Origin of the sequence: Streptomyces sp. CB02058 (genome assembly GCF_001905505.1) — a bacterium.
Lineage (GTDB): Bacteria > Actinomycetota > Actinomycetes > Streptomycetales > Streptomycetaceae > Streptomyces.
The window spans coordinates 1-230686 of record NZ_LIPG01000003.1; the positions used below are offsets into that span (position 1 = coordinate 1).

The window sequence follows — 230686 nt, forward strand, 5'->3', positions numbered from 1 at the left end:
AAGCCCCGTGCCCTTGTGGCACGGGGCTTTTCTGCGTTCACGGGTCATGTCGTGGCCGCGGGTCGCCGTCTGTGTCTGCGGCCCGCCCCGGCCGGCCGCGTGGGCACCAGGGTGCGCTCCGGAGCCCCGGTGCCACCTCGAAAGAAGCTCGAACCTTTGGTTATGAGCACCCCGAAGTTCGGGGTATGCTTTACCTCGTTGCCGCAAGGCAGCAGGCCCCAATAGCTCAGTCGGTAGAGCGTCTCCATGGTAAGGAGAAGGTCTGCGGTTCGATTCCGCATTGGGGCTCCGAAGAAAAAGGCTCCCGCCATCGGCGGGGGCCTTTTTCGTACCCGGTTCGCAGGACTCGCGCCCCTACGCGCACGCAGCACCAGGTCCCGCCGGCTTCGTGGTCGTGGCCGCTGCGGTCACGAGTGCTTCCACCTCGTCCGTGGTGGTGCCGTCAGGCCTCCGTCCGAAGGAGGCGGCGAGGACCGCGGGGAGGTCTGCTTCCGTGACCTTGGTGCGTATGCCTGGCAGAACCTCCCGGAACTCGTCGTCACTGATGACTCCCAGGAACTCCTGACGCAGGCCGTGGACGATCTCCACGAGTTCCGGTCGCAGCCGCATCCACGCGCGCGACGTGCGGATCTCTGCCTCGACCTGGTCCATGAACCAGCGGATCACCGTGTAGGGGATGTCCAGGTGCCCGCCCAGGGTGTCGAAGCAGACCGTGGGCTCTCGCGCCGGATCCTCGTCGGGGACGATCGCCGTGACCAGGGTTCGGCCGTCGGCGACGAGATCCAGCTCCAGGTACCAGGAGTCGTCGGGCCCGGAGTACATCGTGGTGATCGCATAGTCGCCGTCGGGCGAGGGAATGGCCATGGAGGCATGCTGCCAGGCCGGAGCCGGCCTTCCTGTCGGGCCCGGCCACCACGACGGACAAGGTGAGCGCATGGCATGGGCAGCACCGCCCGTCGTCCGGACCGTCGAGCTCGGAAGCCGGGGAACCCTCCCCGAGCGTCGGATGCCGCAGGGCCGGCTGCAGTGGCACCGGGAGACGCTGACGGCCAAATGTGCCGGGCTGCGGTCGGAGGACCTGGCCAGGACGACGGTGGAACCGTCCACGCCCAGTCTCCTGGGCCTCGTCCTTCACGACGAACGACTCCGGTTGGCCCTCGGATGCCGGATGCCCGCGCCGGAGAGGGACGCGGGCATCGGGGTGGAGATCAAGGCAGGCAGTCCGCCGAGGGCGGGGTGCGACGGGCGCCCGCCCTCGGCGTGGTGCGACTAGAAGGTGTGCGGCTCCGGGACGCGCATGGCCAGGATCGCCATGTCGTCGGACGCGGGCTCCGCGGCGAAACGCTCCACGGCCCGCAGGATGCGGCCTGCCACCGCACCTGCGGTCAGGCCCGTGCACATGGCGAGGACATCGGCCAGGCCGTCGTCGCCCAGCATGCGGGACCCCTCGCGTCGTTCCGTGACGCCGTCGGTCACGCACAGGAGCACGTCACCCGGCTCCAGGGTGACCTCCTGCTCGTAGAGCTCCAGGTCCTCGATGACTCCCAGCAGTGGCTGCGGTTCGGCCGCAGGCTCCACCGAGCCGTCCTGGCGCAGACGCAGGGGGAGCGGGTGGCCGGCGCAGACCACCTTCAGGAGGGCACTGCCGTCCTCCTGCGGCCACAACTCCCCGTAGAGCAGGGTGAGGAAGCGGCTGCGGGCGCCCTCGTCCAGGATGGCGGCGTTGAGCCGTTCCAGGACCGCCGGGCCGCCGAAGCCCTCGCGGGCCAGCAGGCGCAGGGCATGCCGGGCGAGGCCGGTGACGGCAGCCGCCTCAGGACCCGTACCGCAGACGTCGCCGATGGCGAAGCCGTAGGCGCCGTCGCGGATGGGGAACACGTCGTAGAAGTCGCCGCCGACCTCGTTGCCCTCGCCCGCCGCGCGGTAGATGACCTCGATCTCGACGTTGGGCACATCGGGCAGTCCCGGCGGCAGCAGGCTGCGCTGGAGGGACTGGCTGATGGCCATGCGCTCCGAGTACAGGCGGGCGTTGTCCAGGGCCAGAGCGGCCCGTCGGGACAAGTCCTCGGCCAGTTCCAGGATTTCCTGGCGGAAGTGTTCGTCGGACGGCTTGCCGAGCGTGAGCATGCCGATCACACGGTTCCTCGCCACCAGGGGCAGGACGACGGTCTCGCCTCCGACGGCGGCCGCCGTGGCCAGCGTGGTGCGCGCCGCCGTTCCCATGCTCAGGGGCGCGTCCCTGCCCAGGGTCCGCTTGGAGGTGCGCAGGGCGGCCTGGTGACCGGCTTCCGTGGGCGCGGTCCAGAGGCGGGCGCCCGGGGCCGGGACGGGGTCCGGCGGGGCGATGGAGGAGAGCAGGGCCTTGAGGCCGTCGATGCGCTCCTCGTCCTCGTGGAGGACGTAGGAAAGATACGGCTCCGACGACTGGTCGGCGATCGTGTAGACGGCGCACCAGGTGGCCAGCGTGGGGACGGTCATCTGCGCCATCAGCGCCAGCGTCTGGTCCCTGTCCAGCGTGCCGGCCAGCAGATCGGACGCCTCGACGAGGAAGGACAGCGAGCCGCGCCTCAGACGCTCCAGCTCGCCGAGTCTCGCCGACTCGACGGCCAGCGCGATGCGGTCCGCGGCGAACTGCAGCCGCAGCGCCTCCTCGTTGGAGTACCGTCCCGCTGCCTCGGCCGCGACACCGAGAGAACCGGTGAGGCGGCCCTCGACCTTGAGCGGGACCGTCACGACCGAACGCATCCCGGTGTCACTGAGCAGCGGCACGGCGCCGGGGACGACGGTGAGGTCCTCGTGGACGGCCGGCATACGGGCTGAGCCGTAGCGGCCCGTGCCCGCCTCCACGGGGACCCGTGCGAAGCGCTGGCGGGCCGAGGGGAGGCCGGTCGTCGCCCGGACCTCCAGCTCCGTCTCGTCGTCCGTGGCCAGCAGCAGGAACGCGGAGTCGGCGTCCAGCATGTCGCGGGCCCGCTCGACCGTGCGCTGGAGGAGACCGTCCAGGTCGTCCGGCGCGGGGGAGCCGATGAAGATCTCGAAGGGATCCGTACTGCGGTTCTCCGCCGCGGTGTCGGTGACGGGAGCGCGGACCGGCGTCTGGAGCACGGCGCGTTCGTAGTCGCGTACGAGGAGGCAGACCGTCGAGGGCTCGCCCTCGGCGTCGCGGACCCTGAGATGCGAGGCGTACACCGGGATCACACGGCCGTCGGCGCCGCGAATGCCGTAGCTGCCCTCCCAGCGGGAGAGTTGCAGCGCGTCGGCGATGCCGGTGCTGGTGCCCGGGGTGTGCGGCCACGCCACGAAGTCGGTGAACTGCTTGCCGTCGACCTGCTCCGCCGCGTAACCGAAGAGGAAGGACGCGTCGTCGTTCCACGCGGCGATGGAGCCGGAGCCGGCGATCTGGACGACCGCCACCCGTACCCGCTGCTCCGCCACGGGCAGCAGCGCGGTGGGCAGGACCGGGCTCGCGGAGCGGATGCCCACGGGGCGCTCGGGAAGATCGAGCTGGAACCACACGTGCTTGTGGGTGGGCGTGTACTCGACGCCCCAGCGGCTGGCCAGGGCGGCACAGAGCAGCAGCCCGCGGCCGCCCTCCCGGTCCGGGCTGCCGAAGTCGAGACCGGAGCTCTGGAGCGGTACCTCCCGCTCCGGGTAGTGGTCGGAGACCTCGACGCGCACCCCGTCCTCGGTGCGCAGACAGAGCACATCGGCGGCCGTGCCCGCGTGCACGACCGCGTTGGTCACGAGTTCACTGGTCAGGACGACGGCGTCGTCGACGACATCGGTGTACCCCCACCCCTGGAGGGTGTCCCGGACGAATGCGCGGGCGGTCGCGACCGAGCGTCCGACCGGATCGAAGGTGGCAGCCGCGCGCGCGGTGATCACAGCACTCCCCATATGGTGTCTCGTCGCTTCCCCGAGTCCTGTGCCCGTTTCTCGCCGCTTCGATTCGCCTGCCAGGCTAGACGCTCGCCAGGTGTCCCGGGTACACGAGGGCGGACTTGGGTACGCATGCCACCCGGGGGCGTGCGCCGGGCGCACAAACATGGGGCCCGCGGTGAGGGAAATGGGACGACCATGAGACCTTCCCCGTCCCCCCGTTCCCGCCTGGTACGTTTCAACGATTTGACGACCGCATAGTCACCCGTCGACGGTGTTCTGTGGCGGTGAGCCAAAGTGGAAGATGGGCAAGCTTCCGACAACGGCCCGAGCGATACGGTCAACCCCTGCGGGAGGGACACGGTGGAGTCTGGCGTGGCGGCGCGGGGTTCAGGAACGCGCACAAAAGGCGGGCAGTCCGTGAAAAAGCAGCGCAATGGCACCATCGACGTGGACGCGGCAGCTCTGAACAGACTGCTGGCCGCTCTCGTGGCGATGCGTGACGGCAATTTCCGCAGGCGGCTGACCGTCTCCGGTGACGGCGTGCTCACGGAGATCGCGGCGGTCTTCAACGAGGTCGCCGACCGCAATCTTCACCTCACGGGCGAGCTCGCCAGGGTGCGGCGGGTGGTCGGACGCGAGGGAAAGCTGACCGAGCGCCTGGAGACCGGTGCCTGCGAGGGCTCCTGGGCTGCCGCGATCGACGCCTCCAACGAGCTCGTCGACGATCTGGCGCGACCCGTGTCCGAGGTCGGACGGGTACTCTCCGCGGTCGCCGACGGTGATCTCGAACAGCGGATGGAGCTGCGGACCCACGCGCCGGACGAGACCGTACGGCCGCTGCGCGGCGAGTTCCTGAAGGTCGCCCGGACGGTCAACAACCTGGTCGACCAGCTCTCCGCGTTCACCGAGCAGGTGACGCGTGTAGCGGTCGAGGTGGGCACGGAGGGCAAGCTCGGCGGCCAGGCCCAGGTGCGCGGCATGTCCGGGTCCTGGAAGGACCTCACCGACTCCGTCAACACCATGGCGTACCGGCTGACCGCGCAGGTGCGTGACATCGCCCTGGTGACGACCGCCGTCGCCAAGGGAGACCTGTCGCGCAAGGTCACCGTCCATGTGGCCGGTGAGATGCTCCAGCTGAAGAACACCGTCAACACGATGGTGGACCAGCTGTCGTCGTTCTCCTCCGAGGTGACGCGCGTCGCCCGTGAGGTGGGCACCGAGGGCGAGCTGGGCGGTCAGGCGACGGTGCCGGGGGTGGCCGGGGTCTGGAAGGACCTCACGGACTCCGTCAACACGATGGCCGGCAACCTCACCTCCCAGGTACGCGGTATCGCCGAGGTGACGACGGCCGTGGCGAACGGCGACCTGTCCCAGAAGGTGACGGTGAGCGCACGCGGCGAGGTCGCGCAGCTCGCCGAGACGATCAACCAGATGACGGAGACGCTGCGCACCTTCGCGGACGAGGTCACACGTGTCGCCAGCGAGGTCGGCGGCGAGGGCCTGCTCGGCGGCCAGGCACAGGTGCCGGGCGCCGCGGGCACCTGGAAGGACCTCACCGACTCGGTGAACACGGTCTTCCGGAACCTCACGACGCAGGTGCGTGACATCGCGCAGGTGACCACGGCGGTGGCCAGCGGTGACATGACGCAGAAGGTCACCGTCGACGTGGCCGGCGAGATGCTGGAGCTGAAGAACACCGTCAACACGATGGTGGACCAGCTCCAGGCCTTCGGTTCGGAGGTCACCCGGGTCGCCCGGGAGGTCGGCGTCGAGGGACGCCTCGGCGGTCAGGCCGAGGTGCCCGGTGCGGCCGGCACCTGGAAGGACCTCACCGACTCGGTGAACACCGCCTTCCGCAACCTCACGGGCCAGGTGCGCGACATCGCGCAGGTGACCACCGCGGTCGCCAACGGAGACCTGTCGCAGAAGGTCACCGTCGACGTGGCCGGTGAGATGCTGGAGCTGAAGAACACCGTCAACACGATGGTGGCGCAGCTCTCCAACTTCGCCGACCAGGTGACGCGGATGGCGCGGGACGTGGGCACGGAGGGCCGTCTCGGTGGCCAGGCGCGCGTCGACGGTGTCTCCGGTACGTGGAAGGAGCTCACCGACTCCGTCAACTTCATGGCCGGCAACCTCACCTCCCAGGTGCGGCAGATCGCCCAGGTGACGACGGCGGTGGCGCGGGGCGACCTGTCGCAGAAGATCGACGTGGACGCCCGGGGCGAGATCCTCGAGCTGAAGAACACCATCAACACCATGGTCGACCAGCTCTCCGCGTTCGCCGACCAGGTGACCAGGGTCGCCCGCGAGGTGGGCACCGACGGCCGTCTGGGCGGTCAGGCACAGGTGCCCGGCGTGGCAGGCGTGTGGCGCGATCTGACCGACTCGGTGAACGGCATGGCGGGGAACCTCACCGCCCAGGTCCGCAACATCGCCCAGGTCGCCACGGCGGTGGCGCGGGGCGACCTGTCGCAGAAGATCGACGTGGACGCCCGGGGCGAGATCCTCGAGCTGAAGAACACCCTCAACACCATGGTCGACCAGCTGTCGAACTTCGCGGAGCAGGTGACCCGGGTGGCCCGCGAGGTGGGCACGGAGGGCATCCTCGGCGGGCAGGCGGAGGTACAGGGCGTCTCCGGCACGTGGAAGGACCTCACCCAGTCCGTCAACGGCATGGCGAACAACCTCACCCTCCAGGTGCGCAACATCGCCGAGGTGACCACCGCGGTCGCCAAGGGCGATCTCTCCAAGAAGATCACCGTGGACGCCAAGGGCGAGATCCTCGAACTGGTGACGACGGTCAACACGATGGTCGACCAGCTGCTCAACTTCGCCGACGAGGTGACGAGGGTCGCCCGCGAGGTGGGCACCGAGGGCATCCTCGGGGGTCAGGCCAGGGTGCGCGGTGCGACGGGCATCTGGAAGGACCTCAGCGACAACGTCAACCTGATGGCCAACAACCTGACCAGCCAGGTGCGCAACATCTCCCGGGTGTCGTCGGCGGTCGCCAACGGTGACCTGACGAAGAAGGTCACGGTCGAGGCGCGCGGCGAGGTCGCCGAACTCGCCGACACGGTCAACACGATGGTGACGACCCTGTCCTCCTTCGCCGACGAGGTCACCCGCGTCGCCCGTGAGGTGGGCACCGAGGGCGAACTGGGCGGCCAGGCACGCGTCCCGGGCGTCTCCGGCACCTGGAAGGACCTCACCGAGTCCGTGAACTCGATGGCGTCCAACCTGACCGGTCAGGTGCGCCAGATCGCGACGGTCACCACGGCCATCGCCAAGGGCGATCTCACCAAGAAGATCGACATCGACGCGCAGGGCGAGATCCTGCAGCTGAAGGACACCATCAACACGATGGTCGACCAGCTCTCCTCGTTCGCGGAGCAGGTGACCCGGGTCGCCCGCGAGGTGGGCACCGAGGGACAGCTCGGCGGGCAGGCCCGGGTGCGTGACGTCGACGGGACCTGGCGCGACCTCACCGAGTCGGTGAACGAGATGGCGGGCAACCTGACCCGACAGGTGCGTGCCATCGCGGCCGTCGCCACCGCGGTGACCCGCGGCGATCTCAACCTGAAGATCGACGTCGACGCGGCGGGCGAGATCCAGGTGCTGCAGGACAACATCAACACGATGATCGCCAACCTGCGCGACACCACCCTGGCCAACAAGGAGCAGGACTGGCTCAAGGGCAACCTCGCACGGATCTCCGGTCTGATGCAGGGCCGCCGCGACCTGGACGACGTCGCCTCGCTGATCATGAGCGAGCTGACCCCGGTCGTCTCCGCCCAGCACGGCGCGTTCTTCCTGGCCATGAGCACCGGCGACGGTGGCGAGGTGGGCTCCGACAGCGGCAACGAGAGCTCGTACGAGCTGCGCATGCGCGGCAGTTACGGCTATTCGGCGGGCTCCATGCCGACCTCGTTCCGCCCCGGTGAGACGCTCATCGGCACGGCGGCCGAGGAGAAGCGGACCATCCAGGTGGACAACGTGCCGCCGGGGTACCTGAAGATCTCCTCCGGTCTGGGAGAGGCACCGCCCGCGCACGTGATCGTGCTGCCGGTGCTCTTCGAGGGCCAGGTGCTGGGTGTCATCGAGCTGGCCTCCTTCCAGCCGTTCACGCACATCCAGCGGGACTTCCTCAACCAGCTCGCCGAGATGATCGCCACGAGCGTCAACACCATCAGCGTCAACACGAAGACCGAGAAGCTCCTGGAGCAGTCGCAGGAGCTCACCGAGCAGCTGAGGGACCGTTCCCAGGAGCTGGAGAACCGGCAGAAGGCGCTGCAGGCGTCCAACGCGGAGCTGGAGGAGAAGGCCGAGCTGCTCGCGCAGCAGAACCGCGACATCGAGGTCAAGAACACCGAGATCGAGGAGGCGCGGCAGGTCCTGGAGGAGCGTGCCGAACAGCTCGCCGTCTCGATGCGCTACAAGTCCGAGTTCCTGGCGAACATGTCGCACGAGCTGCGCACCCCGCTCAACTCGCTGCTCATCCTCGCCAAGCTGCTCGCCGACAACGCCGAGGGCAATCTCTCCCCGAAGCAGGTGGAGTTCGCCGAGACGATCCACGGCGCGGGTTCCGACCTGCTCCAGCTGATCAACGACATCCTCGACCTGTCCAAGGTCGAGGCGGGCAAGATGGACGTCAGTCCGACCCGGATCGCCCTGGTGCAGCTGGTCGACTACGTCGAGGCGACGTTCCGGCCGCTCACCGCGGAGAAGGGGCTCGACTTCTCCGTACGGGTCTCCCCGGAGCTGCCCGCGACGCTCCACACGGACGAGCAGAGGCTGCTCCAGGTCCTGCGCAACCTCCTGTCCAACGCGGTGAAGTTCACCGACAGCGGGGCCGTGGAGCTGGTGATCCGGCCGGCCGGTGCCGATGTCCCGAACTCCATCAGGGAGCATCTGCTGGAGGCCGGTTCGCTGCGCGACGCGGACGGCGACCTCATCGCGTTCTCGGTCACCGACACCGGGATCGGCATCGCGTCCAGCAAGATGCTGGTGATCTTCGAGGCGTTCAAGCAGGCGGACGGCACGACCAGCCGCAAGTACGGCGGCACGGGCCTCGGCCTCTCCATCAGCCGTGAGATCGCCCGTCTGCTGGGCGGTGAGATCCACGCGGCCAGCGAACCGGGACGCGGATCGACGTTCACCCTCTACCTGCCGCTGCACCCGAGCGAGCTGCCGCCGCAGGGCTACCCGCAGATGGGGCCCGGCCCCATCGAGGTCCACGGGCAGTCGGCCGAGGGCGGACCCCACCTGGAGGCCGCCCAGCGCAACGGGAACGAGCCGCCCTTCGGCGATCCGGCCAACTCCGCGGGGGTGTTCAGGCGCCGGCGCAAGGCCCTGGGCGGAGCGTCGCAGCGCCCGGCCCTGCCCAACGGCAGGTCGGGCGAGGAGAGCGCGGCGACCGAGGAGTGGGTGCAGGGCCCGCAGGAGGAGCAGGAGCCCCGCCGGACGTTCCGCTTCCACGGCGAGAAGGTGCTGATCGTCGACGACGACATCCGCAACGTCTTCGCGCTCACCAGCGTGCTGGAGCAGCACGGTCTGTCGGTGCTGTACGCGGAGAACGGCCGTGAGGGCATCGAAGTCCTGGAGCAGCACGACGATGTGACGATCGTTCTGATGGACATCATGATGCCGGAGATGGACGGCTACGCCACGACGACGGCGATCCGCAGGATGCCGCAGTTCGCCGGTCTGCCGATCGTCGCACTGACGGCCAAGGCGATGAAGGGCGACCGCGAGAAGGCGATCGACTGCGGAGCCTCCGACTACGTGACCAAGCCGGTGGACTCCGACCACCTGCTGGGCGTGATGGAGAACTGGATGCGCGGAGAGTGACCTGACGGAGAACGGATCCCCGGAATCGGCCGGCCCGCTGTGGCCGGAAGAGTGTGAGCGAGCGATTTCGGGGAACCTTCTGGACCTCGACCGCGTTTTCGCTCTGTGCACAGTGACATCGCGGTGACAGGGTGTGGTGACGGGCGGGGTGCGGCTACCATGACCGGCACAAGGACGGACGGCGTAAGAGAGTCGTCCCCTGGGGCGGCACCCGGTGCGATTCCGGGGCGAGGAGGACGGGCCATGGTGCAGAAGGCCAAGATCCTCCTGGTCGATGACCGGCCGGAGAATCTGCTGGCGCTGGAGGCCATCCTCTCTGCGCTCGATCAGACACTGGTGCGGGCATCGTCAGGGGAGGAGGCGCTCAAAGCGCTGCTCACGGACGATTTCGCGGTCATTCTGCTGGACGTGCAGATGCCCGGTATGGACGGGTTCGAGACAGCCGCGCACATCAAGCGGCGGGAGCGGACCCGGGACATCCCGATCATCTTCCTCACCGCGATCAACCACGGCCCGCACCACACCTTCCGGGGTTACGCGGCCGGTGCGGTGGACTACATCTCGAAGCCCTTCGACCCCTGGGTGCTGCGCGCCAAGGTCTCGGTCTTCGTCGAGCTGTACATGAAGAACTGCCAGCTGCGTGAACAGGCCGCGCTGCTCAGGCTCCAGCTCGAAGGCGGCGCGCACCAGGGCGTCGACGAGAAGGAGCCGGCCGGTCTCCTCGCCGAGCTCTCCGCGCGGCTCGCCGCCGTCGAGGAGCAGGCCGAGGCGCTCTCCAAGCAGCTGGACGACGAATCGGCGGACGCCGCGGCCGTGGCCACCGCCGCCCATCTCGAACGCAAGCTCACCGGGCTGCGCCGCGCGCTCGACGCACTGGAACCCGGCACCGGCGGTTCCACCGCCCCGCTGCCCACGCAGGGCTGACCCCTTCGGTTGAGGGGGCGTCAGTTCTGCGCCCGGGCAAGGGCGACACGGACGGGTGATGCCGTAGGCACACGTGTCCACCGACGTCGGCACCGGTAACCTCAGTCACATGGCCTCACGTACGTCCGGCAAGGGTTCCCTGGGCACGGCGGGCACCGAGAAGCGCTCCGGCCGTACCCAGGGACCGGCGAAGAAAGCCGCGCCCGCCAAGAAGGCGGCGGCGAAGAAGGCCGTGCCCGCCAAGAAGGCACCCGCGAAGAAGGCGGCGGCCAAGAAGCCCGCGCCCAAGCCCGCACCGTCCCCCACCGGGGGCGTGTACCGGCTCGTCCGCGCACTCTGGCTGGGCACGGCGCACGGCGTCGGGGCGGTCTTCCGCTCCATAGGGCGCGGCGCCAAGGGACTTGACCCCGCCCACCGCAAGGACGGCCTCGCCCTGCTGCTCCTCGGTCTCGCGCTGATCGTGGCCGCGGGCACCTGGTCACATCTGCAAGGCCCCGTCGGCGATCTCGTCGAGATGCTCGTCACCGGGGCGTTCGGCCGGCTCGACCTGCTCGTGCCGATACTGCTGGGCGCCGTCGCCGTGCGGCTGATCCTCTATCCGGAGAAGCCGGAGGCCAACGGCCGTATCGTCATCGGCCTCTCCGCCCTCGTTATCGGAGTGCTCGGGCAGGTGCACATCGCCTGCGGATCGCCCGGCCGCGAGGACGGGACCGCCGCCATGCAGGACGCCGGAGGGCTCATCGGCTGGGCCGCGTCCCAGCCCCTCGTCTTCACGATGGGCGAGGTGCTCGCCGTCCCGCTGCTCCTGCTGCTGACCGTCTTCGGGCTCCTCGTCGTCACCGCCACCCCGGTCAACGCCATCCCCCGGCGGCTGCGCCAGCTCGGAGTCCGGCTCGGCATCGTCGACCCCGTGTACGTACCGGGGGAGGGCGAGGAGGCCGACGACGAGAGGTACGACGAACAGTGGCGTGAGGCGCTGCCCGAGGGCTCACGGCGCTCCTCCGCGCGCCGCTCGGAGCACGACGGCGTCTACGACCCGGACCAGGCCGAGAGCGATGCGCTGGCCAAGCGGCGCCGGCCGCGCAGGACCTCCGCCCAGCCCGCGATGAACCGCACCATGGACGCGGTGGACGTCGCGGCCGCGGCGGCCGCCGCGCTCGACGGGGCGGTGCTCAACGGCATGCCGCCCTCGCCGGTCGTCGCCGATCTGACGCAGGGCGTCTCCACCGAACGGGAGCGCGAGCGGACCGGCACCCCGGTGCCCGGGGCGCGGTCCGGCCGTAAGGCGTCCCCGGGCGACGGGGGCCCGGAGAAGCCCGCCTCGTCCTCCGGAGGCGTACCGGACCTGACCAAGCCGGCCCCCGAGCGTTCGCAGCCGCTGCCGGCCCGCGCGGAGCAGCTCCAGCTCTCCGGCGACATCACCTACTCGCTGCCGTCGCTCGACCTGCTGGAGCGGGGCGGCCCCGGCAAGACCCGCAGCGCCGCCAACGACGCGGTGGTCGCCTCGCTGACCAACGTCTTCACCGAGTTCAAGGTCGACGCGGCCGTCACCGGTTTCACCCGCGGCCCGACGGTCACCCGCTACGAGGTGGAGCTCGGCCCGGCCGTCAAGGTCGAGCGGATCACCGCCCTGACCAAGAACATCGCGTACGCCGTCGCCAGCCCGGACGTCCGGATCATCTCGCCGATCCCCGGCAAGTCCGCGGTCGGCATCGAGATCCCCAACTCCGACCGGGAGATGGTCAATCTCGGCGACGTACTGCGCCTCGCGGACGCCGCCGAGGACGACCACCCGATGCTGGTCGCGCTCGGCAAGAACGTCGAGGGCGGCTACGAGATGGCCAACCTGGCGAACATGCCGCACGTCCTGGTGGCCGGTGCGACCGGCTCCGGCAAGTCCTCCTGCATCAACTGCCTCATCACCTCGATCATGGTGCGGGCCACACCGGACGACGTCCGGATGGTGCTCGTCGACCCGAAGCGTGTCGAGCTCACCGCCTACGAGGGCATCCCGCACCTGATCACGCCCATCATCACCAACCCGAAGAAGGCCGCCGAGGCACTCCAGTGGGTGGTGCGGGAGATGGACCTGCGCTACGACGACCTCGCGGCGTACGGCTTCCGGCACATCGACGACTTCAACCACGCCGTGCGCAACGGCAAGGCCAAGGCTCCCGAGGGCAGCGAGCGGGAGCTGTCGCCCTACCCGTACCTCCTGGTGATCGTCGACGAGCTCGCGGACCTGATGATGGTGGCCCCGCGTGACGTCGAGGACTCCATCGTCCGCATCACCCAGCTGGCGCGTGCCGCCGGCATCCATCTGGTGCTCGCCACGCAGCGTCCGTCGGTGGACGTCGTGACCGGTCTGATCAAGGCCAATGTGCCCTCCCGGCTGGCCTTCGCGACCTCGTCGCTCGCCGACAGCCGGGTCATCCTCGATCAACCCGGCGCCGAGAAGCTCATCGGAAAGGGTGACGGACTGTTCCTGCCGATGGGGGCGAACAAGCCGACCCGCATGCAGGGGGCCTTCGTCACCGAGAACGAGGTCGCGGCCGTCGTCCAGCACTGCAAGGATCAGATGGCGCCGGTCTTCCGCGACGACGTGACGGTCGGCACGAAGCAGAAGAAGGAGATCGACGAGGACATCGGCGACGACCTCGACCTGCTCTGCCAGGCGGCCGAGCTGGTCGTCTCCACACAGTTCGGCTCGACATCCATGCTCCAGCGCAAGCTGAGGGTCGGCTTCGCCAAGGCCGGACGGCTGATGGACCTCATGGAGTCCCGCAACATCGTGGGCCCCAGCGAGGGTTCCAAGGCGCGCGACGTCCTGGTGAAGCCGGACGAGCTCGACGGAGTGTTGGCGGTCATTCGTGGGGAAACCGCTTCGTAAGAGTATTGCGGGCAACCGTTTCGCCCGGTCGTACGTCAAGTTGAAGGGAGGAGCAGGGGATGATCGGTCCCGTGCTCGATCCCCTGTCCTGCCCAGGGGGCCGCCAGGCGAACCCGATGGCGTACAAAGTCGTCGCTCCCGGTTGCCCCACCCTTTCGTACCACCCCTAGACTGAACATCCAGCAGGTGGCTCACGCTCGAAAGGCGCCCCCGTGTCCATCGGCAACTCCCCCGAAGACGACCGGCCTTCGATCGGTCGCGCGCTTCAGCAGGCTCGCATCGCAGCAGGTCTGACGGTCGAGGAAGTCAGCAGCTCCACCCGGGTGCGCATCCCCATCGTGCACGCGATCGAGGAGGACGACTTCTCCCGCTGCGGCGGCGACGTGTACGCACGCGGTCATATCCGTATGCTCGCCCGCGCCGTCCGGCTCGACCCCGATCCACTGATCGCGGAGTTCGACGCCGAGCACGGCGGCCGTCCCGCACCCACGCCCGCGGCACCTCTGTTCGAGGCGGAGCGCATCCGCTCCGAACCCCGTCGGCCCAACTGGACCGCGGCCATGGTCGCGGCGATCGTCGTCGTGGTCGGCTTCGTCGGCTTCACGCTCTTCAGCGGCGAGGACGAGGGTTCGGGCTCGGCACAGGTCGCCGAAGGATCCACCCCCGACAAGACCACGTCCCGGCCGGCCACCACCAAGCCCGCCGACCCCAAGCCCGCACCCTCCGAAAGCGCCATCGCCGCGGCTCCCCGCGACAAGGTGACCGTCAGGCTGAGCGCCACCGAGGGCAAGAGCTGGATCTCCGCCAAGGACCACAACGGGCGGCTGCTCTTCGACGGGCTGCTGCTCGAAGGTGACTCCAAGACCTTCCAGGACAAGGAGCGGGTCGACCTCGTCCTCGGCGACGCCGGGGCGATCGACCTCTTCGTGAACGGCAAGAAGATCGACGACCGTTTCGAGCCGGGTCAGGTCGAACGGCTGTCGTACACCAAGGGTGACCCCGAGGTCGGCTGACCTTCCCACCCGCGCGGTTTCCATCGGTGAGTGCCCGGCAGTCATGCCGGGCACTCACTTCTTTGTCTCCTCTCCCGCGCACCCTCCGCTGTCACTCCCTGTAGCGGTCAACCCTGGACGGTGGGGCGAGTGCCGGGACAAAGTAGTCTTGAGCCCATGCCCGAACGCCGTACCGTCGCCCTTGTCACTCTTGGCTGCGCCCGTAACGAGGTGGACTCGGAGGAGCTTGCAGGCCGCTTGGCAGCGGACGGCTGGGAGCTCGTCGAGAACGCCACGGACGCGGATGTCGCCGTCGTCAACACCTGCGGATTCGTCGAGGCCGCCAAGAAGGACTCCGTCGACGCCCTGCTCGAAGCCAACGATCTGAAGGATCACGGCAGAACCCAGGCCGTCGTGGCCGTCGGCTGCATGGCCGAGCGCTACGGCAAGGACCTCGCCGAGGCGCTGCCGGAAGCGGACGGCGTCCTCGGATTCGACGACTACGCCGACATCTCCGACCGCCTCCAGACCATCCTCAACGGCGGCATCCACGCCTCCCACACCCCGCGCGACCGGCGCAAGCTGCTGCCGATCAGCCCGGCCGAGCGCCAGGACGCCGCCGTGGCGCTGCCCGGCCACGCCCAGGAGATCGCGCCCGCCCCGGCCGACCTCCCGGAGGGCGTCGCGCCCGTCTCCGGGCCCAGGGCTCCGCTGCGCCGCAGGCTGGGTACCAGCCCCGTCGCCTCGGTGAAGCTCGCCTCGGGCTGCGACAGGCGCTGCACCTTCTGCGCCATCCCGTCCTTCCGCGGCTCGTTCATCTCCCGGCGCCCCTCGGACGTCCTCCAGGAGACCCGCTGGCTCGCCGAGCAGGGCGTCAAGGAGGTCATGCTGGTCTCCGAGAACAACACCTCCTACGGCAAGGACCTCGGGGACATCCGGCTCCTGGAGACCCTGCTGCCCGAGCTCGCCGACGTCGACGGGATCGAGCGGATCCGCGTCAGCTACCTCCAGCCCGCCGAGATGCGGCCCGGGCTGATCGACGTACTGACCTCGACGCCCAAGGTCGCCCCGTACTTCGACCTCTCCTTCCAGCACTCCGCCCCCGGGGTCCTGCGCGCGATGCGGCGGTTCGGCGACACGGACCGTTTCCTGGAGCTCCTGGACACCATCCGGAGCAAGGCGCCGCAGGCCGGTGCCCGCTCGAACTTCATCGTCGGCTTCCCCGGTGAGACCGAGGCCGACCTCGCCGAGCTGGAACGCTTCCTCACCGGCGCGCGCCTGGACGCCATCGGTGTCTTCGGGTACTCCGACGAGGAGGGGACCGAGGCGGTCGGCTACGAGAACAAGCTCGACGCCGATGTCATCGCCGAACGCCTGGCGCACATCTCGCAGCTCGCCGAGGAGCTGACCTCGCAGCGGGCCGAGGAGCGGGTCGGCGAGACCCTCCAGGTCCTCGTCGAGTCCGTGGAGTCCGAGGAGGACGGGCCGGTCGCCGTGGGCCGTGCCGCCCACCAGGCTCCGGAAACGGACGGCCAGGTCGTGTTCACCGCACGCGAGGGGCTCGTGCCGGGCCGTATGGTCGAAGCGAAGGCAGTGGGCAGCGAGGGAGTGGACCTCGTGGCCGAACACCACGAGCTTGCGGAGGCAGCCAGATGACGGGAGCCCAGGCATCCGCGGCAGGGGGCTCCGGCGCTACGCCGGCGCCCCGTGGCGGCAAGCTGGGCGCGGCGGCCGTCAACCAGGCCGGCCTGTGGAACATCGCGAACATCCTCACGATGGTGCGGCTGCTGCTGGTCCCGGGCTTCGTCCTGCTGCTCCTGCACGACGGCGGCTACGACCCGGTGTGGCGGGCCTTCGCCTGGGCGGCCTTCGCCGTAGCGATGATCACCGATGTCTTCGACGGCCATCTGGCACGCACGTACAACCTGGTCACCGACTTCGGGAAGATCGCCGACCCGATCGCGGACAAGGCCATCATGGGCGCCGCCCTGATCTGTCTGTCCTCCCTCGGCGACCTGCCGTGGTGGATCACCGGCGTGATCCTCTTCCGGGAGCTCGGCATCACCCTGATGCGCTTCTGGGTCATCCGGCACTCGGTGATCCCGGCCAGCCGCGGCGGGAAGATGAAGACCCTGGCCCAGGGCATCGCCGTGGGCATGTACGTCCTGGCGCTGACGGGCCCCCTGGCGACCCTGCGCTTCTGGGTGATGATGGCCGCCGTCGTGCTGACGGTCGTCACCGGTCTCGACTACGTACGCCAGGCCGTCGTGCTGCGCCGCCGCGGGCTCGCGGAGAAGCGGGTGGCCGCCCTGGAGGCGGTCGCTGCGGCGGCGGACGTCAAGGAATCCGTCAACGGCCAGTGCGTCGCCACCCCTGAGGCCGACGAGGGCGTGGAAGCGGTCGTGGAGCCCGTCGCGGGCGCCCGGGGCGCGGAACCCGTCGCGGGTGCGCGGGGTTCCTCGGAGGCCGAGCGGTGACATCCGAGGCGGCCCGGGTGCTGCACAGGCTCCAGGAGCGCGGTGAGACGCTCGGCGTCGCCGAGTCCCTCACCGGCGGTCTGGTGGCCGCGGAGCTCACCTCCGTACCGGGAGCCTCGCAGTCCTTCCGCGGGTCCGTCACGGCGTACGCCACGTCTTTGAAGCGGGATGTGCTGGGCGTCGACGGCGCACTCCTGGCCGAGCGCGGAGCGGTGGACCCGGAGGTCGCGGCTGCCATGGCCGCCGGCGTGCGCCGGGTCCTGGGTGCCGACTGGGGAGTGTCGACCACCGGGGTGGCGGGTCCCGATCCGCAGGACGGCAAGTCCGTCGGAACGGTCTTCATAGCTGTTTCCGGACCGGGCGGCGTGGAGAATGTCGCCGAGCTGAGGTTGAACGGCGGGCGGGCGGACATCCGTAAGGAGAGCGTACGGAGTCTGCTGGAGCTGCTCTCGAGCGAACTCGGCGAAAATGCGAGGGCACAGGATACGGAACAGAACGGGGGGAATTGATGTTTGCAGCCCTGAGTGAACACGACATCGCTCCCCGCACGGCCGCAGCGCGAGGCGGTACGGTGGGGCGTGAAGGATGCGGCTACGCGGTCCGAGGAGGGAGCCACCGATGATTCTGCTCCGTCGCCTGCTTGGTGACGTGCTGCGTCGGCAGCGCCAGCGCCAAGGCCGTACTCTGCGCGAAGTCTCCTCGTCCGCCCGAGTCTCGCTCGGCTATCTCTCCGAGGTGGAGCGGGGGCAGAAGGAGGCATCCTCCGAGCTGCTCTCCGCCATTTGCGACGCGCTGGACGTACGGATGTCCGAGCTCATGCGTGAAGTGAGCGATGAACTGTCGCTGGCCGAGCTGGCCGAGTCGGCAGCAGCCAGTGATGCGGTGCCTGTACCAGTACGCCCGATGCTCAATTCCGTCTCTGTTGCGTCGGTCGCCGGCGTACCGACGGGACGGGTGACCATCAAGGCGCCCGCGGAAGCGGTGGATGTCGTCGCCGCCTGACCGCATGGTTCGTGGTGAGCGAAGCCCCGGTCGGCCCCTCAGGGGCCGGCCGGGGCTTTCGTGTGCGGTGTGTGTGCGAAGCGGCGGGCGGGGCAGGCGCTAAGTGAGGCCGGGTGGAAGCCCTCACCGGGGGACTACCCGAATGACTGTTTTGCATCATTTGTGCCATCGTGGACGGGTGGTAGGCCCAACAGCTAGCAGCTATCCGATCGGAGAATTGCATGTCTGTCGTGAAGAGCGCGTTGACCGACGCCGATCGCAAGGTCGTGGGAGACGCCCTGCAGGGTGCCCTGGTGGACCTGATCGACCTTTCCTTGGCGGCCAAGCAGGTCCACTGGAATGTCGTCGGCCCCCGCTTCCGGTCCGTCCATCTGCAGCTCGACGAGGTCGTCGACACGGCGAGGCAGCACTCGGACACGGTTGCGGAGCGGGCCTCCGCCGTGGGTGTCAACCCTGACGGGCGCTCCAAGACCCTCGCGAAGACCACGGCGATCGACTCCGTGCCCGACGGCTGGATCAAGGACGTGGACGCGGTGAAGGCGCTGGTGGAGGCGCTCCGTGTGGTCATCGACCGCATGAGGGAGCGCATCGAGGCGACCGCGGACCCGGACCCGGTCAGCCAGGACATCCTGATCACCCTGACGGCCGACCTCGAGAAGCACGCCTGGATGTTCCAGGCAGAGAGCGCTTGAGCCGGTGTACGGGCCTGGCGTGGACGCCGGGCGGAGAGTGAGGAGTGCGACATGAGTGGCGAGAAGGACAAGATCAAGGGCAAGGCGAAGGAAATGACCGGCAAGCTCACGGGCGACCGGCGCAAGGAGTCCGAGGGCAAGGCCGACCAGGTCAAGGGCAAGGGCAAGGACGTCATGGGCGGCGCCGGTGAGCGCGCCAAGGGCGTCAAGGACTCCCTGACCGACGACGACCGGCACTAGCCTGTCCCGGCCGCCTGACCGCTGGCCGCTTTCCTGGCCGGGCGCTCCGTCCTGGTGTGGGACGGGCGGCGATCTGCGGCTCGCCTGCTGGACGCCTTGCAGGAGCGTGTGCCCCCGCTGACATGGTCTGCGGGGGCACACGCATGTCAGGTCCCCAGTCAGGTCCTGTCGGGGTGGGGGCGGGCGCCCGCCCTGCTGCGCCGACGAGCGCGTGTGCCGTCCCGTCGGGAGTCCTGTCCCGTCGGGTGTGCTGCTCTGCCGGGTGTGCTGCCTTCTCGCTCGCGGGATGCCGCCGGCGCCGGCCCGGGGGAGACTGCGGGGGATGACCGAGTTCCCTGGCCGCCCACTCCCGACGGCGCCCCAGGGGGGCGCGCAGTGGCGTACAGCTCGCTCCGCCCACGCCCGTAGTGCATCGGTACGCCCTCCCGGCAGGAGATCGTGCCGTACTAGCGTCGGCCTGAGGAGGCAGCCATGGTGCGGCGATGGCGATGGGTGCCGACGCTCGTACTCGGTGGCCTGTGGTGGTGGGCCGTGCTGCGGCTGCTGCTGGAGCCTGAACACACCGGACTCGTCGAGGGCGCGGTGGCGGCCGGCGGGTGGGGCCTGAGCCTTCTGCCCGTACATGTGACGGCGGTGGTGCGGTCGGAAACGGCTACCGAAGGGCCCGGGCACGAGCGGACGGACATACCCTCCTAGCCTCCTCCGGCGAGCGGCTCCGGTGTCCTTCCCGGCGGCTTCTCGCTGCTTTTTGCTGCCCGCTCGGTGTTCCCGTGCCTTCTCAGCCGGTGGGTCCGGGCTGGCAGTGCGGACACCAGTAGGCCGGTCGGTCGTCCCGGTCCGCCACCCGGATGGGCGTGCGACAGCGCAGGCAGGGCCGGTGGGCCCGTCCGTAGACGAAGAGACGCTCGCGGCCATGGGCACGGCGCAGGGCCTCGGTGGTGCCGGTCGTGGTCCGCACGGGGCGCGCGCGGTTGGCTTCCAGGAGCTGTTTGGCCGTGCTGACCAGGCGGGTGGCGAGAGGCAGGGGCAGTTCCCCCATGGGGACCCAGGGCGTCACCCGGGCCATGAAGCAGAGCTCGCACATGTAGACGTTGCCGATCCCGGCGAGATTGCGCTGGTCGAGGAGTGCTTCCCCGATGGGCCGGCCGGGCTCGGCGAGGAGATTGTTCAGCGCGGTCTCCGGGTCCCAGTCCGGCCCCAGCAGGTCGGGGCCGAGATGACCGACAACCTGTTCCTCGTCGCGGGTGCGGAGCAGTTCGACGACGGGCAGCCGGTAGCCCACGGCCGTGTGCTCCGCCGTGGTGAGCACGGCGCGGATCTGGTGGGCGGGGCCGCCCCTCCAGCGTTCCCCGGGAGCGTAGACGCGCCAGGCGCCCTCCATACGCAGATGGCTGTGGAGCGTGAGGTCTCCCTCGAAGCGGGTCAGCAGATGCTTGCCGCGGGCGGTGACGTCCAGGACCGCCCGGCCGGTCAGGTCGGCCGTGGCGAACCGGGGGACCCGCAGATCGGAGCCGGTCAGCACCCGGCCCGCGAGCGCCGCGTGGAGCCGCGCGGCGGTCTGCAGGACGGTGTCACCTTCGGGCATGCCTCCATGATGCGCGAGCGGGCGGGCCGTGGTCCGTCATGTGCGGGGTGGGCAGCCTCTTTTTGACGCGAGCGGCGGCGGGCGGCCTGTGGACCGTGATGTGGCGAGTGGGGTGGGGAAACCCGTGGACCGTGAGATGGCGAGTGGGCCGCCCCTCGGGTCCGGTCCGCGCCGCCCCGTGCCGCCGGCCTGCGCGCAGCACCGTCATGCGCGCATCACCATCACCCCTGCATCGCTCTCACGACCGCATCGCTCTCACGCCCGCAGCCGCAGACCGCGCGGTGTGGCCAGGAAGCCGGCTGCCTCCAGGGTGCGGCCCAGCGGGGAGGTGAGGGAGGACGCGCCATTGGTGCGCTCCACCGTGACCGTGCCGAGCTTCCCCGCGCGGGCCGCCGATGCGAGCGCCTCGGCCGCCGCATGGAGTGCCGGGTCGGACGGATCGGTGGGCCAGGCGAGCAGCGACTTCCCGCCGCGCTCCATGTAGAGCGTGAGCTCGCCGTCCACGAGCACCACCAGGGCGCCCGCCTTGCGTCCCGGTTTGTGTCCCGCGCCGTCCGGCGACTCCGGCCAGGGCAGGGCGGCGCCGTACGCGTTGGCCGGGTCGGCGGCCGCGAGGACCAGCGCGCGGGGAGCCGAACCGGGGTCCGCCCGGTCGCGGGCCGTCGAGGCCGCCCTGAGCCGGTCCACGGCACCGTCCATCGCGAACTGGGCCGCTCCCAGGCCCTCGACGACGTAACCGCGACGCGCCTGACCGCTGTCCTCGAACGCGGCGAGCACGCGGTAGACCGCGGAGAACCCGCCCTCGACGCCTTCCGCCTGCACCGCGCCCCGGGTCACCACGCCGTGGCGGTCCAGGAGCGTCCTGGCCCGGGCGTGCGCGCGATGGGTCGGCTCCGGCTCGGCCGGGGGCAGCAGCGACCAGCGCCCCGACACGGTTGGGGGACCGGTGCGGGAGGCGGGACGCGCCGCCGCGGTCAGTGACCCGTAACGGCCGCGCGGCACGCTGCGTTTCGCGCGGTGCGCGGTGGACCCCGCCGTGCGCCCCGAGCCGAGGAGCGAACGCAGCGGAGCGAGAGTGTCGTTGGTGAGACGACCCGACCAGACCATGTCCCAGAGGGCGTCGGCGAGTTGGGGATCGGTGCAGTCGGGGTGGGTCGTCGCACGGACCTGATCGGCGATCTGCCGGAAGAAGAGCCCGTAACCGCCGGCGAGGACGGTCAGCAACGACTCGTGCAACGCGGTCTGTTCCAGCGGGAGGGGTGGCGGAAGCAGCAGGGGCGCGCTGTCGGCGAGATAGACCGAGAGCCAGCCGTCCTTGCCGGGGAGGGCGCCCGCACCCGCCCAGACGATCTCACCGGTGGTCGTCAGCTCGTCGAGCATGGCGGGGGTGTAGCCCATGACACGGCTCGGCAGGATCAGCTTCTCCAGAGCGGACGCGGGGACCGGGGCACCCTGCAACTGCTCGATGGCGCGTGCCAGTCCGTCGATACCGCGCAGACTGTTGTCACCGAGGTGCTGCCACTGGGGGAGGAAGCCGGCCAGCGCGGCGGGCGGGACCGGCTCCAGCTCCTGGCGCAGCGCGGCGAGCGAACGGCGCCGCAACCGCCGCAGGACCGTGGCGTCGCACCACTCCTGGCCGATTCCGGCCGGATGGAACTCACCCTGGACCACGCGGCCCGACGCGGCGAGCCGCTGCAGCGCCCCGTCCGTGACGGCGGTGCCCAGACCGAAGCGCTGAGCGGCCCGCGTGGTGGTGAACGGGCCGTGCGTACGCGCGAATCGGGCGAGCAGGTCGCCGAGCGGGTCCTTGACCGGCTCGGTGAAGGCCTCGGGAACGCCCACTGGAAGCGCGGTGCCCAGAGCATCGCGCAGCCGGCCGGCGTCCTCGACGGCCGCCCAGTGGGCGGCTCCGCCGATACGGACCTGGATGGCCCTGCGGGCCGTCGCCAGCTCCGGCGCCCATCCGGGCCGCGCACCCCGCTCCGACAGCTCGGCGTCGGTCAGGGGACCGAGGACCCGTAGCAGATCGGCGACACCCTCCGTGTCCTTGATCTTCCTGTCGTCGGTCAGCCACTGCAGCTCCCGCTCCAGTTCGCCGAGGACGTCGGCGTCGAGCAGCTCGCGCAGCTCCGCCTGGCCGAGCAGCTCGGCCAGCAGATGGGAGTCGAGGGAGAGGGCTGCCGCCCGCCGTTCGGCGAGGGGCGAGTCGCCCTCGTACAGGAACTGCGCGACATAGCCGAACAGCAGCGAGCGGGCGAACGGGGACGGCTCGGGAGTGGTCACCTCGACCAGCCGGACGCGGCGTGCCTCCAGGTCGCCCATCAGCTCCGTGAGACCCGGGACGTCGAAGACGTCCTGGAGGCATTCCCGGACGGCTTCGAGGACGATCGGGAACGAGCCGAACTCGGAGGCCACCTGGAGCAGCTGGGACGCGCGCTGGCGCTGCTGCCAGAGAGGGGTCCGCTTTCCCGGACTGCGCCGCGGCAGCAGCAGGGCGCGGGCCGCGCACTCACGGAACCGCGAGGCGAACAGCGCGGATCCGCCCACCTGCTCGGTGACCGCCTGGGCGATCTCCCCCTTGTCGAAGACCACATCGGCGGCACTCACCGGGGGCTGCTCGCTGTCGTACCCGGCGGCGGGGAAGGCGGCGGGACCGGAAGCGCCGCCTCCGGCTCCACCGCCGCCGTCCGCCTGCACCGGGTCGAAGTCCAGGAGGTCGAGACCCATGAGATCCGCGTCGGGCAGCCGCAGCACGATGCCGTCGTCCGCGTGCATCACCTGGGCGTCCAGGCCGTACCGCTCGGCCAGGCGCGCGGACAGGGCGAGCGCCCACGGGGCGTGCACCTGTGCGCCGAACGGCGAATGCACCACGATCCGCCAGTCGCCCAGCTCGTCCCGGAACCTCTCGACGAGAATGGTCCTGTCGTCGGGGACATGACCGCAGGCCCGTCGCTGCTCGTCGAGGTACGACAGGATGTTGTCCGCCGCCCAGGCGTCGAGTCCGGCAGCGAGCAGCCTCAGCCTGGCGTCCTCGGCGGACAGCCCGCCGACCTCCCGGAGGAACGCGCCCAGCGCACGGCCCAGCTCCAGCGGCCGGCCGAGCTGGTCGCCCTTCCAGAACGGCAGCCGGCCCGGGACCCCGGGTGCGGGCGACACCAGGACCCGGTCCCTGGTGATGTCCTCGATCCGCCAGGACGTGGTGCCCAGGGTGAAGACGTCGCCGACCCGCGACTCGTACACCATCTCCTCGTCCAGTTCACCGACGCGCCCGCCGCCCTTCTTCGGGTCGGCGCCGGCCAGGAACACCCCGAAGAGCCCCCGGTCGGGAATGGTGCCGCCCGAGGTGACGGCGAGCCGCTGGGCGCCGGGCCGGCCCGTGACCGTACCGGAGACGCGGTCCCACACCACCCGGGGGCGCAGCTCCGCGAAGGCGTCCGAGGGATAGCGCCCGGCAAGCATGTCGAGCACCGACGTGAAGGCGGACTCGGGGAGCGAGGCGAACGGGGCGGCACGCCGCGCCAGGGCCAGCAGGTCGTCGGCCTGCCAGACGTCGAGCCCCACCATGGCGACGATCTGCTGGGCCAGCACGTCCAGCGGGTTGGACGTAACCCGCAGGGCCTCGATGGCTCCCTCGCGCATCCGCTCGGTGACGACGGCCGCCTGCACGAGGTCGCCCCGGTACTTGGGGAAGACGACGCCCGTGGACACGGCGCCGACCTGGTGCCCGGCGCGCCCCACGCGCTGGAGGCCCGAGGCGACGGACGGCGGCGACTCGACCTGGATCACCAGGTCGACCGCGCCCATGTCGATGCCCAGCTCCAGACTCGAGGTGGCCACGACCGCGGGAAGCCGGCCCGCCTTGAGGTCCTCCTCGACCTGGGAGCGCTGCTCCTTGGAGACCGAGCCGTGGTGCGCGCGGGCGAGGAGGGCGGGAGCCCCCTTCGCGGCCCCGGACTGAGCCATGATCTCGGCGGGGGAGTGCGCCTCGGGCAGCGGCTCGCCCGCCCCCGTCCGCTCCTCGAAAGCGCTGCCCGTCGCCCGCTCGTATCCGATCTCGTTGAGCCGGTTGCACAGGCGTTCCGCCAGTCGGCGGGAGTTCGCGAAGACGATCGTCGAGCGGTGCGACTGCACGAGATCGGCGATCCGCTCCTCGACATGCGGCCAGATCGACGGCTTCTCGGCCTGGCCGCCCTCGCCCTCGGCGGCGGGAGAACCGCCCAGCTCACCGAGATCCTCCACCGGCACCACGACGGAGAGATCGAACTCCTTCGCGGACGGAGGCTGGACGATCTCCACCTTCCGCTGAGGCGACAGGAACCGGGCGACCTCGTCGACCGGGCGGACCGTCGCCGACAGGCCGATGCGCCGCGCCGGGCGCGGCAGCAGCTCGTCCAGACGCTCCAGGGACACCGCGAGGTGTGCGCCCCGCTTGGTCCCCGCGACGGCGTGCACCTCGTCCACGATCACCGTCTCGATCCCCGCCAGCGCGTCCCGGGTGGAGGACGTGAGCATCAGGAACAGCGACTCGGGGGTGGTGATCAGGATGTCCGGGGGCTTCGTCGCCATGGAACGGCGCTCCGCCGGAGGGGTGTCACCGGAACGGATACCCACCCGCACATCGGGCTCGGGCAGCCCCAGACGCACCGATTCCTGGCGGATCCCGGTCAGCGGCGACCGCAGATTGCGCTCCACGTCGACCGCGAGTGCCTTCATCGGCGACACGTACAGCACACGGCAGCGCTTCCTGGCCTCGGCGGGCGGCGGCACGGCGGCGAGCCGGTCCAGCGAGGCGAGGAAGGCGGCGAGGGTCTTGCCCGAACCGGTCGGCGCGACGACCAGCACGTCCGAGCCCTCGCCGATGGCACGCCAGGCGCCCTCCTGCGCCGCCGTGGGCGCGTCGAAGGCTCCCGCGAACCAGCCGCGGGTCGCGGGCGAGAACGAATCGAGTGCGGAACCGGCCATGCCCCCCATCGTGCACCCCGCCACTGACAACGGCCGGGAACGTGCCCGCCTCCCACCTGCCTGAACTGCGGCAACCCGCGCGGACCTGCGAGAATGCCGGACATGGCAGCCGGCGGGACGCGGGAATGGGCGAGGCACTGGCAGTACGCGGAACTGCCCGACCTCGATCTCCTGCGTGCCCGCTACGTCCGCCACACCTTTCCCCGGCACAGCCACGAGGGCTACGTCTTCGGCACGATCACCAGCGGGGTCGAGGACGTCGGCCTCCCCGGCGGCACCGTGCACGCGGGACCCGGCACGGTCGTCATGATCAACCCGGAGGTGCCGCACACCGCCCGCGCCGGAGTACCCGACGGGTGGGTGTACGCCACGCTCTACCCGTCCGCCCAGGTGATCAACGACATCGCGGCCGAGGTGACGAGTCTGCGCGGCACGGTCGGCTTCGACGAGACCAGCGTGCGCGACCCCCACGCCTCCCGGCTGATCACCGAGGTCCACCGGGCCGCCGAGGAGGGCAACGCCCTGGCCGCCGACAGCCTCCTGCGGGTGATGGTCGCGCGACTGCTCGACCTGCACGGCAGCGTGCTGCCGCTCAGGGCGCCGCACTCGGCCGGGGCCCGCGACGCGGCGGACGCGCGCGCCGCTCTCGAGGCACGGATGGAGAATCCGCCCACCCTGGTGGCGCTCGCCGCCGAGCTGGGCACCAGCCCGTTCGCGCTCCTGCGGGCCTTCAAGAAGCAGTACGGTATGCCCCCGCACACCTGGCTCACCGATGCCCGGGTGCGTCGTGCCCGGCGCATGCTCGATGCCGGGACCGCACCGGCCGAGGCCGCCGCCGCTGTCGGCTTCACCGATCAGCCCCATCTCAACCGTCACTTCACCCGGATCGTCGGAGTGCCTCCGGGCGCCTACCAGCGCGAGCGTGCAAGAACGTACAAGACCGGCACGGATCTCTCCCCGTAGCGTTCCGGGCGTGGCAGAACAGACAGCACCCCCTCAGAACACCGGCGCCCCCGGCGCGCCGGTCGCGGGCCCGGAGAAGCCGGACGCCGCGGTGGTCCGGGACGCACTCGGTGTGGGCATAGCCGTGGGTCTCTCCGGCTTCGCCTTCGGCGTGACCTCGGCGGGCTCCGGACTGACCCTCCTCCAGACCTGCGCGCTCAGCCTCCTCGTCTTCACCGGCGCCTCCCAGTTCGCCCTGGTGGGGGCGCTCGCGGCCGGCGGCAACCCCTACACAGCGGCGGCCGGAGCGTTCTTCCTGGGCATCCGCAACGCCTTCTACGGGCTGCGGCTCTCGCAGCTCCTCGCCCTGCCGCGGGCGCTGCGTCCCCTGGCCGCCCAGTGGGTCATCGACGAGACGACCGCCGTCACCCTGCCCCAGCCCACCCGGCGCGCGGCCCGCATCGGGTTCACCGTCACCGGGCTCACCCTCTACGTCCTGTGGAACCTGACCACGCTGGTGGGCGCGCTCGGCGCGGAGGCACTCGGCGACACCGACGCCTGGGGCCTGGACGCGGCGAGCCCCGCGGTGTTCCTCGCCCTGCTCGCACCGATGCTGAAGACCACCACGGAGCGCGTCACGGCGGGGCTCGCGGTCCTGCTGGCGCTGGGTCTCCTGCCGGTGCTGCCGGCGGGCGTGCCCGTACTCGTGTCCGCGCTCGCCGCTCCCCTCGTCCTCTTCCTGAAGGGCCGGGACCAGGGGCGCGGCAAGGGCCCCGACGGCATCGCGACCGAAGCCGCTGTGACGACCCGGGAGGGCCGATGAACATCTGGATCGCCATCGGGCTCACCGCGGCCGGCTGCTACCTCGCGAAGCTCCTGGGACTGCTGGTCCCCGCCGGAGTGCTGGAACGCCCCCTGGTGCAACGGCTCGCTGCGCTCCTGCCGGTGGCCCTGCTCGCGGCCCTCACCGCGCAGCAGACCTTCGGCGACGGGCAGCAGCTGATGCTCGACGCGAGGGCGGCCGGACTCGCGGCAGCGGCCGTCGCCCTCATCCTGCGGGCCCCGTTCCTGGTCGTGGTCGGTGCCGCCGTCGTGGTCACCGCAGTGGTCCGCGCCCTGCTCTGAAGCCGGACGGATCAGTCCCCCGCCCCGGGCCGGCCGAGGTCGCGCCCGTACGCCCGCAGCGTCCTCAGGGCCCGCAGTGTCACGATGGGACGGCCCTCCAGGGCCGTTCCGGGGGCCCACTGACGCCAGGTGACCGGCCAGCCGCCGTCCTCCTGCTGCTCGGCGGCCAGATGATCCAGGGAGCGTTCCATCTCTCCCTCGCTGAACCAGCGGCGGGCGAGGGACCCGGGGTCCCGGGCGTAGTCGTAGGGGAAGTGGTGCTCCCCGGGGGCGTAACCGGGGGCCACCGGGCACTCCGCGCGGTGCCGCGGGTCGAGCACCACCAGCCGCTGCTCACGGACCAGTTGCCCCAGCCGGTCGGCAGCGGCTTCGGCGCGCGCCCGGTCCGGGACGCCGTCCAGGAAGGCGACGGCCGCCTCGATCTCGTAGGGATGGGACTGCGCCAGTGAGTCGACCGCGGCCCAGCAGAAGTCGGTGGCCCGGAACAGCCAGGCGTGCCAGACCTGATTGCGGTGCAGCACCCCTACGACGGGACCCGTCGCCAGCAGTTCCGCGGGCGGGTCGTCGACGACGGGGATGAAGGGCGCGGCGGGGTAGCCGCGTTGCGAGGGGTGGAGTGCGGGCAGAGCGCCTTCCCTGGTCGAGACGTCCGTGAGATAGCGGCAGATCCGCTCCACGCGCAGACCGCCGCACCGTCCGATCGAGTCGAGGACGCTCAACGCGTGAGCGGTGTGCAGAGGCTGACTGACGGGGCCCCGGAGATCGGGTTCGAGAGCGTGGCCGTAGCCGCCGTCGTCGTTCAGATAAGCGGCGAGCGCGGTCTCGACGGGGTCCACGCCCCCTTCCAGGAAGAGATGGGCGAACCGCCGCTGTTCGAGGACGCGTGCGGTGAGCCAGATGAACTGCTCGGCGCGGGCGAGGGGATTTGCTCCGGTTCCAGCCATGGACCGACCGTAGAGGGGAAAGCACCGCCCGCAGGCCCTCCCGGCCCGGCTGCACTCTCAGGAGCGGGATACTGAAGGCATGCGGTTGACGATTTTCTGGGAACGGATGGCGGATCACTTCGGCGAGGCCTACGCCGACTCCTTCGCGCGCGACCACGTCATGTCCGAACTCGGCGGTCGTACGGTCCACGAGGCCCTGGCCGCGGGCTGGGAGGCCAAGGACGTGTGGCGCGGGGTCTGCGCGGCGGTCGGAGTGCCCTCGGACAAGCGCTGAGCCGGGCGCCGGCATGCGGCTGAGCCGGTGACCGGCAAGGGCTGCGACGTGCGCCGACCCTGGCTGTGACGTGCTCTCCGACGTGACCCGCGACGTGCCGTGACGGGTGCCGCGAAGCGGGGTGGGGAGCGCTGCGACGGGCGTCGGTGAGCGCGGCCATGTGCTCGCGGCGGGGGCGCGCGCACCGGCAGGGTCACGTCGGCGGCGCCCGAGGGTGCCGGGCCGTCGCAGCGGTGAGCGAGACTTGTCCCGTGGCACCGACAGACGAGACCGCTCAGACCCAGCCGCCCGCCTCACCGCCCGTCCCGCCGGCCGCTCCACCCAGTCAGCCGCCCGGCACCGGTCCCGTCCGCATGCCCGGCTGGCTGCCCCGTGCCGTGGTCATGACCCTCGCGCTCTACGCGTGCTTCCAGCTCGGCAGTTGGGCCTTCGACCAGCTCATCGGGCTGCTGACCAACATCCTCATCGCCTTCTTCCTGGCACTGGCGATCGAGCCAGCCGTCAGCCGCATGGCAGGCCGCGGGATGCGACGGGGCTTCGCCACCTTCCTGGTCTTCCTCGCCGTGCTGGTTGCCGGGGTCGGTTTCGTCGTCCTGCTCGGCTCGATGCTCGCGGGCCAGATCGTCGACATGGTCGAGGAGTTCCCCAAGTACCTCGACTCGGTGATCAACTGGGTCAACCAGACCTTCCGCACCGAGCTCTCCAGGGTCGAGGTGCAGGACAGCCTGCTGCACTCCGACTGGCTCCAGAAGTACGTGCAGAACAGCGCGACCGGCGTGCTCGACGTCTCCACGACCGTGCTCGGCGGGCTGTTCCGGCTGCTCACGATCTTCCTGTTCTCGTTCTACTTCGCCGCCGACGGCCCCCGGCTGCGACGCGCGCTGTGCTCCGTGCTGCCGCCCGCCCGGCAGGCCGAGGTGCTGCGCGCCTGGGAGATCGCGGTCGACAAGACCGGTGGCTACATCTACTCACGCGGGCTGATGGCGCTGATCTCCGGCGTCGCTCACTACGTCCTGCTGGTGGTCCTCGGTGTGCCCTACGCACCGGCGCTCGCGGTCTGGGTCGGTCTCGTCTCGCAGTTCATCCCCACGATCGGCACCTATCTGGCCGGGGCGCTGCCCATGCTGATCGCCTTCACCGTCAATCCCTGGTACGCGCTGTGGGTGCTCGGCTTCGTCGTGGTCTACCAGCAGTTCGAGAACTACGTGCTGCAGCCGAAACTCACGTCCAAGACGGTCGACATCCACCCGGCCGTCGCCTTCGGATCGGTGGTCGCGGGCACCGCGCTGATGGGCGCCGTCGGTGCGCTGATCGCCATTCCGGCCGTGGCGACGCTCCAGGCGTTCCTGGGCGCGTACGTGAAGCGCTACGACGTGACGGACGACCCCAGGGTGCAGGGCGGCCACCGCCGCTGGCGCCGGGGCGAGCCGGTGCTGACGAGGATCCGCCGCGCGGTGAACAACAGGCGCCGGAGCTGAGGCGGACGGCGGTAGCCGGTGATCCCCGCCGTTTCATTGACTTGATCGCTTCTGGCTGCTATAAGCGGCTACTCTCGGCTGTGTCGGCCCGGCGTGGTGCGCTTGACACTAAAATCGAACATCCATTCTCATGGAATTCCGGCCGGGTTTTCCCGGGCCCGACCGTGGAGTTGTCCACAGGCCGGGAGGACGTCGAGGCCCATTGTCAGTGGCAGGGGTTAGCGTCTGTGACGTGAAGCGATCGACTCAAGCAAATCGGGTGGAACCCATGGCAGGAACCGACCGCGAGAAGGCGCTGGACGCCGCACTCGCACAGATTGAACGGCAATTCGGCAAGGGCGCGGTGATGCGCCTCGGTGAGCGGCCGAACGAGCCGATCGAGGTGATCCCCACCGGGTCCACCGCGCTCGACGTCGCGCTCGGCGTCGGCGGCCTCCCGCGCGGCCGCGTGGTGGAGGTGTACGGACCGGAGTCCTCCGGTAAGACGACGCTGACGCTGCACGCCGTGGCGAACGCGCAGAAGCTCGGCGGCTCGGTGGCGTTCATCGACGCGGAGCACGCTCTCGACCCGGAGTACGCGAAGAAGCTCGGCGTCGACATCGACAGCCTCATCCTCTCGCAGCCCGACAACGGCGAGCAGGCGCTGGAGATCGTGGACATGCTGGTCCGCTCCGGCGCCCTGGACCTGATCGTCATCGACTCCGTCGCGGCCCTGGTGCCCCGTGCGGAGATCGAAGGTGAGATGGGCGACTCGCACGTGGGTCTGCAGGCCCGCCTGATGAGCCAGGCGCTCCGTAAGATCACCAGCGCGCTCAACCAGTCCAAGACCACCGCGATCTTCATCAACCAGCTCCGCGAGAAGATCGGTGTGATGTTCGGCTCCCCGGAGACCACGACCGGTGGCCGGGCGCTGAAGTTCTACGCCTCGGTGCGTCTGGACATCCGCCGGATCGAGACGCTCAAGGACGGCACCGACGCCGTGGGCAACCGCACTCGCGTCAAGGTCGTCAAGAACAAGGTCGCGCCGCCGTTCAAGCAGGCCGAGTTCGACATCCTCTACGGCCAGGGCATCAGCCGCGAGGGCGGCCTGATCGACATGGGAGTCGAGCACGGCTTCGTCCGCAAGGCCGGTGCCTGGTACACCTACGAGGGTGACCAGCTCGGCCAGGGCAAGGAGAACTCCCGCAACTTCCTCAAGGACAATCCCGACCTCGCCAACGAGATCGAGAAGAAGATCCTGGACAAGCTCGGCGTGGGAGTCCGTCCGGAGGACGCGGCGGCGGAGCCCGCGGCGGATGCGGCGGTCACCGCGGGGGCCTCGGCCGACGGTGCTGCGAAGTCGGTGCCCGCTCCCGCGACCAAGGCCAAGACCGCCAAGGCCGCAGCGGCCAAGAGCTAGGCCGTGACGCGTCGCACGGAGTGGCCGGACACCGACACCGGTGCGGGTTCCGGCCCCGAGTTCGCCGCAGAGATCTCCGAGGATCCGCCCGAACCCGGTCGGGGGGCCGGGTTCGGAGAGGGAGCGGGCCGTCGTTCCCGCTCCCGTTCCAGAAGCAGCGGTTCCCCCTCCTCGTCGAGGGCCGAGAAGGGGGAACCGCGAGACCCGGTCGAGCAGGCGCGGAACATCTGTCTGCGGCTGCTGACCGGGACCCCGCGGACCCGTAAACAGCTGGCGGACGCTCTGCGCAAGCGGGAGATCCCCGACGAGGCGGCCGAGGAAGTGCTGTCCCGGTTCGAGGACGTGGGGCTGATCGATGACGCGGCGTTCGCGGACGCCTGGGTCGAGTCCCGGCACCACGGCAGAGGGCTGGCCCGACGCGCCCTCGTGCGGGAGCTGCGTACCAAGGGCGTCGATTCGACCGTGATCGACGAGGCGGTCGGGCAGCTCGATCCCGAGCAAGAGGAGGAGACCGCCAGGGAGCTCGTGGCACGAAAGCTCCGCTCCACCAGGGGGCTGGACCGCGACAAGCGCCTGCGCAGGCTCGCCGGAATGCTCGCACGCAAGGGATACGGGGAGGGCATGGCCCTGCGCGTGGTGCGTCAGGCACTCGAGGCGGAGGGGGAGGACACCGAAGGGCTGGATGAGCCGTTCTGAACGGGGGACGGGGGACGGGGGACGGGGGACAACAGGGCGCGAGGGGGCGGGGCACGAGAGGACCGAAGTGGGACCGGCGCGTGAACGGCCGCGCGGCGGCGGTGGCGGAGGGGGCCACCGCCGGCGGACGGTTCGGGCTCAGTGCCCGGCCAGGGACGCCCGGGTGATCGTGGCGTCGATCAGGGCCAGGGCATCCGCCGCGGTGCGGCCGGGCTCCCGGTTCCAGGGGCCGATCAGTCCGGTCCAGCCCTGGGAGCGCAGCTCGGTGATGAGCCAGGCACCGGCCCGGTCCACGGTGTCCAGGGAGCCGTAACCGAGCCGGTGCGCGGTCAGCATGGCCCCGCAGAGGCAGCGCGCACCCCGCGCGTTGCGCAGACGGTACGGGGTGTTCTGCCAGCCCCATTCGGTCAGGATGCGCCGCGCATGGCCGAGATGAGTGGAAGGGCGCAGATCGGGCTGCCCGATCCGGCGCCACGCATGCAGACGCTCGGGCAGTACGGCGCCGAGCCGCCCGGGGAGCGGACGCTCACGGGGCGGTGGTGCGGGCAGCGTCCGCAAGGACTCGTCGATGAGCCGGTCGACGGGCATGGAGAGCAGATTCCGCCAGTCGGCAGGGGGTACGGGCTGCGCCTCACGGCCCAGTACGGGCGATGGCGCCTCACCGTCCAGCACGGGCGGCGGTGCCTCATCGTTCGGTACGGACGGCGATTCCTCACCGTCCGGCGTGGCGGGCGGGCGGACGGGCTCCTCGACGGTGCGGTCCCAGCCTGTGACGATGCGCTGCCAGGCGTCCGTCGCGTGCAGCTGGGAGGCTTGTGCGTCGAGCTGGTCCGGGGTGAGCTGAGCGGTTTCCATCGGCGCGACATCTCCGTACATTCCGGTCCTCAGTGATGAGGCGAATGTCCGTCGCGCGAGGCGATTGCTCCACCGGGGAGCAGCGTTCGGGTGGGTCGGAGGCGCATTCGGGGCCGGTTACCACCGCCGGTGGGAGGGCCGGCGGCGGGGAAGCCGGACTTCGGGGAGGTGGCTGCGGAACGGCCGGTGGCAGGCAGGCCGCGTCAGGCCGGTGCTCGGCTGGGTCAGGCCAGTGGCCCAGCCGCTACCCCGCCCGACGCGGGGAAGCCGCGTGCTCCCTGCCGGAAAACGAGGGGAAGCCGTGTGCTCCCCGTCAGAGAGCGACCGGGAGTCCGGCCGCCCGCCATGCCTGGAAGCCGCCGGTCAGATCCGTGGCCCGGTGCAGTCCCAGCTGGTGCAGGGAGGCGACCGCGAGACTCGACGCGTAACCCTCGTTGCAGATCACCACGACCCGCAGATCGTGGCTGACCGCCTGCGGGGCGCGGTGGCTTCCGCGAGGGTCGAGCCGCCATTCCAGTTCGTTGCGCTCCACGACCAGCGCCCCGGGGATCAGGCCGTCCTTCTCGCGCAGCGCCGCATAGCGGATGTCGACCAGCAGCGCACCCTCGGCGGCCTCCGAGGCCGCCTCCTCGGGGCCGATCCGCTCGTAGCCCTCCCGGACCCGGTCGAGCAGTTCGTCTATGCCCACCGGCTCGGGGCGGTTCCGGTCCTCGCCGCTCACTGCCAGTCCTCCGGACGCTCGGTCTGCTCGAGGCGCAGCACCGCACCCGTGCGGCTGTACCTGCGGATCTGCGGCAGCGGCGGGTAGTACGCGTGCACCGAGACGGCGTGTTCGTGCCCGGACTCGTTCAGCACCTCGTGCACATGGTGCTTACCGAAGGCCCTGCCCTGGCCGGTCGCCAGCTGCCGGGTCCGGTCGACGCCCTCGCTCAGTTCGAGGGTCTTCCAGCCGTCAGTGGGAAGCCGGGCGGCCAGCGAGTGTTCCCTGAGGGCGCCGGTGGCGACAGTGAACGCGCCCGTCGACTCGGCGTGGTCGTGCCAGCCGGTGCCCGTGCCGGGCGGCCAGCTGATCAGCCATGCCTCGCTGCCGCCGGGACCTTCGAGCCGGAGCCAGGTGCGTCCCTCCGGGTCGAGCGGGAGAGAGGCGACGAGCTCGGTGTTCTCAGCGGTCCGCCGCACGAAGTCGAGCAGTTCAGCGACGGTCGGAGCGGGGCCGCCCGTGCTGTCGGTCGCCGGAGCATCGGCGCCCGCACGGTTGGCGTCCGTGCTCTCGGTGGCCGGAGCGACGGCGCCCGCACGGTCGGCGGTCGCGGTAGCCGAGGCGGTGTCGACGGGATTCGTGGCAGCCGAGGCGGTGTCCACGGCGGTCGCGGCCGCAGGGCCGGTGCCGCCGGCGGATGCGGATGCCGACGCGGACACGGGCGTGGAAACAGGCGCGGGCAGGGAAGGAGAGGGTGCAGACACAGGGACCGTCCTGAGAAGTTCGCGTGGAGGCACAAGCGCGCGGAAGACAGCGCGGGGTGCCGAAGGAAGCGAGTCAGCAGGACGGGCGACACACGCAGCCCGCATAGCGGACGAGGTCCATATGGACCCTCCGCCACAGGCGCACATCGGTGTCGGTCATGATCTGGAGTACACCATGTGCGCCTGCGGCGGTCAATTGACGTCCGCGGTCCTGTCGGAGCTCGCGGTGGTACGCGCCCTGTCCCCGTGCGCCGTGTCCGTGCCACCCCCACGCGCCGCGTCGGCCGCCGCGAAGAGCTCCGCGGGGCGCACCCCGTTGAACGCCGCGACAAGATGCCCGTCCGGCCTGACCAGCAGGACCGTGTGGGCCGTGGCGCCCGGATAGCTCTCGGTCACCAGGAGTTCGGCCTTCACGGGGAGGGCGTCCACCGCTTCGACGAGCCGGGGCATGACGCCCGCGGTCAGCCAGTGCCGCCGGTCCCACACCCCGGTCCCGGGTGCGACCAGAATCACCAGCAGGGGCCCCCGGCCCAGCCGCTCACGCAGGCGTACCGCCGTCCCGTCGGGCGCCGTCACCCGCACATCGGCGACCGGCGCACCGGGCGCCGTCCCCACCGCGGCGTGTCCATCGGCGCTTTGAGGCGAAAGGGGGGAGTGCGTGTACGAGGGGGGTGCGCCCAGCGGTCCGCATCCCAGATGCCCGTCGGCCAGCAGCGTGTCGTGCCCCCGTGTGCTCCCGGGCATCAGCGTCCGCAGGCCCCCGCCGCCCCGCAGTATCGGCAACGACTGGTCGGCCGCGCGGAGCCTGGAGGCGACTGCGGCCCTGCGCTCGGCCTGGTAGCTGTCGAGCAGCAGTTCGGAGGCTCCCTGGTGCCAGGCCTGCGCCAGTTTCCAGGCCAGGTTCTCGGCGTCCCTCAGTCCCTCGTCCACACCCTGGGTACCGAGCGCGCCCAGCAGATGGGCGGCGTCCCCCGCCAGGAAGGCACGCTTGGACCGCCACTTCCTGGCCAGCCGGTGGTGGAGCGTGTAGACGCCGGTGTCCAGCAGGTCGTAGGGCGGTGTCTCACCGCACCAGCCCTCGAGCGTGTCGCGGATCCGGGAGATCAGGGCATCGGGGGTGACCAGCTCGCCGCGCGGCGGAAGGAGCCAGTCCAGCCGCCAGACCCCGTCTGGCAGCGGTCGCGCGGTGACCTCGGCGCCACCGGTACGCCACGGCGGGGCGCGGTGGAGCACGGCCTCGCCGGGCCAGGGAAGTTCGGCGCGCAGCGCGGCGACGGCGTGACGCTCCACCGCCGTACGGCCGGGGAACCGGATGTCCAGCAGCTTGCGCACGGTGGACCGGGCCCCGTCGCAGCCGACGAGGTAACTCCCGCGCCACCAGGTCGATCCCGGCTCCCGGGTGTGCACCGTGACCCCGTGCGCGTCCTGCTCCAGGGTGTCGACCCTGCTGAACGGCACCATGCTGACCAGGTCCTGCGCGGCGACCGCAGCCCGCAGCCCCCGGGTGAGCGCGTGCTGGGGCAGATGGACCGGCGAGGGCAGCGGTACGGTCCCCTCCTCCTCGCCCAGCGGCACGGCCCGGACCAGCTGCTTGCGGCGGACCGAGCGCCAGCCGGCCCAGCGCAGGCCCTCGTCGTGCAGTGCGGGACAGCCGAGGCGTTCCATCAGATCGGCGGTGTCCTCGCGCAGTACGACGGTGCGCGCGGGGCGGGGTTCCTCCTTGCCCGGTCCCTCGTCGAGCAGGACGGAGGGAACACCCTGGGCGGCCAGGGCCAGCGACAGCGACAGGCCGACCGGCCCGGCGCCGACGACGATCACCGGGTCCACGGTGTGATCCCTCCGGCGCCGGTCGTCGGGGTCGAGGGGGAGGAGGGGGTTGCGGCGGCGGTTGTTCGGGGCGGGATCACAGAACGTATGCAACCCACTGTGGGTGCGTGCGTCAAGTGACCCGGGAACGTGGCGGGGGGCGCGGCGTGATCGCCGCGCCCCCCGCTCCTGGCCAGTTCCGACCGTACGTCAGACCTGGTCGCTGCCACCGGTTTTCGTCGCAGGCGCCTCGATGATCTCGAGGCCACCACCGGGCGCTGCGCCGACGACCGCGCCGGTGCTCTTCTTGCCGCGCCGGAGCCGCCGCTCCAGCCAGCTCGCGAGAGAGGTCAGGGCGAAGTTCAGGGCGAGGTAGATCACCGCGATGATCGTGAAACACGCGATGGTGTTCGACCCGTAGTTCGCTGCCATCGGCCGGACCGAGGCGAGCAGTTCCGGGAAGCTGAGCACCGCGCCACCGAGGGCGGTGTCCTTCACGATCACCACGAGCTGGCTGACGATGGCCGGGAGCATGGCCGTGACCGCCTGGGGCAGCAGCACGAAGACCATCGTCTGGCCCTTGCGCATGCCGATCGCCTTGGCCGCGTCCGACTGTCCGCGGGGGAGTGTCAGGATGCCGGCCCGCACGATCTCGGCGAGGACCGAGGCGTTGTAGAGGACCAGTCCCGTCACAACCGCGTACAGCAGACGGGTGTCCGGTTCCAGGGTGGTGTACTCGGAGTAGACCGCGTTGGCGATGATCATCAGGAGCAGTACGGGGATGGCGCGGAAGAACTCCACGACCACGCCGCTCGGTACGCGCACCCAGCGGTGGTCCGAGAGCCGCCCGATGCCGAACAGCGCGCCCAGCGGCAGAGCGATGAGCAGGGCGAAGAACGCCGCCTTGATCGTGTTCTGGAAGCCCGGCCAGATGTACGTCTCCCAGGCCTGGGTGTCGGTGAAGAACGGCTTCCACTTGACCCAGTCGAGCTGGTTCTTTTCGGCGAGGCCGTCGTACACCCACCACAGCACCGCTGCGGCAGCCAGCACGAACAGAACGGTGTACAGGATGTTGCGCCGCTTGGCGCGGGGCCCCTGCGCGTCGTAGAGGACGGAACTCATCGCTTCACCGCCACCTTCTTGGCGACCCAGCCGAGGATGAGGCCGGTCGGGAGGGTCAGGATGATGAAGCCGAGGATGAACACACCCGCGATCAGCAGCAGCTGGGCCTCGTTCTCGATCATTTCCTTCATCAGGTACGAGGCTTCCGCGACCCCGATCGCCGCTGCGACGGTGGTGTTCTTCGTCAGCGCGATGAGCACGTTGGACAGCGGGTTGACCACGGACCGGAACGCCTGCGGGAGCACGATCAGTCGCAGCACCTGGGTGAAGCTGAGCCCGAGTGCCCGGGCCGCCTCGGCCTGGCCGACCGGCACCGTGTTGATGCCCGAACGAAGGGCCTCGCACACGAACGACGCGGTGTAGACGACGAAGGCGAGCACCGCGAGCCGGAAGTTGATGACCTTGAAGTCGCCACCGCCCCCGAGCGTGATCTGGAGGGTCTGGAAGAGGCCCAGCGAGGCGAAGACGATGATCACGGTCAGCGGAATGTTCCGGACCACGTTCACGTAGGCGGTCGCGAAACCGCGCATCAGAGGGACCGGGCTGACCCTCATGCCGGCCAGCAGCGTTCCCCATATGAGGGAGCCGAGGGCGGAGAACACGGTGAGCTTCACCGTGATCCAGAAGGCCCCCAGCAGGTCATAACCATCAAGAAAGTCGAACACGATCTCCCGTGCTTCCGCGTGTAGGAGGGCGCGGCGCGCCGCCGTTCAGCGGCGGCGCGCCCGGTCAGCCCTGCTTCACTTGACGACGTTGCCGATCTTCGGAGCTTCCTCGTTCTTGTAGCCGGCGGGACCGAAGTTCGCGTCCACGGCCTTCTGCCACGAGCCGTCCGAGACCATCTTGGTCAGCGCGTCGTCGATCTTCTTCTTGAGGTCGGCGTCGCCCTTCTTCAGGCCGATGCCGTAGTTCTCGTTGGTCATCTTGAAGCCGGCCAGCTTGAACTTGCCCTTGTTGGCGTCCTGCGAGGCGTAGCCGGCCAGGATGCTGTCGTCCGTGGTCAGCGCGTCCACGGCCTTGTTCTCGAGGCCGGTCAGGCACTCGGAGTAGCCGCCGTACTCCTGGAGCTGCGCCTTCGGGGCGAGCTTGTCCTTGACGTTCTGCGCCGAGGTCGAGCCGGTGACCGAGCAGAGCTTCTTGTTGTTCAGGTCCTCGGGCGACTTGATCGTGTCGTCGTCCGCGCGGACCAGGATGTCCTGGTGGGCGAGGAGGTACGGACCGGCGAAGTCGACCTTCTGCAGGCGCTCGTCGTTGATCGAGTAGGAGGCGGCGATGAACTTGACGTCACCGCGGGAGATGGCGGTCTCGCGGTCGGCGCTCTTCGTCTCCTTGAACTCGATGTCCTTGGCGTCGTAGCCGAGTTCCTTGGCGACGTAGGTGGCGACATCGACGTCGAAGCCGGTGAACTTGCCGTCCGGGGTCTTCAGACCGATGCCCGGCTGGTCGATCTTGATGCCGATGGTGATCTTGCCGCCACCTCCGGAACCCGAGGCGTCGTCCTTGTCGTCGGAGCCACAGGCGGTGGCGGTGAGGGCGAGGGCGAGCACGGCGGCCGAGGCGGCGGTGACCTTGCGAAGCTGCATGATTCTTTTCCCTGGGTTGACGCGATGTGGGTGTTCAGCCGGTGCGTGACCAGCTGTGCGGGATCAGTGGTGAAGGATCTTCGACAGGAAGTCCTTGGCCCGGTCGCTGCGCGGGTTGCTGAAGAAGTGGTCCGGCGTGGCCTCTTCGACGATCTTGCCGTCGGCCATGAACACGACCCGGTTGGCCGCCGAGCGCGCGAAGCCCATCTCGTGGGTGACGACGACCATCGTCATCCCCTCCCGGGCCAGCTGCTGCATGACCTCCAGCACCTCGTTGATCATCTCCGGGTCGAGCGCCGACGTGGGCTCGTCGAAGAGCATGACCTTGGGGTCCATGGCCAGCGCGCGGGCGATGGCGACGCGCTGCTGCTGACCGCCGGAGAGCTGCGCCGGGTACTTGTCGGCCTGGACGCCGACGCCCACGCGGTCGAGCAGCGCCCGCGCCTTCTCCTCGGCGAGCTTCTTCTCCGTCCTGCGGACCTTGAGCTGGCCCAGCATCACGTTCTCCAGCACCGTCTTGTGGGCGAAGAGATTGAACGACTGGAAGACCATGCCCACATCGGCACGCAGCCTGGCCAGCTCCTTGCCCTCCTCGGGCAGCGGCTTGCCGTCGATCGTGATCGCGCCCGAGTCGATCGTCTCCAAGCGGTTGATCGTGCGGCACAGCGTGGACTTCCCGGACCCGGAGGGCCCGATGACTACGACGACCTCGCCACGGGCGATGGTCAGGTCGATGTCCTGGAGCACATGCAGCGCGCCGAAGTGCTTGTTGACGTTGCTCAGTACGACAAGGTCGTCCCCCGCGGGCGCGGCATCCTCGGCGGCCTTGGTCACTGAAACTCCGCTCATCGGCTTCTTGCTCCGTCCTCCTCGGTTAGGGAAGGACCCTAGTGACGCAGTGCTACCAACGTCATTACATCTGAGCGGAAATTGAGCATAACGATCCGGCCGCAACCGGACACACCGCGTGAACGGGACGCCACGGCGCGCTCGGAGGCGTACCGGGTGGGTAACGGAAACCTGGTGGTAACGGGCAGGGGCTTGACTGGCGTACCCGTCATCGGCGTGGATGCCCTGGTACGGGATGAAGTGAATCGTCGCCGTACGGGAAGGTTCGCCGGACTGAACACCGGTGTACGGTCACGCACGGTTCCCGGGCGCTGTCCCGTACCCCGGAGACGTACGGGAGCCGGGATACGAGTCCGAGCCACCAGGTGGCGACAGAAGAGGCGGAGAGGGGGGTCATGAGACTGCTGCTCGTTGAGGACGACGACCACGTCGCGGCGGCCCTGTCCGCCGTGCTCGCACGCCACGGCTTCCAGGTCGTCCACGCCCGCAGCGGCGAGGAGGCCCTGAAGGCGCTGCTGCCGGCCGACAAGGAGCCCTTCGGGGTCGTGCTCCTGGACCTCGGGCTGCCCGACCAGGACGGCTACGAGGTGTGCGGAAAGATCCGCAAGCGCTCCGCGATCCCCGTGATCATGGTGACCGCGCGGTCCGACGTCCGCTCGCGCATCCACGGCCTTAACCTCGGCGCCGACGACTACGTCGTGAAGCCCTACGACACCGGTGAGCTCCTGGCCCGCATCCACGCCGTCGCCCGGCGCAGGCCGTCCGGCGAGGACACCGGGCAGACCCCGCTCGCCGCCCTGCTGCTCGGCCCGGTCCGGATCGAGCTGCCCACCCGCCGGGTCAGCGTCGAGGGCCAGGAGGTCCAGCTCACCCGCAAGGAGTTCGACCTGCTCGCGCTGCTCGCGCAGCGCCCCGGTGTGGTCTTCCGCCGCGAGCAGATCATCAGCGAGGTGTGGCGGACCAGCTGGGAGGGAACGGGCCGCACGCTGGAGGTGCACGTGGCGTCGCTGCGCTCCAAGCTGCGGCTGCCCGCGCTGATCGAGACCGTACGAGGAGTCGGCTACCGGCTCGTCCAGCCCTCGGCCTGAGGACGTACGCTCCCGGTGCGCACCCGTCTGCTCCCCCTGCTCATCGTCCTGATGGCCGCCGTGCTGCTCGCCCTCGGCTTCCCCCTCGCCGTGCGGGTGGCCGCCGCGGAACAGCAGCGGGTCGTCATCGACCGGATCGACGACACCGCGCGCTTCGGCGCGCTGGCCCAGTTCGTCAGCGAGCCCGCCGGGGGCACGGACGAGCGGCAGCGGACCCTGCAGACCGAACTCGAGGCCTACGACTCGGTGTACGGCATCAGGGCCGGCGTCTTCTACCGGGACGACCGGGCCCTCGCGAAGGCACCCGCCGCCTGGTCCCTGCCCGTCGAGGGGGAGGGACGCGAGGCGTTCCAGGAGGCACTGCTCGGCCGCCGCTCCCACGACCCGCCCCAGGTCTGGCCCTGGCAGGACGGCCGCATCGTCGTCGCCTCCCCGGTCGTACGCGACGGAGACGTGGTCGCCGTCGTGGTCACCGAGTCCCCCACCGGGGACATGCGCTCCCGCATACTCCGCGGCTGGCTGCTCATCGCCCTCGGGGAGGGCCTGGCCATGCTGGTGGCGGTCGGTGCCGCGTTCCGCCTCACGGGCTGGGTGCTCCTGCCCGTACGGGTCCTGGACGCCGCCGCCCACGACATTGCGAGCGGCCGGATGAGATCCCGGGTCGTCGCGTCCGGAGGCCCCCCGGAACTACGGCGCCTGGCCCGCTCGTTCAACGAGATGGCCGACAACGTCGAAGAAGTCCTGGAGCAGCAGCGCGCGTTCGTCGCCGACGCCTCGCACCAGTTGCGCAACCCCCTGGCCGCGCTCCTGCTCCGGATCGAGCTCCTCGCGCTCGAACTCCCCGAGGGCAACGAGGAGATCGCATCCGTCCGTACGGAGGGCAAGCGGCTCGCCCAGGTCCTGGACGACCTGCTGGACCTCGCCCTGGCCGAACACGCGGCGGCCGATCTCCAGCTGACCGACATCGCCGCCCTCGCGGGTGAACGGGTCGCCTCGTGGCGTCCGCTGGCCGAGGAGAAGGGCGTACGGCTGACGCTGGAAGGAGCGCCCGCGGTGACCGGCTGGGCGGATGCCATCGCCCTCTCCAGCGCGCTGGACGCCGTCATCGACAACGCGCTGAAGTTCACCCCGGCAGGGGAGGAGGTCCGCGTGACGGCGGGCACCGACGGCCCCGGCGCCACGGTCGTCGTCGCCGACCGCGGCCCAGGGCTGACCGAGAAGGAGCTGGAGCGCGTCGGCGACCGCTTCTGGCGCAGCGGCCGGCACCAGAACATCAAGGGATCGGGACTCGGGCTCTCCATCTCGCGCGCCCTGCTCGCGGCGGGCGGCGGATCGATCGGCTACGCCCCGCACGAGCCGCACGGCCTGCGGGTGACCGTCACGGTGCCGCGCGACGCTCCGCACACCTGAGAGGGGCCGCCGGGGGCCCGTCAGGGCTTGGCGGAGCGGTAGTAGCGGCTGGCGCCGTCGTGCAGCGGCAGCGGATCGGTGTAGATCGCCGTCCGGAGGTCCACCAGCTGCGCCGAGTGCACCTCACGGCCGATCCGGTCGCGGCTGTCGATCACGGTGCGGGTGAAGGCCTCGGTCATCAGCGGGTCCGTGCGGTCCGTGGTGATCAGCAGATTGGACACCGCGACCGTCTGCACGGCCTGCCCCTGCTGCGCGTCGTCGTAGGCGTCGGCCGGCATCACGGCCGAACGGTAGTAGCGGGTGGACCCGCCGACCGCCTGGAGCTCGGTGATCAGCGCGTCCTCCAGCGGCACCAGCCGGATCGCGAACTTCTCCGAGAGATCCTGGACGGCGGCGGTGGGCAGCCCGCCGGACCAGAAGAAGGCATCGATCCGGCCGTCCGCGAGCCTCTCCGGCATCGTGTCGATCCCGGCGTGGACGGGGGTGATGTCCCCGGTCGGATCGAGGCCCGCCGCGTTCATCAGCCGGTCCGCGACGAGCAGCACCCCGGACCCCTTCTGCCCCACACCGATCCGCTTGCCGCGCAGGTCGGCGACCTTCCGGATCCCCGAGTCCCTGGGCACGATCAGCTGGACGTAGTCGTCGTACAGCCGGACGCAACCCCGCAGCCGCTCGGCGCCGGGCTTCCCGCTCTGCAGATACGTGGCGACGGCGTCGGCGGTGGCGATCGTGAAGTCGGCCTTCCCGGTCGCGACCCGCTCGACGTTCTGCTGGGAGCCCTCGCTGTTGCGGAGCCGTATCGACACCTTGGGCATGTCCTTGGCGAGGGCGCCTTCCAGCCGTTGTCCGTAGCGCTGGTAGACCCCGCTGCGTACGCCGGTTGAGAAGGTGAGGGAGCCGCTCGGCTCCTCCTCGCCGATCGGCAGCACCCACCACAGCAGCAGTCCGAGCACGACGGCGACGGCGGCGCCCCCCTGAAGGGTGCGCCGCCGCCCGAAACGGGACAGTGCGTGCGGCATGGCGCGATCCTGCCATTCGCGTGCCCGTGCTGGCCAGGGCGGACAGGTCACACGCCCGGGGGCCCGCGCCGGGCGGACGGGGCCGCGCGGGTGCCCCGCCCTTCCGTCACTCCGGGGGCGTCGGGGTGTCGGGGCCCTGGAACATGGTCTGGATGTCCAGTTCCAGCTGGATCGTGGGCCCGACGATGGCGATGCCCCGGGCGAGCATGTTGCGCCAGTTCAGGGTGTAGTCCTCGCGGTGCAGCTCGGCGGTGGCCCGCGCGGCACAGCGCAGCTCCTCGCCGTAACCGCCGTTGACGGCGCCCAGGTACTGCGTGTCCAGGGAGACGGAGCGGCTGACCCCGTGCATGGTCAGCCCTCCCTGGACGGTCCAGTTGTTCCCGCCCCGGTACACGAAGCGCCTGCTGGCGAAGTGGAGGTACGGGAAGTTCTCCACGTCCAGGAAGTCTGCGGAGCGCAGGTGGTTGTCCCTGGTCTTGTTGCCCGTGGTGATGCTCGACGCGTCGATGCGTATCTCGACCTGCGAGTCCTCCATGACGGGCGCGATCCGGACACCGCCCTCGAAGGTGGTGAAGCGCCCGTGCACGTTGGCCATGCCGACGTGCCGTGCGATGAAGCGGATCGCGGTGTGCGGCGGGTCGAAGAGCCAGGTGCCCGGGGCCGGGGGCTCCAGCTGCCGGGCCACGTCCAGCTGCACACGGTCCATCGACAGGGTCTCGCCCGCGGCGATGCCGAACGTCCAGCTGGCGGGCTGCATGCCTTCGGCCGTCATGAGCAGGCGGTAGTCGCCGGGAGGCAGGGCCGCGACGAACAGGCCGAAGAGGTCCGTGGTCCCCTTCGCGGCCGTCCGGGCCGAGTCCTGGGCCGTGACGGTGATCTCCGCGCCGCCGAGCGGCTGTCCCATCGGGTCGACGACCTCGCAGGTGACCGTCCCCGCCCCGGGAGGTACGGGATAGCTGAATCTCGTCCCACCACCACCGGAGGCCGCCTTGGATCGCCTGCCGCGGAGGAGGGAGAGGACCATCAGTTACACCTTTCGAGCGTGGAACGATCAGCATATGAACTGGCCGGAACGCGACGTTCAACGCCCCCGGGCTGAACGCTCCCGGGCCGCCAGGTGCCCTCCGCGGGCCGCGGGCCCGCCGGACGGGGCCCCGGGAGCCGGGCGTGACGGAGGGAGCCCGGACGAGGAGCTCCGGCCACCGCCTACCCTTGTCCCATGACCAGCGGCAACCGGAGCGAAGCAGTGGACGTCCAGAAGAGCTACGAGGTACGCACTTACGGGTGCCAGATGAACGTCCACGACTCCGAGCGCTTGTCGGGTCTCCTGGAGGACGCCGGATACGTGCGCGCCCCCGAGGGCTCCGACGGCGACGCCGACGTCGTCGTCTTCAACACCTGCGCGGTGCGCGAGAACGCCGACAACAAGCTCTACGGCAACCTCGGCCGCCTCGCCCCGATGAAGACGAAGCGCCCCGGGATGCAGATCGCCGTCGGCGGCTGCCTCGCCCAGAAGGACCGCGACACGATCGTCCGGCGGGCCCCCTGGGTGGACGTCGTCTTCGGCACGCACAACATCGGCAAGCTGCCGGTGCTCCTGGAGCGCGCCCGGGTCCAGGAGGAGGCACAGGTCGAGATCGCGGAGTCGCTGGAGGCCTTCCCCTCCACGCTGCCCACCCGCCGCGAGTCCGCGTACGCCGCCTGGGTGTCCATCTCCGTCGGCTGCAACAACACCTGCACCTTCTGCATCGTCCCGGCCCTGCGCGGCAAGGAGAAGGACCGCCGCACCGGCGACATCCTGGCCGAGATCGAGGCGCTCGTCGCCGAGGGCGTCAGCGAGATCACCCTCCTCGGCCAGAACGTGAACGCCTACGGCTCCGACATCGGCGACCGCGAGGCGTTCTCCAAGCTGCTGCGGGCCTGCGGCACGATCGAGGGCCTGGAGCGCGTCCGCTTCACCTCGCCCCACCCGCGCGACTTCACGGACGACGTGATCGCGGCGATGGCCGAGACGCCGAACGTGATGCCGCAGCTCCACATGCCGATGCAGTCCGGCTCGGACACGATCCTCAAGGCCATGCGCCGCTCGTACCGCCAGGAGCGCTTCCTCGGGATCATCGAGAAGGTGCGCGCCGCGATGCCGGACGCCGCCATCTCCACCGACATCATCGTGGGCTTCCCCGGCGAGACCGAGGAGGACTTCGAGCAGACGATGCACGCGGTGCGCGAGGCCCGCTTCGCCAACGCCTTCACCTTCCAGTACTCCAAGCGCCCCGGGACCCCCGCCGCCGACATGGAGGGGCAGATCCCCAAGGAGGTCGTCCAGGAGCGCTACATGCGCCTGTCCGCCCTCCAGGAGGAGATCTCCTGGGAGGAGAACAAGAAGCAGGTCGGCCGCGTCCTGGAGGTCATGGTCGCGGAGGGCGAGGGCCGCAAGGACGGCGCCACGCACCGGCTCTCCGGCCGCGCCCCCGACAACCGCCTGGTGCACTTCACCAAGCCCTCCCAGGACGTCCGCCCCGGGGACGTGGTGACGGTCGAGATCACCTACGCCGCCCCGCACCACCTGCTCGCCGAGGGAGCGCCCCTGGGCGTCCGGCACACCCGCTCGGGCGATGCCTGGGAGAAGCGCACCGCCGCCGCCGCGCCGCAGCCCGCCGGAGTCATGCTGGGCCTGCCCGGCATCGGTGCCCCCGCGCCGCTCCCGGCCGCCGCCACCCCGGGCTGCGGCTGCGACTGAGTACGCTGACCGGCATGCTTGCCGCTGCCGCCGTCTGCCCCTGCCCGCCGCTCCTGGTCCCCGAGGTGGCCGCGGGCGCCGCGCCCGAACTCGACGCCGCGAGGGCCGCGTGCATCGACGCCCTCGGCGTCCTCGCCGCCGCGCGACCGGACCTGCTGATCGTGGTGGGGCCGACGGGGCCGGACGGGAGCGGGCCGTTCCCCCCGGGCTCCACCGGCTCCTTCGCCGGGTTCGGCGTGGACCTGACCGTGCGGCTGGGTGAGGCGCCCGCAGGGGCCGCACCTGACCGGGCCCTCCCGGCGTCCCTCGCCGTCGGAGCCTGGCTCCTGGAGCGCGCGGGGTGGGCCGGCACCCCCGTCCAGGGGTTCGGCGTGGGGGAGCACCTCGACGCCGCGCGCTGTCTGCGGGCCGGAGCCGGACTGGCGGGCGGTCCGGAGCGGGTCGCCCTGCTGGTCATGGGCGACGGCAGTGCCTGCCGCACGGTCAAGGCGCCCGGCTACCTGGACGAGCGTGCCGCGGACTTCGACGCCGAGGCGGCCCGTGCGCTGGGCAACGCCGACCTGGCCGCGCTGAGTGCCCTGGACGCGTCGCTGGCCTACGAACTGAAGGCCTCGGGCCGGGCGCCCTGGCAGGTGCTCGCGGGCGCGGCCCAGGGGGCGGAGCTCGGCGGAAAGCTGCTGCACGAGGACGCGCCGTACGGCGTGGGATACGTCGTCGCGGCCTGGTCCTGAACCACCGGCCGGCCTCTCACCGGAACGGGTGAGGGCCGTGGAGCGCTGACGCTCCACGGCCCTCGGTCACGCCGGTGCCCGGATCAGGAGGCGGGCGGCGGGGGAGGCGTACCGCCCTCGTTCTTCTGTCCCAGGCGGTCGACCGCGTCCTTGGCCTTCTGCGTGCCGGACACGATCTTGTCGCTGTACTTGCCCTTGGTCTTTTGGTCGACCGTGCGGGCGGCCTTGTCGAGGCCCTGGTCGATCTTGCCCCCGTGCTGCTGCGCGAGGTCGCCGACCTTCTCCTTGGCCGGGGCCAGCTTGGCCTTCAGGTTGTCCAGGAAACCCATGGGTCACCTTCCGTGCTGGGGGGACTGTGATCACATTTTACTCGTCGCAGGGCAAACACGCGTCACTCGCCGTGTCCTCACCCGCCGCCCGCCGGCCGGTCCGCGCCGGTCCGGGAGCGCCCCGAAGTTTGGGAGACTGTCCCGGTGAGAAGACCCGCTCCCACCCCCCGCGTCATCACCGTCGTCGGCCCCACCGCGGCCGGAAAGTCCGATCTCGGAGTTTTCCTCGCCCAGCAGCTCGGCGGCGAAGTGGTCAACGCCGACTCCATGCAGCTCTACCGCGGCATGGACATCGGCACCGCGAAGCTGACCCTCACCGAGCGTGACGGCGTCCCGCACCATCTGCTGGACATCTGGGACGTCACCGAGGCCGCGAGCGTGGCCGAGTACCAGCGGCTCGCCCGCGTCGAGATCGACCGGCTGCTGGCCGAGGGGCGGACCCCCGTCCTGGTGGGCGGTTCCGGTCTCTACGTGAAGGGCGCGATCGACGCGCTGGAGTTCCCGGGTACGGATCCCGAGGTGCGCGCCCGGCTCGAACAGGAGCTGACGGAGCGCGGCTCCGGCGCCCTGCACGCCCGGCTCGCCGAGGCGGACCCCGAGGCCGCCCGCGCCATCCTGGCCAGCAACGGGCGCCGCATCGTCCGGGCCCTGGAAGTCATCGAGATCACCGGAAAGCCCTTCACGGCCAACCTGCCGGGAGAGGAACCCGTCTACGACGCCGTTCAGATCGGTGTGGACGTCGAACGGCCCGAGCTCGACGAGCGGATCAGCACCCGGGTGGACCGGATGTGGGAGGCCGGGCTCGTGGACGAGGTGCGCGCGCTGGAGGCCGTGGGGCTGCGCGAGGGGCGCACCGCCTCCCGCGCGCTCGGCTACCAGCAGGTGCTCGCGGCGCTCGCGGGGGAGTGCACGCAGGAGGAGGCGCGCGCCGAGACCGTACGCGCCACCAAACGCTTCGCGCGCCGTCAGGACTCGTGGTTCAGGCGCGACCCGCGCGTCCGGTGGCTGAGTGGTGCCGAGGAACACAGGGGAGAACTCCCGCACCGGGCGCTGGCGTTGGTCGAACGAGCGGTCACAGCCTGATCACGTGATGGCATCGGGAAGCTCAGCCCGTCATTTCGGCGGCCGGGAGCGTGCCATCATCGAGCATCGATCGACCAGTGGAGTCCGAGTTGGGAGGGCGCGTGGCGATGGAGGCCGGCCCTCGCGACACAGACCAAGACGCACCGGATACGCGGCACGAGGCAGGGCGTCTGAGTCCTGACGGGCCCGACGAGCACGACGTGACCCCCGAGGTCGAGGTCGAGCTCCGCCCCGCCCGTCGGCTGCGCATCTGGCAGCTCGCGCCCATCGTGGTGCTGGCGGCGCTCGGCTCCCTGATGTTCGCCTTCCCGCTCGCCTTCGAGTTCGGCGACGGCGGTGCCGTCGTGGCGATGCTGGGACTGCTGATCAGCTCCTGCGCCGCGGGCTGGGGCATGATGGCCGCGCGCCGCGTCGGCCACACCTGGCCCGGCCTGCCGGACAAGGGAGCGGGCGAACGCCCCGACTGGCGCGTGATCGCGCTGTACGTGGCGCTCTGCGCCGTACTCGTGGCCCTGGCCGTCTGGCGCGTGGCCCGGCTGCGCTGAGGCGCCCCCGGGGGCCGGTCCGGCGGACTGTCGGCGGGGCCTCGTACAGTTGGCACGTGAGCACTTCGCAGATCGCCTTCCTCAAGGGTCATGGCACCGAGAACGACTTCGTGATCGTTCCCGACCCGGACAACGCCGTCGACCTGCCCGTTTCCGTCGTCGCCCGGCTCTGCGACCGCCGGGCGGGCATCGGTGGCGACGGGCTGCTGCACGTCGTGCGGTCCGCCGCGCACCCCGACGCCCAGCACATGGCGGGCGAGGCCGAGTGGTTCATGGACTACCGCAACGGGGACGGCTCCGCCGCCGAGATGTGCGGCAACGGCGTGCGTGTCTTCGCCCACTACCTCCAGCGCGCCGGACTCGTCGCCGAGGGTGATCTGGCCGTCGCGACCCGGGGCGGGATCAAGCGGGTCCACCTCGCGAAGAACGGCGACATCACCGTCTCCATGGGCCGCGCGGTGCTGCCCGAGGACGGCGTCACGGTCTCGGTGGACGGCCGCAGCTGGGCCGCCCGCAACGTGAACATGGGCAATCCGCACGCCGTCGCCTTCGTCGAGGACCTGGACCACGCCGGGAACCTCTTCTCCGTACCGCCGTTCAGCCCGGCGTCCGTCTACCCGGACGGCGTCAACATCGAGTTCGTCGCGGACCGCGGACCCCGCCATGTCGCGATGCGCGTCCATGAGCGCGGCTCCGGCGAGACCCGCTCCTGCGGCACCGGCGCCTGCGCCGTGGCCGTCGCCGCCGCCCGCAGGGACGGCCTGGACCCGGCCCTGACCGGCGCCCCCGCCACGTACACCGTGGACCTCCCCGGAGGCACCCTGGTGATCACCGAATACCCGGACGGCGGGATCGACATGACGGGACCCGCAGTGATCGTCGCCGAAGGCGTGATCGACCCCTCCTGGCTCGAAACGATGATCGGTTAGAGCTTCGCTCGAATGGGTGATCCGTTTCACGCTGGGCGAGAGCGGGACTGCGCCACGTGGTGGGGTCGATAGCATCAAGCACCGGCCCGGAGGTGTACCCGCACCTCTCCACCGCCGGTCGACGTTGCCGGAGGTGCCCCATGAGCGCAGAGGCCACCAATCCAGGTGCTCCCCTTCGCAAGCGCGGTCGTCCACGGATCGATCTGCGCAGGCTGGGCCGTGTCGCCCTGCTCGGGCCGGTCTCCCGTGACCGGCTGCCCGACGCCATCGGGCATGTCGCGGAGGCCCACAGGGCGCACCACCCCGACGCCGACCTGGACATCCTGCGCCGGGCCTACGTCCTGGCCGAGTCCTCCCACCGCGGCCAGATGCGCAAGAGCGGCGAGCCCTACATCACCCATCCGCTCGCGGTGACCCTCATCCTCGCCGAACTCGGCGCGGAGACGACGACCCTGACCGCCTCGCTCCTCCACGACACGGTCGAGGACACGGACGTGACGCTCGATCAGGTGCGGGAGCAGTTCGGCGACGAGGTCTGCTATCTGGTCGACGGGGTCACCAAGCTCGAGAAGGTCGACTACGGAGCCGCCGCCGAGCCCGAGACCTTCCGCAAGATGCTCGTCGCCACCGGCAACGACGTCCGGGTGATGTCCATCAAGCTCGCCGACCGGCTGCACAACATGCGAACCCTCGGTGTCATGCGTCCCGAGAAGCAGGCCAGGATCGCCAAGGTCACCCGTGACGTACTCATCCCGCTAGCCGAACGCCTCGGTGTGCAGGCGCTCAAGACGGAGCTGGAGGATCTCGTCTTCGCGATCCTCCACCCCCAGGAGTACGAACGCACCCAGGCGCTGATCACCGCGTGGGCCGACGCCCAGGACCCCCTCACGGAGATCGCCGAGGGCGTCAGGTCGACCCTCCGTGAAGCCGGCATCAGCGCCGAAGTCCTCATCAGACCGCGCCACTTCGTCTCGGTGCACCGGGTGAGGATCAAACGCGGCGAGATGCGCGGCACCGACTTCGGACGGCTGCTGGTGCTGGTCGGCGAGGACGCCGACTGCTACGCCGTCCTGGGCGAACTGCACACGTGCTTCACGCCGGTGATCTCCGAGTTCAAGGACTTCATCGCGGCCCCCAAGTTCAACCTCTACCAGTCGCTGCACACCGCCGTCGTCGGCCCCGAGGGCGCGGTCGCCGAAGTCCTCATCCGCACGCACCGGATGCACAAGGTCGCCGAGGCGGGCGTCGTGGCGCTCGGCAATCCCTACACCCAGGACGGCACCAACGCCGCCCACCAGGCCGAACCGGCCGACGGCGAGCGCGCCGACCCGACCAGGCCCGGCTGGCTCTCCCGCCTCCTGGACTGGCAGGAATCGGCCACCGACTCCGACACTTTTTGGACCACGCTGCGCGCCGACCTCGCGCAGGACCGGGAGATCACCGTCTTCCGGACCGACGGCGGGACCTTGGGCCTGCCCGCCGGCGCCAGCTGCGCCGACGCCGCGTACGCGCAGTACGGCGAAGAGGCGCACGGCAGCATCGGCGCCCGCGTCAACGGCCGGCTGGCCACCCTCAGCACCGTGCTGAACGACGGCGACACCGTGCAGCTGCTCCTCGCCCAGGACGCCTCCTCCGGCCCCTCGCCCGAGTGGCTCGACCATGTCCGTACCCCCGCTGCACGGATCGCGATCACGGCGTGGCTCGACGCCCATCCGGACGGCGCGCAGGGGGCCCACGGGGGCCGGCCCGACGCGGAACGGCCGCAGGCTGCCCAGCCGTCCGAGGAAGCGGCCAACGGCCGGGGCAGGCCGGGCGGCAGGACGCCGAGCGTGGACGTGGACACCCCGGGCGCACCGGTCCGGCTCGCCGGCTGCTGCACCCCCGTCCCGCCCGACGCCATCGTCGGGTTCACGGTGCGCGGCGGTGCCGTCACCGTGCACCGCGAGGAGTGTCCCGCGGTGGCCCGGATGCGCGCACTCGGCCGGGCGGCCGTCGGCGCCCGCTGGAACGACCCGGGTGAGTGGAGCGGCACCGCCGACTACCGGGTCACCCTCGTCGCCGAGTCCTTCGGACGCCCCCGGCTGCTCGCCGACCTCACGGAGGCCATCGCGACAGCGGAGGCCGCCATCGTCGCCGCCACCGTCGAACCGCCCAGCGAACAGCGGGTCCGGCACACCTACACGCTCCAGCTCCCGGACGCCGCGGGACTGCCCGGCCTCATGCGGGCGATGCGTGACGTGCCCGGCGTCTACGACGTGAGCCGCGCCCAGCAGCCGGCCGCCACCGGCTGACCTGCCTCTTCCTGCCGCCCGTCGGAGACCTCGTTCGGGTGGGTGCGGCGCGCGCCACCTCCGCGGGGGCGGTGCGCGCTGGTAGCCGTAGTCCATGCCGCTCACCTCCCGCCGACTGCGCGCCGCACTGCTGGCCACCGCGTCGGTCACCCTCGTCGCCGCGTCCCTGCCCGCACCCGAGCCGCTCGGCATCGGCGACCGGCTCTTCCCCCATCTCGGCAACCCCGGCTACGACGTCCTCGCCTACGACGTCTCGCTCACCTACAAGGGCAGCAACACCAAGCCCCTCGACGCCGTCACCACGATCGACGCGCGGACGACCGAGCCCCTGGAGCGGATCAACCTCGACTTCGCCCGGGGCACCGTCAGCTCCGTCGAGGTCGACGGAGCCGACTCGGAGTTCGCCGCCGCCGGAGAGGACCTGGTCGTCGACGCCCCCACAGCGCTCCCGGCCGGCGCGCCCGTACGGATCACCGTCCGGCACACGAGCGATCCCACGGGGGACCAGGCCAACGGCGGCTGGGTGCCGACCGCGGACGGACTCGCGATGGCCAACCAGGCCGACGCGGCGCACCGGGTCTTCCCCGGCAACGACCACCCCGCCGACAAGGCGTACTTCACCTTCCGGGTGACCGCGCCGAAGGCCCTCACCGTCGTGGCGGGCGGCCTCCTCGCCGAAAAGCGCGAACACGCGGCCACGACCACCTGGACCTACCGCACCAGCCACCCCATGGCGACCGAGCTCGCACAGGTCTCCATCGGGCGCTCGGCCGTCCTGCGGCGCACCGGTCCGAACGGCCTGCCGGTCCGCGACGTCGTGCCCGCGGCCGACCGCGCGAAGCTGGAACCCTGGCTGCGCAAGACCCCGGACCAGCTCGCCTGGATGGAGAAGCAGGTAGGGCCCTACCCGTTCGAGACGTACGGACTGCTCGTCGCCGACACCGAGACGGGCTTCGAGCTGGAGACCCAGACGCTCTCGCTCTTCGAACGCTCCATGTTCACCGGGACCGGTTACCCCGAGTGGTACGTCGAATCGGTCATGGTCCACGAACTCGCCCACCAGTGGTTCGGCAACAGCGTCTCGCCGCGGACCTGGTCCGACCTCTGGCTCAACGAGGGGCACGCCACCTGGTACGAGGCCCTCTACGCCGAGGAGCACGCGAAGAAGCCGATGGAGCGGCGGATGCGCGAGGCCTACGCGCGCTCCGACACCTGGCGCGCCGCCGGAGGCCCGCCCGCCCGCCCCGACGTACCGAGCCCCGACCACAAGATCAGCCTGTTCAGGCCGGTCGTGTACGACGGCAGCGCCCTCATCCTGTACGCGCTCCGCGAGGAGATCGGGAGGGCCGCGTTCGACCGCCTGGAGCGGACCTGGGTGAGCGTCCACCGGGACGGATCGGCGACCACCCGGCAGTTCACCGACCTGGCGTCCGGGATCGCGGGACGGGACCTGACGGCGTTCTTCGACGGCTGGCTGTACGCGAAGAAGACCCCGCCCATGCCGGGGCACCCGGACTGGCGCAGCGAGGCCCCGCGCGCCACGGCCGTCCCGCAGAGCCCCGCCCGCGCACCGAAACCGGAGTGACTGGGCGGGCGGGGACATGCCACTATCGACGCGTCGGCACGGCGGCCGGCCGGTGGATCCCGTCCCTGGGAATCATCCGGCAGGGTCACGCGTTGTGACTGACGTAACGGACTTCTATCGACGTAAGGATCCAATGACCTCCTCTTCCTCCCTTCCCCAGGACGCGCAGGACGCGCAGAGCGCCACGGAACCCGTCTCCGAGAGCCTCACCGAGAGCCTTCGGGCCGACGCCCTGATGGAAGAGGACGTCGCCTGGAGCCACGAGATCGACGGAGAGCGGGACGGCGAGCAGTTCGACCGTTCCGAGCGTGCGGCGCTCCGCCGTGTCGCCGGCCTCTCCACCGAGCTCGAGGACGTCACCGAGGTCGAGTACCGGCAGCTGCGCCTGGAGCGCGTGGTGCTCGTCGGTGTCTGGACCTCCGGGACGGTCCACGACGCGGAGATCTCCCTCGCGGAGCTCGCGGCACTCGCCGAGACGGCGGGCGCCCAGGTGCTCGACGCCGTCTTCCAGCGGCGCGACAAGCCCGACGCGGCCACCTACATCGGCTCGGGCAAGGCGCTGGAGCTCCGTGACATCGTCCTCGAGTCCGGGGCTGACACCGTCGTCTGCGACGGTGAGCTCAGCCCCGGCCAGCTGATCCACCTGGAGGACGTCGTCAAGGTCAAGGTGGTCGACAGGACCGCCCTGATCCTCGACATCTTCGCCCAGCACGCCAAGTCCCGTGAGGGCAAGGCGCAGGTCTCGCTGGCACAGATGCAGTACATGCTGCCGCGCCTGCGCGGCTGGGGTCAGTCACTGTCCCGGCAGATGGGCGGCGGCGGTTCCAGCGGCGGTGGCGGCATGGCGACGCGTGGCCCCGGTGAGACCAAGATCGAGACGGACCGGCGCCGGATCCGCGAGAAGATGGCGAAGATGCGCCGGGAGATCGCGGAGATGAAGACCGGCCGCGACCTCAAGCGCCAGGAACGCAAGCGCAACAAGGTGCCCTCGGTCGCGATCGCCGGATACACCAACGCCGGCAAGTCCTCCCTGCTCAACAGGCTCACCGGCGCCGGTGTCCTCGTGGAGAACGCCCTGTTCGCCACGCTGGACCCGACCGTGCGGCGGGCCGAGACCCCGAGCGGCCGGCTCTACACCCTGGCCGACACCGTCGGCTTCGTACGGCATCTGCCCCACCACCTGGTCGAGGCGTTCCGCTCCACCATGGAGGAGGTCGGCGAGTCCGACCTGATCCTGCACGTGGTCGACGGCGCGCACCCGGTCCCGGAGGAGCAGCTCGCCGCCGTGCGCCAGGTGATCCGGGAGGTCGGCGCGGTCGACGTCCGCGAGATCGTCGTGATCAACAAGGCGGACGCGGCGGACCCGCTCGTGCTCCAGCGCCTGCTGCGCACCGAGAAGTACGCGATCGCCGTGTCGGCGAGGACCGGTGCCGGGATCGACGAGCTGCTCGCGCTCATCGACGCCGAGCTCCCGCGGCCGTCCGTGGAGATCGAGGCACTCGTGCCCTACACCCAGGGCGGACTCGTCTCCCGGGTGCACGCCGAGGGCGAGGTGATCTCCGAGGAGCACACCCCGGAGGGCACGCTGCTCAAGGCGCGGGTCCACGAGGAGCTCGCCGCGGACCTCGCGGCGTTCGTGCCGGTCGCCCACTGACCCGCCGGAGCGTGTGAAACGCGGAAGGCCGGGCTCCCCTCAGCGAGGGGAGCCCGGCCTTCTCGTATGTGCGGGAGCCGTGCCCGGACCTACTGGCCCGCGTACTTCTTGCTGACGGCCTCGTAGACGCCCTTGGCCTCGGGGCCGAGACGGGGACCGGCCAGCCAGCCGGCCGTCACCGGGCCGATCGAGGTGTTGGAGACGAGCGCCGGCTCACCGTCCTGCCCCTTCGCGACCCAGCCGCCGCCGGAGGAGCCGCCGGTCATCGAGCATCCGACGCGGTACATCGTCGGCTGGTTCTCGAACACGGTCAGGCGGCCCGGCTTGTCCGTGCACTGGAACGCCTTCTGGCCGTCGTACGGAGGAGCGGCCGGGTAGCCCGTCGCCGTCATGTCCGCGATGTCCGGCACCGCGGGGGCGTTGAACTCGACCGGAAGCGCCGAACCCACGGTCTCCTCGAGGGACTTGCCCGTGGAGCCCTTCTCCGGGGCGACCTGAAGGACCGCGAAGTCGTAGGGAGCGCCCTGGCCGCCGGTCGCGGCACCCTGGTCGATCCACTGCTCGGAGGTCTGCGCCCACTGGCCCCACCACACGCCGTACGGAGCGATCTGCTCCTTGGACGCGTTCTCCAGCTCGGCCGTGGTGAGCCCGCTGTCGTTGTACGACGGGACGAACGCGATGTTGCGGTACCAGCCGCCGTCCTTGCCCGCGTGTACACAGTGCCCGGCGGTCCACACCATGTTGGACTTGCCCGGGTGCGCGGGGTCCTTCACCACGGTCGCCGAGCAGACCATCGAACCCTCGGGCCCGTCGAAGAGGAGCTTGCCGGACGCCGCAGCGCTGTCGTGGTACGGCGTCTTCAGGCCGACGGCCCGGACCGGGGCGGGCGTCGGGTCCGTCACGCCCTCGTCACCGGAGATGTCGGTGTCGACCGGGTTCTCCGGGGGCTTGTCCGCCTCGCGCATCCGGTCCGGGTTCCAGAGGTCCTCGATGATCGGGTTGACGTAGTCCTTGGCCTCACGCAGCCAGGTGTCCTTGTCCCAGTTCTTCCACTCGCCGTCCCGCCACTTCTCAAGATCGATCCCGTGCTCCTTGAGCCGCTCCTTGAGATCGTCCGGGATGACGACCTTGCCGTCGGCGGACTGCCCGGCGGAGCTGCTCGGATCGCTCATCGCCCCGTCCTCCTCCGGGCCGCAGGCCGTGGCGGTGAGCGTCAGAACAGCGGCGAGGGCGGCTGCGGCGAACACCCGGGGAGTGCGGCTGGCGCTCCTCCCGCGGAGTGCGGTATCGATCGGGCGCATGGGTCGCATCTGGTGATCCCCCTGGGACTTCGTCACTGACTTCGGTACTGCACCGAGGACTTGGGGCGAGCGGCGCCGTCCTCGCCGGACCGCGGCAGGCCCCGGGGACGTCGGAGCGGCGGCCCCCGTCCCGGGTGCGGCACCCACTATGCCGGTGCCGTGAGGGACGGCGCGCGGCAGGGCCACGGTTCCGCGCGCGCAAGGATCTTCCGATTTACCCGTGATCTCCCGCCTTCCACGTCGTTGGTACGTACGGGGGACACCAGGACAGCGTTCAACCGCGCGTTCGTGCTCTCGGGAGACGTACCGATGTGCAACGCAACTGTTATGCAGGAGGACCGACAGCCGTGGCCGTGACCGAACCAGCTCCGGTGGCACTTCCCGCTGTGCACGAGGGAATTCTGCGGCGGCAGGCCCAACGGGAGTCGGCGGCCCGCACCTACGCACGCTCCCTGCCGATCGTGCCGGTACGCGCGCGCGGCATGACCATCGAGGGCGCCGACGGGCGGCGTTATCTCGACTGCCTCTCGGGGGCGGGCACGCTGGCGCTCGGCCACAACCACCCCGTGGTGCTGGAGGCCATCAGGAAGGTCATCGACTCCGGGGCTCCGCTGCACGTCCTCGACCTCGCGACCCCCGTCAAGGACGCCTTCACCACCGAGCTGTTCGCCACCCTTCCGAGGGAACTCGCCGACAACGCACGCATCCAGTTCTGCGGTCCGGCCGGGACGGACGCCGTCGAGGCGGCGTTCAAGCTGGTCCGCGCCGGCGGGCGCAGTGGAATCCTCGCCTTCACCGGCGCCTACCACGGCATGACCGAGGGTGCGCTGGCCGCGTCGGGCGGCGCCCAGGACGTCCGGGTGACGAGGCTGCCCTTCCCGCGCAACTACCGCTGCCCGTTCGGCGCCGGCGGCGAGCGGGGCGCGGACATCGCCGCGCGCTGGACCGAGCACCTCCTGGACGACCCCAAGGGCGGTGTGCCCGCCCCCGCCGCGATGATCGTGGAGCCCGTCCAGGGCGAGGGCGGAGTGAACCCGGCCCCGGACAGCTGGCTGCGCCGGATGCGGGAGATCACCCGCGAGCGCTCCATCGCCCTGATCGCGGACGAGGTGCAGACCGGAGTCGGCAGGACCGGCACCTTCTGGGCGGTCGAACACAGCGGTATCGTCCCCGACGTGATGGTGCTCTCGAAAGCCATCGGTGGCTCGCTGCCCCTCGCGGTGATCGTCTACCGCTCCGAACTCGACCTCTGGCAACCGGGGGCCCACGCGGGCACCTTCCGGGGCAATCAGCTGGCCATGGCGGCCGGTGCCGCGACCCTCGCGTACGTACGGGAGAACCGCCTCGCCGAACGCGCGGGCACGCTCGGCGGGCGCATGCTCGCCCGGCTCCAGGCGCTCAGCGCGGACCACCCGAGCATCGGCGACGTCCGGGGCCGAGGGCTGATGATCGGCATCGAACTCGTCGACCCCGAGGCCGAGCCGCTCGACGTCACCACCGAGAACGGTTCCGCCCCGCCCCCGGACCCCGCCCTCGCCGCGGCCGTCCAGCAGGAATGCCTGCGCCGTGGTCTCATCGTCGAACTCGGCGGACGCCACAACGCCGTTGTCCGGCTGCTCCCTCCCCTCACCCTCACCGACGAACAGGCGACCGCGGTCGTCGACCGCCTCGCCGACGCGCTGAGAGCGGCCGAGCGCTCTCCGCACCGCCGTGCCGCTGCCGGGCCGACCCGCTGATCCCGGACCTCTCACAAGGAAGACCGCCGTGAACCCCACCCCTGCGCCCGAGGCCGACGGCCCCCTCACCAGCCAGCAGCGAGGACAGGACCTGCCGGACGGCACCCTCGCCGTGGAGTCGACGACCGTGCCGCGCCAGAAGGCCGGCCCGTACGACACCCCGCGCCCCGGAGCGGACCACCCCGACAGCGGCCACCAGGCCCACCGGCCCGGCCCCGCCGAGCAGGACCCGCTGGACCACCCGGACCCGCTGAGGGCCGCCGATTCGGCCGGCACGGAGAACCTCCTGCGCTGCTGGACCCGGGAGAACGACCTGCCCCGGCCGCAGGGAAGCACCCTGCGCATCCCGCTCCCCGCGAGCGGCACCGCCCTGCTCGTCCCTGTCGCCCACTGGTCCGCGACCGGCTGGCACCGCTTCGGCACGCCCGTCCTGGAGAACGCGCCCGCGGGCGCTCCGGGCGCCGACGCCGTCACCGTGGCGGCACTCCTGGGCCGCGAGAGCGGGCGGAGCGCCGGAGCCGACATGGTCGCCAGGGTGGCGGACTCCGTCCGGCACACGGCCGCCTTCATCGCGGCCCGGCGCCGGACGCCCACCGCGCCCTCCGAGGCCGACCTCTTCCTCACCGCCGAACAGTCCCTGGTCCTCGGCCACCCCCTGCACCCCACGCCCAAGAGCCGCGAGGGCCTCTCGGAGACCGAAGCACTGCTCTACTCACCCGAGTTGCGCGGTTCCTTCCCGCTCCACTGGATGGCGGTGGACCGTTCCGTGCTGGCCACGGAGTCCTCCTGGACCAAGGCCGGCCGCCCGGTCCCCGCGGAAGCACTCCTCGCCCCCCACACCGAGGGACTGAGCCTCCCCGAGGGCACCGCGGCCCTCCCGCTCCACCCCTGGCAGGCGGCCGAGGTCCTGCGCCGCCCCGAGGTCGTGGCACTCGTGGAGAAGGGCCTCCTGCACGACCTCGGCCCGTACGGGGAACGCTGGCACCCCACCTCCTCCGTGCGTACGGTGCACCGGCCCGGCTCCGACCTCATGCTGAAGCTCTCCCTGGGCGTACGCATCACCAACTCCCGCCGGGAGAACCTCCGCAAGGAGCTCCACCGCGGCGCCGAGGTCCACCGCCTGCTGCGCACCGGACTCGCCGAGCGGTGGCAGCGTGAGCACCCCGGATTCGACATCGTGCGCGACCCCGCCTGGCTCGCCGTCGACGGGACGGACGGCAGCCCCGTCCCCGGGCTCGACGTGATGCTCCGCCACAACCCCTTCGGCCCGGCCGACGACGCGGTGTGCATCGCCGGGCTCACCACCCCCCGGCCCTGGCCCGGCAGGACAGGCACGCACTCCCGGCTCGCCGACACCGTCCACGCGCTCGCCGCCCGTACGGGCAGGACGACCGGAGCCGTGTGCGCCGAGTGGTTCCTGCGCTACCTCGACCGCGTGGTCCTGCCCGTCCTCTGGCTCGACGCCCACGCGGGCGTCGCCCTGGAGGCCCACCAGCAGAACACGCTCGTCCTCCTCGACGCGGACGGCTGGCCCGTCGGCGGCAGGTACCGCGACAACCAGGGCTACTACTTCCGCGAGTCCCACCGGTCCGCGCTCGAACAGCGCCTCCCGGGTATCGGCTCCGTCAGCGACACCTTCGTCTCCGACGCCGTCACCGACGAGCGGTTCGCCTACTACCTCGGCATCAACAACGTCTTCGGACTCATCGGGGCCTTCGGCTCCCAGGGCCTCGCCGACGAGCAACTGCTCCTCGCCGCGCTCCGCCGGTTCCTCGAAGGTGCTGTGGCGCTGGGCTCCCCGCTGCCCGAGTATCTCCTCGGGACCCCCCAACTGCGCTGCAAGGCCAACCTGCTGACCCGGCTCCACGGCCTCGACGAACTGGTCGGCCCGGTCGACACCCAGTCCGTGTACGTCACCATCGCCAACCCCCTCCGCAGCTGAGGGATATGACCGCCTGAACGACGAGAGGAGAGCGCCACGGTGCACCAGGCCGATGCGCACACCGAGGCCGGAGCCGACGACGCCGCCCCGGCGGACGCCATGGGCACCGAGGACACCCTGGAGCTGCGGCTCACCGAGGAGCTCCTCGCCCTGCTCGGCGACGACCGCCGGACGGCCGGCGGCCCGGCCGACGCCTCGGCCCTCGTGGGGAGCCCCGGCGCGTGGAACCCCGTCACGACACCGGCGGGGCCCTTCCAGCTGGTCCCGGTGGAGCTCGAACGCGATCTGGCCGTGATCAGCCGCTGGATGAACGACCCGGCCGTCGCCGCCTTCTGGGAGCTCGCGGGACCCGAATCGGTCACTGCCGACCACCTCCGGGCACAGCTCGAAGGGGACGGCCGCAGCATCCCCTGCCTCGGAGTGCTCGGCGGGACGCCGATGAGCTACTGGGAGATCTACCGGGCGGATCTGGACCCACTGGCCCGCCACTACCCGGCCAGGCCCCACGACACCGGCATCCACCTCCTCATCGGCGGAGTGGGAAACCGGGGCCGCGGCATCGGCTCCGTGCTGCTCCGGGCCGTCGCCGACCTCGTCCTCGACAACCGCCCGCTCTGCGCCCGCGTCGTCGCGGAGCCGGACCTGCGCAACACCCCGTCGGTCTCGGCCTTCCTGAGCGCCGGTTTCCGCTTCTGCGCGGAAGTGGAACTCCCCGACAAGCGAGCCGCCCTGATGATCCGCGACCGAGCCCACCGTGACCACCTGTGAACAACTCGCCGAACCACACCGCCCGCTCGAACCCCATCGGTCCCACCCGGAGGAGTCCCCGTGCCGACATATCCTGCGAGCCATCACCCGGCGGAGCGTCATACGCCGCTCGAGACGCCAGAACTCAACCGGACCGTCTGGGACCGGGTCGCGGCCGGACTCCTCGCGAAGATGCTCGGTGAGTTCGCCTACGAGGAAGTCGTCGAACCGGTGCCCCGGACGGACGGCGGCGCGGGGCGAACCGGCACCTACACCCTGCCGCTCGACGACGGCGCAATCCTGAGCTTCCACGCCCGGCGAGGCGTCTACGGCAGCTGGCGCGTCGACCCCGGGTCGATCACCGAGACGGCGACGGCCGGCCCGGACGACGGCACCCCCTTCCGCGATCCGCTGCGTTTCCTCGCCCGGGGCCGCCGGCTCCTCGGTCTCGACGGCGCCACCCTCGGCCACCTCATCCGTGAGCTCACCGCCACGCTCACGGCCGACGCCCGGCTGGACCACCACGCGCTCCGCGCGCCGCAGCTCGCCGAACTCCCGTACGCGGAGCTCGAAGGCCACCAGACCGGGCATCCCTGGCTGGTTGCGAACAAGGGCCGTCTCGGGTTCTCCGCCACCGACGCCGCCCGCTTCACCCCCGAGGCGCGCACCCCCACCGCACTGCCCTGGATCGCCGTCAGCACACGCATAGCCGGCTACCGGGGCGTGAGCCGGCTCGCCGCCCCCGAGGACCTGTACGACCGGGAGCTGGACCCGCACGTCCGGGAGTCCTTCGACGCGGTCCTGCGCGACCGGGGCCTGGCCCCCGAGGACTACCTCTTCCTCCCCGTGCACCCCTGGCAGTGGGACGAGTGGATCGTTCCCCTCTTCGCCCCCGCCATCGCCGACGGGGACATCGTGCCCCTGCACACCGACGACGACCTCCGGCTGCCCCAGCAGTCCATCCGTACGTTCACGAACGTCGACCGGCCCGACCGGCACACGGTCAAGCTGCCGCTGTCGATCCTCAACACCCTCGTCTGGCGCGGCCTGCCGACCGAACGCACCCTCGCGGCCCCGGCCGTCACCGCCTGGGTCCAGGGCCTGTGCGACGGCGACCCGTTCCTCCGCGACACGTGCGGCGTCATCCTGCTGGGAGAGGTCGCCTCGGTGACCGTCGAGCACCCGCTCTACGACCACCTCCCCGAGACGCCGTACCAGTTCAAGGAGATCCTCGGAGCGATCTGGCGGGAGCCCCTCCAGCCACGGCTCGCCCCCGGGGAACGCGCCCGTACGCTCGCCGCGCTGCTGCACACCGACCCCGACGGCCGCTCGTTCACCGCCGAACTCGTCGCCCGCTCCGGACTGACCCCGGCCGTCTGGCTGGCCCGTCTCTTCGCCGCCCTGCTGCCGCCGCTCCTGCACTTCCTCTACCGCTACGGCACCGTGTTCTCCCCGCACGGAGAGAACGCCATCGTGGTCTTCGACGAGAACGACGTGCCCGTGCGCCTCGCGATCAAGGACTTCGTCGACGACGTGAACGTCAGCGGCCGGCCGGTGCCCGAGCACGACACGATGCCGGAGGACGTGCGGGCCATCCTGCTCACGGAGGACCCCGCCTTCCTCACCCAGTTCATCCACTCCGGGCTCTTCGTGGGCGTCTTCCGCTATCTGTCCCCGCTCTGCGAGGAGCAACTAGGCGTCCCGGAGGGTGAATTCTGGTCACTCGTCCGTGCCGAGATCCTGCGCCATCACGCCCGCTTCCCCGAGCTCAAGGAACGGTTCGAGATCTTCGACATGCTGACGCCGACGATCGAGCGCCTCTGCCTGAACCGCAACCGTCTGCATCTGGACGGCTACCGCGACCGGCCGGAGCGCCCGCACGCCGCCGTGCACGGCAGGGTTCCCAATCCGCTCCACCCTTCCGTGTGAGTCCGGGAGGGAACACTGATGTCAGTGGTGCGCCGTAGGGTGGACGGGCTATGACGAAGCCATCTCTCCCCGACCTCCTCCACGCCGCCGTCACCGCTGTCGGCGGTACGGAGCGGCCCGGCCAGGTGTCCATGGCCGAGGCCGTCGCCGAGGCCGTCGACGACAACGCCCACCTGCTCGTCCAGGCCGGCACCGGCACCGGGAAGTCCCTCGGCTACCTGGTGCCGGCGCTGGCCCACGGCGAGCGGGTCGTGGTGGCCACGGCCACGCTCGCCCTCCAGCGCCAGCTGGTGGAGCGGGACCTTCCGCGCACGGTCGACGCGCTGCACCCGCTGCTGCGCCGCCGTCCCCAGTTCGCGATGCTCAAGGGCCGGTCGAACTACCTCTGCCTGCACCGGCTCCACGAGGGGGTCCCGCAGGACGAGGAGGAGGGGCTCTTCGACCAGTTCGAGGCGGCGGCGCCGTCCAGCAAGCTGGGCCAGGACCTGCTGCGCCTGCGCGACTGGTCGGACGACACGGAGACGGGCGACCGGGACGACCTGACGCCCGGTGTCTCGGACCGGGCGTGGGCGCAGGTCTCCGTCTCCTCCCGCGAGTGCCTGGGCGCGTCGAAGTGCGCGTACGGCGCCGAGTGCTTCGCGGAGACGGCACGCGAGCGGGCCAAGCTCGCCGATGTCGTCGTCACCAACCACGCCCTGCTCGCGATCGACGCGATCGAGGGCGCCCCGGTGCTCCCCAAGCACGAGGTGCTCATCGTCGACGAGGCGCACGAGCTGGTCTCGCGGGTCACCGGTGTGGCCACCGGGGAGCTCACACCCGGCCAGGTGAACCGCGCGGTGCGCCGTGCGGCCAAGCTGGTCAACGAGAAGGCGGCCGACGCCCTGCTGACCGCTTCGGAGGGGTTCGAACGGGTCATGGAGCTGGCGCTCCCCGGACGCCTGGAGGAGGTGCCAGAGGACCTGGGCTACGCCCTGATGGCCCTGCGTGACGCCGCGCGTACGGTGATCTCCGCCCTCGGCGGCACCCGCGACAAGTCCGTCCAGGACGAGGACGCGGTGCGCAAGCAGGCCATGGCGTCGGTCGAGTCGATCCACAGCGTGGCGGAGCGCATCACCCAGGGCTCCGAGTACGACGTCGTCTGGTACGAGCGCCACGACCGCTTCGGCGCGTCCGTGCGGGTGGCGCCGCTCTCCGTGTCCGGGCTGCTGCGCGAGAAGCTGTTCGCCGAGCGCTCGGTGGTCCTGACCTCGGCCACCCTCAAGCTGGGGGGCGACTTCAACGGCGTGGGGGCGTCGCTGGGGCTCGCGCCCGAGGGCACGGCGGGTGACGACACTCCGCAGTGGAAGGGCCTCGACGTCGGATCGCCGTTCGACTACCCGAAGCAGGGCATCCTGTACGTCGCCCGGCACCTGGCCACGCCCGGCCGGGAGGGATCCCGCACCGACATGCTCGACGAGCTCGCCGAACTGGTGGACGCGGCCGGTGGCCGCACCCTGGGGCTCTTCTCCTCCATGCGGGCGGCCCAGGCCGCCGCGGAGGAGCTGCGCGGCCGGCAGGACAAGCCGATTCTGCTCCAGGGCGAGGAGACCCTCGGAGAGCTGATCAAGAACTTCGCCGCGGATCCCGAGACCTGTCTCTTCGGGACGCTGTCGCTCTGGCAGGGCGTCGATGTCCCCGGTCCGAGCTGCCAGCTCGTGATCATGGACCGTATTCCGTTCCCGAGGCCGGACGACCCGCTGATGAGCGCGCGCCAGAAGGCGGTCGAGGAAGCGGGCGGCAACGGCTTCATGGCGGTGGCGGCGACCCATGCGGCGCTGCTGATGGCGCAGGGGGCCGGCCGGCTCGTCCGTGCCATGGGAGACAAGGGCGTGGTCGCGGTGCTCGACCCCCGGCTGGCCAACGCCCGGTACGGGAGCTACCTCCGGGCCTCACTGCCCGACTTCTGGTACACCACGGACCGCAATCAGGCGCGACGCTCGCTGGCGGCGATCGACGCGGCGGCCAAGGCGGCCCCGTAGACGCGGAGGCGGATCAGAACCGCAGGCGCCCCTGAGAACGCCCTCTCAGGGGCCGCTCACGCAGTGGCGGCGGGCATGGCAGGGCCCCGGAACCGGCGCAGAGGTCCCGGGGCCCAGTCCGGACCGGCGGAGTTTTCACACGCGCCGCAGCACCGCCACGACCTTGCCCAGGATCGTGGCCTCGTCACCGGGAATCGGCTGGTAGGCGGAGTTGTGCGGGAGCAGCCACACATGGCCGTCCTCGCGCTTGAAGCGCTTCACCGTGGCCTCGCCGTCCAGCATGGCCGCGACGATGTCGCCGTTCTCCGCGACGGGCTGGCGCCGGACGGTGACCCAGTCGCCGTCCATGATCGCGGCCTCGATCATCGAGTCGCCGACGACCTTCAGCACGAAGAGCTCGCCGTCACCGACGAGCTGGCGGGGGAGCGGGAAGACGTCCTCGACGGACTCCTCGGCGAGGATCGGCCCACCGGCGGCGATCCGGCCGACGAGCGGCACATAGGAAGCGGCGGGCTTCCCCGTGGTGTCGGTCGGCTGGGTGCTGGGCTGGTCCGAGCCCCGCACCTCGTAGGCACGCGGCCGGTGCGGGTCGCGGCGCAGGAAGCCCTTGCGCTCCAGGGCCATCAGCTGGTGGGCGACCGACGAGGTGCTGGACAGTCCCACCGCCTGGCCGATCTCGCGCATCGACGGGGGATAGCCACGCCGCTGGACGGAGTCCCGGATCACCTCGATGACGCGCCGCTGCCGGTCCGTGAGCCCCGAGCTGTCCGCCCGGATTCCTGGGGGGCGGCCGGGCAAGGAGCGCGCGGGTCGCGCGGGCTCTGGGCCCTCCGCGTTCATGACTGAGTCATTCATGGCATGCACCGGCTCAAGTCGGCTCTGGGAGCGGTGGTCCTGGGCAGTGATGGTGGCACTGTCTGCGGTGGTGGTCACGTCGGCGGCCCCTCTCGAATGGTCTCCCTAGTTAGGCAACGGTAGTAGCTTTCGAAAGGTTGCGCCAAACACACGTTCGAGTGAAAAACAAATAAAGGGCTGTCGCGTGGTTGCTGCGAGGTGTATGAGCTGATGCGGCGGGCCCACTGGAGACCATCGTTCCGGGGGTCCACGCTAGCGCTCCACCGGCCCGTTCCCGTGCGCGGGGGTGGGTCCGCCCGGGGTGTCGCGGAGGTGTCGCCCCGGGCGGGCGCGAGATGTCGCGCAGGACCGCCGGGCGGGCGGGCCCGCGGACCCGGGGGCCGCGCGTTTCCCGTACCCTCGTGCCGGGCCGTAGGCTGCCTCCCGGTCTTCGGCCGGGCGCGACACGCGCGGGGGCATGAGTGGGGCGAAACCCTAGATGTAGTGGTTGGATTGCTGACGCAACCCACAAGTAGTGGTCCCCGGTCTCAGAGGGCCGAGTTCATCGCCTATGCTTGTGGCTGTCCTCAAGGGCCCGGGAGCGGGCCGTCGAGGGCTGAATCAGACGTGCCGTGAAGGAGGGTTGGAGCCATGCACTGCCCCTTCTGCAGGCACCCCGACAGCCGGGTCGTGGACAGCCGCACGACGGACGACGGGACGTCGATCCGACGGCGCCGCCAGTGCCCCGACTGCTCCCGTCGCTTCACGACGGTGGAGACCTGCTCGCTGATGGTGGTCAAGCGCAGCGGCGTGACCGAACCCTTCAGCCGCACCAAGGTCATCTCGGGTGTCCGCAAGGCGTGCCAGGGGCGGCCGGTCACCGAGGACGCGCTCGCGAAGCTCGGCCAGCGGGTCGAGGAGGCGGTGCGGGCCACCGGCAGTGCCGAGCTGACGACCCACGACGTGGGCCTGGCCATACTCGGCCCCCTGCAGGAGCTCGACCTCGTCGCGTACCTGCGCTTCGCCTCCGTGTACCGGGCGTTCAACTCGCTCGAAGACTTCGAGACAGCCATCGGGGAGCTGCGCGAACAGCGGCCCCGGGCAGAGCAATGCGGGAACGGCGAGCCCCTCGAGGCTCCCGCGCCCGCCGCTGTCGCCGCTGATTGATCACCAAGGCCGGCCGGCAGGGCGGGAGAGCCGGCGGCGGGCGGCACCAGACCTGCTCCGGGGCGCTGTGCGCGGCGTCCGGAGCATCAGACACAGACTGTGCCCTGGGAAGAACTGGGCACTTCAGGGCGTTTTTGCCCACATATGGGAGGCGGCATGACAGAGACGGCGAGCGGCCCGGCACGAGGTTCCCGCACCAAGGGAGCCAAGTCGACTGCGACCAAGCAGGGCCTGCGCATCGAGCGCATCCACACGACCCCCGGCGTGCACCCGTACGACGAGGTCGCGTGGGAGCGCCGTGACGTCGTCATGACCAACTGGCGCGACGGCTCGATCAACTTCGAGCAGCGTGGCGTCGAGTTCCCCGACTTCTGGTCGGTGAACGCGGTCAACATCGTCACCAGCAAGTACTTCCGGGGTGCCGTCGGCACGCCGCAGCGGGAGACCGGCCTGCGGCAGCTGATCGACCGGATCGTGAAGACCTACCGGAAGGCCGGCGAGGACTACAGCTACTTCTCGTCCCCCGCCGACGCCGAGATCTTCGAGCACGAGCTGGCCTACGCCCTCCTGCACCAGATCTTCAGCTTCAACTCGCCGGTCTGGTTCAACGTCGGAACACCCCAGCCGCAGCAGGTCTCGGCCTGCTTCATCCTGGCCGTCGACGACTCCATGGAGTCCATCCTCGACTGGTACAAGGAAGAGGGGATGATCTTCAAGGGCGGCTCCGGCGCCGGCCTGAACCTCTCCCGCATCCGCTCCTCCAAGGAACTGCTCTCCTCCGGCGGCAACGCCTCGGGTCCGGTCTCCTTCATGCGCGGTGCCGACGCCTCCGCGGGGACGATCAAGTCCGGTGGCGCCACCCGCCGCGCGGCCAAGATGGTCATCCTCGACGTCGATCACCCCGACATCGAGAACTTCATCGAGACCAAGGTGAAGGAGGAGGAGAAGATCCGCGCCCTGCGTGACGCGGGCTTCGACATGGACCTGGGCGGCGACGACATCACGTCCGTCCAGTACCAGAACGCCAACAACTCGGTCCGCGTGAACGACGAGTTCATGAAGGCCGTCGAGTCCGGCGGGAAGTTCGGCCTGCGCGCCCGGATGACCGGTGACGTCATCGAAGAGGTGGAGGCGAAGTCCCTCTTCCGCAAGATGGCGGAGGCCGCCTGGGCCTGTGCCGACCCGGGCATCCAGTACGACGACACGATCAACCACTGGCACACCTGCCCGGAGTCCGGCCGCATCAACGGCTCGAACCCCTGCAGCGAGTACATGCACCTGGACAACACCTCGTGCAACCTGGCCTCGCTGAACCTGATGAAGTTCCTCAAGGACGACGGCGAGGGCCACCAGTCCTTCGAGTCCGAGCGCTTCGCCAAGGTCGTCGAGCTGGTCATCACCGCGATGGACATCTCGATCTGCTTCGCGGACTTCCCGACCCAGAAGATCGGCGAGAACACCCGCGCCTACCGTCAGCTGGGCATCGGTTACGCCAACCTCGGCGCCCTCCTGATGGCGACCGGCCACGCGTACGACAGCGACGGCGGCCGCGCGCTCGCCGGAGCCATCACCTCGCTGATGACCGGCACGTCCTACCGCCGCTCCGCCGAGCTGGCCGCGGTCGTCGGCGCGTACGACGGCTACGCCCGCAACGCCGAGCCGCACCAGCGCGTCATGAAGCAGCACTCCGACGCCAACGCCGTGGCCGTCCACGTGGACGACCTGGACTCGCCGATCTGGGCCGCCGCCACGGAGGCCTGGCAGGACGTGCTCCGCCTCGGCGCGAAGAACGGCTTCCGCAACGCGCAGGCCTCGGTCATCGCCCCCACCGGCACCATCGGTCTCGCGATGTCCTGCGACACCACCGGTCTCGAGCCCGACCTCGCCCTGGTCAAGTTCAAGAAGCTCGTCGGCGGCGGCTCGATGCAGATCGTCAACGGCACGGTCCCGCAGGCGCTGCGCCGCCTCGGCTACCAGCCGGAGCAGATCGAGGCGATCGTCGCCCACATCGCCGACCACGGCAACGTGATCGACGCCCCCGGCCTCAAGATCGAGCACTACGAGGTCTTCGACTGCGCGATGGGCGAGCGTTCCATCTCGGCCATGGGCCACGTGCGGATGATGGCGGCGATCCAGCCGTGGATCTCCGGCGCGCTCTCCAAGACGGTGAACCTGCCGGAGACGGCCACCGTCGAGGACGTCGAGGAGGTTTACTTCGAGGCGTGGAAGATGGGCGTCAAGGCGCTCGCGATCTACCGCGACAACTGCAAGGTGGGCCAGCCCCTCTCCGCCAAGACCAAGGAGAAGGAGAAGGAGGCGGTCACCGCCAAGGCCGAGGACACCATTCGTACGGCCGTCGAGAAGGTCGTCGAGTACCGTCCGGTCCGCAAGCGCCTGCCCAAGGGCCGTCCCGGCATCACCACCTCGTTCACGGTGGGCGGCGCCGAGGGTTACATGACCGCCAACTCCTACCCGGACGACGGTCTCGGCGAGGTCTTCCTGAAGATGTCCAAGCAGGGCTCCACCCTCGCGGGCATGATGGATGCCTTCTCGATCGCGGTCTCGGTCGGCCTGCAGTACGGCGTGCCGCTGGAGACCTACGTCTCCAAGTTCACCAACATGCGCTTCGAGCCGGCCGGCATGACGGACGACCCGGACGTGCGGATGGCGCAGTCGATCGTCGACTACATCTTCCGCCGCCTGGCTCTCGACTTCCTGCCCTTCGAGACGCGTTCGGCGCTCGGCATCCACTCGGCCGAGGAGCGTCAGCGCCACCTCGACACCGGTTCGTACGAGCCCGCCTTCGGCGACGACGACATGGAGAGCCTGGCGCAGTCCGCTCCCGTGCACGTCGAGCCGCTCAAGGCGGTCGCGTCGCCCGAGGAGAGCGCCGCGGAGAAGCCGGCCCCCAGGGCCGCGCACACCTCGGCCGAACTGGTCGAGATGCAGCTCGGCATCAGCGCGGACGCCCCGCTCTGCTTCTCGTGCGGTACGAAGATGCAGCGGGCAGGTTCCTGCTACATCTGCGAGGGCTGCGGCTCGACCAGCGGTTGCAGCTGACACCGGGCGGAACGGCGCCGGACGCCATGTCCGACGTGATCCGCGCAGGTGGCTGACCAGCAGCTGACGAAAGGGGACCGGCCTGTGGCCGGTCCCCTTTCGCGTGGGCGCTGGGCGCGGTCTCCGGAGGGTTCTGCCGCGCGGTTGTGGCGGAGCGGCGCGACGCCCGGTGTCAGTCCGAGCGGCTTCCCATCGTCGCGGCGAACGAACCGGGATCGCCCTCGAACCCCCGGACGGCGGCACGGAAGCCCCAGGCCCCCGAGGCGTCCCGCACGAATTCCGCGACGACCGCGGCGGTCGCGGACGCCACCCGCGAGAAGTCGTCCTCAGCCAGACTGGTGTAGCCCTCGCTGATCTGCACGGCCGTGTGCTCTATCTCGCCGAAGGTCTTATGGCCGTCGCGCTGCTGGATCGCGACGCCGACCACGACCCTGGCGTACGCGTCCGAAAGCCGGTCCAGTTCGAGCGTCATGACCTCGTCGAAGCCGAAGCCCTGGCCCGTCCGGCTGTCCCGGTTCAGGGTGATCGTGCCGTCCGGGGACCTGCTGTCGAAGTGCACGAGGTAGGCGGGACTGCCGTAGGGCGCGTCCGCCCCGTACGTGGCCGCGATGATGTCGAGGTCGTTGGCGGGTTCACCGAAGGCGCTGGGGTCCCATTTGACCCTCACTTCGACCTTCTCGATGTCCTTGTTGGGAGTGCTCACCGGACGTGCCTCCTCGCTGCTGGGCCGACGGACCGCTTCCACCCTCAGATCATGTCCGTAACTGTCCGTGAATCCAACCGCGTTGGAATCGGACGGCGGATTCGGGCCATCGCACGGCGGGACCCCGCGAACCGGGGGCACCGGCGGCGGCCGGAACCCCCGGAGCGTGACCCGCGCCACGCCGGGCGCCGTACGATGGCGCGGTGCTGGTCAAGTGGATTCGCTGCACCGTGGTGGACCGCCGCGGTTTCGAGCGGGGGCAGCGGAAGTGGGCGGGGCTGCTCGGCGAGCCCGGATTCCGGGGACAGAGCGGTGGGTGGAGCCGGGGGCGGCCCGACGTGGCCCACGTGTTCGCGTTCTGGGAGAACCGGGTCTTCTACGACTCCTTCATGGCCCGGGAACACGGCCGGCTGGCCGCCGAGCAGTCCGGCACGTACAAGGACATGCAGGTCAAGCTCTTCGAGTACCGCTTCGACGTGAAGACCGGCTTCGAGCCCCACTTCACCGACGCGGACGTGGTGCGGGTGGCGCACAGCCGGGTGTACGAGGACCGCGTCGACCATTTCGCGCTCATGCAGCAGAGGGTGTGGAACCCGGCCATGGCGGGATCCCCCGGGATGCTGCGCGGCGTCTTCGGGGAGGCGCCGGGCCACGAGTTCCTGGTGCTCTCGATGTGGCAGTCGAGCGCGGAGCGCGGTAAGTACCGGCCCGAGAGCATCGCCCGGCTCGCTGCGCGGGCGGAGGCCGAGAGCGACGTCGAGGAGCTCACGGGGGACGTGGTGCAGCTGGAACCGTCCTGGACGGTCTGACCGGCTTCGCGACCGCCGTTCCGTCGTGGACGGTGCTGCCCCGGCTTCCCGAGGGCTCTTCCCTCGTGGACGGTGCGCCCCGGCTTGCGGACGTCCGTTCTCCCCGCCGACGCGCCCCTGCACCGCCGTTCCCTTGGTCACATACGCCCGATGGGGCCCGCACAACCGCTCGATCGTGCCGAACGCCCTCTAGGGTCGGTACATGGCACGACCGCAGCGCATCGTTCTCGTCCGGCACGGTGAGTCGGAGGGCAACGTCGACGACACGGTCTACGAACGCGAGCCCGACCACGCCCTGAGGCTCACCGGGAGGGGCCTGCACCAGGCGCGGGAGACGGGCGCCCTCCTGCGCGACCGGTTCGGGGACGAGCGGGTCAGCGTGTACATCTCGCCCTACCGGCGCACCCACGAGACGTTCCGGGCCTTCGGCCTCGACCTGGAGCGCGTACGTGTGAGGGAGGAGCCCCGGCTGCGCGAGCAGGACTGGGGCAACTGGCAGGACCGTGACGACGTCAGGCTGCAGAAGGCCTACCGGGACGCGTACGGCCACTTCTTCTACCGCTTCGCCCAGGGCGAGTCCGGGGCGGACGTCTACGACCGGGTCGACGCCTTCCTGGAGAGCCTCCACCGCAGCTTCGAGGCCCCCGACCACCCGCCGAACGTCCTGCTGGTCACCCACGGGCTGACCATGAGGCTCTTCTGCATGCGGTGGTTCCACTGGTCGGTGGCGGAGTTCGAATCGCTGTCCAACCCGGGCAACGGCGAATCCAGGACGCTGCTGCTGGGTGAGAACGGCCGCTACACGCTCGACAGGCCCTTCGAACGGTGGCGGACCCCTGAGCCGTACGGCATCACCGGATAGAGTGGGAGTGCGATGACCGCTGACTCCGCTTCCGACCGGCGCTTCGAACGCGCTCTGGCCAGCCTGCGTGGACTGTCCGTGGGAGATGCCCTCGGCTCCCAGTTCTTCGTCCCGGCCAACTACCCCCTGCTCAAGAACCGGGCCCTGCCACCCGGCGCCTGGCAGTGGACCGACGACACCGAGATGGCCTGCTCCGTGCTCGCCGTGCTGACCGAGCACGAGCGCGTCGACCAGGACGCGCTCGCCCGGTCCTTCGCCACGCATCACGACTTCGACCGGGGCTACGGGCCCGCGGTGAACCGGCTGCTCAGGCTCGTGAGGGAGGGCGGCGACTGGCGCGAGCTCGCGTCGGCGCTCTTCCAGGGCCAGGGCTCCTGGGGCAACGGCTCGGCGATGCGTATCGCGCCGCTCGGCGCCTGGTACGCGGACGACCCCGAGCAGGCCACCCATCAGGCCGAGATCTCCTCCTACACCACCCACCAGCACCGCGAGGCCGTCGTGGGCGCCATGGCCGTCGCCGCGGCCGCCGCTCTCGTGGCCGCGCCGGGAGGGCCGCCCACGCCGGCTGGGCTGCTCGACGGCGTCGTCGCGCTCGTCCCGCGCAGCGCGGTCGGAGCCGGCCTGCGCCGGGCGCGCGACATGCTGGACTACCGGGACGCGGGGACGGTCGCGGCGGTGCTGGGCAACGGCCGCCGGACGAGCGCTCACGACACCGTGCCGTTCGCGCTCTGGTCGGCGGCGCGGAGTCTCGGCGACTTCGAAGAGGCGTTCTGGGTGACTGCGCAGGCGGGCGGCGACGTGGACACCACGTGCGCCATCGTCGGCGGCGTCGTCGCCTCGGGGGGCGCGGCCGGTGCCCCTCCGTCCGACTGGCTGGACCGGACGGAAGAGCTGCCCGGCTGGGTCCCGCTCACTCGGGCGAGCCGCTGACGGACCCGTCGGGGCCTGCCGGCGGACCCCGTGGGGCCTGGTGCCGCAGCGTCGGCTTCGGGGCGCCGCCCGGGGCACCCCTTGTCATGTCTACTGTCACGGTCCTGCCACAGGGCAGGCCCTGACCGCTCGGAGAGCCGGGTCGGGACTTACTCTTTCCGCCACGCCGCCCTCATTGATCTTGATGGCGCGCGACCGGAAACACCGGGGCCCTCGTGCCGTGAAGTGGCCGTGCGAGCGGACCCCGGTGGGGGGAGGGGTCCATGTCAGATCAGCCGTCCGAGGCGTCCAGTCAGCCGTCCGAGGCGTCCAGCAGACCGGAGGCGTCACCAGGGTCCGACGCGGCCGCGAAGCCGCCGGCGGGGAGCGATGCGGCCTCCGGGAGCACGCGTGGGGTGCAGCCGCAGAGCGGTGCCGCCTCCGAGGGCACCCGCGGGGTCAAGGCGGAGAGCGGGGCCGCCTCCGAGGGCACCCGTCGGGCGAAGGCGGCAAGCGTGCCGCAGCAGATGCCCGCAACGCCCGCGTCGCCGCGGAACCCGGACCTGGACGTGGACGTGCCGAAGGTCCCCGCTTACCTCCAAGGGCCGCCTTCGGGGGACGTCTGGCAGCGCCGGGGGCAGCAGCAGCCGCCGAGCGTGCTGGCCCGGCTGCGTCCCCCGCCCCCGTCCGGGATCGGGGCGGCGACGCTCTGGTCCGTCCTCGCCACGGCCCTGCTCAGCGGGCTCCTGCTCGGTGACGGCCTGGGGATCAACCTGCTGATCGTGGCCGTGCCCGCCGCCGTGGGGGCGTACTTCGCCGCACGCGAGGCAGGGCGCAGGCTGCGCCCCTGGACGATGGTCTGGGCGCTGGGCGGCCTCGGGCTGCTCGCGGTCCCCGCGCTCCGTGACGCGGGCTGGCCGGTCTTCCTCGCGGTGGTGTCGGCCCTCGCTCTCGGCTCGCTTGCCCTGCACGGCAGCCGCAGCTGGCCGGGCGTCCTGCTCGGATCGGTGGGGCTGTTCCCCTCGGTCGCGGGAGGGGTGCGCTGGGGATGGCGCGGGGTGCGCGACCGGGCGGACGACTCCCGGGGCAGGGTGCGCACCGTGGTGCGCACCTCGGTGGTGGCCCTCGTGCTGCTCATCGTGTTCGGAGCGCTGTTCGCCAGCGCGGACGCGGCCTTCGCCGATCTGCTGAGCAGCCTCAGCCCCGATGTCTCGGTCGGCGACAGCCCGTGGCGCGTCTTCCTCTTCGCGCTCGGCCTCGTCGGAGCTCTCGCCGCGGCCTACAGCGCCGCCGCGCCGGTGCGGTGGGACCGCATCGTCGTACGCCCCGGCAAGGCCAGAGGCCGCGTGGAATGGGCACTTCCGCTGATCGTGCTCAACCTGCTCTTCGCGGCCTTCATCGCGCTTCAGCTCGTCGTCCTCCTCGGTGGGTACGACAAGGTGCAGGAGGAGACGGGGCTGACGCCCGCCGCGTACGCCCGCCAGGGCTTCTGGCAGCTCCTCTGGGCCACCGTGCTGACGCTGCTCGTCATCGCCCTCGCCCTGCGCTGGGCTCCGCGCGGCGGTCACCGCGACCGCACGCTGGTGCGGAGCGTGCTCGGCACCCTGTGCGTACTCACGCTGGTGGTCGTCGCCTCCGCGCTGCGCCGCATGGACCTCTACGTCGACGCCTTCGGGCTGACCCGGCTGCGCATCTCGGTGGCGGCCGTGGAGCTCTGGCTCGGGGTGGTCCTCGTCCTCATCCTCGCGGCCGGCGTCTTCGGCGCGAGGATGCTGCCGCGAGCCGTCGCCGTGAGCGCTGCAGTCGGTGTGCTGGCGTTCGGACTGATCTCGCCCGACGGGCAGATCGCCGAACAGAACGTCCAGCGGTACGAGAGCGACAGGACCATCGACATCCAGTACCTGAAGGGGCTCTCGGCGGACGCGGTGCCGGCCCTGAACGAGCTGCCGGAGCCTCTGCGCTCCTGTGCGCTGGAGAACTTCCGGCGCGACGCCGCCACGCCGGACACTCCGTGGTACGCGACCAGTTGGGGCGAGGAGCGGGCCCGGGACCTCCTGGAGAAGCACCCCCTGGAGGATCACGGGAGCGAGTGCTACGGCGTGGGCAGGGAAGCCGACGAGCGGGACGGGTACGAGGAGGAGGACTCCTACGACCCCTACTGAGCCGTCCCGGACCGTCGGCCGGTCTCGGCGCACGGCTCGACACTCCGAACACCTGGCCGCGTGCCAGGCGTTGACGGGAGCGCGCCCGGGACACGGGCCCGGCGCCTCCCAGGTCGTCCGGGTGCCGTGTCCGGGGGGCGGGGTGAGCGTCCGAACCCGGTTCACGAATGCGATGCGGCGGGGCGTCGAGAGGTGTATCTGACCTCTTCTGGGTGGCGATACCTTCCTGGTGAGTCACCTTTCCTGAATGTGCGGGTGTGAATCACTGGGCGGCGGGACCGCGGGGGACGTCCGGCCGGTCCTGGGGCGAGTCCCTCCGTGTCCGCCGCTCCCGTCCCGCCCGCCGGAGACCGGTCCGGCGGGCCCCTTGTGCGGCGTAGTCCGTACCGGATCACCGGACGGTGCCCCCGGGGTGTTCTTGCCGTGCCCATCGGCGTAACCTGGCAGGCGCCATGCCGTACGAACCACCCACGCACACCGTCGAGCGCTCACTGCGCGCTACCTCCGGTGCCAGGACCGTCGCAGGTGTCGACGAGGTCGGACGCGGAGCGTGGGCCGGCCCCGTCACCGTGTGCGCGGCCGTCACCGGTCTCCGCAGACCTCCCGAGGGCCTCACCGACTCCAAGCTGATCAGCCCCAAGCGCCGGGCGGAACTCGCCCCGCTGCTCGAGAAGTGGGTCACCGCCTACGGGCTGGGGCACGCCTCGCCGCTGGAGATCGACGACCTCGGCATGACCGCCGCGCTCCGCCTGGCCGCGGTCAGGGCGCTGGAGGCACTGCCCGTGTGCCCCGACGCCGTGATCCTCGACGGCAAGCACGACTACCTCGGGCAGCCCTGGAACGTCCGTACGGTGATCAAGGGCGACCAGTCCTGCATCGCCGTCGCGGCGGCCTCGGTCATAGCCAAGGTCCACCGCGACACGATGATGGCCGAACTGGGCGCGGACACGGGGCAGTACGCAGACTTCGCCTTCGGCGCGAACGCGGGTTATCCGTCACCGGTTCACCGGGCCGCGCTGGAGGACCAGGGGCCCACGCCCCACCACCGCCTCAGCTGGTCCTACCTCGACGCGCTGCCCAGGTGGCAGCACCTGAAGAAGGTCCGATTCTCCGCCGAGGCGGCCGCACTGGAAAGCGGGGGCCAGCTCGGCTTCGACTTCTGATCGCACAGGCGCACCCATCCGCCGACGCGTACCGCGCCGGCCGTGACAGACAACCCATTCATGCCTCTCATCCCCGAGGAGCCTCAGATTCCCGAGAGCGCCCAGGGTCCCCGCGTTACTCCGGCCGCCGGCCGCACCGCGCCGACCCCCCGTCCCGTACCTGGTCCGCGTTCCGCGGCCACGCCGCGTCCCGGAAGCCCGGGCCGCGGCCCCGCGCGGCCCGCGCCCCCGGCGCAGCGCCCGCATCCCGCACCCCCGGTTCCCGCTGCTCCGGCACCGGCCGCGGCCGGGGTACCGGCCGCCCGGAAGCTGCCGGAAGACTCTTCCGCGGCACAGTTCCAGCTGATCCCCGCCCCGGCGGAAGGCGCGGTCGACGCCGCCGACGAGGCCGTCGACCTGCTGCTCGATTCCGGGCGGGCACCCGGTGACATCCTGGTGCTCACCACCGGCGAGCAGCACCCCTGGGCCGCGCACGAACTCTCCTTCGGAGAGGCCGCGTACTGGGCCCAGCACGACGCCGGTGACGACGTCTTCTTCGCCCGCACGGCGAACGCCGACCGCTGCGCCCCGCGTTCCGTGGTCGTCGTCGCGGTCAACGGCAACCTTGACGAGACCTCGGCCCGCGCCCTGTCCGACGCGCGGCAGCGCGCCGGCGCGCTGCTGATCGTGTGCGGGGACCCGCAGAAGGTCAACGAGGCGCTCGGCGCCGGCGTCTGAGTCGCACGCCCGTGGGTCCCGCCCGTCCATGAGGACGTCCGGGGCCCACGTCCGTCTCAGCGGGCAGCGCTCCGACGCAGTGCCTCGGCCGCTCCGCCACCGGTGCGCAGCGGAACCGGATCATGGTCGGCCGAGGTGTCGGCCAGCGCCGAGGGTCTGGACGACAGCGTCGGTCTGCGCCCGCCCCGGCCCTCGCCGAGGACCTGCCAGCCCCCGCGCGTCAGGGTGATGTAGGCCCCGCACCGGAGGCCGTGCAGGGTGCAGGCGTCCCGCAGCCCCCACATCCACGCCCCGTCCTCCTCCGTCCACCGCTCGTCGCCCTCGCGGCAGTAGAGCAGGACGGCCGTACGCACCGGCGTGCGGCGGCGCAGGTCGTGCGGGATCACCCGGCGCAGATGCGCCAGCAGGGCGTTGCGGAACTCCCAGCCGTCCGTGGCCAGGGTGGTCCGTCTGGTGAACGAAGCGCTGGCCGTCAGGCGCTCCTCGTGATCCAGTACGGCGACGACCGCGGTGGCGGGCGTCGGCCGGTGCCGGGCGTGGAGTCCGCTGACGACCTCACGCGGACTGCGGAGCAGCGGTATGCCGGCCGCAGCCCACTCGGCCGGTTCGAGCATCCTGGCAACGTGGTTGACGGAGCCCGCGGACGCGGACAGTGAAGTGGCTGCGGACGGAGCGAATCCGAAGGTCACGGTCCTCCCTTCGCTACGCGCCCACGATGCGGGCAGGGTCGAGTGAGGGCGCGCCGCGGCACAGCCCTTCCGGGCCCGCGAAAAGACCGTGCGGGGAGCGACTCCAATTCTTCCTGTCGTACCGGCGGGCGGCAACGAGCAATTGGTGCGGCTGACGGGTATGGGGCGGAATGGTACGGATATCCCTGCCCGTTCAGCGCCGGACGATGCCAACTGTCACGCCTGAACGGCGAGGACCAGCGGAAACACCCCTTCGGCTCCGGCACGGCGCAGCAGACGCGCCGCGACCGCGAGTGTCCACCCGGTGTCGGAGAGATCATCCACGAGCAGGACGGGACCTCCGGCGGACGCGAGAGCCTCCGCCAGGGCGGGCTCGACGACCAGGGCCTCGTGCAGCGCCTTCACCCGCTGCGCGCTGTTGGTCTGGGAGATCCGCAGGTCCTCGCTCCCCGGCGCGTAGGCGACCGTACCCAGCAGGGGCATCCGGCCGATCTCCGCGATACGGCTGCCGAGCGACTGGACCAGCTGCGGCCTGCGGCGCGAGGCGACCGTGACGACACCGACCGGCCGCGGGGCCGCGTCCGGGGCGCCTGACGCCCAGCCGCCGGGCCCCTTCGCCCAGTCGCTGACGACTGTGACGACAGCGTCGGTCACATCATCGGGAACCGGGGCGTCCTGAGCCTGCGCCGCGAGGAGCGGACGGAGTCTGTTGCCCCAGCCGATGTCCGAGAGCCGGCCGAGCGCCCGGCCGGGATGGGCCAACTCGCCCGCCGGGATGCGGCCCTTGAGCTCGACCCCCACGGCGGCCAGTCCGGTGGGCCACATCTTGCGCGGCTCCACCTCCACCCCGGGCCTGCCCAGCTCGCCACGCGCCCCGTCGAGAGCCGCGGTGGAGACCTTGTCGTCGAACCGCGGGCCCGCGCAGTTGTCGCAGCGCCCGCACGCGGTGGCCTCCTCGTCGTCCAGCTGGCGCCGGAGGAACTCCATGCGGCAGCCGGTGCCGGAGGCGTAGTCGCGCATGGCCTGCTGTTCGGCCGACCGCTGCCGTGCGACCCACGCGTAGCGATCGGCGTCGTAGACCCACGGCTCGCCCGTGGAGATCCAGCCGCCCTTCACCCGCTTCACCGCACCGTCCACGTCCAGCACCTTGAGCATCGTCTCGAGACGGGTGCGCCGCAGATCGACCAGCGGCTCCATGGCGGGCAGCGACAGGGGACGGCCGGCCTGCGCCAGGACGTCCAAGGTCCGGCGCACCTGCTCCTCCGGAGGGAAGGCGACGGAGGCGAAGTACTGCCAGATCGCCTCGTCCTCCTTGCCCGGGAGCAGCAGCACCTCCGCGTGATCCACTCCACGCCCCGCGCGGCCGACCTGCTGGTAGTAGGCGATGGGGGAGGACGGCGAACCCAGGTGCACGACGAAGCCGAGATCGGGCTTGTCGAACCCCATGCCGAGCGCTGAAGTGGCCACGAGGGCCTTGACCCGGTTGGCCAGCAGATCGTCCTCCGCCTGCTGACGGTCGGCGTTCTCGGTCCGGCCCGTGTACGACGCGACCGGATACCCGCACTGGCGGAGATAGGCGGTGATCTCCTCGGCCGCCGCGACGGTGAGCGTGTAGATGATGCCGGAGCCCGGCAGCTCCCCGAGATGGTCGCCCAGCCAGGCCAGGCGGTGCGCGGCATTGGGCAGTTGCAGCACACCCAGACTGAGGCTCTCCCGGTCCAGCGGGCCCCTCAGGACCAGCGCGTCCGTGCCCGCACCCGTGCCCAGTTGCTCCGCGACGTCCGCCGTCACGCGCGCGTTGGCGGTGGCCGTCGTGGCGAGCACCGGAACCCCCGCCGGCAGGTCGGCGAGCATGGTCCGCAGCCTTCGGTAGTCCGGCCGGAAATCGTGGCCCCAGTCCGAGATACAGTGCGCCTCGTCGACCACGAGCAGACCGGTCGCGGCGGCGAGCCGCGGCAGCACCTGGTCACGGAAGTCCGGGTTGTTGAGCCGCTCGGGGCTGACCAGGAGCACGTCCACCTCGCCCGCGGCCACTTCCGCCTGGACGGTCTCCCACTCCTCGGTGTTCGAGGAGTTGATCGTGCGCGCGCTGATCCCCGCTCGTGCGGCCGCCGCCACCTGGTTGCGCATCAGCGCCAGCAGCGGCGAGACGATCACCGTCGGTCCGCTTCCCCGGGCGCGCAGCAGCGAGGTCGCGACGAAGTAGACCGCGGACTTCCCCCACCCCGTCCGCTGGACGACCAGCGCTCTGCGCTTGTCCGCGACGAGTGCCTCGATGGCCCGCCACTGGTCCTCGCGCAGCCGGGCGGCGCCCGAGGCGTCCCCGACCAGGCGGGCAAGTACGGAATCGGCCGAGGCCCTGAGATCTGCGCGGTCTGCGTTGGTCATGCCCCCATGCAACCCGATGCCTACGACAAACCGCGAACGGCCGTGCGCCACCTGTGGATAACTTTATCCACAGGGGTCGCGGAAATCGGCGGCTCGCGGGACGGTCATGCCATGAACAACCATCACGAATCCATCGGCCCGTCCGACACGCAGCAGATCACCCTGCGCGGCCCCGCCGAGCTCGCCGACGCCCTGCCCTATCTGATGGGTTTCCATCCGAACGACAGCGTGGTCATGGTGGCCCTGCACGGCGGGCGGGGCCGGTTCGGGGGCCGCCTCAGGCTGGGTATCCCGAGCGAGCCGCAGGAGTGGGAGCCGGTCGCCGACCAGCTCGCGCAATGTCTGATCGCGGGGAGCGAGAGGCGCGAGTCGCGCCCCGACGCCATCGTCGTCTTCCTGTGCCAGGACCCGGCCGAGGGGGAGAGTCCTCCGCAGACCATGGAGCGGCTGAGGCCACTCGCGCAGCATCTGCGGACCGCCTGCGGGGCGCGCGACGTTCCCGTACTCGAAGCGCTCTGCATCTCCGACGGCCGGTACTGGTCCTACTGCTGCCCCGATGCCCGTTGCTGCCCAGCCGAGGGCAACCCGCTGGCACTCCCGGGCACCACGGTGATGGCGGCGGCAGCCGCGTACGCCGGGATCCAGGTGCGCGGTTCCCTGCGGGACATGGAGGCGCGGCTCATGCCGTGGGAGTCCCCGGCGGCGAAGGAGCAGGAGAGCGCTCTGGACTCGGCCGGCGCCGTGCTGGTGTCCCGGATCCTCGACGTCGACGGGCGGGGCGAGGTGGCGCGGGAGACCCTTGCGGTCGCGCGTGACCTCATGGAACGCCTCGGGAGCGCTCCGGCCGTGGGCGCCGCCGGGGCGGACACCGCTGACGACGCCCTGATCACCCCGGAGGAGGCGGCGTCCGTGATTCTCGGCCTCCAGGACCGGGAGACCAGGGACAGGGCCGCCGAATGGATGGAGGGGCGGGAGGCCGGGACGGCCCTGCGGCTCTGGCGGGCGCTCTCCCGAAGGTGTGTCGGTCCGTACGTCGAGCACTCGGCTGCGCCGCTCACACTGGCCGGCTGGGTCTCCTGGTCCACCGGCGACGAGGCGGGCGCCAGGGTGGCGCTGGCGCTCGCTCTGAAGGCCGATCCCGACTACACGTTCGCTCAACTGCTGCACCAGGCGTGCAATCAGGGCCTGGACCCGGAGACGCTGCGCCGCTGTCTGCGAGGCGAGCGGGGCCTGCGTGCCGGTCACGAGGACGGCGGCCGTCAGGATCGTGCTGCCCGGCGTCCGGATCCGGGGGGCGCGGGCCGGCAGGCGCACCCCCGGCCCGCGAAACGTGTACGGAGGGCGACGGCCCGGACCGCACCGGGCGAGGCCACCCGTCCCCGTCCGTCCACCGGCAGGCGCCGGGTCCGGGTGGCCCGGCGCCGGGCGCACCGGAGCGCCGAGAACGGGGGCTGACGGGCTTCTGCCCGCCGGTGGGGCCGCGCCCCTGGGGCGACCGGGCCAGGGAGGAGGGGGACCGCAGCCGTGCGCGGAACAGGTGCCGCGCACGGAACCAACATCGCGAAGGGAGTGTTTATCGTCAGGAAGACGACTATGATTTCGGCATGCCGCCCTACGACCCGTCGACTTTCCCGCCCTTCGCCGTCACCGTCGACCTGGTCGTCCTCACGGTGCGCCGCCACGCGCTCTGCGCCCTGGTGGTGCGCCGTGGCGAATCACCGTTCCAGGGCAGGTGGGCACTGCCCGGCGGATTCGTCCGCGCCGACGAGGACCTGAGTGCGGCGGCAGCGCGTGAACTGGTCGAGGAGACGGGGCTCTGCGCTCACGACCCGGCCACGCCCGCCGTGGGCAACGGCGCACACCTCGAACAGCTGGCCACCTACGGCGACCCCGCGCGCGACCCCCGGATGAGGGTCGTCAGCGTCGCCCATCTCGCACTCGCGCCCGACCTCCCGGCTCCGCGTGCGGGTGGCGACGCGAACAGTGCCCGCTGGGCGCCGGTGGAGGACCTGCTCGGGGCGGGAGGGGGCTTCGGCCGGGACGGTGAGCAGTCCGCGTCACTGGCCTTCGACCACGCGAGGATCCTCGACGACGGCGTGGAGCGCGCCCGCTCGAAGATTGAGTACTCCTCGCTGGCCACGGCCTTCTGCCCGCCGGAGTTCACCGTCGGCGAGCTGCGGCGGGTGTACGAGGCGGTGTGGGGCGTGGTCCTGGACCCCAGGAACTTCCATCGCAAGGTCACGGGCACACCCGGCTTCCTGGTTCCGTCCGGAGGGACGACCACCCGGCAGGGCGGCCGTCCCGCGCAGCTCTTCCGGGCGGGTGCGGCCACCGTGCTCAACCCTCCGATGCTCAGGCCGGAAGTCTGACGGAGCCCGTAGCCCGGAGGTCGCGAGGCCCGGCGGACCCCGGAAGCCTGGAAGGCGCGAAGTGCCACGGAGCAGGAAGCCAGGAGCCCGGCGGAGTCCGAAGTCCAGCCGGCCGGAGTCGGGCAGGAGCCTCAGGGGCCTGCCGGAGCCCGGGCCCGGTGACCGACGGCAGCGTCCGCCGCTCGAACCCGCGGAACGCCCCAAGCGCAGTGGTGCGCCAAAAGTCCGAAATGTCGCGTTATCTTGCTGGGGTACTCCACCCTGCCGCCGAGCGGTCTCACCCTCCGCGAGAGAAGCGATGCTCCAGGCCATCGGACTCACCAGTGCACCCCGCCGCGACGGCACGCCCGTTGTGGACGACCTGACCTTCGAAGCCCCGCCCGGCAGCGTCACCGCGCTGCTCGGCGCTCCTGGCTCCGGCAAGACCACTGCCCTCCGTCTGATGCTCGAACTCGAAGCCGGCAGGGGCGTCACCTACTTCAGAGGCCGCCAGCTGCACCGCATCGGCCACCCCGCGCGCGAGGTCGGGGTGCTGCTCGGTGACGTACCGGGCCATCCCGCACGCACCGCCCGGGGGCAGCTCCGCATGCTCTGCGCAGCCGCGGGGGTCCCCGCGTCGCGAGCGGACGAACTGCTCGAAGTCGTCGGGCTCGCGGGGCTGGGGGACCAGCGCATCGGAACGCTCTCGGCGGGCATGGACCGACGGCTCGGCCTGGCCTCGGCGCTGCTCGGCGATCCGCACACGCTCGTTCTCGACGAACCCGCCGACGGCCTGTCGCCGAGGGAGAGGAACTGGCTCCACGGGCTGCTCCGCGCACACGCCTCCGAGGGCGGCACGGTCCTGCACACGACCAGCGACCCCAAGGAGGCGGCCAGAGCGGCCGACCGTGTGGTCACCATCGAGGACGGGCGCCTCGTCGCCGACCAGGGCGTCGCCGACTTCTCCCGTACGCGTCTGCGCCCCCGGGTCGCTGTACGGACCCCGCACGCCGCGCGTCTGGCAGCCGTGGTCAGCCGGGAGGCACGTGCCGCGCGGCGCTCGGTCGAAGTCGTCGCCGAGGGCGGCAGCAGGCTGTCCGTGTACGGCAGCAGTTGCGCGGAGGTCGGAGACACGGCGTACCGGCACGGTGTACCCCTGCACCAACTCGCCGACGAGATCGGGGACGCGGGCCCGGTCGCCCCTCCCGCCCAGGGCTCGGCGGGCGGTCCCGCGAGGACGGTTCTGCCCGGGCCTGCCTCGGCCGTGGCGATCTCGGAGCTCCCCCCTCCGATCCCCGTACGCCCCGCCCGTGGCCCGCTCCGGCCCCTCCGGTACGAACTGCGCCGCCTCTTCGGTGTGAGGACAACCGTCATGATCATGGCGGCCGTTCTGCTCGTATCGGCGGGCGTCTCCGTGCTGCTGGCCCGCTCGGGCGGAACGCCGTTGCCCGATCTCCTGGTCGCCTGGCCGGACGTGCTGCCCCTCCCGCCGGCGGCGTTCGCCGCCGGGCTGCTGGGCGCCCTCTCCTTCGGGGACGAGTTCCGCTACCCGGCGCTCGCCGCAGGACGTGGGACGGTTCCGCGCCGACTCGGTCTCCTGCTGGCCAAGCTGACGGTGTCCGCGGGCGTCGCGCTGCTGCTCGCCCTGCTCTGCGTACTGGCTGACGCCGAAGCACTGCGTCTCGTGTACGGCGGGGACTTGGTGACCGTCCCGGCGAACGCGGTTCGGCTGGGCGTGAGTTGGGCGGGTCTCGTGGTCGGCTGCGCCTGGGCGGGGCTGTTGGCAGCAGGTGTCTTCCGGCTCGCCGTCGCCGGGGTCGCGGCGGTGCTCGCGGTCCCTGTGCTTGTCGTACCCCTGATCCAGAAGCTCCTCGCGGGTCCGTCCGCCCGTTCGATCATCGGACTGCCGGGCAGGCTCCGCGAACTCGCCTGGCTGCAGTGGCCGTACGAGACGGACCGGTGGGCCATGGCCGCCGTGCGGGTCGTGACACAGCCCGTGGGGCTGGCGTTGGCCCTCTCCCTGTCGGCTCTGATCTGCGCATATGCGTTCACCAGCCTTCGAGGGAGGGCTCGTTGGTGAAGGAGGGGTGCAAGGGTGGCGGGCGCCCATGCGCAACTCCATTGAAAACGTACGTTTTCTACCGATAAAGCGTCAATTGAGAGGCGGGTGCCGATCACCCTTTCGTGTGCTTTTCAGCAAAGACCTCAAGGGGTGGCTGAGCCGCGCCGACAAAGACTCCGTGAGTACCCTTGCGCACACCATGATGACCGCCGCCCGCTCCGCCGACTCCGGCCTCGCCGGCCCGGGCGAACTCGACCGTTACCCCTACACGGAGTCGCCGCCCGGCGAGCGCGCCGCTCTTCGTTCCTGGGGCGGTGCCGAATCCGACCTGGGGCGGGCGAGCCGGCGCGGCACGGCCAGCCGAGGCCGTGGACTTCACGGCCAACTGGTCCAGCAGCTCGGCCAGATGATCGTTTCCGGTGACCTCGGTGCCGACCGTCCCCTCGTTCCTGAGGAGATCGGCCAGCGATTCGAGGTCTCCCGCACCGTCGTGAGGGAGTCCCTGCGCGTTCTCGAGGCCAAGGGTCTGGTCAGCGCCCGGCCCAATGTGGGCACCCGGGTCCGGCCGGTGAGCGACTGGAATCTGCTGGACCCCGACATCATCGAATGGCGTGCTTTCGGCCCGCAGAGGGATGACCAGCGCCGTGAACTGGACGAGCTCCGGTGGACCATCGAGCCGCTGGCCGCGCGGCTGGCGGCCGGGCACGGCCGCGAGGACATCCAGCAGCGCCTCGGCGACATGATCGAGATCATGGGACACGCGATGGGGCAGGGGGACGCCATCACGTTCTCCCGGGCCGACGCGGAGTTCCACTTGCTGCTGATCCAGGCGGCCGGCAATCGCATGCTCGAACACCTTTCCGGGATCGTGTCTGCGGCGCTCCATGTCTCCGGTGGTCCCGTCACGGGCTGCGACCGGCCTGCCGAGGCATCGCTCGGCCACCATGCGCGGATCGTCGAGGCCCTCGCGTCGGGTGACGCCGCCGGTGCCGAGGCCGCCATGCGGCAGCTGCTGCTCGGCCACCTGGATGGCGAGCGGGTGGTTCCCGCGCCCCGGGAGCACTGAGCATCGCCAGACCGGGGTATGCGGACCGTATGCCGCCGGGCCTCCCGGTTCGGCGGCATAGTTATACGGAGATATGACCTCTGGGTCGGTTTGTCGCGAATGAGGTGTGACTGGGGCCACGCGAATTGGGCGTAACACTCCTCGGAACAGTGCGATGACCTAAGAGGTGACCGCCGCGGAAGGAATACAGCAGCCATGTAGTGCGCTGTGCAGTTCTGAGGCCAAGCCCGCGCCGTCGGCGACATCCCCAGCCGCCGGTCGTCGGTTCCAGCCCTCTCCAGGGCCGGGCCGGAAGCCGTTTCCATCGTTCCGAGAGGTTGTTCGTGTCGGCCAGCACATCCCGTACGCTCCCGCCGGAGATCGCCGAGTCCGAGTCTGTGATGGCGCTCATCGAGCGGGGAAAGGCTGATGGGCAGATCGCCGGCGATGACGTGCGTCGGGCCTTCGAGGCTGACCAGATTCCGCCAACCCAGTGGAAGAATGTTCTGCGCAGCCTCAACCAGATCCTCGAGGAAGAGGGTGTGACGCTGATGGTCAGTGCCGCGGAGTCGCCTAAGCGCGCCCGCAAGAGCGTCGCAGCGAAGAGCCCGGTCAAGCGCACCGCCACCAAGACTGTCGCGGCCAAGACGGCCGTGACCCGGACCGTCGCGGCCTCTGCCGCCCCGGCGGCAGCAAGCGCGGATGTGGCGGCCGACGACGCCGCCGTCGCCGCTCCTGCGAAGAAGGCAGCAGCCAAGAAGACGGTTGCCAAGAAGACCGCCGTGAAGAAGACGGCGGCCAAGAAGGCGACGGCGAAGAAGTCCGGCAAGCAGGACGACGAACTGCTCGACGGTGACGAGGCTGTCGAGGAAGTCAAGGCAGGCAAGGGCGAGGAAGAGGAGGGCGAGGGCGAGAACAAGGGCTTCGTCCTCTCCGACGACGACGAGGATGACGCTCCTGCGCAGCAGGTCGCCGTCGCCGGCGCCACCGCCGACCCGGTCAAGGACTACCTCAAGCAGATCGGCAAGGTCCCGCTCCTCAACGCCGAGCAGGAGGTCGAGCTCGCCAAGCGCATCGAGGCAGGCCTCTTCGCCGAGGACAAACTCGCCAACGCCGACAAGCTCGCACCGAAGCTCAAGCGCGAGCTCGAGATCATCGCCGAGGACGGCCGCCGGGCCAAGAACCACCTGCTGGAGGCCAACCTCCGTCTCGTGGTCTCGCTGGCCAAGCGCTACACCGGCCGCGGCATGCTCTTCCTGGACCTCATTCAGGAGGGCAACCTCGGTCTGATCCGCGCGGTGGAGAAGTTCGACTACACCAAGGGCTACAAGTTCTCCACGTACGCCACCTGGTGGATCCGTCAGGCCATCACCCGAGCGATGGCCGACCAGGCCCGCACCATCCGTATCCCGGTGCACATGGTCGAGGTCATCAACAAGCTCGCGCGCGTCCAGCGCCAGATGCTCCAGGACCTGGGCCGTGAGCCCACCCCGGAGGAGCTGGCCAAGGAGCTCGACATGACCCCTGAGAAGGTCATCGAGGTCCAGAAGTACGGCCGCGAGCCGATCTCCCTCCACACCCCGCTGGGTGAGGACGGGGACAGCGAGTTCGGAGACCTGATCGAGGACTCCGAGGCCGTCGTGCCGGCCGACGCGGTGAGCTTCACGCTGCTCCAGGAGCAGCTGCACTCCGTGCTCGACACCCTGTCCGAGCGTGAGGCGGGCGTGGTCTCGATGCGCTTCGGTCTCACCGACGGACAGCCGAAGACGCTGGACGAGATCGGCAAGGTCTACGGCGTGACGCGTGAGCGCATCCGTCAGATCGAGTCGAAGACGATGTCCAAGCTGCGCCACCCGTCGCGTTCGCAGGTGCTGCGCGACTACCTCGACTAGATCGAGGACTGACATGGGCCGGGCCCGGAACCTATTCAGGTTCCGGGCCCGGCCCATGTCCGCATGCGGCCCGGAGCGGGGCGGATGACGCTGAGTGGGCATTGTTCACCTCGGCGTCAGGAGTCTCCATGCCCCGCGTTCCCGTCCGTGCCCTTCCCGCCGCCTTCGCCCTGGCGGCGGCTGCTGCCGTGATACCGATCGGCTCCCCGTCCTCCGCCGCGGCGGACAGCATCATCGTCGGCGGGAAGCCCGCGTCCGTCGCCGACAGCCCGTGGGCCGTGGCCCTGTCCAGTCGTGACCGATTCGGAGGAATCCGCGCCGGTCAGTTCTGCGGGGGAGTGGCGATCACGCCCACCAAGGTGCTGACGGCCGCGCACTGCCTGAGGGAGGACGTCCTGGGCAGTGGTGTCTCGGAGGTCCGCGATCTGCGGATCATCGCGGGACGGGACGAGCTGAGCGGTCCCGGGGGCCAGGAGATCGCCGTGCGCTCGGCGTGGGTCAATCCGGGTTATGACCCGCACACCAACGCCGCCGACCTCGCCGTGCTCACCCTGGCCGGTCCGCTGCCCGCGGGCAGCACCATTCCGATGGCCGGAGCGGGGAGCGCGGCGTACGAGCCGGGTACCGCCGCGAAGGTGTACGGATGGGGGGACACGACGGGCTACGGCGCCTACGCGTCGGGGCTGCGTGCGGCCGACGTCCGCGTACTGCCCGACAGCGACTGCGCGCGGGCCTACCCCGGCGGCTCACAGGGCGCGTACGAGGCGTCTTCGATGCTCTGTGCCGGTGACACGGCCGGGGGGCGTGACGCGTGCCAGGGGGACAGCGGAGGCCCGCTGGTGGCCCGTGGGCGCCTCGTGGGGCTTGTCTCGTGGGGCAGCGGCTGCGGGAGCCCGGGCAGTCCCGGGGTGTACACGCGCGTCTCCGCCGCGATCCGGTGGATGGCAGACCGGAACTGACCGCGGGACGGTCAAGGGTATGAGAACGGGCGGCTTTCCCCATGGGGGGAGGCCGCCCGTCGGCCGGTCCGGGACCGAACCCTTGGCTCGTCGTGGATGCGAGGTGTCAGTGTTCCTCGTCGGCGGCACTGGCCTGCACGGCAGTGAGCCGATCCGTCTCATCCTGTATTTCCGCGGCGATCTTCTTGAGTTCCGGCTCGAACTTGCGTCCGTGGTGGGCACAGAAGAGCAGTTCACCGCCACTGATGAGGACGACGCGCAGATAGGCCTGGGCGCCGCAACGGTCACAGCGGTCTGCTGCGGTCAGCGGGCTCGCGGGGGTCAGAACAGTAGTCACGTCGCCTCTTCTCTAGCTCGACGAGCTGTCGTACCAGGGTCAACATCCAACCAGGCCGAAAACGTTCCCGCTCGTGGCATTTCTTCGAAACTTCTTCTCAGGATGGCTGTCTGTTGCCGGTTGGCGGCGAATGTGCCGTATTGCGTAGCGCTACGGTTTCGCGTTGCTTGTGTGGGCCGGTCCGCCGGCTGGCTTGCCGGTTGTTCTTGAGGACGTGCCCGGAGCCTAAATGGTTCATGCCTCGAAGGGAACGTGATGTGCACGTCACTCCAACGAATGATCGAACGTGTATGCGACGCTGCACTAGCATGAGGATTCCCCCTGGGTGGCGTTACAACCGCTCTACCAGGCCTCGGTAGGCTCTCAGCGGCTACCGAGGCCGAGCCCGATACCCACTGGGCCCCAAATGAAATTCAGCGAGGAGCGAACCGCGTGACCGCCGATTCCGTGCCGTCCACTGCGCTGCTGACCGGAGCAGGCGGCGCAGACAGGGACAGCTCCAACTACACCGCGCGGCACCTTCTCGTCCTCGAGGGGCTCGAAGCGGTCCGTAAGCGCCCCGGGATGTACATCGGGTCCACGGACAGCCGCGGCCTGATGCACTGCCTCTGGGAGATCATCGACAACTCGGTCGACGAGGCTCTCGGCGGCTACTGCGACACCATCGAGGTCATCCTCCACGACGACAGTTCCGTCGAGGTCCGTGACAACGGCCGTGGCATCCCGGTCGACGTGGAGCCCAAGACGGGGCTCTCCGGCATCGAGGTCGTCATGACCAAGCTGCACGCCGGCGGCAAGTTCGGCGGCGGGTCCTACGCCGCGTCGGGCGGCCTCCACGGTGTGGGCGCCTCCGTCGTGAACGCGCTCTCGGCCAGGCTGGACGTGGAGGTCGACCGCAACAGCGCGACCCACTCCATCAGTTTCCGGCGCGGTGTCCCGGGCATGTTCACCGAACAGGGTCCGGACAGCCCGTTCGACCCCGCCAACGGCCTCCGCAAGGGCAAGCGGGTACCGAAGACGCGTACCGGCACCCGGGTGAGGTACTGGGCGGACCGGCAGATCTTCCTCAAGGACGCCAAGCTCAGCCTGGAGACGCTGTACCAGCGGGCGCGCCAGACCGCCTTCCTGGTGCCCGGCCTCACCATCGTCGTGCGCGACGAGCGGGGCGTCGACGGCGAGGGGAAGACGGAAGAGACGTTCCGCTTCGACGGCGGGATCAGCGAGTTCTGCGAGTACCTCGCCCAGGACAAGGCCGTCTGCGACGTCCAGCGGCTGAGCGGGACGGGAACCTTCAAGGAGACCGTGCCCGTCCTCGACGACCGCGGCCACATGACCGCGACCGAAGTCACCCGGGAGCTGGGCGTCGACATCGCCCTGCGCTGGGGCACCGGCTACGACACCAACGTCAAGTCCTTCGTCAACATCATCGCCACCCCCAAGGGCGGCACCCATGTGACCGGCTTCGAGCGCTCCCTCACGAGGACGGTGAACGAGGTCCTGCGCTCGGCGAAACTGCTGCGGGTCGCCGAGGACGACATCGTCAAGGACGACGCCCTGGAGGGTCTCACCGCGGTGGTCACCGTGCGCCTCGCGGAGCCGCAGTTCGAAGGGCAGACCAAGGAGGTGCTCGGCACCTCGGCGGCCAACCGGATCGTGGCCAACGTGGTCGCCAAGGAGCTCAAGGCGTTCCTGACCTCCACGAAGCGTGACGCGAAAGCCCAGGCCAGGGCGGTGCTCGACAAGGCCGTGGCGGCGGCGCGCACCCGCATCGCGGCCCGCCAGCACAAGGACGCGCAGCGCCGCAAGACGGCTCTCGAGTCCTCCTCGCTGCCCGCGAAGCTCGCGGACTGCCGGAGCGACGACGTGGAGCGCAGCGAGCTCTTCATCGTGGAGGGCGACTCGGCGCTCGGCACGGCGAAGCTGGCCCGCAACAGTGAGTTCCAGGCGCTGCTGCCCATCCGGGGCAAGATCCTCAACGTCCAGAAGTCGTCCGTCTCGGACATGCTCAAGAACGCCGAGTGCGGCGCCATCATCCAGGTCATAGGAGCGGGCTCCGGGCGCACCTTCGACATCGACGCGGCGCGCTACGGCAAGGTCATCATGATGACGGACGCCGATGTCGACGGCTCGCACATCCGTACCCTGTTGCTGACGCTCTTCCAGCGCTACATGCGGCCGATGGTCGAGGCGGGGCGGGTCTTCGCGGCCGTGCCCCCGCTGCACCGGATCGAGCTCGTCCAGCCCAAGAAGGGCCAGGACAAGTACATCTACACCTACTCGGACAACGAGCTCCGGTCGACCCTGCTGGAGCTGCAGCGCAAGAACGTCCGCTTCAAGGACTCGATCCAGCGTTACAAGGGCCTCGGCGAGATGGACGCCGACCAGCTGGCGGAGACCACCATGGACCCGCGCCACCGCACCCTGCGGCGGATCAACATCGGCGACCTGGAATCCTCCGAGCAGATCTTCGACCTGCTGATGGGCAACGAGGTCGCCCCCCGCAAGGAGTTCATCACCAGCTCGGCCGCCACGCTGGACCGCTCGCGTATCGACGTCTGACGGTCTCCACCCGTGGGTGGAGGCCCGTTCTCCACCCACGGTCAACCCCTGAGCCGATCCCCTGGTCACCCGGCCTCCGTAGCGTCGAGGACATCGAATTCCTCACGCCTCGGAGGCTGTCATGTCAGAGCTCGTGAATGTTCTGGCGATCGTCGCGGTTGTCGCGCTCGTCGTCGTGCGTCAGTTCTCCGCCCAGCGGATCGGCGACCAGAAGCGCTGGTGGCTGCTGCCCGCGATCCTGCTGTACGTGGCCCTGCGGAACGATGGAGCCCTCGACCCGCACCATGAGGCGCTGTCCGCCCTGATGCTCGCGGCCGGCGTCGTCGTGGGACTTGTGACGGGGGCGGGATGGGGCTGGACCTCCCGCCTGTGGCAGGAGCCCGACGCGTCCGTCTGGAGCCGGGGCACCAGGGCCACCGCCTTCGTCTGGGCGGGAGGAGTGGCCCTGCGGGTCCTGCTGGCCGGGGTCGCCCTCCTGCTGGGCATACACCAGGGGCCTGCGGCCCTGCTCGTGTCGCTCGCGGCGATGCTGCTCGCCCGCAGCGGTGTGCTGGTCCTGCGGGCCCGCGGGCTGCGTGAAGAGCGTGGAGTCACTGCGGGTGCGCCGTCGGCCGACATACCGTGGGCTGCCGCAGGGACCTTGGGGAAGGGCCGCGTGTGAACCGGAGTACGTGGACGAGCTGGCCGTCCAGGGAGGCTCTGACCAGAGCACCCCAGGGCAGGACCCGGGCCGTGATCGGCCGGTTCGTATGGAGCGCCGTGCTCGTCGGCCTCCTCTGGAACGCCTTCGCGGACGACCGGTACGCGCTCTGGCAGATCGCGGTCGCCCTGGCGGTGACTGTGGGCTGCGGGTTCGCGGTCAGAGCCTTCTTCCGCACGACCCGGGAGCACCTCCTGTGGCCGTCCCTGGGACTACTGGTGCTGCTGATGACGGTGGCTTTCCTGGCCAGGGAAGCGGGCGCCGGAGCGCTCGCGGTCACGTTGTGGTGCGGGTGCGCCGTGATCGCTCTGGAGCGGCTCCCCCTCTCGGCCGCGGTACCGGTCACCGCGGCCGCGCTCATCACCTACGCCGTCGTCAAGGGCGACGGCTGGATGACCACGGTGATCACCACGGGAAGCCTGTGTCTGGGCGGGTACGTGCTGCGGCTTGATGCCGAGGCCCGGGGGAGCGGTCAGAGGCTCCTGGCCCAGGAGCGGGCCGCCAGGGAGGCAGAAGCCGGGACGGCGGCGCTGGCGGAGCGGTCCAGGATCGCCCGTGAGATCCATGATGTGCTCGCCCACAGCCTCTCCGCCCAGCTGGTGCACCTGGAGGCCGCCCGGATGCTGATCGAGCGGGAGCCGGCGGGGGAGTTCCGTGACCAGGTGCTGGAGAGAGTGGTCGCGGCGCGCTCCATGGCCCGTGAGGGCCTCGCCGAGACGCGGCAGGCGCTCTCCGCGCTGCGGGGGGAGCTGACCCCCGTGGAGGACTTCCTGCGGCAGCTGGTGGCCGGTGAGCCGGCCGAGGTGTCCGTGGCGGGGGAGCCGAGGCCGCTGAGCGCCGAAGCGTCACAGGCGGTGCGCAGGGTGGCGCAGGAGGCACTGACCAACGCCAGGAAACACGCGCCGGGCGCGGCCGTCTTCGTCCGGCTGGCCTACGAACCGGACCTCGTGGCTCTGGAGGTACGGGATTCAGGTGGTCGCCGTCCGGCGGGTGAGCTCGCTGTCAGTGGCTCCGGTTACGGTCTTCTGGGGATGCGGGAGCGTGCCGAGCTGCTCGGCGGGTCGCTGGACGCGGGGCCGGAGGAGGAGGGGTTCGTGGTGAGTCTGCGGGTTCCTGCGTGAATGCGCGGGTGGTGGTCGCCGACGACCAGGCGGTGGTGCGTGAGGGCATCGTGATGCTGCTGGGTCTGTTGCCCGGCATCGAGGTGGTGGGAGCGGCCAGGGACGGGGACGAGGCCGTGGCGCTCGTTGCCGAGACGTCGCCCGATGTGGTCCTGATGGACCTGCGGATGCCCCGCTGCGACGGGGTCGAGGCAACGCGCCGCATCCGCAAGGAGTACCCGGCCACACAGGTGGTCGTCCTCACCACGTTCGCGGACGACGATTCGCTCTTCACCGCCCTGCAGGCGGGTGCGCGGGGCTATCTCACCAAGGACGCCAGGGGCGAGGAGATCGCGCAGGCCGTCGCGGCCGTCATGTCCGGGGAGGCGGGGCTCTCGCCGAAGGTGCAGCGCCGGCTGCTGGAGCGGGTCACGGCGCAGCCCGCCATGACCGGAGCCCCGGTTCCCGCCGAGCTGCCCGACGGGCTCACCCCGAGGGAGGCCGAGGTGCTCGTCCTCATCGCGGAGGGGATGTCCAACGCGGAGATCGCACGCACTCTGCACATCTCCAGGGCCACGGTGAAGACGCACATCAACAACCTCTTCGCCAAGACGGGCGCGCGCGACAGGACAGGGGCCGTGCGTTACGCGTACGGCCGGGGGCTCGCGCAGCCTCCCGGCACTTCCGTCACCTGAAATGGTGAAGCACGGCGAATGATGTGCCCGGGATCTTCCCGATCTGCCCATTCTTGACTACGCGGCCGAAAAAGGCTCGTGGACAAGGGAGTTGTCGGTGGAGAAGGAAGCAGGGCCGGACGCCGCAGGGATGCGGCTCGACGACCCGTGGTACGAGGCGCCGGTCATCGGGTGGGGCGACCCGGACGGTGCGGGAGGCGCCGCGGCCGACGGGCCATCCCGGCCGGGGGCGCAGCCCGGCCACAGCGCGGCCGAGATCTATCTGGAGGTGCAGAGCAGCCCGGTGTTCCGCGAAGTGAGGCGCCGCTACAGGCGGTTCGTGGTCCCGGCGACCGTCGCCTTCCTCCTCTGGTACCTGGCCTATGTCGTCGCGGCCACCACGGCACACGACCTGATGGCGCGTCCCGTCGTGGGTGCGCTCAATGTGGCCATGGTGGCGGGGCTCGGACAGTTCCTCACCACCTTCCTGCTCACCTGGGCGTACGTCCGCCACGCGCGACTGCACCGGGACCGGGCGGCGCTGGAACTGCGCTGGGAGACCCAGGAGATGACAAGAGGGATCGGCCGGTGAGGGAGGAGCACCAGACGCTGGCACTGCTGCTGTTCAGCGCCTTCATCGCAGTAACGCTCGGAATCACCACCTGGGTGAGCCGCAACAGGCACGGGTCCGCGGAGGAGTTCTACGCGGGCGGCCGGCTGTTCTCGCCCATGGAAAATGGATTCGCCATCGCCGGTGACTACATGTCTGCGGCGTCCTTCCTGGGGATCTCGGGCCTGATCGCCCTCTTCGGCTACGACGGCATGCTCTACTCGGTCGGATTCCTCGTGGCCTGGCTCGTGGTCCTGCTTCTCGTCGCCGAACTCGTGCGCAACTGCGGGCGGTTCACCCTTGCCGACGTGGTGGCCGCACGCATGGCCGAGCGCCCGGTGCGAACCGCGCTGGGGGCGTCGTCCGTCACGGTCTCGGTGCTCTATCTGGTGGCCCAGATGGTGGGTGCGGGCAGCCTCGTGGCCCTGCTGCTCGGCGGCACCAGCGACACCGCCAGGTCGTGGACCGTGGTCGGGGTCGGAGCGCTCATGGTGATCTATGTGTCCCTCGGAGGCATGCGGGCCACGACCTGGATCCAGATCGTCAAGGCCGTGCTGCTGATGGCCGGCGCCGTGACGCTCACCGTGCTCGTTCTCGTACGGTTCCACGGCGACTTCAACGCCCTGCTCAGCTCCGCCGCCGAACGCAGCGGTCACGGCCGTGACTTCCTCTCGCCCGGACTCAGGTACGGCGAGACCTGGACCGCGCGCTTCGACTTCATCAGTCTCGGCCTCGCGCTCGTCCTCGGTACGGCGGGGCTGCCGCACATCCTGTCGCGCTTCTACACGGTGCCCACCGCCCGCGCGGCCCGCCGCTCCGTCGTCTGGTCCATCGGGCTGATCGGCAGCTTCTACCTGATGACGATCGTCCTCGGCTTCGGTGCGGCCGCACTGGTGGGCTCCGCGGAGGTCCGGGCATCCAACGCCTCGGGGAACACGGCCGTTCCACTCCTGGCGCTCGTCCTCGGCGGGGGAGAGGGCTCCACGGGCGGCACACTGCTGTTCGCCGTAGTGGCCGCCATCGCCTTCGCGACGATCCTTGCCGTCGTCGCCGGGATCACCCTCGCCTCCTCCGCCTCCGTCGCCCATGACCTCTACGCCTCGCTCCGGCGCCCCGGCGCCAAGCAGCGGAGTGAGGTCGCCGTCGCGCGCGTGGCCGCGGCGGCCGTCGGCGTGGTGGCCATCGCGCTCGGCCTCCTCGCCCAGAATCTGAACGTGGCGTTCCTGGTGGGGCTGGCCTTTGCGGTCGCGGCCTCCGCCAATCTCCCGGCGCTGCTCTTCTCACTGTTCTGGCGCGACTTCACCACCCGGGGAGCGGTCTGGGCCGTCTACGGCGGACTGGTTCCGGCTGTCCTGCTCGTCCTGCTCTCGCCGGTCGTCTCGGGGGCTCCCGCCTCGCTCTTCCCCGGAGTGGACTTCGCGCTCTTCCCGCTGGAGAACCCGGGGCTGGTCTCGATCCCGGCCGGGTTCCTCGCCGGCTGGATCGGCACGATCACCTCCTCGGAGCCGCCCGACACGGCGAAGCACGCGGAGACCGAGGTCCGCTCCCTCACCGGAGCGGGGGCGGCCTGAGGGTTGTCCCGTCATCCCTGGCAGGCGCACGGCTGTAACGCGGCGAGGCGCGGTGCCAGGGCGCGCGGGCCCGACATGAGCCCGGGCCGGTCCCAACCTGAAGAGAGCCTGCACCGGCACCGGCACCGGCGGCTTCAGGAGCCCGTGGCCCAGGCGTACCGGTGCTCCGGCCGCCCCGTCTCGCCGTATCTGAGGGAGAGCCGCACCCTGCCCGTGCGCTCCAGCAGCTTCAGATAGCGCTGCGCCGTCTGCCGGCTCATTCCGGCGCTCTCCGCGACCTCCTGCGCGGAGAGCGGCCCGTCGGCCGCACGCAGGGCCTGGCGGACCAGCTCCGCGGTCGTCGGCGAGTGCCCCTTGGGGAGGTCGGACCCGCCCGTGGCCCACAGACCACCGAACAGCCGGTCCACCTCTGTCTGCTCGGCCTCGCCTCCGCCCTCGAAGGTGTGGCGCAGCGCCGCGTACGCCTCCAGCTTGGTGCGGAGTCCGGCGTAGGCGAACGGCTTCACCAGGTACTGGAGGGCCCCGTGACGCATCGCCGCCTGGACGGTCGCGACGTCGCGGGCCGCCGTCACCATGATCACGTCGGTGTGGTGGCCGAGTTTGCGCAGCTCCCGCACCACGGCCAGGCCGTTCCGGTCGGGCAGGTAGTGATCGAGCAGGATCAGATCGATGGGCAGATCGCTGATCCTCGCAAGGGCTTCGGAAGCGGAGTGGGCCATGGCGGCCACCCGGAAGCCGGGCACCTTGGAGGTGTAGGCCGCGTTGATCCGCGCCACCCGGACGTCGTCGTCCACGACGAGGACCTCGATCACTGGGCGTCTCCTGTGTTCGCCGGCCGTACGGGTCCCGGGGGGCCGCCCTGGGGTCCCGGGGGGCCGCCCTGGGAGGGAACGCACGGCGTCTCCGGTCCGCCCTGCGTCTTCGTCCCGCTCGGCGTCCCGGGCCCGCCCGGTGTCTCCAGTCCGTCGGGAGCCTCGGGGGCCTGGGGGACACCCGGGGCATCCGGTTCGCTCAGTGCGTCGGGAAGGACGACCGTGAACACCGCCCCGCCCTCGGGGGTGTCCGACACCGACACGCTGCCGCCCTGCCGCTCCGCGAACCGCCGCACCAGCGGCAGTCCCAGGCCGCGTTTTCCGTGGGCCGGGAGCTCCTTGGTGGACCAGCCCTCCATGAAGATGGATTCGTGGTGGCCCGCCGGTACGCCGGGACCGCTGTCACGCACCCGGAGCACCACGGTACGGCCTTCGGCCCGCAGCTCGACCTCGATCCTGGCCCCGGCCGGTCCCGCCGCCGCGTCCATCGCGTTGTCGACCAGATTGCCGAGGACCGTGACCAGCCCGCGCGGGTCCACCAGGCGGTCCGGAAGGAGCGTCTCCGGTGCCATGCGCAGCGCGACACCCCGCTCCGCGGCCACGGTCGCCTTGCCGACCAGGAGCGAGGCCAGCAGGGGGTCGTGGACCTTCTCGGTGACCTGCTCGGCGGTCGCCCGGTGGACACCCACGACCTCAGTGACGAACTCCACGGCGTCCTCGTGCATCTCCAGCTCCAGCAGCCCCAGCAGGGTGTGCAACCGGTTCGCGTGCTCGTGGTCCTGGGCGCGGAGCGCGTCGATCAGGCCGCGGGTGGAGTCGAGTTCGCGGCCGAGGTGCTCGAGCTCCGTACGGTCGCGCAACGTGGCCACGGCTCCGCCGTCGTCGGTCGGCATCCGGTTGGCGAGCAGCACCCGGCTGCCCCGGACCGTCACCAGGTCGTCCCCGACCACCCGCCCGGCCAGCACATCGGCGGTCCTGCCCTCGCCCAGGGCCTCGTCGAGCCGCTGGCCCGCGGCGTCGGGACCGAGGCCGAGCAGTCGCTGGGCCTCGTCGTTGAGGAGCCTGATGCGCCCCGCGCGGTCCAGTGCGACGACCCCCTCGCGGATGCTGTGGAGCATGGCCTCGCGTTCGGTCAGCAGCGCGGAGATGTCGGAGAACGCCAGGTCATGGGTCTGCCGCTGGAGACGGCGTGAGATCAGATAGGCGGCGAGGGCGCCCACGGCCAGTGCCCCGCCCGCGTAGGCCAGCAGCCCCGGGATCGCGGCGAGCAGCCGGGCACGGACGCTGTCGTACGCGATGCCGACCGACACGGCGCCGACGATCCGTTCCTCGCCGTCGCGCAGAGGCACCTTGCCACGGGCGGAACGTCCGAGGGTGCCGCTGTCGATCTCCATCACGGACCTGCCGGCGAGCGCGGTGCTCGGGTCGGTCGAGACGACGTCGCCGATGCGGGAGGCGTCCGTGTGGGACCAGCGCACCCCGCGGCGGTCCATGACCACGACGTACTCGGCGCCGGTGGACCGCCTGATCCGCTCCGCCGCGGTCTGTACGGCACCGCCGGGGCGCGGCTCCGTGGTGAGCAGCGAGTCCGCGATCTGCGGCTGCGCCGCCGTGCTCTGCGCGATCGCCAGGGCGCGGCGCATCGCCTGGTCGTCGAGCTGGGCGCTCAGCGGTGCCAGGAAGAGGCCGGTGACGAGCACCGTGACGCCGGTGACGATGGCCAGCTGCATCAGCAGGACCTGTGAGAAGACCCGCTTCGGCCAGCCGAACCTGCGCGGTCTCCGCGGGGTGGTCGGTGGGGCGCTCATCGTACGAAGGTAGAGGGCGAAGCGTGCGTTCCGAAATCTCCGCCCCCGGCACGCGGCCCGTTGATCTCCGGTCGCGCCGCCCACGGGCGGCTGCGCGCCGGCCGCCCCCCGCCGCCTCCGCGCAACAAACAACCAGGACGTGCCCCTCCCGGTCCCTTGCCTCCTGGCGCTCCGTCTGTGAGCGTTCTACGGGTATCCCCCATTAGCGCAATCTTCTTGCTTTTCTTGCGCTAATCTTGCGCTCATGACGCGACGACTTGCTCAGGTTGCCCAGAAAGTTGGAGTCAGCGAGGCCACGGTCAGCCGCGTGCTGAACGGTAAGCCAGGTGTCTCCGACGCCACACGGCAAGCCGTCCTCTCGGCTCTCGACGTGCTGGGATACGAGCGCCCGACGCAGTTGCGCGGCGAGCGCGCCCGGCTGGTCGGAATGGTCCTGCCCGAGCTGCAGAACCCGATCTTCCCCGCCTTCGCCGAAGTGGTCGGCGGCGCCCTCGCCCAGCAGGGGCTGACCCCGGTCCTCTGCACGCAGACCAAGGGCGGCGTCTCCGAGGCGGACTACGTCGAGCTCCTCCTCCAGCAGCAGGTCTCCGGCGTCGTGTTCGCCGGTGGGCTCTACGCCCAGGCCGACGCCCCCCACGACCACTACAAGGTGCTCGCCGACCGCAAGATCCCGGTCGTCCTGATCAACGCGGCCATCGCCCACCTCGGCTTCCCCGCCGTCTCGTGCGACGACTCGGTGGCCGTCGAGCAGGCTTGGCGCCATCTCGTCTCCCTCGGCCACGAGAAGATCGGATTCGTCCTCGGTCCGGCCGACCACGTGCCCTCGCAGCGCAAGCTGACCGCCGTCCGGGCACTCGCCGCCCAGACCGGTGCCGGCGTGCCGGACGAGTGGGTGGCGAGGGCGATGTTCTCGCTGGAGGGCGGCCAGGCCGCCGCCACACGCCTGCTCGACCACGGGGTCACCGGCATCATCTGCGCCAGTGACCCGCTGGCCCTGGGTGCGGTGCGCGCCGCGCGGCGCCGGGGGCTCTCCGTCCCCGGGGACGTCTCCGTCGTCGGGTACGACGACTCGGCGTTCATGAACTGCACCGAGCCGCCCCTGACCACGGTGCGCCAGCCCATCGAGGCCATGGGCAGGGCCGCGGTCGAACTCCTCTCGGTGCAGATCGGCGGGCGCAAGGTGCCGTCCGACGAGCTCCTCTTCGAACCCGAACTGGTCGTACGCGGATCGACCGCCCGGCCTCCCCGGTGAGAGGCGCTACCACGGGGATCCTCCGAGGTTGCCGCTACTGTGCGGAGCCGGGCTCCCGCGCCGGTGCCGCCCCCGGCGTGGGCAGCGGCTGAGGCGGGCGGGGGCCGTCGTACTGCCCGCTGGGCCGCATCCGCAGCGGCCGCTCCGCGTACTCCTCCATCGCGTGGGCGATCCAGCCGGCGGTGCGGGACACAGCGAAGATCGTCTCGCCCGCCTCCGCCGGCATCCCCTCGGACACCGAGAGGACGGCCAGGGCCAGATCGACATTGGCGTGCAGAGGCGTGTGGCGGGCGGTGGTGGCGATGACGTCACGCGCCGCCGACAGCGCGGCTGCGGCCTGCGGCACCTCCTCCAGCAGGGCGAACAGCACGCCCGCCCTCGGGTCCTCGCCCGTGTAGAGGCGGTGTCCCAGCCCGGGCACCCGGCGGCCCGCGCGCAGATGGTCGGCGACGACAGGGGCGGCGCCGCCCCTGTCCACGACCTCGGTCAGCATGCGGTGCGCCAGCCCGCTCGCGGCTCCGTGCAGCGGCCCCTCCAGCACGCCGAGCCCCGCCGAGACCACCGCGTACGGATGCGCGTGGGTCGACGCGGCGACGCGTGCGGCCAGGGTCGAAGCCGCCAGATCGTGATCGGCCAGCAGCGCCAGAGCGGTGTCCAGCACGGCCAGTGACGCCGGGTCGGCGGAGCGCGCGGAAAGCTTCGGCCACAGCCGGGCGGCGAGCGAGCCGCCCTCCACGTCCGTGGCCCCGGCCGCCGGGAGCGCACCCACCAGGGTGGGGATCAGGCTGCGCGCGCTGTTGAGCACCCCCTGCGCCGAGAGGTCGAACCGCAGCGGATCGGCGACCGCGGCCGCGGCGACAGCCGCCCGGAGCCGGTCCGTCGAGCTGCTGTGCCGGGGCAGCGCGGCAGCGGTCCTGCGCGCCGCCTCCAGGGATTCGGGTGACGCGTCGAAGCGGACGCCCGGCCGGAGTTCGCCGGTCCAGATCCACTCGGCGACCTCCTCGAAGCCGTAGCGGCGGGCCAGCTCGGTCGCGTCGACGCCCCGGAAGTAGTAGCGGTCCGGCTCGATGAGGGTGAGTCCCGTACGGAAGACGAGCCCGCCCGTGGCCGCCGGCGGGGGCTCCCTGCGCCCGGTGCGGCGGGCCAGGCCCTCGACCTCCGCGGCGTCGAACGTGCTGCCCCGCCCGCCCGGGGTGCGCCTGCTGGTGAGCTGCCCCCTGCTCACATACGCGTACACGGTCTCGGGTTTCACACCGAGCAGTTCGGCCGCCTCCCGTGTGGAGAGCCGGCGTGGCTCGTCCGGCGCCCGCTCGTCTCCCGTACCGGCCGTGTGCACCGACTCATGCGTCATGGGCCCCACCGTATCCATGTTCCGTCCATGTGGGTCCTCCTTGGTCCTGGCATTACGTTGATTCAATCAATATTGACACCCATATCATCAATGATGGACAGTCGAATCAATGTTCATCTCGGCGATGGAAGAGGAACCCGCCATGCCTGCCTCGCGCACCCCGGCCGACTCGCACGCGCAAGCCGGATCACGTACGGAAACCGTCCCGCTCGACGTCCCCCGAGGACTCGCCGGTGTGATCGTCACGGACACCACCCTCGGTGACGTGCGCGGGCGTGAGGGCTTCTACCACTACCGGCAGTACTCGGCGATCGAGCTGGCACAGAGCCGCAGCTTCGAGGACGTCTGGTACCTGATGTTCCACGGCGAGCTCCCCGGCCGGGAGGCGAGCGCCGCCTTCGCCGCACGTACCGCCGGGCTGCGCCGGCTCCCCGCCGAGGTGCGGGAAGCGCTCCCCGCCATCGCCCGCGCCGGGGTGGTCTCCGGCCCGCTCCCCGGGCTGCGCACCGCGCTCTCCCTGCTCGGGGCCTCGGCGGGACTCCGGCCGGTGTACGACATCGGCGCCGACCGCCGGCGCGAGGACGCACTCGCCCTGTGCGCGGCCGTCCCCACCGTCCTGACCTCCCTGTACCGCCTGGGCCAGGGCCTCGAACCGGTCGAGCCGCGCGACGACCTCCCGTTCGCCGCGAACTACCTCCACATGCTCACCGGCGAGGTCCCCGACGCGGCGCGGACGGCTGCCGTCGAGCGGTACCTGATCTCCACCGTCGACCACGGCTTCAACGCCTCCACGTTCACCGCCCGTGTGATCGCCTCCACCGGTGCCGACGTCGCCGCCTGCCTCGGCGGAGCCGTCGGCGCGCTCTCCGGACCGCTGCACGGCGGCGCGCCGAGCCGGGCGCTGGACACCCTGGACGCGATCGGCACCCCGGACCGCATCGACGGCTGGATCCGGGAACGGGTCCTCGCCGGGGACCGGATCATGGGGTTCGGACACCCCGTCTACCGCACCGAGGACCCGCGCTCACGCATGCTGCGCTCGGTGGCGCAGGGCTTCGGCGGCCCCCTCGTCGACTTCGCCGTCGAGGTGGAACGGCAGGTGGAAGCGATCCTCGCCGAGCTCAAGCCCGGCCGCGAACTGCACACCAACGTGGAGTTCTACGCCGGGGTCGTCATGGAACTCTGCGGCCTGCCGCGCGAGATGTTCACCCCCACCTTCTGCGCCGCGCGGATGGTCGGCTGGAGCGCCAATATCCTGGAGCAGGCGGAGGACTCGAAGATCATCCGTCCGGCGGCCCGCTATGTCGGGACGCCGCCCCCGCAGCCCGTGCCCGCACTCTGACCGACCCCGAGGAAGGCCCCGTTGACCCCGCCCCACGCCCCGCAGATCCCGGTCGTCGTCCTGGCGGGCTTCCTCGGATCAGGCAAGACGACCCTGCTCAACCATCTGCTCCGTAACAGGGCGGGCAACCGGATCGGCGTGATCGTCAACGACTTCGGTTCCATCGAGATCGACGCCATGACCGTCGCGGGCCAGGTCGGCTCCACGGTCTCCCTGGGCAACGGCTGCCTGTGCTGCGCCGTCGACGCGAGCGAACTCGACACCTATCTGGAGACGCTGACCCGGCCCTCCGCCCGGCTCGACGTGATCGTCATCGAGGCGAGCGGTCTCGCCGAGCCGCAGGAACTCGTGCGGATGCTGCTGGCCAGCGACAATCCCCACATCAGGTACGGGGGACTGGTCGAGGTCGTCGACGCGGCCGAGTTCCCGGCCACCCGGGAGCGCCACCCCGAGATCGACCGGCATCTCGCGGTCGCCGACCTGATCGTCCTGAACAAGACCGACCGGGTGGCGGAGGCGGACCTGCGGGGCGTGCGGGAGGCCGTCGCCGACGCCGGCGGCCGGGCGGCCGTCATCACCGCCGTGTACGGGCGGATCGACCCGGAGCTGCTCTTCGACCCCGTCCTGCGGCCCGACGAGGACGACCTCGACCGGCAGCTGTCCTTCGAGGACCTGCTTCCCGAGGAGGACCGGACGCACGAAGCCCATCTCCACACGGCGTACGAGAGCGTCTCCTTCACCGCCCACGTGCCGCTCAGCCCCCGCCGCTTCATGGACTTCCTCGACTCCAGGCCCGCGGGCCTCTACCGGATCAAGGGGTTCGCCGACTTCGGGGAGGGCGACCGGGGCAACCGCTACGCCCTGCACGCCGTCGGCAGGTTCCTGCGGTTCGTCCCGCAGCCCTGGTCCAGGGGTGAGGAGCGGCTGACCCGGCTCGTGCTGATCGGCTCCGGCATCGACGCCGACGCGCTCCTCGAGGAGCTCGAAGACTGCCGGGACGCGCAGCAGGACGCCACCGACGAGCTGGAGCGCAGCATGTGGGGCGTCCTGCGGTACGTGCGGCAGCCGGACGACGACGAGGACTGAGGCCCCGCGCCGCCCGGCCGTCGTCCTACAGCGGTCCGGCGATCACCGCGACCTGGCTGGTCAGAGGCGTGCCCGAGCCGTCACGGCGCGGGTCCGGGGCCGGCAGCTCGGCCGGTGAGCCGTTCTTCTGCGCGGCGCGGGCCGGGGTGCCGCCCGCCCAGGCGAACACCAGGACGTCCTCGCCCTTCAGGAAGCGCTGGCAGCGCACACCACCGGTGGCCCTGCCCTTGCGCGGGTACTGGTCGAACGGGGTGAGCTTCCAGGTCCGCTCCGAGTCGTCCAGCGTGCCGTGCGACCCGGCGACCGTGAACACCACGGCGTCCGCCGCGGGGTCGACCGCGGTGAACGAGAGCACGGACGCGCCCGCCGCGAGCTTGACGCCCGCCATGCCGCCCGCCGCGCGCCCCTGAGGCCGTACCGACGCGGCCGGATAGCGCAGCAACTGGGCGTCGGACGTGATGAAGACCAGGTCCTCCTCGCCCGTACGCAGCTGGGTGGCGCCGACGATACGGTCACCGTCCTTCAGCGCGATGACCTCCAACTCGTCCTTGTTGGCCGGGTAGTCGGGAACCACGCGCTTCACCACCCCCTGCAGGGTGCCGATGGCCAGGCCGGGCGACTCCTCGTCCAGCGTGGTCAGGCAGACCAGCTCCTCGCCGGCCTCCAGCGTGAGGAACTCGGAGATCTGCGCCCCGCCGGACAGATTCGGGGCCGCGTGGGTGTCCGGCAGCTGAGGCAGGTCGATCACCGAGAGACGCAGCAGCCGGCCCGTGGACGTCACCGCGCCCACGTCCCCGCGGGCCGTCGCCGCGACGGCCGAGACGATCGCGTCGTGCTTGGTGCGCTTGGCGTCCTCGGCCTGGACGACCGGCCCGGCACCGGCCGTGCGGGCCAGCAGACCGGTCGAGGAGAGGAGCACCTGGCACGGGTCGTCGGCGACCTCCAGGGGCACGGAGGCGACCTGCGAACCCGCCGACTCCAGCAGCACGGTGCGCCGGTCGGTACCGAACTTCTTCGCGACCGCGGCCAGTTCGGCGGACACGAGCTTGCGCAGCTCGGCGTCCGACTCCAGGATCGCCGTCAGCTGGGCGATCTCCTCGTTGAGCTGGTCGCGCTCGCTCTCCAGCTCGATACGGTCGAAGCGGGTCAGCCGGCGGAGCGGGGTGTCCAGGATGTACTGGGTCTGGATCTCGCTCAGCGAGAAGCGCTCCATCAGGCGCTCCTTCGCCTGCGCCGAGTTGTCGCTGTCCCGGATGAGGCGGATGACCTCGTCGATGTCGAGCAGGGCGACCAGGAGGCCCTCGACCAGGTGCAGCCGGTTGCGGCGCTTGGTCCTGCGGAACTCGCTGCGCCGCCGCACCACGTCGAAGCGGTGGTCGAGGTAGACCTCCAGGAGCTCCTTGAGCCCCAGGGTGAGCGGCTGGCCGTCGACGAGCGCCACGTTGTTGATGCCGAAGGACTCCTCCATCGGCGTCAGCTTGTAGAGCTGTTCGAGCACGGCCTCGGGGACGAAGCCGTTCTTCACCTCGATGACCAGGCGCAGACCGTGCGCCCTGTCGGTGAGGTCCTTGACGTCGGCGATGCCCTGGAGCTTCTTCGAGCCGACCAGGTCCTTGATCTTGGCGATCACCTTCTCCGGGCCGACGGTGAAGGGCAGTTCGGTGACGACGAGCCCCTTGCGGCGGGCCGTGACGTTCTCTATGGCCACCGTGGCACGGATCTTGAACGTGCCACGCCCTGCGGCGTACGCGTCCTTGATGCCGCCGAGGCCGACGATCCGGCCTCCCGTCGGGAGGTCGGGTCCCGGGACGAAGCGCATCAGCGTCTCGAGGTCGGCGCCCGGGTGCCGGATCAGGTGGCGGGCGGCGGCGATGACCTCGCCGAGGTTGTGCGGGGGCATGTTGGTCGCCATGCCGACCGCGATCCCGGAGGCGCCGTTGACCAGGAGGTTCGGGTACGCCGCGGGGAGGACGACCGGTTCCTGCTCCTGGCCGTCGTAGTTCGACTGGAAATCGACGGTGTCCTCGTCGATCGACTCCGTCATCAGGGACGTGGCGTCGGCCATCCGGCACTCGGTGTACCGCATCGCGGCCGGCGGGTCGTCGTTGCCGAGCGAGCCGAAGTTGCCGTGTCCGTCGACGAGGGGCAGGCGCATCGAGAACGGCTGTGCCATGCGCACCAGTGCGTCATAGATCGACGCGTCGCCGTGCGGGTGCAGTTTGCCCATCACCTCGCCCACGACACGGGCGCACTTCACGTAGCCGCGGTCGGGCCGCAGCCCCATCTCGTTCATCTGGGACACGATGCGGCGGTGCACGGGCTTCATGCCGTCGCGGGCGTCGGGCAGCGCCCTGGAGTAGATCACCGAGTACGCGTACTCGAGGAAGGAGCCCTGCATTTCGTCGACGACGTCGATGTCGAGGATCTTCTCCTCGAAGTCGTCCGGCGGCGGGGTTTTCGTGCTGCGGCGGGCCATCGCGGCTGCGACTCCTTCACAGATTCTGTCGGGCAACCTCAGGTTCTGACGCCGACCATTGTGGACCGCCGTACTGACAACCCCGACCTCGACCCGTCCGAAGCGGTCTCCAGGGCCTGCGCCGGGCCCCTGTTTACGGCAGCATCTACGACAACATTCACCCAACGGGAACTTCGCCAGGTGCCCGTGCGCTTGCTTAGAGTGGCAGGTCCGGCAGGAAATCCTGTACCGATCGAAGGGACGTACATGCCCATGGGTCACACGGCCACAGCCCAGGCCGGTTCCGGCGGCTTGACGGCGACCGAGCACCGTCTGGCCAACGGCCTGCGCGTGGTGCTCTCCGAGGACCATCTGACCCCGGTAGCCGCGGTCTGCCTCTGGTACGACGTCGGGTCCCGCCACGAGGTCAAGGGACGCACCGGCCTGGCTCACCTTTTCGAGCACCTGATGTTCCAGGGCTCGGGCCAGGTCAAGGGGAACGGGCACTTCGAGCTGGTGCAGGGGGCGGGCGGTTCTCTCAACGGCACCACCAGCTTCGAGCGCACCAACTACTTCGAGACGATGCCGACGCATCAGCTGGAGCTGGCCCTGTGGCTCGAGGCCGACCGGATGGGCTCGCTGCTCGCCGCGCTCGACGAGGAGTCCATGGAGAACCAGCGCGACGTCGTCAAGAACGAGCGCCGCCAGCGCTACGACAACGTCCCGTACGGCACGGCGTTCGAGAAGCTGACCGCCCTCGCCTACCCCGAGGGCCACCCGTACCACCACACCCCGATCGGCTCGATGGCCGACCTGGACGCGGCGACGCTGGAGGACGCGCAGGCGTTCTTCCGTACGTACTACGCGCCGAACAACGCGGTGCTCTCCGTGGTCGGGGACATCGATCCGGAGCAGACGCTCGCCTGGATCGAGAAGTACTTCGGCTCCATCCCCTCCCACGACGGCAAGCAGCCCCCGCGCGACGGCACGCTGCCCGGCATCATCGGCGAGCAGCTGCGCGAAGTGGTCCAGGAGGAGGTCCCCGCGCGTGCGCTGATGGCCGCCTACCGGCTGCCCCACGACGGCACCCGCGCGTGCGACGCCGCGGACCTCGCGCTCACCGTGCTCGGCGGAGGCGAGTCCTCCCGGCTGCACAACCGCCTGGTCCGCCGCGACCGTACGGCGGTGGCCGCGGGATTCGGGCTGCTCCGGCTCGCGGGCGCGCCCTCGCTGGGCTGGCTGGACGTCAAGACGTCCGGCGGTGTCGAGGTGCCGCAGATCGAGGCGGCCGTCGACGAGGAGCTGGCCCGCTTCGCGGAGGACGGACCCACCCCGGAGGAAATGGAACGGGCCCAGGCGCAGTTGGAGCGCGAGTGGCTCGACCGGCTCGGCACGGTCGCCGGCCGCGCCGACGAACTGTGCCGGTACGCCGTCCTGTTCGGCGACCCGCAGCTCGCCCTGACCGCCGTGGGCCGGGTGCTGGACGTGACGGCCGACGAGGTCAAGGAGGCGGCCCGGGCGCACCTGCGACCCGACAACCGGGCGGTCCTGGTCTACGAGCCGGTCGAACCGGCCGACGACACCGAGGGCACCGACGCGCACGAGGGGGCGGACAAGTGACCGACGCCGCCGTGACTGGAGTAGCGATGGAGTACCACCCGCAGCCGACCGCCGGCGAGGCCAGGCCCTGGGCCTTCCCCGCGCCCGAGCGCGGCGCCCTGCCCAACGGCCTGACCGTGCTGCGCTGCCACCGCCCCGGCCAGCAGGTCGTCGCCGTGGAGATCTTCCTCGACGCGCCGCTGGACGCCGAGCCCGAGGGCCTGGACGGCGTGGCCACGATCATGGCGCGCGCCCTGTCCGAGGGCACGGACAAGCGCTCCGCGGAGGAGTTCGCCGCCGAGCTGGAGCGCTGCGGCGCCACGCTCGACGCGCACGCCGACCACCCGGGCGTCCGCGTCTCCCTGGAGGTCCCCGTCTCCCGGCTGGCCAAGGCCCTCGGCCTGGTCGCGGAGGCGCTGCGGGCCCCCGCCTTCGCGCAGGACGAGATCGAGCGCCTCGTGCGCAACCGCCTCGACGAGATCCCGCACGAGCAGGCCAACCCGGCCCGGCGGGCCGCCAAGCAGCTCTCCAAGGAGCTCTTCCCCGCCACGGCACGCATGTCGCGTCCGCGCCTGGGCACCGAGGAGACCGTCGGCCGGATCGACGCCGCGGCCGTGCGCGCCTTCTACGACGCCCACGTCCGTCCGTCCACCGCGACAGCGGTCGTCGTCGGCGACCTCACGGGTGTGGACCTGGACGCCCTGCTCGACGACACCGTCGGCGACTGGTCGGGCAACGCGGGCCAGGCCCGCCCGGTCCCGCCGATCACCGCGGACGACACCGGCCGCGTGGTCGTCGTGGACCGTCCCGGAGCCGTCCAGACCCAGCTGCTGATCGGCCGTATCGGCGCGGACCGGCACGACAGCGTGTGGCCGGCCCAGGTCCTCGGCACCTACTGCCTGGGAGGCACGCTCACCTCCAGGCTGGACCGTGTGCTGCGCGAGGAGAAGGGCTACACCTACGGCGTCCGGGCCTTCGGCCAGGTGCTGCGCTCGACGGCTCCCGGCTCCTCCGCCGGGCCGGCCGGAGCCGCGATGCTCGCGATCAGCGGCTCCGTGGACACGGAGTCCACCGGGCCCGCGCTCGACGACCTGTGGAAGGTCCTGCGCACGCTGGCGGCCGAAGGGCTCACCGACGCCGAGCGTGAGACCGCCGTGCAGAACCTCGTGGGTGTCGCCCCGCTGAAGTACGAGACGGCGGCGTCCGTCGCGGCCACGCTCGCCGACCAGGTGGAGCAGCACCTCCCGGACGACTACCAGGCCCAGCTCTACGCGCGCCTGGCCGAGACCGGCACCGTCGAGGCCACCGCGGCCGTGGTCAGCGCGTTCCCGGTCGACCGGCTGGTCACGGTGCTCGTCGGTGACGCCTCGAAGATCGCCGAGCCCGTCCGGGCGCTGGGCATCGGCGAGGTGTCGGTCGTCAGCGGCTGACGACCAGCGGGTACGGACGGGCGGAAACGGCCTCCGTGCACCGGCAAAGCGGTACGGAACGGACCCCGGCGAGGGCACTCTCGCCGGGGTTCCACTGTTTGTCCTGTTTGCCGCCAAAGATCTGAAATGCCCTGTGGGATGTCCGACAAAAGGCCCGTTCCGTTTGGAGATGCGAAGCGGCCCGACCTAGCGTCGGCCCGGCTGTCCGCCAGACGTATGCCGCGCCCGCGGCGCCGGACAGTCATCGCCGAGTCCCCGTCAGGCGCGAGCCTGGGGAGCCGGGGACCCACGAAGTCCCTGGGGTGAATCGGATCCCTGTGCCTCGCACGAGGCGGAGGGGCCCGTAGGAGACCTTCCTGCTCCGAACCCGTCAGCTAACCCGGTAGGCGAGAAGGAAGGAAAGGACCAGCTCCTCCATGGCGTTCATCCGTGCCACCGGGAAGCACCGTGCCCCGAGCCGCCTGACGCGCAAGAGCGCCCAGGTCGCCGGCATCGCGGCCCTGGCCACCACCGGCGTCATCGGCGCCACGGCCTCCCCGGCGCTCGCCGCGGACTCCGAGGCCCCCGCGGGCGGCACCGGTCTGACCCAGACCGTCGCCCTCGACGCCACGCTCGCCGCCCAGATCGACGCCCAGGCGAAGGCCCAGCAGCACCAGGCCGACCTCGCCGCGAAGGCCGCGGCCGAGGCGAAGGCCAAGGCGGAGGCCAAGGCCGAGGCGAAGCGCAAGGCCGCCGCCCGCGCCAAGGAGGTCCGCGAGGCCGAGGCCCGTGCCGCCCGCGCCGCCGAGCGCGCCCGGCTGAACGCCTTCCACCTCCCGGTCGCCGGCTCGCACGTGACCACCGGCTACAAGTCCGGCGGTGCGCTGTGGTCCTCCGGCAGCCACTCCGGCGTGGACTTCCAGGCGGCGTCCGGCAGCTCCGTCGTCGCGGTCGGCGCCGGTACGGTCGTCGAGGCGGGCTGGGGCGGCGCGTACGGCAACAACATCGTGCTCCGGATGAAGGACGGCACCTACACCCAGTACGGCCACCTCTCCTCGATCGGTGTCTCCGTCGGCCAGAGCGTCACCTCGGGGCAGCAGATAGGCCTCTCCGGCTCCACCGGCAACTCCACGGGACCGCACCTGCACTTCGAGGCCCGGACCACCCCCGAGTACGGGTCCGACATGGACCCCGTCGCCTACCTCCGCTCCCACGGCGTCCAGGTCTGACCCCGCACAGCGTGACAGCGCCCCTCCCGGGCGCACGACGAAGGCCCCGGCACATCCGCCGGGGCCTTCTCCGTGTGCCCGGGAGGGGCGCCCGCCCGAGCGTGCGTGGAAGCGCTCCCTGGCTAAAAGATATCGATGGATTCCACCCCGCCATCGGAAATTCCCGCCGGTTGCAATAGAGTCACAGAACAGGCGTCGGTCGGCCGCGTTTCGCGGGGATTAAGGCGGAGGTTCGGACATGCGCATTCCCGCGCATTCGGTATGCACGGCGATCCGTGACGACATCGTCTCCGGTGTCTTCGAACGCGGTGGCCGCCTCACCGAAGAGGTGCTCGCGCGACGCTACGGCGTCTCACGCGTCCCGGTGCGCGAAGCGCTGCGCACCCTGGAGTCCGAGGGGTTCGTCGTCACCCGCCGGCACGCCGGTGCCTGCGTCGCCGAGCCCACCGAGCAGGAGGCGGCGGACCTCCTGGAGATCCGCATGCTGCTGGAGCCCCTCGGGGCCGCGCGGGCCGCGCAGCGCCGCACGGAGGCGCATCTCAAGGTGCTCCGAGGCCTGGTCAGACTGGGTCAGGAGCGGGTCCGCCGGGGCGAGGGGGAGGATCTGCGCTCGCTGGGCGGCTGGTTCCACGAGACGCTGGCGCAGGCCTCGGGCAGCCCCGCGCTGATCGCGTTGCTCACCCAGCTCCGGCACAAGATCGCCTGGATGTACTCCGTCGAGCAGCCGGCCCGCCCCGCGGACTCCTGGGCCGAGCACGGCGCCCTCGTCGACGCGGTGGCGCGCGGCGACGCGGAACGGGCCAGGTCCCTGGCCGCCCAGCACGCCGAGCGGGCCGCCACCGCCCACCGGCTGCGCCGCACGGACCGGCAGGGCACCACGGCGGGCGGGGTGCGGGTGAGAACTTCGCAACACCCCGTAAACATCGCGGGAGCCCGTCATTAACAATGGCGCCGTATACAAAGAAGGTAATTCTCGCAGGGCTTTCTTTTTGCTGCCCTGATTCAGTTCTTCCGGGGCTCCGTGAAGCCGGTTACGGAAACAGAAAAGCCGCGACCCCCCCGTGAGGGTGTCGCGGCTTTTCCGTGAAAAAGGATCCGATCCTGAACGGCCGGAATCAGACGGTCTCCGGGAGCTCCTCGAGCCCCTCGGCGACCAGCTTCGCCAGACGGTCCAGAGCGACCTCGGCGTTGTCGGCCTCGGACGCGAGCACGATCTCCTCGCCGCCCTGGGCGCCCAGGCCGAGCACCGCGAGCATGGACGCGGCGTTCACGGGGTTGCCGTCCGCCTTGGCGATCGTCACGGGGACGCCGGAGGCCGTGGCGGCACGGACGAAGATGGAAGCGGGGCGGGCGTGCAGGCCCTCGGCCCATCCGACGTTGACGCGGCGCTCAGCCATGGTTCTGCCCTTCACGTATCAATGGTTGTCTAGACCAGTGTCTCATGCGGTGCGGACTGCCGGACCTGGCCTCACCGCCGGCCCGCTCGCCGCCCGAAGGCTCCCTCAGCGTGCCTCCGGCGCGAACCCGGCGCGACCGGTGCGACGCGCCGTAGGCTTTGCCCATGGAGCCCTCGCCGGAGCAGAGTCCGCATCACGCGTACCCCGACCACTGGGAGGCGGACGTCGTCCTCCGCGACGGTGGCACCGCGCGCATCAGGCCCATCACCACGGACGACGCCGAGCGGCTCGTCAGCTTCTACGAGCAGGTGTCCGACGAGTCGAAGTACTACCGCTTCTTCGCGCCGTACCCCCGTCTCTCCGCCCGCGACGTGCACCGCTTCACCCATCACGACTACGTCGACCGGGTGGGACTGGCGGTGACGATCGGCGGAGAGTTCATCGCGACCGTGCGCTACGACCGGATCGACGACCGGGGCAGGCCCGCCTCCGCCCCGGCCGACGAGGCCGAGGTCGCCTTCCTCGTCCAGGACGCCCATCAGGGCCGCGGTGTGGCGTCGGCACTCCTCGAACACATCGCCGCGGTCGCCAGGGAGCGTGACATCCGCCGCTTCGCCGCCGAGGTGCTGCCCGCCAACAACAAGATGATCAAGGTGTTCCGGGACGCCGGCTTCACCCAGCAGCGCAGCTTCGAGGACGGCTCCGTCCATCTCACCCTCGACATCGAACCCACCGCCGAGTCCCTCGCCGTCCAGCGCGCCCGTGAGCAGCGGGCCGAAGCGCGCTCCGTCCAGCGCCTGCTGGCCCCGGGCTCCGTCGCGGTCATCGGTGCGGGCCGCGCGCCGGGCGGTGTGGGCCGCACGGTGCTGCGCAACCTCCTCGCCTCCGGCTTCACCGGGCGCGCGTACGCCGTGAACACATCGTTCGACTCCGATCTGCGCACCGTCGACGGGGTGCCCGCGTACCGCTCCCTGGGGGAGATCGGCGAACAGGTCGACCTCGCGGTCGTCGCCGTCCCCGCGGACCGGGTCCCGGCGGCCGTCGCCGACTGCGGCGAGCACGGCGTCCAGGGGCTCGTCGTCCTCTCCGCCGGTTACGCCGAGCGCGGCGCCGACGGCCGGGAGCGGCAGCGCGAACTGGTCCGGCAGGCCCGCTCGTACGGCATGCGGATCATCGGCCCGAACGCCTTCGGCATCATCAACACCTCGGACGAGGTCCGCCTCAACGCCTCCCTCGCCCCCGAGTCGCCGAAGGCCGGGCGCATCGGGCTCTTCACCCAGTCCGGCGCCATCGGCATCGCCGTGCTGTCCGGCCTCCACCGGCGGGGCGCCGGACTCTCGGCCTTCATCTCCGCGGGCAACAGGGCCGACGTCTCGGGCAACGACTTCCTCCAGTACTGGTACGAGGACCAGGGCACCGATGTCGCCCTCCTGTACCTGGAGTCGCTCGGCAACCCGCGCAAGTTCACCCGGCTCGCCCGCCGCACCGCCGCCGTGAAGCCGGTGGTCGTGGTGAAGGGCGCCCGGCACAGCGGCTCGACCCCGCCCGGCCACGCCGTACCGGTCAGCCGCATCCCCGACGCGACGGTGTCGGCACTGATGCGGCAGGCGGGCGTGATCCGCGTGGACACCGTGACGGAGCTGGTCGACGTGGGCCTGCTCCTCGCGGGCCAGCCCCTGCCGGACGGCCCCCGGGTGGCGATCCTGGGCAACTCGGAGTCCCTCGGCCTCCTCGCCTACGACGCCTGCCTCGCCGAAGGACTGCGCCCGCGCCCGCCCCGGGACCTCACCACGGCGGCCGGACCGCAGGACTTCCGTTACGCGCTGGGGGAGGCGCTCGCGGACCGTACGTGCGACGCGGTGATCGTCACCGCGATCCCCTGGGTGGGGGAGAACGGCGAGGCCGAGACCGGCGACGGAGAGGTCCTGGCGGCAGCCCTGCGCGAGGCGGCGGCCAACGGCCCGGCCAAGCCGGTGGCGGTGGTGCACGTGGAGATGGGCGGGCTGGCCCAGGCACTCGCCGCCGCAACGAGCACGGCGCCCCCGCCCGCGGCGCGCCCCGCCGCCACGCCCCCGGCCACGCAGCCCCGGCAGCCGGCCCCGGCCACGCAGCCGGCCCCGGTCCCGCCTCAGGCCGAGCCCGCCTTCCCCGAGCCCTCCGCCGGGCGGATCCCCGCCTACCCCGCCGCCGAGCGGGCGGCCAGGGCGCTCGCCGAGGCCGTGAGGTACGCACAGTGGCGGCGGCAGGCCGCGACCCCCGGCAAGGTGCCCGAATTCCTGGAAGACACCATCGACGAGGCGGGGACCGCGGGGCTGATCGAGACACTGCTGGGCCCCGACCCGGCCCCGCGGGGCCGCCCGCTGACCCACGACGAGGCACGCGAGCTGCTCGCCCGCTACGGCGTCACCGTGCGGCCCGCGCTCGCCGCCCCGGACCCCGACGCGGCCGTGGCGGCGGCCTCGAAGATCGGCTACCCGGTGGCCCTGAAGACCACCGCGCCCCACCTCCGCCACCGGGCCGACCTCGGAGGCGTACGGCTCGACCTCGCCAACGAGAACGCCCTGCGCCGGGCCTACGACGAGCTAACCGAACTGCTCGGTACACCCGCCGAACTCCGCCCCGTCGTCCAGGCCATGGCACCCAGGGGCGTCGACACCGTCGTCCGGGCCTCGATCGACGCGGCCGCCGGTGCCGTCCTCTCCTTCGGGCTGGCCGGTGCGCCGTCCGAACTGCTGGGCGACACCGCCCACCGTCTCGTCCCCGCCACCGACCGCGACGCCGCCGAGCTGATCCGCTCCATCAGGGCGGCTCCGGTGCTGTTCGGCTGGCGCGGTTCCGCGCCGGCGGACACCCCGGCGCTCGAAGAGCTTCTGCTGCGGGTGTCCAGGCTGGTCGACGACCACCCCGAGGTGGTCTCGGTCACCCTGGAACCCGTCGTCGTCGCCACGCAGGGCCTGACGGTCCTCGGAGCGAGCGTCCGGCTCGCCCCGCCGCCCGCCCGCAGCGACCTCGGCCCCCGCCGGCTTCCCAGCTACTGACCGCCCACGGACCCGCGCACGGCGTGCCCGGCAGTCACCGGCCCCCCGTAGGATGGTCCGTATGGCAAAGACCGGTACGACGACCCAGGGGCTGCGCGCGGCGATCGAGCGCAGCGGCTACTACCCGGCCCTCGTGGCCGAGGCGGTGGAGGCCGCCGTGGGCGGTGAGCCGGTCGCGTCGTACCTGGTGCACCAGGAGACCACCTTCGACTCCAACGAGGTGCGCCGCCACGTCACGGTCCTCGTCCTGACGGACACCCGTTTCATCGTCAGCCACACCGACGAGCAGGCCGCCGACACGAGCTCCCCGACGCCGTACGCCACGACGTCCACGGAGTCGGTCAAGCTCGACCGGATCTCGTCCGTCGTGGTCAGCCGGGTCGTGGCCAACCCCGAGAAGTACGTGCCGGGCACGCTGCCCCGAGAGGTCGTCCTGACCATCGGCTGGGGCGCGGTCTCCCGCATCGATCTCGAGCCCGCCGCCTGCGGCGACCCCAACTGCGAGGCCGACCACGGCTACACCGGCAGCTCCACCGCCGACGACCTGAGCCTGCGTGTCAGCGAGGCGGGGGACGGCCCGGACACCGTGCGCCAGACGCTGGCCTTCGCCCAGGCGCTCTCCGAGGCCACGGCCGCGACCGCGGCGACCGCCCGCTGATGGTCCAGCCCGCCTGGCAGGACCCCGTCCTGCTCCCTCCCGAGAGCGCGCCCGTCCCCGAATACGGCACGGGGTCGCTCGCCGACCTTCTGCCGACGCTCGTCGCCGGACAAGAGGTCCCCGGCTTCGAGGCCACGATCCCGGAGCTCACCCCCGCCGACCGCAACTGCGTCTTCCTGATCGACGGGCTCGGCTGGGAGCAGATCAAGGCCCACCCGGACGAGGCGCCCTTCCTGCACAGCCTGCTCCCCACCTCCCGCGGTGGGACGGGCCGGCCGATCACCTCCGGCTTCCCCTCCACCACGGCCACCTCGCTCGCCTCGGTCGGCACGGGCCTGGCCCCCGGCGAGCACGGCCTTCCCGGCTACACCGTGCGCAACCCGGAGACCGGCGCGCTGATGAACCAGCTCCGCTGGAAGCCGTGGACCGCGCCCAAGGTCTGGCAGCCGCACCCCACGGTCTTCACCCTCGCCGACGCCGCAGGTGTACGCACCGCCCAGGTCTCCGCCCCCGACTTCGAGCAGACCCCGCTGACCAAGGTCGCGCTCAGCGGCGGCTCCTTCCTCGGCCGGCTCTCCGGCGAGGAGCGGATGGACGTCGCCGCCCAGCGGCTCGCAGCCGGTGACAGGTCCCTCGTCTACACGTACTACAGCGAGGTCGACGGCCAGGGCCACCGCTACGGCGTCGACTCCGACGCCTGGCGCGGCCAGCTGATGTACGTGGACGGGCTCGCCCGGCGCCTCGCCGAGCAGCTCCCGCCGCGCTCCGCGCTCTACATCACCGCCGACCACGGCATGATCGACATCCCGTTCGACGAGCAGTCCCGGATCGACTTCGACGAGGACTGGGAACTCGGCGCCGGAGTCGCCCTGCTGGGAGGCGAGGGCCGGGCCCGCCATGTGTACGCGGTCCCCGGGGCCGAAGCCGACGTCCTGACCGTCTGGCGCGAGGTGCTCGGCGAGCAGTTCTGGGTGGCGAGCCGGGACGAGGCCGTCGCGGCGGGCTGGTTCGGCCCCCGGATCGACGAGCGCGTGTACGGAAGGATCGGCGACGTGGTCGCCGCCGCCCACGACGACGTGGTGATCACCGCCTCGGCCAACGAACCCCACGAGTCCCTGATGGTGGGGATGCACGGCTCGCTGACCCCCGTGGAACAGCTCGTCCCGCTCCTCGAAGTACGCTCGTAGCCCTCGTTTCGTCCTTCCTCCCGCACCGCACCCGAAAGGCCCGCACCCCCTCATGCCCGAGCTCGTGTTCTTCTCCGGAACGATGGACTGCGGAAAGAGCACCCTGGCCCTCCAGATCGGCCACAACAGGTCGGCGCGCGGACTTCAGGGAGTGATCTTCACCAGGGACGACCGCGCGGGGGAGGGGAAGCTCTCGTCGCGGCTCGGCCTGGTGACGGAGGCGGTCGAGGCGGGCCCAAGGATGGACCTGTACGCGTATCTGGTCGCGCAGTTGTCGCAGGGCGGCAGGGTCGACTACGTGATCGTGGACGAGGCCCAGTTCCTCGCCCCCGAGCAGATCGACCAGCTGGCGCGGGTCGTGGACGACCTCGACATGGACGTCTTCGCCTTCGGGATCACGACGGACTTCCGTACGAAGCTGTTCCCGGGGTCCCAGCGGCTGATCGAGCTGGCCGACCGGATCGAGCAGCTCCAGGTCGAGGCCCTGTGCTGGTGCGGAGCCCGTGCCACGCACAACGCCCGGACGATAGAGGGCGAGATGGTCGTCGCGGGGGCACAGGTGGTGGTCGGCGACGTGGACCGTCCGGCGGGCGAGGTCGGTTACGAGGTCCTCTGCCGTCGTCACCACAGGCGCCGCATGACCGCCGCGTCCGCTCGCGCGGGCGCGCTGTCCCCGGAGGTCCTGCCGGTCTCGTCCGGCTGACGCGGCCGGACCGGAGCCCATCGGCGCAGGCCCCTCGGAGGCCTTCGGCGGAGCGGCCAGGCGTGTCCCGCCGAGTGCTGGGTAGGCGGCAGCTCAAGCCGCAACCGAGTGAAAGAAGGATGATGCGCATGTCCTCCTCCCTCGTCGAGACCGTCGACATCAAGGCGCCCGTGGCCGTGACCTGGGCTCTGTGGAGCGATGTGACGCAGTGGCCGAAGTTCCTGAGCCACGTCCGGCGGGTCGATCCGATGGACGAGCGCAGGTTCTCCTGGCAGTTGTCCCTGCCGGGCGCCGACAAGGGCTTCGTCGCGGAGCTCACCGAGGTCGTCCCGGAGGACCGGATCGCCTGGAAGACCATCGAGGGTGTGCACCACGCCGGTGTCGTCACCTTCCACCGGCTCGACGACACCTCCAGCCGGGTCGCCCTGCAGATCGAGTACGACCCCAGCGGATTCGTGGAGCACCTGGGCGCTCTGACGAACCTCGATTCCGTACTGGCCAACTACGACCTGGGCGAGTTCCAGAAGCTCGCCGAGTCCACCGCGGCCGGAGTGGGCCCCCGGGGTGTCTGACCCCGGCCTCCCGCCGGGCGGCGCCTGAACGGCCCGTAGCCCGGCGGGCGGCGCCCGACCTCGTGCAGGACCACGGCCCGTGCGTACCCCAGGTGCGCACGGGCCGTGTCGTGTCCGGCGCGGATGACGCACGGGCCGTCGTGCGCGCGGGAGTCCGGCCCGGTCCGCCGGATTCTTTCCCCTCCCGTCTCTTCCCGTGGAACGGGGGTTGTCGGCGGCGAGGGGAGCGGGTGGGATGATCCCCATGAAGAAAGCGCTTTCACCGCTCTCCGCCGAACCCCTGGCACCCTTCGACCACCTCGATCACCGCTACCGCGGCGAGAACCCGGTCCGCACCCTCGGCCATCTCTTCCGGCCCGACCGCGGCCGGCTGGCCATGGCGGTTCTCATCTTCGTCGTGAAGCACAGCCCGATCTGGCTGCTGCCGCTCATCACCGCCAACGTCCTCGACGTGGTCGTCCAGCACGGTCCCGAGTCCGGGATCTGGAAGTCCGTCGGCGTCCTGCTGTTCATCCTCGTGATCAACTACCCGCTCCACCAGTGGTACGTCCGCCTCCTCGGCGGCAGCATCCGCCGCATGGGCATCACCCTGCGCTCGGCGCTCTGCCGGCGGATGCAGCAGCTCTCCATCGGCTACCACTCACGGGTCAGTTCGAGCGTGCTCCAGGCCAAGGTCGTCCGTGACGTCGAGGCCGTGGAGCAAATGGTGCAGCAGAGCTCGGACATGGGCCTAGGCGCCGTCGTCACCCTGGTCGGCGGGCTCGTCGTCATCGGCGTACGGGTGCCCGAATTCCTGCCCGTCTTCCTCGTGGTGGTTCCCGCGGCGGGCTTCCTCGTCATGAAGCTGCGCGGGCGGCTGCGCAGCCACAACGAGTCCTTCCGGCGTGAGGTCGAACAACTCTCCTCCCGGGTGGGCGAAATGACCACCCTCATCCCCATCACCCGTGCCCACGGTCTGGAGCGGACCGCGCTCGGCCGGGTCGACGGCTCGCTGCGCCAGGTGTTCGCCGCGGGTCTGCGCCTGGACATGATCAACGGCCGCTTCGGCTCACTGGCATGGGTCATCCTCAACACCCTCGGTGTCCTGTGCCTCACGGGGTCCGCCCTCGTGGCGTACCACGGCTGGATGCCGATCAGCGCCGGCGACGTGGTCATGCTCAGCGCCTTCTTCACCGTGCTCACGGGCTCGGTGACCACCCTGCTGGGCCTCGCCCCCATCCTCACCAAAGGTCTGGAGTCGGTGCGCTCCGCCGGAGAGGTGCTCCAAGCACCCGACCTGGAGACCAACGCCGGCAAGGCGCGGGTGGAGAGCGTCGTCGGCCGGATCGACTTCGAGGACGTCGGCTTCGGGTACGAGGACGGGGAGCCCGCAGTCGACGGCTTCACCCTCTCCGCGCGTCCCGGCGAGACCATCGCGCTCGTGGGGGCCTCGGGCGCGGGCAAGTCGACGGTGCTCAACCTGCTCATCGGCTTCATCCGGCCGACCTCGGGCCGCATCCTGCTCGACGGGACCGACATGGCCGGACTCGATCTCCGTACCTACCGGCGCTTCCTGTCGGTGGTGCCCCAGGAGTCGATCCTCTTCGAGGGCAGCATCCGCGACAACGTCACGTACGGCATGGGCGACACCGACGAGGAGACGCTGATGCGTGCCCTCCGGGACGCCAACGCGCTCGAGTTCGTGGAAGGACTGCCGCGCGGCCTGGACACCGTCATCGGGGAGCGCGGCGCGCAGCTGTCGGGCGGTCAGAAGCAGCGGCTCGCCATCGCCAGGGCCCTGATCCGCGATCCGAGGGTGCTGGTGCTCGACGAGGCGACCTCCGCACTCGACAACCGTTCGGAGGCGCTCGTGCAGGAGGCGCTGACCCGGCTCGTGCACGGCCGGACCGTCTTCGTCGTCGCCCACCGGCTCTCCACGATCCAGGGTGCCGACCGCATCGTGGCCATGGAGGGCGGCCGGATCGCCGAGGTCGGCACGCACGAGGAACTGCTCGTCACGGGCGGGGTGTACGCGGGACTCCAGCCGGCCCGTCCGAAGTGACACGACCCCGCCATGTCACGGACGGCAGGTGAGGCCGACGCCCTGACGGCGCGGGCCTCCCCGGCGGAGGGCGCCGGCCGACGCCCTTTGGCCGGCCCGGGGCCGCACGGCAACCACCGTGCGGTCCGGGTCCGTTGCCAGGTGACCGACACAGGGGACCCGGGCGGCAGCGGCGTAACGGCCGTACGGGCTCAGGCGCCCGTGGGCCGGACGATCGTGAACACCGCGCCCTCCGGGTCCGCCACCGTCGCCATCCTCCCGATCGACCCCTCGCGCGCCGGCTGCAGCACATGTCCGCCCAGCTCCACCACCCGCGCCGCCATCTCGTCGGTGTCGGCGACCTGGAAGTACGTCATCCAGTGCGGACCCCGGTCGCGCGGCAGCGCGTGTCCCACGCCGTGCAGGGCGGCCACCGGGCGGCCCTGGAGACGCAGCGTCTGGTAGTCGAAGTCGGCCGAGACGACCGCCTCGGTCTCGAAACCGAAGACGGCCTGGTAGAACTTCGCGACCGACGAGGTCTCCCGGGTCATCAGCTCGTTCCACACGGGGGTGCCGGGGGTGCCCGCGAGGGCAGTGCCGAGGTGCTCGGCCGCCTGCCAGATGCCGAAGACCGCCCCGCCGGGGTCGGAGGCGATCGCCAGGCGGCCCGCGTCACCGGCGTCGAGGGGGCCGACGGCCACCGTCCCGCCGCAGGAGCGGATCGCCTCCGCCGTCGCCCTCGCGTCATCCGTGGCGAGGTACGTCGTCCAGGCGATGGGGAGGTGCCGGTCCGGCGGCAGCTGTCCGATGCCGGCGACCTCCTTGCCGCGCAGCACGGCCCGGACGTACGGCCCCAACTGCTCCGGCCCGGGCAGGAACTCCCAGCCGAACAGCCGGCTGTAGAACTCCTGGGTCGCGGTCAGACCGTGCACGATCAGACTCACCCAGCACGGCGCGCCGGGCGGGCGCCGGGTGGCAGCCTCGGTCATCTTCTCTCTCTCCTCGCACCATCGGGGTGGCCGCACGGGGACGAAGCCTGCGCGGTCTCCAGGGGTACGGATACGGGCGCACACGCTCCGTGCAGATGCTCGCACCACTCAGGCCCCGAGGCACCCCGGCCGCGCCGCGTTTTCCGGCTTCCGCGCACCCCGATGACCGATTTGATGGGGTACATCCCTATCGGTGGAGCGCCGCCCGTCGCGACCCCTGCGCGAAGATGGCAGACATGAAGCCCATCATCAGCGCATCCGAATACATGAGCGAGTCGGCGGGGCCGCGCCCGCCTGTGCTCCTCGACGTCCGCTGGCAGCTCGGCGGTCCGAACGGCCGCGCCGACTACGAGGCAGGGCACCTCCCGGGCGCCGTGTTCGTCGACCTCGACTCGGAGCTCGCCGGCCCGCCGGGCGGCGGCGGCCGTCATCCCCTGCCGGACCCGGAGGAGTTCGGGGCCGTCATGCGGCGGGCGGGCGTCGGAAGCCGGACCCCGGTGGTGGTCTACGACGGAGGCCAGGGCTGGGCCGCCGCCCGCGCCTGGTGGCTGCTGCGCTGGACCGGGCACGGTGATGTCCGCGTGCTGGACGGTGGTCTCGCCGCGTGGACGGGTGAGCTCACCACCGCGGTTCCGCACCCCGCCGAGGGCGACTTCCGGCCCGAGCCGGGCGCGCTCGGTCTCCTGGACGCGGACGGGGCCGCCGCGCTGGCCCGCTCCGGCCTGCTCCTCGACGCGCGGGCGGCTGAGCGCTACCGGGGCGACGTGGAACCGATCGACCGCGTGGGCGGCCACATCCCGGGCGCGGTGTCCGCCCCGACCACCCGGAACGTCGAGGATGACGGACGCTTCCTGCCCGCGGCGGAGCTGGCGTCCCGCTTCTCCGCCCTGGGTGCCGACGGCGGCACCGAGGTCGGGGTGTACTGCGGCTCGGGCGTCTCGGGCGCCCATCAGGTGCTGGCCCTGGAGATCGCCGGACAGCGGGCCGCGCTCTACGCCGGCTCCTGGTCGGAGTGGTCCTCGGACGAGTCCCGCCCCGTCGCCACCGGACCGGAACCTCGCTGAGGGACCCGCACCGGGTGACAGGGACGAGCGAGGGCCCGTACGCCGTACGCGTACGGGCCCTCGCCCTTGTTCCGGGGAACCCCCGGACCGGTCCTCAGTCCTGCTTCTTGCGGCGGGTGCCGAAGACGATCTCGTCCCAGCTCGGCACTGCGGCTCGACGCCCCGGGCGGACACCGTCGGCCTCGGCCTGGCGGTCCGTCGTCCCGGTCAGCCGGTCGCGGTGCCCGGCCACGGCGCGCGGCATCAGCACATCCGCGTACGCCGAACCGGCTCCGGCGGAGGCCGCCGCGGCCGGGGGCTCGTCCGCTTCGGGCTCCTCCTGTGAGGCCGGCTCGAGCGCGGGCGGTTCCGGCTGGGAGGGCCGCTCGGGGACGACCATGTCGCCGCGGAAGCTCGGCACCGCTTCCAGGAGGCTGGTCAGGGAGTCGCGCTCGTTGGACGACACACCGCTGATCCGCTCCTCGGGCTCCGCCGGGGCGGGGCGCTCGATCTGGCGGTCCAGTGCGCGGTCCAGCGGCCGGTCGCGCGGCAGGCGCGCGATCCGGGGCACGAACGGGAAGCTCGGCTCCGGGGCGGCGACGTCGTCCGTCTCGCCGATCAGCGAGCGCGCCTCCTCGTCCACGGCCTGGACCAGCCGGCGCGGCGGGTCGTACGTCCAGCTCGCGGAGTGGGGCTCGCCCGCGACGCGGTAGACCAGGAGGACTTCCCAGGTGCCGTCGTCCCGGCGCCAGGAGTCCCACTGGACGGTTTCGCGATCGGCGCCGCGCAGCAGGAGACGCTCCTGCACCGCTTCGCCGAGCTGGGGTCCGGTGTTCTCGCCGGGACGGCGCACAGGGGTCTTCCGGGCCCGCTCGGCCATGAACGCACGCTCCGCGAGCACGGGGCCCTCGAAGCGGCGTACCCGGTCCACCGGGATGCCGGCGAACTGGGCGACCTCCTCGGCGGAGGCGCCGGCACGTATCCGCGCCTGGATGTCGCGGGGGCGGAGATGGCTCTCCACCTCGATCTCGATCTGGCCGAGCCGGGCGCGGTCATTGCGCACGGCGGCACGCAGCCGCTCATCGATCGGAAGCGTGTACTCCGTGCTGTCCGCAGCCTTGAGCACCAGTCGTGTGCCGTCGTTTGAGACGGCCACGACACGCAGTTCGGGCATGGGAACCTCCCGGGTGGTGCCTGCCGACGTCACGTGCGTCGCTGCTTCCGCTAGTCGAGTGTGACCTGCCCGGGTTCAGCCTGCCACAACCTTGCCAAGTTACCCGGCGTGTCGGGCCTTGGCCCTGGACCGCCACGATGGCACGGTTACCTGTTTGCGACGCGGAGTGACCGGGTGGTCGCTCCATGCAGCAGGCGCCCGTGCGATGCCGCGGCGCCGCCGGTTCGGGTGCCGCCTTCGGCCCCCTCCCGTAGGTTCCGGACACCCGTGTGGGAGTCCGGCCCCAGGGCTCGCCACAGTACTCCATTCGGGCCACGGGGGTGGACGGCGCGCCGTCGAACTTTGCGCCGGATACGGGAGTTGGGTCCCCCCTCGTTCGCCCCGTGCGCTCGACGCGTGTGCTGCTTCACAAAATCTCCAGAATCGGAACTATCCGATTCGCTCAAATGTCCCTTCCTGGTGCAAGGTGGGGTAGTTGTCGAGCAGGGACTGATCATGGTTCAGAAGCCGCAGAGCGATGCGGAAGGCAAGGAAAGGCGCATAGATCTGAGCCTGCCGCAGGTTGCGGGCAGCGCCGTCGCGGCCGTCGCGGCGGCGGTGATGGCCTCGCAGCTCGGTGTGTACGGAACCATCGCCGGTGCGGGCGTGATGAGCGTGGTGGCCACCTGCGGGGGATCGGTCTTCCAGCACTTCTTCCGTCGCACGGGGGAGCAGATCCGCGAAGTCACCGTCCAGGTGAAGCATCCGGCGGGCCGTCAGGTCACGGTGCGCACACGGGAGACGATTCCCGCGCCGCACCGCTCGGAGGACCGGACCTGGGGCGACGGGACGACGATGCCGCAGGTGGTGGAGCCCGACGCGGAACGCACCACCGTGCTCCGGCAGGTCCCGTCCGGCGACCCGGAACGCACCACGATGCTCCGGCAGGTCCCGTCCGGCGACCCGGAACGCACCACGATGCTCCGGCAGGTCCCGTCCGGCGACCCGGAACGCACCACGATGCTCCGGCAGGTCCCGTCCGGCGACGAGGACCGGACAGCGATGCTCCCGCAGGCCCGCCCCGGCGACCCGGACCGTACGACGATGATGCGCAAGGTCCCGTCCGGCGACGAGGACCGTACGACCGTGATACCGCAGGCCCGGCCCGGCGACCCGGAGCCGGACGACGCCTACTCCGACGCCCGTACGCACGGCACCCGCGTCCGCGGCTGGAAGCGCTCCGCCCTCGCCGCCACCGGGGTCTTCGTCCTGTCCATGGCGGGCATCACCGTGTACGAGATGGTCTCGGGGCACGACCTCGCCGGCAACGGAGGCACCACCGTCGGCTCCGTCGTGCGCGGCGAGCGCGGCGCGGGGACGACCTCGCCCGAGCCCTCCGTCAGCACCGACGGCACCGGCCAGGAGGAGGACGGCGGCGACAGCGGTCGGCCGGACGACGGCGACGCGACCACGCCCGGCACGGACTCCGGGGACGCGGAGAGCGCGCAGCCCGGCACCACCGAGGGGGACGGCTCGACCACGGGCCCCGCACCCACGCCCTCCGCGACCGGCGGAGCCACGACGCCGGAGCCCACCAGCCCCACGGCACCGGGCGACGGCGCCACCTCGCAGGCACCGGACCCGGCCGCGACCACCGGCGCCCCGGCCCAGGAGGAAGGCGCGCCCGGAGCGGACGCCGACCGGTGACCGCGCCCCGACGGCGCGCACCGGACCACTCGGGCCGCCGTCGTCAGTCGCCGAGCACCCGGCGCAGATAGGCGTTGGCGAACAGCCGGTCCGGGTCGAGCCGGTCGCGTACGGCGGTGAACTCGCCGAAGCGCGGGTAGACCTCCGCGAGATGGCCGGCCTCCCGGGTGTGGATCTTGCCCCAGTGCGGGCGGCCCTCGTACCCCGTCATGATCCGCTCGACGGCCGTGAAGTACGCCTGGTGGGGCGTGCCCTTGTACAGATGGACCGCGATGTACGCGCTCTCCCGGCCCGACGCCGTGGAGAGCGCGATGTCGTCCGCGGGGGCCGTGCGTACCTCCACGGGAAAGCTGATCCGCAGCGGCGAGCGATCGACCATCGCCTTGAGCTCGCGCAGCGCCTCCACCGCTGCCTCGCGCGGCAGCGCGTACTCCATCTCGACGAAGCGCACCCGCCGGGGGCTGGTGAACACCTTGTACGGGATGTCCGTGTACGTGCGGGCCGACAGGGCCCGGCTGGAGAGCCGGGCTATGGAGGGGATGGTGCCGGGGACCGCCCGGCCCACCGAACAGGCGACCTGGAAGATCCCGTTGGAGAGCAGCTCGTCGTCGATCCAGCCGCTGATCCGGCCGGGAGGGGCGGGCGGACCGGCGCTGCGGTTGTTGCGCTTGGTGTTGCAGTTGCCGGTGTGCGGGAACCAGTAGAACTCGAAGTGCTCGTTCTCGGCGACGAGCTGGTCGAAATCGGAGGTGACCCGGTCGAAGGTCATCGGTTCCTCGCGGGCGGTGAGCAGGAAGACCGGCTCCACCGCGAAGGTGATCGCGGTGACCACCCCGAGGGCCCCGAGCCCGATCCGGGCCGCGGCGAACACGTCCGGGTGCTCGCTCTCCGAGCAGCGCAGCACCGTGCCGTCGGCCGTCACCAGCTCCAGCGCGCGGATCTGCGCGGATATCGAGGCCGAGTCCCGGCCGGTGCCGTGGGTGCCCGTGGAGGTGGCCCCGGCGACCGTCTGCTCCATGATGTCGCCCATGTTGGTGAGGGAGAGCCCCTCCCGGGCGAGCGCGGCGTTGAGGCGCTTCAGCGGGGTGCCGGCCTCGACCGTGACGGTCATCGCCGCACGGTCGATGTCCCGGATGCCGGTGAGCAGATCGGGCCGCACGAGGACGCCGTCGGTGGCCGCGGTCGCCGTGAACGAGTGGCCGGTGCCGACGGGCTTCACGGTGAGGCCGTCCTCGGACGCCCTGCGCAGCACCTCGGCGAGTTCGTCGACGGACGCGGGGGAGGCCACGCGTGCCGGACGGGCGGTGACGTTGCCCGCCCAGTTACGCCACGTGCTCGCCGTCCGTGCGTAGGTGTCGGTCATCTTCCCCGCGCCCTCCCCTAGGAGCCGGCTCGGCGAGCCGGCGATACCCCAGGAACGCCACCGCGGCCGCGAGCGCTCCCGCCACGGCGGGCACCGCGTACCCCGCCTCGGCCCCGGAGGCGTCGACCACCCAGCCGGCGGCGGAGGAGCCGAGCGCCACCCCGACCGCGAGTCCGGTGCTGGTCCAGGTCATGCCCTCGGTCAGCTGGTTGCGCGGTACGTGCTGTTCGACGAGGGCCATCGTGGTGACCATCGTCGGTGCGATGGCGAGGCCCGCGACAAAGAGCGCCACGGCCAGGAACGGCAGGCTCCCGGCCAGTTGGAGGGGGATCATACTCACGGCCATCGCGCACACCCCCACCAGCCACCGGGTGGACGGCTTCCCCCGCAGGTGCAGCAGACCGAAGACGGCTCCCGCGAGGCATGAACCCAGGGCGTAGACCGCCAGCACGAGGCTCGCCGCCGCCTTGTGGCCGCGCTCCTCGGCGAAGGCGACCGTCACCACGTCGACCGCTCCGAAGATCGTCCCGGTGGCGACGAAGGTGACCACCAGCACCCGGAGGCCCGGCGAGCGCAGTGCCGAACCGCCCGTGTGCTGCTCCTTCGGATGCGGCTTCGGCTCGGTGGCGCGCTGGGCGGTCAGCCAGAAGACCCCGATCACCAGGAACACACCGGCGATCAGGGGGCCCGCCTCCGGGAACCACGCGGTGGACAGGCCGATCGAGATGATGGGCCCGAAGATGAAGCACACCTCGTCGACGATCGACTCCCAGGAGTAGGCGGTGTGCAGCTGACGCCCCGAACCCCGGTAGATCTCGGCCCAGCGGGCCCGGACCATCGACCCCACGCTCGGGACGCAGCCGGCCCCCGCCGCGAAGACGAACAGGGTCCAGTCCGGCAGTCGCTGCTGCGCGCAGACCAGCAGCCCCGCGACCGACGCGGCCGCGAACAGGGTGACGGGGCGCAGCACACGGCGCTGCCCGTGCCGGTCGACCAGCCGGGACACCTGCGGGCCCATGACGGCCGCCGCCATGGCGAGCGTGGCGGAGAGCGCACCGGCGAGCCCGTAGCGGCCGGTGAGCTGGGAGACCATCGTGACGACGCCGATCCCCATCATGGACAGCGGCATCCGGCCGAAGAAGCCGGCCGCCGAGAACTCCCGGGCTCCGGGAGCGGCGAAGATGGCGCGGTAGGGGCTGGGCAAGGTAGTGCTCCGGTCAAGCCTGTCAGGAGTGCGAGGGGCTGATACAGCTTACGGCCGCCCCCGGTGCGCCCATGACGCGCCGACGGCGGTTGCCGCGCCGTCGGAGGCGGGTGGCAGGATCGGGTGCATGTCCGATGTGCGTGATCCCGCTCCCTACGACGCTCTGCTGCTGCTCTCCTTCGGAGGCCCTGAAGGTCCCGACGACGTGGTTCCGTTCCTGCAGAACGTGACGCGTGGCCGGGGCATCCCCGAGGAACGGCTCAAAGAGGTCGGCAAGCACTACTTCCTCTTCGGCGGCGTGAGCCCGATCAACGCGCAGAACAGGGCGCTGCTCGACGCGCTGCGCAAGGACTTCGCGGAGAACTGCCTGGAGATCCCGGTCTACTGGGGCAACCGCAACTGGGCCCCGTACCTCACCGACACCCTCCGCGAGATGGTCGCGGACGGCCGCCGGCGCATCGCCGTGCTCGCCACCAGCGCCTACGCCTCGTACTCCGGCTGCCGCCAGTACCGCGAGAACCTCGCGGAGTCGCTCTCCGTGCTGGAGGCGGAGGGGCTCCCGGTGCCCCGGGTGGACAAGCTCCGGCACTACTTCAACCACCCCGGCTTCGTGCGGCCCATGGTCGACGGCGTGCTGGCCTCGCTCGCCGGTCTCCCCGAGGACGCCAGGGCGGGCGCGCACCTCGCGTTCACCACCCACTCCATCCCGACCTCGGCCGCCGACGCCTCGGGACCGGTGGAGTCGCACGGTGACGGCGGCTCGTACGTGGCCGAGCACCTGGACGTCGCCCGGGTGATCGTCGAGGCCGTGCGCGAGGAGACCGGCGTCGCGTACCCGTGGCAGCTCGTCTACCAGTCGCGCAGCGGCGCCCCGCACATCCCGTGGCTGGAGCCCGACATCTGCGACCACCTGGAGACGCTTCACGGCGACGGCGTCCCGGCGGTCGTCATGGCCCCCATCGGCTTCGTCTCGGACCACATGGAGGTGCTGTACGACCTCGACACGGAGGCCACGGCGAAGGCCGCCGAGCTGGGGCTGCCGGTGCGACGGTCGGCGACGGTCGGCGCGGACCCCCGGTTCGCCGCGGCCGTGCGCGAGCTCCTCCTGGAGCGTGCCGCCGCCGAGCAGGAGCGCCCGGTCACGCCGTGCGCCCTGGGCGCGCTCGGTCCGTCCCACGACCTCTGTCCGGTCGGCTGCTGCCCGGCCCGGGCACCGAAGCCCGCCGCCGCGGGAGCCGACAGCCCCTTCTAGGCCGAGCCCCCGCACCCTCGCCGTCCGCGGGAGCCGACAGCCCGTCCGGTGCCCGCGACACCACCCCTGGAGCGTTGTGACCGACCCCCTCCTGTCCGAACTGCTCGACCTCGCCCTGGAAGCCGGCCGCCGGGCCGGTGCCCTGCTGCGGGACGGCCGTCCCGCCGACCTGGGAGTGGCCGCCACGAAGTCCAGCCCCATCGACGTCGTCACCGAGATGGACATCCGGGCGGAGAAGCTGATCACCGGCTATCTCTCCGAGCACCGCCCCGCCGACGGCTTCCTCGGTGAGGAGGGTGCCAGCGCCGAAGGCAGCAGCGGCATCCGCTGGGTCATCGACCCGCTCGACGGCACCGTGAACTACCTCTACGGGCTGCCCACCTGGTCCGTCTCCATCGCCGCCGAGCGCGACGGCGAGCGGGTCGTGGGGGTGGTCGAGGCCCCGATGCGCCGCGAGACGTTCCACGCGGTGCTGGGGCGCGGCGCCTACGGCAACGGCGAAGCGCTGCGCTGCCGCCCCACGGCGCCCCTCGACCAGGCCCTGGTGGCGACCGGCTTCAACTACGTCACCGAGGTCCGCACCCATCAGGCGGCCGTGGCCCAGCAGCTGATCCCGCGGCTGCGCGACATCCGGCGCGGCGGGTCCGCCGCCATCGAGCTCTGCGACGTCGCGGCGGGCCGGCTCGACGGCTACTACGAGCGCGGGCTGCACCCGTGGGACGTGGCGGCGGGCGACCTCATCGCCCGGGAGGCCGGAGCGCTCACCGGCGGCCGGCCGGGCCTCCCCGCGGACGGGGACCTGACCGTCGCCGCGACCCCCGGTGTCTTCGAGCCGCTGCAGGCGATCCTCGACGAGCTGGGCGCCTGGCACGACTGAGGCGCCGCCCCTGACGCTCCCGGCACGACCGGCATGTGCCGTCACGACCTCTGACGGCACCGTGAGGAGCGCCAGGACACGAGGAGGCCCCGGAGAGGCAGTACGCCTCTCCGGGGCCTCCTCGTGGCGGCTCAGACGCTTGTGGCGCTGATTTCTACGCCGTGCTCGGCGGCGAGGCGGTGCAGGTCGTCAAGCTCTCCCTGCTCGACATCCGCGAGGAAGTCGTCGCCCGTCTCGCGAGCCCTCGTGAGGTCGGACTCGGTGGTCTTGATTCGTTGCAGCAGACCTGCGGTGAAAGCGTCCATGAAGCGCCCCCTCATCGTGGGTCGGTGGCACGGGGGTGTGCCCGGTGGTCCTCCGGCACGGGGACCGGAGTGCGGGTGATCACGCAGTCCCTCTGGAAGCAGGACGGGCTGTGGTACGCCACATGCATGGCGTGATCGCGGGTGTGCAGTCGTCCTCCCCGGGGTCCGCCCGCGAGAAACCTCAACTGGCCCGGGAATCCGATCAATTCCCCGGGCCCACGGCTCCGGCGGCGTCGTCTTACCGCCGGTTTATGCGCGTTACGGGCAGGATGGACGCGCACAGTCGGTGCCGCTGACGTGCAGCGAGCGGCCGGAACAAGGGCCGCTCGCCGTATTTCTGGATCTAGGGAAGGACTGCGCCGTGCGCGTACTCGTCGTCGAGGACGAGCAGCTGCTCGCCGATGCGGTGGCCACCGGACTGCGCCGGGAGGCCATGGCCGTCGACGTTGTCTACGACGGAGCCGCGGCCCTCGAACGTGTCGGGGTCAACGACTACGACGTCGTCGTGCTGGACCGGGACCTCCCCCTGGTGCACGGTGACGACGTCTGCCGCAAGATCGTCGAGCTCGGGATGCCCACCAGGGTGCTCATGCTCACCGCGTCCGGCGACGTCAGCGACCGGGTCGAGGGCCTGGAGCTCGGCGCGGACGACTACCTGCCCAAGCCCTTCGCCTTCAGCGAGCTGACCGCGCGGGTGCGCGCCCTGGGGCGCCGCACCACCGTCGCGCTGCCGCCGGTGCTGGAGCGGGCGGGCATCAAGCTGGACCCCAACCGCCGCGAGGTCTTCCGGGACGAGCAGGAGATCCAGCTCGCCCCGAAGGAGTTCGCGGTCCTGGAGGTCCTCATGCGCAGCGAGGGCGCGGTCGTCTCGGCCGAGCAGCTGCTGGAGAAGGCGTGGGACGAGAACACCGACCCGTTCACCAACGTCGTACGGGTGACCGTGATGACCCTGCGGCGCAAGCTCGGCGAGCCTCCCGTCATCGTCACCGTCCCCGGCTCCGGCTACCGGATCTGAGGGCGTGATGGCAGCCTCTCCGGGACCGGTCGCCGCGCCTCCGAAGCCGACCTGGGAGCCCAAGCAGCAGGAGGTCCCCTATCCGTGGCTCCGGCCGACCATCCGGATACGGCTCACGCTCCTGTACGGCGGGATGTTCCTCATCGCGGGCATCCTGCTGCTCTCGATCATCTACATGCTGGCCGCCCAGGCCCTGCACGACGCCGGTGGTCTGGAGTTCCGGGTCTCCGGGACGAACGTCCAGATCTCCAGCGACACCTGCCCGCAGCTCGGCTCCGCGCAGAACAACGGCCAGCTCAACGAGGCGATCAAGGACTGCACCGCCGCCCAGCGCCAGCACGCGCTGGACAGCCTGCTGAACAGGGCGCTGCTCGCCCTCGTGGGCCTCAGCATCATCGCCTTCGCCTTCGGCTACGCCATGGCGGGACGCGTCCTGTCCCCGCTGGGCCGGATCACCCGCACCGCCCGCAGGGTGGCGGGGACCGACCTGTCCCGCCGGATCGAGCTGGACGGCCCCGACGACGAGCTCAAGGAGCTCGCCGACACCTTCGACGAGATGCTGGACCGCCTGGAGCGCGCCTTCACGGCCCAGCAGCGGTTCGTGGGGAACGCCTCGCACGAACTGCGTACGCCGCTCGCCATCAACCGCACGCTGCTGGAGGTGCATCTCTCCGACCCTGAGGCCCCCACCGAGCTCCAGCAGCTCGGCAAGACGCTCCTGGCCACCAACGAGCGCAGCGAGCAGCTCGTGGAGGGGCTGCTGCTGCTCGCCCGCAGCGACAACCAGATCGTCGAGCGCAAGCCCGTCGACCTGGCCGAGGTCGCCGGCCGCGCCATCGACCAGACGCGGGCGGAGGCGGCGGACAAGGGCGTGGAGGTCCGGGGCGAACGCCGTCCCGTGGTCGTCCAGGGCAACGGGGTCCTCCTGGAGCGCATCGCGCTGAACCTCGTGCAGAACGCCGTTCGCTACAACGTGGCGGAGGGAGGCTGGGTGGAGGTCACCACCGAGGCCCAGCACGGGCAGGCGCTCCTGGTGGTCTCGAACACCGGGCCGGTGGTCCCCGCCTACGAGATCGACAACCTCTTCGAGCCGTTCAGACGGCTGCGTACGGAGCGCACGGGCAGCGACAAGGGCGTCGGCCTCGGCCTGTCGATCGCGCGGTCCGTCGCGCGGGCGCACGGAGGCCGTATCATCGCGGAGCCCCGCGAGGGCGGTGGTCTCGTGATGCGCGTCACTCTGCCGGTCTGAGAGGCTTCACGGTGTGAAGCCGCATTGGATCGCTCTGTTCGCTTTCGGCGGAATTTCCGAACCCTGTTCCCATTCTGTCCCTGTGTGATCGATCACAGGCGCGATTTCTCGTCCCTCTACTCTCCGTGATCACATCTGAGCCCGAAAGCCTGGAATCGTCCGGGTTTCCGGGGGTCGGTATCACGGGAAGTACACGGGGTGGCGCCCGTGAAGTGCAGCAATAGGACCGTGTACGGTCCCCATCGCCACCCAAGCTGATCGCTCCCGAGAGATCCGGTTGGGTGTCGATTGAGTAACAGACCTTGATGTGAGGCAAAATCTCCGCCTCAGGTCGGGCACAAGTCCGGCCTCTCACGCGTTACGTGCGCTGAGACACCGCAGACACCCATGAGGGGGAGAGCGACATGGCAACGGATTACGACACCCCACGCAAGACCGACGACGACGTGGACCAGGACAGCCTCGAAGAGCTCAAGGCTCGTCGGAGCGACAAGACGGCATCCGCCGTCGATGTGGACGAGTTCGACGCGGCAGAGGGACTGGAGCTGCCCGGCGCAGACCTGTCCAACGAAGAGCTGGCCGTGCGGGTCCTGCCCAAGCAGGCCGACGAGTTCACCTGCATGAGCTGCTTCCTCGTGCACCACAGGAGTCAGCTGGCGCGCGAGAAGAACGGCCAGCCCATCTGCCGCGACTGCGACTGAGGCCGGCCGGCCGTGGCAGGCGACACACCGTTCCGGAAGCGGCGCTTGCGGCGTACGAAGTCGTCGGAGGCGCATCAGGGCGGCACAGGCCCGGCGAAGGGCGAAAGCCCCGCTGCCGAGCGCACGACCGCCCTGCCGCCCTCTCCCGGCACAACTGACGACGAGCGGGGCCTTCCGGCCTCGCTCGAAGCAGTACGGGCGGCGGGCTCGCCCCGCGAGCCCGGGCAGGAAGGGCCCTCGAAGGGGTCCGGCCGCCTGCACACACTGAAGCGGGGCGTGACCAGGAGCCGGGAAGGCGCCTCGGCCGCGATCGGCATGGTGGCCGACCGGATCATCGACATGGCTCCCCGTGTCCCCGTGAGGGACCTCGCCACCCTGCGCAGACAGTTCCCGGGGCTCGGCCCCGAAGAGCTCGCCGACAAGCTCGTCGCGGGTGCCTGCAAGGCCACCGCGGCCGTCGGCGCGGGCATCGGGGCCGCGGCGATGATGCCCGTACCGCCCGCGATGCTCGCGGAGCTGGCAGCCGAGATCACCGGCGTGGCGGCCGTCGAGATGAAGCTCGTCGCCGAGCTCCACGAGGTCTACGGCCGACGCCCCCCGGGCAACATCGGGCAGCGCGGCACCGCGTATCTGACGTCCTGGACGGAGGAGCGCGGGATCGACGTCTCCCGCCCCACCACACTGAACGCGGCCCTGGGCGGGCAGATGAAGCGCGAGCTGCGCCAGCAGATCATGAAGCGCACCGTGCGCGACCTGCCGAACCTGATCCCGTTCATGATCGGTGCCGCCGTCGGCGCGATGATGAACCGCCGCGACACCAAGAAGCTCGCGGACCGGGTCAGGAACGACCTGCGGCGCGATCAGGTCTCCTGGGACCGGCTCGCCGGGCTCCCCCCGCTGGAACAGCCGACGCGGCCCGCCGAGGAGCTGCCCAAGGGCCTGGAAGGCCCCTCGGGCGGCTGACCCCTCAGGCGGCGACCGGCGTGAGTGCGGCGGCCAGCGCCTCGGGCTGCCGCGTCGACAGATAGACGTACGGCGTCGGGTCGGCCGGGTCCGTGACCTTCACCCGCACCGCGGTCGGGATGTAGCTGCGCAGCAGCATGTGGGCGCGCGGATCGGCCTTGTACGAGCGCCAGGCGCGCGCCTCCTCCTGGTCCAGCACCTCGGCGTCGCCGAGTGCCTCCAGCGGGATCCGGGCATCGCCCGCGACGAGGGCGCCCGCCACGACCCGGATGCGCGCGGAGCCGTACGAGCTCACCCCGGCACACGCCGCGGCCGTACCGGCGACCAGCCCGCCGAGCATGGGCAGGACGCCGAGCGGCAGGAGCATCAGCGCGCACGCGACGCCGATCCCGAAGCCGATGAGCCACCACGTACGAGGCGCGGTGAGACGTTCGTCGAAGGGAGGTGCGGAAGGCTGCATGACAGCAAGCTTGGCACGGCGCACCCCCGGGCGGGCCGCGCGGGTAAGGTCTGCGGCTGTGAGTGGAACATCTGCACGTCTGACACCCCCGGCCGACGCGGTGAAGCCCGTCCGGCATCCCGACGCCCCGGCGCCCGGCGAGATCCTCGGCTCCCACTACGAACACTGTTTCGGCTGTGGTGACGGACAGCCGCACGGACTGCATCTGAGCGCGAAGGCCGGCGAGGGCGTGAGCGTCACCGCCGAGTTCACCGTGAAGCCCGCACACCAGGGTGCCCCGGGACTGGCGCACGGAGGGGTCCTGGCCACGGCCATGGACGAGACGCTCGGCGCCCTGAGCTGGCTGCTGCGGGTCATCGCGGTGACCGGACGGCTGGAGACCGACTACGTCCTGCCGGTGCCGGTGGACACCGTCCTCTTCCTGGACGCGGAGGTCACCGCCGTCCACGGCCGGAAGATCTACTGCCGCGCCACGGGACGGACGGGCGGCCCCGAGGGCCCCGTCGCGGTCCGTGCGGAAGCCCTCTTCATCGAGGTCAAGGTGGACCACTTCATCGACAACGGACGGCCCGAGGAGATCCAGGCGGCCATGTCCGACCCGGACCAGGTCAGGCGTGCCCGTGCCTTCGAGGTGAACCCCTGATGCGCGCTCCCGTCGACGTACTGATCCGCCGGGTCGACCCGGACGTGCCGATTCCCGCGTACGGGCATCCCGGCGACGCCGGTGCCGATCTGGTGACCACCGAGGCCGCCGAGCTCGCCCCCGGCGAGCGGGCGGTGCTCCCCACCGGGGTGTCGATCGCGCTGCCCGACGGCTACGCCGCCTTCGTGCACCCCCGCTCGGGCCTCGCCGCCCGCTGCGGAGTGGCTCTCGTGAACGCCCCAGGGACGGTTGATGCCGGGTACCGTGGGGAGATCAAGGTCATCGTGGTCAATCTCGATCCGCGCGAGACCGTGAGGTTCGAACGGTTCGACCGGATTGCCCAACTGGTCGTCCAGCAGGTCGAGAAGGTGCGCTTCCACGAGGTGACGGAGCTTCCCGGCTCGGCGCGGGCCGAAGGGGGCTTCGGATCCACGGGCGGTCATGCCGCGGTGGACGGCGTCACGGGCGGTAACACCCAGGGTGGGAACAGCTACGCTTCGGTCGTATCCGACCGGGAAGGACGTTGACGTGTTCGGACGTCGCAAGAACAGTGGTTCCGCCGAGGACACGGCGGACGAAGCGCGCGAGGCCGAGCAGGTCGCCGACGAGCTCGACGGCGCCGCGGCCGGCAACGGATCGCGCCGCACGAACCTGCCGCCGGCACCCCGCCCGGACGGGCCGTGGGACATCTCCGAGGTGTCCCAGCCCGGCGAGGGCCGGGTGGACCTCGGCGGCATCTTCGTGCCCGGGGTCGAGGGCATGGAGCTCCGCGTGGAGGTCGCGGGCGACGCGATCGTCGCGGCCACCGTCGTGCTGCGCGACAGCGCGGTCCAGCTCCAGGCCTTCGCCGCTCCCAAGCGGGAGGGCATCTGGGGCGAGGTGCGCGAGGAGATCGCGTCCGGCATCACCCAGCAGGGCGGGATCATCGACGAGGTCGAGGGCCCGCTGGGCTGGGAGCTGCGCGCCCAGGTCCCCGTTCAGCTCCCGGACGGGAAGAACGGCGTACAGCTGGTGCGCTTCGTCGGTGTCGACGGGCCGCGCTGGTTCCTGCGCGGAGTGATCTCCGGCCAGGGCGCCGTGCAGCCCGAGGCCGCGGGGCTGCTGGAGACGATCTTCCGGGACACCGTCGTCGTCCGCGGCGACGGCCCGATGGCTCCCCGCGACCCGATCGTCCTCAAGCTCCCCAACGACGCCCAGATGGTGCCGGAGGGTGTGCAGCAGGAGGACCAGGAGACCTCGAAGTTCTCCGGTGGCATGGGCCAGCTCCAGCGCGGACCCGAGATCACCGAGGTGCGCTGACCGCACCGCGGAACGTCAGGGCCGGTGGGCCGTGTCCCGGGGAATGGGCACGGCCCACCGGCCTTTCCATTGCCTCACCGGGTGCCTCACGCACATACTGGCCGCTGCCGGGTGAGCGGTACGCACGACGGCGTACGCACGGGGGGAGCGGGAACGATGACACGGAGCACCGGCGCGCGGAGCGGCACCGTCCTGACCGGGAGCCCGGCCGACGGGCCCATGGTGCGGGTCGAGGACCTGCACCGCTCGTACGGCAGCGGCGCAGCCGCCGTGCACGCGCTGCGGGGCGTCTCCTTCGAGATCCCGCGCGGCGAGCTGGTCGCGCTCAAGGGCCGCTCGGGGTCCGGCAAGACGACGCTGCTCAACCTCGTCGGCGGCCTGGACACGCCGGACGGCGGCCGGATCACCGTCGGCGGCACCGACCTCTCCGGGCTCGGCGAGGACGGGCTGCTGGAGCTGCGCAGGGACCGCATCGGCTTCATCTTCCAGTCCTTCGGCCTGATCCCGATCCTCACGGCCGCGGAGAACGTCGGCGTACCGATGCGGCTGCTCAAGGCCGACCCGCGCGAGCGCGAGGAGCGGGTGGCGCTGCTGCTCTCGCTGGTGGGCCTCGGCGACCACGCCCGGCAGCGTCCCGGCGAGCTCTCGGGCGGCCAGCAGCAGCGCGTCGCCATCGCCCGCGCGCTCGCCAACCGGCCCGCGCTCCTGATCGCCGACGAGCCCACCGGGCAGCTCGACGCGGAGACCGGACTCGCGGTGATGCAGCTCCTGCGGGCCGTCGTGCGCAGCGAGGGCGTCACCCTCCTCGTCGCCACCCACGACCCCCAGCTGCTCGGATTCGCCGACCGGGTCCTGGAGCTCAGCGACGGGCACATCGTCGAGCACGCGTAGCCGGCCCCGCCGGGAACGCAGGGCGCGGGGGACACCCCCGCCGCATCAGAATCCTGTCAAGACGGAGCCCGCGTCCGGCCCTGACCCCATATGCCGGAAATTCTCGGGGTAGCTTCGAGACCGGCTCCCGCATCGGCGGCAGCCGGTTTCAGAGAAGACAATGGGGCCATGGCGCGCGGCAAGCTTCGGATCTACCTGGGTGCGGCACCCGGCGTCGGCAAGACGTACGCGATGCTCTCCGAGGCCCATCGGCGTGTGGAACGCGGCACGGACTGCGTCGTCGCCTTCGTGGAGCACCACGACCGGCCCCGCACCGAGGTGCTGCTCCACGGCCTGGAGCAGATCCGGCGCCGCGACATCGAACACCGCTCGGCCGTCTTCGCGGAGATGGACGTCGACGCCGTACTGGAGCGTGCGCCCGCCGTCGCCCTCGTGGACGAACTCGCCCACACCAACGTGCCCGGCTCCCGCAACGCCAAGCGCTGGCAGGACGTCGAAGAGCTTCTCAAGGCCGGCATCGACGTGGTGTCCACCGTCAACATCCAGCACCTGGAGTCCCTCGGCGACGTCGTCGAGTCGATAACCGGCGTGCGCCAGCAGGAGACCATCCCCGACGAGGTCGCCCGGCGGGCCGACCAGATCGAGCTCGTCGACATGTCGCCCGAGGCGCTGCGGCGCCGCATGGCCCACGGGAACATCTACCAGTCCGACAAGGTCGACGCGGCCCTCTCCAACTACTTCCGCCCAGGCAACCTCACCGCCCTGCGCGAGCTGGCCCTCCTCTGGGTCGCCGACCGGGTCGACGAGTACCTCCAGCAGTACCGGGGCGAGCACGACATCAGCGCCCCCTGGCAGGCCCGCGAGCGCATCGTCGTCGGCCTCACCGGCGGCCCCGAGGGCCGCACCCTGATCCGTCGCGCCTCCCGGATGGCCGCCAAGGGCTCCGGCAGCGAGATCCTCGCGGTGTACATCGCCCGCAGCGACGGACTGACCTCCGCGTCGCCCAAGGAGCTCGCCGGCCAGCGCACCCTCGTCGAGGACCTCGGCGGAACCTTCCACCACGTCATCGGCGACGACATACCCACCGCGCTCCTGGCGTTCGCACGGGGCGTCAACGCCACCCAGATCGTCCTCGGGTCCAGCCGCCGCAAGACCTGGCAGTACATCTACGGCCCCGGTGTGGGCGCCACCGTCGCCCGCGAGTCCGGTCCCGACCTGGACGTCCACATCGTCACGCACGAAGAGGTCGCCAAGGGCCGCGGGCTGCCCATCGCCCGCGGCGCCCGGCTCAGCCGCGCCCGGATCCTGTCCGGCTGGGTGGCGGGCGTCGGAGGGCCCGCCCTCCTCACCCTCCTCCTCCAGGGCATGGAGAACGGCCCGGGGCTCGCCAACGACGTCCTGCTCTTCCTCTTCATGACGGTCGCCGCCGCGCTGCTCGGCGGGCTGACCCCGGCCCTCGCCTCCGCCGCCGTCGGCTCCCTGCTCCTGAACTACTGGTTCACCCCGCCCACCCACACCCTGACCGTGCAGGACCCGGAGAACTTCGTCGCCATCGTGATCTTCTTCGCGGTGGCGGTGGCGGTCGCCTCCGTCGTCGACCTGGCGGCCAGACGCACCCACCAGGCGGCCCGGCTGCGCGCCGAGTCGGAGATCCTCTCCGCCCTGGCCGGGAGCGTCCTGCGGGGCGAGACGGCCCTGGACGCCCTGCTGGACCGGGTGCGCGAGACCTTCGGCATGGAGTCCGTCGCCCTCCTGGAGCGGAAGAACGACGTCGAGCCCTGGACCTGTGCCGGGTCCGTCGGGCCCGCCCCGGTGGCCCGCCCCGACGACGCGGACGTGGACATGCCCGTCGGCGACCACATGGCGCTGGCGCTCTCCGGCCGTGTGCTGCCCGCCGAGGACCGCCGCGTCCTCGGCGCCTTCGCCGCCCAGGCCGCCGTCGTGCTCGACCGCCAGCGCCTGGTGGGCGAGGCGGAGGCGGCCAGGCGGCTGGCCGAGGGCAACCGGATCAGGACCGCGCTGCTCGCCGCCGTCAGCCACGACCTGCGCACCCCGCTGGCCGCCATCAAGGCCGCCGTCACCTCCCTGCGCTCCGACGACGTCTCCTGGTCCGACGCCGACGAGGCGGAGCTCCTCGCGGCCATCGAGGACGGCGCCGACCGCCTGGACCACCTGGTCGGCAACCTCCTCGACATGTCGCGTCTGCAGACCGGCACGGTCACCCCGCTGATCCGCGAGATCGACCTCGACGAGGTCGTCCCGATGGCCCTCGGCGGCGTACCGGAGGGCAGTGTCGACCTGGACATCCCCGAGACGCTGCCCATGGTCGCCGTCGACCCGGGGCTGCTGGAGCGGGCCGTCGCCAACATCGTCGAGAACGCCGTCAAGTACAGCCCTCACCGGGAACGCGTCACCGTCGCCGCCAGCGCCCTGGGCGCGCGGGTGGAGCTGCGGGTGGCCGACCGGGGCCGCGGGGTCCCTGACGAGGCCAAGGAACGCATATTCGAGCCCTTCCAGCGGTACGGTGACGCTCCGCGCGGTGCCGGGGTCGGCCTGGGGCTCGCCGTCGCCCGGGGCTTCGTGGAGTCCATGGGCGGCACGCTGGGCGCCGAGGACACCCCCGGCGGCGGGCTCACCATGGTCCTCACGCTCACCGCGGCTCCGGGGCAGGTGCAGGCCGGCTCCCTGTCCCCGTCGCGGGTGACGTCATGACGCCGAGCGCCCGTCCGGGGCGCACCCCCACCCCGTACACGTATTCCGGAAAGGCAGGTCCGCGATGACCAGGGTGCTCGTGGTCGACGACGAGCCGCAGATCGTGCGCGCCCTCGTGATCAACCTCAAGGCACGCAGGTACGAGGTGGACGCGGCGCCCGACGGGGCGACCGCCCTCCAGCTCGCCGCGGCCCGCCACCCCGACGTGGTCGTCCTCGACCTCGGGCTGCCCGACATGGACGGCGTCGAGGTGATCAGAGGGCTGCGCGGCTGGACCCGGGTGCCGATCCTCGTGCTCTCCGCCCGGCACACCTCCGACGAGAAGGTCGAGGCACTGGACGCGGGGGCCGACGACTACGTCACCAAGCCGTTCGGCATGGACGAACTGCTGGCACGGCTGCGCGCCGCCGTGCGCAGGGCCGAACCGGTCGGCTCCGACGGCGCCGACGACCAGGTGATCGTCGAGACCGAGGGCTTCACCGTCGACCTGGCCGCGAAGAAGGTCCAGCGCGAAGGCCGCGACGTACGCCTGACACCCACCGAGTGGCACCTGCTGGAGGTGCTGGTCCGCAACGCGGGCCGGCTCGTCAGCCAGAAGCAGCTGCTCCAGGAGGTCTGGGGACCCTCCTACGGCACGGAGACCAACTACCTGCGGGTCTACATGGCCCAGCTGCGCCGGAAGCTCGAGGCGGATCCCTCGCACCCCAGACACTTCGTGACCGAGCCGGGGATGGGGTACCGCTTCGAGCGCGGCCAGGCGGTTTCCGAGTGAGCGCATTCACTCCTTCGAGTGACACCCCCGTGACCCCGCCCCTCCCACAGGGGACCGGTACCCTTCGGGTATGAGCGCTGTTCCCCGATTCGAGAAGCCCGGCAGGACGGAGAAGCCGTCCGGCCGCTTCCGACGCATGCTCGACCGGCTCTCCAGCTCCCAGGAGGACCTGGAGTCCGAGGAGCTGCAGGAGGACGCGCACGCCTCGGGCTGCACGCGCATCTCCGAGTGCTCGGACCGACAGATCGTCAAGGTGACTGGTACCTTGCGGACCGTCACCCTGCGTCCGCGGGCCGGAGTGCCCGCCCTCGAGGCGGAGCTCTTCGACGGCACCGCGCCGCTCGACGTGGTCTGGCTCGGCCGGCGGTCCATCGTCGGCATCGAGCCGGGCCGCAAGCTCATAGCGTCGGGCCGCATCGCCATCAGCCATGGGCGCCGGGTGCTGTTCAACCCCAAATACGAACTCCGACCGCTCGGCAAGGAGTAGCCGGTGACGTCTCTCGACAAGCCGACGTCCGACACGGACCAGCCCCACCGCACCGACCAGCAGGACGCCGACGCGAAGGCGGTCACGGAAGCCGCGCTCTTCGAGGCGTTCGGTGGTGTGCGCGGCATGGTGGAGACAGTCCTGCCCGGGCTGCTCTTCGTCACGATCTTCACCATCAACAAGGACCTGACGGCCTCGGCGGTCGCCGCGTTGGGTGTCTCCCTGCTCCTCGTGGTCGTGCGGCTGCTCCGCAAGGACACCGTCAAGCACGCGTTCAGCGGGGTCTTCGGCGTCGCCTTCGGTGTGCTCTTCGCGAAGATGACGGGCAACGCCAAGGACTTCTACCTGCCGGGCATGATCTACACGCTCGGACTGGCCCTGGCGTATCTCGTCACCACCCTCGCGGGAGTGCCGCTGATCGGCCTGATCCTCGGCCCGGTCTTCAAGGAGAACCTCTCCTGGCGCACCAGGAACCCGGGCCGCAAGAAGGCGTACGCGAAGGCCAGCTACGCCTGGGGCCTGATCCTGCTCGCCAAGTGCGCGATCCTGTTCCCGCTGTACTGGTGGGCCGACACCACCCAGCTCGGCTGGGTCCTGGTCGCGCTCAAGATCCCGCCGTTCCTGCTCGCGGTGTATCTGACCTGGGTCTTCCTCGCCAAGGCGCCGCCGCCCATCGACGTGTTCGCCGAGATGGAGGCGGAGGAGCAGGCCGAGAAGGCCCGCAAGGCCGAACAGAGCGCCCGGGAAGCGGAGGACCGCAGGGCCGCACAGGCCGCGGAGGCCCGCACCTACGAGCTCTGAGGTACGCGTACGAGAGGGGCCCCGGACCGTGCCACGGTCCGGGGCCCCTCTCGCATGATCCCGCTCAGTCCTCGGCCGGTTCCCGGCGGACCGACAGCAGGTCCTCCAGCTGCTCCTCGCGCGCCTGGGCGGCCACGAACAGCAGTTCGTCACCCGCCTCCAGGGTCTCCTCGGGGCTCGGCGTCAGCACCCGCGTACCTCGGATGATCGTGACGAGCGAGGTGTCCTCGGGCCAGGCGACGTCGCTCACCCGGATACCGGCCATCGCCGACTCCGGGGGCAGCGTCAGCTCGACCAGGTTGGCGTCGCCGTGGCTGAACCGCAGCAGCCGGACGAGATCGCCGACGCTCACGGCCTCCTCGACCAGGGCGGACATCAGACGCGGCGTGGAGACCGCGACGTCGACGCCCCAGGACTCGTTGAACAGCCACTCGTTCTTCGGGTTGTTCACCCGCGCCACGACCCTCGGCACGCCGTACTCGGTCTTCGCGAGCAACGAGACGACCAGGTTGACCTTGTCGTCGCCCGTCGAGGCGATCACGACGTTGCACCGCTGGAGCGCGGCCTCGTCGAGGGACGTGATCTCACAGGCGTCCGCGAGGAGCCACTCGGCCATCGGGACCCGCTCCACCGAGATGGCGGTCGGTGCCTTGTCGATCAGCAGCACCTCGTGCCCGTTCTCCAGGAGCTCGGCCGCGATGGAACGGCCCACCGCGCCGGCCCCGGCAATCGCCACGCGCATCAGTGACCGCCCTCCTCGGGACCTTCGGCAAAGGCCTCCTCGACCTTCGCGATCTCGTCCGTACGCATCATCACGTGGACCAGGTCGCCCTCCTGCAGAACCGTCTGCGACGTGGGCAGTATGGCCTCACCCAGGCGGGTGAGGAAGGCGACCCGTACGCCCGTCTCCTCCTGCAGTGTGCTGATCTTGTGGCCGATCCAGGACGGCGTCGTGTGCACCTCGGCGAGCTGCACACCACCGCTCGGGTCGCGCCACAGCGGCTCGGCGCCCGACGGCAGCAGCCGCCGCAGCATCTGGTCCGCCGTCCAGCGGACCGTGGCCACCGTGGGGATGCCCAGACGCTGGTAGACCTCGGCACGCCGGGGGTCGTAGATGCGCGCCGCGACGTTCTCGATACCGAACATCTCGCGCGCCACCCGGGCGGCGATGATGTTGGAGTTGTCGCCGCTGCTGACGGCGGCGAAGGCTCCGGCCTCCTCGATACCCGCCTCGCGCAGGGTGTCCTGGTCGAAGCCGACCCCGCTGACCCGCCGGCCGCCGAACCCCGCACCGAGGCGGCGGAACGCCGTGGGGTCCTGGTCGATCACGGCGACCGTGTGCCCCTGCTGCTCCAGGGTCTGCGCGAGAGCGGCTCCGACGCGCCCGCAGCCCATGATGACGATGTGCACCTTGCGCCTACCTCGCCGTCCTGGTCATCCGGATGACCTGCGAAAACACCCTGCTCACACTTCTCTCTCAGCTTGCGGGGCAAACAATGGGGCAACCACCTTCGGCGTTGCCCGGGGATGAGCTTATGCGGCGGCATCCGCACCGCCTCATCCGAGTGTGCGTATCGAACGGCCCCATGAGCAAAAGGGGGACCGGTCCGAGGAGGCGCGAGACGGTGATCCCGGGGGTGTCCACCCACCCGGACCGCAAGGATTTCGTTAAGGATTCCATGGACTTTTGCGGTGAGGGCGGGTAATTATGAAGGTTTTCCGGGCGCGGAGGGGGTGGTGCCTCGGCGGCGTGTCCCACGAGCGCTTACGATCCTCCCCGTGTCCAAACTGACCGACGTGCCCAAACGGATCCTGATCGGCCGGGCGCTGCGCAGCGACAAGCTGGGGGAAACGCTCCTCCCCAAGCGCATCGCGCTCCCCGTCTTCGCGTCCGACCCGCTGTCCTCCGTTGCGTACGCCCCGGGAGAAGTGCTCCTGGTGCTCTCCATCGCGGGTGTGTCGGCGTACCACTTCAGCCCGTGGATCGCGGTCGCCGTCGTGGTCCTGATGTTCACGGTCGTCGCCTCGTACCGGCAGAACGTGCGCGCCTACCCGAGCGGCGGCGGCGACTACGAGGTCGCCAACACCAACCTCGGGCCCAAGGCCGGCCTGACCGTCGCCAGCGCCCTCCTCGTCGACTACGTCCTCACCGTCGCCGTGTCGATCTCCTCCGGCGTGGAGAACCTCGGCTCCGCCATCCCCTTCGTCGTCGAGCACAAGACGTTCTGCGCCATCGGCGCCATCGTGCTGCTCACCCTGATGAACCTCCGGGGCGTGAAGGAGTCCGGCAAGCTCTTCGCGATCCCGACGTACCTCTTCGTGGCCGGCGTCTTCGCGATGATCATCTGGGGCGCCTTCCGGGGTCTCGCCCTCGGCGACACCATGCACGCACCCACCTCGGACTACGAGATCAAGCCCGAGCACGAGGGGCTCGCCGGCTTCGCCCTCGTCTTCCTGCTGCTGCGCGCCTTCTCCTCCGGCTGCGCGGCGCTCACCGGCGTCGAGGCGATCAGTAACGGCGTACCCGCCTTCCGCAAGCCGAAGAGCAAGAACGCGGCGACCACCCTCGCGGCGATGGGCCTGCTGGCCGTCACCATGTTCTGCGGCATCATCGGCCTCGCCATGGCCACCGACGTCAAGATGGCCGAGAACCCGGCGAAGGACCTGATCCACAACGGTGCGGCCGTCGGCGAGAGCTTCGTCCAGGACCCGGTCATCTCCCAGGTCGCCGCCGCTGTGTTCGGCGAGGGCACCTTCCTCTTCGTCTTCCTGGCGGCGGCCACCGCACTCGTGCTCTTCCTCGCCGCCAACACCGCGTACAACGGCTTCCCGCTCCTCGGCTCGATCCTCGCCCAGGACCGCTACCTGCCCCGCCAGCTGCACACCCGCGGCGACCGGCTGGCCTTCTCCAACGGCATCGTGCTGCTCGCCGGTGCCGCGATCCTGCTCGTATGGATCTACGGGGCCGACTCGACCCGGCTCATCCAGCTGTACATCGTCGGCGTCTTCGTCTCCTTCACGCTGAGCCAGACCGGCATGGTGCGGCACTGGAACCGCCATCTGCGTACCGAGAAGGACCCGGCGGCACGGCGCCACATGATCCGCTCCCGCGCGATCAACACCTTCGGCGCGTTCTTCACCGGCCTCGTGCTGGTCGTGGTCCTGGCCACCAAGTTCACCCACGGCGCCTGGGTCGCGCTGCTCGGCATGGTGATCTTCTTCGGCACGATGACCGCGATCCGCAAGCACTACGACCGGGTCGCCGAGGAGATCGCCGCGGCCGACACCCCGTCCGACGACACGGTCAGGCCCTCCCGGGTCCACTCGATCGTCCTGGTCTCCCGCATCCACCGGCCCACGCTGCGCGCCCTCGCGTACGCGAAGCTGGTGCGCTCGGACCAGCTGGAGGCGCTGTCCATCAGCGTCGACCCGGACGAGACCAAGGCGCTCCGGGAGGACTGGGAGCGGCGCGGTATCGACATCCCGCTCAAGATCCTCGACTCGCCGTACCGCGAGGTGACCCGGCCGGTCATCGAGTACGTGAAGAGCCTGCGCAAGGACCGGCCCCGCGATGTGATCAGCGTCTACATCCCGGAGTACGTGGTGGGCCACTGGTACGAACACCTGCTGCACAACCAGAGCGCGCTGCGGCTCAAGGGCCGGCTCCTGTTCACCCCGGGCGTGATGGTGACCTCGGTGCCCTACCAGCTGGAGTCCTCCGAGGCCGCCAAGGTGCGGGCCAGGCGCCGCGCGGACTGGAACGCGCCGGGTTCCGTGCGCCGCGGGCCGGTCGAGCGGCGGCACCACAAGGAGTCCGGCACCAGGAGCTGACGCGCTCCCACCGCTCGTGGTAAGCGGTCGGCCGGCACCCACGTAGACTCGTAGGTTGTTGTCCGGCCGCTTTCCCGTTTCCCTTGATCTCTGGAGCCACCCCCTCATGCAGAACGAATCCACCTCGTCGCAGACCGGGGAGCAGCAGGGCGGGGAGTCGCTCGTCGGCCGGGAGTACGAGGTCGAGGTCGGCCCCGTCGCCCACGGCGGCCACTGCATCGCCCGCACGTCCGAGGGCCAGGTCCTCTTCGTGCGCCACACCCTCCCCGGCGAGAAGGTCGTCGCCCGGGTCACCGAGGGCGAGAGCGGCTCGCGCTTCCTGCGCGCGGACGCGGTCACGGTGATCGACGCGTCCAAGGACCGTGTCGAGGCACCCTGCCCCTACGCGGGCCCCGGCAAGTGCGGCGGCTGCGACTGGCAGCACGCCAAGCCCGGCGCGCAGCGCCGCCTCAAGGGCGAGGTGATCGCCGAGCAGCTCCAGCGCCTCGCGGGCCTCACGCCCGAGGAGGCCGGCTGGGACGGCACGGTCATGCCCGCCGAGGGCGACAAGCTCCCGCCGGGCCAGGTCCCGGCATGGCGCACGCGCGTCCAGTACGCCATCGACGCGGACGGCCGGGTCGGGCTGCGCAAGCACCGCTCGCACGATGTCGAGGTCATCGACGAGTGCCTGATCGCCGCCCCGGGCGTCTCCGAGCTCGGCATCGAGAAGCAGGACTGGCCGCAGATGGCCACGGTGGAGGCCATCTCCGCCACCGGCTCCCACGACCGCCAGGTCATCCTGACCCCGCGCGAGGGCGGCCGGCTCCCGCTGGTCGAGCTGGACAAGCCGGTCTCCGTGATGCGCGTCGACGAGAAGGACGGCGGCGTCCACCGCGTCCACGGCCGCGCCTTCGTGCGCGAGCGCGCCGACGACCGTACGTACCGCGTCGGGTCGGGCGGCTTCTGGCAGGTCCACCCGCAGGCGGCGGACACCCTGGTCCGCGCGGTCATGCAGGGGCTGCTGCCCCGCAAGAACGACACGGCGCTCGACCTCTACTGCGGCGTCGGCCTGTTCGCCGGTGCCATCGGCCAGCGGATCGGCGAGAAGGGCGCGGTGCTGGGCATCGAGTCCGGCAAGCGCGCGGTCGAGGACGCCCGGCACAACCTCAAGGACCTGGACCGGGTCCGCATCGAACACGGCAAGGTCGACCAGGTCCTGCCGCGCACGGGCATCACCGAGTGCGACCTGATCGCCCTGGACCCGCCCCGCGCGGGCGCGGGCAAGGCCACGGTCAAGCAGCTGGTCGCCCTGGGCGCCCGCCGCATCGCGTACGTGGCCTGCGACCCGGCGGCGCTGGCGCGGGACATCGCGTACTTCAAGGACGGCGGATACCGGGTGCGGACGCTGCGGGCGTTCGATCTGTTCCCGATGACGCATCACGTGGAGTGCGTGGCGATTCTTGAGCCTGCTGAGAAGGGTGCCTGACCTGCTGTTTCGCCGAACAGCAGTGACCGGGCCCGGCTAGCTCGCTCGCCATGGCGTTGGTCGGAACGCTGACGGCGCCGCTGGTGTCGATGGTGACCTGAGCCGCCCCGTCCCGTGTGCAGGGCCCGGCCGTTACGGCCGGGCCCTGCACGTGCGCGGTACTTTCCCTCTGCCGTCGCGCTGGTCGGCGCCGAGTTCACCGACGATGCGGTCATCGGCACCCTGTCGCGCAGTCCGATCGTGTGGGGGAACTGTGGTGTGGGGCCCGTCCAGGGGTCGGCCGTCCGATCGGTGACCCGTGGTCCGGACCGGTGGCGGGCCGCGGAATTCTCGGGGACGCAGGGGGTAGGCGGTGGCTGCCCATACGTTGCATCCCGCCCGGCAACCTGTTCTTGCCGGGCGAACGCCGACGCGACTCGACACACATACTGAGGTGAAGCATGTCCGAGACGACCGAACGCACCGTGCTGGACGGTCAGGATGGTCAGACCGGTGAATCCTGCGAGGAGCGTTCCCTGCGGCTGAGACGCAGGCTGGAGCGGCTGATCGGTATCGCGGCCACTGAGGGGAATTCTCTCGTGCCGCTGCGCAACGGCGACGAGATTTTCAGCGCGATGCTGGATGCGATCCGGGGCGCTGAGCACACCGTGGACATGATGACGTTCGTCTACTGGCGTGGTGACATCGCGCACACGTTTGCCGAGGCCCTCGCCGAGCGCGCCCGTGCCGGAGTGCGGGTCCGGCTCATGCTGGACGGCTTCGGCAGCCGGCTCATCGAGAAGGACCAGTTGGATCTGATGGACGAGGCCGGGGTGGACGTGGCCTGGTTCCGCAAGCCGCTCTACCTCTCGCCGCTGAAGCAGAACCACCGCTGCCACCGCAAGGTCCTCGTCGTCGACGAGTCCACCGCGTTCACCGGCGGCGTCGGGATAGCCGAGGAGTGGTGCGGCGACGCCCGCAACGAGAACGAGTGGCGCGACACCCATGTCGAGCTCACCGGGCCCGCGGTCGACGGCCTTGCCGCGGCCTTCGCCCAGAACTGGGCCGAGTGCCACGACGAACTCTTCGACGAACGCGACCGGTTCGTTGCCGGCGAGCACCACGGCGACGCCGTCGTCCAGGTGGTGCGCGGCTCGGCCTCATTCGGCTGGCAGGACATGCAGACCCTGATCCGCGTCGTCCTCGAATCCGCCGAGGAGCGCGTCCGCCTCACCACCGCCTACTTCGCCCCCGACGCCTACTTCACCGGGCTGCTCTGCGCCGCCGCCCGCCGCGGGGTGGAGGTGGAGATACTGCTGCCCGGCCCGCACACCGACAAGCGGGTCTGCCAGCTGGCGGGGCAGCGCTACTACGAGGACCTGACTGCCTGCGGCGTGAAGATCTACCACTACCAGCCGACGATGATGCATGCCAAGATCATCACAGTCGACAGGATCGCCTCGCTGGTGGGCTCCACGAACTTCAACCGGCGCTCGCTCGACCATGACGAGGAAGTCATGCTCGCGGTCCTGGACCAGGACTTCACAGCGACTCTCGACGGCCACTTCGAACAGGACCGGGAGGAGAGCGTGCTGATCAGGCACGGCCGATGGAAGCGCCGCGATCTCATGCAAAGGGCACGGGAAGCGGCCGTCATGCCGATCCGCCGCTTTCTGTGAGCACTTGCCTCGAAACGTGGGGCAGGGGGTCCGTTTCAGGCAGCGAGAAGGCGGTTGAGCCATGTGAGAGTCCGTTGTCCACAATCAGCTGGAGCTGGACCACCCGGACTCGCCCCGCGAGCTCGGTTCCGACCTGACGCGCGATCGTGGCCACCAACTCTGCACCCATGGGCTTGTCCGATGTGCCGTGATCCGTGACCTGAAGGCCGGGCATCTCCCAGGCGAACTCGGTCTCCATGCCAAGGACATGCCCGCATGTGCTTCAGCCAACGGGCCGGGGGCGGTGTCGGTGGTCGGCGATGAGCAAGTGCTCGAGCACGCCGCGCCACGACCTTGAAAGTCTCGTCCGGGGCCGTTTGTCTTCGCCGCGAGACCGAAAGTAATAGCACGATCGGTCGTTTAGTTTTATGCTCGCCGTCATGACAACTCGACCCGTCACCTCCCGGCTGCTGCGCACCCGCTGGCGCTCCGGCCCCGTACCGCTGGCCCTCTGCCCCGTCGTTGTGAGCGTGACCGACTTCACCGCGGCGAGCCATCCGCAGGCGGGTGTGATCGCTCTCGCGGGCCTGCGCCTCCGCCGCACATGGTCCCGGACGCCCGGTGCGCTCGGCATGTGGCTGTGGGCCGAGGTGGCGGGCAGGCGCTCGGGCTCGGTGAGCGTGTGGCGCGACGCGGCCGCGCTCGAGGCGTTCGTGGGCCGCCCCGACCACATCGCCGTCGTCCGGGCCCACCGGGGGCGCGGCACGATGCGGGCCGCCGCCTGGGAGGCCGAGGACTTCGATCCGGACGCCGTGTGGGGCCGGGCCCGCGCCCTGCTCGCCGGTACGACTCCCTGGCCGCAGGGCCCCGTACGCCTGGAGGACGCGTGACGAACTTCGTGGAGCTGGACCGCCTTGCCGCGCTGGAGACCTTACGTCTCGTCCGAGGCGCGGCCGTCGCCGCCGACGGCGACGGCGAGAGGATCTGGGATCGGCCGACCCCCTGCGCCGGCTGGAACCTGCTCGCTCTCCTCGGCCACATGACCGCGCAGAACCATGGCTTCGCGGCGGCGGCACGGGGTGAGGGCGGGCTGCCCGCGCATTGGCGGGTGCCGGACATCGCCGCCGATCCGGCGCGCGCCTACGCGGAGTCGGTGGCTGCGACCATCGTGCCGTTCGCGGAAGCGGGCGGCGGTCAGCAGGAGTTCGTGCTGCCCGAACTGGGGCGCGCGTTTCCCGGCCGGGTGGCCGTGTCCTTCCACTTCCTCGACCTCGCGGTGCACGCCTGGGACCTCGCGCGCACCCTGGCCGTGGAGGTTCAACTCCCCCGCAGCGTCTGGGAGTCCGCTCTGCAGGTGGCGCGCCGGGTGCCGACCGGCGAGCAGACGCGTGGGCCCGACGGCTTCTTCGCCCCGATCCGGCCGATGTCCGGGCAGGTGACACCGCTGACGGAGACCTTGGCCCTTCTCGGCCGAAGTCCTCACTGGTCCCCCGAACCTTCGGACAGCCTTCGAGGGCTTGGCCGTTGTGGCCGTCGCAGCCGATGACGTGGCTTTCAGGCCGCACCGGCCGAGTGTCCTTGCGGCGTCGGGCGGTTCATGCGGCCGCAGCCGTTCCTGGAGGCGACGCCGCCGTTGTTCAGATGGTCCGGTGCGGTGAGCGGCGCAGGGCGAGTACCGCCAGGTCGTCCTGCTGCGCGCCCTCGGTGAAGGCGTGGACATCGTCGACGAGTGAATCGGTGAGCCGGCCCGCCGTGATGTCGACGCGGCCGGAGAGGCGGGCCTCCAGCGGATAGAAGGCGCCAGCGGGAGAGCGGGCCTCGGTGAGACCGTCGGTGCACAGCAGCAGTGTCGCCCCGGCGGGGAACGGGAACCAGGACACCGTGCGCGGTTCGGCGACGAGGTCCGCCAGGCCGAGCGGCGCGTGCTCCGTCCCGGCGCCCACGGCGGTGACGGCCCCGTCGTGCAGCAGAAAGGGCGGGATGTGGCCGCATGTGACGAGCTGGGCCTCGGAGCCGGCGTCCACCCCCAGGACGACGGCTGTGACGAATCGATCCGGCTCGCCGCGCTGTTCCGCGTAGCCGTTGTGGCGGACCACCGCCGCCTCGAGCGAGTCCACGAGCGCGGTCACCGTCGGTTCGCGGTGCGCGGCTTCACGGAAGGCCCCGACCACGTCGATGGCCATGCCGATGGCGGCGAGTCCCTTGCCCTGGACGTCGCCGATCAGCACCCGGGTACCCCACGGGGTGGCCGCCACGTCGTAGATGTCGCCCCCGACGAGTTTGTCCTGCTGCACCGGCTCGTACACGCCGTCCACGAGTACGTCGTCCGTGAGCAGCGGCAGCGGACGCAGGATCTGCCGCTGCATCGCGGCGGCGGTCGACCGCAGACTGACCAGCGCTCCCTCGCGCGTGATGCGCAGCCAGGAGCCGTAGACGGCCAGCGCCCCGAAGCCGAGGGCGAACAGGGCCAGGATCACCCGGTCGGCGACCCGCTCTCCGGAGGACAGGGCCACGGGCACGATGACGACGACACTGACCAGGGCGGAGACAAGCGCCGTCTGGCGTGGGGTGCACAGCGCGGCGGCGAACGCGGGGAGGAACACCAGCAGACCCAACAGGAGCACGGCGGTTCCGGTCACCCCGCCCAGGACGATCGTCACCACCGTCACCGCGACCGTCACCAGGACGACGGCGCGTGTCGGTGGCGTACGGATCGAAGTGCTGTCGTCGCCGTCCGCACCGCTTCTGGCCGGGACCGGCGCCGCACGCAGCGAACGGAACATTCGAGCATCCTCCAGTGACGGTGTGACCGGGCGGTGCGAAGACCGCACGTCGCGGCGGACGGGCGTCCTCGGTCATCCAATCCGTCCGGTACGCCGCAGGGAGGCTGGCTGGCCGTCTCCGTACCGAAGTGCGTCCACTCGGGTGCTTCCGGAGGTCTGCCGCCGGGCGCGGTCCCGTGCGTGACACTCCGACGCAGTCCGGCCGGACGGTCTCCCGCGAGGGAGGCCGTCCGGCCGGACTGCGTGGGTGAGAGCGGCTACCGGACGTCGTAGGCGCGGGTGATGGTCTGGGTGACCGCGTTGCCCTTGGCGTCGGTGAAGGTGGCCTTGGTCATGACCTGTTCGCCGGCGGCGCCGGTGTGGTCGACGACGGCCGTCCACCTGCCGTTCCGCCGCTCGGTGGGCGCCTCGGTCCAGGTCTCGCCGTCGTCGTAGGAGTAGGACAGCGAGGCGGCCGTGATCGCGCCCGGCGTGTAGCCGGCATGGCCCTCGACCGAGAGGCCGACCTCGATGCCGCTCCTGGCCGGGAGGGTGTTCATGGCGTCCACCGGCACGTCGTACCTCGGGAAGAGGACCGGCAGTCCGCGCGAGTAGACGTCGGGCTCCCGGTGGGAGCGGAAGCTCCACGTGGTGGCGACGGCCATGGAGCGCAGCCAGTTCCTGTCCGAGGTCGGGATCTTCTGCAGGCGCTGGGTGAGTTCGTACGCGGAGTCCTCGTCCGGAACCTCGAAGGCGGCGTAGGGCCAGGCGCTGCGTGCGATCTGCTCCCCGTTGCGCTTCAGGGTCAGGTTGCCGAGGTCGCCGAACGACCCGCCGTAGGACCAGTGCGCGTCGGATCCGTCGGCCCAGAGCGCCGTCTCGATGCCGATCATGTCTCCCTGCCGCTCGGCGGCCAGTACCGGCTTGCCCTCGTCGTCCCGGGGCGCCACGGGGCTCATGAGGCCGCCGTACCACTCCTCGGTGTTCCGCTGCCCGGCCCGATAGGCGCGCGGCTGGTCACTCATGAACGCGGCGAACGGGAAGCTGGTCATCGCGCCGTGGTACCAGGAGTCCTCGCCGGTGCTGTAGTAGGCGGTCCGGGTGGTGGGCACCTGGACCTCGCCGTACGGGCTGACGGGGATCTGGGAGCCGGGGCTCCCGGAGGGCCGGAGGAACATGGCGTCGAGGTACTCGCCCTCCTTGCCCATGGCCTTCCACGTCTCCCGGACCTGGGCCAGCCGGGAGTCCTTCGGCTTGAAGACCTGGTCGGAGCCGATCGGGCCAGGGGTCGGGAACGACAGGTTGTAGACGTACGGCGAGCCGTCCTCGGAGCCGGAGGCACGCCAGGTGGGCCGGAACTCGAAGGCGCCGTCCTTCGCCCGTCCGTCGACCTCCGCGTAGAACGAGCCGACGGTGCCGTTGGCCGTCATCGATCCCGAGAGCCGCCAGGTGTCGTCCCATGTGCGGGCGTAGCTGAACGTGGTGTTGTCCACCGTCGAGGGACGGCCGGTGGACAGGCTGAGCCGGTGGGCCTTGCGGGCGTCGAGGACAACGGTGGAGTCACCGGTGATCCTCAGTTGCGGCTTGGCCAGGTAGCTGACCGATTCGGGTGCGTCGTCCGCGCCGTACGACGCCACGAAGGTGCTGAGCGCGTAGTTGCCCGGGCGGACACGGTACGTCTGCTCGGCCGCTCCCGCGTTGGTCCGGCGCTCGCCCGTGTCGGTGTCGAGGCCGGCCAGGTCCAGGGAGGAGGGGCCACTCGCGGGCCTGCCGTCGCGGTCGATGACCTTGACCCGGAGCGTGACCGTCTCCGGCTCGACGTAGAGCGTGACGGGCACGGAGACGTGCACTCCACCGCCCGTGGCCGTGATCCGGCCGGTGACCGCACCGTACTGGGCGTCATCGAGCCGGGCGGTGGGGTCGATCCGGAGCGGCGCCTCGACGGTGGCCCCCGCGGGCACCCTGATCCTGCTGTTCTCCGCCCTGATCACACCGGAGCGGACATCGCTGCCGTCGTTGCCGTGCACACCGCTGACCTTCAGGTTCAGGGAGACGTCGCTGTCGCCGGTGTTGGTGAACGGCACCTTCACGGTGGTGCGGTCCGAGGCGTCCTGCGGCCAGTTGTAGCTGCCCGCCTGGACGGCCGGCGCGGAGAGCACCTCCTGGTTCACCGCGCCGAACACGTCGAGGACCCCGCCGCCGGTCTCGTCGGCGCCGGGGACCCTGCCACCGGTGCGGGCGGACGAGACCAGCGCGGCCTTGATCTGCTGCGCGGTCCAGTCCGGGTGGGCCTGGCGGACGACGGCGGCGGCGCCCGCGACGTGCGGGGTGGCCATGGAGGTGCCGGACATCGTCCGGTAGGCGTAGACGCCGCGACCGCCCGCGCTCGCCGCCGAGATGCCGACGCCAGGGGCTGCGATCTCAGGCTTGAGGGTGTGGGTGACGGCCACGGGACCCCGGCTGGAGAAGGGCGCGGTGGTGTCGTCGCGGTCGACGGCGCCGACGGTCAGCACGCTCGGCACGCAGCCGGGGGAGGAGACGGTCCCGCTCTTCGGCCCCGCGTTGCCGGCGGCGACGACGAACAGCGTGTGCTTGCTCTGCGAGAGCTGTTCGGTGGCTTGGGCCACGGGGTCGGTGCAGTCGCCCACCGTGGGGTTGCCCAGGCTCATGGAGACGACGTCGGCCTTCTGGTCGACGGCCCACTGCATACCCGCGATGATCCAGGAGTCCAGGCCGTAGCCCGCGTCGTTGAGCACCTTGCCGACGAGCAGGGAAGTCCCGGGCGCGACACCCTTCTTGCGGCCGTCGCCGGCCGCTCCTGACCCGCCGGCCGTGGACGCGGTGTGGGTGCCGTGACCCACCAGGTCGCCCGTGTCCGCGGCGTCCGTGAAGTTCTTGGTCGCGGCGACCTGGTTCACCAGGTCCGGGTGCTCGGCATCCACGCCCGTGTCCAGCACGGCGACCTTGGTGCCCTTGCCGTCGTAGCCGGCCGCCCATGCCTCCGGCGCGTGCACCTGCGCGGTGGACCGGTCCAGCGTGGCCTCGACCTTGCCGTCCAGCCACAGCTTCTTCAGCGCGGAGGCAGAGCGTGAGCGCGGATTGCTGATGTCCTGCCAGAAGCCGGCCGCCGTGTCCTTGCCCGCCTTCAGCGCGACGCCGCCCACCGCGGGAAGGCTCAGGCCCCGCTCGGCACCGCGAGGGGCCGCCGGAGCGGCGTCGGCGACATCCACATGCTCGTCGTAGGTGGCGATGAGCGGCAGCGAGTCGGTGTGCGCGTCGTCGTAGCCCTGGCGGATGAGGCCGGTGACGTTGAACAACTGCTCGTCGACCCTGCCCTCGGCGAGCGCCCCGGAGGCGGACTCGGGGTAGACGTAGAGGTCCTCGCCCGTCTGCCGGGTCTGGAACATCGGTTGTGTGCCGTCCTCGCGGGGCAGCACGGCCGCCGACCTGCGGCCCGAGGCGTCCGTGATCACCGCCACCTTGTCGCCGGTGACGAGCGTGACGGTGACCTGCTCGCCGCCCTTCGGCCCGGCCTCGCTGCCGACGAGGGGACGCTTCCCCGAGCTGCCGTCAGGCGGCGTGTCCGCCGCCCCGGAAGGTGTCACCGCAGTGACAGCCAGGGCGGCGGCACTCGCCGCTCCCAAGGCTATTCGCGTGATGGAACGCATGAATCTCCCCACTCGGTCCGTGGACAAGCTGTGCTGACGCCGCAGCCTGGCAGACACACGGATGTCGCAGGGGCGCTACGCGTGGCGGGTTCGCCGCATGGCGGTTACCCGTCACGTGGGCACATGCGGAGAGTTTGTCGGCCCCCGCAGAGGGGAATCAGAGCCAGCCGGCGCGTGCCGCGTGCCATCCGAGTTGCAGGCGCGAGTCCGCCCCCGCGAGGTCCATCAGGCGGCGCGTCCGCCGCTCCACGGTGCGTATGGAGAGCCCGAGTTGAGAGGCGGCGCGGCGGTCGGACATTCCGGCCAGGAGCAGGGAGAGGACTTCCAGTTCGCCTTCCGTCGGCTGCGGATCCGCCGTCGCGTCGACGCGCACACCGGTGGCGGTCGTGTACAGCGGTCGGGCGTGCACCCATTCCCTCTCGAAGAGATGGACCAGGGCCGTCAACAACCCGCTGCGGTGCACCACGACGGCGCTCGGCACGCCGTCGGAGCCCGCCACGTCCAAGGGCACCATGGCACGGTCCCGGTCCGACACGACCATCTTCAGCGGCAACGAGTCGACCACGCGGAGTTCGAGGCCCGCCGCGATGGCCGACCGCAGATCCCTCGCCACATCGAGGTCGTCCAGATAGTCCTTGGCAGCCACGACCCGGAAGTCGACGCCGCGGTCCAGCGCGGAACTCTCCGACACGTCGGCGTCCTCGCGCGGGACGGCGATGGGCGCGCCTATGAGGAAGACGAGCAACTCCTGCTGGGCGCCCCGCTGCAGTTGGTGGAACCGGTGCGCGACCTGCTCCACGCCGGTGACCACCTCCACGACGCCGCCCGCGGCGTGTGCCACCGTACTGCGGTACTGCTCCGTCAGTATCGAATAGGTGGCCTCGGCCCTGTGCAGCGCGTTGCGTTGTTCGACGAGGAACGGTGCCAAGGCCACCGAGGGAGGTGTGAGCCGGTAGCGGGCGGGCGAGCCGGGTGCCCCGCCCCCCTCCCCGGTGACGAGCGCGACCAGGCCACGTGCCGCCAGGTCGAGAAGGATACGAGTGCTCTCGGCCTCCTCCAGACCGGTCTGCCGCGCGAGTTCCTGCGCAGAGGCTGTCGGGCGGGCCAGAAGCGCACTGTAGACGGCCTCTTCGGCCGGCCCCAGGCCCAGCACCTCCAGCATTCGGACCCCTCGAGCGACGCCGTGTCCGGACGTTGACGCGGCTCGGGCGGACCGAGCGGCTGCGTCCGAACGGTATCCCACGGTCGAGGGGCCGACGCCGGGAGTGCCCTCGCTGCTTCGATGACGTTGCGATGTCGGGTACGTGCTTGCCCACCTCGCTGCCGGAGACGAACAGCAGGCGGTCGATGCCGTCGAAGCCGCTCCCGGCCGGTGGAGACGGCCTGCCGGACGTGACCTGTCCCGGGCCGGTGTGCTCCGCGGCCGACAGCGAACCGGCGCCTTCGTGGCTCAGCGGCGCCCGCCGAACTCCCAGTCGTGGACCTCGATGTCCGCATAGCGGTCCGCAGTGAGGACGCCTCGTGCCGCGTCCGCGTCCGAGGCCCGGAGCGGTACCGCCGTACCCAGCCAGGTGTCGCCGTCGTCGGACAGCAACGGCCCGTAGGCCACCAGATCCTCCCGCTCGGGCGGCAGGGAGAGGTCGGCGGCAGGGCCCTCGCCGAGGCCGAGCACCAGATACCGGTTGCCGCCGGTCCGGCCTCCGGGGAAGTCCCACATGGTGCGGCCCAGCACATTGCGCCATCGACGCACCAGCACGTCCCGGAACGCGCCCGCCTGGTAGCTGGGCTCATCGAAAGCGAACGCTCGGGCAGCGGCCGGATCAGGCAGATCGACGATGTGCACGCTGCCCGTCGGTGTCTCACCGTCAGCGGCGAAGGTCGGACCGCGGGCGATCAACTCCTTCACGTACCGGTCCATGTAGGACCAGTGCTCCTCCACCAACTCCTCCCGCAAGGCGAGAGATCCAGGCCGGTCACGGTGATAGCAGAAGAACTCCATGACCACAGACCCTCTCCCAACCGGGACACCGACTCAACTGGCTTTCGGCCACGATGCCCCGCTCTCGACGAGGTCGCATTCCGTCATACGGCCACCGCGCCCTCACACCCCGGGGACATGCGAACACGACCGCGTCGCCGCCGAGGGACGGATGGGCTGGGCACACCTGCCGTGCCCAGCCTCCCGTACCTGTCCTGCGTCGCGATCGGTGTGGGCGCGGGTGCGGTCAGGGCTGGAGGGGCATCGTCCAGCAGTTGGAGGCGGCGGCCTTGCCCGAGAGGCGGTCCGTCAGCCAGGAGACGGCGTCTCCCTGGTCGGTGATGAGCGGTACGAGGTGGTTGGTGAGGATCTTGTCGCCGAGGTTCGGCAGCACGATGGCGTCATAGGTGACGTCCGCGCCCTTGTTGCACCAGTCGACGGCGAGCTTTCGGGCCTGGGAGTGGGGAACGATGTCGTCCTGGACACCCGTGGCCAGCCTCACGGGTCCGGTCGGCTTCAGTGTGCCGATGCGCTGCTTGTCCAGGGCGGCCTTCGCCCGGGGGTCGGCGGCGATGATGTCGCCGATGGACTTCCCGCTGGTGGTCCACTTGTTGCTCTTCGTGAAGCCGTAGCCGAAGAGCGCGTCGCCGACGCACATGGTCGACGCGTCCGCCAGCGCGGCCTTTCCGGCCGCGCTGATGTTCGCGTCGACGACCGCGCGCAGGTCGGGGTCGGCCTGGGCGAAGCCGCTGATGGACCAGGCGAGCGCACCGGCGAGCGCGCTGCCGTCGATGCCCTTCATGACCGAGGTCAGATCGGCCGGGGGCGCGCCGGAGTAGGTGCCGGCGAGCGGCACGTCGGGCGCGTAGGAGGGCTGGAGTTCGGCGGCGGCGGCGCTGGCTCCGCCGCCCTGGCTGTACCCGTACAGGCCGGTGCGGGAGGCCGCGGTGACCGATGCCCCGGGTACGGCCCGGGCGGCGCGGGCGGCGTCGAGCAGGGCGTGTGCCTGGTCGAGGCGGTTGACGTAGGTGTGCAGGCGGTCGGTGGTGCCGAGGCCGACGTAGTCGGTGACGACGACGGCCGCCCCGGTGGACAGGAGGCGGTAGATCGCCAGTGCCTCGTACCCCACGGACACCGTGTCGCCGCTGAGGGTGAGCGGGTGCTGCAGGGCGAAGGACGGGGCGCACTGGTCGCCCTGGCCCATGGTTCCCGACGCCAGCGCGACCAGGGGGCGCGGTCCGGTGCCCTTCCAGGCGGCCGTGGGCTCGATGTACGCGCCGGTGACGGCGACCGGCGTACCGGCCGAGTCGGTCGACCTGTACATCAGGCGGGTCGCGGTGCCGGGCATCGGACGGCCGTCCAGGCCGGGGATGCTCAGTCCGAGCGGCAGGGCCTCGGTGCGTATCAGCGCACCGTTCTGCGCCGGAAGTCCGGCCGGCGGGGTGTAGAAGGCGGGGATGGTGACCCCGCGGGAGACGACGGGTTCCGGCGTGGCGGCGGACGCCGGTACGGCCGACAGGCCGGCGCAGACGGTGCCGGCGGCCACGACGGCCGCCAGCAGACGCCTACCGGTCGTGTCGCCACGGCCGGTGGTTCCGGCGGGTGCCGGGCGGGTGGAACGGGAACGGGTTCTCGTGCGGCTCATGGTGTGCTCCTCGTTCGTGGCTCAGATGATGGTGTCGACGTCGGTGGCGGTGATGTGGTCCATGGCCCGTTCGGCCACGGCGGCGATGGTCATCGAGGGGTTGCAGGCTCCCGTGGTGCCGGGGATCAGGGCGCCGTCGAGGACGTAGAGACCGCGCTGCCCCCGGACACGTCCCTCCAGATCGCAGACAGTGCCCATCGGGGCGCCGCCCAGCGGGTGCCAGGTGCTGTTGACCAGCGCGTTGGTGTCGGTGAGGACGCCGAGCCCCTTCGCGACCCCGGTGACGCGGCGCTGGATGGCGCGGTGGCTCGCGGCGTCCCCGCCGAGGGGCCAGTGCAGTGACACGGAATCGGTGGCGGCGTCGTAGCGGAACCGGCCGCGGTCGGCGCTCACCCCGAAGCCGACCAGCATCGTCGTACGGGAGTTGATGCCGAGCGGGGGAAGTGACGCCTGGATGACGGTGTTCGCGGTGCGGGGGTCGTCCCACGCCTTGCTGCCGTAGACGACCGGGCCGCCCTGCTCGGCCCCGAAGTCCTCCTGGAGGTTGGTCCAGGCGTAGATACGGTCGCCGTTGGTCCCCCAGCCCTCGCCGATTCCGTCGGGCAGATCGGGGATGGCACCGGTCGCTCCCGCGCGGACGAGGAGCTTGCTGGTGTTGAGGCTGCCCGCGGCCATGATCAGGGCGCGAGTGGTCAGGATCTTCTGCTCCAGGACCTGGCCCGTGTCGTCGGTCCGGTCGACGTGCACCTCCCAGCGGCCGTCCGCGGCCCGTGCCACGGAGGTGACGTTGTGGTGGGTCTCGACCGTCACCCTGCCGGTCGCCTCGGCCTCGCGGATGTAGGTCGCGTCGACCGAGTGCTTGCCGCCGTTGTTGACGCCGAGGGCGCAGTCCCCGTTCGTGTAGGACGCCTTCATCTCGCCGCGCAGCTCGGCCAGGGCGTAGTCCCAGTCGATGGGCATCGGGATCTTCTCCAGGCCGTAACCGGCCCGGCGCACCCGCTCGGCGAAGACCCGGGCGGCGTAGTACGTGCGGGAGCCGACCAGTTCGTCCGGCGCCGTGGCCGTACGGAGCATGGCGGCGACGCGCGGGTAGTGGATCTCGCTCATGCGCCGGTAGCCGAGATCCTGGGGCAGCCAGGTGTCGAAGACCGCCTCGGACGGCTGCAGCGTCATGCCCTGGTAGACGAGGGAGCCACCGCCGACCCCGGCCGCGCAGACGGCCAGGATGTTCTCCCCGAGCACCGGCTCCAGCAGTCCCGCGTACGGGCCGAAGTTCAGCGGTGTGCCGATGAGTCGGGCGAGTGGCCGGATGGCCGCGGGGAGGGTTCCGTACCAGAGTGCCCGTTTGTCGAGGCCGGAGACGCGGGGGAAGGTCTCCGCGTTCGGGCCGGTCGGCCAGCGTCGGCCCCGTTCCAGCACGGTGACGGGTACGCCGGCCTGTGCCAGCCGCAGTGCGGCCACGCCGCCGCCGAAGCCCGAGCCGATGACGACGGTCCGGTGTTCCTCCCGGGCCAGTGCCACCCGGGAGGGTGCGGATGCCGCCGACGCGGCGGCCGTGGGGAGAACGCTCGCGGCTGCGAGCCCGGCCGTACCGGTGAGCAGGGCGCGCCTGCTGGGAGTGGGCATGTGCGTCTCCTCGGGTGGGGGGTGGGGCGCCGTCCGGTCGGTTGGCCGTGCATGTGGCCCGGGCGGGGCGGATTCCGTTGGTGGCGAACGGACTTGGTGCGACGACGGTGCTGTGCGGTGCATTGACAAAGTGACGCGCGCATGCCAAATAGCGAGTGAGGCGGCGCTGTTACTCGCCGGTCACTTACGGCAGCGTAGGTCTGTGTGTCAGTGAGAGACAAGATGTCTGCGTACGCCATTTCTGCATGGCTCGCTATGCTGCGACAACAGACGGAGGCCGGAGGGGGCGAAGGTGCGCGAAGCGCCAACGGCGGCATACGCGAGGACGGTTCGGGCGGAGGCCAAGCCGTCGCTCGCCGAACGGCGGAAAGAGGCGCTCCGCTTCGAGATCGCCGCCGAGGCCGTCCGCCTGTTCGCCGCACACGGTGTCACCGGCACCACGGGGGAGCAGATCGCCGGCGCCGTCGGCATCTCCTCGCGCACCCTGTGGCGCCACTTCCCCACCAAGGAGAGCTGCGTCCTGCCGCTGCTCTCCGCCGGGCTCGACTTCGCCGTCGCCCAACTGCGCCACTGGCCGGCGGACATGGGGCTGCTGGACTTCATCACGCGATCGCTGCGGGCCGGTGAACTTCCCGACGTGGCCCCGGTCATCCTCGACCTGATCCGCATGACCACCACCGACCCGGCGCTGCGCGCCGTCTGGCTCCAGGCCCACGACGAGGCCCTCCCCGTCCTCGCCCAGCTCCTCGCCGAGCGGTCCGACGGCAGCGCCGACGACCTGCGGACCAGGGTGCACGCGGCCACTCTCAACGGAGCCCTGCGGGCGGCGTCGGAGGACTTCGCCCACCGGTACGCGGAGGAGCCCCAGGCGGCGGGCAGCGAGATCGCCACCTGCATCCTGGTCGCTCTGCGCGCGGCCTCCGAGGGCCTGCCCTACTGAGTCCTGCCGGTGTGGGCGGACCGCCGCCCGCCCGGGGTCCCTGACCGCACTCCGAGCCGGCACCCTGCCTGAGAGCTCCCGCGCTCTGCGAACAATGCCGGACTTTCGGACTGATGGCTCATTTGTCGCTCTACCCGCGTCGAGCGTGTCTGGTCACTCTGTCGGAAGGTGATCAGACAGGGCGGTTGGCCGTGTGCACAGGGCGCAAGGGGGAGCCGGTGGCTTACGTCCCGATACTCAAGGCCAAGGCGGGCGAGCTTCAGGCACTCGAGCACACCACGCCGCTGGTCCGCTCCCGTATCCGCCCGGTCCTCGAACTCGTACCCGATCCCGAGCTCGTCAGGAATCAGCTGGAGACGTTCAGCGACCGTGCGATGGACGCGATCCCGCCCGGCGTGATGCTGACCGTCGACTGCGGCGCCCTGCCCGTGACCCAGGTCCTCGAAGGCGCAGCCGGAGGTCCCCTCGCGCGACTCAGTGAATCGCTCGGCCTCCGGGACGTCGACATGTGTCCGGTGGTCCGCGTCACCGACGCGGAGTCGGCCCTGCGCGAAGCCGCTGACGCCGGGGCCCATCACCGGCAGGGTGCTTGCCTACGCGTAGCAGCAGGACCGGACGAGGCGCTGCCGGACAAGGAGCGGATACGGGAGACGCTGCGGAGCCTCCGCCTGGCCCCGGAGGACGTCGACCTCCTCATCGACGCAGGGCCCGTCCGGTCACGGGCCGGAACGGACCGCCTGGCAGAGAGAGCCCTGGAGGCTCTCGACCTGCTGTCGCGGTGGCGATGGCGACACGTGTGCGTGGCATCCGGCGCCTTCCCCGCCAACCTGACGGGATTTCCCCGCGGCCGGGCGACCCCCGTGGTCAGAATGGATCTGGAGCTGTGGAAAAGCGTTGCCCGGCGGTGGAACGGCCGGCCACCGGACTTCGGAGATTTCGGCGTCACACATCCCCGTATGCCGGCCCCGAGCCGAGGAACACCGGACCCGAACATGCGCTACACGGCACAGGGCAACTGGCAGGTCTTCGTTTATCCGCGGGTGCTCCCCGGCAACGACGACTTCTTCACCCTGAGCCGTGATCTGGTCTCCTCGCCGCACTGGCCCGTCACCGGTCCGCGCACGTCCTGGGGTGACGCACGGCTGGACGAGTGCGCCGGGCGGCGGCGGACGAAGGCGGGCGGGGGGACGCAGTGGCGGGCCTGGGCGACGTCCCACCACCTGGCCGTGGTGACTGCGGAGCTTGCCGCTCGGAGGTGACTCCGAGGTTCAGCGAGTGCCGGGCCAACCCTTGGGGTGGCCGGCCTCTGGTGAAGGGCCCTGCGGAAGGGGCCGCTCAGGGCAGGGGCGCTACGCCGGCCGGGCTGCCCGGTCGCGTGCGTGAACGGCCCCGGGCGCCGGGTCTCGGCGCCCGGGGCGGGTGTCACAGCGTCGGTGCCTGCTCGATGAACGTGTCCAGGACCCCGTCGGCCACCTTGATCGTTCCCTGCGGCCGGGTCGTGCCCGGGATGGTGGTGATCGCGGCTGCCCGCTCCGCCAGGCCGGCCGCCTCGGCGAAGTCCGCCTGGCCGTCGCCCTCGTGCAGCCGGTCCCGGAGCCCGGCCAGGGTGGCGTTCAGCGAGCCGCCCCACAGATCGAGGGCGTCCAGCCACGGCTTCGTCTGCGCCAGGAAGGCCGGGTCCTTCACACCGGCGCGAATCCGCTCGGGAGCCCCGGCCAGCACATCGGCGTAGGCGCCGAGCTTCCGGAGCGCGGCCTGCCTGCGGGCGGGGGAGCCGCTTTTCCACTCATCGGTGAAGTCGGCCAGCCTCGCGCCCAGTTCGGGGGCCTGCGGTTGCCAGTTCGTGTCGCCGAACGTCGGCGCGAGGTGTTCGGTGTCGAAGAAGGCGAGCAGGGCCCGGGTGGTGGCGGGGTCACCGCCGGCCAGGTATCCGGCCGCGGCGCGCCAGGTGCGGTCGGGGTCGTAGGCCTCGTCGTTCCAGGCGAAGGAAGCACCGCCGAAGAGGGCGACCTTGCTCGGAGCGGCCTGGTTCATCGGGTTGAGCACGATGCCGCTCAGCGCCTTGTGCAGCCCGGCTTCCCGCTTGTCGTACGGGGCCATCAGCAGGCGGCCCGTCGTCTGCCCGTAGTCGTTGACCGGGTAGTTGTCCCAGAGGAACACCTTGCGTCCCCACACCGCGGAGGCAGCCTGGGCGTCCTCCATGCTGATCGAGGGGGGAACGACGTCCGTGCCCGTCCACTGCACGATCACCTTCGGGTCCAGCTGCTCGCGCAGCACGGACTTGTAGGCGGAGTCGGCCGTGTCGGAGTACTCCGTCGGCACGAACTGGAGCGGCTCGGCGTCCGCGTGGGCATCGATGAAGTCGTGCTGTACGGCGTTGAGCAGGTCGGCCTGCGCCTGCCCCGCGCTGCCCCGCCCCGGGGCGCCGTACTTCTCCTGGTCGGCGGCGCAGTTCCACTTGGTGTAGCTGATGTCGTCCAGCGCCACATAGAAACTCCGCGCCCCCTGGTCGTAGAGGGTGCCCAGCTTCGTCTTCAGCGCGCTCACGTCGCCGGGGTCGCTGTAACAGACGGACAGGCCGGGGGAGAGGGCGTAGGTGAAATCGACGTGGTGCGTGGTGGCCTGCTCGATCAGTTCCCGGAGATCGGCCAGTTTGCCGGCGGGGTAGGGCTCGCGCCACTCCTCCCGCAGATACGCGTCGTCCTTCGGCGTGTAGATGTACGTGTTGGCCTTGATGTCGCCGTAGAAGGCGAGTTGGTCCAGCCGGTCGGTGTGCGACCAGGGTGCGCCGTAGAAGCCCTCGATGCTGCCACGCAGGGGCATCGCCGGGTGGTCGGTGATCGACACGGCGGCCAGGGTGTGCTTCCCCGTCACCAGCTGCCGCAGTGTCTGGCCGGCGTAGTAGATGCCGTCGCCGTCGTTGCCCGCGAGTACGACGGTGCCACCCCGGGAGGCGAGGGAGTAGCCCTCCGCGGCCAGGGTGCCGGGGACGCTGCCGCCCGCGGCGCGCAGCGCCCCGGCCACGGCCCTGTCCTTGATCGAACCCGCTACGACGGTCAGTGCCGCCCCAGGGGAGTCCGGCGCGGAGGCGGCTCTCCCGGGCGTGGTCGTGACGATGTGACGGGCCCCGGCCGAGGTCAGTGCCCGCTTGATGACCTCGGTGCTCGCGGCGTCGATGCCGTCACCGAGGACGAGCCGTACGCGGTCCGGGACGCGGATGTCCCGGCCTGCCGGCTCCATGCGCTGCGGGGTGGGGGTGACGACGGGCAGGGCGGCGGCCGCTGAAGCGCCGGACGGGGCCGGTGCCGTGCCTGTCGGCCCACCGGCCGCCTGGGCGGGAGCGGAGAGCGTACCGAGGGCCAACAGGGCTGCGGCGCCGAGAAGCGGGAGCCGGGGGACGCGGGGAAGACAGTACGGATGGCTTTCAGGCATACGGGTCACTGCACCTCCACGGAAGTGGACCACCCCATTCAGGTGGTGGAGTGGTCTAAACCACCACCCGTCGGAGGTGGTGTCAAGATCGCGCACCGGATGGAGTGAGCTGGTTCCTGGCGAACAGTCGTCTCTCCCGGGCCGATACGAGAGCGCTGCGGCTTGCGGGCGTGCGTCCCCGGACGGGCCCGGCGGACCACGGCCGGGTCGTGTGGGCGGGCGAAGCCGGGAGCGACGCCGCAGGTTGAGAGCGGCGAGGCCCGAAGCTCACGGCCGCGTGCCGCCCGGACGGTGTGTCAGACCACGGTGAGCCGGTCCACCAGCAGCTCCACCCTCGGTCCGGTGTCCTCCGGGGGCAGCCGTCCCGCTCGGGTCAGGGTCGCCAGCCCGTGCAGGGACGCCCAGAACGTCTCGGTGAAGAGCCCCGGGTGGACGCCGTCCCCCGCGACCTCGCCGAGGCACTCCAGCAGCGCGCCGAAAGCGTCCTTGAGCGGTTCCGGGGTGTCCTCCTGTGCGTACGCGAGACCGCCGTCGAGCTGGAAGATGGCGTCGTAGACCGCCGGATGGCGTTCGGCGAAGTCCAGGTAGGCGCGGGCCAGGGCGGCGACCCGCTCGCGCGGACCGCTCGTGCCGGAGGCCGCTGCCCTCACCGCCGCCGCCAGTTCGGTCGCGCCCTGGAGAGCCACGGCGCCGATGATCTCGCGCTTGCCGCGGAAGTGGCTGTAGAGGACGGGCTGGCTGTATTCGATGGACTCGGCGAGCCGGCGGGTGGTGACCGCGTCCCAGCCCTGCTCCTCGGCGAGTTGACGGGCCCTCGCCACGATGAGGCGTTCGCGTTCCGCCCGTTCGCGCTGCTTGCGTTCCTGTACCGACATGGCTCGATTCTAGCACTGCTAGACAACTGAGCGGCGATAGGTCTAGCGTTGCCTCATCTTCTAGCGACGCTAGATTCCGGAAGGGGTCATCATGCTCGACGCACTTGAGGTGTTCACCACGGTGGTATTCGGCCTGATGGTGGGGGTGGAGTTCTCCGTGGCCTTCGTCATGAACCCGATCTTCAACGCCCTGCCCGAGGACAGCGGCCAACTCGGCCGCGCCCACGGCGGCCGGATGCTCGGCGCCCTGATGCCGTTCTGGTACATCGGGTCGCTCGTTCTCATCGTGGTCTGGGCCATCGCCGGATGGCACCACGGCGGCGCCGGCCTCGTCGTCACCGCCGGTGTGTTGTTGATGGTCAGCGTGATCATGTCGCTGCTGGTGCTCGTCCCGATCAACAACCAGGGCAAGACGTGGACGCCTGAGAACCGGCCCGCCGACTGGAAGGAGCAGTCGAACCGCTGGGACCGCTACCACTACGTCCGCGTCGCCCTCATCGTCGCCGCGTTCGCCCTCCTGGTCGCCGCTCTCGTCTGATCGCGGGGGTGCGCGCCGCGCACGCGGTGCGCGCTCCTGGGCGGTGCCCGGCTCCGGGTTCTCCGATTCGGGACACCCGCGAACGCGGGGGGAGCCGGGCGAGGCTGCTTCCCCGGAGCTCGCCGTGGCTGTGCGCCGGCGACCCGGGCGCGTCGGCGGACGTCATCCGCGACGCGAACCGCAGCATGATCACATCCCCTACGTCGACGACAACGTCGACGAGGCCGGCGGCCCCTTCCTGTCCGGCCTGGTCTGGTGCGACTGGACCTCCCGCCTGGTCCGGGAAGTCGCCGCCCCGTAGCCGGCCGACCGGACCGGCCGACGCTGAACAGCACCTCGATGGTTCCCGGGGCGGTAGCCGGCGAGGAATGCCTCCACCCGCACGAAGCGACTCGTGCGGGTGGAGGCATGTCCTCTTCGGTCCACTGACGCGGAACGCAAGCCCGTCGGGCCGCTGGGGCGATCTCTTTCATCCGGGGGCAGCGGCAGGATCGGACGATGGCGTTTCGAGCGGCGCCGGACTCGTGATGTCCCGCGGACTCTGCGTCCGTCGAGCGCGCTCCGCCATGCCTGTGGGCGCTTGGGGCCTGTCCTCGGCGGCTGCGGCTCCCTGCCCCGCCGAACGGTCAAGCCGCGTAGCAGAGCGCCGCCGGTCCGGCAGGGGTCGAGGCGTGGGGCGGGGGCGTGGGGGCGGGTGTGTGGGGGCCTTCGGCGGGTCGGCCCACCGAAGGCTGCGCGCGGTCGCGTGCGAAGACGACGAGGCGCAGCACCGCGAAGCGCGCGGCACCCGCGAGGGCGGAGGCCGACAGGTACACGGTCTGTTCGAGCATCGCGCCCGGCGCCGCCGCCAGTTGGTGCAGCATGAGCATCGCCGCGCAGGTCGCCACATATGCGGCAGCCGCCGAGCCGGCCGACTGCACATGCTGGCGCCAGGTCGCGCGGGCTCCCGCGCCGAAGGTGAAGCGGGCGTGCAGCTCGGTGGCGAGCAGGGTGGAGCCCGCGGTGATCAGCGCGTTGGCGACGATCCAGGGAAGCCAGGCGGCGAGCCCCGCCACGGCGAAGCTGGAGGCGATTCCCACCCCGCCGCCGCAGAGCACGAAGCGGGCGAAGGCGGCGAAGGCTCCGGGTGCGGCCTGTCCCTGGCTCTGTGACGACTCCATGATCCGACCCCCTGTGGTGTCTCGCTCCGTGATGCGCATGCCCCGGCTGCGAGTGAGCCCGATGGCGCCGCGTGTCGTTGATGGCGCCATGGTGGCACATATATGGCGCCATGTGGAGTGAATTAGGCGTCATCGTTGATGTCGAAGGTGCCGTGGTGTCGGAGGGGGCGGTGAACCCGCTGGTGGGGGGTGTGTGTGTGCGGGAGAATTTCCTGGTGTGCGGCCTGCTGTGTGTTTCGTGGGCCCATCCCGTCGGTGACGTTCCTGTGGTGTCACATGGCGCCATCGCGCGTGCCGGACGAGGGAGGGGGGCGGGTGGTGTCGGGCTGCCGCGCCTCGATGTCGGCCTGTTTCTGCAGGTCATGGGTGGTGGGTCGAGGTCGTTTCGTAAGTGACCCCCGGGTGGGCTTGCGTGTGGCGCCATCGTGATGCCACTATGGCGTCATGGACCTCACGCCGTATGTCGACAACCTCCGCCGCGAACTCTCGGTGGCCGCCGAAGCCGGCGGCGAAGAAGCCCGCGAGCTGGCCGAGCGGCTCACCGCCCCTCTGGAGTCGGCGACCCGCCTGACCATGCTCAACGTGCTTTCCGCCGCGATGGACGAGATCACCCGTGAGCTCGCCCCGGGCTCGGTCGACGTACGGCTGCGCGGACTCGACCCCGACTTCGTGGTGACACGGCCGACGGGCGGCGAGGCGTACGAGGTCCACGAGGACAGGAGCGGGCCCGCCGAGCCGCTCAGGGCCGCCCCGGCCCCGGCCGACGGCGACGAGGGCGGCACCGCTCGCGTCAATCTGCGTCTGCCCGCCCACCTCAAGGCCCGGGCCGAGGAGGCCGCGAGCCGCGAGGGCCTGTCGGTCAACGCGTGGCTGGTGCGCGCCGTGTCGGCCGCGGTCGACGGCGGTACCCAGTCGCGCCCGGCGGAGGGGTCCCGCGCCACCCGCTCCGTCGGACAGAGCTTCACGGGCTGGGTGCGCTAGCCGCGCGCCTCTGCCCAGCTTCACCCACACCACGCCCCACCAGCAGGGACGCCACGAAGACCCAAGAGGACGGGACAGCCATGCCTTCTTTCGACACCCCCGCAACGATCTCGGCCACCGCTCACGTGGAAGCCGGTTCCATCAGGTTCAGCGCCGCCGACCGGATCGACACGCTCGTCGATGTGCGACCCCGCGACCCGAAGAAGGACCTCGATGTACGGGCCGCCGAGCAGACCGAAGTGCAGTACGCGAGCGGCCTGCTGACCATCAGGACGCCCAAGCAGCGCTATCTCATCGGGCGCACCGGCACCGTCGACGTGACCGTCGAACTGCCCACCGGCTCGCAGGTGGAGGTGACCGGCGCCTGGGCCCAGGTGTACGGCGAGGGCCGGCTCGGGGAGGTCCGTGTGAAGACCTCGTCGGGTGATGTGCGCTTCGAGACGACCGGGCCCCTGCATCTGACGGCGTCCCACGGCAGCATCACCGTGGACCGTGTCGAGGGGTCCGCGGAGGTCACCACGAGCTCCGGCAGTATGCGCGTCGGCTCGGTCGACGGCCCGGCCGTCCTGAAGAACTCCAGCGGCTCCACCACCGTCGGCCAGGTGACCGGTGATCTGCGGGTGCGCGGCTCCCACGGTGACATCAGCATCGAGCGGGCCGGGGGCTCGGTCGTCGCCACCACCGCGCACGGCACCCTGCGTCTGGCCGAAGTCGCCCGGGGTGTGGCCCAGTTGGAGACCTCGTACGGTGCCATCGAGATCGGCATCCGCCCGGGCACGGCCGCCTGGCTCGACGTCAACTCGGGCTCCGGGCAGGTCAGCAACGCGCTCGGCGCCTCCGACACTCCGGACAAGTCGGAGGACACCGTCGAGGTCCGCGCCCGGACCAAGTACGGCAACATCGACATCCGCCGCGCCAGGGTCTGACCCGCACGCTTCACGGCACGCAAGGCCACTTCTCCGCCCACCACTTCCTCGAACGGGAGGGCGTCATGCCTTCTTCTGTCATGCCCATGTCCAACCGGGGTGCCGGTCACCCTTCGACGGCGGCCGTCTCCGCCATCGGCCTGCGCAAGTCCTACGGCGACAAGACCGTGCTCGACGGCATCGATCTGACCGTCCCGGCCGGGTCCGTGTTCGCGCTGCTCGGCCCGAACGGGGCGGGCAAGACGACCGCCGTCAAGATCCTCTCCACGCTCATCGGCTCGGACGGCGGCCAGGCACAGGTCGCGGGCCACGATCTCGCCGCCGATCCGCAGGCCGTACGGGCCTCGATCGGGGTCACCGGACAGTTCTCCGCCGTGGACGGCCTGATCACCGGTGAGGAGAACATGCTCCTCATGGCCGACCTGCACCACCTCTCCAAGGCGGAGGGGCGGCGGGTCACCGCCGAGCTCCTCGAACGCTTCGACCTGGTGGACGCCGCGAAGAAGCCCGCGTCCACCTACTCCGGCGGCATGAAGCGCCGCCTCGACATCGCCATGACCCTGGTCGGCAGCCCGCGGATCATCTTCCTCGACGAACCCACCACCGGCCTCGACCCCCGCGCCCGCCACAACATGTGGGGCATCATCCGCGAGCTCGTCGCCGACGGCGTCACCGTCTTCCTCACTACCCAGTACCTGGAGGAGGCCGACGAACTCGCCGACCGTATCGCGGTGTTGAACGGCGGCAGGATCGCCGCCGAGGGAAGCGCCGACGAACTGAAGCGGCTCATCCCCGGCGGACACGTACGGCTCCGCTTCACCGACCCCGACGCGTACCGCACCGCCGCCGGCGCCCTCACCGACGCCACCGGCGACGACGAGGCACTCGCCCTCCAGATCCTCAGCGACGGCAGCCAGCGCGAGCTGCGCACCATCCTCGACCGGCTCGACGCCGCCGGCATCGAGGCCGACGAACTCACCGTGCACACCCCCGACCTCGACGACGTCTTCTTCGCCCTCACCAGCACCACCACCGCCGTCCCCGCCCAGACCAAGGAGACCGTCCGATGAGCACTTTCTCCCTCACCGTGCGCGACTCGTCGACCATGCTGCGGCGGAACCTGCTGCACGCCCGGCGCTACCCCTCGCTCACCCTGAACCTGCTGCTCACCCCGGTGATGCTGCTGCTGCTCTTCGTCTACATCTTCGGCGACGTGATGAGCGCGGGCATCGGCGGTGGCGGGGCCGACCGTGCCGAGTACATCGCCTATCTCGTCCCCGGCGTCATGCTGATGACCATCGGCTCCACCGTCGTCGGCACGGCGGTCTCCGTCTCCAACGACATGTCCGAGGGGATCATCGCCCGCTTCCGTACGCTGGCCATCCATCGCAGCTCCGTGCTGGTCGGGCATGTCGTCGGCAGCGTCCTCCAGGCAGTCGCCAGCGTGGTCGTCGTCGGTGCGGTCGGTGTGGCCATCGGTTTCCGGTCCGTCGACGCCTCGGCCCTGGAGTGGCTGGCGGCCTTCGGACTGCTCGTCCTCTTCGCCCTGGCGCTCACCTGGATCGCGGTCGGCATGGGTCTGGTCAGCCCGAACGCGGAGGCGGCGAGCAACAACGCACTGCCGCTGGTCTTCCTGCCGCTCATCTCCAGTACCTTCGTCCCGATCGACGCGATGCCGGGCTGGTTCCAGCCGATCGCCGAGTACCAGCCCTTCACCCCGGCCATCGAGACCCTCCGCGGCCTGCTCCTCGGCACCGAGATCGGCCACAACGGATGGCTCGCCGTGGCCTGGTGCGTGGCCCTGGCGGTGCTCGGCTACGTCTGGTCCAAGTCGGTCTTCAACCGCGACCCGAGCTAGCACCTCTCGTCCGGACGGACGGAACACCCCAGAGCCCGGCCCGGCCACCCGGGCCGGGCCGGGCTCGCGGTCTCGGGCAGACTGCGCACATGCAGCTCCCCGCCGACGCCCTGACCACCGCTGTGTTGCTCGAGGTCGTGAGGATCTCAGCACTCCCGACCGAGCGGGGCGCCCCGTATCCCGGCAGGGTGGGCGCCCACTGGACCGGGAGCGAGGCGGCCGGAGCCCTGGCCCTGATCAGGAGCCTGCACGCCGGCGAGCAGCACCGCTGCGGCTTCTCGCCGGGCTGGAGCGTCCGGGCGTACGCGGACACGCTCGACCTGGCGCTGTTCGAGGCGGCGTTCTGCTTCAGCTGCCATGAGGTCCGCATGCAGGGGACCGCCGTGCCACCCGAACTGGCCACGCAGTTCTTCGACGCGGAAGCCCCGCAGGCGCACGCCCTCCTGGCCCTCTTCCGCGAGGCCGCCCCCTGACCGGCCTGCTGGAGGAAGGGCGTGTCCACGGGCCCGGGCGGTTGCCGTCCTCCGGCAACCACACCGGGCCCGCGGGGCGTTCGGCCCGTCCCGGCCGGGGCACGGCGGGCGGTCCGCCAGGAGCCCCGCCGGAAATCGCCGCCCCGTGAGGGGGAGCGCCCTAGGCTGACGGTCATGCCGACCCGTGTGCCGATGAGCGACGAACTGCGTTCCGTGCTGGGTTCCCCCACAAAGGCCACGCTCCTGGAGAGCAGTCCGCGCTCCCGGGTGTGGAGGGTCCATCTGCCCGACGGTGAGCGGGTGATCGTCAAGCAGATCGCCGAGGGCGGCGGGGCCGGGGCGGACGGCGACGAGCGCTATGCGCGGGAGGTCGCCGCGCTGCGGCTCGCCGCGCGGGCGACCCGGCCGGTGGTCGCGCCCGCGCTGCTCGGCACGGACCCCGAGTCGCGCGTGATGGTGCTGGAACACCTGGAGGATCTCGGCGCGGCCGGCGACTGGATGCCGGGCCACGCCGAATCCCTCGCCCGACTGCACGCGCTCACCGGGCCCGCCGACAAGGGCACGCTCCCCGCCTGGCCGGGGCCGACGGCCGCCGACGCCGAGTCCTTCCTCGCCCTCGCGGAGGCACTCGGCGTCCCCGTGCCGCCCACGGTGCCGGATGAACTCGCGGACCTGATCGGCCGGCTCGACCCCACGCCCCACCACGCGCTGCTGCACGGCGACCCGTGCCCCGGCAACGACCTGTACACGGCCACCGGTGCCCGGTTCATCGACTTCGAGCAGGCGTCGCTCGGCAACGGCCTGGTCGAACTCGCCTACTTCCGGATCGGGTTCCCGACGTGCTGGTGCGCGATGTCGGTGACGGCCGCTCCTCTGACGGAGGTCGAGGACGTCTACCGCTCCACCTGGCGGAGTCTCACCGGCAGCGACGTCCCCGGGGACCTTGCCGACGCCTGCGCCGGCTGGCTGATCCGTGGCGACGCACTCGTCGAACGCGCCCGCCGCGCATCCGTCGACCACCTCGCACGGGTGCCGGTGAAGGACTTCAAGTGGGGCTACGTCTCGGCCCGGGAGCGGCTCGTCCACCGGCTCGGCGTGGTCGCCGGCCTGACCCGTGACCACGACGGTCTGCACGCGCTCGGCCGTCTCTGCTCGGCCCTGGCCTCACGCCTGCTGGAGCGCTGGCCCGCACTGCGCCCACTGCCCCCGCACGACGCACGGCCCCGGTACTGACCGCCCCCGGCTTCGAGGTGCGTTCCGCACCCGGGCGCGGAACGCCGTGGAATTCTCCAGGGCCGCCCCGGCGCGTTCATGGACAGGGCCCTCCGATTCCCCGAACCTCGGACTCAGCCCCGAGGGGCGGCCCGGCCGTCGGCGTCCTGGCGCCGGGGGCACGACAAGAGAGGAACGTTCCATGGACGCGCACAACGCGCACTTCGACGTCGTCGTCCTCGGCGCCGGTCCCGGCGGTTACGTCGCCGCGGTCCGCGCCGCCCAACTGGGCCGGCGGGTCGCGGTCGTCGAGGAGAAGTACTGGGGCGGCGTCTGCCTCAACGTCGGGTGCATCCCCACCAAGGCGCTGCTGCGCAACGCCGAGTTGGCGCACCTGTTCCAGCACGAGGCGGAGGCCTTCGGCATCAAGGTCGACGGCACGGTCTCCTTCGACTACGGCACCGCCTTCCGGCGCAGCCGCACCGTCGCGGACGGACGGGTGAAGGGCGTCCACTACCTGATGAAGAAGAACGGGATCACCGAGATCGACGGCCGCGGCACCTTCGTCGACGCGCACACGCTGCGGGTGGCGCAGACCGACGGCACCGAGCGGACGCTCACCTTCGACCACTGCGTGATCGCCACCGGAGCCACCCCGAAGCTGCTGCCCGGCACGGCACGGAGCGAGCGCGTGGTGACCTACGAGGAGCAGATCCTCGCCCAGGACGTACCGCGCTCCCTCGTCATCGCGGGTGCCGGAGCCATCGGAGTCGAGTTCGCGTACGTACTCCGCAACTACGGCGCCGAGGTCACCATCGTCGAATTCCTCGACAGGATCGTGCCGCTGGAGGACGAGGAGGTCTCCAGGGAACTGGCCAGGCAGTACCGCAAGCTCGGCATCGACGTCCTGACCTCCACCCGTGTCGAGGCGATCGACGAGTCCGGCCCGCAGGTGCGTGTCACCGTGACCGGCAAGGACGGCGAGCGTCGGGTGCTCGAAGCCGAGAAGGTGCTGCAGGCCATCGGCTTCGCCCCGAACATCACGGGCTACGGTCTGGAGAACACGGGCGTACGGCTCACCGAGCGCGGCGCGATCGAGGTGGACGGCCGCTGCCATACCTCCTCGCCGCACATCTTCGCGATCGGCGACGTCACGGCGAAGCTGATGCTCGCGCACACCGCCGAGTCGATGGGCGTGATCGCCGCCGAGACCCTCGCGGGCGCGGAGACGATGGAGCTCGACTACGCGATGATCCCGCGCGCCACCTACTGCCGGCCCCAGATCGCCAGCTTCGGCTACACCGAGGCGCAGGCACGGGAGCTGGGTCACGACGTGAAGGTGGTGAAGTTCCCCTTCACCGCGAACGGCAAGGCGCACGGACTGGGCGACGCCACCGGCTTCGTCAAGCTGATCAGCGACGCGAAGTACGGCGAGCTCATCGGCGGCCACCTCATCGGCCCCGACGTCACCGAGCTCCTCCCCGAACTGACCCTGGCCCAGCAGTGGGACCTGACCGTCCACGAGGTGGCCCGCAACGTGCACGCGCATCCCACGCTCGGCGAGGCGGTCAAGGAAGCCGTCCACGGGCTGGCCGGACACATGATCAACATGTGAGCCGGAGCGGCGGCCCCGTCGCCCGGCCGCCGGGGCCCGCTCCCCGGGCGGCGGCGAGTACCGACAGACCCCGCCCGCCCGCGCGGTGCCCGTCAGGCCGGCACGGGCCCCGGGAGCGGCCAGCCGGTGTACGCCTCGGCGAGGTAGGTGCGGCCGGCGCGTGACTCGACGACCGAGCGCAGCTCGCCGAGCTGGCGCATACGGTCGAAGTCGCTCGCCCCGGGCTGGAGATGCAGCATGCTCGTCATCCACCAGGAGAAGTGCTGCGCCTTCCAGATGCGCTTCCGCGCGGTCTCGGGGAAGGCGTCGAACAGGGTCTCGTCGTGGTCCACCAGCAGCGCCCGCAGTGCCTCGGTGAGCAGCGCGACATCGGCGACCGCGAGGTTCATGCCCTTCGCGCCGGTGGGCGGCACGGTGTGCGCCGCGTCGCCCACCAGGACGACGCGCCCGCGGCGCATCTCGTGCGCGACGAAGCTGCGGAAGCGCAGCACGTCCCGCTGGAAGATGGTGCCCTCATGGAGTGTGGTGCCGGGGACCCGCGCCTGGAGCATCTCCCACAGCTGTTCCTCGGTGTACGCCGCGGTGTCGGTGTCCGGGTCGCACTGGAAGTACATGCGCTGCACGTCGGGGCTGCGCTGGCTGATCAGGGCGAATCCGTCGGGCGAGTTGCTGTAGATGAGCTCCTCGGAGCTGGGCGGCGCCTCGCAGAGGATGCCGAACCAGGCGAACGGGTACTCCCGGAAGTAGCCTCCGTACGCGCCCGTCACGGCCTCGCGCGCGACGCTGCGCGAGCCGTCCGCGCCGACCACGACATCGGCCTCGATCTCGACCGTGTTGCCCTCGGCGTCCTTTCCGACGATGCGCGGCCGGGGCGTCTCCGCGTCCTTCACGCGCGTGGCGGTCACACCGAAGCGGAGGTCCTGCCCGGCGGCCAGACGCGCGGCCACGAGGTCCTTCAGCACCTCGTGCTGCGGGTACAGCCACACGGCCCGGCCGACCGTGTCGGCGAAGTCGATCCGGTGGCCCTCGCCCGCGAAGCGCAGCTCGATGCCCTCGTGCTTCTGCCCGACCGTGAGGACGCGCTGCGACGCGCCCGTTTCGGTGAGGATCTCCACGGTGCCCTGTTCGAGGATGCCGGCCCGGATGGTGGTCTCGATCTGCTCCCGGGTGCGGGAGTCGACGACGACCGACTCGATGCCGTGCCGGTCGAGCAGGTGGGACAGCAGCAGGCCGGCGGGGCCTGCGCCGATGATGGCGACGCGGGTGCGTTCGGGCATGACGTCTCCTTTGACGCGGGGTGGGACGCAACAAGCGCGGAGTACAGGGAGTTTGGTGCCGGAAACCTCCGCTGGCGACGTCGATTGCCATTGAACGGGAAGCGACTTTCGAGGAGGCGCGCGCCGGAGGCGTGCCGCGCCTCCGGCGCCCTCCTACGGGCGCTGCGCGCCGTACGCCGCGGTGATGCCCGCAGCGGCGGCGCGGAGCTCCTCGATCGCGGTGCCGACCGGCGCGTCGCGGGGCAGTACGACCGAGAGCGCGGCCATCACGTGGTCGGGCCGCTCCCGTACGGGCACGGCGACCCCCGTCGACACGCCCTCGACCGAGCCCGGGGCCACGACGACCCCTTCGCGGCGGATGCGGGCCAGATCGCGGCGCAGCCGCGCGGGGTCGGTCACCGTCTCGGGCGACACGGCTTCGAGCGGTCCGGCGAGTACGCGTTCCCTGAGCTCCTCGGGGCCGTACGCGAGCAGTACGAGCCCCGACGACGAGGCGTGCAGCGGCAGGCGGCCGGCGACCCGGGTGATGTTCGCGCCGGCCTTCGGGTGCGACAGGCGCTCCACGAAGAGCGTCTCGCCGTTCTCCACCACGGCGAGCTGGGTGTGCTCCCGGATGCGGGCCTGGACGCGCTCCATGAAGGGCAGAGCCGCCTGCCGCAGCCGGAGCGCGCGTGAGCCGCGCAGGGCCAGTTCCCACAGCCGCATGCCCAGACGCACCCGTTGGTCCTCGTCGCGCTCCAGCAGCCCGCACTCCACGAGCTCGGCCACCATCCGGTGGGCGGTGGACGAGGGGAGCCGTGCGCGCCGCCCGATCTCCGATGCCGTCTGCACCGTACGGTCCGTGTCGAACGTCTCCAGGACGCGCACGATCCGCTCGGTGAGGGTCTCCCCGGAGGGTGAGTTGGCCATCGTCCTTCTCCGCTTCAGCCGCCTGCGCCGTGTGCAGGTGATTCTGTGCGATGTGCGCGGGTGAAAGTGGAACATGTGGCCTCCGGCCTGCTCCGCCACCGGTCCGCCGGGCCGCCCGGGTGACCCGGCCGCCGGCTGTGGCACCGTGGCCCCATGAAGTGGAACGGTGAGGAGTACCAGCAGCGGTTCGACCGGATCGAGGGCGAGGGAGGGGACGTGCACGGGGAAGCGGATCTCGTGCGCTCCCTGGGACCCGCGACGGTCCTCGACGCGGGATGCGGCACCGGGCGGGTGGCCGTCGAGCTGGCCCGGCACGGACTCGCCGTGACCGGGGTGGACGTCGACGAGTCGATGCTGGCCGTCGCCCGGCGTCTCGCCCCGGAGATCCCGTGGCACCGGTGCGATCTCGTGCGGCTGGATCTGGGGGAGACCTTCGACGTGGTGGTGATGGCCGGAAACGTGCCCTTGTTCACCCCGCCCGGTACGGAAGCGGAACTGGTGGCCGGCGTGGCGCGCCACGTGCGCCCCGGCGGACACCTCGTCGCCGGGTTCTCGCTGGACCGTGGCTACACCCTCGACGCCTACGACGCGCACTGCCGGGCGGCCGGACTGCTCCCGGAGGCACGCTACGCGACCTGGGAGCGGAGCCCCTTCTCGGGCGGGGACTACGCGGTCTCGGTGCACCGCATGCCCTGAGACCGCGAACGTGCGGGGCGGAGGCCGTTGAGTCGGCCTCCGCCCCGCACGGTTCTGGCCGTCAGGAGCAGCTGACGCCGTTCAGGGTGAACCCGGTGGGCGCGGAACCGGGTGTCCCCGATCCCTGGAAGCCGAACGAGGCCGAACCGCCGGGCGGAACCTTCCCGTTGTGACCGGCGTCGGTGGCGGTCACGACAGCTCCGGACTGGGTGGCGGTGGCGTTCCAGGCACTGGCCACCTTCTCGGAACCGCTGAAGGTCCAGGTGAGTCGCCAGCCGTCCACGGGTGTGCTGCCGGTGTTCTTGACGGTCACGTCGGCGGTGAACCCGCTGCCCCACGACGAGCCGACCTTGTACGTCACCGAGCAGGCGGCACCGGCGGACGGAGTCTCGGTCGGCGTAGGCGTCGGAGTGGGGGTCGGCGTGGGAGTGGGCGTGGGAGTCGGGGTCGGGGTCGGGGAGGGGGACTCACCGGGTTCGCCGTCGGGCAGCTCACCCCACTGCTGTGACGTTCCGTCCAGCAGCACCAGTCGCGGAGCGTCCACGGGGGTGGAGCCCGGTGTCGTCGGCAGGCCCGCGTACGACCAGTCGTTCGTCGGGTCCCAGGCGCCCGGGGAGGCGATCCGGAACTGGACCTCCTTGCGGTAGGCCGACTGCCCGGCCGGGGCGATCACCGTGTTCGAGCAGTCCACGCTCACGTAGTAGACGTCCCCCTCGTACTGCTTGGCGCCGGAGGCCGTGCCGCACTGGTTGTAGTTGGTGGTCACCGTGATGCCCGCCGGCGAGACCCCGGGCTCCAGGGTGAAGTAGTAGCGCAGCGAGGCGTTCTTCAGCGGCCGGGCCGGCCAGGCCGACTTGTTGATCAGGTACGCCTTGATCTCGGTGAAGTTCGCCCCGGACGCGTTCACCGACGCCTGGGCCAGCACCTCGGGACCGTCCTGTGTCTCGGCCTTCGGGAACGAGGCGAGCGGGGCGCCGCCGTACTCGGCGTACAGCCTGGCGAGGGCACCGGTGAAGGCGGCGTTGTAGTCGGTGGCGACCTCGTTGTTGGTGTAGTTCTGCCGGTCGTCGGTGTAGGAGTCGTCCGCCGCGCCAGGTCCGCCGACGAGCGCGCCGTACAGGACGTGACGGGTCTCGACCGGGTTGGTCATCTGGTCGGTCCAGGACCCGTGCGCGGTCCGGTGGTGCGGCTTGGTGGGCGGGGTGGCGCCGAAGCCGACGACATAGCTGGCCTTGCGCGGGTTGTCCCCGAGGGCGTAGTCGATCTGGCGTACCGCGAAGTCGTGGTAGCGGGCCTTGCGGGTCGCGTCACCGGTGAGCCAGTCGCTGTAGGAGAGCGCGGCGAAGGCGGTGTTCGCCGCGTAACGCAGCGAGCCCCAGGAGTCCAGCACGGCCTGCCCGCCGGGGGAGTACGCCACCTTGGCGCCGTTCACCCCGGTCGTCCACCAGTCCAGCCAGCGGTTGGAGTCGTCGATGTACCGCTGCTTCCCGGTGAGCTTGGCGAGCAGCACGTACGAGCCGTACGAGGTGTCGTCCCAGGAGAGCGTCCACCGGTAGGAGCGGGTGGAGGTCTGCGGCTCCGTCGACAGGCCGTCGTAGTACGACTCGGCCTTGGCCAGGTAGGAGGCGTCACCGGTGGCCTTGTGGAGCCAGATCGCGCCCCACACCAGCTCGTCCTGGTAGCCGCTCCAGGAGTTGTAGTACGACTTCGCGTCGGTGATGCAGTCGCTGTACTTGCCGCGGTAGGTGTCGGCGAACGAGTAGAGCTGCTTCGCATGGGTGAGGAGCTTCGCCGCGTACGCCGGATCGTCGTCGGTGAACAGCATCGAGGAGGACGCCATCGCGGCGGCCGTCTGCCCGGCCAGGTCGGTGCCGGGGCAGGAGGCGTCGATCTTGTACGCGGGCCGGGCCATGGACATCACCTCGGCGGGGCCCCACCACTTGTGGTCGTCGCCGCCGTTGCCGACCTGCCCGTAGAGCACGTTGGCGGAGGGGTGTGCCTTGACGAAGTAGTCGTTGACGAAGCGCAGGTTGTCCTTCAGGCGGGCCAGCTGTCCGGACGCTGCGTAGGCGTCCTTCTGCTCGATACCGCCCCAGGCCAGCACCGTGGCGCTGTAGGCCATCGGCAGGCCGAACTTCACGTGGTCGCCGGCGTCGTACCAGCCGCCGGTCAGATCGAGCCCGACGTCCTTGCCGTCGTCCATGCCGGAGTCGCCGCGCCAGGAGACACGGTTGTCCCCGGGCAGCTTGCCCGAGCGCTGGGCCTCGTAGAAGAAGAGCGACTTCTGCAGGGCCTCGCCGTAGGCGAACGCCGGGGCCGCCTGGGCCGGGGTTGCGGCCAGCGGCATGAGTCCGGCGGCGAGCAGCGCGGCCACGCCGGCGAGGGTGACTCCCAGGCGGGAGCGGGCGGTGGTGCCCGGCGGGGCGTGGCGGGATGTCGATCTGTGGAACGCGCGGGGAAGGGAGGGCAGTCGCAACGGATCGTCCTTCGGTGCGGCGGGCGGCGGGTGGAGCCCAGGGGCCGTGCCGGACCGGCTGAAGGCATGCCGGACCGGACCGGCGGGGCGGTGGTGCGGCTCGTGCGGAAGTGCGGCGTGCGCGGGTGCTGAAACGGTGCGGCGTGCGGCTCGTGCGGGTGTGGCCAAGGGTGCTGGACATGCGGGGCGTGCGGCTCGTGCGGGTGCCGTGGGACGGGGCCGGCGCGGGGTGACACCGGCCCACGCGGAAACGTCGGCAGCCCGGAGCGACGTCAGGCGCGACGGGCGTGGGAGCGCTTCCACGGACGTGCTCATGAAGCCAGCACGGGCCCGCCCTGTCAACGGGGCGCGTAGGGAGAGAGGGGATTCGCGGGGGTGGGGCGCCCCAGCCGGAGCCAAGGGCTGTCCCCGGCCGGGCAGCCCGTGTACCGGCGGGCGTGGTCCGGGGAACGCCCGCTTGCGGTACGGATCTGCCCGGGAACCACCGTCCCGGCACGCCGTGTTCCGCTCCCCGGGGCAGCCGGTAATGGCTCAGTAACGGCCCCTCCCTAGCGTTCGCACCCTCCCGTACCGTCCCAGGAGGAGCACCCTGATGCACCTGCCCCGAACCCCCCGGCGCAGATCTGCGGCGTGGGCGACGGCCGCCCTCACCTCGGCCGTCCTGCTGACCGGCGCGCTGCCCGCCGCTGCCGCCGACAGTGCCCCGTCACCGAAGATCGATTCCACTCTGCTCGAAGCGGTGGACAAGGGCGGCGAGGCGTCCTTCTTCGTCGTCCTCAAGGACAAGGCGAACCTTTCCGACGCCAAGAAGCAGAAGACCCACGCCAAGAAGGCGAAGGCGGCGTACAAGGAACTGCGATCCCACGCCGACAAGAGCCAGAAGTCCCTGAAGACCTTCCTCGACAGGAGGAAGGTCGGCCACCAGGACTACTGGATCGCCAACACGGTCAAGGTCACCGGTGACCAGGCGCTCGTCGACGAGTTGGCCAAGCGCCCGGACGTGGCCTCGATCGTCAAGGAGCGGACCTTCAAGCTCGACGACATCGAGACCTCCGACAAGAAGGTCACCACGTCGCGCACCGCCGCCCTGGGCACGGACTCCTCCGCCGACGGCACCGACGCCCCCGCCTGGGGTGTGTCCGACATCAAGGCTGACCAGGTCTGGGACCAGTACGAGGACCGCGGCGAGGGCATCGTCATAGCCAACCTCGACTCCGGTGTGCAGTTCGACCACCCGGACCTCGTCGCGAACTACCGTGGCAACAACGGCGACGGCACCTTCAGCCACGACTACAACTTCTACGACGCGACCGGGGTGTGCACCACCGCCGCCCCGTGCGACAACAACGGTCACGGCACCCACACCATGGGCACCATGGTCGGCAAGAACGGCATCGGCGTCGCGCCGAACGCGAAGTGGATCGCCGCCAAGGGCTGCGGCACCGACCAGTGCGACGAGCAGGACCTCCTCGACGCCGGCCAGTGGATCCTCGCGCCCACCGACCACAACGGTCAGAACCCGCGCCCGGACCTCGCCCCCGACATCGTCAACAACTCCTGGGGCGGCGACGACAACGCCTTCTACAAGGACATCGTCGAGGCCTGGAACTCCGCGGGCATCTTCGAGGCCTTCGCGGCCGGCAACGACGGTGACGGGGTGACGTGCTCGACGACCCACCCGCCGGGCTCACAGGTCGCCTCCTACGGTGTGGGCGCGTACGACTCCGCCGGCAAGATCGCCAACTTCTCCGGCTTCGGCCCCTCGCCGATCGACGGCGGAGCCAAGCCGAACATCGCAGCCCCGGGTGTCCAGATTCCCTCCACCTGGCCGGGCTCCTCGTACAACACGATCGACGGCACTTCGATGGCCACCCCGCACGTGGCCGGCGCCGTCGCGCTGCTGTGGTCCGCGGCCCCCTCGCTGATCGGCAAGATCGACGAGACCCGCGCACTGCTCGACGAGGGCGCACGCGACGTCGACGACACCCACTGCGGTGGCACCGCCGGCATGAACAACGTCTGGGGTGAGGGCAAGCTCGACATCCTCGCCTCCGTCGAGAAGGCACCGCACACCGCGGCCACCGTCACCGGCGCCATCACCGACAAGGCGACCGGCAAGGGCCTGAACAACATCACCGTGAAGTCGACCGACGCCGCCGGCGCCGTCCGCACGGTCACCACCGGCACCGACGGCACCTACCGCCTGCCGCTGCCCGCCGGGACCTACACCTTCGACTTCACCGGCTACGGCTACGCGGCCGGCTCGGCCGAGGACGTCACCCTCGCCGAGCGGCAGGACTACAAGCAGGACATCGCGCTGACCGCCGTCCCGGCCCACAAGGTCGCCGGCACCGTCCTCGACGTCACCGGCAAGCCGCTCGCGGGCGCGACCGTGGAGCTGAACGGCACCCCGCTGGGCGCCGTCACCACCGATGCCAAGGGCACGTACGCCTTCGCCCAGGTCGTCGAGGGCACCTACGGCCTCGCGGTCAAGCCCGCGGCTCCGGTCCTCTGCAACGGCGTCTGGACCGGCGGCGCTGTCGTCGGCGCGGCCGACCTGACCAAGAACGTGCAGGTCCCCAACCGCACCGACGCGTCCGGGAATGTCTGCGCCCCGGCCACGTACTCGTGGATCGCGGGCTCCAAGAAGGTCGCCCTCTCCGGTGACGAGGACTCCGCGAACGTGGCGCTGCCCTTCTCCGTGAAGCACTACGGCGTCTCGTACTCCTCCGCCTCGGTCACCACCGACGGTCTGGTCAACTTCCTGTCCGCCCGCGTCGGCGACTACAACAACACCGCGCTTCCCACCGTCGGCCACAACGCGGTCAAGGGCATCGCGGCCCCGCTGTGGAACGACCTGACGCTGGACAAGAAGTCCTCCGTCCAGACCGCCACCACCGGCACCAAGGGCAACCGGAAGTTCGCCATCGTCTGGAACAACGCCGCCTACGCCGACGGCACATCGGGCCGCGCCACCTTCGAGGCCGTCTTCGACGAGGCCACCGCCGGTGTGACCTTCCAGTACAAGTCCGTCGCCGACCAGGGCGCGGGCGCCACCGTCGGCATCGCCGACCAGGCGGGCACCGACGCCCTCCAGTACTCCTACAACCAGTCCGTGATCGCCGACGGCACCGCCGTCAGCTTCACGCAGGGAGCCAAGTGATGAGAGCCCTCCACTCGCGGCGCGCCCTGGCGCTCGCCTCCGGTCTGGTCGCGGCCGGTCTCTGCCTGACCGCCGTCCCCCAGGCGCTGGCCGCCGACGGCGACAGCGGCTCGGCGATGAAGCTGACCAGCGCCCAGGCCGAGAAGCTGGCCGCCAACGTCAACCTCGACCCGTACGTCAAGGCCGAGGACACGACCGGCACGCAGAAGAAGGCGACCACCGACACGGCGAAGGCCGGCACCGACGCCGTGTCCACCGACGTCGACCCGGCCACCAAGGTCACCATGACCGCGAAGTCCACGCTGGAAGGCGTACGCGGCCTGGGGGCCACCGTGCCGGCCGGCAGGAACGGCGAGTACTTCTCCGTCAACAGCATGGGCAACGTCCAGCTCCACGCCGCCGACGGCAGCGAGACCTGGGCCCGCACCAGCCGCTCGTACTTCACGGACTGGCAGGTCAAGCCGCTGCAGGTGTGGCGCGTCGAGCCCTACCCCCCGCAGATCCTGATGGGGTACAACGCGGTCTCCCCCTTCTCGCCGAACTCCGAGTCCGGATATGCGGCGGGCGACCTGACCGGTGACGGCGTTCCCGACCTGGTCTTCTCGGCTCTGGTCGGTGCCACCCCGTACCCGCGGGCCTTCACCTCCCCGGGGTCGGCCCTGAGCACCGGCACCTTCGTGACCGTCCTCGACGGCAAGACGGGTGCCACGGTCTGGTCGAAGCTCTACAACTACGCCTCCATGGTGAAGATCGTCGACGGCACCCTGCTGATCGCCGACGCGCCGCGGATGAGCGGCGACGCCAAGGTCCCGGCCGATGCCACCGCCACCCTGACCGGCATCCGGTTCTCCGCTGCGGACGGCAAGCTGACGCCGGCGCAGACCTGGACGTTCGACACCATGGAAGCCCGGTACACCAACTGGGCCGACATCCAGGACCTCGGCAAGGGCAAGGTCGCCGTCTCCTGGAACCTCGCCAAGGCCGACGGTGTCGACGGGCGCGGTCACATCGCCGTGCTCGACACCACCGACGGCTCCGTCGCCTGGCGGACCGACAGCGTGCTGTACAACCGCATGCTGCGCCTCGACCCCGCGCGCAAGCGGCTCGTGGCGATCGAGCAGGCGGACGTCAACGACGCGGTGCGTTACGAGGTCGCCGCGTACGACGTGAAGACCGGCCACCGTGCCACCCTGAGCGCCCGGGACAACGTGGTCCCCACCGCGCTGACGGTCGGCGACCTGGGGGCCAAGGCCGGCGACGAGTACGCCGTCTCCGAGTCCTCGTTCGACGAGAACATGGCCGTCAACGCCGGCACCATCCGCGTCGTCAGCGGTGACAGCGCGGACAAGCCGCTCTGGTCGTACACGACCAAGAGGGATGCCGAGAACGGCCGTGACGCTCCCAGCACCTGGGGTCTCGGAGTCATCGACGGCAAGCTGGTCGCCTCCGCCCAGAACGACTGGAAGATGTACGAGCCGGAGAACCGCGGCAGCCTGCGCTACGCGTCGCTGACCGTCTTCTCCGGCAAGGGCAAGGTCGCCTGGCGCTCCAAGGAGGTCGAGGCCTCGCCGATGTTCCAGGACCTGTTCACCGACGCCCAGGGCTCCCACGTCCGGGTCATCGACCAGGAACAGAACATCCGCACCTTCAAGCTGGGCAACGGCAAGACGGAGAAGGTCACCCCGCTCCAGGGCGACATCGCCTACGCCAAGAGCGCCGACCTGAACAAGGACGGCGAGAACGACCTGGTCATGGGCGGTTCGTCCAACGGCGTCTGGGCCTACTCGGGCCCGTCGCTGGTGAACGGGTCCAAGCCCGAGAAGCTCTGGCAGGCCACCGTCCCGGGCGGTGTCCACGACATCCAGCTCGGCGACGTCAACGGTGACGGCAAGCCGGAGATCGTCGTCGCGGCCGACACCGCGACGGTCGTCCTCAACGGGAAGACCGGCAAGACGCTCGCCACGATCGACGGCGGCGGCCAGTTCGTCCGCTCGGCCCGGCTCGCCGACCTGAACGGCGACGGCGAGCAGGACATCCTCGTCGCGACGGACGCGCTGCGCGCCTACTACGGCGACGGTCACGCCATCTGGACGTACAGCGCCCCCGCGGACGCGGGCGACGTGCGCTTCTCCGACCCTTCGGTCAACGACGGCCGGGTGTACGCCTCGTACTCCAGCCTCAACTCGCTGGACATGGCCGAACCGGTGACCGGGGCGGTCGCGCTGAACGCCAAGAACGGCAAGGCCCGCTGGGCGCAGGCGCCGAAGCAGCCTGCCACCGCCACCACCCCCATCAGGACGGCGGTCGCCAACGAGGGTGTCTTCGCCTCCCAGGAGATCCCGTACGCCGACGGGCACGCGGTGATCTACACCTGGACGGTCGATGCGCCGTACGACTTCGGTGACGGCCTCGATCACGGCACCGGGTCGCAGAACGTCTTCGAGATCCGGGACGGCCGCACCGGAGAGGCGCTGAAGTCCTGGATCTCCGGCGGTCTGTGGACGCACTTCAGCTACTTCGCGAAGGACGGAGTGCTGTACCAGGGCGGCACGGCGTCCTTCCGCCGCTTCGGCGCGGACGGCACGTTCACCCAGCAGGGCGTCTCGCCGCAGTCCTACGGCGGCGGCTTCCTCACCGGCCCCGGCGGGCGTTCGCTGCTGGTCGCCGGGGCCGAGGCCGGCCTCTACCTCTGGGACCCGAGCATCATGGACTCCGAGGACTCCTGGGCCCCGTCCGTCGGGAGCATCGGTGCCACCAACGGTGCCCGCAACTACTTCGCGGGTGACCTGGACGGCGACGGTGTCGACGAGGTGCTGTCGCTGAACAGCGACGACTCCGGGATGGACCGCACCGCGGGCCAGTCCGGCGGAGGCTACTTCCTGACGGACAACGGCATCCACCAGATCACGGCGTACAAGCTGTCCTGATCCGGGTCGTCCGCATGCTGAGAACCCCCCGGGCGAGGCCCGGGGGGTTCTCAGCATGCTCGGTTACAGTGGCGCCCTCATGAACGCGCAGCAGCCAGACAGCACGGTTTCAGCCACACCGCTGCTGCGTCTGCACCTTTTCGGCGGTTTCGCGGTAACGCGCGACAGCGGTCCGGCCCCTGCCGAGCGCTGGACGCGCCCCAGCGCCCAGACTCTCGTCAAGCTGCTCGCCGTCGTGCCCGACCACCAGCTCCACCGCGAGCAGGCCATGGAACTCTGCTGGCCGGACGCCGACCCCCAGTCCGCGACCGGCAGTCTCCGTGTCGCGCTGCACGCCGCGCGCCGTGCCCTGGAGCCCGAGCTGGTGCCCCGCGCCACTTCCTCGTACCTGATAGCCGACGGCTCCCTGCTGCGACTGGATCCGGCCACCGTACGGATCGACGCGGACGAGGCGGAGACCGCGGCGCGGGCAGCTCTGGCGGCGCGGGACGCCGACGCCCTCGCCGCCGCACTCGGTCTGTTCGCCGGGGAGCTGCTCCCCGAGGACCGGTACGCGCCCTGGGCGGAGTCACGCCGCGACCAACTCGTCGCCCTGCGCGAGGAGGTGCTGCTCGCGCTCGCCTCCGCACACCTGGCCCAGGGTTCCGTCGGCGAGGCGGTCGCCGTGGCCGAGCAGGTGCTCGCGGCCAGTCCCGCGGACGAGCTGGCCCACCGCATCCTCATGGGCGCGTTCCTGCGGCAGGGGCTGCGCCGTCGGGCGGTCCAGCAGTACCACGTCTGCCGTCGGCTGCTCGACCAGGAGTTCGGGGTGCGGCCGGGCCCCGAGACGGAACGCCTCCATCGGCAGGCACTGGAACCGGGGCGGGCCCCGGCACCGTCGATTCCCTCACTCCCCGCACTCCTGCGGGCGCCCGCCGCCATACCGCTCCACGGCCGGGACGGCATCCTCGCCGCGCTCCTCGCCGAGGAAGGGCCCCCGGTGAGGCTGCTCACCGGCGAGGTGGGGGTGGGCAAGACCCGGCTCGTGGGTGAGGCCGCCCGACGCGCGGCGGCCACGGGTACGGCCGTCCTGTGGGGTGCCGGGCACGACGAGGAGGGCCACACGCCCTACGGGGTGTTCGCCGAGGCGCTCGATGCCTGGCTCGCGGAACGAGATGTCGGACACCGGGCCCGAGTCGGGACGGAGTACCCCGAACTGGCCTCCTTCCTCCCGTCTCTCGGCCGGGTGCGCGAAGGGGGCGGGCGCAGCCCCGAGGAGGAGCGGGACAGGCTCTTCCGGGTCACCTCCGCCCTGCTGGCCGAACTGGCCGCCTCCCACCCGGTGCTCGTCGTCCTCGACGACCTGCACGCCGCCGACGCCGGCTCGTACCAGCTCCTCAGCCATCTCGCCCGGCGGGTGGCCGACACCGGGATGCGCCTGCGCTTCCTCGTCACCTGCCGGGAGGAGGAGCTGCCCGACGGCGACCCGCGCAGCACCGGACTCGTGTCGATGCTGCGGCAGGGGCTTGCCGCGCGCGAGAGGGTGGGGCCCCTGGACCGGGACGCCTGCCTCGCGGTCGTCCGGGACGCGACACGGGCGGCGCCCGCCCCGGCCGTGCCGGACGGGGGCACGGAGGCGTCACCCGGAGCCGTCGCACGCCCCGCCCCCGACCCGCGGATGAGCCGCGTGTGGGAACTCTCCCTCGGCAATCCGCTGTACGCCGTCGAACTCGCCCGGGGACTCGGCGACGGTCTGCCGGCCGCCGTCGCGTCGGACGGAGTGCGGCAGCTGGTGGGGGAGCGGCTGGGCCGCCTCGACCCGGACACCCGCCGGGTCGTCGAAGCACTGTCCGTCGCCGGCGGCGAGGCCGCGCTGTCCGAACTCCTCGACGTGGCGGCGAACGGCCTGAGTCCCGCGGTCTCCGGGCCCGTCGCCGCCGACGCCCTCGAACGGGCGGTGGCCGCCGCACTCGTCGAGGAACGGCAGGTCGTCGTCTCCGGGCGTCCCGAGGCGGGCGTGGCGTTCCGTCACCCCCTGGTCCGTCTCACCTGCTACGACCGCCTCTCCGCGATCCGCCGCCGCCAGCTGCACGGCGCGTTCGCCCAGGCGGTCCTGCGCCGCCGCCCCGACGCCGTCGACGCCCTCGCCTCGCACTTCGCACGCGCCGACGACTCGCGGGCCGCCGAGTACCTCCGCCGGGCGGCCGAACGCGCGGCTGCCCTGTACGCCAACGACAGCGCCGACCGCTACTACCGGGACCTGGTCGACCGCCTCGACGTCGACGCGGCCCGGGCCCGGCTCGCCCACAGCCAGGTGCTGCGCAGGATGGGGCACTTCACCGAGGCCGCAGAGGTACTCCGCCTCGCGCTCCGCGAGTTCGTACGCCGTGCCGACCACGACGACACGGTGCTCGCCGCCGCCCGGCTCGCCGAGACCCTGCTCAAGACCGGGGCCCCCGACGCGGGCCGTCAAGTGCTCCGGGACCAACCGGTGGGCCCGGACACGGCGGCCGGGCCCACGGCCGACCACTTCCTCGCCCTCTCCGTGATCTGCGGCGTCCAGGGGCTGTACGTCGAGGGGTTCGAGGCCGCCAGGAAGGCCCTGGACGCCGCACGTCGCGTGCCCGGGGCGCAGGGCCAGGGCCTCACCGCCCGCTGCTACACCCTCCAGGCCAGGAACCTCGCCCTCGCGGGCCGCTTCGACGCGGCCCGCGAGGCCGCCGACCACGCGCTCGCTCCGGCGGAGGCCTACGGGGACCCGACGCTGCTGGGCCTGGTCCTGTCGACCCTTCGGGAGAACGCACGCCGCGGCGGCCGGCTGCGGGAGGCCGTGGGCATCGGGCAGCGCGCCCTCGACCTCGCCGAACGGTCCGGTGACCCGACCGCCGCGGCCTTCGAAAGGGCCAACCTCGCGGAACTGCGGCTGATGCTCGACGAGACCGAGGAGGCGCGGGCCCTCGCTGAAGCCGCCGTCGCGGGTGCGGAGCCCAACGACGCATGGTGCCTGCCCTACGCCCTCGCGACCCTGGCGCTCGTGCGCATGCGCTCGGGTTCCCTCGTGGAAGCCGCGTCTCTGCTGGACCGGGCGGAGCGCTCCGTCGGTGTCCCCGGGGACCAGCAGGCCGACTTCGAGATACGCGCGGCCCGGGCCGAACTGGAACTGCGCCAGGACCGCCCGGAGTCGGCCCTGAGCGCCCTCGGATCCTTCACGGTCGACGCACCGGTGCTGACGGCCTGGGGCGAACTCCGCTCCGGCCGCGCGGACACGGCGAGGGGCCTCGCCTCCGCGGAGGCGGTACGGGCGGAACGCACGGGCGAACGGCTCGCGGAGGTGGACGCGCGGGTGGCCCTGGCCGCCGCTCTCGCCCTGCTCGGCCGCACCGACGAGGCCCGGGAAGCCCGCGCCCGCGCCGAGACCGACGCGGCGTCCCTGCCGTACCCGGCGGGGATACGTCAGGCGGAACTGGCCCGGAGCACGCGAGCCGTCCGCACCTCCACCCCCGACGGCCCGGCCCGGGTGGACCCGCGCACGGAAGGGTAGTTCACCTCAGGGTGGGCGGCCTCCCGGCCGTGAACAGAGCCCGCCGGGGGAGCGGAGTCAGGCATGAGCGCGTATCACGTCGTGGGCCTGTTGGGCGGGGCCGCCGTCCTCGCGTGCCTGGTGGTGCTGGAGGAGATCGTCCGCAAGGGGATCAAGGAGGCCGCGAAGAGGGTGCCGGTGCCGACGTGCGGGAGCTGCGGGCACCTGATCGCGCTGCATTCGGACCGGGGCTGCTCCCACAGCTACCTGAACTACCACTGGGACACCGACCTCGACTACACGCGCAAGTACAACTACCACAGGGTCAGTTGCTCGTGCGCGGCGACCGGGCCGGCGGAACGCTGAGCGCGGACTGCTCCGCGTCGGTCCCGATCAGACCTCGGCCGCGAACGCGACGAAGGGGGCCCAGGAGGAGGGCGTCAGGGCGAGCCGTGGGCCTTCCTCGACCTTGGAGTCCCGGACGTGAACGGTCTCGGAGGACACGGCCACCTCGATGCAGGAGTCGCCGTCGCCGCCGCTGTAGCTGCTCTTGAACCACGTCAGCCCGGTGGTGTTCATACCGCTCCTCGCATCTGCCGCAACAGGCTCAACGAGTCCTCCAACGAGAGAGCCTGTGACCGCATCCTGGCATACCGCATCTGGAGTTCACTGACCACATGGGGATCCGAGATGAACGTTCCGCTCTTCTGCCCTTCGCTGTAGCCGAGCCAGCGGTGGTCAGTCGTCTCCAGCAACTGCACGGGGCCGTCGAGGCCCGCATGGTTCTCCTGGACCAGGGGCATCACCTGGATCTCGACGTTCCGCAGCCCGGCGAGCCCCAGTACATGCTCGATGAGTTCCGCCGTCACCGCGGCACCGCCCGTACGCCGCAGGAACAGATGCTCCTCCAGGATGAAGCTGTACGCCGCGTTCGGCCGCTCCCTCAGGAGCCGCTGCCGGTCCAGCCGGGCCGCCAGTTGTGCCTCGATCTGTGCGTCCCCCAGCGGTGGCAGCTGGTTCACGAACAGCCGTCGCGCGTACGCCTCCGTCTGCAACAGGCCGGGGACCAGGCGGCATTCGTACGTGTAGAGGCTCACGGCCTCCTGCTCCAGCCGCGCCCACTGGCGGAACCAGCTCGCCAGCCCCGGTCGCCGGGACAGATGACGTGCCGCCCCCCGCAGCGACCCGAACGCGTCGAGCACGCCTTCCGTCCGCTCGACGAACTCCGCGGAAGGGAAGCGGCGGCCCTGCTCGATCGAGCCCACGGTCGGCACCGAGTACCGCACCCGCTCGGCGAACTGTTCCTGCGTCAGCCGGGCCCGTAGCCGGAACGCCTTCACGACTTCGCCGAACGCCTTCAGACTGTCCGAACTCTCCGGCTCAGCAGCGCCGTTACCGGTGGCCGCACCTTCGCAGGTGTCGCTCACGTCCAACCCGCACACCTCCACACGCACCCACGAGCCGACCTGGCCATGGTCACGCACGGTGAGCGGTCGTGTCCACTCTCCGCACTCGTACGCTGACCCGGCGTACGAGTCGCCGATCTGGAGCCCGGCGCCTGGAACGGCGACCGTGGTCCGCATGTCGACCTCCCCCGTCCCCACGGCGAACCGTGCCCGAGCGGTCCCCGAGGACCACCCGTTCGTGCAGCGCTTCAGCTCCACACCGCGTGGCGCCCGGCTGGCCCGGCGCCTGACCGTGCTCCAGCTCGACCGCTGGGGCCTTCCGCCGGGAGGGGAGCCGTCCGACCGCGCCGTGTCGGTCGTCGCGGAGCTCGCGGCGAACGCGGTGACGCACGGACGGGTGCCCGGCCGCGACTTCGAACTGGCGCTGATCCGGCTGACCGGAGGCGTCCTGCGGATCGAGGTCTCCGACACGCGCGGTGAGCGGCGCCCCCCGATGCCCGGCTGTCTCGGCGCACCCCGTCCTGATGAGGAATCCGGCCGTGGACTGCTCCTCATGGAGGCCCTGGCCGACCGATGGTCCGTGCACGACCGGCTGCCCGTGGGGAAGACCGTACGGGCCGAACTCGACCTGCGGCAGTGGCTCCCGCTCGGCGAGGCGGTCCGGACGAGGCCCTAGCCGATGGTCACCACCCGCGCCCAGGACGGCGGCCCGGCCGGGACGTACTCGGCGTTCGTCTCGTCGTACGACGAGCGCCGGTGGAGCCGGCCGAACAGCCCCACCACCGTCCGGCACGACGGGCGCCGGGACGGCCAGGGGGTCTGGCCGTCCGTCAGCATCACCACCACGTCCGGGCGGGGGCGGCTCTCCAGGGCCCGGTCGAAGCCCGCCCGGAGGTCCGTTCCGCCGCCGCCGATCAGCTCGACGCCCTCCGCGCCGTCGCACAGGGAACGGACGCGGCCCGCCGCCGCGTCGCACGGCAGGACCCCGACCAGATCGCGTCTGCCGCCCAGGGCCCGCGAGATCGCCGCCACCTCCAGGAGCGCGCTGCCCAGTTCGGAGTCGCTGACGGAGCCGGAGGTGTCGATCACCACGACGACCCGGGTGGGCCTGCGGCGCAGGCTCGGCAGGACGGCCCCGGGCACCGCGGCGGAGCGGCGCGCGGGCCTGCCGTACACGTAGTCCTCGCCCGTGCCCGGCGCGGAGGCCGCCGACCGTACCGCCCCCCCGAGCAACTCCCGCCAGGGCTGCGGCGGATGGAAGGCCTCCTCCGCCCACCGCCGCCACCCGCGCGAAGCGTTCCCCGGACGGCCGGTGATGCCCTGTGCCACCCGGAAGCGGACCGCGTCCCGTTCCTGCGTACTCAGCCCGTGCGCCCCGTCGGGGCCCAGGTCCCAGGGGCGCGGGAGGCCGTCCGCGCCGCTGCCGCACTCCAGCCACGCGAGGTGCGCGGTGTGCGGGCCGAGCCGGAACTGCCGGAGGTAGTCCTCCATCAGCTGCCCGTCGTCCAGCTCCAGGGAGGCCGGGGTGACCGCGTCCTCGGGCCCCACCAGGCCGTCGCCGAAGACGTCGTCGTTGATCTCGCAGTCCGCCGCGATGTTGATCCGCAGCCGCTCCGCCGGACCGGTGAGTCCGTGACGGTGCGCGTAACGGTCGCCGCGCCCGTGGTGGTCGCGCAGCAGGTGCGACACCTCGTGCACCCAGACACCGGCCAGCTCCTCCACGGGGGTGCGGTCCACGAAGGCGGGCGACACGTAGCACCGCCAGTACGGGTCCACCGCCATCGTCGGCACGTGCCGGGACTCCACGGGGTGCAGGGCGAAGAGCGCCGTCGCCAGATACGGCCGGACCCTGGCCGCCTGGAGCCGGGCGGCGAACAGCTTCTGGGTGTCCAGCAGACCCTCGGGCGCGTCCTGGGCCGTCCGCGCGCCGGGTGCGGAGCGGATGTCCCGGGGGCGTGGCGGCCGGGGCGCGGCAGGTGTGCCGCGGGTGGGCCCCTTCACCGGCCCGCCCTGGTCGCCGTGAGGGCGCGGACGTTCGCCCGGTCGGCGCGCCGGGACACGGACACCGCGGAGGCGAGCCCCTCGATCGACTCCGGCACCTCCCAGTCGTCGCGGCGCAGCGAGGCGAGCGTCGTCGCGGGCACGACCAGCAGATCGGGGGCACCCGTCCGCGCCGCCCGTGCGAGCAGGGCCCAGGCGGCATCCCACCGTTCACGCCCGGGGCGCGCGCGGACGGCGGCGACCACCGCGTCCAGCGCGGCCTGCCGAAGGTCCCCGCGCTCCGGGAGCTCCGCGCTCCCGGGATCGGCCAGCAGGTCCTCCGGGTCCGGCAGGTCCATCCGGTCCAGGTAGGACAGGAACTCCAGCCCGGGGCCGTCCCCCACGGTCCCCCTCACCAGCATCGAGAGGACCTCGCGGGACGCGTCGGCGGCCGTCGCGAAGGCGGTCAGGCAGAGCGCCATGTCCCAGCTGCGCGGCGACGGCCACGCCCCGCCGCGCTGCGCCTCGCCCGAGGGAAGCCGGTGCACGAGGTTCGGCCGCGCGCCCAGCAGCCCGCACACGGCGCGGCGGGCGTACGCGACGGCCTCGGGCAGCCTGTCGCCGTCGAGCGTCGGCAGCGCGGCCCGGGGCCAGGTCCCGCCCAGGCCGCGCACCACGACGTCGGGGTCGTGCGTCCACCGCAGATGGACGAACCGGTTGGCCAGCGGCGGACTCAGCTCCCAGCCGTCGGCCGCGGAGGACCGGGGGTTGGCGGCGGCGACGATCCGGACGCCGGGCGGCAGCCGCAGCGCCCCGACCCGGCGTTCCAGTACCAGCCGCAGCAGCGCCGCCTGCACGGCGGGCGGGGCCGTGGACAGCTCGTCGAGGAACAGCAGCCCGCGCCCGGCCCGTACGAGCCGGACCGCCCAGTCCGGCGGAGCCATCGGGACCCCCTCGGTCGCGGGATCGTCCCCGATGACGGGCAGGCCGGAGAAGTCCGACGGTTCGTGCACACTCGCGATCACCGTCGTCAGCGGCAGATCCAGTGTGGTGGCGAGCTGGGTGAGCGCGGCGGTCTTCCCGATGCCGGGCTCGCCCCACAGCAGCACGGGCAGATCGGCGGCCACCGCCAGGGTCAGTGCCTCCAGCTGCGGGTCCTCGCGCGGAGCGGTGGTCGTCTCGCGCAACAGGGACAGCAGCGCACCCGAGACGTCGAGCCGGGAGGGGCCGTCGTCGGTCGTGGTGCCGGTGGCGCCCGACGGGGTTTCGGACGGGGTTTCGGACAGCGGGGCGTACGTGGTCATGAGGCATCACCTGTGGGGTCGTCGAAGGCGTGCGCGTCCCGGAGGCCCGGACGCGTGAGCACGTGGGCAGGGAGCGGTCAGCGGTCGGCGGCTTGCCGGGGGCGGGTGCGGTGGAGTTTGGTGCGGAGTGCCGTTTGGGCAAGGCTCGCCTTGGGTCCGGGGTCGGCGAGACCGGCCCTGAACAGGCCGTGCGTCACGCGCCGTCGGGCGGCCTCGCGGAGCAGGTCGTGCAACTCCCCTTCCCGCAGCCGCGCCTCGGCACCGATCAGCCCTTCGACACGGGAGAGCGCGCCCTCCGCGTCGCCGTGTGCCAGCCGCTCACGTACGTCGTCGAGGCAGCCGGGCCGGCGGTGCGCGAGGTCGATGACCTGGAGGCAGGGGAGCGGGGTGCCGGTGAGCGCGGCGAGGAGCTCCTCGCGCCGTATCTCGTCGGGGCCGTGGTCCAGTGCGACCAGCACGCCGTCGACGAGACCGATCCGGTGACGGGCGCCGCGGCAGTCCACGACGCGCGGCACCGCGTCCTCGTCCCCGGCGGCAGCGCCGGTGGACGCCGGTGCTTCCGGCGCCAGGGCCGCCGCGACCAACGGGTGCAGCCGGCCGGGCGCCAGGCAGCCGCTGCGCAGCAGCTCCAGGTCGGGCGCCACCCAGGTGGCGGCGTCGGGCAGGACCGGCAGTCCCGCCCGGGCACCGGACCGGGTCACCTCGGCCGACCGCACCTCGGGCGTCCCGTCGCCCGGCCCGGAGCCGCCGGGGGAGACGCGCACGTCCAGGACGAGCCGGCGCCGGGCACCGAGGCGGACCGAGACCCGGCCTCCCCCGGCCCGGCCCTCCGCGGCCAGCAGCAGCGCGGCCTCGGCGGCCCACCGGCCGAGCGCGAAGCGCCCGGGGCCGGGCACCGAGGAGGCCCACTCCGGTGCGTACCGGAGTGGCGGCTCGTCGGCCCCGCCGCGCACGCGCAGTTCGGCGCTGCGGCTCGCGTCCCAGAGGTGCCGGTGGAGGTCCAGACGGAACCGGCGGTCGGGGGTGCGGTAACCGGCCGGCCCGGCACCGGTGTCCGGTGAACCCGGCCCGCCCCGGACCGCGAGACTGATCCGCTGCCCGCCGTCCGCCCACGCGGGGGCGGTGCGTGCCACGAGGTGCACCGGGTGGATGCGGCCGGGCTCGTCGTACCGGGCGAGCGTGAGCGCCGTGCCCGGCCGCAGGAACCCGTCGGGCGCGGTCCTGGGCATGTGCCACCGGAGCAGGTCCGGTGCCAGCAGCCGCAGGTCGGCCCGGACGCGGGCGGCCGTGGCGCCGCCGTGGACGCGTCCGACGGTGCGCAGGTCGAGATCGACGTCGACCCCGGCGGCGGCGCACGCGCCCGCCCAGTCGCCGGCGGTACGCCGGGCCGTCGCGGTCTCGATCATGGAGGGCGGCACGGCGACGTCGCGCACGCGCAGCCAGAAGGAAAGCCGGGAATCCTCGAACGCGGTCTCGGTGAGCATCAGCACTCACCTTGCGCGGTCGGGACCCCCCATCCGTAAAGGAGTTGAGTAGTCATCGGGCGGGAGCGTAGCCCGGAGCCGCCGTTCGAAGCCACACCTTTTTCCGGGCACGGGAACTGCGCGGGCAGTCGCGGGCCCTCGCCGGGGCGGGCGCGGCAGGGGCGCGGGCCGGGGTCGGCTGCGAAAGGCGGGAGCGCCTCCCGGAGCCGACGTGGACATAAGCTCCATATCGGACAGAAGTCGATGTGCCGAACAGGAAAGGCAGGGCGTCACATGAAGATCGCCGTCATCGGGGGAACCGGGCTGATCGGCTCCCAGGTGGTACGGGACCTGGCCGCGGCAGGGCACGAGGCGGTGCCGCACTCGCTCTCCACCGGGGTCGACGTCCTCACGGGCCAGGGCCTGGACGCGGCGCTGGCCGGTGCCGGGAGCGTCGTCAATCTGACCAACTCGCCGACCTTCGACGCGGCGTCCCTGGACTTCTTCCGTACGTCGATGGAGAACCTCCTCGGCGCGGCGGAACGCGCGGGCGCCGGGCACTTCGTCGTCCTGTCCATCGTCGGCGTCGACCAGGTGCCGCAGCTCGACTACTACCGGGCAAAGACCCTCCAGGAGGACATCCTCCGGCAGGGCTCCGTGCCCTACTCGATCGTGCGCGCCACGCAGTTCATGGAGTTCATGGACGCCGTCATGTCCTGGACCGCCGACGGCGACACGGTCCGCCTGCCCCGCACCCCGCTCCAGCCGATCGCCGCCGCGGACGTCGCGGCCGCCGTCGCCGACGTCACGGCCGGAACCCCGCTGGGCGGCGTCCTCGACATCGCGGGCCCCGACGTCTTCCCGCTGGACGAACTGGGCAGGCTCACCCTCGCCGCCAAGGGGGACCGGCGTTCCGTGGTCACCGACGACACGGCCGGGATGTTCGCCGCGGTCACCGGAGACGTGCTCACCCCGGGAGACGGCGCCCGCATCGCCCCCACCCGCTACACCGACTGGCTCAGGAACGCCTGACGGACCCGAGGCACCCAGGCTCCCGGCCGCCGGGCACGCGGCAGCGACCGGGAGCTTCGTCGTTTCGCGGGGGAGGAGGTCCGTCCGGAAGGGACGAGGAGAGCGGAAGGAGGAGTACCCACTCCTTTCCACTCTCAAGGTATAGCGCAACGGGGGGCTTGCGGCAAGGCCCCCGTGGTGCCGCACAATCGGCGGCCGAAGCCGTTGTCCAGGGGAATCGAGAATCACGAGTGCGTGTGGTGCTGATGGCCTACGGGTCACGTGGGGACGTCGAACCGATGGTGGGATTCGCGCTGCGTCTGCGGGAGTTCGGGTGGGACGTGCGGGTGTGCGCACCGCCGGACTTCGAGGGACTGCTGGACGCCGTCGGTCTCCCGCTGGTGCCGGTCTGGCGGCCGTTGCGGCCGAGGGTCCAGGGGGAGGTGAGCGGGACGGCCCCGCTGCCGCCCGAGGACCTGCCCCGGCGGGCGGCGGCGCTGACCGCGTCGGCCTACGAAGCGGTCGCCTCGGCGGCCGAAGGGTGCGACGTGATCGTGGCGACCGGCCTGATCCCGGCCGGAGCGGGAGCGCGTTCGGTCGCCGAGAAGCTGGGCGTCCCCTACGTCTGGGTGGCCTTCTTCCCGACGTACCTGCCGTCTCCGCACCACCCGCCGCTCGCCTTCGCGGGCCGGCCCTTCCCGCCCGGCGCCACCGGCAACCAGGACCTGTGGGACCTGGACGCGGAGAACATGAACGCGCTGTTCGGCGAGGGGATCAACACCCACCGGGCGTCGGTCGGTCAACCCCCGGTGGACGACGTCCGCGCCCATGTCCTCACCGACAGGCCGTGGCTGGCGGCCGATCCGGCCCTGGCCCCGTGGAAGGAGCCCGCCGGCCTCGACGTCGTACGGACCGGGGCGTGGTTCCGGCCGGAGCCGCTGCCGCTGCCGGACGACGTGGAGGCGTTCCTCGGCGCCGGTGCACCGCCCGTGTACGTGGGCTTCGGCAGCATGCCCGTGCGCGACCCGGAGGAGGTCGCCCGGGTGACCGTCGAGGCGGTGCGCGCGCAGGGCCGCCGTGTCATCCTCTCCGGCGGCTGGGCGGACCTGGCCCTGGCCGACGGGCAGGAGGATTGCTTCGTCGTCGGCGAGGCCGACCAGGCCTCGCTCTTCCCCCGGCTGGCCGCGGTCGTGCACCACGGCGGCGCGGGAACGACGACGGCCGCCGCCCGCGCCGGAACGCCCCAGGTGGTGATCCCCCAGATCGCCGACCAGCCCTACTGGGCGGACCGGGTCGCCGCATTGGGCATCGGCGCCGCCCACGACAGTCAGGCGCCGACCTTCGGATCCCTGTCCGCCGCGCTCGCGACCGCGCTCGATGCCGGGACCCGCGAGCGCGCCGCCGCCGTGGCGAGGGCGGTCCTCAGGGACGGCACGGCCACGGCCGCGCGCCTCCTCGCCGGGGCGATCGTCCCGGAACGGCCGACGGAGTCCGCCTGAACCGCGGCCCCGCCCGCCCCATGCCGCACCCCATGGCCGTACCGCGATCCCGACCCGGAGCTGATGCCGTGACCCCCCTGACCACCCGTGCGTTCGACCTCCCCGACCGCCTCGCCTCCAAGGCCGCACCGGAACTCATCGCCGGCGACGAGCAGCACTTCGCGGCCGTCGCCGAGTGCCTCGACCAGCTGATCGCCGAGCTGTCGGACCGTCTCGACGCCGAGCGCAGGGCGCCCGGGGTCGTCGGCCGTCAGGCCATGGACCGGGACGCGGAGATCCACCGGCTGACCGCCAGGCTGCGCACCCTGCGGCGCTTCGGCCTGGACCTGTGTCTCGGGCACATGGCCGGCGCGGACGGCTCGGAGCCCCTGTACGTCGGCCGCCTCGGCCTCACGGACAGCACGGGCCGCAGGCTGCTGCTCGACTGGCGCTCCCCGGCGGCCGAGCCGTTCTTCGGGGCCACCCACGCCAACCCGATGGGCCTGGCGAGCCGCCGGAGATACCGCTGGAACGGGGGCCGCATCAGCGACTACTGGGACGAGGTGTTCACCCCGGAGGGCTTCGCCGGCCACGCCGCCCTCGACGACCAGTCCGCCTTCATCGCCAGCCTGGGCAGCAACCGCTCCGCGAGGATGCGCGACGTGCTCGGCACCATCCAGGCCGACCAGGACGCCATCATCCGCGCGGGTTCCAGGGGCGCGCTCGTCGTCGACGGCGGCCCCGGCACGGGGAAGACCGTCGTCGCCCTGCACCGCTCCGCCTATCTCCTCCACTCCGACCCGCAGCTGGGACACCGCAGGGGCGGCGTGCTGTTCGTCGGTCCGCACCAGCCCTACCTGGGTTACGTCGCCGACGTCCTGCCCGGCCTCGGGGAGGACGGCGTACGGACCTGCACGCTGCGGGATCTCGTCGCCGAAGGCGCGGCGGCGACGGCCGAGACCGATCCGGAGGTGGCCCGGCTGAAGTCGTCCGCGCGTCTGGTGAAGGCGGTCGAGAAGGCCGTGAGGTTCTACGAGGAGCCGCCGGCCCGGGGAACGAGGGTCGAGACCCACTGGTCCGACATCTGGCTGAGCGCGGCCGACTGGGCCGTGGCGTTCGAGGCCCCGGACCCCGGCACCCCGCACAACGAGGCGCGCGACCAGGTCTGGGAGGAACTGCTCACGATCCTGACCGAGAAGCACGAGGGCGACGTGTCCGAGGACCAGCTCCGCGGGTCCCTGCGGCGGAACAGGGACCTGCTGACCGCCTTCGACCGTGCGTGGCCGCTGATCGAGGCCGCCGACCTCGTCGGTGACCTGTGGTCCGTGCCCGCCTATCTGCGCACCTGCGCCCCCTGGCTCGACCGCGACGAGGTGGCGCTGCTGCAACGCGAGGAGCCCCAGGCATGGACGGTGTCCGACCTGCCGATCCTGGACGCGGCGCGGCAGCGGCTGGGAGATCCCGAGGCATCACGGCGCAGGCGCCGGCACGAGGCGTCCCTCGCCGCCGGACGCGAGCACATGGCCAAGGTCATCGACGTCCTGCTCGAAGCCGACGCGGACGGGGAGGGCGCCGTGACGATGCTGCGCGGCAAGGACCTCCAGGACACCCTGGCCGAGGGGTCCGTGCCGCTCGGCACCGAACCGGACCTGCTCGCGGGCCCGTTCGCCCATGTCGTCGTGGACGAGGCACAGGAACTGACCGACGCGGAATGGCAGATGCTGCTGCTCAGATGCCCGTCCCGGAGCTTCACCGTCGTCGGGGACCGCGCCCAGGCGAGGCACGGCTTCACCGAGTCGTGGCAAGAGCGTCTCGAGCGGGCCGGGCTCGACCGGATCAGCCTGGCGTCGCTCGGCATCAACTACCGCACGCCGGAGGAGATCATGGCGGAGGCCGAGCCGGTGATCAGGGCGGTGCTCCCGGACGCCAACGTGCCGGTCTCCGTGCGCAGCAGCGGCCTCCCCGTCGTCCACGGGGCGGCCTCGGACCTCGCGACGGTCCTCGACAGCCGGCTCGCGGCGCACCCCGACGGGATCGCGTGCGTCATCGGCGATCCCGCCTTCGAGGAGACGCCCCGCGTCCGGTCGCTGACCCCGGAGCTGTCGAAGGGGCTCGAATTCGACCTGGTCGTCCTCGTCGACCCGCAGACGTTCGGCGAGGGCGTCGAAGGGGCGGTCGACCGCTATGTCGCGATGACCAGGGCGACCCAGGAGCTCGTCATCCTCACGAGTTCCTGACCGGGGCCCCCGCCAGCATGCTGCGGGCACGCTCCAGGACCGGCTTGTCGACCATGTGACCGCCCACCGTCGTGACCGAGTCCCCGGCCTCCAGGACGGCCCGTGCCCAGCGCAGTTCCTCCTCGGTGGGGGCGAAGCCGGCCGCGACCGGGGCGATCTGCGCGGGGTGGACGCACAGCTTGGCCGAGAAGCCCAGCCGCCGGGCGTGGGCGGTGTCCGCGGCCAGGGCCTCCAGATCACGCACGGCGGTGGTGACACCGTCCACCGGGGGGCTGATGCCGGCCGCCGCCGAGGCGAGGACCACCCGGGAGCGGGCGTGGGCCAGGGCGAGCGTGTCGTCGGGGGCCACACCGAGCTGCGCGGAGAGGTCCACGTTGCCGAAGGCGGCGCGTACGACGCCCGGTACGGAGCACACCTCGTACGCCCGCTCGGCGCCCAGCGCCGTCTCGATCAGGGCGATCAGCGCGCAGTCGGCGGCGATCGGGCCGAGGACCGCCGGGTCCTCGGCCTTCGGCACCATCACCGGGCAGCCGCGGTCGGCGGCCATCCGCAGGTCGGCCTCGAACCACGGGGTGCCCGGCGCGTTCACGCGTACGACGGTACGGGTGCCGAGCCCCGCCCAGCCGGCGGCGGACCGGCGGGCCCGCTCCTTGTCCTCGGCGGCGACGGCGTCCTCCAGGTCGATGACGACCAGGTCGGCGCCGGAACCGGCGGCCTTGCCGAAGCGGTCGGGACGGTCGCCCGGGACGAAGAGCAGGGTGCGGGCCGCCGCGATCTCGTCGTGCGTGGTCATGCGAAGGTCACCTCGGCGGTGGCGTGGAGAGGCTCGCGATGGGTGGCGGTGCGCAGGCGTGCGCCCGCGCCGTCGAGGGTGCCCTCGGCGAGGAGGTGCTCGCCGGAGAACGCGGGCTTCCGCAGCCGGAAGGAGAGCTCGCCGACCTGTCGGCCCGGCGCCTCGCGACGCACCACGTCCAGCATCAGCAAGGCGAGCAGCGGGCCGTGGACGACGAGCCCCGGATATCCCTCCGTGCCGCGGCAGTACGGGGCGTCGTAGTGGATGCGGTGCGCGTTGGCGGTGAGGGCGCTCAGCCGGAACAGCAGCGTGGGGTCCGGCCGGAGGCGCAGCCGCCAGGCCTCCCGGGCGTCCGGGGCGGTGCGGTCGTCGATGGTGTCCGGGTGCCGCGCGCCGCCGCCGCGGCCCGACCGGTAGACGATGTCCTGCTCCTCCACCACACGGGTGCGCCCCGCCTGCCGGAACTCCAGACGTTCCGTCACGAACAGCAGCTCCCCGCTGCGGCCGTGCTTCGGCGTCACCGCCGCCAGGCTGCTGACACGCTCGGCGGGCTCGCCCAGGCGCAGCGGCTCGACGATCCGGCAGCGGCCTCCGGCGAACATGCGCTGACGGTCGGGGACCGGCGGCAGGAAGCGCGCGTCGCGCAGATGCCCGTCGGGGCCCAGCTCCCGCTGTGCGGGCCAGTGCAGGAAGTGGAACCACTGCCACAGAGGGGGCAGCGGGTCGCCCTCCCGCGCGGCGGGCGCCGGAAGGTCCAGCAGGGCCGACACCGCGGCGGCGGGACCCGGGTCCATCGGATCGACGGCGGTGACGGGCTCGGGGTGCCAGTCCTCGACGTAGGAGCTCAGGGGCGGGATGGCGGACTGCATGACGGGTCGGACCTCCTGGTTCAGACGAGCGGTGCGGTCTTCGAGGGCCGCGGGACGAGGGGGGCGTCCGCGGTGTCCAGCTGGGAGTCACGGGACGGTTCGCGCACGAGCAGGGTGGCCAGGAAGGTCAGGCCGACGCAGCCGGTGACGTACCAGAAGAAGAGGTTCTCCTGGCCTGCGTCCTTCAGGGCGAGCGCGATCGGCTCGGTGAGGCCGCCGAAGGTGGCGGTGACCAGGGCGTGCGGCAGACCGACGCCCAGGGCCCGGACCTTGGTGGGGAACATCTCGGCCTTGATGATGGCGGCCAGTGCCGAGTAGCCCGTGACGAAGGTCAGCGCCACGACCATCAGGAGGAAGGCGATCCAGGGGCTGCTGGTGCGGCCGAGCAGGGTCATCAGCGGCACGGTGAGGAGCATGCAGCCGCCGGAGAAGGCGAACATGACGGGCCGCCGGCCGATGCGGTCGGACAGCGCACCGACGGCCGGCTGCATCAGCATGTAGACGAACAGCGCCGCGAAGCCGATCAGGGTGACCGTCGCCTTGGGGATTCCGGCGGTGTTCACCAGGTACTTCTGGAGGTACGTCGTGTACGTGTAGAAGGCGACCGTGCCGCCGATGGCGAGGCCGAAGACCGCGAGGAGCTGGCGCGGGTACTCGGCGAACAGCGCGACGAGGCCCTTGCGTTCGCGCTCCTCGGGGCGCTGGGCGGCGGTGCGCGCCCGCTCCTGCTCGAAGTGCTCCGACTCCTCCATCGTGCGGCGCAGATACATCACGACGAGCCCGGCCACGGCGCCGATCACGAAGGGGATGCGCCATCCCCAGCCGTGCAGCTGGTCCTCGGTGAGGACGTTCTGCAGGACGATCGCCACGAGCAGCGCGGCGAGCTGGCCCAGCACGATCGAGACGTACTGGAAGCTGGAGTAGAAGCCGCGCCGTCCCGCGGGGGCGACCTCGGAGAGGTAGGAGGCGCTGGAGCCGAACTCGCCGCCCACCGAGAGGCCCTGGGCGAGCCGGGCCAGGACCAGCAGGGCCGGGGCCCAGAGGCCGATGGCGTCGTGGCCCGGGGCGAACGCGATGGTCAGGGACCCGGCGCTCATCAGCGTGACCGAGAGGGTCAGAGCGCTGCGCCGGCCGAAGCGGTCGGCGTACGCGCCGAGCAGCCAGCCGCCGAGGGGACGCATGAAGAAGCCCACGGCGAAGACGACGGCGGTGGAGAGCAGCTGGGCCGTCTGGTCGCCCTCCGGGAAGAACACGGAGGCGAAGTAGATGCTGAACGTGGCGTAGGCGAACCAGTCGTACCACTCGACGAGGTTGCCCAGACAGCCGCGTACGACGTTGGCGGTGACACGGGAACGACCGGGGGAGGGCGGGGCGGGGGTGCGGCTCTGCGGCATGGGGAAGCTCCGTTGCTTTCGTCGCCCAGGGATGCTGCGGCTCGGGCGGTCCCTCCGGAACGGGACGGCGGGGGCGGCCGGGTGAGGGTACGGCCACGCGCCGGGGGGATCCTGACGGGAGGGGTGGTGCGATGCCCGGTGCCGCGTCGCCCTCGGCGGCTCCGTGGGCGCGGCGGCTCAAGTGCCACACATCATGAGTGCTGATCGAGCCGGATGAACAATAGAAATCCGTGATGCCCGCATGAGGGGTCCGCATGACCCGGCGCCGGACCCCGCCCCGGCGCGCGGCACGGCTCCGCCTCAGTCGAGGAACGCCCGGACCAGGGCGCCGGCCTCCTCCCGGCGCTCCTCGAAGTAGGCGTGCCGGGCGCCCCGGAGCAGACGCGCCCGGGAGTCCGGGATGCGGGCGGCCAGCAGCGGGGCGTTGTCGGGCGGGGTGAGCCTGTCCTGGTCGCCGTGGAGGATCAGCGTGGGCGCGCCGACGGAGGACAGCGCGTCCCAGGCGTCGTGACGGTTGCTGGCGATCAGATGGCCGTGCCGGGCGTGCGGTGCCATGTGCGGGTCGCCGAGCGTGCCGTACGGGCCGGGGTGTTCCGCGAGCCAGCCCGGGGTGTACATCAGCTCGGTCAGGGTCCGCCGCACCGCGTCCGCGTCCGGCCCCGCCAGGGCGCGCCGCACCGAGGTGTCGCGCTCCACGGCCTCCGGGCCGCCGGGCGAGGTGCAGCCGAGGACGAGACGCCGCACCCGTTCGGGACGGCGGGCGGCGACCCACTGGGCGACCCGGCCGCCCATCGAGGTGCCGTACACGTCGGCCCGCTCGATGCCCAGGGCGTCCAGGACGGCCACCACGTCCTCGGCGAAACGCCGGGTGGACCAGCCCTCGCGCGGTGCGTCGCTCGCGCCGGTGCCGCGCCAGTCCAGCGTGATCGTGCTCCGGGTGCCGTGGAAGTCCTCGCGTACGCCGTCCCACCAGTGATGGTTGTTGGCCTGGCCCGCCAGCAGGACGAGCGGGAGGCCGGTGCCGCGCCGTTGGTACGCGACCGAGACCCCGTCGTCGGTGCGCGCGAAGCCGTCGGTCCGGTCCTCGATGCCGGTCACAGGAATCCTCCCGGGGTGTGTGTCGGTGTTCTGCGTGCCTGCGTGCCTGTGGGCCGTGGGCCGTGGGCCGGGTGTCAGGAGTCCGGGGCCCGCTCGTTCGACGCGTGCAGCTCCGCCGACGGCCACCGTCCCCGCGCGACGGCCGCGCCGACCGCCCGGACCAGCTCGCGGGCGACGACCTCGACGGCAGGGGGCACGCGCCCGTAGCGCGGGGTGCCCAGGATGATCGACCGCCACACGTCGGGTTCGCACAGCGGCGCCGCGCTCAGTGTGCCGTTCGCGACGTCCCCGGCGATGCCGACGCCGGGCAGGACCGTCCAGCCGTGCCCGGCCAGCACGAGCTGCTTCTGCACGGGCATCGAGTTGGTCTGCGCCGCGATGTCCATCGCGCTCCCGGCCCGCGCCGCCGCCGCGTCGATCAGCGTGCGCAGGGCATGGCCCGCCGCGGGCATCACCAGGGGGTGCGCCGCCACCTCCGCGAAGGGGACCGGGCGGTCGGCGCGCAGCCCGGCCGCCGCCGGAGCCACCGCCCACAGGCGCTCCCGCACCAGCGGGCGGGCATTGAGGGAGGGGCCGCTGTCCAGGTTGTACAGCAGGGTGAGGTCCAGGTCGCCGTCGTCCAGCCACTGCTGGAGGTGGCCCGAGTACCCCGTCATCAGGCGCAGTTCCACCCCCGGGTGGGCCGTGCCGACGGCCGACACCAGGGGCTCGGCGAGCAGTTCGCTCGTGCTCTCCAGCAGGCCCACCGTGACGATGCCCGTGACCTCACCGGGGCGGGGCTGCACCTCGGCGCGCGCCCGCTCCAGCTCGTTCAGAGCCCGGCGCGCCCGGTCGACCATGATCTCGCCGGCCTCGGTGGGGCGCATGCCCTGCCGGGTGCGCTGGAAGAGGGCGACGCCGAGCTCCTCCTCCAGGGTGCGGATCTGCCGGGTCACGGCGGGCTGCACCAGGTGCAGCAGCTCGGCGGCGCGCGTCACGCTGCCCACCTCGGCGACGGTGATGAGCGCCTTCAGCTGCTTCACATCCATGGCGCGTTCCCCTCCCGGCATCCACGGCCCGCATGGTGCCATCACGAATTGCTATTTCCCATGCCTTCATATGAGTGCCCATGATGGTACTCCCGCTCGGGACACCCACACCTACCGGAGGACCACGCATGGCCGAGAACTCCGCGTCCGCCGACGCCCTGCCGCTTTCCGGCATCACGGTCGTGAGCATCGAGCAGGCGGTGGCCGCCCCCTTCGCCACCCGCCAGCTCGCCGATCTCGGAGCCCGTGTGATCAAGGTGGAGCGCCCGGGCGGCGGGGACTTCGCCCGCCGCTACGACACCACGGTGCACGGCGAGTCCAGCTACTTCGTCTGGCTGAACCGCTCCAAGGAGTCGGTGACCCTGGACCTGAAGTCCGAGCGGGGCCGGGAGATCCTGGAGGAACTCCTCGCGCAGGCCGACGTGTTCGTGCAGAACCTCGCACCCGGCGCCGCCGCACGCATGGGCCTGGGCGCCGACGACCTGGCCGAGCGGTTCCCCACGCTGATCCCCTGCTCGGTCACCGGTTACGGTTCGACCGGGCCGTGGGCCGACCGCAAGGCGTACGACCTGCTGGTGCAGTGCCAGACCGGCCTGGTCTCGCTGACCGGCAGCGCCCAGGAGGCGGCGCGGGTCGGGGTCTCCGTCGCCGACATCGCCGCCGGGATGTACGCCTACAGCGGCATCCTCACCGCCCTGTTCACCCGGGCGACCCGCGGCACCGTACGCGCGGTGGAGGTCTCGCTCTTCGAGGCGCTGGCCGAATGGATGAGCCAGCCCGCCTACTACACGGCGTACAGCGGCTCCCAGCCGCCCAGGGTCGGCACCCGGCACGCCACCATCGCCCCGTACGGCACCTACACCGCGGCCGACGGCAAGGACGTCCTGCTCTCCGTGCAGAACGAACGCGAATGGGCGGCCCTGTGCGAGCGGTTCCTCGGCGACCCCGGCCTCACCGGCGACCCGCGCTTCTCCAGCGGATCGGCCCGGGTGAGCCACCGGCAGGAGCTCGACGCGGTGCTGGCCGAGCGGATCGGGGCGTCGGACGGCGACGCGGTGATGAAGGCGCTCGACGCGATCGGCATCGCCAACGCCCCGGTCAACGACGTGAAGCAGTTCCTGGAGCACCCCGTGCTGGCCGGCCGCGACCGCTGGCGCGAGGTGCCGCTCCCCGGCGGCGGGGCCATGACGGCGCTGCTGCCGCCGGTCGACCTGGCCGGGACCACCCCGCGCATGGGTGCCGTACCGGCCCTCGGCGAACACACCGGAACGGTCCTGGAGCAGCTCGGTCACCCGTCCGACCGGATCGACGCCCTGCGGGCCGACGGCGCGATCTGACCCCCCTCGACACCCGAGCAGGACCCCGGCAAGGAGGCCGCCCCGCATGAGCACCCTCGACATCCTGTCCGAGGACGAGCAGTTCATCGTCAGCACGGTGCACGACTTCGTCGACAAGGACATCAAGCCCGTCGCGCAGGAACTCGACCACACCAACACCTACCCCGAGGCCCTCATCGAGAAGATGAAGGAACTCGGCATCTTCGGCCTCGCGGTCCCCGAGGAGTACGGGGGCACTCCGGTGTCGACCCCCTGCTACGTCCTGATCACCGAGGAGCTGGCCCGGGGCTGGATGAGCCTGGCCGGAGCCATGGGCGGACACACCGTCGTCGCCAAACTGCTGCTGCGCTTCGGCACCGAGGAGCAGAAGCGGCGCTACCTGCCGAGGATGGCCACCGGGGAGGTCAGGGCGACCATGGCCCTGACCGAGCCGGGCGGCGGCTCGGACCTCCAGGCCATGCGCACCGTCGCCCGCAGGGACGGCGACGCCTACGTCGTCGACGGGGCGAAGACCTGGATCACCAACTCGCGCCGCTCGCAGCTGATCGCGCTGCTGTGCAAGACGGACCCGCAGGCGTCCCCCGCGCACCAGGGGATCTCCATCCTGCTCGTGGAGCACGGACCCGGGCTGACCGTCTCCCGCGATCTGCCCAAGCTGGGCTACAAGGGGGTGGAGAGCTGCGAGCTGTCCTTCGAGGGCTACAGGGCGCCGGCCGACGCCGTGCTCGGCGGGGTCGAGGGGCATGGTTTCGGCCAGATGATGAAGGGCCTGGAGACCGGCCGCCTCCAGGTCGCCGCCCGCGCGCTCGGCGTCGGCCGGGCCGCGCTGGAGGACTCCCTCGCCTACGCCCAGGAGCGGGAGTCGTTCGGCAAGCCGATCTGGAAGCACCAGTCCGTCGGCAACTACCTCGCCGACATGGCCACCTCGCTCACGGCGGCCCGCCAGCTCACCCTGTATGCCGCCCGCGAGGCGGACGCCGGACGCCGGGTGGACATGGAGGCCGGCATGGCCAAGCTGTTCGCCTCCGAGACGGCCATGCAGATCGCCCTCAACGCCGTGCGCATCCACGGTGGTTACGGCTACTCGACCGAGTTCGACGTGGAGCGCTACTTCCGTGACGCACCGCTGATGATCGTCGGCGAGGGCACCAACGAGATCCAGCGCAACGTCATCGCGAGCCAGCTGGTCAAGCGAGGAGGGCTCGACGCGTGAGCGTCGTCGACGCCGTCCCGCAGCTCACCGAGGTGTTCAGGACCCGAAAGGGCTGACCCCGCGAGCCGCCCCCATTCCGGGACGCCCCTCCCCAAAACCACCCGCCAGACAGGGTCAACTGCCCTTTTCCGGCGGGTGGTTGCTCGTGCCTCCCGAATCTTTCTTACGTGTCATGAACCTTGTCAGCTCGCCTCGGGCCGCTCTATTGTCGCGGACAGAAAGCGCTTTCCCCCTTCCTGAACGCCGTTCCGGTGGAAGCGTCCGACGCGGTGGCTCCCGTGGCGGTCGCGCATGAGCCGCCACCGGTCCGGCACAGGGCTTCACCAGGGAAGCCGGCTCCGCCGCACCACGCATGGCACACGTCATCGCGCGGCCGGCGCCGGCGGCCTCGCACGTCCGGGCAGCGGTGCGTTCGTTGCCCGATCGCATTCAGCGGCACCACCCAGCATGCGAAGACGAATGACGAATGGGGACACGAACATGAGACGACCAGTCGCACGGCGGCTTCTCGCGGCCACGGCCACCCTGGCCATGGCGGGAGCCACCGCAGTCGTTCTGACGATGCCCGAGGCATCGGCGGCGGTGAGCGGAAGCGCCACCGGTTACGCGACTCAGAACGGCGGGACCACCGGAGGTGCGGGCGGCCAGACCGTGCGGGCCACCACCGGGACCGCGATCCACACGGCCCTGTGCACCCGGGCCAGCAGCAGCACCCCGATCACCATCGAGGTCGAGGGCACGATCAACCACGCCAACACCGCCAAGGTGTCGGGCGACAGCTGCAACACCGCGGCCGGGGTGATCGAGCTCAAGCAGATCAGCAACGTCACGATCGTCGGTGTCGGCAGCGGTGCGGTCTTCGACCAGCTGGGCATCCACATCCGTGAGTCCAGCAACATCATCATCCAGAACGTGACCGTCAAGAACGTCAAGAAGTCGGGCTCGCCCACCTCCAACGGCGGTGACGCCATCGGCATGGAGAGCGACGTCCGCAACGTCTGGGTCGACCACACGACCCTGGAGGCGTCCGGCGGTGAGTCGGAGGGCTACGACGGCCTCTTCGACATGAAGGACAACACGCAGTACGTGACCCTGTCCTACAGCACCCTGCGCAACTCCGGGCGTGGCGGCCTCGTCGGGTCCAGCGAGACGGAGCTCTCCAACGGCTTCATCACGTACCACCACAACCTGTACGAGAACATCGACTCCCGTGCGCCCCTGCTGCGCGGCGGAATCGCCCACATGTACAACAACTACTACGTGAAGCTCAACGAGTCCGGCATCAACTCCCGGGCCGGGGCGAAGGCCAAGGTCGACAACAACTACTTCAAGGACTCCAAGGACGTCCTGGGTACGTTCTACACGGACGCGGCCGGATACTGGCAGGTCAGCGGCAACACGTTCGACAACGTGACCTGGTCGGCCCGCGGCACCGAGAACAACCCCGCCGGCCCGAACCCCACCTCCAACACCAGCGTCAGCATCCCCTACGCCTTCGCGCTCGACGCCACGAACTGCGTGCCCGCCGTCGTGACCGCGACCGCCGGCGCCAACAAGGGGCTGAAGGTGTCGGACGGCAGCTGCTCGCCGACGACGCCGAGCCCGACGCCGACCACGCCCAACCCCACGACCCCCACGCCCGACCCGACCACGCCGACGCCGGACCCGACCACGCCGAGCGGGACCAACCTCAGCCTCGGCGCGGGCGCCGACGGCTCCAGCAAGGCCGACGGGACGAGCTACGGCAATGTGCGCGACGGTGACCTGAGCACCTTCTGGTCCCCGGCGGGCTCGACCGGGTCCGTCTCGGTCAAGTGGGGCACCGCCACCTCCGTAGCGAAGATCAACATCCGGGAGGCCTCGGGTTCCACCGGCGCCATCGGCTCCTGGCGGGTCCTCAACGGTGACACCGGTGCCGTCCTGAAGTCCGGCAGCGGCGCGGGCACCATCTCGTTCACCGCGACGTCGCTCAAGAAGATCACCTTCGAGATCACCGGATCGACGGGGACGCCGAAGGTCGCCGAGTTCGAGACGTACGCCGGATAACGGCGTGGTCCCGGCGTCCGTCCGGGACCTGTGATCCCCGGAGAGCTCCGGGGACCGGAAAGCGGGAGGCAGCGGCCGGGACCGCGGCTCGCTGCCCATCGCCCGCAACGGGGGCCGTCCGACACGACGGCCCCCGTTCCCGTGCCACGGCCCGTTCCCGTGCCACGGCCCGTTTCAGAGCGCCCGGCAGGCCATCTGCAGGGCCAGACGGCGGCTCGGATCGTCCAGGTCGACGCCCAGCCGCTCCCTGACCTGGCGCAGCCGCGCCGACACGGTGTTGCGGTGCAGACCGAGGGCCCGCGCGGTGCCCGTCGCGGAACCGCCGTTCTCCAGGAACACCCGCAAGGTGGTCAGCAGATGGGCCTGGTCGGGGGAGCGCAGCGGAGCGAGGGCCGTCTCCGCGAAGGCACGGGTGACATCGGACTGCTGCCAGGTCGCCAGCAGACGGCTCACGCCGAGCTCGTCCGTGTGCTCGACGGCCGGGCGGAACTCCCTGGCCCGGGCCAGCTGGGCCGCGTTGTTCGCCTCGTCGAGCGTGTCCGCCAGACCGCCGGGACCCTGGTGGGGCCAGCCGATGCCCGCCACCAGCTCTCCGCGCGAGGGGAGTTCGGCGAGCGCGCGGCGCGCCAGGCGCAGCAGCCGGCGCGGGTCGTCCGGGGCGGGCCGCCGCACGCTGCTCGTCCAGGCCGCCCAGGCTCCCTCGTGCACGGTGACGGTCTGCGCGTCGAGGCCGTGCCGCGAGAGCGCGGCGGTCAGTTCGGCGGCGTCGGTGCCGGGCGGACCCGGGCCGTCGGCCAGGACGCGGAGCCCGACGTGCCAGTCCTCCAGCCGCCAGCCGAGGGCGACGGCCCGCTCGACCACCCCGCGGCTGACGGTGGCCCCGCCGGCGAGGACCTCCTCCAGCAGCCGCAGGCGCGCGGCGGTGTCGTGGTCCGCCCGGGTGCGTGCGGCGCCGAGCCAGGACCGGACGAAGGGTTCCAGGACCGCCAGACCCAGCGCGACCGTGTCGGCCCGCGCGCTGTCGGCACGGTCGTACGGCCAGACCAGCCAGGCGCCGACGGGGGCGGGGCGTGACGGTTCGTCACCGCCGGACGGATGGACGGGGTGGGCGACCAGACGCGCGGTGCGCTGTGGAACGGCCAGCTCCGCGCGCAGGGTTCCGAGCAGCGGCACGGGGTCCCCGAGGATCACACTGCCGTCCGGGGTGAGCAGGCTGATGTCCGCCGCGAGCACGTCACGTGCCGCCGCCAGCAGGTCGGGGCCCTGCGTACGGGTGCCGAGCCGGCGCACCAGGGTCTCCACTGCGCGGGCCCGCAGGACCTCGGGCGCGCGGACGCGGAGGGTGAGGTCGAGCGCCAGCCGGAACGGGTCCTCGGTCACCGCCCACAGCACCGGGATGCGCAGCCGGTCGGCGAGACGGATCGCGGAGAGCGGCGGCCTGTCCGCGCGGGTCGTCATGACGCACAGGGCGGCGGCTCCGGCCTCCTGCGACCGGCGGACGAGCGAGTCCAGGCGATAGGCGGGGGTGGTGTCACCCGCGTCGCAGACCACCAGATGCCCGGCCACGTCGAAGGGGGTGGTCCGGTGCGACGTCACATCGGTGACCTGGCGTTCCAGGCCGGCGTGCCCCGCGAGGGTCCGCGCGCCGCTCAGCAGGGGGTCGGCGAGCAGGTCGGCCACCGTGGGCCCCGCCGTCACGGCCGTCACCTTCCCCGCCCCGCGTCGGCGTGGCCGCGCGGACGAGGAGGTTCCATGTCCAGGTCGAGGCCGAAGGCGGCGGGCCCGACGAGCGCGGCACCGGCATCGGGCCAGTCGTAGAGGGCGGGCAGACGGACCAGCGTCAGGTCCTGGCCCGTACGGATCTGGTCGGAGCGCAGCGGGTGGCGCCCGCTCGGATCGACGGCCGCGATGATCTGCGGGCTCGCGGCCCGTACGACCCCGTCCACCGTCACCGCCAGGAACTCGTCGAGCAGGTCCACGCGCACCACCGCGCCGCTGCCCCGGTCGACGAGCGTGACCGCGCCCGGCAGCTGTCCGTGACGCGGAACGATCTCCTCGGCACGGCCCGCCGCCAGCAGATCCCCGCCGAGGGCGGCCGCGAGTCCCCGCGGAGTGAGACCGGGGTCCTCGACGGCCGCGCGGAACCGGCCGCCCAGCTCCAGGCAGGCGCTGACCGATCCGCCCACCCCGATCCGGGCGAGCCGCCCCGCCTCCACGGGGTGGACGGCCAGCGCGGCGGCTCCGCCGAGCGCGAGCACGTTCGCCCGGAGCAGGGGTTCCGCGAGCCGGGGGGAGCAGTGGGGTACGACGACGGTGTCGCCGCCGGGGCCCACCAGCACGAGGGGCTGCGGGGCCAGGCCGTGCAGGGCGGCCACGGTCTGGTCGATGCGGGGGAAGGCACGCCCCATCAGGTCGCCGTCCACGAGCGGCAGCCCGGTGCGACGGGCGGCCAGCGCGGCGACGACGGCGTTGAGGCCGCCGATCTCCAGCACCCCCACGGCACCGGCCGGGGCTCCGGCCGCTTCGGCCGCCGTACGCACGGCGGCGGCGAAGTCGTCGGGGTTGACGAGCCGTTCCGCGAGCACGTCCGGAGCGCCGACGACGCCGACGTGCACCACGAGGGCGCCGGGAGGCAGCGCCGCCGCCGGTACGTACGGAAGGGGCGCCCCGGCGAGCATCCGGCGCAGCAGCAGCGCGCCGGTGCCGACCTCGCCACCGCCGCCGGAGCCGAGCAGGGTGGCTCCGGCGGCCAGATCGCCCACCTGTTCCGCGGACAGCCGGTGCGGGGCGGGGCCGGGGGATGAGGGGTGCGGCGTCACCCTTCGATCATCACACTTCGACGGCCGGCAGCGGCACGTACGCGTGCTCGTACCCGAAATAGCCGGGTCCCGCCAGGGCGAGTCCCTCGGGGGTGCGCCAGCGCGGGTCGCAGGGCACGCCGAGGACGCTGACCCGCAGGCCGTACCGGAGGGTCTCGGTGGTGACCGGCTCCCCGGTGTCGGTGTCCAGGACGCAGATCAGGTCGGGCACGCTGACGACGACCTCGCCGTCCCGGGTGGCCACGAGATTCTCGTTCTGGAAGGAGAGCTCCAGGGCCGATCCCGCGTCCCCGGCCACCCCGGCGAGCCGGGCGGACCCCCGGGCGAAGCCTCCGCTGGTGGTGCGGATGACGTCGCCGACCTTGCCGGTGAAGACATGGTGCCCGCCCAGAACCTCCGCCGCAGCGGCCACGGGGTCGGCGTGCCCCTCGCGCGCCTCGCGGATGGCGCGGCCGATCCGCTCGCACAGCGTCATCGTGCCGGGCACCATCAGGTCCTTGACCTGCCGTCCCGTCAGGACGTACAGGCTGACCGCCGCGCTGCAGCCCATCTCCACGGTCGAGGCGCGGGCGAGGCGTTCGGCCCAGGCGTTGTCGGGCGTACGCAGACTCACGGCGTTGCCGCGCTCGTCGGCGAGGGCCATCGGGGACGCCTTCACACCGCCGAGGGTCGGCAGCAGCATCTGGAGTTCGGGGAAGGCGCGGCCCATGCCGTCGGCGTCGATCAGCGGGATGCCCGCCTCGGCCGCGGCGACGAACGGGGTCATGGAGTTCAGGCCGCCCGCCTCGATGGACACCGTGTGGGTGGCCTTTTGGCCGAGGAGGTCCTCGATGGCGCGCATCGCGTTCAGGACCTCGTCGCCGGCGGGCAGCTTCTCCAGCATCACGGTGGGCGCGCCCATGAAGGCCGTGGGGATGACCAGGGCGTCGTCCTCGATCTCGTCCACGTCCAGGAGGGTGACCGGCCCGTGCGCGGCGAGCGCCTGCTGGGCGAGGAGCCTGCCGACGAAGGGGTCCCCGCCACCGCCGGTGCCGAGGACGGCGGCGCCGCGTGCCAGGTCGGGCAGGTTCTCGGCAGTGATCTCACGCATCGTGGCCTCCCAGGCTCAGTTCTCCGACAGCCTTGACCCGGATGCGCGCGGCGTTGCCGGGAAGGTAGGCGAGCGGTACTTCCTCCACGTCGACGATCTCCACCGACGCGGGGCGCGCGCCGGCCGCGACGGCGCGGTCGACGGCCTCCTGGCGGGCCTCGTCGAGGACGGCGTCCCGCTGCTGGGGCGTGACCGAGTAGACCCGGTCGACCTCGCCGCCCACCTGGGCGATCGCCGCGCCGATGGCATTGGCCACGGCGAAGTGGTCGGGCCGCACCACGTGCGAGGCTCCCGCGAGGTCCTCGGGCACCAGGATGCTGCCGCCGCCGACGGCGACGACGGGCACCGGTTCGGCGGAGGCGCGCATCCGGTCGACGACCTCGGCGAGCCGGTCGTCGATGATCCGGAGCGCGGCGTCGACCGTCGAGCGGTCCAGGTGCGCGACGAGCGACGGATCGCCGACCTCGGCGCGGCCCGCGGCCACCGCGATGTCGGTGGCGGTCAGCCTGCCGCCGCCGAAGACGAGCGCCTCCTCGGTGAGCCGGTAGCCCACGCTCGCGGGGCCGACGGCCGTCCCGGACGGCCCGTCGAGCACATGACTGCCACCGCCGATGCCGATCGACAGCACGTCGGGCATGCGGAAGTTGGTCTGCACACCGGCCACGGTGACGTCGGTGGACGCCTCGCGGGGGAAGCCGTTGCGCAGGATGCCGACGTCACTGGTGGTGCCGCCGATGTCGACGACCGCGCAGGAACGCAGCCTGGACAGGAAGGCGGCGCCCCGCATGGAGTTGGTCGGGCCGGACGCGAACGTCGCCACGGGGTAGCGGCGGGCGTAGTCGACGTCCATCAGCGTGCCGTCGTTCTGGCTGAGGAAGACCGGGGCGGTGATGCCCGCCTCGGCGACCGTACGGCTCAGCCCGGTGGCCACCTGGTCGGCCAGGTCCCGCAGGGCCGCGTTGATGACGGTGGCGTTCTCCCTGCCCAGGAGGCCCATGCGGCCGATCTCGTGCGACAGGCTGACCGGGGCGCCCGGCAGCTGCTCGGCGATGATCTCCGCGGCACGGGTCTCGAACTCGGCGTTCACCGGGGAGAACACCGAGGACAGCGCGAACGAGGTCGCCCCGGCGTCGGCGGCCTTGGCCAGGACGTCCCTGAACTCCCGCTCGTCGAACGGGGCGATGGGGCTGCCGTCGTACTCGTGGCCACCGTGGCAGAGATAACTGTGGCCCCCGATCGCGGCGGTCAGCCGGGTGGGCCAGTCCACCAGCGGCGGCAGGGCGCGGGTGGCGGGGAGGCCGAAGCGGATGGCGGCGGTCTGCGCCAGCCGCTCGCCCTCCACCAGCGCGTTGATGAAGTGGGTGGTGCCGATCATCACCGCGTGCACGGCGGCCGGGTCGAAGCCCGTGGCCTGGCGCAGATCGCGGATGGCGGCGACGATGCCGCCCGTGACGTCGGCGGTGGTGGACGCCTTCACGGCGCCCAGCACCTGTTCGCCGTCGACGAGTACGGCGTCCGTGTTGGTGCCGCCCACGTCGATGCCCAGTCGGAGCATGTGGGTTGTCCTTTCTCGTTGTGCCCGGCCGGGCAGGGCCGCGCGGGTCCGGCCCGGCCGGGTGCGGCCGGCGGTGTCGTCAGGCGGTCCGGGGCTCGGCGGCGCCGGGCACGGGGTCCGGCTCCCCATCGTCGGTCGCGACGGTGCCGGTCCCGCGGATCAGGCCGAGGCGGGCCGCCGCGGTGTAGAGCACGAAGGCGACGACCACCGAGTTGATCGAGGGCAGACCCCAGTCCACGTACTTGCCCACGACGGCGGCCACGGCCCAGATGCCGAGCGACGCCGGGACCCAGGAGGGCGCGCTCGGCGGGAGGGAACCCGAGGGGCGGCTCTCGTCGAGCGGGGCGCGGAAGACCCGGGAGACGAAGTACTCGGCGACCATGATTCCGGCGATCGGCGGGAAGAGGACCCCCAGCAGATTGAGGAAGCCGGTGAAGCTGTCGAGCACCCCGGCCGCGCCGAGCAGGGAGCCGGTGACGCCCACGACCACCGTGACGGCGGCGCGGCTCACCTTCCTGCCGAAGGCCTGCCGGACGAAGTTGACCACGCCGAGGGAGGCCGCGTAGAGGTTCCAGTCGTTCACCTTGATGGTGGCCGCGACGATGATGAGCGTCCCGAGGAAGCCCGAGGTGGAGGTGACGATCGCGATCACGTCGTTGGTACGCAGCGCGAGGGCGAGCAGCACGCCGATGAGCCCGATGACGTACTCGCCGACCGATATGCCCACGACCGTCTGCTTGACCACGTCGCCCCGGGTGCGGTTGAAGCGGCTCATGTCCGGGGTGATCACCGCGCCCACGATGAAGCCGCCCGCGACGATGGTGGTGCCCTGGAGCAGCGAGAGCGGCGGCCCCGCGGGCTGCGCGGAGGTCAGTGCGCCGAGGTCGTGCTTGCCCAGCTCCACGGCGATGGACCAGCCGGCCATCAGCAGGAAGGCCGGCACGGTGATGTAGGCGGCCCAGGCCATCGACCCGACGCCGTAGACGACGATCGCGGTGATGACCAGTCCGCAGATCAGGGACCAGGCCCAGCCGGGCAGACCGCCCACGAGGTCGACGAGCCCCTCCGCGGAGACGGCGTTCTGGATGCCGAACCAGCCGACGGCGCTGATGCTGATCGCCAGCCCGATCAGTGAGGCGCCGCCGGTGCCGAAGCCGGTCCAGCGGGCGAGCAGCGAGGTGGACATGCCCTCCCGCTGCCCGGCGATGCCGGTGAAGATCGTCAGGACCTCCAGGACGACCGCGCCCAGCGTGATGGCCAGTACGGCGTTCCAGAAGGTCATGCCGAAGCCGAGGGTGGCGCCGATGAGAAAACTGGCCAGGGTGCTGAGCTGGCCGAAGCGCTGGGTCGCCACCGAGAACCAGTGGTACCGGGCGCCCGAGGGGACGCGGGCCAGCGCGTAGTCGTCGTGTCCTGCGGATGACGCCATGAGCACTCCAGGGGACGTATGGGAGCGGTTCCGGTGAGGCTATGGCCGCCGGTCCAGCCGGTCACGGTGCGATGTGCACAGGAAGTGCGGCGGAGGAGGGCAGTGTGCACCGCAGAGATCAGGCCAGGAGAACCCTGTGATCCGTGCGAGCGACGAGGGCCGTGAGGGACGGGAGCGCCCCAGGAGCGGGAGAGCTGCGACGGCTGCGGAAGCCGCGACGCGCCGGATCAGGTCTCCACTGTGCAGGGCGCACTCCCGTACCGCCGCGACAGGGCGCCGCGCACCTTGTGAGGCCACCGCCGCCGGGCGCAGCCTGCTCGGAAAGCTGTCCGTCCTCACCTGGAGGTCCTGTGAAGCTCACGGTCGTGCTCCCCGTCATCACCGACACGTTCACCGAGGAGGTCCGCAAGGAGGTGGCGGCCTGGGCATCGCCCGGTACGGAGATCGACGTGCGCCGCATCGCGCGCGGCACCGACTCCATCGAGTCGGAGTACGACGAGGCACTCGCCGGCCCCGGCATCCTCGACGCCGTCCGTGAGGCGGCCGAGGACGGCGCGGACGCCGTCTTCGTCAGCTGCTTCGCCGACCCCGCGGTGCGCGCCGCCAGGGAGATCGTGGACATCCCCGTGGTCGGCGGGTTCGAGCCCGCCGTCCTCTCGGCCCTCTCGCTCGGCGAGCGCGCGGGAGTGATCACCGTGCTGCCGAACGTCCTGCCGATGCTCCACGGACTCGTACGGCGGCACGGTCTGACGGAGCGGATCGGCTCGATCCGGTCCGTGGACATCCCCGTCCTGGATCTCGGTCCCGGCGAACGGCTGCTGGACGCCCTCACCGCACAGGCCAGGGCCGCGATCGACGCGGGCGAGGCCGATGTGATCGTGCTCGGCTGCACCGGGATGCTGGGCGTGAGCAGCGCGCTCCAGGAGCGGCTCGCCCTGGACGGGCCCTTCGTGCCGGTCGTCGACCCGACCGGCGCTGCCATCATGAGCCTGGAGTCCCTGGTGCGGCTCGGGGTACGCCCGAGCCGTGTCAGCTACCTGCCGCCCAGGGCGAAGGAGCGCGTCGGCTGATCCCCGCCGCTCCGTCCGCCCGCCCCATCCCCCTTCGGAGTGCCCCTTGAGCAGTGAGACCAACGAGACCGGCGCCACCCTCGACGTGCAGGCGATCCGTTCCTGCTTCCCCGCGCTGAAGGCGGGCACCGCCCGCTTCGACGCCCCCGGAGGCACGCAGACGCCTCAGCAGGTGATCGACGCCATCAGCGAGGCCCTCACCCGTCCGCTCGCCAACCGGGGGGCGCTCACGGAGGGCGCCCGCAACGCCGAGGCGATCGTCGTCGGAGCGCGCCGGGCCCTGGCCGATCTGCTCGGTTCGGAGCCGGAGGCCGTGGTGTTCGGCCGCAGCGCCACCCAGCTCGTCTACGACCTGGCGCGCACCATGGCCAAGGACTGGGGCCCGGGCGACGAGGTGGTGGTCTCCCGGCTCGACCACGACTCGAACATCCGGCCCTGGGCACAGGCGGCGGAGGCGGTGGGCGCGACCGTCCGCATGGCCGACTTCGACCCCGCCACGGGCGAGCTGGGCACCGCGCACATCGAGGCCGTGCTGTCCGAGCGGACCCGGCTGGTCGCCGTCACGGCCGCCTCCAACCTCATCGGCACCTGCCCGGACATACCCGCCGTCGCGGACCTGGTGCACCGCACCGGCGCGCTTCTCCACGTCGACGCGGTGCACTACGCCTCGCACGCCACGGTGGACGTCGTGGGGCTCGGCGCGGACACCCTGGTCTGTTCGCCGTACAAGTTCCTCGGACCGCATCTCGGTGTGCTGACGGGCCGCCGGGAGCTGCTCCTCGGCCTGCGGCCGGACAAGCTCCTGCCCTCCAGCGACGAGGTGCCCGAGCGTTTCGAACTGGGCACGCTGCCCTACGAACTGCTGGCCGGGGCGACGGCGGCCGTGGACTTCCTCGCCGGTCTCACCCCCGGCGCCGGGAGCCGGCGGGAGGCTCTGGTCCGCGCGTTCACGGCGCTCACCGCACACGAGGACCGGCTGAGCGCCCGCATCGAGAAGGGCCTGGCGTCGCTGGACGGCGTCACGGTGTACTCCCGGGCGGCGCGGCGCACCCCGACCACCCTGTTCACGGTGGCGGGGAAGCAGCCGGGCGAGGTCTCCCGGCTCCTCGCCGAGCGCGGTGTGGACGCCCCCTCCGGATCGTTCTACGCACTGGAGGCGTCCCGGCGGCTCGGCCTCGGCGACGAGGGCGGCGTACGCGTCGGTCTCGCGCCGTACACGAGCGACGAGGACATCGACCGGCTCCTCGACGCGCTCGACGTGCCGCGCGTCTGACGTACCGTCGAGCACCGGCGCGGGGCGGCCTCCACGAACCCCGCGCCGGTGCTCGACGGCCCGGGTCCGCCGCCCGATCCGCTCCTGGCTCAGGCGGGCGGCTCCGTGAAGTAGTGGCCCTCGTCCAGGTCGTCGAGCAGTCCCGGCCGCGTCGGCCGCCACCCCGTCAGCTCGCGGGTCAGCGTGCTGGAGGCCGGGACGTCGTTCGCCACGTAGGTGGCCAGCCAGCCGAAGTGGGCGCTCGCGTCCTCCGGGGGGACGGAGACCACGGGCAGGTCCAGACGGCGGCCGATGACCCCGGCGATCTCGCGCAGGGGAACGCCCTCGTCCGCGACCGCGTGCAGGGTCGATCCCGCGGGGGCGTTCTCCACCGCGAGCCGGAAGAGGTGTGCGGAGTCGAGGCGGTGCACGGCGGGCCAGCGGTTGGCCCCGTCACCGATGTAGCCCGAGACGCCCTTCTCGCGGGCGATGGCGACCAGGACCGACAGGAAGCCCGGGTCCCCCTCGCCGTAGTTGGTCGGGGGGAGCCGCACGACCGAGGCGCGGACGCCCCGGGAGGCGTAGGAGAGTGCCAGTTCGGCGGTGGCCGCGCGGGCCGCGGGACCACTTGCATCGGTCAGACCCGGGCCATGCCCGTCCCGCTCGGTCAGCAGACGGCCGGACTCCGGCCAGGGAAGCCCGGTCCCGGAGGCGATCACGAGGGGCCGTCCGGAATCCGCGAGCGTCTCTCCGAGCGCCTCGACGACGCGGCGGTCGGTGTCCGCCGCACCCTGGAAGTCCCCGGAGAAGGCGACGTCGTGCTTGAAGGCGAGGTGGATGACGCCGTCCGACACCGCGGCCCCGTCCTGGACGGTGTCGAGGTCGTCGAGCGTGCCGCGGAGCACCTCGGCCCCGGCGGCGGTGAGGGCGTCGGCCGAGGCGTCGGAGCGCGCCAGCCCGACGACCTGATGGCCCGCGCCGATGAGGCCGGGAACCACGGCGGAGCCGATCCAGCCGGACGCACCTGTGACGAGAACACGCATGGGAAAGCCCTCCGATTGACCGAACCGTGAGCGCCGCGGGGTGCGGCGACGGGTTGATGTCAGTTGATGACATCAACCGTACACCTGATGACAGTGACTGTCATCGCGTACGATCAAGGCATGAGTCGATGGGAGCCGAACGCGCGCGGGCGGCTGGAGCAGGCAGCGCTGGAGCTCTACGGCGAGCGGGGGTTCGAGCAGACCACCGTGAAGGAGATCGCGAAGCGGGCCGGTCTCACCGAGCGCACGTTCTTCCGGCACTTCGCGGACAAGCGCGAGGTCCTGTTCCCGGGCGACAGCCCGCTCCGGGAGCTGCTGGTCGGCGCGGTCGCCGACGCCCCCGCGTCCGCCGCGCCGATCGACGCCGTGGCGGCGGCCCTGGAGGCCGTCTCCGGTCTCTTCCAGGAGCGGCGGGAGCTGGCCAGGCAGCGCCAGACGGTCATCGCCGCCCATCCCGAACTCCAGGAACGCGAGCTGATCAAGCTGGCGTCACTGTCCTCCGGGCTCGCCGAGGCGCTGCGGCTGCGCGGTGTCACGGAACCGGCCGCGAGCCTGGCGGCCGAGGCGGGGATGGCCGTCTTCAGGATCGCGTTCGCGCGCTGGATCGCCGAGGACGGCGGCCCCGACTTCTCCGTGTTCGTCCATGAGTCGCTGGACGCGCTGAAGGCCGTGACCGCCGGCCGGTGACGGCGCGCGTCCCCAGCGGGCGGTGGCCCGCTGGTCGTTCAGCGCCAGTCGGGTGCGCCGGGCGCCGGTGACCTGGCGCTCTCGATCTTCGACCTGATCTCCCGCATGACCGCCACGACCCGGGCCTCGTGCTTCGCACTGAGCCGCGCCACCGGTACCGAGCAGCTGATGGCGTCCACGGCCGGCGCGTCGTAGCGCAGGGCGAAGCCGAAGCCGGCGATGCCGGTCACCGTCTCCTCGCGGTCGATGGAGTAGCCGCGCTCGCGTATCGCGGCGAGGTCGGCGAGCAGGGTGGCGCGCTCCGTGTGCGTGTTCCCGGTGAAGGCCTCCAGCGGGCCCTCGGGGAGCGGCAGCCCGTCCTCCGGGTGCTCGGCGAGCAGCGCCTTGCCCAGCGCCCCGGCGTGGGCCGGGATCCGGCGCCCGACGCGGCTGATGGTGCGCAGGTACTCGTGGGACTCGCGCGTCGCGAGGTAGACGACGTTGGGGCCGTCGAGCCTGGCCAGGTGGATGGTCTCGCCGAGCGCGTCCGACGCCTCGTCGAGAAACCGGCGGGCCGCGCGCACATGCGGGTCGCTGTCCAGATAGCTCGTGCCCGTGTGCAGGGCGCGGATGCCGATGCCGTACAGCGAGCCCGTCGTGTCGGTGCGCACCCAGCCGCAGTCGACGAGGGTCCGCAGGAGCTGGTACATGCTGCTGCGCGGTACGCCCAGTTCCTCGGCGAGTTCGTCGAGCCGGGCCGGCCGGTCGCCCCGGGCGGCGAGGAGTTCGAGCAGTGCGACGGTGCGGGACGCCGACTTCACGCCACGGACACCACTGTTCTCCGGCATGGGCACATCTTAAATCCGCGCTGTCGCACCCATTGACCCCGTCGCGTTCACCCGCTTAGCCTCCGTTCTCATACATGTACGCCATCTGCATATGGGGATGAGATTGTGGAGCGGTTCAGTACGGAACGGTCCGGTGCGGAGACCCGGGAGGTCGTCGAGCGGCTGCGCGAGGGCATGGCGGGCGGAGTGCTGGCCTTCCCCCTCACGAGCTTCCGGGAGGACGGCGGCCTCGATCTGGACGCGTACCGGACGTATCTGACCGCCCAGGTCGCCACCTCGCCCGGAGCGCTGTTCCCGGCCTGCGGCACAGGGGAGTTCAGCGCGCTGGACGAGGAGGAGTACCGCGCGGTCGTCACCGCCGCCGTCGAGATCGCCGGCGGCAGGCTGCCCGTGGTGGCGGGGACCGGCTACGGCTGGGCGCAGGCCCTGCGCTTCGCCCGTATCGCCGAGGAGGCGGGCGCCGACGCCCTGCTCGTCCTGCCGCACTACCTCGTCGCCGCCCCGGAGGACGGCCTGGTCGAGCAGCTCCGCCGGATCGCGGACGGCACCCGGCTGCCGCTGATCGCCTACCAGCGCGGCCAGGTCACCTTCACGCCCGACGGCGTACGCCGGATCGCGGAGATCCCCACCGTCGTCGGCCTCAAGGACGGGCACAGCGACCTCGACCGGCTCCAGCGCCTCACGCTCGCCGCACCCGAGGGCTTCCTCTTCTTCAACGGCGCCGCCACCGCCGAGATCCAGGCACGCGCCTACGCCACCGTCGGCGTCCCGGCCTACTCCTCGGCCGTCCACGCCTTCGCGCCGGAGATCGCCGACACCTTCTTCACCGCCCTGCGCGACGGCGACGACCCGGCGCTCACCGCGCTGCTGCGCGACTTCTACGTCCCGTTCGTCGAACTGCGCGACCGGGTCCCCGGATACGCCGTGTCCCTGGTCAAGGCGGCTGCCCGGATGCGAGGACTGCCGGTCGGGCCCGTACGCGCCCCGCTCACCGACCCCGGCCCCGAAGAGCTCGCCGTCCTGGAGGCCGTCCTCGACGCCGGGCTGAAGCTCGCGGGCGCCGAGCGCCTGCGCACCGCCTGAGCCGTGCCCCCACCGCGCCGGACGGCGGCCGGGCCGGAGGGCCCCCGCGGTCCGGCGGTCCGACCGCTCGACACGCTCCACAGTTCAAAGGGGAACTGACATGCCGCTCCTCGTGGTCGGGATCAGCGTTCTTGTGCTGCTGCTCCTGATGACCCGTACGAAACTCAACGGCTTCGCCGCACTCCTGCTCGTGGCGGTGGGCGTCGCGCTCGTCCAGGGCATTCCGGCGGTCGAGATCCCGGACGTCCTGTCGGCGGGCATCGGCGACCAGATCGGCGACACCATGCTCACCATCGGCCTCGGTGCCATGGTCGGCAGGGTCATGGGCGACTCCGGAGCCGCCCAGCGGATCGCGGGCAGACTGCTCGACACCTTCGGGCCGCGCGGCGTCCAACTGGCCATGGTGGTCACGTCCATGCTCATCGGCGTGACCATGTTCTACGAGGTCGCCTTCATCATCATCGTGCCCATCGCGTTCACGCTCGTCAGGGTCACCGGCGTGAACCTGCTGTGGGTGGGCCTGCCGATGTCGATCTCCCTGTCCACCATGCACAGCTTCCTGCCCCCACACCCCGGCCCCACCGCCGTGGCGGCGACCTTCCACGCCTCCGTCGGACACACCCTCTTCTACGGCCTCTTCATCGCCGTACCCGCCGGTGCGCTCGTCGCCCTCCTCTGGCCGCGCCTGCCGTTCGTGAAGGCGATGAACCCCTCCATACCCAAGGGCCTGGTCAGTGAGCGCGAGTTCACCGACGAGGAGATGCCCGGCATGGGCTGGTCCCTCTTCGTGGCCCTCTTCCCGGTGGTCCTGATCGCCGGCGCCGCCGTCACCGACATGGCCACCTCCGGCGAGAACGCGTTCCTGCACGGGGTCGCCTTCATCGGCTCGGCACCGATCGCCCTCCTGCTGGCGCTCCTCCTCGCCATCTGGGCGTTCGGGCCGCGCATCGGCCGCAGCCTCGCCGAGGTCAGCGCCTCCTGCACCTCCGCGGCCCAGGCGATGGCGATGATCCTGCTGGTCATCGGCGCGGGCGGCGCCTTCAAGAACGTCCTCGTCGAGGGCGGGATATCCGACTACATCAAGGAGATCACCGAGCACTGGGCGATCTCGCCGATCATCCTGGCCTGGCTCATCGCCGCCATCCTGCGCATCGCCCTCGGCTCGGCGACGGTCGCCGTGGTCACCGCGTCCGGCGTGGTGCTCCCGCTCCTCGCCGGCAGCGGCACCCACCCCGAGATGATGGTGCTCGCCGTCTCGTGCGGATCGATCGCCTTCTCCCACGTCAACGACCCCGGATTCTGGCTGTTCAAGGAGTACTTCAACCTCTCCGTCATCCAGGCGATCAAGGTCCGTACCGGCTACACGACCGTGCTCGCGGTCCTCGGCCTCGGCGGAGTCCTGGCGGCCGAGTGGGCCCTCGACACCCTCAGCCTCTGAACCACCCGCTCCCGTCCGCCCCCTCGCATCCAAGGAACCCGACCAGCATGAGCCAGCCGACCGTCACCCACTTCGCCGTCTATCCCGTCGCGGGCCGCGACAGCATGGAGCTCAACCTCTCCGGCGCCCACGGCCCCTTCTTCACCCGCAACATCGTCGTCCTCACGGACTCGCAGGGCCGTACGGGACTGGGGGAGGTGCCCGGCGGCGAGAAGATCACCCGGACGCTGCGGGACGCCGAGCCGCTGGTCGTCGGAGCGAAGGTGGGCGACTACAAGCGCGTCCTGCGCGAGATCGGCAGCCGCTTCGCGGACCGTGACTCCGGGGGGCGCGGCGCTCAGACCTTCGACCTGCGGACCACCGTGCACGCCGTCACCGCCGTCGAGTCGGCGCTGCTCGACCTGCTCGGCCAGCACCTCGACGTGCCGGTCGCGGCCCTGCTCGGTGACGGTCAGCAGCGGGACTCCGTACGGGTGCTGGGCTATCTCTTCTACGTCGGCGACCCCGACCGCACCGATCTGGAGTACGTCCGCGAACCCGGCTCGGACGTCGACTGGTACCGCGTCCGCCACGAGGAGGCCCTCACCCCCGAGGCGATCGTCCGCCAGGCTGAGGCCGCCTACGACCTCTACGGCTTCAGGGACTTCAAGCTCAAGGGCGGCGTCCTCGCGGGTGCTGAGGAGGTCGAGGCGGTGCGCGCGCTCAAGGAGCGCTTCCCCTCGGCGCGGATCACCCTCGACCCGAACGGCGCCTGGTCGCTGCGCGAGGCGGTCGAGCTGTGCTCCCCGCTGGTCGGCACGCTCGCCTATGCCGAGGACCCCTGCGGGGCCGAGGGCGGCTACTCGGGGCGCGAGATCCTCGCCGAGTTCCGCCGCGCCACCGGACTGCCGACGGCGACCAACATGATCGCCACGGACTGGCGGCAGCTGACCCACGCCCTGGCCCTCCAGTCGGTCTCGATCCCGCTGGCCGACCCGCACTTCTGGACGATGCAGGGCTCGGTGCGGGTGGCCCAGCTGTGCAACGCGATGGGGCTGACCTGGGGCTGCCACTCCAACAACCACTTCGACATCTCCCTCGCCATGATCACGCACTGCGGTGCCGCGGCCCCGGGCGACTACAACGCCCTGGACACGCACTGGATCTGGCAGGAGGGACTGGAGCGGCTCACCGTCACCCCGCCCCGGATCACCGACGGCGAGATCGCCGTCCCCGACGCCCCCGGCCTGGGCGTCGAACTCGACATGGACCGCCTCCTCGCCGCCCACGAGCTCTACAGGAAGGAGGCCCTGGGAGCGCGGGACGACGCCGCCGGCATGCAGTTCCTGGTCCCCGGCTGGACGTTCGACGCGAAGCGGCCCTGCCTGGTGCGGTAGGTCGGTGCGCCGGGTCCAGGGGCTGTACGGGGCACGGCCCCTGGACCACCGGACGCCCCCTCCTGCCCGGGATCCGATGGCAGACCTCGGCCTGTCCACCGGCCTGCCGATGGCTTGCGGTCCTACCGTCGAGGTGATCGCCCGGCGAAGGAGCCCCGAGCCGGAAGCACCCCCCGAGAGGCCCGACATGACCACGCAGAACGCCATCGACTGGCCCGAGCGCTATCTGCCCGGTACCACCGACAACTTCGTCTCCAACGAGAAGATCGTGCGGGGGCTGCGCGCGGCGGACGTCTGGCCGTACCTCGTCGACACCTCGACCTGGGAGTCGTACTACGACAACGTCGCCGACATCCGCTTCTCCGGCGGTGCGGGCCCCGGGCTGGCGGAGGGCGTCCGCTTCAGCTTCGGCACCTTCGGTTTCCCGCCGCTGGACGCCGAGGTCGTCGAGTTCCGCGCCCCCGCCCCCGGCGCCCCCGGGCGCCTCTCGTGGACGGCCCGGCAGGAGGGCGGGCCGGACGAGCGGCTGGATGTGCTGCACGCCTGGCTGGTGGAGGACCTGCCCGGTGACCGGGTGCGGATCCTCACCCAGGAGTCCCAGATCGGCCGCCCGGCCGCCGATCTGGCCGGGCAGACCCCGAACCCGATGCTGCTGGGCCACCAGGCGTGGCTGGACGGGCTCACCGGGGCCGCCGCCGGGGCGAAGCGCTCCTGAGGAGCCGTCCGGCGCGGGGCCGGGGCCGTGCGGCCGGCCGCGGCACGGTCCCGTGCCGCCGGCGCCGCCCGCCGCGATCGAGCCGCGCCGAGCCGGGCGGAGCCGCCCGGCTCCGCTCACCGCAGGGCGTGCCGGCGGCCCCTACTCCCCGTGCTGGTGGGCCGGGCCCTCCTCGTGGCCGTCCTCGGGGCCGGTCGGCGCGGGGGTCTCGGCCGGGCCGCCCGGATCCTGCGCCGCCGCCCCGGCGTGCACCGTGAAGGCCACCGTCCGGACGGTGCCCTCGTGCTTGAAGTCCAGGAACAGGCGGTACGCGGCCGGGCTCGGCGCGGTCGCCATGAACGAGACGTCCGGGCCGGACGCGGTGACGCCGTCGCCCGGTTCGCCGTCGGGGTGGACGTGGAGGTAGGCGAGGTCACCGGCGCGCAGGGCCACGAGGTGCCCGTACGCCCCCAGATAGGGCTGGAGGTCGGTGACGGGCTCGCCGTCCTTGCGCACGGTGAAGGTGAGCCGCTCCGGAGCGTCGGGGCGGAGCGTGCCGTTCAGCGAGACGGTGTATCCGTCGACGCCGGCGGTCGGTGCGGGCTTCGGCAGCTCCGCCGCCTTGTACGGGCCGGAGACCGCGAGGTCCGTCCCCAGGGTGAGGCCGGTGGCGTTCCGCCCCGAGGGCGTGAAGTCGGCGAAGACCCGGTAGTCGCCCGCCCTGGGCAGGCTGACCGGGGTGCTCCAGGTGCCGTCGGCCGCCCGGACAGGGTGCAGGTGACGGTAGGTGGCCAGGTCCCGTGAGGCGACGATCAGATGCAGTTCCTTGTCGTGCTCGCGCTGGAAAGCGGTGACCGGCTCGCCCTCCCGGTCGCGGATGGTGAAGCGCAGCTCGCTCTTCCCGTCCGCCTCCAGGCGCGGGGTCCTCAGGTCCAGCGTGTAGCCGCCCTCGGAGACCTGGAGCCCGCCGGCCGCCGACGCCGCGGCGCCGTCACCGACGTGCTGGGCGCCGCTCTCACTGTGGCCCGCGCGCCCGGAAGGCCCGGGATCATCGGGCCCGGCCACGGCACCCACCCCCCAGGCGGCACCGAAGGACGCCGCAAGCGCGGCGGTGAACGCGGTCATCTTCGCGGCCGTTCTCATGACTGCTCCTGACGTCAGCGCGGAGGTCCCGCAGTGGTCCGATATTCCTGAGCGTATACCCTCCAGGGGTATGTGCAAGCTGCCGCGCGGGGCTTGCGTGGATACGGGTAGGGGGTATATCCCTTGAGGTGAGAGAGATACCCGCCAGGGGTATACTTGGTCCCGTTCGAACGAGGAGCACGCAATGACTCCCACGACTCCCGGAGCCACCCGGGTCGAGCTCGCGATCGGCGGCATGACGTGCGCCTCGTGCGCGGCCCGGATCGAGAAGAAGCTCAACCGCATGGAGGGTGTCGAGGCGACGGTCAACTACGCCACGGAGAAGGCGCGAGTCACCTTCGACGACGATGTCTCGGTCGACGACCTGATCGCCACGGTCGAAGCCACGGGCTACACCGCCCAGCCGCCGGCCCCGGCCGCTCCCGCGCCCGGCGAGGGCGCCGCGCCGACGGCCGGGCAGGCGGACGACGAGCGCGCCGACGCCGAGCTGAGGTCACTGCGCGAGCGGCTCGTCACCGCCGCCGTGCTCGCCCTGCCGGTCGTCGCGATGGCGATGATCCCCGCCCTCCAGTTCGAGTACTGGCAGTGGCTCTCCCTCACACTCGCGGCCCCGGTCGTCACCTACGCGGCCTGGCCCTTCCACCGTGCCGCCTGGACCAACGCCCGGCACGGCGCGGCCACCATGGACACCCTGATCTCGGTCGGCACGTCGGCCGCGTTCCTCTGGTCCCTGTGGGCACTCTTCTTCGGAACGGCCGGCATGCCGGGCATGACGCACCCCTTCGAATTCACGATCGCGCGAGGGGACGGTGCGGGGAACATCTATCTGGAGGCCGCCGCGGGCGTCACGGCCTTCATCCTGGCCGGCCGGTACTTCGAGGCACGCTCCAAGCGCAAGGCGGGCGCCGCCCTCAAGGCGCTCATGGAGCTGGGTGCCAAGGAGGTCACCGTCCTGCGCGACGGCCGTGAGCTCACCCTGCCCACGGCCGCCCTGGTCGTCGGCGACCGCTTCCTCGTGCGCCCCGGGGAGAAGATCGCCACGGACGGGACGGTGGTCGAGGGCTCGTCCGCCGTGGACGCCTCGATGCTCACCGGTGAGTCGGTGCCGGTCGAGGTCTCCGCCGGGGACTCCGTCACCGGTGCCACCCTCAACGCGGGCGGACGCCTGGTCGTCGAGGCCACCAGGGTCGGCGCCGACACACAGCTGGCACGGATGGCCCGGCTCGTCGAGGAGGCCCAGAGCGGCAAGGCCTCGGCCCAGCGCCTGGCCGACCGGATCTCCGCGGTCTTCGTGCCGGTCGTCATCGGGCTCGCGCTCGCCACGCTCGGCTTCTGGCTCGGCTCCGGCGCCGGACTCACCGCCGCCTTCACGGCTGCCGTCGCCGTACTGATCATCGCCTGCCCCTGCGCCCTGGGGCTCGCCACCCCCACCGCCCTGCTGGTCGGGACCGGGCGCGGCGCCCAGCTCGGCATCCTGATCAAGGGCCCCGAGGTGCTGGAGACCACCCGCAGGGCGGACACGATCCTCCTCGACAAGACCGGCACGGTCACGACCGGCCGGATGACCCTGCTGGAGGTCCGCACCACGACGGGCACGGACGGGGACGAAGTCCTCCGCCTCGCGGGCGCGCTGGAGCACGCCTCGGAGCACCCGGTCGCCCGGGCCGTCGCCACGGGAGCGGTCGCGGCGGTGGGCACCCTGCCCGCCCCCGAGGACTTCGCCAACATCCCCGGGCTCGGCGTCCAGGGAGTCGTCGACGGCCACGCCGTGCTCGTCGGCCGGGAGAAGCTGCTGAGCGAGTGGGCCATCGAGCTCCCCGAGGAGCTCCGGGCCGCCAAGGACCGCGCCGAGAAGGCCGGCCGGACCGTCATCGCGGTGGCCTGGGACGGTGAGGCCCGCGCCGTTCTGGAGGTCGCCGACGCGGTCAAGGACACCAGCGCGGAGGCCGTCCGGCGGCTGCGCGCCCTCGGACTGTCGCCCATCCTGCTGACCGGCGACAACCGCACGGTCGCCGAGGCCGTCGCCGCCGAGGTCGGCATCGACGAGGTCATCGCCGAGGTCATGCCGCAGGACAAGGCCGATGTCGTCAAGAGGCTCCAGGCCGAGGGCCGCAGCGTCGCCATGGTCGGCGACGGTGTCAACGACGCCGCCGCACTCGCCCAGGCGGACCTGGGCCTGGCCATGGGCACCGGGACGGACGCGGCCATGGAGGCCGGGGACCTGACGCTCGTACGGGGTGACCTGCGCGCCGCCGCCGACGCGATCCGGCTCTCCCGCAGGACGCTGGGCACGATCCGCTCGAACCTGTTCTGGGCCTTCGCCTACAACGTGGCGGCCCTCCCGCTCGCCGCGGCGGGCCTGCTCAACCCCATGATCGCCGGAGCGGCCATGGCCTTCTCGTCGGTCTTCGTCGTGGGCAACAGCCTGCGCCTGCGGAGCTTCCGCGCGGCCGGCTGAGCGGGAGCCCGAGCCGCCACCCGCCCCGGTTTGCTTCCGGGGAGCGGTGGCGGCAGGGTTCGGAGGTGTGGCCACTCTGCTGATCGTGCATCACACCCCCTCGCCCAACTGCCAGGCCCTGTTCGAGGCCGTCGTCGCGGGGGCGACCACCGACGACATCGAAGGCGTACGGGTCGTCCGGCGCTCCGCGCTCTCGGCCACGGCCTCCGACGTGCTCGCCGCCGACGGCTATCTGCTGGGCACTCCGGCCAATCTCGGCTAC

185 protein-coding genes, 1 tRNA gene, 1 pseudogene and 1 riboswitch (1 of these 188 cut by a window edge) are annotated in these 230686 nt (G+C 71.5%); of the genes and pseudogenes, 121 read left to right on the forward strand and 66 right to left on the reverse strand.

Translation table 11 applies throughout. From position 1 onward, the window contains the following. The first annotated feature begins 215 nt into the window (after window positions 1-215). Window positions 216-288 (forward strand) — tRNA-Thr (locus AMK10_RS13765). A gap of 66 nt (window positions 289-354) precedes the next feature. Here AMK10_RS13765 and AMK10_RS13770 read toward each other — a convergent pair. After that, entirely contained in the window at window positions 355-864 is a 510-nt protein-coding gene (locus AMK10_RS13770; RefSeq protein ID WP_073748062.1) for a hypothetical protein, read from the reverse strand. A gap of 70 nt (window positions 865-934) precedes the next feature. Here AMK10_RS13770 and AMK10_RS13775 point away from each other — a divergent pair, with 70 nt between their 5' ends. Further along, window positions 935-1273: a mycothiol transferase gene (locus AMK10_RS13775; RefSeq protein WP_198959702.1), complete on the forward strand. Its 339-nt coding sequence runs from the start codon at window positions 935-937 to the stop codon at window positions 1271-1273. Here AMK10_RS13775 and AMK10_RS13780 read toward each other — a convergent pair. After that, window positions 1270-3885, reverse strand: a complete 2616-nt coding sequence (locus tag AMK10_RS13780; RefSeq protein ID WP_073748064.1) for a SpoIIE family protein phosphatase — start codon at window positions 3883-3885, stop codon at window positions 1270-1272. The genes AMK10_RS13775 and AMK10_RS13780 overlap by 4 nt on opposite strands. A gap of 414 nt (window positions 3886-4299) precedes the next feature. Between AMK10_RS13780 and AMK10_RS13785 the strand changes: the two genes are divergently transcribed. From AMK10_RS13785 to AMK10_RS13835, 11 genes are all read left to right on the forward strand, one after another. Beyond that, on the forward strand, window positions 4300-9732 hold the full coding sequence (locus tag AMK10_RS13785; RefSeq protein ID WP_073748065.1) for a HAMP domain-containing protein: 5433 nt from the start codon (window positions 4300-4302) through the stop codon (window positions 9730-9732). Window positions 9733-9975: 243 nt separating this feature from the next. Continuing rightward, complete coding sequence (locus tag AMK10_RS13790) at window positions 9976-10656, forward strand: response regulator (protein ID WP_073748066.1); 681 nt, start codon at window positions 9976-9978, stop codon at window positions 10654-10656. A gap of 109 nt (window positions 10657-10765) precedes the next feature. Next, on the forward strand, window positions 10766-13546 hold the full coding sequence (locus AMK10_RS13795; protein WP_073749255.1) for a DNA translocase FtsK: 2781 nt from the start codon (window positions 10766-10768) through the stop codon (window positions 13544-13546). A gap of 212 nt (window positions 13547-13758) precedes the next feature. Further along, a complete protein-coding gene (locus AMK10_RS13800) occupies window positions 13759-14559 on the forward strand; it encodes a helix-turn-helix domain-containing protein (protein ID WP_073748067.1) in 801 nt (266 codons plus the stop codon). A gap of 156 nt (window positions 14560-14715) precedes the next feature. Further along, window positions 14716-16194, forward strand: coding sequence for a 30S ribosomal protein S12 methylthiotransferase RimO (rimO, locus tag AMK10_RS13805; protein ID WP_073748068.1), 1479 nt, complete (start codon window positions 14716-14718; stop codon window positions 16192-16194). Further along, window positions 16191-17015: a CDP-diacylglycerol--glycerol-3-phosphate 3-phosphatidyltransferase gene (pgsA, locus tag AMK10_RS13810; RefSeq protein ID WP_073748069.1), complete on the forward strand. Its 825-nt coding sequence runs from the start codon at window positions 16191-16193 to the stop codon at window positions 17013-17015. The genes rimO and pgsA overlap by 4 nt, the downstream gene beginning before the upstream one ends. Then, window positions 17012-17524: a CinA family protein gene (locus AMK10_RS13815; RefSeq protein ID WP_073748070.1), complete on the forward strand. Its 513-nt coding sequence runs from the start codon at window positions 17012-17014 to the stop codon at window positions 17522-17524. The genes pgsA and AMK10_RS13815 overlap by 4 nt, the downstream gene beginning before the upstream one ends. A gap of 109 nt (window positions 17525-17633) precedes the next feature. Next, window positions 17634-18017 (forward strand): helix-turn-helix domain-containing protein, encoded by a 384-nt coding sequence (locus AMK10_RS13820; protein ID WP_014153702.1) that lies wholly within the window; start codon window positions 17634-17636, stop codon window positions 18015-18017. Between the two features lie 221 nt (window positions 18018-18238). Beyond that, on the forward strand, window positions 18239-18709 hold the full coding sequence (locus AMK10_RS13825) for a Dps family protein (RefSeq protein WP_073748071.1): 471 nt from the start codon (window positions 18239-18241) through the stop codon (window positions 18707-18709). Between the two features lie 51 nt (window positions 18710-18760). After that, window positions 18761-18949 carry a CsbD family protein gene (locus AMK10_RS13830; protein WP_073748072.1) on the forward strand — a complete coding sequence of 63 codons (189 nt, stop codon included), beginning with the start codon at window positions 18761-18763 and terminating at the stop codon, window positions 18947-18949. Window positions 18950-19420: 471 nt separating this feature from the next. Further along, on the forward strand, window positions 19421-19645 hold the full coding sequence (locus AMK10_RS13835; protein ID WP_073748073.1) for a hypothetical protein: 225 nt from the start codon (window positions 19421-19423) through the stop codon (window positions 19643-19645). Window positions 19646-19727: 82 nt separating this feature from the next. Here the strand turns inward: AMK10_RS13835 and AMK10_RS13840 are convergent, their stop codons facing one another. After that, on the reverse strand, window positions 19728-20534 hold the full coding sequence (locus tag AMK10_RS13840) for an Fpg/Nei family DNA glycosylase (RefSeq protein ID WP_073748074.1): 807 nt from the start codon (window positions 20532-20534) through the stop codon (window positions 19728-19730). Window positions 20535-20789: 255 nt separating this feature from the next. Further along, the gene (locus tag AMK10_RS13845) at window positions 20790-25496 is read right to left on the reverse strand and encodes an Lhr family helicase (RefSeq protein WP_198959703.1); all 4707 of its coding nucleotides are present in this window, start codon (window positions 25494-25496) and stop codon (window positions 20790-20792) included. 102 nt (window positions 25497-25598) lie between these two features. Here AMK10_RS13845 and AMK10_RS13850 point away from each other — a divergent pair, with 102 nt between their 5' ends. From AMK10_RS13850 to AMK10_RS13860, 3 genes are read left to right on the forward strand one after another with little or no spacing between them, the layout of a single operon-like run. Continuing rightward, entirely contained in the window at window positions 25599-26459 is an 861-nt protein-coding gene (locus AMK10_RS13850; RefSeq protein ID WP_073749256.1) for an AraC family transcriptional regulator, read from the forward strand. Between the two features lie 10 nt (window positions 26460-26469). Then, complete coding sequence (locus AMK10_RS13855; protein WP_073748076.1) at window positions 26470-27261, forward strand: AzlC family ABC transporter permease; 792 nt, start codon at window positions 26470-26472, stop codon at window positions 27259-27261. Next, a complete protein-coding gene (locus AMK10_RS13860) occupies window positions 27258-27563 on the forward strand; it encodes an AzlD domain-containing protein (RefSeq protein ID WP_073748077.1) in 306 nt (101 codons plus the stop codon). The genes AMK10_RS13855 and AMK10_RS13860 overlap by 4 nt, the downstream gene beginning before the upstream one ends. An 11-nt stretch (window positions 27564-27574) precedes the next feature. Here the strand turns inward: AMK10_RS13860 and AMK10_RS13865 are convergent, their stop codons facing one another. Next, entirely contained in the window at window positions 27575-28507 is a 933-nt protein-coding gene (locus AMK10_RS13865; protein WP_073748078.1) for a hypothetical protein, read from the reverse strand. Between the two features lie 79 nt (window positions 28508-28586). Here AMK10_RS13865 and AMK10_RS13870 point away from each other — a divergent pair, with 79 nt between their 5' ends. From AMK10_RS13870 to recX, 4 genes are all read left to right on the forward strand, one after another. Then, window positions 28587-28781 (forward strand): DUF3046 domain-containing protein, encoded by a 195-nt coding sequence (locus AMK10_RS13870; RefSeq protein ID WP_073748079.1) that lies wholly within the window; start codon window positions 28587-28589, stop codon window positions 28779-28781. Window positions 28782-29134: 353 nt separating this feature from the next. Beyond that, window positions 29135-30259 (forward strand): AI-2E family transporter, encoded by a 1125-nt coding sequence (locus AMK10_RS13875; protein WP_073748080.1) that lies wholly within the window; start codon window positions 29135-29137, stop codon window positions 30257-30259. 268 nt (window positions 30260-30527) lie between these two features. After that, entirely contained in the window at window positions 30528-31658 is a 1131-nt protein-coding gene (gene recA, locus AMK10_RS13880; RefSeq protein WP_073748081.1) for a recombinase RecA, read from the forward strand. Window positions 31659-31661: 3 nt separating this feature from the next. Beyond that, window positions 31662-32354 (forward strand): recombination regulator RecX, encoded by a 693-nt coding sequence (recX, locus tag AMK10_RS13885; protein ID WP_073748082.1) that lies wholly within the window; start codon window positions 31662-31664, stop codon window positions 32352-32354. A 138-nt stretch (window positions 32355-32492) separates the two neighbouring features. On the opposite strand, the gene AMK10_RS13890 is transcribed toward recX, so the two are convergent. The 9 genes from AMK10_RS13890 to AMK10_RS13925 form a co-directional block, all read right to left on the reverse strand. Next, window positions 32493-33209 carry a DUF6197 family protein gene (locus AMK10_RS13890; RefSeq protein ID WP_198959704.1) on the reverse strand — a complete coding sequence of 239 codons (717 nt, stop codon included), beginning with the start codon at window positions 33207-33209 and terminating at the stop codon, window positions 32493-32495. A 313-nt stretch (window positions 33210-33522) separates the two neighbouring features. After that, window positions 33523-33930, reverse strand: a complete 408-nt coding sequence (locus AMK10_RS13895; protein ID WP_073748084.1) for a rhodanese-like domain-containing protein — start codon at window positions 33928-33930, stop codon at window positions 33523-33525. Beyond that, window positions 33927-34400, reverse strand: coding sequence for a cysteine dioxygenase (locus AMK10_RS38000; RefSeq protein WP_241839597.1), 474 nt, complete (start codon window positions 34398-34400; stop codon window positions 33927-33929). The genes AMK10_RS13895 and AMK10_RS38000 overlap by 4 nt, the downstream gene beginning before the upstream one ends. A gap of 346 nt (window positions 34401-34746) precedes the next feature. Then, the gene (locus tag AMK10_RS38680) at window positions 34747-34833 is read right to left on the reverse strand and encodes a putative leader peptide (protein ID WP_311605579.1); all 87 of its coding nucleotides are present in this window, start codon (window positions 34831-34833) and stop codon (window positions 34747-34749) included. A 32-nt stretch (window positions 34834-34865) separates the two neighbouring features. Beyond that, on the reverse strand, window positions 34866-36500 hold the full coding sequence (locus AMK10_RS13905; protein ID WP_073748086.1) for an FAD-dependent monooxygenase: 1635 nt from the start codon (window positions 36498-36500) through the stop codon (window positions 34866-34868). Window positions 36501-36689: 189 nt separating this feature from the next. Continuing rightward, the gene (locus tag AMK10_RS13910; protein ID WP_073748087.1) at window positions 36690-37601 is read right to left on the reverse strand and encodes an amino acid ABC transporter permease; all 912 of its coding nucleotides are present in this window, start codon (window positions 37599-37601) and stop codon (window positions 36690-36692) included. Further along, on the reverse strand, window positions 37598-38266 hold the full coding sequence (locus tag AMK10_RS13915; protein ID WP_073748088.1) for an amino acid ABC transporter permease: 669 nt from the start codon (window positions 38264-38266) through the stop codon (window positions 37598-37600). Before AMK10_RS13915 ends, AMK10_RS13910 begins: the two co-directional genes overlap by 4 nt. A 75-nt stretch (window positions 38267-38341) precedes the next feature. Further along, window positions 38342-39184, reverse strand: a complete 843-nt coding sequence (locus AMK10_RS13920) for a glutamate ABC transporter substrate-binding protein (protein WP_073748089.1) — start codon at window positions 39182-39184, stop codon at window positions 38342-38344. Between the two features lie 63 nt (window positions 39185-39247). Continuing rightward, entirely contained in the window at window positions 39248-40033 is a 786-nt protein-coding gene (locus AMK10_RS13925) for an amino acid ABC transporter ATP-binding protein (protein ID WP_073748090.1), read from the reverse strand. Window positions 40034-40428: 395 nt separating this feature from the next. On the opposite strand from AMK10_RS13925, the gene AMK10_RS13930 reads away from it, so the two are divergent. Next, on the forward strand, window positions 40429-41121 hold the full coding sequence (locus AMK10_RS13930) for a response regulator transcription factor (RefSeq protein ID WP_073748091.1): 693 nt from the start codon (window positions 40429-40431) through the stop codon (window positions 41119-41121). A 15-nt stretch (window positions 41122-41136) separates the two neighbouring features. Continuing rightward, window positions 41137-42531 carry a sensor histidine kinase gene (locus AMK10_RS13935; protein WP_073748092.1) on the forward strand — a complete coding sequence of 465 codons (1395 nt, stop codon included), beginning with the start codon at window positions 41137-41139 and terminating at the stop codon, window positions 42529-42531. Between the two features lie 20 nt (window positions 42532-42551). On the opposite strand, the gene AMK10_RS13940 is transcribed toward AMK10_RS13935, so the two are convergent. Then, on the reverse strand, window positions 42552-43550 hold the full coding sequence (locus AMK10_RS13940) for a TAXI family TRAP transporter solute-binding subunit (protein ID WP_073748093.1): 999 nt from the start codon (window positions 43548-43550) through the stop codon (window positions 42552-42554). Between the two features lie 106 nt (window positions 43551-43656). Next, a complete protein-coding gene (locus AMK10_RS13945) occupies window positions 43657-44574 on the reverse strand; it encodes a YceI family protein (protein ID WP_073748094.1) in 918 nt (305 codons plus the stop codon). 195 nt (window positions 44575-44769) lie between these two features. Here AMK10_RS13945 and miaB point away from each other — a divergent pair, with 195 nt between their 5' ends. Next, window positions 44770-46290 (forward strand): tRNA (N6-isopentenyl adenosine(37)-C2)-methylthiotransferase MiaB, encoded by a 1521-nt coding sequence (gene miaB / locus AMK10_RS13950; protein WP_073748095.1) that lies wholly within the window; start codon window positions 44770-44772, stop codon window positions 46288-46290. 14 nt (window positions 46291-46304) lie between these two features. After that, window positions 46305-47021, forward strand: coding sequence for a class III extradiol dioxygenase subunit B-like domain-containing protein (locus AMK10_RS13955; protein ID WP_073748096.1), 717 nt, complete (start codon window positions 46305-46307; stop codon window positions 47019-47021). An 83-nt stretch (window positions 47022-47104) separates the two neighbouring features. Here the strand turns inward: AMK10_RS13955 and AMK10_RS13960 are convergent, their stop codons facing one another. Beyond that, a complete protein-coding gene (locus AMK10_RS13960) occupies window positions 47105-47350 on the reverse strand; it encodes an antitoxin (RefSeq protein WP_073748097.1) in 246 nt (81 codons plus the stop codon). Window positions 47351-47494: 144 nt separating this feature from the next. Between AMK10_RS13960 and miaA the strand changes: the two genes are divergently transcribed. The 6 genes from miaA (at window position 47495) to hflX (ending at window position 55437) form a co-directional block, all read left to right on the forward strand. Then, on the forward strand, window positions 47495-48433 hold the full coding sequence (gene miaA, locus AMK10_RS13965) for a tRNA (adenosine(37)-N6)-dimethylallyltransferase MiaA (RefSeq protein ID WP_073748098.1): 939 nt from the start codon (window positions 47495-47497) through the stop codon (window positions 48431-48433). A gap of 107 nt (window positions 48434-48540) precedes the next feature. Further along, window positions 48541-48978, forward strand: a complete 438-nt coding sequence (locus AMK10_RS13970; protein ID WP_073748099.1) for a hypothetical protein — start codon at window positions 48541-48543, stop codon at window positions 48976-48978. A gap of 56 nt (window positions 48979-49034) precedes the next feature. Further along, the gene (gene dapF / locus AMK10_RS13975; protein ID WP_073748100.1) at window positions 49035-49907 is read left to right on the forward strand and encodes a diaminopimelate epimerase; all 873 of its coding nucleotides are present in this window, start codon (window positions 49035-49037) and stop codon (window positions 49905-49907) included. Between the two features lie 140 nt (window positions 49908-50047). Then, window positions 50048-52198: a RelA/SpoT family protein gene (locus tag AMK10_RS13980; RefSeq protein WP_073748101.1), complete on the forward strand. Its 2151-nt coding sequence runs from the start codon at window positions 50048-50050 to the stop codon at window positions 52196-52198. Window positions 52199-52292: 94 nt separating this feature from the next. Further along, the gene (locus tag AMK10_RS13985; protein WP_073748102.1) at window positions 52293-53783 is read left to right on the forward strand and encodes a M1 family metallopeptidase; all 1491 of its coding nucleotides are present in this window, start codon (window positions 52293-52295) and stop codon (window positions 53781-53783) included. Window positions 53784-53916: 133 nt separating this feature from the next. Then, the gene (hflX, locus tag AMK10_RS13990; RefSeq protein WP_073748103.1) at window positions 53917-55437 is read left to right on the forward strand and encodes a GTPase HflX; all 1521 of its coding nucleotides are present in this window, start codon (window positions 53917-53919) and stop codon (window positions 55435-55437) included. Window positions 55438-55526: 89 nt separating this feature from the next. Here hflX and AMK10_RS13995 read toward each other — a convergent pair whose 3' ends face one another. Next, on the reverse strand, window positions 55527-56738 hold the full coding sequence (locus AMK10_RS13995; RefSeq protein ID WP_073748104.1) for a trypsin-like serine peptidase: 1212 nt from the start codon (window positions 56736-56738) through the stop codon (window positions 55527-55529). Window positions 56739-57085: 347 nt separating this feature from the next. Here AMK10_RS13995 and AMK10_RS14000 point away from each other — a divergent pair, with 347 nt between their 5' ends. The 5 genes from AMK10_RS14000 to AMK10_RS14020 are packed head-to-tail and all read left to right on the forward strand — an operon-like array spanning window position 57086 to window position 65110. After that, window positions 57086-58474: a diaminobutyrate--2-oxoglutarate transaminase family protein gene (locus tag AMK10_RS14000; RefSeq protein ID WP_073748105.1), complete on the forward strand. Its 1389-nt coding sequence runs from the start codon at window positions 57086-57088 to the stop codon at window positions 58472-58474. Window positions 58475-58502: 28 nt separating this feature from the next. Next, window positions 58503-60416, forward strand: a complete 1914-nt coding sequence (locus tag AMK10_RS14005; protein WP_073748106.1) for an IucA/IucC family protein — start codon at window positions 58503-58505, stop codon at window positions 60414-60416. Between the two features lie 39 nt (window positions 60417-60455). Then, complete coding sequence (locus tag AMK10_RS14010; protein ID WP_073748107.1) at window positions 60456-61184, forward strand: GNAT family N-acetyltransferase; 729 nt, start codon at window positions 60456-60458, stop codon at window positions 61182-61184. A 60-nt stretch (window positions 61185-61244) separates the two neighbouring features. Next, window positions 61245-63092: an IucA/IucC family protein gene (locus AMK10_RS14015; RefSeq protein WP_073748108.1), complete on the forward strand. Its 1848-nt coding sequence runs from the start codon at window positions 61245-61247 to the stop codon at window positions 63090-63092. A gap of 50 nt (window positions 63093-63142) precedes the next feature. Further along, entirely contained in the window at window positions 63143-65110 is a 1968-nt protein-coding gene (locus AMK10_RS14020; RefSeq protein ID WP_073748109.1) for an ATP-dependent DNA helicase, read from the forward strand. 135 nt (window positions 65111-65245) lie between these two features. Here the strand turns inward: AMK10_RS14020 and lexA are convergent, their stop codons facing one another. Further along, complete coding sequence (gene lexA / locus AMK10_RS14025; RefSeq protein WP_073748110.1) at window positions 65246-66043, reverse strand: transcriptional repressor LexA; 798 nt, start codon at window positions 66041-66043, stop codon at window positions 65246-65248. A 552-nt stretch (window positions 66044-66595) separates the two neighbouring features. On the opposite strand from lexA, the gene nrdR reads away from it, so the two are divergent. Together nrdR and AMK10_RS14035 are read left to right on the forward strand one after the other, a co-directional pair. Next, window positions 66596-67111, forward strand: coding sequence for a transcriptional regulator NrdR (gene nrdR, locus AMK10_RS14030; protein WP_073748111.1), 516 nt, complete (start codon window positions 66596-66598; stop codon window positions 67109-67111). A gap of 156 nt (window positions 67112-67267) precedes the next feature. Next, on the forward strand, window positions 67268-70171 hold the full coding sequence (locus AMK10_RS14035; protein WP_073748112.1) for a vitamin B12-dependent ribonucleotide reductase: 2904 nt from the start codon (window positions 67268-67270) through the stop codon (window positions 70169-70171). A 172-nt stretch (window positions 70172-70343) separates the two neighbouring features. Here AMK10_RS14035 and AMK10_RS14040 read toward each other — a convergent pair whose 3' ends face one another. Further along, window positions 70344-70874 (reverse strand): TerD family protein, encoded by a 531-nt coding sequence (locus AMK10_RS14040; RefSeq protein WP_073748113.1) that lies wholly within the window; start codon window positions 70872-70874, stop codon window positions 70344-70346. A 203-nt stretch (window positions 70875-71077) separates the two neighbouring features. On the opposite strand from AMK10_RS14040, the gene AMK10_RS14045 reads away from it, so the two are divergent. The 6 genes from AMK10_RS14045 to AMK10_RS14070 all read left to right on the forward strand — a co-directional run bounded on the left by AMK10_RS14045 (window position 71078) and on the right by AMK10_RS14070 (window position 77496). Then, complete coding sequence (locus AMK10_RS14045) at window positions 71078-71683, forward strand: YdbC family protein (protein WP_073748114.1); 606 nt, start codon at window positions 71078-71080, stop codon at window positions 71681-71683. 202 nt (window positions 71684-71885) lie between these two features. After that, entirely contained in the window at window positions 71886-72545 is a 660-nt protein-coding gene (locus tag AMK10_RS14050; RefSeq protein WP_073748115.1) for a histidine phosphatase family protein, read from the forward strand. A 12-nt stretch (window positions 72546-72557) separates the two neighbouring features. Beyond that, a complete protein-coding gene (locus tag AMK10_RS14055) occupies window positions 72558-73475 on the forward strand; it encodes an ADP-ribosylglycohydrolase family protein (protein ID WP_073748116.1) in 918 nt (305 codons plus the stop codon). 263 nt (window positions 73476-73738) lie between these two features. Then, entirely contained in the window at window positions 73739-75616 is a 1878-nt protein-coding gene (locus tag AMK10_RS14060) for a DUF4153 domain-containing protein (protein ID WP_073748117.1), read from the forward strand. Window positions 75617-76068: 452 nt separating this feature from the next. Beyond that, on the forward strand, window positions 76069-76779 hold the full coding sequence (locus AMK10_RS14065; protein WP_073748118.1) for a ribonuclease HII: 711 nt from the start codon (window positions 76069-76071) through the stop codon (window positions 76777-76779). A gap of 60 nt (window positions 76780-76839) precedes the next feature. Next, the gene (locus tag AMK10_RS14070) at window positions 76840-77496 is read left to right on the forward strand and encodes a hypothetical protein (protein ID WP_073748119.1); all 657 of its coding nucleotides are present in this window, start codon (window positions 76840-76842) and stop codon (window positions 77494-77496) included. A 56-nt stretch (window positions 77497-77552) separates the two neighbouring features. Here AMK10_RS14070 and AMK10_RS14075 read toward each other — a convergent pair whose 3' ends face one another. Next, window positions 77553-78185 carry a hypothetical protein gene (locus AMK10_RS14075; RefSeq protein WP_073748120.1) on the reverse strand — a complete coding sequence of 211 codons (633 nt, stop codon included), beginning with the start codon at window positions 78183-78185 and terminating at the stop codon, window positions 77553-77555. A gap of 216 nt (window positions 78186-78401) precedes the next feature. Further along, complete coding sequence (locus tag AMK10_RS14080) at window positions 78402-80573, reverse strand: RecQ family ATP-dependent DNA helicase (protein ID WP_073748121.1); 2172 nt, start codon at window positions 80571-80573, stop codon at window positions 78402-78404. Between the two features lie 111 nt (window positions 80574-80684). On the opposite strand from AMK10_RS14080, the gene AMK10_RS14085 reads away from it, so the two are divergent. The 6 genes from AMK10_RS14085 (at window position 80685) to AMK10_RS14110 (ending at window position 88879) form a co-directional block, all read left to right on the forward strand. Further along, the gene (locus AMK10_RS14085) at window positions 80685-82028 is read left to right on the forward strand and encodes a DUF4192 domain-containing protein (RefSeq protein WP_073748122.1); all 1344 of its coding nucleotides are present in this window, start codon (window positions 80685-80687) and stop codon (window positions 82026-82028) included. 149 nt (window positions 82029-82177) lie between these two features. Beyond that, the gene (locus tag AMK10_RS14090) at window positions 82178-82942 is read left to right on the forward strand and encodes an NUDIX hydrolase (RefSeq protein ID WP_073748123.1); all 765 of its coding nucleotides are present in this window, start codon (window positions 82178-82180) and stop codon (window positions 82940-82942) included. Between the two features lie 298 nt (window positions 82943-83240). After that, on the forward strand, window positions 83241-85001 hold the full coding sequence (locus AMK10_RS14095; protein WP_073748124.1) for an ABC transporter ATP-binding protein: 1761 nt from the start codon (window positions 83241-83243) through the stop codon (window positions 84999-85001). 181 nt (window positions 85002-85182) lie between these two features. Further along, window positions 85183-86049: a FadR/GntR family transcriptional regulator gene (locus tag AMK10_RS14100; protein WP_274535348.1), complete on the forward strand. Its 867-nt coding sequence runs from the start codon at window positions 85183-85185 to the stop codon at window positions 86047-86049. A gap of 323 nt (window positions 86050-86372) precedes the next feature. Next, complete coding sequence (locus AMK10_RS14105; protein WP_073749257.1) at window positions 86373-87920, forward strand: RNA polymerase sigma factor; 1548 nt, start codon at window positions 86373-86375, stop codon at window positions 87918-87920. Between the two features lie 128 nt (window positions 87921-88048). Beyond that, on the forward strand, window positions 88049-88879 hold the full coding sequence (locus tag AMK10_RS14110) for a S1 family peptidase (RefSeq protein ID WP_073748126.1): 831 nt from the start codon (window positions 88049-88051) through the stop codon (window positions 88877-88879). 106 nt (window positions 88880-88985) lie between these two features. Here AMK10_RS14110 and AMK10_RS14115 read toward each other — a convergent pair whose 3' ends face one another. Then, window positions 88986-89216 carry a DUF7455 domain-containing protein gene (locus tag AMK10_RS14115; RefSeq protein WP_073748127.1) on the reverse strand — a complete coding sequence of 77 codons (231 nt, stop codon included), beginning with the start codon at window positions 89214-89216 and terminating at the stop codon, window positions 88986-88988. Between the two features lie 432 nt (window positions 89217-89648). Here AMK10_RS14115 and AMK10_RS14120 point away from each other — a divergent pair, with 432 nt between their 5' ends. From AMK10_RS14120 to AMK10_RS14145, 6 genes are all read left to right on the forward strand, one after another. After that, the gene (locus AMK10_RS14120) at window positions 89649-91775 is read left to right on the forward strand and encodes a DNA gyrase/topoisomerase IV subunit B (RefSeq protein WP_073748128.1); all 2127 of its coding nucleotides are present in this window, start codon (window positions 89649-89651) and stop codon (window positions 91773-91775) included. 121 nt (window positions 91776-91896) lie between these two features. Next, window positions 91897-92436 carry a CcdC protein domain-containing protein gene (locus AMK10_RS14125; RefSeq protein WP_073748129.1) on the forward strand — a complete coding sequence of 180 codons (540 nt, stop codon included), beginning with the start codon at window positions 91897-91899 and terminating at the stop codon, window positions 92434-92436. Next, window positions 92433-93596, forward strand: a complete 1164-nt coding sequence (locus tag AMK10_RS14130; RefSeq protein WP_073748130.1) for a sensor histidine kinase — start codon at window positions 92433-92435, stop codon at window positions 93594-93596. The genes AMK10_RS14125 and AMK10_RS14130 overlap by 4 nt, the downstream gene beginning before the upstream one ends. Beyond that, the gene (locus AMK10_RS14135; RefSeq protein ID WP_073748131.1) at window positions 93593-94270 is read left to right on the forward strand and encodes a response regulator; all 678 of its coding nucleotides are present in this window, start codon (window positions 93593-93595) and stop codon (window positions 94268-94270) included. The genes AMK10_RS14130 and AMK10_RS14135 overlap by 4 nt, the downstream gene beginning before the upstream one ends. A gap of 97 nt (window positions 94271-94367) precedes the next feature. Continuing rightward, a complete protein-coding gene (locus AMK10_RS14140) occupies window positions 94368-94841 on the forward strand; it encodes a DUF485 domain-containing protein (RefSeq protein ID WP_073748132.1) in 474 nt (157 codons plus the stop codon). Continuing rightward, window positions 94838-96430, forward strand: coding sequence for a solute symporter family protein (locus AMK10_RS14145; protein WP_073748133.1), 1593 nt, complete (start codon window positions 94838-94840; stop codon window positions 96428-96430). Before AMK10_RS14140 ends, AMK10_RS14145 begins: the two co-directional genes overlap by 4 nt. 134 nt (window positions 96431-96564) lie before the next feature. On the opposite strand, the gene AMK10_RS14150 is transcribed toward AMK10_RS14145, so the two are convergent. After that, complete coding sequence (locus tag AMK10_RS14150) at window positions 96565-97242, reverse strand: DUF7342 family protein (protein ID WP_073748134.1); 678 nt, start codon at window positions 97240-97242, stop codon at window positions 96565-96567. Next, the gene (locus AMK10_RS14155) at window positions 97239-99050 is read right to left on the reverse strand and encodes an ATP-binding protein (RefSeq protein WP_079180689.1); all 1812 of its coding nucleotides are present in this window, start codon (window positions 99048-99050) and stop codon (window positions 97239-97241) included. The genes AMK10_RS14150 and AMK10_RS14155 overlap by 4 nt, the downstream gene beginning before the upstream one ends. 244 nt (window positions 99051-99294) lie before the next feature. Between AMK10_RS14155 and AMK10_RS14160 the strand changes: the two genes are divergently transcribed. Next, window positions 99295-100302: a LacI family DNA-binding transcriptional regulator gene (locus AMK10_RS14160; protein ID WP_073748135.1), complete on the forward strand. Its 1008-nt coding sequence runs from the start codon at window positions 99295-99297 to the stop codon at window positions 100300-100302. Between the two features lie 34 nt (window positions 100303-100336). Here the strand turns inward: AMK10_RS14160 and AMK10_RS14165 are convergent, their stop codons facing one another. Continuing rightward, complete coding sequence (locus AMK10_RS14165) at window positions 100337-101653, reverse strand: citrate/2-methylcitrate synthase (RefSeq protein ID WP_073748136.1); 1317 nt, start codon at window positions 101651-101653, stop codon at window positions 100337-100339. 142 nt (window positions 101654-101795) lie between these two features. On the opposite strand from AMK10_RS14165, the gene AMK10_RS14170 reads away from it, so the two are divergent. After that, window positions 101796-102995, forward strand: a complete 1200-nt coding sequence (locus tag AMK10_RS14170; RefSeq protein WP_073749258.1) for a citrate synthase/methylcitrate synthase — start codon at window positions 101796-101798, stop codon at window positions 102993-102995. Between the two features lie 21 nt (window positions 102996-103016). After that, window positions 103017-104081: a CobW family GTP-binding protein gene (locus AMK10_RS14175; protein WP_073748137.1), complete on the forward strand. Its 1065-nt coding sequence runs from the start codon at window positions 103017-103019 to the stop codon at window positions 104079-104081. Window positions 104082-104106: 25 nt separating this feature from the next. On the opposite strand, the gene AMK10_RS14180 is transcribed toward AMK10_RS14175, so the two are convergent. Then, window positions 104107-106557 (reverse strand): DNA gyrase/topoisomerase IV subunit A, encoded by a 2451-nt coding sequence (locus AMK10_RS14180; RefSeq protein ID WP_073748138.1) that lies wholly within the window; start codon window positions 106555-106557, stop codon window positions 104107-104109. 246 nt (window positions 106558-106803) lie between these two features. Between AMK10_RS14180 and AMK10_RS14185 the strand changes: the two genes are divergently transcribed. From AMK10_RS14185 to AMK10_RS14200, 4 genes are all read left to right on the forward strand, one after another. Next, window positions 106804-108156 carry a M16 family metallopeptidase gene (locus AMK10_RS14185; RefSeq protein WP_073748139.1) on the forward strand — a complete coding sequence of 451 codons (1353 nt, stop codon included), beginning with the start codon at window positions 106804-106806 and terminating at the stop codon, window positions 108154-108156. A 26-nt stretch (window positions 108157-108182) separates the two neighbouring features. Next, on the forward strand, window positions 108183-109565 hold the full coding sequence (locus AMK10_RS14190) for a M16 family metallopeptidase (RefSeq protein ID WP_073748140.1): 1383 nt from the start codon (window positions 108183-108185) through the stop codon (window positions 109563-109565). Between the two features lie 235 nt (window positions 109566-109800). Continuing rightward, window positions 109801-109968: riboswitch (cyclic di-AMP (ydaO/yuaA leader) on the forward strand. 13 nt (window positions 109969-109981) lie between these two features. Further along, entirely contained in the window at window positions 109982-110773 is a 792-nt protein-coding gene (locus AMK10_RS14195; protein WP_073748141.1) for a M23 family metallopeptidase, read from the forward strand. A gap of 238 nt (window positions 110774-111011) precedes the next feature. After that, a complete protein-coding gene (locus tag AMK10_RS14200) occupies window positions 111012-111716 on the forward strand; it encodes a GntR family transcriptional regulator (protein ID WP_073748142.1) in 705 nt (234 codons plus the stop codon). Window positions 111717-111888: 172 nt separating this feature from the next. Here AMK10_RS14200 and AMK10_RS14205 read toward each other — a convergent pair whose 3' ends face one another. Beyond that, on the reverse strand, window positions 111889-112170 hold the full coding sequence (locus AMK10_RS14205) for an HPr family phosphocarrier protein (RefSeq protein ID WP_014153627.1): 282 nt from the start codon (window positions 112168-112170) through the stop codon (window positions 111889-111891). Between the two features lie 164 nt (window positions 112171-112334). Here AMK10_RS14205 and AMK10_RS14215 point away from each other — a divergent pair, with 164 nt between their 5' ends. The 6 genes from AMK10_RS14215 to AMK10_RS14240 all read left to right on the forward strand — a co-directional run bounded on the left by AMK10_RS14215 (window position 112335) and on the right by AMK10_RS14240 (window position 120369). Further along, entirely contained in the window at window positions 112335-115208 is a 2874-nt protein-coding gene (locus tag AMK10_RS14215; RefSeq protein ID WP_073748143.1) for a bifunctional acetate--CoA ligase family protein/GNAT family N-acetyltransferase, read from the forward strand. 61 nt (window positions 115209-115269) lie between these two features. Continuing rightward, entirely contained in the window at window positions 115270-115866 is a 597-nt protein-coding gene (locus tag AMK10_RS14220) for a DUF5998 family protein (RefSeq protein ID WP_073748144.1), read from the forward strand. Beyond that, window positions 115866-117053, forward strand: a complete 1188-nt coding sequence (locus AMK10_RS14225; protein WP_073748145.1) for an alkaline phosphatase family protein — start codon at window positions 115866-115868, stop codon at window positions 117051-117053. The genes AMK10_RS14220 and AMK10_RS14225 overlap by 1 nt, the downstream gene beginning before the upstream one ends. Window positions 117054-117105: 52 nt before the next feature. Further along, a complete protein-coding gene (locus AMK10_RS14230) occupies window positions 117106-117756 on the forward strand; it encodes a thymidine kinase (RefSeq protein WP_073748146.1) in 651 nt (216 codons plus the stop codon). Window positions 117757-117884: 128 nt separating this feature from the next. Beyond that, a complete protein-coding gene (locus tag AMK10_RS14235; RefSeq protein ID WP_073748147.1) occupies window positions 117885-118328 on the forward strand; it encodes an SRPBCC family protein in 444 nt (147 codons plus the stop codon). A 244-nt stretch (window positions 118329-118572) separates the two neighbouring features. Further along, window positions 118573-120369 carry an ABC transporter ATP-binding protein gene (locus AMK10_RS14240; RefSeq protein ID WP_073749259.1) on the forward strand — a complete coding sequence of 599 codons (1797 nt, stop codon included), beginning with the start codon at window positions 118573-118575 and terminating at the stop codon, window positions 120367-120369. 191 nt (window positions 120370-120560) lie between these two features. Here the strand turns inward: AMK10_RS14240 and AMK10_RS14245 are convergent, their stop codons facing one another. After that, the gene (locus AMK10_RS14245) at window positions 120561-121337 is read right to left on the reverse strand and encodes a VOC family protein (protein WP_073748148.1); all 777 of its coding nucleotides are present in this window, start codon (window positions 121335-121337) and stop codon (window positions 120561-120563) included. Window positions 121338-121573: 236 nt separating this feature from the next. Here AMK10_RS14245 and AMK10_RS14250 point away from each other — a divergent pair, with 236 nt between their 5' ends. Further along, entirely contained in the window at window positions 121574-122401 is an 828-nt protein-coding gene (locus tag AMK10_RS14250; RefSeq protein WP_073748149.1) for a sulfurtransferase, read from the forward strand. 94 nt (window positions 122402-122495) lie between these two features. On the opposite strand, the gene sepH is transcribed toward AMK10_RS14250, so the two are convergent. Continuing rightward, on the reverse strand, window positions 122496-123554 hold the full coding sequence (gene sepH, locus AMK10_RS14255; RefSeq protein ID WP_073748150.1) for a septation protein SepH: 1059 nt from the start codon (window positions 123552-123554) through the stop codon (window positions 122496-122498). A gap of 495 nt (window positions 123555-124049) precedes the next feature. On the opposite strand from sepH, the gene AMK10_RS14260 reads away from it, so the two are divergent. Beyond that, window positions 124050-125240: a hypothetical protein gene (locus AMK10_RS14260; protein WP_073748151.1), complete on the forward strand. Its 1191-nt coding sequence runs from the start codon at window positions 124050-124052 to the stop codon at window positions 125238-125240. Between the two features lie 43 nt (window positions 125241-125283). Here AMK10_RS14260 and AMK10_RS14265 read toward each other — a convergent pair whose 3' ends face one another. Both AMK10_RS14265 and AMK10_RS14270 read right to left on the reverse strand, forming a co-directional pair. Continuing rightward, window positions 125284-126603 (reverse strand): D-arabinono-1,4-lactone oxidase, encoded by a 1320-nt coding sequence (locus tag AMK10_RS14265; protein ID WP_073748152.1) that lies wholly within the window; start codon window positions 126601-126603, stop codon window positions 125284-125286. Then, a complete protein-coding gene (locus AMK10_RS14270) occupies window positions 126563-127807 on the reverse strand; it encodes an MFS transporter (protein WP_073748153.1) in 1245 nt (414 codons plus the stop codon). The genes AMK10_RS14265 and AMK10_RS14270 overlap by 41 nt, the downstream gene beginning before the upstream one ends. Before the next feature lie 127 nt (window positions 127808-127934). On the opposite strand from AMK10_RS14270, the gene AMK10_RS14275 reads away from it, so the two are divergent. Next, on the forward strand, window positions 127935-129059 hold the full coding sequence (locus AMK10_RS14275) for a ferrochelatase (RefSeq protein ID WP_073748154.1): 1125 nt from the start codon (window positions 127935-127937) through the stop codon (window positions 129057-129059). Between the two features lie 76 nt (window positions 129060-129135). Then, window positions 129136-129936 carry an inositol monophosphatase family protein gene (locus AMK10_RS14280; RefSeq protein ID WP_073748155.1) on the forward strand — a complete coding sequence of 267 codons (801 nt, stop codon included), beginning with the start codon at window positions 129136-129138 and terminating at the stop codon, window positions 129934-129936. Window positions 129937-130067: 131 nt separating this feature from the next. On the opposite strand, the gene AMK10_RS37685 is transcribed toward AMK10_RS14280, so the two are convergent. Further along, entirely contained in the window at window positions 130068-130241 is a 174-nt protein-coding gene (locus tag AMK10_RS37685; protein ID WP_167359495.1) for a hypothetical protein, read from the reverse strand. Between the two features lie 361 nt (window positions 130242-130602). Here AMK10_RS37685 and AMK10_RS14290 point away from each other — a divergent pair, with 361 nt between their 5' ends. The 4 genes from AMK10_RS14290 (at window position 130603) to AMK10_RS14305 (ending at window position 134169) form a co-directional block, all read left to right on the forward strand. Continuing rightward, complete coding sequence (locus AMK10_RS14290) at window positions 130603-131256, forward strand: response regulator transcription factor (RefSeq protein WP_014153613.1); 654 nt, start codon at window positions 130603-130605, stop codon at window positions 131254-131256. A gap of 7 nt (window positions 131257-131263) precedes the next feature. Then, complete coding sequence (locus AMK10_RS14295; RefSeq protein ID WP_073748157.1) at window positions 131264-132505, forward strand: sensor histidine kinase; 1242 nt, start codon at window positions 131264-131266, stop codon at window positions 132503-132505. Window positions 132506-132909: 404 nt separating this feature from the next. Further along, window positions 132910-133206, forward strand: coding sequence for a DUF4193 domain-containing protein (locus tag AMK10_RS14300; protein ID WP_003965732.1), 297 nt, complete (start codon window positions 132910-132912; stop codon window positions 133204-133206). Window positions 133207-133218: 12 nt separating this feature from the next. Further along, window positions 133219-134169: a hypothetical protein gene (locus tag AMK10_RS14305; RefSeq protein ID WP_073748158.1), complete on the forward strand. Its 951-nt coding sequence runs from the start codon at window positions 133219-133221 to the stop codon at window positions 134167-134169. A 4-nt stretch (window positions 134170-134173) separates the two neighbouring features. Here AMK10_RS14305 and AMK10_RS14310 read toward each other — a convergent pair whose 3' ends face one another. Beyond that, window positions 134174-134629 (reverse strand): DUF3093 domain-containing protein, encoded by a 456-nt coding sequence (locus tag AMK10_RS14310; RefSeq protein WP_073748159.1) that lies wholly within the window; start codon window positions 134627-134629, stop codon window positions 134174-134176. A gap of 58 nt (window positions 134630-134687) precedes the next feature. Here AMK10_RS14310 and AMK10_RS14315 point away from each other — a divergent pair, with 58 nt between their 5' ends. From AMK10_RS14315 to AMK10_RS14350, 8 genes are all read left to right on the forward strand, one after another. Then, the gene (locus tag AMK10_RS14315; RefSeq protein WP_073748160.1) at window positions 134688-135272 is read left to right on the forward strand and encodes a PaaI family thioesterase; all 585 of its coding nucleotides are present in this window, start codon (window positions 134688-134690) and stop codon (window positions 135270-135272) included. Beyond that, window positions 135272-135799 carry a dUTP diphosphatase gene (gene dut, locus AMK10_RS14320; RefSeq protein ID WP_073748161.1) on the forward strand — a complete coding sequence of 176 codons (528 nt, stop codon included), beginning with the start codon at window positions 135272-135274 and terminating at the stop codon, window positions 135797-135799. The genes AMK10_RS14315 and dut overlap by 1 nt, the downstream gene beginning before the upstream one ends. A gap of 1 nt (window position 135800) precedes the next feature. After that, window positions 135801-136571, forward strand: coding sequence for a DUF3710 domain-containing protein (locus AMK10_RS14325; protein WP_073748162.1), 771 nt, complete (start codon window positions 135801-135803; stop codon window positions 136569-136571). 156 nt (window positions 136572-136727) lie between these two features. Then, entirely contained in the window at window positions 136728-137462 is a 735-nt protein-coding gene (locus AMK10_RS14330) for an ABC transporter ATP-binding protein (protein ID WP_073748163.1), read from the forward strand. Window positions 137463-137630: 168 nt separating this feature from the next. Beyond that, the gene (locus AMK10_RS14335) at window positions 137631-140174 is read left to right on the forward strand and encodes a sensor histidine kinase (RefSeq protein ID WP_073748164.1); all 2544 of its coding nucleotides are present in this window, start codon (window positions 137631-137633) and stop codon (window positions 140172-140174) included. A gap of 64 nt (window positions 140175-140238) precedes the next feature. Continuing rightward, complete coding sequence (locus AMK10_RS14340; protein WP_073748165.1) at window positions 140239-140946, forward strand: response regulator; 708 nt, start codon at window positions 140239-140241, stop codon at window positions 140944-140946. Window positions 140947-141016: 70 nt separating this feature from the next. After that, window positions 141017-141433, forward strand: coding sequence for an OB-fold nucleic acid binding domain-containing protein (locus tag AMK10_RS14345; RefSeq protein WP_073748166.1), 417 nt, complete (start codon window positions 141017-141019; stop codon window positions 141431-141433). Window positions 141434-141436: 3 nt separating this feature from the next. Next, window positions 141437-142234, forward strand: coding sequence for a DUF3159 domain-containing protein (locus tag AMK10_RS14350; RefSeq protein ID WP_073748167.1), 798 nt, complete (start codon window positions 141437-141439; stop codon window positions 142232-142234). A gap of 64 nt (window positions 142235-142298) precedes the next feature. Here the strand turns inward: AMK10_RS14350 and AMK10_RS14355 are convergent, their stop codons facing one another. Further along, window positions 142299-142976, reverse strand: a complete 678-nt coding sequence (locus AMK10_RS14355; protein ID WP_073748168.1) for a potassium channel family protein — start codon at window positions 142974-142976, stop codon at window positions 142299-142301. Beyond that, entirely contained in the window at window positions 142976-143644 is a 669-nt protein-coding gene (locus tag AMK10_RS14360) for a potassium channel family protein (RefSeq protein WP_073748169.1), read from the reverse strand. The genes AMK10_RS14355 and AMK10_RS14360 overlap by 1 nt, the downstream gene beginning before the upstream one ends. A 369-nt stretch (window positions 143645-144013) precedes the next feature. On the opposite strand from AMK10_RS14360, the gene AMK10_RS14365 reads away from it, so the two are divergent. From AMK10_RS14365 to AMK10_RS14390, 5 genes are all read left to right on the forward strand, one after another. Then, the gene (locus AMK10_RS14365; protein WP_073748170.1) at window positions 144014-146065 is read left to right on the forward strand and encodes an APC family permease; all 2052 of its coding nucleotides are present in this window, start codon (window positions 144014-144016) and stop codon (window positions 146063-146065) included. A gap of 106 nt (window positions 146066-146171) precedes the next feature. Continuing rightward, window positions 146172-147530 carry a class I SAM-dependent RNA methyltransferase gene (locus tag AMK10_RS14370; protein ID WP_073748171.1) on the forward strand — a complete coding sequence of 453 codons (1359 nt, stop codon included), beginning with the start codon at window positions 146172-146174 and terminating at the stop codon, window positions 147528-147530. A 440-nt stretch (window positions 147531-147970) separates the two neighbouring features. Next, a complete protein-coding gene (locus AMK10_RS14375; RefSeq protein WP_073748172.1) occupies window positions 147971-149188 on the forward strand; it encodes a phospholipase D-like domain-containing protein in 1218 nt (405 codons plus the stop codon). Window positions 149189-149607: 419 nt separating this feature from the next. Then, window positions 149608-150057, forward strand: a complete 450-nt coding sequence (locus AMK10_RS38005; RefSeq protein WP_241839537.1) for a hypothetical protein — start codon at window positions 149608-149610, stop codon at window positions 150055-150057. After that, a complete protein-coding gene (locus AMK10_RS14390; protein ID WP_073748174.1) occupies window positions 150054-150713 on the forward strand; it encodes a TIGR03086 family metal-binding protein in 660 nt (219 codons plus the stop codon). Before AMK10_RS38005 ends, AMK10_RS14390 begins: the two co-directional genes overlap by 4 nt. A 91-nt stretch (window positions 150714-150804) precedes the next feature. Here the strand turns inward: AMK10_RS14390 and AMK10_RS14395 are convergent, their stop codons facing one another. The 6 genes from AMK10_RS14395 to AMK10_RS14420 all read right to left on the reverse strand — a co-directional run bounded on the left by AMK10_RS14395 (window position 150805) and on the right by AMK10_RS14420 (window position 160846). Beyond that, window positions 150805-151950, reverse strand: coding sequence for a PP2C family serine/threonine-protein phosphatase (locus AMK10_RS14395; protein WP_073748175.1), 1146 nt, complete (start codon window positions 151948-151950; stop codon window positions 150805-150807). Window positions 151951-152207: 257 nt separating this feature from the next. Further along, entirely contained in the window at window positions 152208-155597 is a 3390-nt protein-coding gene (locus AMK10_RS14400) for a S8 family peptidase (protein ID WP_073748176.1), read from the reverse strand. Window positions 155598-155754: 157 nt separating this feature from the next. After that, the gene (locus AMK10_RS14405; RefSeq protein ID WP_073748177.1) at window positions 155755-156759 is read right to left on the reverse strand and encodes a helix-turn-helix transcriptional regulator; all 1005 of its coding nucleotides are present in this window, start codon (window positions 156757-156759) and stop codon (window positions 155755-155757) included. Between the two features lie 288 nt (window positions 156760-157047). Further along, complete coding sequence (locus AMK10_RS14410) at window positions 157048-157596, reverse strand: YciI family protein (RefSeq protein WP_073749261.1); 549 nt, start codon at window positions 157594-157596, stop codon at window positions 157048-157050. Between the two features lie 226 nt (window positions 157597-157822). Next, entirely contained in the window at window positions 157823-159220 is a 1398-nt protein-coding gene (locus AMK10_RS14415) for a lipase family protein (RefSeq protein WP_073748178.1), read from the reverse strand. 21 nt (window positions 159221-159241) lie between these two features. After that, window positions 159242-160846, reverse strand: a complete 1605-nt coding sequence (locus tag AMK10_RS14420; protein WP_073748179.1) for a GMC oxidoreductase — start codon at window positions 160844-160846, stop codon at window positions 159242-159244. Window positions 160847-161138: 292 nt separating this feature from the next. Between AMK10_RS14420 and AMK10_RS14425 the strand changes: the two genes are divergently transcribed. Next, window positions 161139-161786 (forward strand): TetR/AcrR family transcriptional regulator, encoded by a 648-nt coding sequence (locus AMK10_RS14425; RefSeq protein WP_073748180.1) that lies wholly within the window; start codon window positions 161139-161141, stop codon window positions 161784-161786. A gap of 218 nt (window positions 161787-162004) precedes the next feature. Beyond that, window positions 162005-163045: a beta family protein gene (locus AMK10_RS14430; RefSeq protein WP_073748181.1), complete on the forward strand. Its 1041-nt coding sequence runs from the start codon at window positions 162005-162007 to the stop codon at window positions 163043-163045. A 163-nt stretch (window positions 163046-163208) separates the two neighbouring features. Here the strand turns inward: AMK10_RS14430 and AMK10_RS14435 are convergent, their stop codons facing one another. Together AMK10_RS14435 and AMK10_RS14440 are read right to left on the reverse strand one after the other, a co-directional pair. Continuing rightward, entirely contained in the window at window positions 163209-165218 is a 2010-nt protein-coding gene (locus AMK10_RS14435) for a beta-N-acetylhexosaminidase family protein (RefSeq protein WP_241839538.1), read from the reverse strand. A gap of 296 nt (window positions 165219-165514) precedes the next feature. Continuing rightward, on the reverse strand, window positions 165515-166093 hold the full coding sequence (locus AMK10_RS14440; RefSeq protein ID WP_073748183.1) for a TetR/AcrR family transcriptional regulator: 579 nt from the start codon (window positions 166091-166093) through the stop codon (window positions 165515-165517). Window positions 166094-166184: 91 nt separating this feature from the next. On the opposite strand from AMK10_RS14440, the gene AMK10_RS14445 reads away from it, so the two are divergent. Together AMK10_RS14445 and AMK10_RS38010 are read left to right on the forward strand one after the other, a co-directional pair. Further along, a complete protein-coding gene (locus AMK10_RS14445) occupies window positions 166185-166631 on the forward strand; it encodes a DUF1772 domain-containing protein (RefSeq protein WP_073748184.1) in 447 nt (148 codons plus the stop codon). A gap of 124 nt (window positions 166632-166755) precedes the next feature. Next, window positions 166756-166932: a BP74-related protein gene (locus AMK10_RS38010; RefSeq protein WP_241839539.1), complete on the forward strand. Its 177-nt coding sequence runs from the start codon at window positions 166756-166758 to the stop codon at window positions 166930-166932. A 325-nt stretch (window positions 166933-167257) separates the two neighbouring features. Here AMK10_RS38010 and AMK10_RS14455 read toward each other — a convergent pair whose 3' ends face one another. Next, a complete protein-coding gene (locus AMK10_RS14455) occupies window positions 167258-167791 on the reverse strand; it encodes a hypothetical protein (RefSeq protein ID WP_073748185.1) in 534 nt (177 codons plus the stop codon). Window positions 167792-168235: 444 nt separating this feature from the next. Here AMK10_RS14455 and AMK10_RS14460 point away from each other — a divergent pair, with 444 nt between their 5' ends. The 7 genes from AMK10_RS14460 (at window position 168236) to lpdA (ending at window position 174856) form a co-directional block, all read left to right on the forward strand. Beyond that, on the forward strand, window positions 168236-168772 hold the full coding sequence (locus AMK10_RS14460) for a toxin-antitoxin system HicB family antitoxin (RefSeq protein WP_073748186.1): 537 nt from the start codon (window positions 168236-168238) through the stop codon (window positions 168770-168772). An 80-nt stretch (window positions 168773-168852) separates the two neighbouring features. Further along, on the forward strand, window positions 168853-169698 hold the full coding sequence (locus AMK10_RS14465; RefSeq protein WP_073748187.1) for a DUF4097 family beta strand repeat-containing protein: 846 nt from the start codon (window positions 168853-168855) through the stop codon (window positions 169696-169698). Window positions 169699-169763: 65 nt separating this feature from the next. Next, window positions 169764-170768 (forward strand): ATP-binding cassette domain-containing protein, encoded by a 1005-nt coding sequence (locus AMK10_RS14470; RefSeq protein WP_382565358.1) that lies wholly within the window; start codon window positions 169764-169766, stop codon window positions 170766-170768. Continuing rightward, window positions 170765-171556 carry an ABC transporter permease gene (locus AMK10_RS14475; protein ID WP_073748189.1) on the forward strand — a complete coding sequence of 264 codons (792 nt, stop codon included), beginning with the start codon at window positions 170765-170767 and terminating at the stop codon, window positions 171554-171556. The genes AMK10_RS14470 and AMK10_RS14475 overlap by 4 nt, the downstream gene beginning before the upstream one ends. Before the next feature lie 89 nt (window positions 171557-171645). Then, window positions 171646-172029, forward strand: a complete 384-nt coding sequence (locus AMK10_RS14480) for a hypothetical protein (protein WP_073748190.1) — start codon at window positions 171646-171648, stop codon at window positions 172027-172029. A 174-nt stretch (window positions 172030-172203) separates the two neighbouring features. After that, window positions 172204-173262: a phosphotransferase gene (locus AMK10_RS14485; protein WP_073748191.1), complete on the forward strand. Its 1059-nt coding sequence runs from the start codon at window positions 172204-172206 to the stop codon at window positions 173260-173262. A 181-nt stretch (window positions 173263-173443) separates the two neighbouring features. Continuing rightward, the gene (gene lpdA, locus AMK10_RS14490) at window positions 173444-174856 is read left to right on the forward strand and encodes a dihydrolipoyl dehydrogenase (RefSeq protein ID WP_073748192.1); all 1413 of its coding nucleotides are present in this window, start codon (window positions 173444-173446) and stop codon (window positions 174854-174856) included. A gap of 92 nt (window positions 174857-174948) precedes the next feature. Here lpdA and AMK10_RS14495 read toward each other — a convergent pair whose 3' ends face one another. Further along, window positions 174949-176133 carry a 4-hydroxybenzoate 3-monooxygenase gene (locus AMK10_RS14495; protein ID WP_073748193.1) on the reverse strand — a complete coding sequence of 395 codons (1185 nt, stop codon included), beginning with the start codon at window positions 176131-176133 and terminating at the stop codon, window positions 174949-174951. Window positions 176134-176286: 153 nt separating this feature from the next. Continuing rightward, entirely contained in the window at window positions 176287-177042 is a 756-nt protein-coding gene (locus AMK10_RS14500) for an IclR family transcriptional regulator (protein ID WP_073748194.1), read from the reverse strand. A 153-nt stretch (window positions 177043-177195) separates the two neighbouring features. Between AMK10_RS14500 and AMK10_RS14505 the strand changes: the two genes are divergently transcribed. Continuing rightward, entirely contained in the window at window positions 177196-177738 is a 543-nt protein-coding gene (locus AMK10_RS14505; protein ID WP_073748195.1) for a class I SAM-dependent DNA methyltransferase, read from the forward strand. A gap of 61 nt (window positions 177739-177799) precedes the next feature. Here AMK10_RS14505 and AMK10_RS14510 read toward each other — a convergent pair whose 3' ends face one another. Continuing rightward, a complete protein-coding gene (locus tag AMK10_RS14510) occupies window positions 177800-180214 on the reverse strand; it encodes a glycoside hydrolase family 9 protein (protein WP_241839540.1) in 2415 nt (804 codons plus the stop codon). Between the two features lie 592 nt (window positions 180215-180806). Between AMK10_RS14510 and AMK10_RS14515 the strand changes: the two genes are divergently transcribed. The 4 genes from AMK10_RS14515 (at window position 180807) to AMK10_RS14530 (ending at window position 190169) form a co-directional block, all read left to right on the forward strand. Then, window positions 180807-183377: a S8 family serine peptidase gene (locus AMK10_RS14515; RefSeq protein WP_073748196.1), complete on the forward strand. Its 2571-nt coding sequence runs from the start codon at window positions 180807-180809 to the stop codon at window positions 183375-183377. Beyond that, window positions 183377-186304 carry an FG-GAP repeat domain-containing protein gene (locus AMK10_RS14520; protein ID WP_073748197.1) on the forward strand — a complete coding sequence of 976 codons (2928 nt, stop codon included), beginning with the start codon at window positions 183377-183379 and terminating at the stop codon, window positions 186302-186304. The genes AMK10_RS14515 and AMK10_RS14520 overlap by 1 nt, the downstream gene beginning before the upstream one ends. A gap of 79 nt (window positions 186305-186383) precedes the next feature. Then, window positions 186384-189824, forward strand: coding sequence for an ATP-binding protein (locus AMK10_RS14525; protein WP_079180787.1), 3441 nt, complete (start codon window positions 186384-186386; stop codon window positions 189822-189824). Between the two features lie 63 nt (window positions 189825-189887). Then, window positions 189888-190169, forward strand: coding sequence for a hypothetical protein (locus AMK10_RS14530; RefSeq protein ID WP_073748199.1), 282 nt, complete (start codon window positions 189888-189890; stop codon window positions 190167-190169). Window positions 190170-190196: 27 nt separating this feature from the next. Here AMK10_RS14530 and AMK10_RS14535 read toward each other — a convergent pair whose 3' ends face one another. Both AMK10_RS14535 and AMK10_RS14540 read right to left on the reverse strand, forming a co-directional pair. Beyond that, entirely contained in the window at window positions 190197-190382 is a 186-nt protein-coding gene (locus tag AMK10_RS14535; RefSeq protein ID WP_073748200.1) for a DUF397 domain-containing protein, read from the reverse strand. Next, complete coding sequence (locus AMK10_RS14540; RefSeq protein ID WP_079180693.1) at window positions 190379-191386, reverse strand: helix-turn-helix domain-containing protein; 1008 nt, start codon at window positions 191384-191386, stop codon at window positions 190379-190381. The genes AMK10_RS14535 and AMK10_RS14540 overlap by 4 nt, the downstream gene beginning before the upstream one ends. On the opposite strand from AMK10_RS14540, the gene AMK10_RS14545 reads away from it, so the two are divergent. After that, window positions 191385-191885: an ATP-binding protein gene (locus AMK10_RS14545; RefSeq protein WP_073749264.1), complete on the forward strand. Its 501-nt coding sequence runs from the start codon at window positions 191385-191387 to the stop codon at window positions 191883-191885. The genes AMK10_RS14540 and AMK10_RS14545 overlap by 2 nt on opposite strands. Here AMK10_RS14545 and AMK10_RS14550 read toward each other — a convergent pair. From AMK10_RS14550 to AMK10_RS14560, 3 genes are all read right to left on the reverse strand, one after another. Beyond that, complete coding sequence (locus AMK10_RS14550) at window positions 191882-193153, reverse strand: vWA domain-containing protein (protein WP_073749265.1); 1272 nt, start codon at window positions 193151-193153, stop codon at window positions 191882-191884. The two genes, AMK10_RS14545 and AMK10_RS14550, sit on opposite strands and share 4 nt — an antisense overlap. Before the next feature lie 53 nt (window positions 193154-193206). Continuing rightward, window positions 193207-194493 (reverse strand): AAA family ATPase, encoded by a 1287-nt coding sequence (locus AMK10_RS14555; protein WP_079180694.1) that lies wholly within the window; start codon window positions 194491-194493, stop codon window positions 193207-193209. A gap of 77 nt (window positions 194494-194570) precedes the next feature. After that, the gene (locus AMK10_RS14560; RefSeq protein WP_073748201.1) at window positions 194571-195977 is read right to left on the reverse strand and encodes a hypothetical protein; all 1407 of its coding nucleotides are present in this window, start codon (window positions 195975-195977) and stop codon (window positions 194571-194573) included. A gap of 273 nt (window positions 195978-196250) precedes the next feature. On the opposite strand from AMK10_RS14560, the gene AMK10_RS14565 reads away from it, so the two are divergent. The 3 genes from AMK10_RS14565 to helR all read left to right on the forward strand — a co-directional run bounded on the left by AMK10_RS14565 (window position 196251) and on the right by helR (window position 200682). Further along, window positions 196251-196988 (forward strand): SDR family oxidoreductase, encoded by a 738-nt coding sequence (locus AMK10_RS14565; RefSeq protein ID WP_073748202.1) that lies wholly within the window; start codon window positions 196251-196253, stop codon window positions 196986-196988. Between the two features lie 230 nt (window positions 196989-197218). Further along, window positions 197219-198466: a glycosyltransferase gene (locus AMK10_RS14570; RefSeq protein ID WP_073748203.1), complete on the forward strand. Its 1248-nt coding sequence runs from the start codon at window positions 197219-197221 to the stop codon at window positions 198464-198466. A gap of 68 nt (window positions 198467-198534) precedes the next feature. Continuing rightward, window positions 198535-200682, forward strand: a complete 2148-nt coding sequence (helR, locus tag AMK10_RS14575; protein ID WP_073748204.1) for an RNA polymerase recycling motor ATPase HelR — start codon at window positions 198535-198537, stop codon at window positions 200680-200682. On the opposite strand, the gene AMK10_RS14580 is transcribed toward helR, so the two are convergent. The 5 genes from AMK10_RS14580 to AMK10_RS14600 form a co-directional block, all read right to left on the reverse strand. Further along, complete coding sequence (locus AMK10_RS14580) at window positions 200669-201475, reverse strand: HpcH/HpaI aldolase/citrate lyase family protein (protein ID WP_073748205.1); 807 nt, start codon at window positions 201473-201475, stop codon at window positions 200669-200671. The genes helR and AMK10_RS14580 overlap by 14 nt on opposite strands. Continuing rightward, on the reverse strand, window positions 201472-202344 hold the full coding sequence (locus tag AMK10_RS14585) for a hypothetical protein (protein WP_073748206.1): 873 nt from the start codon (window positions 202342-202344) through the stop codon (window positions 201472-201474). Before AMK10_RS14585 ends, AMK10_RS14580 begins: the two co-directional genes overlap by 4 nt. Before the next feature lie 20 nt (window positions 202345-202364). Next, window positions 202365-203738, reverse strand: coding sequence for an MFS transporter (locus AMK10_RS14590; protein WP_073748207.1), 1374 nt, complete (start codon window positions 203736-203738; stop codon window positions 202365-202367). Window positions 203739-204038: 300 nt separating this feature from the next. Beyond that, on the reverse strand, window positions 204039-204842 hold the full coding sequence (locus AMK10_RS14595) for an alpha/beta fold hydrolase (RefSeq protein WP_382566666.1): 804 nt from the start codon (window positions 204840-204842) through the stop codon (window positions 204039-204041). Window positions 204843-204910: 68 nt separating this feature from the next. Beyond that, on the reverse strand, window positions 204911-205864 hold the full coding sequence (locus AMK10_RS14600) for a LysR family transcriptional regulator (RefSeq protein ID WP_073748209.1): 954 nt from the start codon (window positions 205862-205864) through the stop codon (window positions 204911-204913). 128 nt (window positions 205865-205992) lie between these two features. Here AMK10_RS14600 and AMK10_RS14605 point away from each other — a divergent pair, with 128 nt between their 5' ends. The 3 genes from AMK10_RS14605 (at window position 205993) to AMK10_RS14615 (ending at window position 210460) form a co-directional block, all read left to right on the forward strand. Further along, entirely contained in the window at window positions 205993-207201 is a 1209-nt protein-coding gene (locus AMK10_RS14605) for a CaiB/BaiF CoA transferase family protein (RefSeq protein WP_073748210.1), read from the forward strand. 46 nt (window positions 207202-207247) lie between these two features. After that, window positions 207248-208414 carry an acyl-CoA dehydrogenase family protein gene (locus AMK10_RS14610; RefSeq protein ID WP_073748211.1) on the forward strand — a complete coding sequence of 389 codons (1167 nt, stop codon included), beginning with the start codon at window positions 207248-207250 and terminating at the stop codon, window positions 208412-208414. A gap of 480 nt (window positions 208415-208894) precedes the next feature. Continuing rightward, window positions 208895-210460, forward strand: coding sequence for a pectate lyase family protein (locus tag AMK10_RS14615; protein WP_073748212.1), 1566 nt, complete (start codon window positions 208895-208897; stop codon window positions 210458-210460). 174 nt (window positions 210461-210634) lie between these two features. Here the strand turns inward: AMK10_RS14615 and AMK10_RS36560 are convergent, their stop codons facing one another. The 5 genes from AMK10_RS36560 to AMK10_RS14645 all read right to left on the reverse strand — a co-directional run bounded on the left by AMK10_RS36560 (window position 210635) and on the right by AMK10_RS14645 (window position 217353). Further along, window positions 210635-212158: a helix-turn-helix domain-containing protein gene (locus AMK10_RS36560; protein WP_143194954.1), complete on the reverse strand. Its 1524-nt coding sequence runs from the start codon at window positions 212156-212158 to the stop codon at window positions 210635-210637. 5 nt (window positions 212159-212163) lie between these two features. Beyond that, window positions 212164-213279: an S-methyl thiohydantoin desulfurase domain-containing protein gene (locus tag AMK10_RS14630; protein WP_158070872.1), complete on the reverse strand. Its 1116-nt coding sequence runs from the start codon at window positions 213277-213279 to the stop codon at window positions 212164-212166. A 10-nt stretch (window positions 213280-213289) separates the two neighbouring features. Next, on the reverse strand, window positions 213290-214369 hold the full coding sequence (locus AMK10_RS14635; protein ID WP_073748214.1) for a DUF917 domain-containing protein: 1080 nt from the start codon (window positions 214367-214369) through the stop codon (window positions 213290-213292). After that, window positions 214362-215924: a hydantoinase/oxoprolinase N-terminal domain-containing protein gene (locus AMK10_RS14640; RefSeq protein WP_073748215.1), complete on the reverse strand. Its 1563-nt coding sequence runs from the start codon at window positions 215922-215924 to the stop codon at window positions 214362-214364. The genes AMK10_RS14635 and AMK10_RS14640 overlap by 8 nt, the downstream gene beginning before the upstream one ends. A 79-nt stretch (window positions 215925-216003) precedes the next feature. Next, window positions 216004-217353: a purine-cytosine permease family protein gene (locus tag AMK10_RS14645; RefSeq protein ID WP_073748216.1), complete on the reverse strand. Its 1350-nt coding sequence runs from the start codon at window positions 217351-217353 to the stop codon at window positions 216004-216006. A gap of 350 nt (window positions 217354-217703) precedes the next feature. On the opposite strand from AMK10_RS14645, the gene AMK10_RS14650 reads away from it, so the two are divergent. Continuing rightward, window positions 217704-218423 (forward strand): aspartate/glutamate racemase family protein, encoded by a 720-nt coding sequence (locus tag AMK10_RS14650; protein ID WP_073748217.1) that lies wholly within the window; start codon window positions 217704-217706, stop codon window positions 218421-218423. A gap of 46 nt (window positions 218424-218469) precedes the next feature. Continuing rightward, the gene (locus tag AMK10_RS14655) at window positions 218470-219696 is read left to right on the forward strand and encodes a cysteine desulfurase-like protein (protein WP_073748218.1); all 1227 of its coding nucleotides are present in this window, start codon (window positions 218470-218472) and stop codon (window positions 219694-219696) included. Window positions 219697-219785: 89 nt separating this feature from the next. Here AMK10_RS14655 and AMK10_RS14660 read toward each other — a convergent pair whose 3' ends face one another. Beyond that, on the reverse strand, window positions 219786-220718 hold the full coding sequence (locus AMK10_RS14660; RefSeq protein WP_073748219.1) for an SDR family oxidoreductase: 933 nt from the start codon (window positions 220716-220718) through the stop codon (window positions 219786-219788). A gap of 120 nt (window positions 220719-220838) precedes the next feature. On the opposite strand from AMK10_RS14660, the gene AMK10_RS14665 reads away from it, so the two are divergent. Then, window positions 220839-221405 carry a TetR family transcriptional regulator gene (locus tag AMK10_RS14665; RefSeq protein WP_073748220.1) on the forward strand — a complete coding sequence of 189 codons (567 nt, stop codon included), beginning with the start codon at window positions 220839-220841 and terminating at the stop codon, window positions 221403-221405. A gap of 38 nt (window positions 221406-221443) precedes the next feature. Here AMK10_RS14665 and AMK10_RS14670 read toward each other — a convergent pair whose 3' ends face one another. Continuing rightward, a complete protein-coding gene (locus AMK10_RS14670; RefSeq protein ID WP_073748221.1) occupies window positions 221444-222232 on the reverse strand; it encodes an IclR family transcriptional regulator in 789 nt (262 codons plus the stop codon). Window positions 222233-222337: 105 nt separating this feature from the next. Here AMK10_RS14670 and AMK10_RS14675 point away from each other — a divergent pair, with 105 nt between their 5' ends. The 4 genes and pseudogenes from AMK10_RS14675 (at window position 222338) to AMK10_RS14690 (ending at window position 226844) form a co-directional block, all read left to right on the forward strand. Beyond that, window positions 222338-223315, forward strand: a complete 978-nt coding sequence (locus AMK10_RS14675; protein ID WP_073748222.1) for a 5-dehydro-4-deoxyglucarate dehydratase — start codon at window positions 222338-222340, stop codon at window positions 223313-223315. A 61-nt stretch (window positions 223316-223376) separates the two neighbouring features. After that, window positions 223377-224753, forward strand: a pseudogene (locus tag AMK10_RS14680) (gluconate:H+ symporter); the annotation flags it as partial. A 47-nt stretch (window positions 224754-224800) separates the two neighbouring features. Further along, window positions 224801-226129 carry an enolase C-terminal domain-like protein gene (locus tag AMK10_RS14685; RefSeq protein WP_073748224.1) on the forward strand — a complete coding sequence of 443 codons (1329 nt, stop codon included), beginning with the start codon at window positions 224801-224803 and terminating at the stop codon, window positions 226127-226129. A 187-nt stretch (window positions 226130-226316) separates the two neighbouring features. Next, the gene (locus AMK10_RS14690) at window positions 226317-226844 is read left to right on the forward strand and encodes a polyketide cyclase (protein ID WP_073748225.1); all 528 of its coding nucleotides are present in this window, start codon (window positions 226317-226319) and stop codon (window positions 226842-226844) included. A 141-nt stretch (window positions 226845-226985) separates the two neighbouring features. Here the strand turns inward: AMK10_RS14690 and AMK10_RS14695 are convergent, their stop codons facing one another. Beyond that, entirely contained in the window at window positions 226986-227966 is a 981-nt protein-coding gene (locus AMK10_RS14695; protein ID WP_073748226.1) for a hypothetical protein, read from the reverse strand. 184 nt (window positions 227967-228150) lie between these two features. Here AMK10_RS14695 and AMK10_RS14700 point away from each other — a divergent pair, with 184 nt between their 5' ends. Continuing rightward, window positions 228151-230424: a heavy metal translocating P-type ATPase gene (locus AMK10_RS14700; protein WP_073748227.1), complete on the forward strand. Its 2274-nt coding sequence runs from the start codon at window positions 228151-228153 to the stop codon at window positions 230422-230424. Between the two features lie 67 nt (window positions 230425-230491). Beyond that, a protein-coding gene (locus tag AMK10_RS14705) for a flavodoxin family protein (protein ID WP_073748228.1) crosses the window boundary here: on the forward strand, window positions 230492-230686 show its beginning. It continues 258 nt past the right edge of the window; only the first 195 of its 453 coding nucleotides appear in the window; it begins with the start codon at window positions 230492-230494; its stop codon lies beyond the right edge, outside the window.

Excerpts from the sequence above, each read along its gene's own strand:
- AMK10_RS13770 (WP_073748062.1), bottom strand. The coding sequence starts at position 864 with ATGGCCATTCCCTCGCCCGACGGCGACTATGCGATCACCACGATGTAC.
- AMK10_RS13775 (WP_198959702.1), top strand. The coding sequence starts at position 935 with ATGGCATGGGCAGCACCGCCCGTCGTCCGGACCGTCGAGCTCGGAAGC.
- AMK10_RS13790 (WP_073748066.1), top strand. The coding sequence starts at position 9,976 with ATGGTGCAGAAGGCCAAGATCCTCCTGGTCGATGACCGGCCGGAGAAT.
- AMK10_RS13795 (WP_073749255.1), top strand. The coding sequence starts at position 10,766 with ATGGCCTCACGTACGTCCGGCAAGGGTTCCCTGGGCACGGCGGGCACC.
- rimO (WP_073748068.1), top strand. The coding sequence starts at position 14,716 with ATGCCCGAACGCCGTACCGTCGCCCTTGTCACTCTTGGCTGCGCCCGT.
- pgsA (WP_073748069.1), top strand. The coding sequence starts at position 16,191 with ATGACGGGAGCCCAGGCATCCGCGGCAGGGGGCTCCGGCGCTACGCCG.
- AMK10_RS13820 (WP_014153702.1), top strand. The coding sequence starts at position 17,634 with ATGATTCTGCTCCGTCGCCTGCTTGGTGACGTGCTGCGTCGGCAGCGC.
- AMK10_RS13825 (WP_073748071.1), top strand. The coding sequence starts at position 18,239 with ATGTCTGTCGTGAAGAGCGCGTTGACCGACGCCGATCGCAAGGTCGTG.
- AMK10_RS13830 (WP_073748072.1), top strand. The coding sequence starts at position 18,761 with ATGAGTGGCGAGAAGGACAAGATCAAGGGCAAGGCGAAGGAAATGACC.
- AMK10_RS13835 (WP_073748073.1), top strand. The coding sequence starts at position 19,421 with ATGGTGCGGCGATGGCGATGGGTGCCGACGCTCGTACTCGGTGGCCTG.
- AMK10_RS13840 (WP_073748074.1), bottom strand. The coding sequence starts at position 20,534 with ATGCCCGAAGGTGACACCGTCCTGCAGACCGCCGCGCGGCTCCACGCG.
- AMK10_RS13845 (WP_198959703.1), bottom strand. The coding sequence starts at position 25,496 with ATGGCCGGTTCCGCACTCGATTCGTTCTCGCCCGCGACCCGCGGCTGG.
- AMK10_RS13850 (WP_073749256.1), top strand. The coding sequence starts at position 25,599 with ATGGCAGCCGGCGGGACGCGGGAATGGGCGAGGCACTGGCAGTACGCG.
- AMK10_RS13860 (WP_073748077.1), top strand. The coding sequence starts at position 27,258 with ATGAACATCTGGATCGCCATCGGGCTCACCGCGGCCGGCTGCTACCTC.
- AMK10_RS13865 (WP_073748078.1), bottom strand. The coding sequence starts at position 28,507 with ATGGCTGGAACCGGAGCAAATCCCCTCGCCCGCGCCGAGCAGTTCATC.
- AMK10_RS13870 (WP_073748079.1), top strand. The coding sequence starts at position 28,587 with ATGCGGTTGACGATTTTCTGGGAACGGATGGCGGATCACTTCGGCGAG.
- AMK10_RS13875 (WP_073748080.1), top strand. The coding sequence starts at position 29,135 with ATGCCCGGCTGGCTGCCCCGTGCCGTGGTCATGACCCTCGCGCTCTAC.
- recA (WP_073748081.1), top strand. The coding sequence starts at position 30,528 with ATGGCAGGAACCGACCGCGAGAAGGCGCTGGACGCCGCACTCGCACAG.
- AMK10_RS13890 (WP_198959704.1), bottom strand. The coding sequence starts at position 33,209 with ATGGAAACCGCTCAGCTCACCCCGGACCAGCTCGACGCACAAGCCTCC.
- AMK10_RS38680 (WP_311605579.1), bottom strand. The coding sequence starts at position 34,833 with ATGACCGACACCGATGTGCGCCTGTGGCGGAGGGTCCATATGGACCTC.
- AMK10_RS13910 (WP_073748087.1), bottom strand. The coding sequence starts at position 37,601 with ATGAGTTCCGTCCTCTACGACGCGCAGGGGCCCCGCGCCAAGCGGCGC.
- AMK10_RS13920 (WP_073748089.1), bottom strand. The coding sequence starts at position 39,184 with ATGCAGCTTCGCAAGGTCACCGCCGCCTCGGCCGCCGTGCTCGCCCTC.
- AMK10_RS13925 (WP_073748090.1), bottom strand. The coding sequence starts at position 40,033 with ATGAGCGGAGTTTCAGTGACCAAGGCCGCCGAGGATGCCGCGCCCGCG.
- AMK10_RS13930 (WP_073748091.1), top strand. The coding sequence starts at position 40,429 with ATGAGACTGCTGCTCGTTGAGGACGACGACCACGTCGCGGCGGCCCTG.
- AMK10_RS13940 (WP_073748093.1), bottom strand. The coding sequence starts at position 43,550 with ATGCCGCACGCACTGTCCCGTTTCGGGCGGCGGCGCACCCTTCAGGGG.
- AMK10_RS13945 (WP_073748094.1), bottom strand. The coding sequence starts at position 44,574 with ATGGTCCTCTCCCTCCTCCGCGGCAGGCGATCCAAGGCGGCCTCCGGT.
- miaB (WP_073748095.1), top strand. The coding sequence starts at position 44,770 with ATGACCAGCGGCAACCGGAGCGAAGCAGTGGACGTCCAGAAGAGCTAC.
- AMK10_RS13955 (WP_073748096.1), top strand. The coding sequence starts at position 46,305 with ATGCTTGCCGCTGCCGCCGTCTGCCCCTGCCCGCCGCTCCTGGTCCCC.
- AMK10_RS13960 (WP_073748097.1), bottom strand. The coding sequence starts at position 47,350 with ATGGGTTTCCTGGACAACCTGAAGGCCAAGCTGGCCCCGGCCAAGGAG.
- AMK10_RS13970 (WP_073748099.1), top strand. The coding sequence starts at position 48,541 with ATGGAGGCCGGCCCTCGCGACACAGACCAAGACGCACCGGATACGCGG.
- AMK10_RS13980 (WP_073748101.1), top strand. The coding sequence starts at position 50,048 with ATGAGCGCAGAGGCCACCAATCCAGGTGCTCCCCTTCGCAAGCGCGGT.
- AMK10_RS13985 (WP_073748102.1), top strand. The coding sequence starts at position 52,293 with ATGCCGCTCACCTCCCGCCGACTGCGCGCCGCACTGCTGGCCACCGCG.
- hflX (WP_073748103.1), top strand. The coding sequence starts at position 53,917 with ATGACCTCCTCTTCCTCCCTTCCCCAGGACGCGCAGGACGCGCAGAGC.
- AMK10_RS13995 (WP_073748104.1), bottom strand. The coding sequence starts at position 56,738 with ATGCGCCCGATCGATACCGCACTCCGCGGGAGGAGCGCCAGCCGCACT.
- AMK10_RS14020 (WP_073748109.1), top strand. The coding sequence starts at position 63,143 with ATGACGAAGCCATCTCTCCCCGACCTCCTCCACGCCGCCGTCACCGCT.
- nrdR (WP_073748111.1), top strand. The coding sequence starts at position 66,596 with ATGCACTGCCCCTTCTGCAGGCACCCCGACAGCCGGGTCGTGGACAGC.
- AMK10_RS14035 (WP_073748112.1), top strand. The coding sequence starts at position 67,268 with ATGACAGAGACGGCGAGCGGCCCGGCACGAGGTTCCCGCACCAAGGGA.
- AMK10_RS14050 (WP_073748115.1), top strand. The coding sequence starts at position 71,886 with ATGGCACGACCGCAGCGCATCGTTCTCGTCCGGCACGGTGAGTCGGAG.
- AMK10_RS14055 (WP_073748116.1), top strand. The coding sequence starts at position 72,558 with ATGACCGCTGACTCCGCTTCCGACCGGCGCTTCGAACGCGCTCTGGCC.
- AMK10_RS14060 (WP_073748117.1), top strand. The coding sequence starts at position 73,739 with ATGTCAGATCAGCCGTCCGAGGCGTCCAGTCAGCCGTCCGAGGCGTCC.
- AMK10_RS14065 (WP_073748118.1), top strand. The coding sequence starts at position 76,069 with ATGCCGTACGAACCACCCACGCACACCGTCGAGCGCTCACTGCGCGCT.
- AMK10_RS14070 (WP_073748119.1), top strand. The coding sequence starts at position 76,840 with ATGCCTCTCATCCCCGAGGAGCCTCAGATTCCCGAGAGCGCCCAGGGT.
- AMK10_RS14080 (WP_073748121.1), bottom strand. The coding sequence starts at position 80,573 with ATGACCAACGCAGACCGCGCAGATCTCAGGGCCTCGGCCGATTCCGTA.
- AMK10_RS14085 (WP_073748122.1), top strand. The coding sequence starts at position 80,685 with ATGAACAACCATCACGAATCCATCGGCCCGTCCGACACGCAGCAGATC.
- AMK10_RS14090 (WP_073748123.1), top strand. The coding sequence starts at position 82,178 with ATGCCGCCCTACGACCCGTCGACTTTCCCGCCCTTCGCCGTCACCGTC.
- AMK10_RS14095 (WP_073748124.1), top strand. The coding sequence starts at position 83,241 with ATGCTCCAGGCCATCGGACTCACCAGTGCACCCCGCCGCGACGGCACG.
- AMK10_RS14100 (WP_274535348.1), top strand. The coding sequence starts at position 85,183 with ATGATGACCGCCGCCCGCTCCGCCGACTCCGGCCTCGCCGGCCCGGGC.
- AMK10_RS14110 (WP_073748126.1), top strand. The coding sequence starts at position 88,049 with ATGCCCCGCGTTCCCGTCCGTGCCCTTCCCGCCGCCTTCGCCCTGGCG.
- AMK10_RS14125 (WP_073748129.1), top strand. The coding sequence starts at position 91,897 with ATGTCAGAGCTCGTGAATGTTCTGGCGATCGTCGCGGTTGTCGCGCTC.
- AMK10_RS14155 (WP_079180689.1), bottom strand. The coding sequence starts at position 99,050 with ATGAGCGCCCCACCGACCACCCCGCGGAGACCGCGCAGGTTCGGCTGG.
- AMK10_RS14160 (WP_073748135.1), top strand. The coding sequence starts at position 99,295 with ATGACGCGACGACTTGCTCAGGTTGCCCAGAAAGTTGGAGTCAGCGAG.
- AMK10_RS14165 (WP_073748136.1), bottom strand. The coding sequence starts at position 101,653 with ATGACGCATGAGTCGGTGCACACGGCCGGTACGGGAGACGAGCGGGCG.
- AMK10_RS14170 (WP_073749258.1), top strand. The coding sequence starts at position 101,796 with ATGCCTGCCTCGCGCACCCCGGCCGACTCGCACGCGCAAGCCGGATCA.
- AMK10_RS14180 (WP_073748138.1), bottom strand. The coding sequence starts at position 106,557 with ATGGCCCGCCGCAGCACGAAAACCCCGCCGCCGGACGACTTCGAGGAG.
- AMK10_RS14185 (WP_073748139.1), top strand. The coding sequence starts at position 106,804 with ATGCCCATGGGTCACACGGCCACAGCCCAGGCCGGTTCCGGCGGCTTG.
- AMK10_RS14190 (WP_073748140.1), top strand. The coding sequence starts at position 108,183 with ATGGAGTACCACCCGCAGCCGACCGCCGGCGAGGCCAGGCCCTGGGCC.
- AMK10_RS14195 (WP_073748141.1), top strand. The coding sequence starts at position 109,982 with ATGGCGTTCATCCGTGCCACCGGGAAGCACCGTGCCCCGAGCCGCCTG.
- AMK10_RS14200 (WP_073748142.1), top strand. The coding sequence starts at position 111,012 with ATGCGCATTCCCGCGCATTCGGTATGCACGGCGATCCGTGACGACATC.
- AMK10_RS14205 (WP_014153627.1), bottom strand. The coding sequence starts at position 112,170 with ATGGCTGAGCGCCGCGTCAACGTCGGATGGGCCGAGGGCCTGCACGCC.
- AMK10_RS14215 (WP_073748143.1), top strand. The coding sequence starts at position 112,335 with ATGGAGCCCTCGCCGGAGCAGAGTCCGCATCACGCGTACCCCGACCAC.
- AMK10_RS14220 (WP_073748144.1), top strand. The coding sequence starts at position 115,270 with ATGGCAAAGACCGGTACGACGACCCAGGGGCTGCGCGCGGCGATCGAG.
- AMK10_RS14225 (WP_073748145.1), top strand. The coding sequence starts at position 115,866 with ATGGTCCAGCCCGCCTGGCAGGACCCCGTCCTGCTCCCTCCCGAGAGC.
- AMK10_RS14230 (WP_073748146.1), top strand. The coding sequence starts at position 117,106 with ATGCCCGAGCTCGTGTTCTTCTCCGGAACGATGGACTGCGGAAAGAGC.
- AMK10_RS14235 (WP_073748147.1), top strand. The coding sequence starts at position 117,885 with ATGTCCTCCTCCCTCGTCGAGACCGTCGACATCAAGGCGCCCGTGGCC.
- AMK10_RS14240 (WP_073749259.1), top strand. The coding sequence starts at position 118,573 with ATGAAGAAAGCGCTTTCACCGCTCTCCGCCGAACCCCTGGCACCCTTC.
- AMK10_RS14245 (WP_073748148.1), bottom strand. The coding sequence starts at position 121,337 with ATGACCGAGGCTGCCACCCGGCGCCCGCCCGGCGCGCCGTGCTGGGTG.
- AMK10_RS14250 (WP_073748149.1), top strand. The coding sequence starts at position 121,574 with ATGAAGCCCATCATCAGCGCATCCGAATACATGAGCGAGTCGGCGGGG.
- sepH (WP_073748150.1), bottom strand. The coding sequence starts at position 123,554 with ATGCCCGAACTGCGTGTCGTGGCCGTCTCAAACGACGGCACACGACTG.
- AMK10_RS14260 (WP_073748151.1), top strand. The coding sequence starts at position 124,050 with ATGGTTCAGAAGCCGCAGAGCGATGCGGAAGGCAAGGAAAGGCGCATA.
- AMK10_RS14265 (WP_073748152.1), bottom strand. The coding sequence starts at position 126,603 with ATGACCGACACCTACGCACGGACGGCGAGCACGTGGCGTAACTGGGCG.
- AMK10_RS14275 (WP_073748154.1), top strand. The coding sequence starts at position 127,935 with ATGTCCGATGTGCGTGATCCCGCTCCCTACGACGCTCTGCTGCTGCTC.
- AMK10_RS37685 (WP_167359495.1), bottom strand. The coding sequence starts at position 130,241 with ATGGACGCTTTCACCGCAGGTCTGCTGCAACGAATCAAGACCACCGAG.
- AMK10_RS14295 (WP_073748157.1), top strand. The coding sequence starts at position 131,264 with ATGGCAGCCTCTCCGGGACCGGTCGCCGCGCCTCCGAAGCCGACCTGG.
- AMK10_RS14300 (WP_003965732.1), top strand. The coding sequence starts at position 132,910 with ATGGCAACGGATTACGACACCCCACGCAAGACCGACGACGACGTGGAC.
- AMK10_RS14310 (WP_073748159.1), bottom strand. The coding sequence starts at position 134,629 with ATGCAGCCTTCCGCACCTCCCTTCGACGAACGTCTCACCGCGCCTCGT.
- dut (WP_073748161.1), top strand. The coding sequence starts at position 135,272 with ATGCGCGCTCCCGTCGACGTACTGATCCGCCGGGTCGACCCGGACGTG.
- AMK10_RS14330 (WP_073748163.1), top strand. The coding sequence starts at position 136,728 with ATGACACGGAGCACCGGCGCGCGGAGCGGCACCGTCCTGACCGGGAGC.
- AMK10_RS14335 (WP_073748164.1), top strand. The coding sequence starts at position 137,631 with ATGGCGCGCGGCAAGCTTCGGATCTACCTGGGTGCGGCACCCGGCGTC.
- AMK10_RS14340 (WP_073748165.1), top strand. The coding sequence starts at position 140,239 with ATGACCAGGGTGCTCGTGGTCGACGACGAGCCGCAGATCGTGCGCGCC.
- AMK10_RS14345 (WP_073748166.1), top strand. The coding sequence starts at position 141,017 with ATGAGCGCTGTTCCCCGATTCGAGAAGCCCGGCAGGACGGAGAAGCCG.
- AMK10_RS14355 (WP_073748168.1), bottom strand. The coding sequence starts at position 142,976 with ATGCGCGTGGCGATTGCCGGGGCCGGCGCGGTGGGCCGTTCCATCGCG.
- AMK10_RS14370 (WP_073748171.1), top strand. The coding sequence starts at position 146,172 with ATGCAGAACGAATCCACCTCGTCGCAGACCGGGGAGCAGCAGGGCGGG.
- AMK10_RS14375 (WP_073748172.1), top strand. The coding sequence starts at position 147,971 with ATGTCCGAGACGACCGAACGCACCGTGCTGGACGGTCAGGATGGTCAG.
- AMK10_RS38005 (WP_241839537.1), top strand. The coding sequence starts at position 149,608 with ATGACAACTCGACCCGTCACCTCCCGGCTGCTGCGCACCCGCTGGCGC.
- AMK10_RS14395 (WP_073748175.1), bottom strand. The coding sequence starts at position 151,950 with ATGTTCCGTTCGCTGCGTGCGGCGCCGGTCCCGGCCAGAAGCGGTGCG.
- AMK10_RS14400 (WP_073748176.1), bottom strand. The coding sequence starts at position 155,597 with ATGCGTTCCATCACGCGAATAGCCTTGGGAGCGGCGAGTGCCGCCGCC.
- AMK10_RS14405 (WP_073748177.1), bottom strand. The coding sequence starts at position 156,759 with ATGCTGGAGGTGCTGGGCCTGGGGCCGGCCGAAGAGGCCGTCTACAGT.
- AMK10_RS14410 (WP_073749261.1), bottom strand. The coding sequence starts at position 157,596 with ATGGAGTTCTTCTGCTATCACCGTGACCGGCCTGGATCTCTCGCCTTG.
- AMK10_RS14415 (WP_073748178.1), bottom strand. The coding sequence starts at position 159,220 with ATGAGCCGCACGAGAACCCGTTCCCGTTCCACCCGCCCGGCACCCGCC.
- AMK10_RS14420 (WP_073748179.1), bottom strand. The coding sequence starts at position 160,846 with ATGCCCACTCCCAGCAGGCGCGCCCTGCTCACCGGTACGGCCGGGCTC.
- AMK10_RS14435 (WP_241839538.1), bottom strand. The coding sequence starts at position 165,218 with ATGCCTGAAAGCCATCCGTACTGTCTTCCCCGCGTCCCCCGGCTCCCG.
- AMK10_RS14440 (WP_073748183.1), bottom strand. The coding sequence starts at position 166,093 with ATGTCGGTACAGGAACGCAAGCAGCGCGAACGGGCGGAACGCGAACGC.
- AMK10_RS14445 (WP_073748184.1), top strand. The coding sequence starts at position 166,185 with ATGCTCGACGCACTTGAGGTGTTCACCACGGTGGTATTCGGCCTGATG.
- AMK10_RS14455 (WP_073748185.1), bottom strand. The coding sequence starts at position 167,791 with ATGGAGTCGTCACAGAGCCAGGGACAGGCCGCACCCGGAGCCTTCGCC.
- AMK10_RS14460 (WP_073748186.1), top strand. The coding sequence starts at position 168,236 with ATGGACCTCACGCCGTATGTCGACAACCTCCGCCGCGAACTCTCGGTG.
- AMK10_RS14465 (WP_073748187.1), top strand. The coding sequence starts at position 168,853 with ATGCCTTCTTTCGACACCCCCGCAACGATCTCGGCCACCGCTCACGTG.
- AMK10_RS14470 (WP_382565358.1), top strand. The coding sequence starts at position 169,764 with ATGCCTTCTTCTGTCATGCCCATGTCCAACCGGGGTGCCGGTCACCCT.
- AMK10_RS14475 (WP_073748189.1), top strand. The coding sequence starts at position 170,765 with ATGAGCACTTTCTCCCTCACCGTGCGCGACTCGTCGACCATGCTGCGG.
- AMK10_RS14480 (WP_073748190.1), top strand. The coding sequence starts at position 171,646 with ATGCAGCTCCCCGCCGACGCCCTGACCACCGCTGTGTTGCTCGAGGTC.
- AMK10_RS14485 (WP_073748191.1), top strand. The coding sequence starts at position 172,204 with ATGCCGACCCGTGTGCCGATGAGCGACGAACTGCGTTCCGTGCTGGGT.
- lpdA (WP_073748192.1), top strand. The coding sequence starts at position 173,444 with ATGGACGCGCACAACGCGCACTTCGACGTCGTCGTCCTCGGCGCCGGT.
- AMK10_RS14495 (WP_073748193.1), bottom strand. The coding sequence starts at position 176,133 with ATGCCCGAACGCACCCGCGTCGCCATCATCGGCGCAGGCCCCGCCGGC.
- AMK10_RS14500 (WP_073748194.1), bottom strand. The coding sequence starts at position 177,042 with ATGGCCAACTCACCCTCCGGGGAGACCCTCACCGAGCGGATCGTGCGC.
- AMK10_RS14505 (WP_073748195.1), top strand. The coding sequence starts at position 177,196 with ATGAAGTGGAACGGTGAGGAGTACCAGCAGCGGTTCGACCGGATCGAG.
- AMK10_RS14515 (WP_073748196.1), top strand. The coding sequence starts at position 180,807 with ATGCACCTGCCCCGAACCCCCCGGCGCAGATCTGCGGCGTGGGCGACG.
- AMK10_RS14520 (WP_073748197.1), top strand. The coding sequence starts at position 183,377 with ATGAGAGCCCTCCACTCGCGGCGCGCCCTGGCGCTCGCCTCCGGTCTG.
- AMK10_RS14525 (WP_079180787.1), top strand. The coding sequence starts at position 186,384 with ATGAACGCGCAGCAGCCAGACAGCACGGTTTCAGCCACACCGCTGCTG.
- AMK10_RS14530 (WP_073748199.1), top strand. The coding sequence starts at position 189,888 with ATGAGCGCGTATCACGTCGTGGGCCTGTTGGGCGGGGCCGCCGTCCTC.
- AMK10_RS14535 (WP_073748200.1), bottom strand. The coding sequence starts at position 190,382 with ATGAACACCACCGGGCTGACGTGGTTCAAGAGCAGCTACAGCGGCGGC.
- AMK10_RS14545 (WP_073749264.1), top strand. The coding sequence starts at position 191,385 with ATGTCGACCTCCCCCGTCCCCACGGCGAACCGTGCCCGAGCGGTCCCC.
- AMK10_RS14540 (WP_079180693.1), bottom strand. The coding sequence starts at position 191,386 with ATGCGGACCACGGTCGCCGTTCCAGGCGCCGGGCTCCAGATCGGCGAC.
- AMK10_RS14555 (WP_079180694.1), bottom strand. The coding sequence starts at position 194,493 with ATGACCACGTACGCCCCGCTGTCCGAAACCCCGTCCGAAACCCCGTCG.
- AMK10_RS14560 (WP_073748201.1), bottom strand. The coding sequence starts at position 195,977 with ATGCTCACCGAGACCGCGTTCGAGGATTCCCGGCTTTCCTTCTGGCTG.
- AMK10_RS14565 (WP_073748202.1), top strand. The coding sequence starts at position 196,251 with ATGAAGATCGCCGTCATCGGGGGAACCGGGCTGATCGGCTCCCAGGTG.
- AMK10_RS14580 (WP_073748205.1), bottom strand. The coding sequence starts at position 201,475 with ATGACCACGCACGACGAGATCGCGGCGGCCCGCACCCTGCTCTTCGTC.
- AMK10_RS14585 (WP_073748206.1), bottom strand. The coding sequence starts at position 202,344 with ATGCAGTCCGCCATCCCGCCCCTGAGCTCCTACGTCGAGGACTGGCAC.
- AMK10_RS14590 (WP_073748207.1), bottom strand. The coding sequence starts at position 203,738 with ATGCCGCAGAGCCGCACCCCCGCCCCGCCCTCCCCCGGTCGTTCCCGT.
- AMK10_RS14600 (WP_073748209.1), bottom strand. The coding sequence starts at position 205,864 with ATGGATGTGAAGCAGCTGAAGGCGCTCATCACCGTCGCCGAGGTGGGC.
- AMK10_RS14605 (WP_073748210.1), top strand. The coding sequence starts at position 205,993 with ATGGCCGAGAACTCCGCGTCCGCCGACGCCCTGCCGCTTTCCGGCATC.
- AMK10_RS14610 (WP_073748211.1), top strand. The coding sequence starts at position 207,248 with ATGAGCACCCTCGACATCCTGTCCGAGGACGAGCAGTTCATCGTCAGC.
- AMK10_RS14615 (WP_073748212.1), top strand. The coding sequence starts at position 208,895 with ATGAGACGACCAGTCGCACGGCGGCTTCTCGCGGCCACGGCCACCCTG.
- AMK10_RS14635 (WP_073748214.1), bottom strand. The coding sequence starts at position 214,369 with ATGCGTGAGATCACTGCCGAGAACCTGCCCGACCTGGCACGCGGCGCC.
- AMK10_RS14640 (WP_073748215.1), bottom strand. The coding sequence starts at position 215,924 with ATGCTCCGACTGGGCATCGACGTGGGCGGCACCAACACGGACGCCGTA.
- AMK10_RS14645 (WP_073748216.1), bottom strand. The coding sequence starts at position 217,353 with ATGGCGTCATCCGCAGGACACGACGACTACGCGCTGGCCCGCGTCCCC.
- AMK10_RS14660 (WP_073748219.1), bottom strand. The coding sequence starts at position 220,718 with ATGCGTGTTCTCGTCACAGGTGCGTCCGGCTGGATCGGCTCCGCCGTG.
- AMK10_RS14665 (WP_073748220.1), top strand. The coding sequence starts at position 220,839 with ATGAGTCGATGGGAGCCGAACGCGCGCGGGCGGCTGGAGCAGGCAGCG.
- AMK10_RS14670 (WP_073748221.1), bottom strand. The coding sequence starts at position 222,232 with ATGCCGGAGAACAGTGGTGTCCGTGGCGTGAAGTCGGCGTCCCGCACC.
- AMK10_RS14685 (WP_073748224.1), top strand. The coding sequence starts at position 224,801 with ATGAGCCAGCCGACCGTCACCCACTTCGCCGTCTATCCCGTCGCGGGC.
- AMK10_RS14690 (WP_073748225.1), top strand. The coding sequence starts at position 226,317 with ATGACCACGCAGAACGCCATCGACTGGCCCGAGCGCTATCTGCCCGGT.
- AMK10_RS14695 (WP_073748226.1), bottom strand. The coding sequence starts at position 227,966 with ATGAGAACGGCCGCGAAGATGACCGCGTTCACCGCCGCGCTTGCGGCG.
- AMK10_RS14700 (WP_073748227.1), top strand. The coding sequence starts at position 228,151 with ATGACTCCCACGACTCCCGGAGCCACCCGGGTCGAGCTCGCGATCGGC.